Annotated in this window: 212 protein-coding genes, 18 tRNA genes and 1 riboswitch (2 of these 231 running past the window's edge); of the genes, 90 read left to right on the top strand and 140 right to left on the bottom strand. The window is 48.7% G+C overall.

All coding sequences use genetic code 11. From position 1 onward, the window contains the following. On the bottom strand, nucleotides 1–494 hold the 5' portion of the coding sequence (locus ACJJI4_RS05920; RefSeq protein ID WP_282933409.1) for a TetR/AcrR family transcriptional regulator. 34 nt of this gene lie to the left of the window's left edge; the window shows 494 of its 528 coding nt (coding positions 1–494); its start codon is at nucleotides 492–494; the stop codon falls past the left edge of the window. A 152-nt stretch (nucleotides 495–646) separates the two neighbouring features. Here ACJJI4_RS05920 and ACJJI4_RS05915 point away from each other — a divergent pair, with 152 nt between their 5' ends. Continuing rightward, nucleotides 647–1,036 (top strand): YchJ family protein, encoded by a 390-nt coding sequence (locus ACJJI4_RS05915; protein WP_444927388.1) that lies wholly within the window; start codon nucleotides 647–649, stop codon nucleotides 1,034–1,036. A gap of 17 nt (nucleotides 1,037–1,053) precedes the next feature. On the opposite strand, the gene ACJJI4_RS05910 is transcribed toward ACJJI4_RS05915, so the two are convergent. Both ACJJI4_RS05910 and ACJJI4_RS05905 read right to left on the bottom strand, forming a co-directional pair. Next, entirely contained in the window at nucleotides 1,054–1,245 is a 192-nt protein-coding gene (locus ACJJI4_RS05910) for a hypothetical protein (protein WP_444927387.1), read from the bottom strand. Nucleotides 1,246–1,324: 79 nt separating this feature from the next. Beyond that, nucleotides 1,325–2,533, bottom strand: a complete 1,209-nt coding sequence (locus ACJJI4_RS05905; protein ID WP_444927386.1) for an RtcB family protein — start codon at nucleotides 2,531–2,533, stop codon at nucleotides 1,325–1,327. Nucleotides 2,534–2,923: 390 nt separating this feature from the next. Between ACJJI4_RS05905 and ACJJI4_RS05900 the strand changes: the two genes are divergently transcribed. Next, entirely contained in the window at nucleotides 2,924–3,694 is a 771-nt protein-coding gene (locus tag ACJJI4_RS05900) for a pseudouridine synthase (protein WP_444927385.1), read from the top strand. A 43-nt stretch (nucleotides 3,695–3,737) separates the two neighbouring features. Here ACJJI4_RS05900 and ACJJI4_RS05895 read toward each other — a convergent pair whose 3' ends face one another. From ACJJI4_RS05895 to ACJJI4_RS05865, 7 genes are all read right to left on the bottom strand, one after another. Then, a complete protein-coding gene (locus tag ACJJI4_RS05895) occupies nucleotides 3,738–4,631 on the bottom strand; it encodes a polysaccharide lyase (protein WP_444927384.1) in 894 nt (297 codons plus the stop codon). Nucleotides 4,632–5,291: 660 nt separating this feature from the next. Continuing rightward, nucleotides 5,292–6,554 (bottom strand): patatin-like phospholipase family protein, encoded by a 1,263-nt coding sequence (locus ACJJI4_RS05890; RefSeq protein WP_444916104.1) that lies wholly within the window; start codon nucleotides 6,552–6,554, stop codon nucleotides 5,292–5,294. Nucleotides 6,555–6,713: 159 nt separating this feature from the next. Continuing rightward, complete coding sequence (locus ACJJI4_RS05885; protein WP_444916103.1) at nucleotides 6,714–7,727, bottom strand: YhdH/YhfP family quinone oxidoreductase; 1,014 nt, start codon at nucleotides 7,725–7,727, stop codon at nucleotides 6,714–6,716. A 40-nt stretch (nucleotides 7,728–7,767) separates the two neighbouring features. Further along, nucleotides 7,768–8,913 (bottom strand): protease SohB, encoded by a 1,146-nt coding sequence (sohB, locus tag ACJJI4_RS05880; RefSeq protein ID WP_282933417.1) that lies wholly within the window; start codon nucleotides 8,911–8,913, stop codon nucleotides 7,768–7,770. A gap of 48 nt (nucleotides 8,914–8,961) precedes the next feature. Beyond that, nucleotides 8,962–9,612, bottom strand: a complete 651-nt coding sequence (locus ACJJI4_RS05875; protein ID WP_444916102.1) for a cation/multidrug efflux pump — start codon at nucleotides 9,610–9,612, stop codon at nucleotides 8,962–8,964. A 45-nt stretch (nucleotides 9,613–9,657) separates the two neighbouring features. Further along, nucleotides 9,658–10,473 (bottom strand): NAD(+) diphosphatase, encoded by an 816-nt coding sequence (gene nudC, locus ACJJI4_RS05870; protein WP_444927383.1) that lies wholly within the window; start codon nucleotides 10,471–10,473, stop codon nucleotides 9,658–9,660. 14 nt (nucleotides 10,474–10,487) lie between these two features. Further along, nucleotides 10,488–12,194 (bottom strand): FimL-related protein, encoded by a 1,707-nt coding sequence (locus ACJJI4_RS05865; RefSeq protein ID WP_444927382.1) that lies wholly within the window; start codon nucleotides 12,192–12,194, stop codon nucleotides 10,488–10,490. Nucleotides 12,195–12,575: 381 nt separating this feature from the next. Here ACJJI4_RS05865 and nhaB point away from each other — a divergent pair, with 381 nt between their 5' ends. Beyond that, a complete protein-coding gene (gene nhaB / locus ACJJI4_RS05860; RefSeq protein WP_444908425.1) occupies nucleotides 12,576–14,111 on the top strand; it encodes a sodium/proton antiporter NhaB in 1,536 nt (511 codons plus the stop codon). Between the two features lie 116 nt (nucleotides 14,112–14,227). On the opposite strand, the gene dnaQ is transcribed toward nhaB, so the two are convergent. From dnaQ to ACJJI4_RS05845, 3 genes are read right to left on the bottom strand one after another with little or no spacing between them, the layout of a single operon-like run. Next, nucleotides 14,228–14,953, bottom strand: coding sequence for a DNA polymerase III subunit epsilon (gene dnaQ, locus ACJJI4_RS05855; protein WP_444927381.1), 726 nt, complete (start codon nucleotides 14,951–14,953; stop codon nucleotides 14,228–14,230). A gap of 14 nt (nucleotides 14,954–14,967) precedes the next feature. Then, the gene (rnhA, locus tag ACJJI4_RS05850) at nucleotides 14,968–15,405 is read right to left on the bottom strand and encodes a ribonuclease HI (RefSeq protein ID WP_413665181.1); all 438 of its coding nucleotides are present in this window, start codon (nucleotides 15,403–15,405) and stop codon (nucleotides 14,968–14,970) included. Nucleotides 15,406–15,447: 42 nt separating this feature from the next. Next, on the bottom strand, nucleotides 15,448–16,239 hold the full coding sequence (locus ACJJI4_RS05845) for a class I SAM-dependent methyltransferase (RefSeq protein WP_444927380.1): 792 nt from the start codon (nucleotides 16,237–16,239) through the stop codon (nucleotides 15,448–15,450). Between the two features lie 154 nt (nucleotides 16,240–16,393). On the opposite strand from ACJJI4_RS05845, the gene gloB reads away from it, so the two are divergent. Beyond that, the gene (gloB, locus tag ACJJI4_RS05840; RefSeq protein ID WP_444927379.1) at nucleotides 16,394–17,173 is read left to right on the top strand and encodes a hydroxyacylglutathione hydrolase; all 780 of its coding nucleotides are present in this window, start codon (nucleotides 16,394–16,396) and stop codon (nucleotides 17,171–17,173) included. A gap of 196 nt (nucleotides 17,174–17,369) precedes the next feature. After that, nucleotides 17,370–18,932 (top strand): LysM peptidoglycan-binding domain-containing protein, encoded by a 1,563-nt coding sequence (locus ACJJI4_RS05835; protein ID WP_444905765.1) that lies wholly within the window; start codon nucleotides 17,370–17,372, stop codon nucleotides 18,930–18,932. 79 nt (nucleotides 18,933–19,011) lie between these two features. Here the strand turns inward: ACJJI4_RS05835 and ACJJI4_RS05830 are convergent, their stop codons facing one another. From ACJJI4_RS05830 to ACJJI4_RS05780, 11 genes are all read right to left on the bottom strand, one after another. Next, nucleotides 19,012–20,895, bottom strand: coding sequence for a SurA N-terminal domain-containing protein (locus ACJJI4_RS05830; protein WP_444927378.1), 1,884 nt, complete (start codon nucleotides 20,893–20,895; stop codon nucleotides 19,012–19,014). Nucleotides 20,896–21,014: 119 nt separating this feature from the next. After that, nucleotides 21,015–21,344, bottom strand: a complete 330-nt coding sequence (gene hbs / locus ACJJI4_RS05825) for a non-specific DNA-binding protein Hbs (RefSeq protein WP_255422880.1) — start codon at nucleotides 21,342–21,344, stop codon at nucleotides 21,015–21,017. Nucleotides 21,345–21,543: 199 nt separating this feature from the next. Next, a complete protein-coding gene (lon, locus tag ACJJI4_RS05820; protein WP_413665176.1) occupies nucleotides 21,544–23,949 on the bottom strand; it encodes an endopeptidase La in 2,406 nt (801 codons plus the stop codon). A 267-nt stretch (nucleotides 23,950–24,216) separates the two neighbouring features. Then, a complete protein-coding gene (clpX, locus tag ACJJI4_RS05815) occupies nucleotides 24,217–25,503 on the bottom strand; it encodes an ATP-dependent Clp protease ATP-binding subunit ClpX (RefSeq protein ID WP_444927377.1) in 1,287 nt (428 codons plus the stop codon). A 162-nt stretch (nucleotides 25,504–25,665) separates the two neighbouring features. Then, a complete protein-coding gene (clpP, locus tag ACJJI4_RS05810; RefSeq protein ID WP_282933430.1) occupies nucleotides 25,666–26,307 on the bottom strand; it encodes an ATP-dependent Clp endopeptidase proteolytic subunit ClpP in 642 nt (213 codons plus the stop codon). Between the two features lie 188 nt (nucleotides 26,308–26,495). After that, nucleotides 26,496–27,809 (bottom strand): trigger factor, encoded by a 1,314-nt coding sequence (gene tig, locus ACJJI4_RS05805; RefSeq protein ID WP_444905767.1) that lies wholly within the window; start codon nucleotides 27,807–27,809, stop codon nucleotides 26,496–26,498. Nucleotides 27,810–27,994: 185 nt separating this feature from the next. Further along, a tRNA-Leu gene (locus ACJJI4_RS05800) sits at nucleotides 27,995–28,079 on the bottom strand. A 182-nt stretch (nucleotides 28,080–28,261) separates the two neighbouring features. Continuing rightward, on the bottom strand, nucleotides 28,262–29,437 hold the full coding sequence (gene fadA, locus ACJJI4_RS05795) for an acetyl-CoA C-acyltransferase FadA (protein ID WP_413665174.1): 1,176 nt from the start codon (nucleotides 29,435–29,437) through the stop codon (nucleotides 28,262–28,264). A gap of 11 nt (nucleotides 29,438–29,448) precedes the next feature. Next, nucleotides 29,449–31,605, bottom strand: a complete 2,157-nt coding sequence (fadB, locus tag ACJJI4_RS05790; RefSeq protein WP_444927376.1) for a fatty acid oxidation complex subunit alpha FadB — start codon at nucleotides 31,603–31,605, stop codon at nucleotides 29,449–29,451. Nucleotides 31,606–31,904: 299 nt separating this feature from the next. Next, nucleotides 31,905–32,489 (bottom strand): type II toxin-antitoxin system RelB family anti-toxin, encoded by a 585-nt coding sequence (locus ACJJI4_RS05785; protein ID WP_444916095.1) that lies wholly within the window; start codon nucleotides 32,487–32,489, stop codon nucleotides 31,905–31,907. A gap of 76 nt (nucleotides 32,490–32,565) precedes the next feature. Next, nucleotides 32,566–34,422 (bottom strand): beta-ketoacyl synthase, encoded by a 1,857-nt coding sequence (locus tag ACJJI4_RS05780; protein ID WP_444927375.1) that lies wholly within the window; start codon nucleotides 34,420–34,422, stop codon nucleotides 32,566–32,568. A gap of 139 nt (nucleotides 34,423–34,561) precedes the next feature. Here ACJJI4_RS05780 and ACJJI4_RS05775 point away from each other — a divergent pair, with 139 nt between their 5' ends. Continuing rightward, nucleotides 34,562–35,548: a GlxA family transcriptional regulator gene (locus ACJJI4_RS05775; RefSeq protein ID WP_444927374.1), complete on the top strand. Its 987-nt coding sequence runs from the start codon at nucleotides 34,562–34,564 to the stop codon at nucleotides 35,546–35,548. On the opposite strand, the gene ACJJI4_RS05770 is transcribed toward ACJJI4_RS05775, so the two are convergent. After that, nucleotides 35,528–36,181: a class I SAM-dependent methyltransferase gene (locus ACJJI4_RS05770; RefSeq protein ID WP_444916093.1), complete on the bottom strand. Its 654-nt coding sequence runs from the start codon at nucleotides 36,179–36,181 to the stop codon at nucleotides 35,528–35,530. The two genes, ACJJI4_RS05775 and ACJJI4_RS05770, sit on opposite strands and share 21 nt — an antisense overlap. Before the next feature lies 1 nt (nucleotide 36,182). Then, nucleotides 36,183–36,659, bottom strand: coding sequence for an Hsp20 family protein (locus tag ACJJI4_RS05765; RefSeq protein WP_444912651.1), 477 nt, complete (start codon nucleotides 36,657–36,659; stop codon nucleotides 36,183–36,185). A gap of 146 nt (nucleotides 36,660–36,805) precedes the next feature. On the opposite strand from ACJJI4_RS05765, the gene thpR reads away from it, so the two are divergent. Then, the gene (gene thpR / locus ACJJI4_RS05760; RefSeq protein WP_444927373.1) at nucleotides 36,806–37,390 is read left to right on the top strand and encodes an RNA 2',3'-cyclic phosphodiesterase; all 585 of its coding nucleotides are present in this window, start codon (nucleotides 36,806–36,808) and stop codon (nucleotides 37,388–37,390) included. A gap of 91 nt (nucleotides 37,391–37,481) precedes the next feature. On the opposite strand, the gene ACJJI4_RS05755 is transcribed toward thpR, so the two are convergent. After that, complete coding sequence (locus ACJJI4_RS05755) at nucleotides 37,482–38,411, bottom strand: hypothetical protein (protein ID WP_444916091.1); 930 nt, start codon at nucleotides 38,409–38,411, stop codon at nucleotides 37,482–37,484. A gap of 539 nt (nucleotides 38,412–38,950) precedes the next feature. Between ACJJI4_RS05755 and ACJJI4_RS05750 the strand changes: the two genes are divergently transcribed. After that, a complete protein-coding gene (locus ACJJI4_RS05750; protein WP_413665165.1) occupies nucleotides 38,951–39,307 on the top strand; it encodes an HPF/RaiA family ribosome-associated protein in 357 nt (118 codons plus the stop codon). An 87-nt stretch (nucleotides 39,308–39,394) separates the two neighbouring features. Here the strand turns inward: ACJJI4_RS05750 and gorA are convergent, their stop codons facing one another. Continuing rightward, on the bottom strand, nucleotides 39,395–40,753 hold the full coding sequence (gene gorA / locus ACJJI4_RS05745; RefSeq protein WP_444916090.1) for a glutathione-disulfide reductase: 1,359 nt from the start codon (nucleotides 40,751–40,753) through the stop codon (nucleotides 39,395–39,397). A gap of 241 nt (nucleotides 40,754–40,994) precedes the next feature. On the opposite strand from gorA, the gene ACJJI4_RS05740 reads away from it, so the two are divergent. Continuing rightward, nucleotides 40,995–41,495 (top strand): hypothetical protein, encoded by a 501-nt coding sequence (locus ACJJI4_RS05740; protein WP_444927372.1) that lies wholly within the window; start codon nucleotides 40,995–40,997, stop codon nucleotides 41,493–41,495. A 78-nt stretch (nucleotides 41,496–41,573) separates the two neighbouring features. On the opposite strand, the gene ACJJI4_RS05735 is transcribed toward ACJJI4_RS05740, so the two are convergent. The 4 genes from ACJJI4_RS05735 to ACJJI4_RS05720 all read right to left on the bottom strand — a co-directional run bounded on the left by ACJJI4_RS05735 (nucleotide 41,574) and on the right by ACJJI4_RS05720 (nucleotide 45,656). Further along, nucleotides 41,574–42,698 (bottom strand): TIGR01620 family protein, encoded by a 1,125-nt coding sequence (locus ACJJI4_RS05735; RefSeq protein WP_444896698.1) that lies wholly within the window; start codon nucleotides 42,696–42,698, stop codon nucleotides 41,574–41,576. Next, nucleotides 42,695–44,152, bottom strand: a complete 1,458-nt coding sequence (locus ACJJI4_RS05730) for a YcjX family protein (protein ID WP_444916088.1) — start codon at nucleotides 44,150–44,152, stop codon at nucleotides 42,695–42,697. The genes ACJJI4_RS05735 and ACJJI4_RS05730 overlap by 4 nt, the downstream gene beginning before the upstream one ends. 140 nt (nucleotides 44,153–44,292) lie before the next feature. Continuing rightward, nucleotides 44,293–45,102 (bottom strand): GIN domain-containing protein, encoded by an 810-nt coding sequence (locus tag ACJJI4_RS05725; RefSeq protein ID WP_444896696.1) that lies wholly within the window; start codon nucleotides 45,100–45,102, stop codon nucleotides 44,293–44,295. Nucleotides 45,103–45,233: 131 nt separating this feature from the next. Continuing rightward, nucleotides 45,234–45,656 carry an HIT family protein gene (locus ACJJI4_RS05720; protein ID WP_413665159.1) on the bottom strand — a complete coding sequence of 141 codons (423 nt, stop codon included), beginning with the start codon at nucleotides 45,654–45,656 and terminating at the stop codon, nucleotides 45,234–45,236. Between the two features lie 336 nt (nucleotides 45,657–45,992). On the opposite strand from ACJJI4_RS05720, the gene ACJJI4_RS05715 reads away from it, so the two are divergent. The 4 genes from ACJJI4_RS05715 (at nucleotide 45,993) to tcdA (ending at nucleotide 48,241) form a co-directional block, all read left to right on the top strand. Beyond that, nucleotides 45,993–46,352: a hypothetical protein gene (locus ACJJI4_RS05715; RefSeq protein WP_444896694.1), complete on the top strand. Its 360-nt coding sequence runs from the start codon at nucleotides 45,993–45,995 to the stop codon at nucleotides 46,350–46,352. A 138-nt stretch (nucleotides 46,353–46,490) separates the two neighbouring features. After that, complete coding sequence (locus ACJJI4_RS05710) at nucleotides 46,491–46,955, top strand: FKBP-type peptidyl-prolyl cis-trans isomerase (RefSeq protein ID WP_413665157.1); 465 nt, start codon at nucleotides 46,491–46,493, stop codon at nucleotides 46,953–46,955. A 49-nt stretch (nucleotides 46,956–47,004) separates the two neighbouring features. Beyond that, nucleotides 47,005–47,454, top strand: a complete 450-nt coding sequence (locus tag ACJJI4_RS05705; protein ID WP_444894339.1) for a thiol-disulfide oxidoreductase DCC family protein — start codon at nucleotides 47,005–47,007, stop codon at nucleotides 47,452–47,454. Next, a complete protein-coding gene (gene tcdA, locus ACJJI4_RS05700) occupies nucleotides 47,441–48,241 on the top strand; it encodes a tRNA cyclic N6-threonylcarbamoyladenosine(37) synthase TcdA (protein ID WP_413665155.1) in 801 nt (266 codons plus the stop codon). The genes ACJJI4_RS05705 and tcdA overlap by 14 nt, the downstream gene beginning before the upstream one ends. On the opposite strand, the gene ACJJI4_RS05695 is transcribed toward tcdA, so the two are convergent. Beyond that, complete coding sequence (locus ACJJI4_RS05695; RefSeq protein ID WP_444912644.1) at nucleotides 48,238–49,122, bottom strand: LytR/AlgR family response regulator transcription factor; 885 nt, start codon at nucleotides 49,120–49,122, stop codon at nucleotides 48,238–48,240. The two genes, tcdA and ACJJI4_RS05695, sit on opposite strands and share 4 nt — an antisense overlap. A gap of 138 nt (nucleotides 49,123–49,260) precedes the next feature. Between ACJJI4_RS05695 and ACJJI4_RS05690 the strand changes: the two genes are divergently transcribed. Then, the gene (locus ACJJI4_RS05690; protein ID WP_444905782.1) at nucleotides 49,261–50,457 is read left to right on the top strand and encodes an acyltransferase family protein; all 1,197 of its coding nucleotides are present in this window, start codon (nucleotides 49,261–49,263) and stop codon (nucleotides 50,455–50,457) included. A 1-nt stretch (nucleotide 50,458) separates the two neighbouring features. On the opposite strand, the gene ACJJI4_RS05685 is transcribed toward ACJJI4_RS05690, so the two are convergent. Continuing rightward, the gene (locus ACJJI4_RS05685) at nucleotides 50,459–52,117 is read right to left on the bottom strand and encodes an aminotransferase class V-fold PLP-dependent enzyme (RefSeq protein ID WP_444916086.1); all 1,659 of its coding nucleotides are present in this window, start codon (nucleotides 52,115–52,117) and stop codon (nucleotides 50,459–50,461) included. Continuing rightward, entirely contained in the window at nucleotides 52,114–52,902 is a 789-nt protein-coding gene (locus ACJJI4_RS05680) for a TatD family hydrolase (protein ID WP_444927371.1), read from the bottom strand. The genes ACJJI4_RS05685 and ACJJI4_RS05680 overlap by 4 nt, the downstream gene beginning before the upstream one ends. A gap of 61 nt (nucleotides 52,903–52,963) precedes the next feature. Between ACJJI4_RS05680 and ACJJI4_RS05675 the strand changes: the two genes are divergently transcribed. Then, the gene (locus tag ACJJI4_RS05675) at nucleotides 52,964–53,584 is read left to right on the top strand and encodes a LysE family translocator (protein ID WP_444927370.1); all 621 of its coding nucleotides are present in this window, start codon (nucleotides 52,964–52,966) and stop codon (nucleotides 53,582–53,584) included. 65 nt (nucleotides 53,585–53,649) lie between these two features. On the opposite strand, the gene ACJJI4_RS05670 is transcribed toward ACJJI4_RS05675, so the two are convergent. Continuing rightward, nucleotides 53,650–54,129 carry a hypothetical protein gene (locus ACJJI4_RS05670; RefSeq protein WP_444927369.1) on the bottom strand — a complete coding sequence of 160 codons (480 nt, stop codon included), beginning with the start codon at nucleotides 54,127–54,129 and terminating at the stop codon, nucleotides 53,650–53,652. A 507-nt stretch (nucleotides 54,130–54,636) separates the two neighbouring features. On the opposite strand from ACJJI4_RS05670, the gene ACJJI4_RS05665 reads away from it, so the two are divergent. Further along, nucleotides 54,637–55,761, top strand: coding sequence for a M14 family metallopeptidase (locus tag ACJJI4_RS05665; protein ID WP_444927368.1), 1,125 nt, complete (start codon nucleotides 54,637–54,639; stop codon nucleotides 55,759–55,761). A 53-nt stretch (nucleotides 55,762–55,814) separates the two neighbouring features. Here ACJJI4_RS05665 and ACJJI4_RS05660 read toward each other — a convergent pair whose 3' ends face one another. Beyond that, nucleotides 55,815–56,693 carry a hypothetical protein gene (locus tag ACJJI4_RS05660; protein WP_444927367.1) on the bottom strand — a complete coding sequence of 293 codons (879 nt, stop codon included), beginning with the start codon at nucleotides 56,691–56,693 and terminating at the stop codon, nucleotides 55,815–55,817. 165 nt (nucleotides 56,694–56,858) lie between these two features. Then, nucleotides 56,859–58,373 (bottom strand): MFS transporter, encoded by a 1,515-nt coding sequence (locus ACJJI4_RS05655; protein WP_444927366.1) that lies wholly within the window; start codon nucleotides 58,371–58,373, stop codon nucleotides 56,859–56,861. A 297-nt stretch (nucleotides 58,374–58,670) separates the two neighbouring features. Here ACJJI4_RS05655 and ACJJI4_RS05650 point away from each other — a divergent pair, with 297 nt between their 5' ends. Together ACJJI4_RS05650 and ACJJI4_RS05645 are read left to right on the top strand one after the other, a co-directional pair. Further along, a complete protein-coding gene (locus ACJJI4_RS05650) occupies nucleotides 58,671–59,870 on the top strand; it encodes a phosphatidylinositol-specific phospholipase C domain-containing protein (protein WP_444927365.1) in 1,200 nt (399 codons plus the stop codon). Nucleotides 59,871–60,114: 244 nt separating this feature from the next. Next, nucleotides 60,115–61,866 (top strand): M28 family metallopeptidase, encoded by a 1,752-nt coding sequence (locus ACJJI4_RS05645; protein WP_444927364.1) that lies wholly within the window; start codon nucleotides 60,115–60,117, stop codon nucleotides 61,864–61,866. Between the two features lie 183 nt (nucleotides 61,867–62,049). Here ACJJI4_RS05645 and ACJJI4_RS05640 read toward each other — a convergent pair whose 3' ends face one another. From ACJJI4_RS05640 to ACJJI4_RS05580, 13 genes are all read right to left on the bottom strand, one after another. Continuing rightward, nucleotides 62,050–63,687 (bottom strand): AMP-binding protein, encoded by a 1,638-nt coding sequence (locus tag ACJJI4_RS05640; RefSeq protein WP_413665144.1) that lies wholly within the window; start codon nucleotides 63,685–63,687, stop codon nucleotides 62,050–62,052. 150 nt (nucleotides 63,688–63,837) lie between these two features. After that, nucleotides 63,838–64,173: an SCP2 sterol-binding domain-containing protein gene (locus ACJJI4_RS05635; protein WP_282933465.1), complete on the bottom strand. Its 336-nt coding sequence runs from the start codon at nucleotides 64,171–64,173 to the stop codon at nucleotides 63,838–63,840. A gap of 81 nt (nucleotides 64,174–64,254) precedes the next feature. After that, the gene (locus ACJJI4_RS05630; RefSeq protein ID WP_444927363.1) at nucleotides 64,255–66,048 is read right to left on the bottom strand and encodes an acyl-CoA dehydrogenase C-terminal domain-containing protein; all 1,794 of its coding nucleotides are present in this window, start codon (nucleotides 66,046–66,048) and stop codon (nucleotides 64,255–64,257) included. Between the two features lie 178 nt (nucleotides 66,049–66,226). Then, complete coding sequence (locus ACJJI4_RS05625) at nucleotides 66,227–67,297, bottom strand: AraC family transcriptional regulator (protein WP_282933467.1); 1,071 nt, start codon at nucleotides 67,295–67,297, stop codon at nucleotides 66,227–66,229. Between the two features lie 3 nt (nucleotides 67,298–67,300). After that, a complete protein-coding gene (locus ACJJI4_RS05620) occupies nucleotides 67,301–67,501 on the bottom strand; it encodes a hypothetical protein (protein WP_282933468.1) in 201 nt (66 codons plus the stop codon). A 261-nt stretch (nucleotides 67,502–67,762) separates the two neighbouring features. After that, the gene (locus ACJJI4_RS05615; protein ID WP_444927362.1) at nucleotides 67,763–69,148 is read right to left on the bottom strand and encodes a class II fumarate hydratase; all 1,386 of its coding nucleotides are present in this window, start codon (nucleotides 69,146–69,148) and stop codon (nucleotides 67,763–67,765) included. 58 nt (nucleotides 69,149–69,206) lie between these two features. After that, the gene (locus ACJJI4_RS05610) at nucleotides 69,207–69,653 is read right to left on the bottom strand and encodes a DUF4399 domain-containing protein (RefSeq protein ID WP_282933470.1); all 447 of its coding nucleotides are present in this window, start codon (nucleotides 69,651–69,653) and stop codon (nucleotides 69,207–69,209) included. 252 nt (nucleotides 69,654–69,905) lie between these two features. Then, nucleotides 69,906–70,340 carry a hypothetical protein gene (locus ACJJI4_RS05605; RefSeq protein ID WP_282933471.1) on the bottom strand — a complete coding sequence of 145 codons (435 nt, stop codon included), beginning with the start codon at nucleotides 70,338–70,340 and terminating at the stop codon, nucleotides 69,906–69,908. Nucleotides 70,341–70,517: 177 nt separating this feature from the next. Next, entirely contained in the window at nucleotides 70,518–72,569 is a 2,052-nt protein-coding gene (gene ligA, locus ACJJI4_RS05600) for an NAD-dependent DNA ligase LigA (RefSeq protein ID WP_444927361.1), read from the bottom strand. A 151-nt stretch (nucleotides 72,570–72,720) separates the two neighbouring features. Then, entirely contained in the window at nucleotides 72,721–73,737 is a 1,017-nt protein-coding gene (gene zipA / locus ACJJI4_RS05595; protein ID WP_444927360.1) for a cell division protein ZipA, read from the bottom strand. 26 nt (nucleotides 73,738–73,763) lie between these two features. Then, nucleotides 73,764–77,267 (bottom strand): chromosome segregation protein SMC, encoded by a 3,504-nt coding sequence (smc, locus tag ACJJI4_RS05590; protein ID WP_444927359.1) that lies wholly within the window; start codon nucleotides 77,265–77,267, stop codon nucleotides 73,764–73,766. Nucleotides 77,268–77,571: 304 nt separating this feature from the next. After that, nucleotides 77,572–78,801: a c-type cytochrome biogenesis protein CcmI gene (ccmI, locus tag ACJJI4_RS05585; protein ID WP_444927358.1), complete on the bottom strand. Its 1,230-nt coding sequence runs from the start codon at nucleotides 78,799–78,801 to the stop codon at nucleotides 77,572–77,574. Continuing rightward, on the bottom strand, nucleotides 78,798–79,325 hold the full coding sequence (locus ACJJI4_RS05580) for a cytochrome c-type biogenesis protein (protein WP_444927357.1): 528 nt from the start codon (nucleotides 79,323–79,325) through the stop codon (nucleotides 78,798–78,800). The genes ccmI and ACJJI4_RS05580 overlap by 4 nt, the downstream gene beginning before the upstream one ends. A 176-nt stretch (nucleotides 79,326–79,501) precedes the next feature. On the opposite strand from ACJJI4_RS05580, the gene ACJJI4_RS05575 reads away from it, so the two are divergent. The 6 genes from ACJJI4_RS05575 to ACJJI4_RS05550 all read left to right on the top strand — a co-directional run bounded on the left by ACJJI4_RS05575 (nucleotide 79,502) and on the right by ACJJI4_RS05550 (nucleotide 80,815). Beyond that, nucleotides 79,502–79,577, top strand: a tRNA-Val gene (locus tag ACJJI4_RS05575). 48 nt (nucleotides 79,578–79,625) lie between these two features. Next, nucleotides 79,626–79,702: transfer RNA gene (locus ACJJI4_RS05570), tRNA-Asp, on the top strand. A 396-nt stretch (nucleotides 79,703–80,098) separates the two neighbouring features. Then, nucleotides 80,099–80,174: transfer RNA gene (locus ACJJI4_RS05565), tRNA-Val, on the top strand. A 48-nt stretch (nucleotides 80,175–80,222) separates the two neighbouring features. Continuing rightward, nucleotides 80,223–80,299, top strand: a tRNA-Asp gene (locus ACJJI4_RS05560). Between the two features lie 314 nt (nucleotides 80,300–80,613). Continuing rightward, a tRNA-Val gene (locus ACJJI4_RS05555) sits at nucleotides 80,614–80,689 on the top strand. Nucleotides 80,690–80,738: 49 nt separating this feature from the next. Beyond that, nucleotides 80,739–80,815: transfer RNA gene (locus ACJJI4_RS05550), tRNA-Asp, on the top strand. Nucleotides 80,816–80,885: 70 nt separating this feature from the next. On the opposite strand, the gene ACJJI4_RS05545 is transcribed toward ACJJI4_RS05550, so the two are convergent. From ACJJI4_RS05545 to ACJJI4_RS05535, 3 genes are all read right to left on the bottom strand, one after another. Continuing rightward, complete coding sequence (locus ACJJI4_RS05545) at nucleotides 80,886–81,365, bottom strand: GFA family protein (protein WP_444927356.1); 480 nt, start codon at nucleotides 81,363–81,365, stop codon at nucleotides 80,886–80,888. Between the two features lie 142 nt (nucleotides 81,366–81,507). Next, nucleotides 81,508–82,017 (bottom strand): GNAT family N-acetyltransferase, encoded by a 510-nt coding sequence (locus tag ACJJI4_RS05540; RefSeq protein WP_444927355.1) that lies wholly within the window; start codon nucleotides 82,015–82,017, stop codon nucleotides 81,508–81,510. A 63-nt stretch (nucleotides 82,018–82,080) separates the two neighbouring features. Beyond that, nucleotides 82,081–82,971 carry a patatin-like phospholipase family protein gene (locus ACJJI4_RS05535; protein WP_444927354.1) on the bottom strand — a complete coding sequence of 297 codons (891 nt, stop codon included), beginning with the start codon at nucleotides 82,969–82,971 and terminating at the stop codon, nucleotides 82,081–82,083. 101 nt (nucleotides 82,972–83,072) lie between these two features. Between ACJJI4_RS05535 and ACJJI4_RS05530 the strand changes: the two genes are divergently transcribed. The 3 genes from ACJJI4_RS05530 to ACJJI4_RS05520 all read left to right on the top strand — a co-directional run bounded on the left by ACJJI4_RS05530 (nucleotide 83,073) and on the right by ACJJI4_RS05520 (nucleotide 84,907). Then, complete coding sequence (locus ACJJI4_RS05530) at nucleotides 83,073–83,588, top strand: PH domain-containing protein (protein WP_282933480.1); 516 nt, start codon at nucleotides 83,073–83,075, stop codon at nucleotides 83,586–83,588. A 59-nt stretch (nucleotides 83,589–83,647) separates the two neighbouring features. Continuing rightward, complete coding sequence (locus ACJJI4_RS05525; RefSeq protein ID WP_444927353.1) at nucleotides 83,648–84,364, top strand: esterase/lipase family protein; 717 nt, start codon at nucleotides 83,648–83,650, stop codon at nucleotides 84,362–84,364. 84 nt (nucleotides 84,365–84,448) lie between these two features. Further along, nucleotides 84,449–84,907, top strand: coding sequence for a GNAT family N-acetyltransferase (locus ACJJI4_RS05520; protein WP_444927352.1), 459 nt, complete (start codon nucleotides 84,449–84,451; stop codon nucleotides 84,905–84,907). Between the two features lie 73 nt (nucleotides 84,908–84,980). Here the strand turns inward: ACJJI4_RS05520 and ACJJI4_RS05515 are convergent, their stop codons facing one another. The 6 genes from ACJJI4_RS05515 to ACJJI4_RS05490 all read right to left on the bottom strand — a co-directional run bounded on the left by ACJJI4_RS05515 (nucleotide 84,981) and on the right by ACJJI4_RS05490 (nucleotide 93,540). Continuing rightward, complete coding sequence (locus ACJJI4_RS05515; protein WP_444927351.1) at nucleotides 84,981–86,489, bottom strand: PepSY-associated TM helix domain-containing protein; 1,509 nt, start codon at nucleotides 86,487–86,489, stop codon at nucleotides 84,981–84,983. A gap of 27 nt (nucleotides 86,490–86,516) precedes the next feature. Further along, nucleotides 86,517–87,095 carry a hypothetical protein gene (locus tag ACJJI4_RS05510; RefSeq protein ID WP_444927350.1) on the bottom strand — a complete coding sequence of 193 codons (579 nt, stop codon included), beginning with the start codon at nucleotides 87,093–87,095 and terminating at the stop codon, nucleotides 86,517–86,519. A gap of 110 nt (nucleotides 87,096–87,205) precedes the next feature. After that, nucleotides 87,206–89,416, bottom strand: a complete 2,211-nt coding sequence (locus ACJJI4_RS05505) for a TonB-dependent siderophore receptor (RefSeq protein ID WP_444927349.1) — start codon at nucleotides 89,414–89,416, stop codon at nucleotides 87,206–87,208. Between the two features lie 347 nt (nucleotides 89,417–89,763). Further along, nucleotides 89,764–91,332 (bottom strand): AbgT family transporter, encoded by a 1,569-nt coding sequence (locus ACJJI4_RS05500; RefSeq protein ID WP_444896666.1) that lies wholly within the window; start codon nucleotides 91,330–91,332, stop codon nucleotides 89,764–89,766. 80 nt (nucleotides 91,333–91,412) lie between these two features. Further along, nucleotides 91,413–92,420 (bottom strand): tryptophan--tRNA ligase, encoded by a 1,008-nt coding sequence (locus ACJJI4_RS05495; RefSeq protein WP_282933487.1) that lies wholly within the window; start codon nucleotides 92,418–92,420, stop codon nucleotides 91,413–91,415. 121 nt (nucleotides 92,421–92,541) lie between these two features. Further along, nucleotides 92,542–93,540: a helix-turn-helix domain-containing protein gene (locus tag ACJJI4_RS05490; protein WP_444927348.1), complete on the bottom strand. Its 999-nt coding sequence runs from the start codon at nucleotides 93,538–93,540 to the stop codon at nucleotides 92,542–92,544. A 324-nt stretch (nucleotides 93,541–93,864) separates the two neighbouring features. On the opposite strand from ACJJI4_RS05490, the gene ACJJI4_RS05485 reads away from it, so the two are divergent. Continuing rightward, nucleotides 93,865–94,275 (top strand): rhodanese-like domain-containing protein, encoded by a 411-nt coding sequence (locus ACJJI4_RS05485; RefSeq protein WP_444927347.1) that lies wholly within the window; start codon nucleotides 93,865–93,867, stop codon nucleotides 94,273–94,275. Between the two features lie 735 nt (nucleotides 94,276–95,010). Here the strand turns inward: ACJJI4_RS05485 and csrA are convergent. From csrA to ACJJI4_RS05470, 3 genes are all read right to left on the bottom strand, one after another. Then, complete coding sequence (csrA, locus tag ACJJI4_RS05480; protein WP_444927346.1) at nucleotides 95,011–95,190, bottom strand: carbon storage regulator CsrA; 180 nt, start codon at nucleotides 95,188–95,190, stop codon at nucleotides 95,011–95,013. Between the two features lie 1,134 nt (nucleotides 95,191–96,324). Further along, nucleotides 96,325–98,034 (bottom strand): hypothetical protein, encoded by a 1,710-nt coding sequence (locus ACJJI4_RS05475; protein ID WP_444927345.1) that lies wholly within the window; start codon nucleotides 98,032–98,034, stop codon nucleotides 96,325–96,327. 371 nt (nucleotides 98,035–98,405) lie between these two features. Beyond that, complete coding sequence (locus ACJJI4_RS05470; RefSeq protein WP_444927344.1) at nucleotides 98,406–98,606, bottom strand: Rossmann-fold NAD(P)-binding domain-containing protein; 201 nt, start codon at nucleotides 98,604–98,606, stop codon at nucleotides 98,406–98,408. A 496-nt stretch (nucleotides 98,607–99,102) separates the two neighbouring features. Here ACJJI4_RS05470 and ACJJI4_RS05465 point away from each other — a divergent pair, with 496 nt between their 5' ends. Genes ACJJI4_RS05465 through ACJJI4_RS05455 form a run of 3 tightly spaced genes read left to right on the top strand, consistent with a single transcriptional unit; the run spans nucleotide 99,103 to nucleotide 101,435 of the window. Then, a complete protein-coding gene (locus ACJJI4_RS05465) occupies nucleotides 99,103–99,534 on the top strand; it encodes a hypothetical protein (protein ID WP_444927343.1) in 432 nt (143 codons plus the stop codon). Between the two features lie 22 nt (nucleotides 99,535–99,556). Next, complete coding sequence (locus ACJJI4_RS05460; protein WP_444927342.1) at nucleotides 99,557–100,279, top strand: 4'-phosphopantetheinyl transferase family protein; 723 nt, start codon at nucleotides 99,557–99,559, stop codon at nucleotides 100,277–100,279. Between the two features lie 52 nt (nucleotides 100,280–100,331). Then, a complete protein-coding gene (locus ACJJI4_RS05455; protein ID WP_444927341.1) occupies nucleotides 100,332–101,435 on the top strand; it encodes a 3-deoxy-7-phosphoheptulonate synthase in 1,104 nt (367 codons plus the stop codon). A 188-nt stretch (nucleotides 101,436–101,623) separates the two neighbouring features. Here ACJJI4_RS05455 and ACJJI4_RS05450 read toward each other — a convergent pair whose 3' ends face one another. The 7 genes from ACJJI4_RS05450 to ACJJI4_RS05420 all read right to left on the bottom strand — a co-directional run bounded on the left by ACJJI4_RS05450 (nucleotide 101,624) and on the right by ACJJI4_RS05420 (nucleotide 106,339). Beyond that, nucleotides 101,624–102,115, bottom strand: coding sequence for a GNAT family N-acetyltransferase (locus tag ACJJI4_RS05450; RefSeq protein ID WP_444927340.1), 492 nt, complete (start codon nucleotides 102,113–102,115; stop codon nucleotides 101,624–101,626). Nucleotides 102,116–102,253: 138 nt separating this feature from the next. After that, nucleotides 102,254–102,397 (bottom strand): GNAT family N-acetyltransferase, encoded by a 144-nt coding sequence (locus ACJJI4_RS05445; protein ID WP_444928219.1) that lies wholly within the window; start codon nucleotides 102,395–102,397, stop codon nucleotides 102,254–102,256. A gap of 15 nt (nucleotides 102,398–102,412) precedes the next feature. Further along, on the bottom strand, nucleotides 102,413–102,742 hold the full coding sequence (locus tag ACJJI4_RS05440; RefSeq protein ID WP_444927339.1) for a GNAT family N-acetyltransferase: 330 nt from the start codon (nucleotides 102,740–102,742) through the stop codon (nucleotides 102,413–102,415). Between the two features lie 292 nt (nucleotides 102,743–103,034). Continuing rightward, on the bottom strand, nucleotides 103,035–103,856 hold the full coding sequence (locus ACJJI4_RS05435; RefSeq protein ID WP_444927338.1) for a hypothetical protein: 822 nt from the start codon (nucleotides 103,854–103,856) through the stop codon (nucleotides 103,035–103,037). A 498-nt stretch (nucleotides 103,857–104,354) separates the two neighbouring features. Continuing rightward, a complete protein-coding gene (locus ACJJI4_RS05430) occupies nucleotides 104,355–104,873 on the bottom strand; it encodes a MaoC family dehydratase (protein WP_413665113.1) in 519 nt (172 codons plus the stop codon). A gap of 30 nt (nucleotides 104,874–104,903) precedes the next feature. Next, the gene (locus tag ACJJI4_RS05425) at nucleotides 104,904–105,431 is read right to left on the bottom strand and encodes a MaoC family dehydratase (protein ID WP_444927337.1); all 528 of its coding nucleotides are present in this window, start codon (nucleotides 105,429–105,431) and stop codon (nucleotides 104,904–104,906) included. 56 nt (nucleotides 105,432–105,487) lie between these two features. Then, a complete protein-coding gene (locus ACJJI4_RS05420; RefSeq protein ID WP_444927336.1) occupies nucleotides 105,488–106,339 on the bottom strand; it encodes an HpcH/HpaI aldolase/citrate lyase family protein in 852 nt (283 codons plus the stop codon). A gap of 280 nt (nucleotides 106,340–106,619) precedes the next feature. Between ACJJI4_RS05420 and ACJJI4_RS05415 the strand changes: the two genes are divergently transcribed. Next, complete coding sequence (locus tag ACJJI4_RS05415; RefSeq protein ID WP_444927335.1) at nucleotides 106,620–107,819, top strand: CaiB/BaiF CoA transferase family protein; 1,200 nt, start codon at nucleotides 106,620–106,622, stop codon at nucleotides 107,817–107,819. 5 nt (nucleotides 107,820–107,824) lie between these two features. Here ACJJI4_RS05415 and ACJJI4_RS05410 read toward each other — a convergent pair whose 3' ends face one another. From ACJJI4_RS05410 to ccmA, 8 genes are all read right to left on the bottom strand, one after another. Beyond that, nucleotides 107,825–108,424: an IMPACT family protein gene (locus ACJJI4_RS05410; protein WP_444927334.1), complete on the bottom strand. Its 600-nt coding sequence runs from the start codon at nucleotides 108,422–108,424 to the stop codon at nucleotides 107,825–107,827. Beyond that, on the bottom strand, nucleotides 108,387–108,971 hold the full coding sequence (locus tag ACJJI4_RS05405; protein ID WP_444896644.1) for a DsbE family thiol:disulfide interchange protein: 585 nt from the start codon (nucleotides 108,969–108,971) through the stop codon (nucleotides 108,387–108,389). Before ACJJI4_RS05405 ends, ACJJI4_RS05410 begins: the two co-directional genes overlap by 38 nt. 15 nt (nucleotides 108,972–108,986) lie before the next feature. Further along, the gene (locus tag ACJJI4_RS05400; RefSeq protein WP_444927333.1) at nucleotides 108,987–110,978 is read right to left on the bottom strand and encodes a heme lyase CcmF/NrfE family subunit; all 1,992 of its coding nucleotides are present in this window, start codon (nucleotides 110,976–110,978) and stop codon (nucleotides 108,987–108,989) included. Continuing rightward, nucleotides 110,975–111,424: a cytochrome c maturation protein CcmE gene (locus tag ACJJI4_RS05395; RefSeq protein WP_282933516.1), complete on the bottom strand. Its 450-nt coding sequence runs from the start codon at nucleotides 111,422–111,424 to the stop codon at nucleotides 110,975–110,977. The genes ACJJI4_RS05400 and ACJJI4_RS05395 overlap by 4 nt, the downstream gene beginning before the upstream one ends. An 87-nt stretch (nucleotides 111,425–111,511) precedes the next feature. Beyond that, entirely contained in the window at nucleotides 111,512–111,754 is a 243-nt protein-coding gene (gene ccmD, locus ACJJI4_RS05390) for a heme exporter protein CcmD (RefSeq protein WP_444927332.1), read from the bottom strand. Nucleotide 111,755: 1 nt separating this feature from the next. Next, nucleotides 111,756–112,499, bottom strand: coding sequence for a heme ABC transporter permease (locus ACJJI4_RS05385; protein WP_282933518.1), 744 nt, complete (start codon nucleotides 112,497–112,499; stop codon nucleotides 111,756–111,758). A gap of 14 nt (nucleotides 112,500–112,513) precedes the next feature. Next, nucleotides 112,514–113,227: a heme exporter protein CcmB gene (ccmB, locus tag ACJJI4_RS05380; protein WP_282933519.1), complete on the bottom strand. Its 714-nt coding sequence runs from the start codon at nucleotides 113,225–113,227 to the stop codon at nucleotides 112,514–112,516. Next, nucleotides 113,214–113,888, bottom strand: a complete 675-nt coding sequence (ccmA, locus tag ACJJI4_RS05375; protein WP_444927331.1) for a cytochrome c biogenesis heme-transporting ATPase CcmA — start codon at nucleotides 113,886–113,888, stop codon at nucleotides 113,214–113,216. Before ccmA ends, ccmB begins: the two co-directional genes overlap by 14 nt. A 298-nt stretch (nucleotides 113,889–114,186) precedes the next feature. Here ccmA and ACJJI4_RS05370 point away from each other — a divergent pair, with 298 nt between their 5' ends. After that, entirely contained in the window at nucleotides 114,187–114,879 is a 693-nt protein-coding gene (locus ACJJI4_RS05370; protein ID WP_413665103.1) for a 2OG-Fe(II) oxygenase, read from the top strand. A gap of 338 nt (nucleotides 114,880–115,217) precedes the next feature. Here the strand turns inward: ACJJI4_RS05370 and ACJJI4_RS05365 are convergent, their stop codons facing one another. Beyond that, on the bottom strand, nucleotides 115,218–115,397 hold the full coding sequence (locus tag ACJJI4_RS05365) for a PA3496 family putative envelope integrity protein (RefSeq protein WP_108735213.1): 180 nt from the start codon (nucleotides 115,395–115,397) through the stop codon (nucleotides 115,218–115,220). 410 nt (nucleotides 115,398–115,807) lie between these two features. On the opposite strand from ACJJI4_RS05365, the gene ACJJI4_RS05360 reads away from it, so the two are divergent. Beyond that, nucleotides 115,808–115,883: transfer RNA gene (locus ACJJI4_RS05360), tRNA-Arg, on the top strand. A 301-nt stretch (nucleotides 115,884–116,184) separates the two neighbouring features. Here the strand turns inward: ACJJI4_RS05360 and hdeA are convergent. The 3 genes from hdeA to ACJJI4_RS05345 form a co-directional block, all read right to left on the bottom strand. Next, nucleotides 116,185–116,613: an acid-activated periplasmic chaperone HdeA gene (gene hdeA, locus ACJJI4_RS05355; protein ID WP_282933522.1), complete on the bottom strand. Its 429-nt coding sequence runs from the start codon at nucleotides 116,611–116,613 to the stop codon at nucleotides 116,185–116,187. Between the two features lie 338 nt (nucleotides 116,614–116,951). Further along, a complete protein-coding gene (locus ACJJI4_RS05350; protein ID WP_444927330.1) occupies nucleotides 116,952–117,632 on the bottom strand; it encodes a hypothetical protein in 681 nt (226 codons plus the stop codon). A 379-nt stretch (nucleotides 117,633–118,011) separates the two neighbouring features. Beyond that, nucleotides 118,012–118,512, bottom strand: a complete 501-nt coding sequence (locus ACJJI4_RS05345) for an HNH endonuclease family protein (RefSeq protein ID WP_444927329.1) — start codon at nucleotides 118,510–118,512, stop codon at nucleotides 118,012–118,014. 266 nt (nucleotides 118,513–118,778) lie between these two features. Between ACJJI4_RS05345 and ACJJI4_RS05340 the strand changes: the two genes are divergently transcribed. From ACJJI4_RS05340 to ACJJI4_RS05300, 9 genes are all read left to right on the top strand, one after another. Continuing rightward, a complete protein-coding gene (locus ACJJI4_RS05340) occupies nucleotides 118,779–119,087 on the top strand; it encodes a hypothetical protein (protein WP_444927328.1) in 309 nt (102 codons plus the stop codon). Nucleotides 119,088–119,215: 128 nt separating this feature from the next. Beyond that, the gene (locus ACJJI4_RS05335; protein ID WP_444927327.1) at nucleotides 119,216–119,797 is read left to right on the top strand and encodes an HD domain-containing protein; all 582 of its coding nucleotides are present in this window, start codon (nucleotides 119,216–119,218) and stop codon (nucleotides 119,795–119,797) included. Between the two features lie 725 nt (nucleotides 119,798–120,522). Next, nucleotides 120,523–121,401, top strand: a complete 879-nt coding sequence (locus tag ACJJI4_RS05330) for a CPBP family intramembrane glutamic endopeptidase (RefSeq protein WP_444927326.1) — start codon at nucleotides 120,523–120,525, stop codon at nucleotides 121,399–121,401. 88 nt (nucleotides 121,402–121,489) lie between these two features. Continuing rightward, the gene (locus tag ACJJI4_RS05325; RefSeq protein WP_444927325.1) at nucleotides 121,490–121,987 is read left to right on the top strand and encodes a T6SS immunity protein Tdi1 domain-containing protein; all 498 of its coding nucleotides are present in this window, start codon (nucleotides 121,490–121,492) and stop codon (nucleotides 121,985–121,987) included. 73 nt (nucleotides 121,988–122,060) lie between these two features. Then, a complete protein-coding gene (locus ACJJI4_RS05320; RefSeq protein WP_444927324.1) occupies nucleotides 122,061–122,678 on the top strand; it encodes a LysE family translocator in 618 nt (205 codons plus the stop codon). Between the two features lie 121 nt (nucleotides 122,679–122,799). Further along, entirely contained in the window at nucleotides 122,800–124,608 is a 1,809-nt protein-coding gene (locus tag ACJJI4_RS05315; protein ID WP_444927323.1) for a hypothetical protein, read from the top strand. A 363-nt stretch (nucleotides 124,609–124,971) separates the two neighbouring features. Then, entirely contained in the window at nucleotides 124,972–125,601 is a 630-nt protein-coding gene (locus ACJJI4_RS05310; protein ID WP_444927322.1) for an HAD-IA family hydrolase, read from the top strand. A 277-nt stretch (nucleotides 125,602–125,878) separates the two neighbouring features. Beyond that, entirely contained in the window at nucleotides 125,879–126,394 is a 516-nt protein-coding gene (locus ACJJI4_RS05305) for a hypothetical protein (RefSeq protein ID WP_444927321.1), read from the top strand. Between the two features lie 317 nt (nucleotides 126,395–126,711). Beyond that, nucleotides 126,712–126,963: a hypothetical protein gene (locus ACJJI4_RS05300; protein WP_444927320.1), complete on the top strand. Its 252-nt coding sequence runs from the start codon at nucleotides 126,712–126,714 to the stop codon at nucleotides 126,961–126,963. A 128-nt stretch (nucleotides 126,964–127,091) separates the two neighbouring features. Here the strand turns inward: ACJJI4_RS05300 and ACJJI4_RS05295 are convergent. Both ACJJI4_RS05295 and ACJJI4_RS05290 read right to left on the bottom strand, forming a co-directional pair. After that, nucleotides 127,092–127,179: transfer RNA gene (locus tag ACJJI4_RS05295), tRNA-Ser, on the bottom strand. A gap of 946 nt (nucleotides 127,180–128,125) precedes the next feature. Beyond that, nucleotides 128,126–128,213, bottom strand: a tRNA-Ser gene (locus ACJJI4_RS05290). A gap of 888 nt (nucleotides 128,214–129,101) precedes the next feature. Here ACJJI4_RS05290 and ACJJI4_RS05285 point away from each other — a divergent pair. Continuing rightward, nucleotides 129,102–130,499, top strand: a complete 1,398-nt coding sequence (locus ACJJI4_RS05285; RefSeq protein WP_282933535.1) for an adenylate/guanylate cyclase domain-containing protein — start codon at nucleotides 129,102–129,104, stop codon at nucleotides 130,497–130,499. A gap of 29 nt (nucleotides 130,500–130,528) precedes the next feature. On the opposite strand, the gene cyoD is transcribed toward ACJJI4_RS05285, so the two are convergent. The 19 genes from cyoD to msrB form a co-directional block, all read right to left on the bottom strand. Further along, entirely contained in the window at nucleotides 130,529–130,849 is a 321-nt protein-coding gene (gene cyoD, locus ACJJI4_RS05280; RefSeq protein ID WP_413665090.1) for a cytochrome o ubiquinol oxidase subunit IV, read from the bottom strand. Further along, a complete protein-coding gene (locus ACJJI4_RS05275; protein WP_444894403.1) occupies nucleotides 130,842–131,468 on the bottom strand; it encodes a cytochrome c oxidase subunit 3 in 627 nt (208 codons plus the stop codon). The genes cyoD and ACJJI4_RS05275 overlap by 8 nt, the downstream gene beginning before the upstream one ends. After that, nucleotides 131,469–133,544, bottom strand: a complete 2,076-nt coding sequence (locus ACJJI4_RS05270; protein WP_413665088.1) for a cbb3-type cytochrome c oxidase subunit I — start codon at nucleotides 133,542–133,544, stop codon at nucleotides 131,469–131,471. Continuing rightward, the gene (locus tag ACJJI4_RS05265; protein ID WP_444927319.1) at nucleotides 133,541–134,506 is read right to left on the bottom strand and encodes a cytochrome c oxidase subunit II; all 966 of its coding nucleotides are present in this window, start codon (nucleotides 134,504–134,506) and stop codon (nucleotides 133,541–133,543) included. Before ACJJI4_RS05265 ends, ACJJI4_RS05270 begins: the two co-directional genes overlap by 4 nt. 255 nt (nucleotides 134,507–134,761) lie before the next feature. After that, nucleotides 134,762–135,343, bottom strand: coding sequence for a hypothetical protein (locus tag ACJJI4_RS05260; protein ID WP_444927318.1), 582 nt, complete (start codon nucleotides 135,341–135,343; stop codon nucleotides 134,762–134,764). 34 nt (nucleotides 135,344–135,377) lie between these two features. Further along, nucleotides 135,378–136,910: a DcaP family trimeric outer membrane transporter gene (locus ACJJI4_RS05255; protein ID WP_444927317.1), complete on the bottom strand. Its 1,533-nt coding sequence runs from the start codon at nucleotides 136,908–136,910 to the stop codon at nucleotides 135,378–135,380. Nucleotides 136,911–137,089: 179 nt separating this feature from the next. After that, nucleotides 137,090–137,920, bottom strand: a complete 831-nt coding sequence (queF, locus tag ACJJI4_RS05250; RefSeq protein WP_444927316.1) for an NADPH-dependent 7-cyano-7-deazaguanine reductase QueF — start codon at nucleotides 137,918–137,920, stop codon at nucleotides 137,090–137,092. Between the two features lie 7 nt (nucleotides 137,921–137,927). Further along, nucleotides 137,928–138,701, bottom strand: coding sequence for an ABC transporter permease (locus ACJJI4_RS05245; RefSeq protein ID WP_413665084.1), 774 nt, complete (start codon nucleotides 138,699–138,701; stop codon nucleotides 137,928–137,930). Next, nucleotides 138,698–139,633, bottom strand: a complete 936-nt coding sequence (locus ACJJI4_RS05240; RefSeq protein WP_282933543.1) for an ABC transporter ATP-binding protein — start codon at nucleotides 139,631–139,633, stop codon at nucleotides 138,698–138,700. The genes ACJJI4_RS05245 and ACJJI4_RS05240 overlap by 4 nt, the downstream gene beginning before the upstream one ends. A 203-nt stretch (nucleotides 139,634–139,836) precedes the next feature. Continuing rightward, nucleotides 139,837–139,912 (bottom strand) — tRNA-Gly (locus ACJJI4_RS05235). A gap of 33 nt (nucleotides 139,913–139,945) precedes the next feature. Next, nucleotides 139,946–140,021 (bottom strand) — tRNA-Glu (locus ACJJI4_RS05230). A gap of 118 nt (nucleotides 140,022–140,139) precedes the next feature. Continuing rightward, nucleotides 140,140–140,215, bottom strand: a tRNA-Gly gene (locus ACJJI4_RS05225). 33 nt (nucleotides 140,216–140,248) lie between these two features. Next, nucleotides 140,249–140,324 (bottom strand) — tRNA-Glu (locus ACJJI4_RS05220). Nucleotides 140,325–140,442: 118 nt separating this feature from the next. Then, nucleotides 140,443–140,518, bottom strand: a tRNA-Gly gene (locus ACJJI4_RS05215). 33 nt (nucleotides 140,519–140,551) lie between these two features. Then, a tRNA-Glu gene (locus tag ACJJI4_RS05210) sits at nucleotides 140,552–140,627 on the bottom strand. A gap of 118 nt (nucleotides 140,628–140,745) precedes the next feature. Further along, a tRNA-Gly gene (locus tag ACJJI4_RS05205) sits at nucleotides 140,746–140,821 on the bottom strand. A gap of 1 nt (nucleotide 140,822) precedes the next feature. Next, nucleotides 140,823–140,898: transfer RNA gene (locus ACJJI4_RS05200), tRNA-Glu, on the bottom strand. Nucleotides 140,899–141,057: 159 nt separating this feature from the next. Beyond that, nucleotides 141,058–141,834 carry a DUF1499 domain-containing protein gene (locus ACJJI4_RS05195; RefSeq protein ID WP_444927315.1) on the bottom strand — a complete coding sequence of 259 codons (777 nt, stop codon included), beginning with the start codon at nucleotides 141,832–141,834 and terminating at the stop codon, nucleotides 141,058–141,060. Next, complete coding sequence (gene msrB / locus ACJJI4_RS05190; protein ID WP_444927314.1) at nucleotides 141,831–142,247, bottom strand: peptide-methionine (R)-S-oxide reductase MsrB; 417 nt, start codon at nucleotides 142,245–142,247, stop codon at nucleotides 141,831–141,833. The genes ACJJI4_RS05195 and msrB overlap by 4 nt, the downstream gene beginning before the upstream one ends. A 186-nt stretch (nucleotides 142,248–142,433) precedes the next feature. Between msrB and ACJJI4_RS05185 the strand changes: the two genes are divergently transcribed. Together ACJJI4_RS05185 and ACJJI4_RS05180 are read left to right on the top strand one after the other, a co-directional pair. Continuing rightward, nucleotides 142,434–143,648 carry a pyridoxal phosphate-dependent aminotransferase gene (locus tag ACJJI4_RS05185; protein WP_444927313.1) on the top strand — a complete coding sequence of 405 codons (1,215 nt, stop codon included), beginning with the start codon at nucleotides 142,434–142,436 and terminating at the stop codon, nucleotides 143,646–143,648. After that, nucleotides 143,648–144,049: a hypothetical protein gene (locus ACJJI4_RS05180; RefSeq protein WP_444927312.1), complete on the top strand. Its 402-nt coding sequence runs from the start codon at nucleotides 143,648–143,650 to the stop codon at nucleotides 144,047–144,049. Before ACJJI4_RS05185 ends, ACJJI4_RS05180 begins: the two co-directional genes overlap by 1 nt. Nucleotides 144,050–144,071: 22 nt before the next feature. On the opposite strand, the gene ACJJI4_RS05175 is transcribed toward ACJJI4_RS05180, so the two are convergent. The 5 genes from ACJJI4_RS05175 to ACJJI4_RS05155 are packed head-to-tail and all read right to left on the bottom strand — an operon-like array spanning nucleotide 144,072 to nucleotide 148,751. Beyond that, a complete protein-coding gene (locus ACJJI4_RS05175; protein WP_444927311.1) occupies nucleotides 144,072–145,013 on the bottom strand; it encodes a class I SAM-dependent methyltransferase in 942 nt (313 codons plus the stop codon). A 3-nt stretch (nucleotides 145,014–145,016) separates the two neighbouring features. After that, nucleotides 145,017–146,168, bottom strand: coding sequence for an ATP-NAD kinase family protein (locus ACJJI4_RS05170; protein ID WP_444894415.1), 1,152 nt, complete (start codon nucleotides 146,166–146,168; stop codon nucleotides 145,017–145,019). Further along, entirely contained in the window at nucleotides 146,159–147,280 is a 1,122-nt protein-coding gene (locus tag ACJJI4_RS05165) for a 4-phosphoerythronate dehydrogenase (protein WP_444927310.1), read from the bottom strand. The genes ACJJI4_RS05170 and ACJJI4_RS05165 overlap by 10 nt, the downstream gene beginning before the upstream one ends. Beyond that, nucleotides 147,277–148,170 carry a 5'-3' exonuclease gene (locus tag ACJJI4_RS05160; protein ID WP_444927309.1) on the bottom strand — a complete coding sequence of 298 codons (894 nt, stop codon included), beginning with the start codon at nucleotides 148,168–148,170 and terminating at the stop codon, nucleotides 147,277–147,279. The genes ACJJI4_RS05165 and ACJJI4_RS05160 overlap by 4 nt, the downstream gene beginning before the upstream one ends. After that, on the bottom strand, nucleotides 148,167–148,751 hold the full coding sequence (locus ACJJI4_RS05155) for an elongation factor P hydroxylase (protein ID WP_413665060.1): 585 nt from the start codon (nucleotides 148,749–148,751) through the stop codon (nucleotides 148,167–148,169). The genes ACJJI4_RS05160 and ACJJI4_RS05155 overlap by 4 nt, the downstream gene beginning before the upstream one ends. A gap of 293 nt (nucleotides 148,752–149,044) precedes the next feature. Here ACJJI4_RS05155 and ACJJI4_RS05150 point away from each other — a divergent pair, with 293 nt between their 5' ends. Continuing rightward, a complete protein-coding gene (locus ACJJI4_RS05150; RefSeq protein ID WP_444905848.1) occupies nucleotides 149,045–149,731 on the top strand; it encodes a hypothetical protein in 687 nt (228 codons plus the stop codon). A gap of 75 nt (nucleotides 149,732–149,806) precedes the next feature. Here the strand turns inward: ACJJI4_RS05150 and tusA are convergent, their stop codons facing one another. Then, nucleotides 149,807–150,037, bottom strand: coding sequence for a sulfurtransferase TusA (tusA, locus tag ACJJI4_RS05145; RefSeq protein ID WP_282933554.1), 231 nt, complete (start codon nucleotides 150,035–150,037; stop codon nucleotides 149,807–149,809). A gap of 118 nt (nucleotides 150,038–150,155) precedes the next feature. On the opposite strand from tusA, the gene ACJJI4_RS05140 reads away from it, so the two are divergent. Then, nucleotides 150,156–150,443 carry an antibiotic biosynthesis monooxygenase family protein gene (locus tag ACJJI4_RS05140; protein WP_413665059.1) on the top strand — a complete coding sequence of 96 codons (288 nt, stop codon included), beginning with the start codon at nucleotides 150,156–150,158 and terminating at the stop codon, nucleotides 150,441–150,443. Here the strand turns inward: ACJJI4_RS05140 and ACJJI4_RS05135 are convergent. The 4 genes from ACJJI4_RS05135 to ACJJI4_RS05120 all read right to left on the bottom strand — a co-directional run bounded on the left by ACJJI4_RS05135 (nucleotide 150,418) and on the right by ACJJI4_RS05120 (nucleotide 152,509). Beyond that, nucleotides 150,418–151,056: an alpha/beta family hydrolase gene (locus tag ACJJI4_RS05135; RefSeq protein ID WP_444927308.1), complete on the bottom strand. Its 639-nt coding sequence runs from the start codon at nucleotides 151,054–151,056 to the stop codon at nucleotides 150,418–150,420. The genes ACJJI4_RS05140 and ACJJI4_RS05135 overlap by 26 nt on opposite strands. Next, nucleotides 151,049–151,273: a YheU family protein gene (locus ACJJI4_RS05130; protein WP_444927307.1), complete on the bottom strand. Its 225-nt coding sequence runs from the start codon at nucleotides 151,271–151,273 to the stop codon at nucleotides 151,049–151,051. Before ACJJI4_RS05130 ends, ACJJI4_RS05135 begins: the two co-directional genes overlap by 8 nt. Before the next feature lie 62 nt (nucleotides 151,274–151,335). After that, complete coding sequence (locus tag ACJJI4_RS05125) at nucleotides 151,336–152,148, bottom strand: class I SAM-dependent methyltransferase (protein ID WP_282933557.1); 813 nt, start codon at nucleotides 152,146–152,148, stop codon at nucleotides 151,336–151,338. A gap of 16 nt (nucleotides 152,149–152,164) precedes the next feature. Further along, nucleotides 152,165–152,509, bottom strand: a complete 345-nt coding sequence (locus ACJJI4_RS05120; RefSeq protein ID WP_444896613.1) for an MTH1187 family thiamine-binding protein — start codon at nucleotides 152,507–152,509, stop codon at nucleotides 152,165–152,167. A gap of 92 nt (nucleotides 152,510–152,601) precedes the next feature. Here ACJJI4_RS05120 and ACJJI4_RS05115 point away from each other — a divergent pair, with 92 nt between their 5' ends. The 4 genes from ACJJI4_RS05115 to mnmC all read left to right on the top strand — a co-directional run bounded on the left by ACJJI4_RS05115 (nucleotide 152,602) and on the right by mnmC (nucleotide 156,244). Then, nucleotides 152,602–153,132, top strand: coding sequence for a glycine cleavage system transcriptional repressor (locus ACJJI4_RS05115; RefSeq protein WP_282933559.1), 531 nt, complete (start codon nucleotides 152,602–152,604; stop codon nucleotides 153,130–153,132). 82 nt (nucleotides 153,133–153,214) lie between these two features. Next, the gene (gene trmL, locus ACJJI4_RS05110; RefSeq protein ID WP_108732553.1) at nucleotides 153,215–153,688 is read left to right on the top strand and encodes a tRNA (uridine(34)/cytosine(34)/5-carboxymethylaminomethyluridine(34)-2'-O)-methyltransferase TrmL; all 474 of its coding nucleotides are present in this window, start codon (nucleotides 153,215–153,217) and stop codon (nucleotides 153,686–153,688) included. Nucleotides 153,689–153,702: 14 nt separating this feature from the next. Continuing rightward, nucleotides 153,703–154,242 carry a flavodoxin FldB gene (gene fldB, locus ACJJI4_RS05105; protein WP_108732552.1) on the top strand — a complete coding sequence of 180 codons (540 nt, stop codon included), beginning with the start codon at nucleotides 153,703–153,705 and terminating at the stop codon, nucleotides 154,240–154,242. A gap of 13 nt (nucleotides 154,243–154,255) precedes the next feature. Next, nucleotides 154,256–156,244, top strand: a complete 1,989-nt coding sequence (mnmC, locus tag ACJJI4_RS05100) for a bifunctional tRNA (5-methylaminomethyl-2-thiouridine)(34)-methyltransferase MnmC2/FAD-dependent 5-carboxymethylaminomethyl-2-thiouridine(34) oxidoreductase MnmC1 (protein WP_444927306.1) — start codon at nucleotides 154,256–154,258, stop codon at nucleotides 156,242–156,244. Here mnmC and ACJJI4_RS05095 read toward each other — a convergent pair. Further along, the gene (locus ACJJI4_RS05095; protein ID WP_108732551.1) at nucleotides 156,237–156,872 is read right to left on the bottom strand and encodes a DUF502 domain-containing protein; all 636 of its coding nucleotides are present in this window, start codon (nucleotides 156,870–156,872) and stop codon (nucleotides 156,237–156,239) included. The two genes, mnmC and ACJJI4_RS05095, sit on opposite strands and share 8 nt — an antisense overlap. 9 nt (nucleotides 156,873–156,881) lie before the next feature. Here ACJJI4_RS05095 and ACJJI4_RS05090 point away from each other — a divergent pair, with 9 nt between their 5' ends. Continuing rightward, nucleotides 156,882–157,694: a glutaminyl-peptide cyclotransferase gene (locus tag ACJJI4_RS05090; protein ID WP_444927305.1), complete on the top strand. Its 813-nt coding sequence runs from the start codon at nucleotides 156,882–156,884 to the stop codon at nucleotides 157,692–157,694. On the opposite strand, the gene ACJJI4_RS05085 is transcribed toward ACJJI4_RS05090, so the two are convergent. Continuing rightward, nucleotides 157,678–158,106 carry a hypothetical protein gene (locus tag ACJJI4_RS05085; RefSeq protein ID WP_157953964.1) on the bottom strand — a complete coding sequence of 143 codons (429 nt, stop codon included), beginning with the start codon at nucleotides 158,104–158,106 and terminating at the stop codon, nucleotides 157,678–157,680. The genes ACJJI4_RS05090 and ACJJI4_RS05085 overlap by 17 nt on opposite strands. Nucleotides 158,107–158,259: 153 nt before the next feature. On the opposite strand from ACJJI4_RS05085, the gene recQ reads away from it, so the two are divergent. The 3 genes from recQ (at nucleotide 158,260) to ACJJI4_RS05070 (ending at nucleotide 162,197) form a co-directional block, all read left to right on the top strand. After that, nucleotides 158,260–160,065 carry a DNA helicase RecQ gene (gene recQ, locus ACJJI4_RS05080; protein WP_444927304.1) on the top strand — a complete coding sequence of 602 codons (1,806 nt, stop codon included), beginning with the start codon at nucleotides 158,260–158,262 and terminating at the stop codon, nucleotides 160,063–160,065. A 98-nt stretch (nucleotides 160,066–160,163) separates the two neighbouring features. Continuing rightward, entirely contained in the window at nucleotides 160,164–161,675 is a 1,512-nt protein-coding gene (locus ACJJI4_RS05075) for a CoA-acylating methylmalonate-semialdehyde dehydrogenase (RefSeq protein WP_444927303.1), read from the top strand. A 279-nt stretch (nucleotides 161,676–161,954) separates the two neighbouring features. Next, on the top strand, nucleotides 161,955–162,197 hold the full coding sequence (locus tag ACJJI4_RS05070; protein ID WP_444916611.1) for a hypothetical protein: 243 nt from the start codon (nucleotides 161,955–161,957) through the stop codon (nucleotides 162,195–162,197). A 113-nt stretch (nucleotides 162,198–162,310) separates the two neighbouring features. Here the strand turns inward: ACJJI4_RS05070 and ACJJI4_RS05065 are convergent, their stop codons facing one another. The 3 genes from ACJJI4_RS05065 to djlA all read right to left on the bottom strand — a co-directional run bounded on the left by ACJJI4_RS05065 (nucleotide 162,311) and on the right by djlA (nucleotide 164,723). Then, entirely contained in the window at nucleotides 162,311–163,153 is an 843-nt protein-coding gene (locus ACJJI4_RS05065) for an OmpW/AlkL family protein (protein WP_444927302.1), read from the bottom strand. Between the two features lie 429 nt (nucleotides 163,154–163,582). Then, entirely contained in the window at nucleotides 163,583–163,891 is a 309-nt protein-coding gene (locus ACJJI4_RS05060) for a BolA family protein (protein WP_444927301.1), read from the bottom strand. Nucleotides 163,892–163,937: 46 nt separating this feature from the next. Beyond that, nucleotides 163,938–164,723 carry a co-chaperone DjlA gene (gene djlA, locus ACJJI4_RS05055; protein WP_444927300.1) on the bottom strand — a complete coding sequence of 262 codons (786 nt, stop codon included), beginning with the start codon at nucleotides 164,721–164,723 and terminating at the stop codon, nucleotides 163,938–163,940. A gap of 236 nt (nucleotides 164,724–164,959) precedes the next feature. Here djlA and ACJJI4_RS05050 point away from each other — a divergent pair, with 236 nt between their 5' ends. From ACJJI4_RS05050 to ACJJI4_RS05040, 3 genes are all read left to right on the top strand, one after another. Further along, entirely contained in the window at nucleotides 164,960–165,565 is a 606-nt protein-coding gene (locus ACJJI4_RS05050) for a hypothetical protein (protein WP_444927299.1), read from the top strand. A 136-nt stretch (nucleotides 165,566–165,701) separates the two neighbouring features. Next, nucleotides 165,702–167,120 (top strand): allophanate hydrolase, encoded by a 1,419-nt coding sequence (atzF, locus tag ACJJI4_RS05045; RefSeq protein ID WP_413665044.1) that lies wholly within the window; start codon nucleotides 165,702–165,704, stop codon nucleotides 167,118–167,120. A gap of 14 nt (nucleotides 167,121–167,134) precedes the next feature. Continuing rightward, nucleotides 167,135–167,488 carry an allophanate hydrolase-related protein gene (locus tag ACJJI4_RS05040; RefSeq protein WP_444928218.1) on the top strand — a complete coding sequence of 118 codons (354 nt, stop codon included), beginning with the start codon at nucleotides 167,135–167,137 and terminating at the stop codon, nucleotides 167,486–167,488. Here ACJJI4_RS05040 and ACJJI4_RS05035 read toward each other — a convergent pair. Continuing rightward, nucleotides 167,415–168,296, bottom strand: coding sequence for a LysR family transcriptional regulator (locus ACJJI4_RS05035; RefSeq protein WP_413665043.1), 882 nt, complete (start codon nucleotides 168,294–168,296; stop codon nucleotides 167,415–167,417). The genes ACJJI4_RS05040 and ACJJI4_RS05035 overlap by 74 nt on opposite strands. Before the next feature lie 91 nt (nucleotides 168,297–168,387). Between ACJJI4_RS05035 and ACJJI4_RS05030 the strand changes: the two genes are divergently transcribed. Together ACJJI4_RS05030 and ACJJI4_RS05025 are read left to right on the top strand one after the other, a co-directional pair. Then, a complete protein-coding gene (locus ACJJI4_RS05030) occupies nucleotides 168,388–169,038 on the top strand; it encodes a hypothetical protein (RefSeq protein WP_413665042.1) in 651 nt (216 codons plus the stop codon). Continuing rightward, entirely contained in the window at nucleotides 169,039–169,686 is a 648-nt protein-coding gene (locus tag ACJJI4_RS05025) for a type 1 glutamine amidotransferase (protein ID WP_444927298.1), read from the top strand. Between the two features lie 133 nt (nucleotides 169,687–169,819). Here the strand turns inward: ACJJI4_RS05025 and ACJJI4_RS05020 are convergent, their stop codons facing one another. The 4 genes from ACJJI4_RS05020 to ACJJI4_RS05005 form a co-directional block, all read right to left on the bottom strand. After that, nucleotides 169,820–170,269: a hypothetical protein gene (locus tag ACJJI4_RS05020; RefSeq protein ID WP_444927297.1), complete on the bottom strand. Its 450-nt coding sequence runs from the start codon at nucleotides 170,267–170,269 to the stop codon at nucleotides 169,820–169,822. A 265-nt stretch (nucleotides 170,270–170,534) separates the two neighbouring features. Then, nucleotides 170,535–171,851 carry a sodium ion-translocating decarboxylase subunit beta gene (locus tag ACJJI4_RS05015; RefSeq protein ID WP_444927296.1) on the bottom strand — a complete coding sequence of 439 codons (1,317 nt, stop codon included), beginning with the start codon at nucleotides 171,849–171,851 and terminating at the stop codon, nucleotides 170,535–170,537. Nucleotides 171,852–171,870: 19 nt separating this feature from the next. Next, nucleotides 171,871–173,661 (bottom strand): sodium-extruding oxaloacetate decarboxylase subunit alpha, encoded by a 1,791-nt coding sequence (gene oadA / locus ACJJI4_RS05010; RefSeq protein WP_444927295.1) that lies wholly within the window; start codon nucleotides 173,659–173,661, stop codon nucleotides 171,871–171,873. Nucleotides 173,662–173,714: 53 nt separating this feature from the next. After that, nucleotides 173,715–173,951: an OadG family protein gene (locus tag ACJJI4_RS05005; RefSeq protein ID WP_444927294.1), complete on the bottom strand. Its 237-nt coding sequence runs from the start codon at nucleotides 173,949–173,951 to the stop codon at nucleotides 173,715–173,717. A gap of 564 nt (nucleotides 173,952–174,515) precedes the next feature. On the opposite strand from ACJJI4_RS05005, the gene ACJJI4_RS05000 reads away from it, so the two are divergent. Beyond that, nucleotides 174,516–175,520 (top strand): tRNA dihydrouridine synthase, encoded by a 1,005-nt coding sequence (locus tag ACJJI4_RS05000; protein ID WP_444927293.1) that lies wholly within the window; start codon nucleotides 174,516–174,518, stop codon nucleotides 175,518–175,520. A gap of 66 nt (nucleotides 175,521–175,586) precedes the next feature. Here ACJJI4_RS05000 and ACJJI4_RS04995 read toward each other — a convergent pair whose 3' ends face one another. The 9 genes from ACJJI4_RS04995 to ACJJI4_RS04955 all read right to left on the bottom strand — a co-directional run bounded on the left by ACJJI4_RS04995 (nucleotide 175,587) and on the right by ACJJI4_RS04955 (nucleotide 184,602). Beyond that, the gene (locus ACJJI4_RS04995; RefSeq protein WP_444927292.1) at nucleotides 175,587–176,372 is read right to left on the bottom strand and encodes an outer membrane lipoprotein-sorting protein; all 786 of its coding nucleotides are present in this window, start codon (nucleotides 176,370–176,372) and stop codon (nucleotides 175,587–175,589) included. Then, nucleotides 176,365–177,579, bottom strand: a complete 1,215-nt coding sequence (locus ACJJI4_RS04990; RefSeq protein WP_444927291.1) for an ABC transporter permease — start codon at nucleotides 177,577–177,579, stop codon at nucleotides 176,365–176,367. The genes ACJJI4_RS04995 and ACJJI4_RS04990 overlap by 8 nt, the downstream gene beginning before the upstream one ends. Next, the gene (locus ACJJI4_RS04985; RefSeq protein ID WP_444927290.1) at nucleotides 177,567–178,250 is read right to left on the bottom strand and encodes an ABC transporter ATP-binding protein; all 684 of its coding nucleotides are present in this window, start codon (nucleotides 178,248–178,250) and stop codon (nucleotides 177,567–177,569) included. Before ACJJI4_RS04985 ends, ACJJI4_RS04990 begins: the two co-directional genes overlap by 13 nt. Nucleotides 178,251–178,273: 23 nt before the next feature. Continuing rightward, entirely contained in the window at nucleotides 178,274–178,888 is a 615-nt protein-coding gene (locus tag ACJJI4_RS04980) for a hypothetical protein (RefSeq protein WP_444927289.1), read from the bottom strand. Between the two features lie 346 nt (nucleotides 178,889–179,234). Next, a complete protein-coding gene (locus ACJJI4_RS04975; RefSeq protein WP_444927288.1) occupies nucleotides 179,235–180,122 on the bottom strand; it encodes a hypothetical protein in 888 nt (295 codons plus the stop codon). 760 nt (nucleotides 180,123–180,882) lie between these two features. After that, entirely contained in the window at nucleotides 180,883–181,644 is a 762-nt protein-coding gene (locus tag ACJJI4_RS04970; protein ID WP_444927287.1) for a LytR/AlgR family response regulator transcription factor, read from the bottom strand. Further along, on the bottom strand, nucleotides 181,632–182,642 hold the full coding sequence (locus ACJJI4_RS04965) for a sensor histidine kinase (RefSeq protein ID WP_444927286.1): 1,011 nt from the start codon (nucleotides 182,640–182,642) through the stop codon (nucleotides 181,632–181,634). Before ACJJI4_RS04965 ends, ACJJI4_RS04970 begins: the two co-directional genes overlap by 13 nt. Before the next feature lie 9 nt (nucleotides 182,643–182,651). Next, nucleotides 182,652–183,821, bottom strand: a complete 1,170-nt coding sequence (locus ACJJI4_RS04960; protein ID WP_444927285.1) for a hypothetical protein — start codon at nucleotides 183,819–183,821, stop codon at nucleotides 182,652–182,654. Between the two features lie 145 nt (nucleotides 183,822–183,966). Continuing rightward, on the bottom strand, nucleotides 183,967–184,602 hold the full coding sequence (locus ACJJI4_RS04955; RefSeq protein ID WP_444927284.1) for a CHAP domain-containing protein: 636 nt from the start codon (nucleotides 184,600–184,602) through the stop codon (nucleotides 183,967–183,969). A gap of 378 nt (nucleotides 184,603–184,980) precedes the next feature. On the opposite strand from ACJJI4_RS04955, the gene ACJJI4_RS04950 reads away from it, so the two are divergent. From ACJJI4_RS04950 to ACJJI4_RS04930, 5 genes are all read left to right on the top strand, one after another. Further along, nucleotides 184,981–186,555 (top strand): VCBS domain-containing protein, encoded by a 1,575-nt coding sequence (locus tag ACJJI4_RS04950; protein WP_444927283.1) that lies wholly within the window; start codon nucleotides 184,981–184,983, stop codon nucleotides 186,553–186,555. Between the two features lie 22 nt (nucleotides 186,556–186,577). Next, on the top strand, nucleotides 186,578–186,874 hold the full coding sequence (locus tag ACJJI4_RS04945) for a hypothetical protein (RefSeq protein ID WP_444896582.1): 297 nt from the start codon (nucleotides 186,578–186,580) through the stop codon (nucleotides 186,872–186,874). Between the two features lie 576 nt (nucleotides 186,875–187,450). After that, a complete protein-coding gene (locus ACJJI4_RS04940) occupies nucleotides 187,451–188,533 on the top strand; it encodes an efflux RND transporter periplasmic adaptor subunit (protein WP_444927282.1) in 1,083 nt (360 codons plus the stop codon). After that, on the top strand, nucleotides 188,530–191,631 hold the full coding sequence (locus ACJJI4_RS04935; RefSeq protein WP_444927281.1) for an efflux RND transporter permease subunit: 3,102 nt from the start codon (nucleotides 188,530–188,532) through the stop codon (nucleotides 191,629–191,631). Before ACJJI4_RS04940 ends, ACJJI4_RS04935 begins: the two co-directional genes overlap by 4 nt. A 212-nt stretch (nucleotides 191,632–191,843) precedes the next feature. After that, nucleotides 191,844–192,176, top strand: coding sequence for a hypothetical protein (locus tag ACJJI4_RS04930; RefSeq protein ID WP_444927280.1), 333 nt, complete (start codon nucleotides 191,844–191,846; stop codon nucleotides 192,174–192,176). Nucleotides 192,177–192,240: 64 nt separating this feature from the next. Here the strand turns inward: ACJJI4_RS04930 and ACJJI4_RS04925 are convergent, their stop codons facing one another. Together ACJJI4_RS04925 and ACJJI4_RS04920 are read right to left on the bottom strand one after the other, a co-directional pair. Next, the gene (locus ACJJI4_RS04925) at nucleotides 192,241–193,455 is read right to left on the bottom strand and encodes a hypothetical protein (protein WP_444905879.1); all 1,215 of its coding nucleotides are present in this window, start codon (nucleotides 193,453–193,455) and stop codon (nucleotides 192,241–192,243) included. Nucleotides 193,456–193,613: 158 nt separating this feature from the next. Continuing rightward, nucleotides 193,614–195,215, bottom strand: a complete 1,602-nt coding sequence (locus ACJJI4_RS04920; protein ID WP_444927279.1) for a sodium:solute symporter — start codon at nucleotides 195,213–195,215, stop codon at nucleotides 193,614–193,616. A gap of 246 nt (nucleotides 195,216–195,461) precedes the next feature. Between ACJJI4_RS04920 and ACJJI4_RS04915 the strand changes: the two genes are divergently transcribed. The 5 genes from ACJJI4_RS04915 to ACJJI4_RS04895 all read left to right on the top strand — a co-directional run bounded on the left by ACJJI4_RS04915 (nucleotide 195,462) and on the right by ACJJI4_RS04895 (nucleotide 203,185). Continuing rightward, nucleotides 195,462–196,682, top strand: coding sequence for an ROK family transcriptional regulator (locus ACJJI4_RS04915; protein WP_444927278.1), 1,221 nt, complete (start codon nucleotides 195,462–195,464; stop codon nucleotides 196,680–196,682). A 114-nt stretch (nucleotides 196,683–196,796) separates the two neighbouring features. Beyond that, the gene (locus tag ACJJI4_RS04910; RefSeq protein WP_444927277.1) at nucleotides 196,797–197,783 is read left to right on the top strand and encodes a glycoside hydrolase family protein; all 987 of its coding nucleotides are present in this window, start codon (nucleotides 196,797–196,799) and stop codon (nucleotides 197,781–197,783) included. 353 nt (nucleotides 197,784–198,136) lie between these two features. Continuing rightward, on the top strand, nucleotides 198,137–200,641 hold the full coding sequence (locus tag ACJJI4_RS04905; RefSeq protein ID WP_444927276.1) for a TonB-dependent receptor: 2,505 nt from the start codon (nucleotides 198,137–198,139) through the stop codon (nucleotides 200,639–200,641). A 465-nt stretch (nucleotides 200,642–201,106) separates the two neighbouring features. After that, a complete protein-coding gene (locus ACJJI4_RS04900; RefSeq protein ID WP_444927275.1) occupies nucleotides 201,107–202,039 on the top strand; it encodes an ROK family protein in 933 nt (310 codons plus the stop codon). A 246-nt stretch (nucleotides 202,040–202,285) separates the two neighbouring features. After that, nucleotides 202,286–203,185, top strand: coding sequence for an alpha/beta hydrolase (locus tag ACJJI4_RS04895; RefSeq protein WP_444927274.1), 900 nt, complete (start codon nucleotides 202,286–202,288; stop codon nucleotides 203,183–203,185). Nucleotides 203,186–203,602: 417 nt separating this feature from the next. Here the strand turns inward: ACJJI4_RS04895 and ACJJI4_RS04890 are convergent, their stop codons facing one another. From ACJJI4_RS04890 to pdxH, 5 genes are all read right to left on the bottom strand, one after another. After that, the gene (locus tag ACJJI4_RS04890) at nucleotides 203,603–204,583 is read right to left on the bottom strand and encodes a PQQ-binding-like beta-propeller repeat protein (RefSeq protein WP_444905885.1); all 981 of its coding nucleotides are present in this window, start codon (nucleotides 204,581–204,583) and stop codon (nucleotides 203,603–203,605) included. Nucleotides 204,584–204,597: 14 nt separating this feature from the next. After that, nucleotides 204,598–204,939 (bottom strand): hypothetical protein, encoded by a 342-nt coding sequence (locus ACJJI4_RS04885; RefSeq protein ID WP_444927273.1) that lies wholly within the window; start codon nucleotides 204,937–204,939, stop codon nucleotides 204,598–204,600. Between the two features lie 177 nt (nucleotides 204,940–205,116). After that, nucleotides 205,117–206,454 (bottom strand): RDD family protein, encoded by a 1,338-nt coding sequence (locus tag ACJJI4_RS04880; protein WP_444927272.1) that lies wholly within the window; start codon nucleotides 206,452–206,454, stop codon nucleotides 205,117–205,119. After that, nucleotides 206,454–208,145 carry an Hsp70 family protein gene (locus ACJJI4_RS04875; protein WP_444927271.1) on the bottom strand — a complete coding sequence of 564 codons (1,692 nt, stop codon included), beginning with the start codon at nucleotides 208,143–208,145 and terminating at the stop codon, nucleotides 206,454–206,456. Before ACJJI4_RS04875 ends, ACJJI4_RS04880 begins: the two co-directional genes overlap by 1 nt. A gap of 236 nt (nucleotides 208,146–208,381) precedes the next feature. Continuing rightward, nucleotides 208,382–209,020, bottom strand: coding sequence for a pyridoxamine 5'-phosphate oxidase (gene pdxH, locus ACJJI4_RS04870; RefSeq protein ID WP_444916579.1), 639 nt, complete (start codon nucleotides 209,018–209,020; stop codon nucleotides 208,382–208,384). Between the two features lie 267 nt (nucleotides 209,021–209,287). Here pdxH and ACJJI4_RS04865 point away from each other — a divergent pair, with 267 nt between their 5' ends. From ACJJI4_RS04865 to ACJJI4_RS04820, 10 genes are all read left to right on the top strand, one after another. After that, nucleotides 209,288–210,892: a 5-guanidino-2-oxopentanoate decarboxylase gene (locus ACJJI4_RS04865; protein WP_444927270.1), complete on the top strand. Its 1,605-nt coding sequence runs from the start codon at nucleotides 209,288–209,290 to the stop codon at nucleotides 210,890–210,892. A 28-nt stretch (nucleotides 210,893–210,920) separates the two neighbouring features. Further along, nucleotides 210,921–212,354 carry an aldehyde dehydrogenase family protein gene (locus ACJJI4_RS04860; protein WP_444912545.1) on the top strand — a complete coding sequence of 478 codons (1,434 nt, stop codon included), beginning with the start codon at nucleotides 210,921–210,923 and terminating at the stop codon, nucleotides 212,352–212,354. Nucleotides 212,355–212,419: 65 nt separating this feature from the next. Continuing rightward, nucleotides 212,420–212,546, top strand: a riboswitch (SAM-I-IV-variant riboswitch). 58 nt (nucleotides 212,547–212,604) lie between these two features. Beyond that, nucleotides 212,605–212,820: a hypothetical protein gene (locus ACJJI4_RS04855; RefSeq protein WP_108732493.1), complete on the top strand. Its 216-nt coding sequence runs from the start codon at nucleotides 212,605–212,607 to the stop codon at nucleotides 212,818–212,820. A gap of 78 nt (nucleotides 212,821–212,898) precedes the next feature. After that, a complete protein-coding gene (locus ACJJI4_RS04850; protein WP_108732492.1) occupies nucleotides 212,899–214,098 on the top strand; it encodes a glycine C-acetyltransferase in 1,200 nt (399 codons plus the stop codon). A gap of 85 nt (nucleotides 214,099–214,183) precedes the next feature. Continuing rightward, nucleotides 214,184–215,209: an L-threonine 3-dehydrogenase, zinc-binding type gene (gene tdh / locus ACJJI4_RS04845; RefSeq protein ID WP_444896565.1), complete on the top strand. Its 1,026-nt coding sequence runs from the start codon at nucleotides 214,184–214,186 to the stop codon at nucleotides 215,207–215,209. A gap of 409 nt (nucleotides 215,210–215,618) precedes the next feature. Further along, complete coding sequence (locus tag ACJJI4_RS04840; protein WP_444927269.1) at nucleotides 215,619–216,035, top strand: hypothetical protein; 417 nt, start codon at nucleotides 215,619–215,621, stop codon at nucleotides 216,033–216,035. A 337-nt stretch (nucleotides 216,036–216,372) separates the two neighbouring features. After that, the gene (locus ACJJI4_RS04835) at nucleotides 216,373–217,449 is read left to right on the top strand and encodes a helix-turn-helix transcriptional regulator (protein ID WP_444927268.1); all 1,077 of its coding nucleotides are present in this window, start codon (nucleotides 216,373–216,375) and stop codon (nucleotides 217,447–217,449) included. A gap of 90 nt (nucleotides 217,450–217,539) precedes the next feature. Then, a complete protein-coding gene (locus tag ACJJI4_RS04830) occupies nucleotides 217,540–218,970 on the top strand; it encodes an amidohydrolase family protein (protein WP_444927267.1) in 1,431 nt (476 codons plus the stop codon). A gap of 400 nt (nucleotides 218,971–219,370) precedes the next feature. Further along, nucleotides 219,371–220,678 carry a S41 family peptidase gene (locus ACJJI4_RS04825; RefSeq protein WP_444927266.1) on the top strand — a complete coding sequence of 436 codons (1,308 nt, stop codon included), beginning with the start codon at nucleotides 219,371–219,373 and terminating at the stop codon, nucleotides 220,676–220,678. Between the two features lie 1,171 nt (nucleotides 220,679–221,849). Then, nucleotides 221,850–222,164, top strand: a complete 315-nt coding sequence (locus ACJJI4_RS04820; RefSeq protein WP_444927265.1) for a hypothetical protein — start codon at nucleotides 221,850–221,852, stop codon at nucleotides 222,162–222,164. Nucleotides 222,165–222,248: 84 nt separating this feature from the next. Here the strand turns inward: ACJJI4_RS04820 and ltrA are convergent, their stop codons facing one another. Further along, nucleotides 222,249–223,520 (bottom strand): group II intron reverse transcriptase/maturase, encoded by a 1,272-nt coding sequence (gene ltrA / locus ACJJI4_RS04815; protein WP_444926033.1) that lies wholly within the window; start codon nucleotides 223,518–223,520, stop codon nucleotides 222,249–222,251. Nucleotides 223,521–224,237: 717 nt separating this feature from the next. On the opposite strand from ltrA, the gene ACJJI4_RS04810 reads away from it, so the two are divergent. The 8 genes from ACJJI4_RS04810 to ACJJI4_RS04775 all read left to right on the top strand — a co-directional run. Further along, entirely contained in the window at nucleotides 224,238–225,602 is a 1,365-nt protein-coding gene (locus tag ACJJI4_RS04810; RefSeq protein ID WP_444895875.1) for an IS4 family transposase, read from the top strand. After that, nucleotides 225,589–226,029 carry a hypothetical protein gene (locus ACJJI4_RS04805; RefSeq protein WP_444927264.1) on the top strand — a complete coding sequence of 147 codons (441 nt, stop codon included), beginning with the start codon at nucleotides 225,589–225,591 and terminating at the stop codon, nucleotides 226,027–226,029. Before ACJJI4_RS04810 ends, ACJJI4_RS04805 begins: the two co-directional genes overlap by 14 nt. A 132-nt stretch (nucleotides 226,030–226,161) precedes the next feature. After that, nucleotides 226,162–226,509, top strand: coding sequence for a hypothetical protein (locus ACJJI4_RS04800; protein ID WP_444912534.1), 348 nt, complete (start codon nucleotides 226,162–226,164; stop codon nucleotides 226,507–226,509). Between the two features lie 21 nt (nucleotides 226,510–226,530). Then, nucleotides 226,531–226,995, top strand: a complete 465-nt coding sequence (locus ACJJI4_RS04795) for a hypothetical protein (protein WP_444927263.1) — start codon at nucleotides 226,531–226,533, stop codon at nucleotides 226,993–226,995. 1,085 nt (nucleotides 226,996–228,080) lie between these two features. Further along, the gene (locus ACJJI4_RS04790) at nucleotides 228,081–228,668 is read left to right on the top strand and encodes a GNAT family N-acetyltransferase (protein WP_444927262.1); all 588 of its coding nucleotides are present in this window, start codon (nucleotides 228,081–228,083) and stop codon (nucleotides 228,666–228,668) included. Nucleotides 228,669–228,783: 115 nt separating this feature from the next. Further along, nucleotides 228,784–229,170: a tautomerase family protein gene (locus ACJJI4_RS04785; protein WP_444927261.1), complete on the top strand. Its 387-nt coding sequence runs from the start codon at nucleotides 228,784–228,786 to the stop codon at nucleotides 229,168–229,170. Nucleotides 229,171–229,417: 247 nt separating this feature from the next. Further along, complete coding sequence (locus tag ACJJI4_RS04780) at nucleotides 229,418–229,915, top strand: hypothetical protein (RefSeq protein ID WP_444927260.1); 498 nt, start codon at nucleotides 229,418–229,420, stop codon at nucleotides 229,913–229,915. 172 nt (nucleotides 229,916–230,087) lie between these two features. Beyond that, nucleotides 230,088–230,686, top strand: the 5' portion of a protein-coding gene (locus tag ACJJI4_RS04775) for a thiamine biosynthesis protein ThiC (RefSeq protein ID WP_444927259.1). The gene runs 1 nt beyond the window's last position; only the first 599 of its 600 coding nucleotides appear in the window; the start codon lies at nucleotides 230,088–230,090; its stop codon straddles the right edge of the window (only 2 of its three bases are visible, at nucleotides 230,685–230,686).

The following is a 230,686-nucleotide window of genomic DNA, read 5'->3' as shown; positions in this document are numbered from 1 at the left end:
CCCTGTAAACGTTCAATAATCGGGTCTTCAGACTCAACCACACCGAGTACGCGACCCAGGAACATGCCCTGGGCCGCCAGGATTAGCAGTTCCGCCATTTCCGGGTCACGATACGCATCGCAGATATCGCGACGCTGCTGCTCCTCTTTGTCTTTTACCGGTCCCAGCAACATGGGGTCTTCGGCCACGGCGGCGATCAGTGAGCGAGGCAGCCCCTTGTCGTCCTCCATCAATTCAAAAATGCTCTTCAAGCGCGACACCAACAAGCTGTCCCCCGAGGACACAAAAGTGGCAACACTGTCATCTTCACGAGCTATTGCCGCCTCCAGCATCGCCTTCAGGAGTGACTGCTTAGTTCGAAAATGATGAATCAAACCGCCCTTGCTGAGCCCGCACTGTGCAGCCACCGCATCCAGGGTCAACTTGCGCGCCCCGCGATCCCGGACTACTTCTTCTGCTGCTCGAACAATGGCAGCTTTGTCGACTCTCGACACATGACCTCCTGGGCACCATCAATCAAAACCAACCGGTTGGTCGGTATCTTAGCGGCAACATTTCAAAGGTCAAGCTATGCTACGCTCCCTCACCAGAAAACATGGTTAAAAAGTGTTACGAGAGCGTTAAGTTCACGCTGGAGAGATGATTTATGACGGATCGGTACTGCCCCTGTGGATCGGGCAAGCCCCTTGATATCTGCTGCGGACTCTATTTGTCGGGAAAGGCTTACCCCAATAATGCAGAAGCGGTTATGCGCAGTCGCTATACGGCCTTTGCAACCGGAAATTTTCGGTACCTGAAAAAAACCTGGCATCCCGACACCAGCCCAGAACTGCAAGCTGAGGATATTGAAACCCAGTGGACAAAATTGGAAGTTATGAAGAGCAAGGCGGGACTAAAAAAGTCGATTGTGGAATTTAAGGCTTGGTATACAGAAAATGACCAAGAACACCTGATTCACGAAATTTCACTATTTAAGTTATTTAAGAAGCGCTGGGTATATTTGGAAGCTCTACCCAACTGGCCTGATGGGAAATAGGCTAGCAGAAAACACGGCTAGTAAAGAGGCGATATCAAAGAAAAAATAGCAGCAAAAGCCTGAGGGCGGGAGTCGCACTCCCGCACCTCTTTACGTAGTTTCTGCTTGCTAGCGAAACGCCCCGAAGATTTTGCCTTTACGTGGGCACCGCCCTTTCTCATTAGCGGATTACGCGCAACGTAACTACGAATTTTTTCTTTCTTTTTCATAAAACTTCACCTTTTACTTTTAGTAGATCCACTCTTCCAAATATCTTCTCACTCAAAACTTGTATTGATACCTCCATATTTACCCCTTGATACAAATTACCTGACGTAGCGTGTGCACCACTTCCACAAGATCCGACTGGTTCTCCATCACCTGGTCAATATCCTTATAAGCAGCAGGAATCTCATCCAGAACACCCTTATCTTTACGGCATTGCACACCTCGGGTCTGATCTTCCAATTCCTTTCTGGTAAAACGCTGGCGAGCCGCTGTACGACTCATTTTTCGACCAGCTCCGTGTGCACAGGAACAAAAAGATTCCTTATTGCCAAGCCCACGCACGATAAATGACTTAGCCCCCATAGAGCCGGGAATAATTCCCAACTGATCTCTCTGAGCACTAATAGCCCCTTTGCGAGTCACGAATACATCTCTATCAAAATGGCGCTCGCGAACAACATAATTGTGGTGGCAGTTAATTGCCTCTGTGGTCAAAGTAAACTTTGGCAAGCTTACCTTCAGGCATCCAAGCACAAGCTTCATCATTTCCTGCCTGTTCCAGCGCGCATATTCCTGCGCCCAATTAACCGCCTCAATATAATCGTCAAAATTCTGGCAGCCTTCTGAGAAATAGGCCAGATCCTTATCAGGAAGATTGTGCATATGCCCAGCCATATCCCGTCGGGCCAACTGGATAAAATGCTGACCAATAGCATTGCCAATCCCTCGACTCCCTGAATGCAACATCACCCAGACAGCACCACTCTCATCAATACAAACTTCGATAAAGTGATTGCCACCCCCTAATGTACCCATTTGGGTCACCCAGGTTTTTTGTGGCTGATGCAGCTTCTTCAGTAGCCCTGGATGCTTTGAAAACAATCTATCCACACCGGGAGCTAAAAGTTTGCAGGCAGATTCCCTGGCGCTGATCAGTTTATGTCGTCCCTGACCAACCGGCACTTTCACCTCAATGGCGTCCCGCAGTGCTTTCAGATTGTCTGGCAGCTGATGGGCTTGTAGCGAAGTTCGCACCGCATTCATTCCACAACCAATATCCACCCCAACGGCAGCAGGAATTATCGCACTTACCGTTGGGATCACCGATCCTACCGTTGCCCCCTTTCCCAAATGCACATCCGGCATAGCAGCAACATGGGAGTGCACAATAGGAAGCTGGGCAATATTCTTTAACTGTTGCATTGCCTTGGGCTCGATATCATCGGTATAGATTTTTACCGGTACCGTGCCAGGCGGTGCATTTCGATTCAACACTGTTTTTACAGGCATATTTTATCCCTGGATTAATCCACTTAACTGAAACGGCAATCCAAGCTAAAACAAAAAAGCCCCGGCATTTGCCAGGGCTTTTGGAAGGTCTGGCTTGGAAAGCAATATCACTTTCCAAGCTCAAGCACGTGAAAAGTGATTAAACAAATAAACTCTTGATATCTACATTTCGCATTTCACGGCTCCTTAGTGGTGCGATCCACTTCAAAAATACTGCCAATTAGAATGCCAACCTTGAAACTAGATCAGCAATGGAATTTAGGTGCAGTTTATTCTCATTTGGTACCATGTCAAGCCTGTTTTTTGCCTATCGATAAAAATTCTACCCTGAATTCACTAACCAACTTTTACTTTTCAACATAGCTTGAGGGCTCGCTATGCCATAAAATCGTGCTACCGAAATTACAGTCCAGTCGCCACGCCCCCAAAATGACCACTCAAGAACCTACCATTCTCTTTGAAGACGACTACTTACTTGCCGCTTATAAACCAGAGGGGTGGCTTGTTCACAGATCAGAAATAGACCGCCATGAAAAGCGTGTACTTTTGCAATATTTGAGGGACCTATGTGGCAGCTTTCTTTATCCAGTACATCGACTGGATAAGCCTACCTCCGGTGTTATTATTTTTGCGAAAAGCAGCGAGATTGCTGCGCAGGTACAGCAGCAGCTGGAAAGTGATTTATCTTCAAAAAAATATATTGCTGTATGCAGAGGGTATAGCCCGGAAGAAGGTGTCATTGACTATGCCCTCCCCCCCGTTGCCGACTTCAAACACCAGAGGAAGCGACCAAAAACGGATCTGCCACGTCAGCAGGCTGTTACATTGTACCGACGCTTGGAGACTATTGAGCTACCTTATGAGGTTGACCGCTACCCGACCAGCCGGTATTCCCTAGTAGAAATCCAATTGAAAACAGGGCGGCGCCATCAAATAAGAAGGCATTTCAAGCATATCCACCACCCTCTAATTGGCTGCCCGAAATATGGAAAGTCAACCCATAATCGTTTCTTTGCCAACAGGCTCGAGTGCTCTCGACTACTTTTGCATGCATCTGAACTCAAGCTTGAACATCCGGTGAGCGGTTCTCAGCTGAAAATACAATGCGAAATACAGGGAAGTTTCTTGCAATTAATTCAGCGATTTAAATGGCAACCTTAAATTATAAAGCCCCTGAGTTACTCAGAACCCCTCAAGCCAAGCCTTACATAGTGCATGGGGCGGTTTGCCCAGGATAAGAGCACAATGGCGCTGAATTAATAATTTCCGATGTGCAACAGGCTGAGCTTCCGCCATTTAATTGGCCGCATCCAGGGCCGCCACAGGCCCCACACGAGCTGGAACAGCAAGCTCCCGACCCACTGTATATTCCAGCTTTCTCATTTTCGCATACAGCGCCCTTAAGGCCATATATCTTTCTCCCTTGCTTCACTGAAATATTGTCAAAGTAGGCATAGACTTTTTTGGAGGGTGACCACAAAGCTGAACTACCTCCATGAAAAGTACTGAACTGAAATTTATCAATAGCTACCCTATCACTACCAGTCAGCCGTAACCCTTGTTCCTCTACAATTTTTTTGCCATTTATAAATAGCTCGATATATCCGTCAGCATTATTTGCACTGCTATTTAATTGCACAAACAACTCAATCCGATACCAAGTATCCCGCTCAAATCTAAAGTTGTCATTCCCTTGATACCCATCTCCACACCGAGCGACTCTATCCTGATGATAGGTATAGAGCCCAACCCTACCCTCCGCACCAAACTTAACCCGCACACTCCAACTCTTCGGATCAATAGGTACGCATCCTGAAGCCTGCCCCCCACCAGCAAGGCCGTGTAGCTTACCTCCCTTAACAAATTCGAAGTTCCGATGAAACTTCACATCGTAAGCGAGAGTTGCCGATGAAACAGATTTGGCTAATTGGGTTGATGAACTAATTCTCTCAGAGCCCTTTTCATAAGGAATATACTGAGCTTCCAGAGCATACCCATCACCGGGCATTGGAATTAAATTTAAATGCTGATCATCAAACGTAGCCAGTGGTTGTAAATCAAAAGTTCTTCGCAACAAGGTAATATCGGTATATCTCATATAGGGAATCCCAACCCGATATCTACCAGAATTTGAAATTGTACTGAATCTGCCTTGATTTGATGAAAACCCGTATACATAGATCTTCTTTCTTACAAATTTTTTCATTTCCTCATAATTCAAATAGAACTTGAATCCATGGGGAACATCCTGGGTATCACATATATTGGCAATTCCTTTTGACGACGCCTGATCAGCTCTAGAAATTTTTATCGGAAACCCGCTTCTCCTATCGCTACCTAGATAAAGACCAACAGAAACTGACTTGAATACTCCTTTCTGACAAGCCCACCCAGAAACAACCAAGCCTCCCCCCAAATATTCAACCCGATCAACCCTACCGATCATCTGGGCGAAATCCTGATTACCTGTACTAAATGAAAAAAGAGTCACGAGTAAAAACACGGATAACATCTTGAATAATACCCGACAGCATTGACATCACTATTAAATATAGAAGCTACTTGTTCGGATGAGTGAGGGCACACATAGCCCGGGAAAATCATAAGAAAGCGCGAAAATAAATGCTAAAGGATTCCGCCGTCTTGGCGGAACAATATTGGATTTAAGGGCGTTTAACGCCCTTTAGAAACTTGATGCAAAAATATTCACTGAGATGAAAGGCGGTAGTCACGCCAATAAGGGAAGTAGAAACTAAAATTAGTGTTCAGGGTTACCGTGAGAAGCCTCTTCTTGAGATTTACTGCGAATCCCAAATAGCCCCTTGCGCTCAGTTTTACCTTCTGGCTCCGGCTGTAGGAAACTACGCAATTTATCTTTTTCCCACATGGCATCCTGATAGCCGAGATCGATAAGTTCCTCGATATATGGCCTTTCAAATAATAGATAACTGGCTGCGGAAACACCGCCACCGGGATTGGTCGCACCCGTTGAGCGGAACAACCAGCGTAGCGCCGAGGGGAGGTGACCAAGTTTTCTTCCACTAAGACGCCCTAAACTCTGCGAGGGCTCAATAACAACCGACTCTACCGAACGCAACAATTTCAAATCCGTGTGATCTATTGGATCCACATAGTCAAGTAACATATTTACTCGATCCAGATGCTCCAAGTCTGCCTCCAAGCTATCGATAAATGCGGCATTGAATAACTGAGCAGCTATTTGTGCCATCGAAGGGGACTCCATCTGCGCAGGACTGTTGCGACTCCCCCAATGGGCTGGAGAACGGTTGTCCGACACACCCACCACAAAGACACGCTTGGCACCAAGATGCAGTGCCGGACTAATCGGGGCCATCAGACGAATAGCACCATCGCAAAAATAAACTCCATCCAATTTGACCGCCGGGAAAATGGCAGGAATTGCTGCTGACGCCAATAGGTGGTCCGAGGTTAATTGAGTGGGCACTCCAAAGCGACGAAACCGCTGCCATCCTTTAACATTCTCCGCTCCTTGAAAAAAGCTGACGGACTGCCCTTCACTATAAGAAAGCGCATTAACACTTGTGGCATGCAAATGCCCAGCCGAAATATTTTTTTGAATATTGTCAAAGTTTATCTCGCGCTCAACCAAACTGCGCAGCGGACTGTTATCCAGGAGTGCCAAAGGTTTTTGTCTACCCACACCTTGGTTCAAGAGCGAACGACTGATAGAAAACAGATTTCCAAGTAAACTACGCCAACTGGTGCGATAAACCTGCTCAACACTAAGCTGCAACCAAACTGAGCACATTCTGTCGACAGCTTCTTTAAAGGTACCTGTATGAGAGGCGAGAAGCATCGCGTTCATCGCTCCTGCAGAGGTGCCGCAGATTATTTGAAAGGGCCGAGGATTATCTTCTGGAACCAGTTCCGCAAGCGCCCTTAAAACGCCCGCTTGATAGGCAGCACGCGCACCTCCCCCAGAAAGAACCAGAGCGTTACGCTGGCCAGGTTTGTTACTTTCACTGTTACTTGTCGACAAAGTTTTCTTCCAATACAACAAGCCCGCAAACAACAGAGTCCGCTTAAAGGCTATTGAGAAAAAAGCCCATATACAACTCAGATTCAGAGTTGTCGGGGATATTTGGTAAGATAAATAGAATCTTTTAAGTGTACTTATTATTCTAAATCGATAGATCTATTAGAGAGCCATATCTACAACGTAACGACCTATTCCATGCCCTCTATTTAAGCGCGCAAGAAACTCTGGAGCCTGATCAAGGCTAATATTCTCCGCAATACTGTCGAGCTTATCGCCGATATACCACTCACTGGCCAACCGCTTCCATACTTCTGCCTTCTTTTCTATTGGTAAAACAGCGCTATCCACACCCAACAAACTAATACCGCGCAAGATAAATGGAAATACATTGGCGTGAAATTGAGCACCTGAAGCCATACCACAAGCAGCCACTCCGCCGCCGTAGCGCAGGGATTTAATGACATTAAAAAGCGTTTCCCCGCCCACAGTATCTACAGCCCAAGCCCACAATGGCTTGGCCATCGCTTTATTGGCAAAAGGGGCCAGTGTATCCCGGTCGAGAACCTTCCATGCGCCCAATCTCGCCAAATAATCAGCAGACTCCAACTTTCCCGTCACTGCTGCGACACGAAAGCCTAGCTTCGCCAGCAAGGCGACGGCAACAGAGCCGACGCCCCCCGTTGAACCTGTTACCAGAATCTCTCCATCCTCAGGAGATGCGCCGGACTCCAGGAGCTTTTCAACACAAAGCGCGGCGGTAAAACCCGCCGTACCCAGTGCCATAGACTCCCAAGCTGTTAGGCCTTCGGGGACTGGCAAGGCCCATTGCGGAGGAACGGCAATACGCTCTGCAAGTCCACCAGAAGTATTCATGCCCAAATCGTAGCCATTGACCAATAATTCAGCACCCGGTTGAAACGTCTTGCTCCGATCGAACAGCACTTTGCCCACCGCATCAATGCCCGGAGTATGGGGGTAGGTATTAGTAATCCCACGATTGCCAAACGCAGATAAAGAATCTTTGAAATTCAAGGATGAATAACTTACGGCCAACAGCAAGGGGTTATCGGGAAGCTCAGAAAGTTGACGCTCAACAACAGACTGGTCAAACTTTCCCGCAGCTACTTCAGCAACCTGAATTGCCCGAAATCTCTCATCCTTTTCTATTTCCATGGGGTATATCCCGCAGCACTATCAACCTGTAACGTTACAACTATTGAGCCTGATGACGCAGAGCTGCCAGCCTTGAAAAGAGACGAGTGACCGCCGATTCCACACCTGCTTCTGCCGCCAGCCCTATTTTCTTAGCTATATTTTTCCGTTCTTTGAATTCCACCTGATATAAGTCGCAGTCCTTAGCGCAACTGGTCAAGTACTCATCTGATGTTTTCAGCTCATCGACCAGTCCCAAGGATAGGGCTTTTTGCCCGAACCAAACCTCGCCCGTGGCAACTTTGTCGACGTCGAGTTTTTGACGGTACTCCCCGACAAAGTGCTGAAACAGAATATGGATCTCATCTAAATCTTCTTGGAACTTCTGTTTACCTTCCTCAGTATTTTCACCAAACATGGTTACAGTGCGCTTGTACTGGCCCGCAGTAAACAGTTCGTAATCGATATCATTGCGCTTCAGCAGGCGGTTAAAATTCGGCATCTGAGCTAAAACACCAATAGAGCCCAACATCGCAAAGGGTGCTGCCAGGATACGATCTGCAACACAGGCCATCATGTAGCCTCCGCTGGCAGCCACTTTATCGACAGCAATAGTCAAATGAATACCTGCACTGCGAATCCTGGTTAACTGGCTGGCGGCCAAACCATAGTTCGCCACCATGCCCCCAGGGCTTTCAAGACAAAGGAGAACTTCATCTCCGGACTCTGCCACTTGAAGAATGGCCGTCACCTCTTCACGCAAATGGGAAAGAGCACTCGCTTTGATATCCCCATTAAATTGCATAACAAAGACACGCTTGCGCTCGGAGACCAACTCCCCTTTTATACTCTTGGACTCATGCTCTCCTTCCTCTTTAGCAACGTCGGAAGAAGTAGCAGCACTTTTTTCAGGCTGCTTTTTGCTCTCAGCTTTATGTTTTTTAGCTAGGGCTTTTTCCTGAGTTTTCTTCTCTTTCGCCATTTGCTTTTTACGACGGGCGAATTCGTGCTTATCCATCACAGCTTCAAGCAGTGTTTCTTTAAACTGCTCATAGCGATCATTCAAATGTGTAACTGTGATATGACCCTGAACACGCTCTTTCAGCTGCTCTCGATTTGCAAAAATAAAACCTATCAACACCATTAAGGCCACGACAACCGTAACAATTTTGGCTAGAAAAAGGCCGTATTCAATTAAAAATTCCACTTAGACTCCATTTTCCGTCTTAACTAATTTTTATTTAGCTTCAGTATTTTACTGCCAACCTTCCAGGGCGGAAGTTGCTCGCTGATTAAGGGGGCGAGCCAACAAACCGCTGTGGCTAATACGCACCTCGTAAACCGCACCGTCCTCCATAGGTAGAAATGTGGCACTGCCATATACCGCATCAACAAAGGGCAACTTGCGATCAACACCGCGTACAAACTGCCAAACATCCACGCCATAGTTCGCCCCCTCTATTTCATGGACAGAACGCTCGCGAGCTCGCTCATCCTGTAGCGTGAGATAGCGACCACTCAACCTATCTAGACGATAAGCGGGCTTAATTCCCCAGCGGGCTAATGGACCCTGCCACTTGAGCATTCGGGCATCCAACTGCCACTGATCCCCAAGCAATTCAAACTTTTGCGCTATACCATCCGAATCAGAAAACTTGACTTCAAATTGCTGCTCGGCAATTTTTCGAAACGAAACAATGCCAACACTATGCTCTTCAGCCAGGTTTCTATAGCTGTAAACATCTGCAGCAATCAGAACAATCCAAAGAGCAGTTGCAAAAAGAAAAAGACCGGCGGAACCACGTATAAACCCCAGGAACCAATTTCCCGATAGCAGGACTCGCGCCCCCCAAAACACAAACAACAACGCCAGGATGGCAATAATAAAGGTAATCGCTATATACATTATGATTTCTACTCCCTGATACTGCGCAACATCTTTAAACCAACCTTACGGGCGGTTCTTCGCTGCAGCCTTTTCGACAAAAGTGTGGATCAAGCGGCCGGACAGGGTTTGTATGGGCGGTATAGCTGGCAATGAGCTGTAGTGGAACCAGTCTGCCTCTTCTATCTCATTGGGGTCCAAGCACAATCCCCCACCTTGCCACTCCGCCAAATACCCGATCATCAACTGCCCGGGAAAAGGCCAGGACTGGCTCCCCACATACTCCAGGGCACCCACTTTGAGCCCCACTTCCTCATAGACTTCACGCACCAGCGCTTGCTCAGCACTCTCACCGGGCTCTATAAACCCAGCGAGGGCCGTATAAGTTGCATTTCGACGCGAGGCGTGACGAGCTAAGAGACACTCATCTCCTCGGGTAATAAGCATAATTACACAGGGGGAGATTCTGGGGTAGACAGTAAGATCACAAGCCGGGCAGGTGCGAGCGCGATCATTAGAGTGATAGATGGTGGGAGTGCCACAACGACCGCAAAATCGATGTTGGCTATCCCAATGGGAAATCTGTAGCGCCCGCCCAGCCAATGCAAACATCGGCTCCTCAACCAAAGTCAGCAGGCTGCGTAGGTTTCGCCATTCATAGCCGGCAATTTCAACCTGGCGAGACAAAACGTGGACACCACACGCCCGCCCACTTAACTCTCCCAAGTAGTGGCTGGATTGAACAGCCTCCGCTACCAACACCTGGGCGTCGTGGAGGAAAAAATCTCCTCGGCAGAGAATCAGTCCATCAGCAATCAGGATATGCTGGGAAAATTCCGGAACTGCCCACACATTACCCGCTGGGACAAACTTATCTACCAAGGAGACCTCCTTAATTATACGGCCTCAACGGGATAACCCAGAGCAGTCAAGCTTTCGATAGCGAGACTGAGGGATTGAATATCTGCTTGCCTATGCAGCTTTACCTCTCCCAGATAGTACTCAAGGCTGATAATCGCATCGGCAAAAATATGCAAAGATTGCTCTACTTCAGGACCGGCATCATGGCGGTCGATAACAGTCTCAACAAAGTTCAGCAAGCCTTCAACTACGGCCGCCGCTCTACTTAAGTTGAGAACAATCAAGCCTCCGCGCACTGAGTTCAAAGTAGTGGAAACATTGCGAATATGGCCATGATCAAAGTCGGACTCTGCATAGGCCGCCAGCGCTCGCTTAATCAACGCCAAACCGGCTTCAGCCTCTTTAAGTACAGCCACTTCCGCTTCCGCCAGTTGGCTGTGCTCAAAGGCAATATCCGCATGACCGTATTCATCCAGATCAATAGAAGTACTCTGCTTGAGCGCTCTTACCGTGCTATCGACCATCAACACCTGGCCTGTCAGTTTCTGCAGTGCGCTGTCCGCTATGGATCCGCCCGCGCCGGAGGCACTCTGGTATTCCGCAACCGCGCTGCGCAGACTCTCTCCAACCCGCTTAAAGTTGAGCATCTGCAAGGTACCGGCCACTCTCTGTAGAGAAGAAGCGAGGCCATCTTCTGCATCCAAGGAAGTAGTACCAATTAACTCAGCGTCATCCAACATTCGGCGCACACCGGACAACTCCTCCTCTAAGGCGTTAGCAACTGCGGTAATTGCCGTGGCGCCGGGGCCTCCAAGGGTGGCTCGCTCCCGCTCTAATTCCTCTTCACTGTAATCAAGAGGCTCTGCGGAGAAAGCCTCCAGCAACTTGCCACCAAAGCCCTCGGGCTTGGAAAGAGTCAGCCAATAGAGGCACTCTTTCAGCAAAATTGGTGGCGCAGGCTGATCTAAAGCTGTGTCGCACTCTTTTTGTAATGCTCGCAGCCAGCGATCAAACATACTGAAAACCATCACCCGGGATCGACTGATGCGCATTTCTTGGGAGGCCATGCCTGCAAGTGCCGCCCCTGCTACCACCCATAAACGCCCGTTTGGGCGCCCCATGGTGATGCTTGCGATTCTCTCAAGGGCACGAGACATCATCGTGTACGCTGGGCCCCGAGGTTTACCTCGCAACAGAGCCAACAAACCAACCTGGTACATATGACGGAATCGGCGAACAAAACTATTCAAGTCTTCCGACATAACCGCAGAAGCCCCTGCACCAGGCACAGCTCCCTCCAAGTTACAACGGAAAAAATGACTTTCCGGCACAGGGGGCTGAGACCGGGCCGCACGCAAATTATTGATATAGGGAATCAGCAATTCTGGACGGGCAATGGCACGACTTTGGACAAAATCCAAGTAGCGTCCCATTACGTAAAAACCTGTGCCCAGCGCTTCCATCAGCTCTTCTGAGGCGCTCTGTCTCTCCTCTAACACCTCTGTAAGCGCTTTGATTTTCTCTTGGGCGAGGAGCTCAGCTGCCTGGAGTTGCACCATCTGCAATACTCCACTGACCTGCCTGAGTGCAGCCAAACTCTGTTCGAGAGCCTGCTTTTGGGAAGTATCCGCGGCAAATTTATCCAAGTGTGAGGCGGCATTATCGATGGTAGCTACCAGCTCATCCTTCACTACATTGACAGAAGTGATATTGATCTTGCGCAATTCAGTCTTTGGCTGCACCGCTGCATTCTTCCTATAATCGAACAAAAAACAACCAGATCAGGATGATTCTGGCCTCATTAAGGGCAATTTACCCCAATAAATAAAAGAGTCCACCTTTCGCCAAACAATTTCCACCGAATAATCGACAAATAACCTAGCAGCGAGGCTGAAGCCCCTAAATTACTTGAATTTTCCAGAAAACCCAGTAGCGTTTGCTACTTTCAAGTTTAAAGCTGTACGTTTTTTTGTGTTAAAGAACAAAAACCAATCAATCTGTGCACAATAAACCCGGGGAAGCACGCAGCGATAATTGAGCTCAGGTATCTATTTCGCATACACCGCCGATTCCCAAAGATTCCATTTTGACCCACACCAATGGGTTAACCAAGGAAGTAAATGATGAACACTTACAACAACACCATTGCGGCATCCGGCGGCGGATTTGGTCGCGCCTTTGCCGAAAATTTTCTCGGCGAAGCGCCTGATTGGTACAAATTGACCATAGCCGCCTTTTTGCTTCTCAACCCATTAATACTGTATGTATCGGGGCCTTTTGTAACAGGCTGGGTCCTTATTGGTGAATTCATTTTTACCCTGGCGATGGCCCTGAAGTGTTACCCACTTCAACCCGGCGGACTGCTCGCAATTGAAGCCGTATTGATGGGTATGACAAGCACCGATGCCGTCTACCACGAGGTAGTTGAGAATATCGAAGTTATTCTGCTGCTAATGTTTATGGTGGCCGGCATTTACTTCATGAAGAGCCTGCTTCTATTTGTATTCACTAAAATTTTGATTAATGTGAATTCAAAATCTCTGCTGTCACTACTTTTCTGTGCTGTATCTGCAGTACTGTCAGCATTCTTAGATGCCTTGACCGTAACTGCTGTTCTGATTGCGGTTGCCGTAGGCTTTTACTCAGTCTATCACCGGGTCGCCTCCCAGCAGCCACACCACCACAACGACCACGACCACTCCAACGATGAGCATGTCGTGGAGTATCACCGCGAAGACTTGGACCAGTTTCGAGCCTACCTTCGCAGCCTGATCATGCATGGCGCCGTAGGCACCGCTCTCGGTGGTGTTTGCACCTTGGTTGGAGAACCGCAAAACCTGCTGATCGCTGAGAAAGCCGGGTGGGAATTTGTACAGTTTTTCCTGCAGATGGCCCCAGTAACCATTCCAACATTCTTTGCCGGCCTAGCTACTTGTTTCTTTTTGGAGAAAATTAAAATGTTTGGCTATGGAGCCCAGCTCCCTAGCGCCGTACGTGAGGTACTGGTTAACTTTTCCAAAGAGGAAGAAAAGAAGCGCACCTCGGCGCAGGTTGCCGAGCTGTGGATTCAGGGCATTGTCGCTGTGGTTCTGGTTTTTGCCCTGGCATTTCATGTTGCCGAAGTCGGTATCATTGGCCTGATGATTATTGTACTTCTGACCTCGTTTAACGGCGTTGTTCAAGAAGCTAGAATCGGCCACGCGTTTGAAGAGGCACTGCCATTTACTGCACTGCTCGTGGTTTTCTTCGCAATTGTTGCAGTGATTCACCAGCAGCACCTATTCGAGCCTGTAACCAACTTCGTTCTCGCACAAAAGCCCGAACAGCAGCCAGGGTTGCTATTCATGGCAAACGGTATTTTGTCGATGATTAGCGACAATGTTTTTGTGGCAACGGTTTATATTAACGAAGTTAAAGCTGCCCTCACTGCAGGCGACATTACCCGAGAACATTTTGACAAGCTGGCCATTGCCATCAATACCGGAACCAACCTACCCAGCGTTGCCACTCCCAATGGACAAGCTGCATTTTTGTTCCTGCTGACATCGGCCCTGGCACCTCTCATACGCCTATCTTATGGCCGCATGGTGATCATGGCTCTGCCCTACACCATCGTACTGAGTATTGTTGCTTTGATTTGCGTGGTCTACGCGATCTAAAGAGAACTTGTTTAAGAGACTATCTGGATGGGTGGGGATTAATAATTCCCACCCGCTCAGAAAAAGAAAAGCGCAATAAACATCAAGGTTAAAGAGAACACCTCTTCATTGATGTGCTACCAGAAGTGTTTGCCCGCTGATTTCTCCAGCAAACCTAGCATCGATTGATGCGCTTCAGCTTCCTGTGGCGTAGCACGCGCTACTAGCAGGGGCGCGCGATCTGCCGATAGGCGACGAATGGCTTCACCCGCCGCATCATTTTCCGCCTTCTTACCTTCCTCCCCTTCCGAGGAATCACCCTGTGCCAACACCAAATCGGTTTGGCCACCGGTCATCATCAGGTAGACGTCGGCAAGAATCTCCGCATCCAGCAATGCGCCGTGCAAATCCCGCTGGGAGTTATCGACAAAGTAGCGCTTACAAAGGGCGTCCAGATTGTTTTTCTGCCCGGGGTGCTTTTCCCGAGCCATTGTCAGGGTATCCAAAACCCCACAATGCGCAATGACATTGCGCCAGCGCGGATTACCCAGCAGCCTCAGCTCAGCATCAATAAAACCGACATCGAAGGGCGCGTTGTGAATAACCAGCTCTGCACCTTCACAGAAGGTCATAAATTCATCGGCGATCTGAGCGAATACGGGTTTGTCCGCCAGGAATTCATTAGTAATTCCATGGACCTCAATAGCCCCATCTTCCACTTGTCGCTGCGGGTTGATGTACTGGTGATAGTGACGGCCAGTCAACTTCCGGTTAACCAGCTCTACGCAACCAATTTCAATAATACGATGGCCGCTTTTGGGATCGAGACCTGTTGTCTCTGTATCGAGAACCACTTGACGCATATGCAATATTCCCCTCAGGACTCCAGCTCATCGACGCCGCGATTTGCCAACTGATCGGCCCGCTCATTGCCTGGGTGGCCGGCATGACCTTTAACCCAGTGCCACTCCACATCATGCTGGGAGACGCTCTCATCCAACTGCCGCCATAGGTCTGCATTTTTGACAGGCTTCTTACTCGCCGTTTTCCAACCGTTCTTTTTCCAGTTGTTAATCCAGCCGGTAATGCCCTGGCGCAGGTACTGTGAGTCAGTATGTAAATCAACTTTGCACGGCTGTTTAAGAGCCTCCAGAGCTTTGATTGCAGCTAACAATTCCATACGATTATTGGTGGTATGCGCCTCCCCACCAAACAACTCTTTCTCCCGCTCACCGTACACCAACAGGGCACCCCAACCGCCGGGACCAGGATTACCGCGACAAGCGCCATCTGTATAGATAGTAATTTGTTTCAAAACTTACGCCAAAATTAGATATGGGGCCGATTTTCAGCGAAATCAGCGCTTTTGATGCTTCCCGCGTGCTGCAACGCGAGGGCTCGACGGGGTGGCAACCAAAGCGGGCTTTCTCTCGGCCCGCCAATTGATTTTAATAGTGCGAACACGTGCCACTTCTTTGCGGGCGACTATGATGTAAAAGCCCCCCCATGGCAAGTGCAAGCGGGAGCCAAGGCGCTCCATCCAAGCCGTCTTGGAAAGCAATTCCTTTTGCTGTAATGGCAAGCGGAAGAAGCCGCGATCTACCCTCTCAGCCTGCAAGTCCAACAGATTCATCCAGTCGGCAATTCGAGCAGCACGCAGTTGATTTCCGCGCTGGTAAGCCCCCCTGGAAAATAGCAGGCGGGACAAGCCGAGCAAGGAAAACGGGTTAAACCCGATTAGCAGCATATGACCACCGGGTATCAAAACCCTGGCCGCCTCTCTCAATACTTGGTGGGGATGACTGGAAAAGTCCAAAAGGTGATGCAGCAGTACTACATCGATTGAATCGGCGGGGAGGGGCAGTTGCTCGAACTCCACTATCGCAGCCCCGCCCTGCTCAGAAGTTGCCCCCAATCGAAAACGATGATTGATACGGCTGGAGGCGCCAAAGTCAACGGACTGGGTCACACTGGCCTGTAGAAAGTGGTAACCGAAAAAGCCCTCCACTAAGGGTTGGGCCAACGCCAGCTGTTGCGAGAGAATCTCCTCTCCCAGCGAACTGGAAAACCAATGGGATAGCGCTGGGCAGACCTTGCCAAGAGGGGATTGCTCCTCATCATTACCAGGCCTGCTCTTTCCGGTCATCATATCTCCATTGATCAATCTAACAGCTATTCAATTCTACACTCGGGCGATGTTTCCTGGGCCTTACTCTAAGTAAACCAGTCCTCAGGTAACAATTCACACCGTCTCACGCCTTCCATGATATTGTTCTGCTATTCAGCGAAAAGACGATTCGATTATGCTATCCATCACGCCAATCCCCGCCTTTAATGACAACTATATCTGGCACCTGCAAAAAGATGGCCAGCACTGGGTAGTCGACCCTGGTGATGCTGTGCCAGTAGAAAAGGCCCTAGAGGGGACCAGGCTCAGCGGCATTCTCATTACTCATCACCACTATGACCATACCGGTGGCATCGAAACGCTTTGCCACCAGTACCAGTGCCCTGTCTATGGCCCCGAGCACATACCTGGTGTCACTCACCCCATTGCCGGTGGAGATTCCTTACAGGTCCTTGGCATGCCCTTCCAGGTACACGCTGTTCCGGGGCACACTCTAGACCACTTAGCTTTGGTTTTGAATGAAACCACAGCAGCAGGCGGTGAACAATTACACCTTTTTTGTGGTGACACTCTTTTTTCCGCTGGCTGCGGCAGGTTGTTCGAAGGCACTCCAGAGCAGATGTACCATTCTCTGCAAAAGCTCAGTAAATTACCCGCCGCAACTTTTGTTTATCCTGCACACGAGTACACACTCGCCAACCTGAAGTTTGCCCAAGCGGTAGAGCCTAACAATCAAGCCATTGAGGCAAGGGTTGCTCAGTGCAAAGCCTTGAGAGTAGAAAACAAGCCAACTTTGCCTTCAACTATCGCCCTTGAGCTAGACACCAACCCATTTCTTCGCTGTCAGTATCCGGAAGTTAGGCAGACAGCTATCAATTCGAGACCGGAGTTAAATGACGGAAGCGATAAGGTAGATATTTTTGCGAGCTTGCGCGGCTGGAAGGACAACTTCTAAACGCCCAACTTCACCTAAACTCCTCTCAGGCTGGGTGATAAACTAGCAGTTCGCATACTTTTTAACCGTCAATATTGACCGAAACTAATTTGCCTAATTAGAATCGAAAGTAATTGACCAAATGCCTGGCGCTTTACCAATAATTGTTCTGAAATGCGTCAGGATGAATTACAAGAAAGACTCGCGGATATCACACATGGTTCACAAGAATTTTGCCGTAGCATTACTAGCCGCTACGGTAGGGGCCTGCTCGCAATTACCGGAACAGGCCTCTGCGCCTGAAACTGAAAATATCCCTGCAGAGGAAACCTCTGTCGCGAGTGACCGAGCTGTTAAAAAACACGAACCCTCTGAAGCGGTCCCTCCCCCCGTAGACATCTGGGCAAGACTTCGTCAGGGGTTCGCCCTGGATCACCACACCAGCGACCCCAAGGTTAAGGAATATATTGCTTACTTCGCCCGCAACGAGGGCTATATGGCTCGGGTAACGGAGCGCTCTCGTCGCTATATTTTCCATGTTGCAGAACAGCTGGAACAGGCAAATCTCCCACTTGAATTAGCGCTGCTCCCCATTGTCGAGAGTGCATACGACCCCTTCGCCTACTCCCACGCCCGGGCTTCCGGTATGTGGCAGTTTATCCCGGCCACCGGGCGCTCTTTCGGGCTCGAGCAAAACTGGTGGTATGACGGACGCCGCGATGTCCATGAATCCACCCAGGCTGCGGCAAAGTACTTCAACTACCTACACGATCGCTTTGATGGGGACTGGGAGCTGGCACTCGCTGCTTACAACGCCGGTGAGGGAACGGTTCGCAGAGCCGTAGAGCGCAATCGTCGCAACGGGCTTGGCACCAGTTATTGGGATCTCAAACTGCCGCGGGAAACCAAGCGCTATGTACCCCAGCTGCTGGCTCTGGCGGAGGTTATATCCCGCCCGGACCATTACAAAATCCCACTGCATGATGTCTCCAATGAGCCCTACTACGCCCGTGTCGATGTAGGCAGTCAGATCGATCTGGCCCAAGCTGCGGAACTTGCAGAAATTGAGATAGAAGAGCTGTACCTACTGAACCCAGGCTATAACCGCTGGGCAACCGACCCCAACGGAAACCACCAACTACTGATTCCAATAGAGACCCAGGAAAAGTTTGAGAGCGCCCTGGCACAACTTCCCAAGGAAGAGAGGGTAAGCTGGCAGCGCTACACCATTGCCCGAGGCGACACCCTTTCCACTATCGCTCGACGCTACCAGACCACCGTCGGAGCGATACGCGAAACAAACAAACTACGCAGCAATAATATTCGCGCCGGTAAAACACTGTTAATCCCCAGCGCATCGGGCCCCGCGGGACAGTATGCCTACGCACTCGATCAGCGAGTTAAACGCAAGCAGTCTTCTGGCAAGGGCCAGAAAGTTAATTACACTGTACGCCCTGGCGACAGCCTTTGGGGGATTTCACGCAAGCTGGATGTGACCGTAAAGCAACTGGCCAGCTGGAACAGCATGGCACCGGGAGACACCCTGCGCCCTGGACGCACCCTGGTGGCTTACAACGGCTCCCCCGCAGTATCAGAGAACAACCGCACTACCCGCAAGGTTTCTTACCGGGTACGCAGCGGCGACTCTCTATATCGGATAGCCAATAAATTCAGTATCGAAATCGATGATATTCTCCGCTGGAATAAGATAAACAAGTCCAAGTATTTACAACCCGGACAGCGCTTAACCTTATTTGTGGATAGTGCCAGCAACACTTAAAGCGCACCCTACCCTACAGGGAGTTAGCCATAAAAAAACCCGGCAATTGCCGGGTTTTTTTATGGCTCAATAACAACCGTTACTCGGCAGAAGAGGCCAGATCGATTTTTGCCTGATCGGACAAGTAGCGCTGGATAGCTGCTAACTCGGCCCCACCATTTACAGAGGCCAATTGCTGCATCAGTGCCTGACGCTGCTCTTTGCTCTGCTTGGACAGTTCGCCCGGGCGCACGCTGCGCAGATCGAGAACTACCAGATCACCATTATTTGTAGCGAAGCTGGTCACTTCATCTTTGCCAGCAGATGGTGCAGGCAATGCAAATGCCTTGGCATTAATCTCACCGCGCTGAGCAAAACCACCGCGGCGAGTTTTATCACTGGTCTCCAGGGTTAAACCTTGCGCTTCTGCCAGTTCTGCAAAACTAGTACCAGTAGCGAGCTTCTCTTTAAGCTCTTCTGCTTGCTTAGCCAATTGCTCACTGGCCTTATCACGCTTCAAACGGTCAACAATTTGCTGGCGAACCTCTTCCAGAGGGTAGGTACCCGCGGGCTTAGAGTCGGTAACCCGCAAAACGACAGAGTGCTCATTGTTCAGGTTGATCACATCTGAAGTATTGCCATCTTCCTTCACTTCCACAGAGAAAGCAGCCTCGATAACCTGCCCGTTAGAAAGGACACCAGATGCGCTCTCGCGCGAAAACAGATTGGCAGTCTTCAGGGGAACACCCAACTCTTCAGCGGGCTCAGCCAGGTTATCCGCGTTGTATGCCAGATCGGCAAGACGGGACAAGGCATCAACAAACTCGCGCTCGGCAACGGACGCACGCAGTCGCTTTTCGATCGCCACTTTTTGCTCTTCGAAGCTCGGCGGTTCACTCTGCTCTACTTCCAACAACTTGATAAAGTGAGTTCCACTATCGGTGGTCACTGGAGCAGAAACCTGACCCACTTCCAGCGCGGCCAAGGCCTGCTCGAATGCCTCTGGGAATACATCACCTGTGGTGTAACCCAACTCACCGCCTTCCTCCGCAGAGCCTACGTCTTGGGAGTAAGTCTTTGCCAACTCGGCAAAATCTTCGCCGGCATCCAGTTTACTCTGAATCTCAGCAATTTTTTCTGCGTCAGCTTCTTCAAGCAAAATATGTGCAGCACGACGGCGAAGTTCCGATGCGAAACCTTTCAGCTCTTGCTCGTACTGAGCGCGAACATCGCTTTCAGAAATATCAATGTTACCGGCAAATACTTCAGGAGTTAGCTCAATATACTCAACCGCCACCTGCTCTGGACGCTGGTATTGCCCTTGATTCTCCTGGTAGTACTGTTCTACTTCAGCATCCGAAACCTGAGTCTCTGCTAGCAGGCCTTCAACTGGCATCACCACGTAATCAAAATCACGCTCTTCCATAGAGGCGGCAACAATCTGTTCTGCATCCGCCTGGGTAGTAAAAGCACTTTCAACCACACTATTTGCGTACTGCTCCAGCGCCATATCATTTTCCATAATCTGGCGGAAGCCTGCAGGGCTATACCCCATACGACGCAAAGCATCGCGGTACATTTGCGGATCAAAACTGCCGTTCACCTGAAAAGCTGGAATTCCTACGATCGCTCTGTCGACCGCCGCAGAGCTCATCACCATACCGCTGTCCTGAGCAGCTTGGCGCATCACAGCACTGGAAACCAACTGGCGTAAAACTGGCTCACGCAACTGCTCATCGCTGATTAAATCAGCGGGCACATCTTCGCCGTACTGACTAATGATCATATTGCGGCGATTTTGAATTGCGCGCTGCAAATCCAAGTTTGTAATTTTTTCGCCATTAACCTCGGCTACCGCATCGGCAGCACCTCCACTGGCACCGGTGAAGAAATCAATTCCCCCAATGACCATAATAAAACCGAAAAAGGCTGCGACAATAATCGCGGCTGTCCCTTTCAGGTTGTCACGCATGGACTGAAGCATGCTCAGCTCCGAAAATTAATTGTTTTTAACTACTATCAGATACAAAAAAGGCGCATCCCAACTGACACGCCTCTTTGACATTCAGACTCTTTTACAAAGTCTCAAAGCCTGCTGAAAACTTAGTTTACAGCGTCTTTCAGGGCTTTACCGGCCTTGAAGTTAGGAATTTTTGCCGCAGCGATTTCAATGGGATCGCCAGTGCGAGGATTGCGACCAGTACGAGCTGCACGCTCTTTCACAGCAAAGGTACCAAAGCCAACGAGGGCAACTTGATCACCTTTTTTCAGGGCATCAGTGATGCTATCAACCATTGCGTCCAAAGCACGGCCAGCTGCTGCTTTTGGAATATCTGCAGATGCGGCAATTGCTTCAATCAGTTCGGACTTATTCACGCTTAATCCCTCTGTTCTTTTTAAATATGCTTCGGGTGGTCTACAAAAGACACCCATACTTTAAATTTTTTAGCCTTCGGCAATTTACGCGCCGGGCAATAAGCCCCGTTTTATACCAACTGCCCAGAAGCGGGTCAAGGAACCATGCGGGTTTCCGGGCAGATGCACACTTTTCAAGCAGCGTAGATAGCCTGATTGGCGAAGTTTTGGCCTTGCGAGTTGTAAAGGGGCGACAAAAGTCACCCCATTACAAGAGTCAGTGAGTTTGGATTCCTCGCTGCGAGCGCTCCTCTGCCTTTTTCTGTAAGGCGGAATACTCTTCATCAGACAGGGATTCAGGCTTGTGTTCGAGCGCCAGCTCAAGTACCTGATCGATCCACTTAACGGGCCTAACCACCAAGTCCTGGAGAATATTATCGGGAATATCCTTCAGATCTCGCTCGTTATCAGCAGGAATCAGTACAGTTTTTATACCGCCTCGATGCGCTGCCAATAACTTTTCCTTAAGACCACCAATTCTTAAAACTTCTCCACGCAGAGTAATTTCTCCGGTCATTGCCACATCTGAGCGCACGGGAATATCCGTTAACACAGACACCAAAGCGGTGCACATGGCAATACCCGCCGAAGGGCCATCTTTGGGGGTGGCACCTTCAGGCACGTGGATATGAATATCCCGGGTCTCGTGGAAGTCCGGACCTATTCCCAGCGCCTGGGAGCGAGAACGCACAACCGTCAAGGCCGCCTGAATAGATTCCTGCATAACATCGCCGAGGGAGCCGGTTTTGATCATGCGCCCTTTACCCGGCACAGCTGAAGCTTCAATGTTAAGAAGCTCACCACCCACCTCCGTCCAGGCGAGACCGGTAACAATTCCGATTTTGTCCTCTTCTTCTGCGCGGCCAAAATCAAATTTGCGTACACCCAGAAGCTCTTCAAGTTGCTCTGGCTGTATTACAGCCTTCTTCTCGGAAGGATTGCGAACGTGCTCGGTTACTACCTTGCGGCAGATCTTGGCAATCTCCCGGTCCAGGCCACGCACACCCGCTTCACGGGTGTAGTAGCGGACAATATCTCGAATACTGTCATCGGAGAGATCCAGCTCATCATCTTTAAGGCCGTTGGCTTTGCGCTGCTTCGGCACAAGATAGCGCTGTGCAATATTCAGCTTTTCGTCCTCGGTATAACCGGGGATTCGAATAACCTCCATACGATCCAGCAATGGGCCTGGAATATTCATTGAGTTAGAGGTGCAGACAAACATCACATCGGAGAGGTCGTAATCCACTTCCAGGTAGTGATCGTTAAAGGTTTTGTTTTGCTCTGGATCCAAAACCTCAAGAAGTGCTGAAGCGGGATCGCCGCGCTGGTCCATCCCCATTTTGTCGACTTCGTCGAGCAGGAACAGGGGATTCTTCACTCCTACTTTCGAAATTTTCTGAATCAGCTTGCCCGGCAGTGAGCCAATATAAGTGCGTCGATGCCCGCGAATCTCGGCTTCATCGCGAACGCCGCCCAGGGCCATACGCACATACTGACGATTTGTTGCTCGAGCAATAGATTGACCGAGGGAGGTTTTACCCACCCCTGGAGGCCCAACCAAGCACAAGATCGGCCCTTTCACTTTCTTCACGCGCTTCTGTACTGCGAGGTATTCCAGAATCCGCTCTTTAACCTCTTCCAAGCCGTAGTGTTCTTTCTCGAGAATTTCCTCGGCTTTAACCAAATCATGTCTCACCCGGCTGGCTTTTTTCCAGGGCAGGCTCAACATCCAGTCGATATAACTGCGTAAAACCGAAGCTTCCGCAGACATAGGCGACATCATCTTTAACTTGGCCAACTCAGCGCGGGTTTTCTTCTCTGCCTCCGCACTCATGCCGGATTCGGCAATTTTGTTTTCCAGCTCTTCAATTTCATTGGGCTCTTCGGTGATCTCGCCCAATTCTTTTTGAATCGCCTTCATCTGCTCATTGAGATAATACTCGCGTTGGCTTTTCTCCATCTGCTTTTTCACACGCCCACGAATGCGTTTTTCCACCTGAATCAGGTCGATTTCAGCATCCATAAGGCCCAGCAAATGCTCCAAACGCTCTTTAACACTGAGAGTCTCCAGAAGCTCTTGCTTCTGAGCCAGCTCAAGGGACATATGCGCAGAAATGGTATCTGCCAAGCGGCCAGGTTCATCAATTCCCGACAGAGAGGTAATAACCTCATTGGGGACTTTCTTACTTACAGAAACGTACTGTTCAAACTGGGACATCACAGAGCGCACAAGGGCATCTGCTTCGCCTTCCGGCAACTCCTGCGTTTCCATCGGCGAGACGGTCGCCTCGAAATGGTTCTCCCTCTCCATCACTTCGTGAATATTTACGCGCTCCCCCCCTTCTACTAGCACCTTCACAGTGCCATCGGGGAGTTTGAGTAACTGCAAGACACTGGCAATAGTGCCCACGCGATAGATATCGTCTGCACCTGGGTCATCCTCAGATGCCTTTCGCTGCGCCACAAGCAATACCTGCTTATCCCTGCGCATGGCCTCTTCCAGGGCCTCTATGGACTTTTCCCTGCCGACAAAAAGCGGGATCACCATATGGGGGTAAACAACAACATCGCGCAATGGCAACAACGGATATTCAAGTGTGGTGTCGGATGACTGATCCATAGAACTCCTCTCGGCCCTATCACTGGGTATTTGGCGCGGCATCATGCTGCTGTTGGAATTGACAGCTTAACCTGGGCCACCGCCCTTCAGATGCTAGTAATGGGGGGGAAGGGCCCGAAATACAAGTCTAATCTCGCGACCAATTTGTGCCGAGCTAAGAGTGCTATTCGAGCCAGGAATACCCAGACAGGTAGTTAGATACCCGGGTAATCAGAAAAAACTATAAAAAAAGCCCCAATATTGGGGCTTTTTGAGGTGGGATTTGAGCTACTCTTCTGGCGCCGCCTTCTGCGGCTGGGACTCACTCTCATAAACCAGCAGCGGGGCTGATTCGCCTTTAATGACCGCCTCGTCAATCACAACTTTCACCACATTATCTGTGGATGGGATGTCATACATGGTCTCCAACAATACGGACTCCATGATAGAGCGCAGGCCACGGGCGCCTGTTTTCCGCTCCATTGCCTTGGTGGCAACCGCATCCAACGCATCGGGGCGGAAATCCAGCTCTACATCTTCCATCTCAAACAGTTTTCCGTACTGTTTGGTCAAAGCATTACGTGGCTCGGTGAGAATCTGTACCAGAGCCTCACGGTCCAACTCTTCCAAAGTTGCGGTCACCGGTAGGCGTCCAACAAACTCCGGGATCAGTCCGTAACGAACCAGGTCTTCGGGCTCCAGGTCGCGCAGGATCTCACCAAAATTACTGGTGCCATCCTTCGATTTAACCTCTGCACTGAAACCAATTCCACCCTTCTCCGAGCGATCGCGGATAACCTTATCCAGCCCTGCAAAAGCGCCGCCACAAATAAACAGGATATTGGAGGTGTCGACCTGCAAGAATTCCTGCTGCGGATGCTTGCGTCCACCCTGCGGCGGCACAGACGCCACAGTGCCTTCAATCAACTTCAGTAGCGCTTGCTGCACACCTTCACCGGACACATCACGGGTAATTGAAGGGTTGTCTGACTTGCGCGAAATTTTGTCGATCTCATCGATATAGACGATTCCCTGCTGGGCTTTCTCTACATCGTAATCACACTTCTGCAAAAGCTTCTGGATGATATTCTCAACATCCTCCCCCACATAACCAGCTTCGGTCAGGGTGGTTGCATCGGCAATAGTGAAAGGAACATTGAGCAGGCGAGCCAGGGTCTCGGCAAGAAGGGTTTTACCACTACCGGTTGGGCCTACCAGCAAAATATTAGACTTACTGAGCTCTACTTCATCCTTACTTTTAACACCAGACTTGGTGCGCAGACGCTTGTAGTGATTGTATACGGCAACAGCCAGCACACGCTTGGCTCTCTCCTGCCCAATCACATACTGATCGAGGATTTCAGTAATCTCACGGGGTGTCGGCAGGCGCCCTTCAGGCCCCTCCGCAGTCTCTTGTACTTCTTCACGAATAATGTCAGTACACAGCTCGACACATTCATCGCAGATAAAGACTGACGGCCCAGCGATTAACTTCCGCACTTCCTGTTGGCTTTTGCCACAGAAAGAGCAGTACAGCAATTTTCCGCTGTCTTCTCCGCTGCTTTTGTCGGTCATCAAAATACTCCGTCGTCACTGGCCGGCCAGGGCCCTAAATTCAGCTTACCCAGCAAGATGCTGCCTTTTGGCGTGATTTTCAAGTCCCAACGAAAGCCAGCCTGTCAAAAAAACTAACTTTCGCTGAAATCCGCCTCCGGCAAACTTTTAATGTAGAAAAATCTACTTATCGAATGCCTGTCGGCGGGACAATACATCATCGACCAAGCCATATTCCTTGGCCTCATCGGCGCTCATAAAGTTGTCGCGCTCTGTATCCCTCTCAATATCACTGACTGGACGTCCAGAGTGATGCGCCATGAGCTCATTCAACCGATGACGAATCTTGAGGATTTCCTGGGCGTGAATGTGGATATCACTCGCCTGCCCTTGGGCCCCACCGCTGGGCTGGTGAATCATCACACGGGAGTTTGGTGTTACGAAGCGTTTGCCTTCAGCACCGGCAGTCAACAAGAAGGCGCCCATACTACAGGCCTGCCCAATGCACATAGTGCTGACATCAGGCTTAATGAACTGCATGGTGTCATAGATAGACATGCCGGCAGTTACCGAGCCGCCCGGTGAATTAATGTAGAGGTGAATATCCTTATCCGGATTTTCTGCCTCGAGGAAAAGCAGCTGCGCAACAACCAGATTGGCCATGTGGTCTTCTACAGGCCCGACCAGGAAGATCACACGCTCTTTTAACAGGCGAGAATAAATATCAAATGAGCGCTCCCCTCTGGCGGTTTGTTCTACCACCATGGGAACTAAACCTGATGCTGAGGGCTCTATCGAAGCTTTTGGAAAATCAATTCGTGCCATAGGTACCATTGCTTCCTTTTGTGGCGTATTCGGCAGGCCAGCGAATAGGCATCGTATGCCCATGCTGAAAAATTTGGTTTTCAGAGCTTAACCGGTCAGGCGAGAGAAAGCCAGCCGGTAAAAAGGAAGGAGATGTAGGGGCGTCACGCTTGAGCGGACGCCACCTTACACCTGAATGAAGTGAGAGATTAGCCTTGTTTTTGCGGCTTAATCACTTCGTCGTAGCTGCTGTCAACTTCAGATACTTTAGCTGAAGCCAGTACGTGATCAACAACCTGGTCTTCCAGTACAACAGACTCAACTCCAGACAGCAGCTCACGGTTGCTGTAGTAGTAGTCAACCACTTCTTGCGGCTGCTGGTAGGTAGAAGCCAGCTCTTCAACTTTCGCCTTTACGCGATCGGCATCAACAGAAAGTTCATTCTGCTTAACAATCTCACCGACTACCAGACCGAGAACTACACGGCGTTTTGCCTGCTCTTCGAACATAGTGTCAGGCAACATGCGCTCGGCATCTTCAGCCTTGATCTGACCACCAAACTGCTGAACCATTTGACCACGCAGGGTAGTTACTTCACTGGCAACCAGAGCGGACGGCAGCTCAACTGGATGCTTCTCGAACAACTGATCCATGATCTGGGTCTTAACTTTGTTCAGAGCGGCATTTTTCAGCTCACGCTGCATGTTGTTGCGAACTTCCTCACGGAACTTCTCTTCGCCACCTTCCTGAACACCGTAAGCTTTGAAGAACTCTTCGTTCAGCTCGGGAAGTTCAGGCTTCTCGGAAGAAGTCACCTTGATATTAAAGGTAACAGCAGCACCGCGAAGCTCTTCTGCTTGGTAATCTTCCGGGAAGGTCAGATCAATGTCTTTCTCTTCACCGGGCTTCATACCCAGAATGCCTTCTTCGAAGCCAGGGATCATCTGGCCGGAACCCAGTACCAACTGGTGACCTTCGGCCTTGCCGCCTTCAAACTCTTCGCCGTCTTTGCGACCAACAAAGTTGATAACAACACGATCGCCCTTTTGAGCTTTGCGCTTGGTATCTTTCCAGGAAGACTGTTGCTTGCGCAGAACATCGATCATGTTCTTCACGTCAGCATCAGTAACTTCTGCAACAGGACGCTCTACAGCGATCTCAGCCAGGTCAGCGAGTTCAACTTCAGGGTAAACCTCGAAAGTAGCAACGTACTCCAGGTTTTCGCCAGCAGCAGTCTGCTTAGCTTCGATGCTAGGCTGGCCGGCAGGTTTAACCTCTTCCTTCTGTACCGCTTCGTAGAAAGAACGGCTCATTACCTCACCCAGAACTTCCTGACGAACGCCGGCGCCAAAGCGCTGACGAACAACCTTCATCGGCACCTTGCCTTTGCGGAAGCCATTGATGCGAACAGTCTTAGCAGCCTGCTGGAGGCGCTTATCCACTTCTTTGTCGACAATTTCTGCCGGCAAGTTGACCGTTAAGCGACGCTCCAGACCGGAAGTAGTTTCGATGGAAACCTGCATGTTTATCCTCGTGAGACTATCTCTGTAATCGCGCCGCAGCGCCAACGAATACCGGGTCACCGAGACTTAGTCAGTAACCTCGTAGGCCCAGCACCAAAACAATACTTTTGTGCTGCCGCCAAATACACAAGAAGCCCGCACCTACCCCTCCAGGGCAAGTCACACGGACTTCAAGGCTTTTAATTTGGTGGGGACGGGGAGACTCGAACTCCCACACCTTTCGGCACCAGAACCTAAATCTGGCGTGTCTACCAATTTCACCACGTCCCCAAATCGAACCTGTCGCTAACTCTTTGATATTTAAGCGCTTTCGCTACTTTTTTAGAGCCCATCGCGACAAGGGGTGCAGATTGTGCCACAGCATTTTGGGGTCTTCAACACTTTACTGAACACTTTTCTCATAAAATAAAAAAAGGCGCCTCAAAGGCGCCTTTTTTCGGGGTCTAATTTCCTTAGACTCGCTCTACAACAGTGGTAATACCCTGCCCCAGACCGATACACATGGTAGATACACCCAGGTTGCCGCCCTCATTCTGCATAACGCTCAGCAGGGTGCCAGTAATGCGCACGCCAGAGCAGCCGAAGGGGTGACCCAGGGCAATAGCGCCACCGTACAGGTTGACCTTCTCATCCATCTGCTCGAGCAGATCCAGGTCTTTCAGCACCGGCAGCGCCTGCGCCGCAAATGCCTCATTCAGCTCAAACTTGTCGATATCGCCAACAGTTAGACCCGCTCTCTTGAGCGCCTTCTTGGTAGAGGGCACCGGGCCATAACCCATAATGGACGGATCAACACCAGCCAACGCCATTTCTTTCACGCGAGCAATAGGAGTCATACCCAAAGCCTGTGCGCGCTCAGCGGACATTACCAGCATCACAGAGGCGCCGTCGGTGATCTGAGAGGAGGTGCCGGCTGTTACCTGACCGTGCTTCGGATCGAATGCTGGCTTCAGCTGAGCCAGACCTTCCACGGTGGTGTCCGGACGGATGGTTTGGTCCGTCTCAACCAGGAAAGGTACACCGTCATCGTCATGACCTTCAATAGCGATAATTTCGCGATTGAATTTGCCAGCCTTGGTAGCTTCAGCGGCGCGATGGTGAGAGCGTGCACCGAACTCATCCATCTGCTGACGCTGGATACCGTGCATCATCGCCAGGTATTCAGCAGTCATACCCATGGAGCCGGCAGCTTTAGCCATATAGCGACCCAGCATTGGGTTGGGGCTAACATGCTCCATCATGTTCAGGTGACCCATGTGCTCAACACCACCCACAACGTACACATCGCCAACGCCAGCCTGGATGTTGGCAGCTGCAGTATGCAGGGAGGACATAGAGGAGCCGCACAGGCGGTTGACGGTTTGCGCCGGGATAGTGTGTGGCAGACCAGCGCGCAGCAGGATAAAGCGAGCTACGTTAAAGCCCTGCTCATCGCGCTGCATAACACAGCCCCAGATCAGGTCATCGATCTCGGCGGGATCGAGCTTGTCATTGCGCTGCATGAACTTTTTCAGCAGCTCAGCGGACATATCATCGGCGCGAACATGGCGATATACGCCATTCTTCGAGCGACCCATGGCCGTACGCGCGTAGTCGACGATTACGGCATCTCTAGGATTTAAACTCATCGCTATTCTCCTTACTTGTCGCCGTAGTAGGTTTTGCCACTTGCGGCCATTTCACGCATGCGATCGGTCGGCTTGTACAGCTCACCCAGATCGGCGTACTTATCGGCAATCTTCACGAATTCATCCAGACCAATGCTGTCCAGCCACGCGAAGATTCCACCGCGGAACGGAGGGAAGCCAATGCCGTAGATCAGCGCCATATCAGCTTCAGCTGGGGAATCCACGATACCCTCTTCCAGGCAGCGAGCCAGCTCGGTTGCCATAGGCACCATCATGCGCTCGATAATTTCGTCTTTTTCAAACTCGCGACGTTCAGCAACGTGCGGCTTAAGCAGCTCGTAGGACTCTTCAGTAGCCACTTTCTTCGGGCGACCTTTTTTGTCCTGCTCGTAGTTATAGAAGCCTTTGTTGTTCTTCTGGCCGTAACGACCCGCTTCATACATAACGTCGGAAGCAGCGGTAAAGGTTTTACCCATGCGATCGGGGAAGCCTTCAGCCATTACGCTTTCTGCGTGAACACCGGTATCGATACCGACAACGTCCATCAGGTAAGCGGGGCCCATCGGCCAACCCCAACGCTCCATCACCTTATCAACGGCCTGGAAGTCAGCGCCATCGCGCACCAGCATGGAGAAACCGGCAAAGTAAGGGAAGAGAACGCGGTTAACCAGGAATCCAGGACAGTCGCGTACAACAATAGCTTTCTTGCCCATCTTATTTGCGTAGGCAACAACGCGAGCTACAGCTGTGTCGGAAGTTTTCTCTCCGCGAATCACCTCAACCAGCGGCATTTTGTGCACTGGGTTGAAGAAGTGCATACCGAGGAAGTTCTCCGGACGAGAGAGCGGCTCAGCCAGCTGGTTAATAGAAATAGTGGAGGTGTTAGAAGCGATTACAGCGTCTTCGCTTACTTTGGTTTCCACTTCTTTCAATACTGCATGCTTCACCTTGGGATTTTCAACCACCGCTTCCACAACAACATCGATATCGTTGAAGCCGTCGTAGCTCAAGGTAGGCTCGATACGGTTGAGCACTTCACCCATTTTAACGGGGGTCAGGCGCTTGCGATCAACCAACTTGGACAGCAGCTTGTTCGCCTCATTCAGACCAAGATCGATACCCTTCTGGTCGATATCCTTCATCTTGATCGGAGTGCCTTTGTAGGCAGACTGGTAAGCGATACCGCCACCCATAATGCCAGCACCCAATACTGCCGCACGCTCAATCGGCTTATCGGCTTTCTTCTCCCAACCTTTGGCAACTTTACCAATTGCCTGGTCAGCCAGGAACAGCCCTACCAGAGACTTCGCAGTGCCGGTCTGCGCGCAGAAAATGAACTTCTCCTGTTCAATTTTCAGCGCTTCATCACGGGTCAACTTGTAACCCTGCTCGATTGACTCAACCGCAGCTACGGGAGAGGGGTAGTTTTTACCCGCCTGCTGACCCACAAATGCCTTGGTGGTAAAGAAGGCCATTAGCGCTTCAGTATCATTCAAGGGGATTGGAGATTTCTTCAGCTCGCGAATGGCTTTGTAGTCCAGCTCGCCATTAATAGCGCGCTCAAGCAGCTTGACCGCTGCATCTTTGAGCTTGGCAGTGGGGATCACCGCATCGACAGCGTGAGCTTCTAGAGCGGCGGCAGGCTTCTGCTCTTTACCCGCTGCAATCCACTCAGCAGCAACATCAACACCCACTACACGCGGCAGGCGAACAGTGCCACCCCAGCCCGGAATCAGACCCAGCTTAACTTCCGGAAGGCCAACTTTGGCCTCTTCGCCCATCAGGCGGAAGTCACAGCCAAGACACACCTCAAAACCACCGCCAAGCGCGTAGCCATTAATTGCTACCGCAGTCGGTACCGGAAGGTCTTCCAGGCGGTTGATATTTTCGTTGTTCTGATTCATCAGATCAGCAACGCCCTCTGCACCTGCAGAGAAGGCACCACCAAACTCAGTGATATCAGCACCAACAATGAAGACGCCTTTACCGCTGGTCAGCAGTACACCTTTTACACCATCCGCTGCTTCGATAGCATCCAGCGCTTGGGAGAATTCAGAAACCGTCTGACGGTTAAATTTATTGACGGATTCGCCTTGCAGGTCGAATTTGAGCTCGGCGATGCCGTTGTCCAGCATCTGTACCGTGAGCGCTTTGCCACTAAATAACATTGATTGACCTCTTTTATTCTGGGCCGCGATCCTGGGCCCGGGGTCGGAATTTTTGTGCAACCAAGGGCCGCCCCGCACAGCGCGGTGACACTTAGGCCCAATTTGGTCAGCCGTAGTATAGCCAGATTCAAACGATTGTTTGAATACTATTTCTTACAAATGGAGTGGCACCAGGAGTGCCAAAGTACAGAAATTCGCCAGTTTGCGAACGGAATGAAATTAAAGCAGGGCTAGTCTATCTCGGATCGTGCCGCCTTATCAGCCACTTGGCACGAACTCCCTCTTTTCTAAACCACCTTTCAGGAATTGGGCTCTTGAAGGTCGGGATGCCCATAAGCCGGCATCATTGCGCTGACAACTACACAGTCACAGCGACCTATATTTCGAAAGCGGTGCGGACGCTGAGCATCAAAATAATACCCATCACCGGTACTCAGCAGGGCAAAATCGGAGCCAACCGTAACCTCCAGGTCACCACTGACAACCACTCCACCAATCTCCCCCTCAGTAGACTCGAGAGAAAAGCCGGTATCATCCCCAGCCGGAAATACTTTCCACAATAGCGACATGCCGCAGTTTGCCTTTGCCCCTCCAAACAAACGGCAGGACACAGAGCCATGACCGATCTCAGGCACTTCATTTCCGCGAAAAAAAATTTGCTTTGCGCCCGATATTTCCAAGGAAAAAAAATCGGTTAGCGACATAGGAATGGCGCCCAATATTTTTTTTAAGGAGCTTACGGAAGGGCTAACCTTTCCCAATTCAATAAAAGAAATTGTTGCGTTGGTTACCCCAGCCCGTCTCGCCAACTCCCTCTGTGAGATACCGTAAATGTGGCGCACCATTTTCAAGCGGGCGCCAACATCCTCTTCAGGATCATCCATGCTCCCCATTAGCTCCTTTTGTGCAATCTCCCCTCAGGTAAAAATCACCGTAATTGAGGTATTATGTAAAAGCCAATCACACCATATCTTCAAAGGGATTTCCATTTGGCAACTTCACCGGCGGCATTCCGGGTAAACAAATTTCTTCTTCTGAGATAGTGATCTCACTTTCATTGATCATGCCCTCACCAAATCGATAAATAACATCAAGCTCACCACGAGAAGCCTTGGTGTTGTACTTTTCGCTCTGCTCTACAACCTTCTCGTTCAACGCTTGAGACGTCACAATGGCCGATTTGCCATGACGCTTTTTCATCATTGATTTTGTGATCTGCGGGGACAAAATTGTTGCCGTCGCATTATTTCCGCCAAAACCTTTCGAGTTTAAGAACGCTAAATCAAGCGCACCCCTACCCCTATCGGTATGCTCAAGGGAAATATCCAGATGCTTACAATGAACATCATCGGCGATGTGATCAACGGTGGTTACTCCCGGGAGTATGCCGCGATCAAATACACCTAACGCTGTAACTAACTGATCTCCACTGGCTGAAGCAACGGTATGCCCCAAAAAGGCCTTGACCGCACAAATCGGCCACTCGGCAATACCAAATGCGCCGGCCAAACGATCAAAAATGGCGGACTCAGTAACCCGATTTTGCGGCGTGCTGGAGCCATGGGCTTGCACAAAGCTGCGACGCCGCAAACTATCCTCACCCACAATTGCCCGCGCCTCCGCCATTGCCCTGGCCATCGTCAGGTAATTCCCGGGACCCGGCGCAGAAATCGATTTTTTTGTACCGTCGGCATTGGTAAACACACCAGCAACCGAACCATATACGGAAGCACCCAACTCAAGCGCCAGAGCATCATCCATTAAGATGACCCACTGGGTACCCTCACCCAAGGTAAAACCACAGTTCTCACCGAACGGGCGACTGGTGCGTCGATAATCAATTTCACCAGGGAAAAGCTTGCGTAAATTCTCGGTAGTGGCAAGAGCACCCATCGTTGAATAGCCATCGACAACTTCAGGCACAAGGGGCGCCTCAGCCGCACCAATTACAGCGACCCGCGCCCTACCCGAGCGAATATCTTCAACGCCAGCGCGAAGGTTGTACAGGAAGGTTGCGCAAGCACCGGCAACAGCGCCAGTAGAACCGACATTTCCGAGCACATAAGCGTTAACAAAATCCGCTGGCATACTATTTAGACCAAGCGCTAACTGTTTAGAGCTTACGCGACCACCTCGCAGGCGGGACTGCAATAGACCACCGTTGCCAAATGGGTCCAGTTGACTCATTGCCGAGGCGGCATAGAGTGAAATATTTCCCGGCCCAGCCGCAGATACAACGGTATCCCAATCAACCCCCAAAGACTGCACAGCATCTGATGCGCCCAAGAGGGCCAACTGCAGTCCCCTCGGGTGAAATCGAGAGTTATATTTAGTGCCCGGTTCAAATCCAGTTGGGAGCTGGCCGGCAGCAGCCACACTTATCTCACGGTGGCTATCCAACAAAACTGACAGCTCAGCTGTGGTGACCCGAACCCTGCCGCCCTGGATATGCTCCAAGTGCCAATGAGCTGGCACAGGCTGCGGAAGCTGCCGGGTGGAAATTTCAAATGTCAGGCCCTGGGGGTTTGCGAGCTGGGCAGACTGATGGAAATGGCACTTGCGGTAGTCGTAATAGCGACTCTCTAGTTCGCGTACCAAAGTACCATCCAACACCTGCTGCTCAAGGGCAGGGTCCAAAATGCCTTCAGCGTTGTCTCCGGTACGCAAGCCCATCAGGGCAGCCAGGTCGGAAAGAGTGCTATCCCTCTCTTCCTTACCCAGTTTATCTAGCACGAGGCGAGAGTACCCCCTATGGAAAGAACTACGTCCAGCAGGGTTGAATCCACCGAATGCGGTGATTACGGGAAGGCGCTGCATCCTGACCTCCAGCCAAGCACTTAACACTATAAAAATAAGAGATGCGAGTGTAGGGGGTGGCGATTCTGTCCAGTTATGGGCATACTGGCCAGCAAAATTGAGTGTTTTGGCCAATAGCGCAAGTGCGCATAGATGTGTAATGCGAACAGTAACTTTTCTACTTATCGACCAGATGCTGGCAACCGGTACCGTTCTCCCACTTGAGATGCTCCGCGGTGCGGAGAGTCGCGCCAGGGTTGAGGGCATCAAGGGCAGCCTAAAACTGGTGACCGCCAGTTTGGATGGGGCACCAGTAAATACCCGCTGCGGGTTTACCCTTCAACCGGACGTCGCTCTTAGCGATGCACCAGATAGCGACCTAATCTACATCCCGACCATGTGGCGCAACCCCCGCCCCGCCCTTAAGCGAGGCGGAAAAATATTGGAATGGCTGCGCCAACAGGAAAAACAAGGAGCTGCAATTAGTGCTGTGGGTACCGGAGTTTGCTTTTTGGCCGAAGCGGGCCTCCTTAACGGAAAACCTGCAACCACCCACTGGCATTATTTTGATCAATTTAGCTCAGACTATCCAGAGGTAAAGTTAAAACGTCAGTATTTTATTACCCAGGCAGACAAACTTTTCTGTGCGGCCAGCGTCAATGCCCTCGCCAACGTAACGGTTCATATGATCCGTCAACTGTATGGGCCGGCCATCGCCAGTCATGTGGAGCGCAATTTCTCTCACGAAATTCGCCGCCCATTTGAAGAGATAGCCTACTCAGAAGGATCTGTTCACTTACACCCAGATGAAGATATCGTTCAAGCCCAGGCCTGGCTCAAAGAACATTGCAATACCGAGGTACGCCTTAGCGAAGTGGCGCAACTTTTCGATATGAGTGTGCGATCGTTCAATCGCCGGTTCAAACTTGCTACAGGACAGACACCATTGCAGTATTTGCAAAATGTCAGGGTTGACATGGCGCGCGAGCTTTTACAATCAAGCAATTTATCGGTCAATGAAATTGCTGAAAAAGTTGGTTACCAGGATATGGGGCATTTCACAGCGCTATTTAAAAAATTTCTGGCAACAACTCCAAGTGAATATCGCACCACGGTGCGAGCCAAGCTATTCAGGGTCAACACTTAATTTTCTTAGAAAAATAACATCACTGTGGACAAACTGGAGCTCGGCACCGAGTGACCGAGCCAACCATTCAAATGTCTTCACGCTAAAGAAGCAAATATGTGTAGGGTCTCTGATATAGTGCCAATTGGCGAAGCGCTCTGCAGAAATAACCAGTTTCGTCATCAGGGCCATAACCCCCCCTGTACGAAGCCTTTGCCAAAGGTTTTCAAGTTCCTCTCCTGGCCTCACAAGATGTTCTATCACTTCTGTAGCAACAATAAAGTCGTAGCTCCTATGCAGCGCCTTCCTGGCCGGCATGTAAAAGTGATCATACAGGTCCACCCGATGTCCACTCTCCGCCAAAATTCTGGCCAATAAAGGCGCCGGGCCACAACCAAAGTCCAGGCCATGGCAGGCTCCACTCAACTCTTTCAGTAACGGCTGCGCGCAACGACTGAGAAATTGATGGTAACCGTCATCCTCCATCGAATTCTCATGGAGGTCGTAATAAGCTCTCTCTTTTTCAGGTGTCAGATGGTATTGCGGCGGCACAAAAACGAGCGCGCAGTTATCACACTGATGATAACTGCGGAATTTATCCTGATGGTAAAACTGTACCGCACTTTGGCGGCACAGCGGGCAATGAAGCGACAACTTACGCTACTGCAGCAGTGGACTTAGTCTCACTCTCTTTGTGCTGCAGCACATTACCTTCTGTAATCGAAATTTTTCGTGGCTTCATCGCTTCAGGTATTTCGCGTACCAATTCTATATGTAACAACCCATTAGCCAGTTTTGCATCGGTCACTTTCACGTGATCGGCAAGCTGAAAGCGCCGCTCAAAATTTCTTGCGGCGATACCCCTGTGTAAATAATTTCCCTGGCTATTACTTTCTGGCTTAGTGCCGCTAACCACTAAACGATTTTGCTCCACCTGAATATCGAGTTCAGACTGCTCAAAACCAGCGACAGCCATGGAAATTCGGTAGCTATCCTCGCCGGTCAACTCTATATCGTAAGGGGGGTAGGAAGGCTGTTTTTGCTCGCTTGTGGTCATTGCATCGAGCAGGCTGGCCATACGGTCAAAACCAATTGCAGAGCGATAAAGTGGAGAGAAATCAAAATTACGCATTATCATATCCTCAATTCAGAGCAATATTTAAAACTACGTCCGTCAAATGACCGGACTCTATTCAGGGGCACTTTTCATTGAAGCTACCACCTGTACAACAAAGATATGGGCAGAGGTTTCTAATTCAAGGGTGACAGATAAATTTTATGCCAAAAAATTACAAAAAACCTTTAGAGCCCGCTTGTCGAATCTTTACCGGCATCCAGCTCGATAAAACAACACAAGAATTTTTAAATTATTTAACAAACCTCATCACGGAAAAACAAAGCGCCTCATCCTTAGCCAGCACCCGTTGGATCGCCTATAAGAATCGTCATATCACCCTTTGTTTTTTAGGCCAGGTTCCAATTAAAACAATACCGTCACTAAAAACCGGGTTGACCTCAATCGCTCGAAACACAACTGAGACGAAAACCCGCCTATTTAAACTTGATACCTTCCCGGGCAATGAAGCTCACCTGATCGCCGCAGAAATCACAGCCACCAAACAATTGGCGACCTTGCATATGTCTGTCAAATGCCTCGCAGAGAGCCTATCCATACCGACAGAAAACCGGCGCTATCGCCCACACATCACCCTATGCAGAAACAGGAAACAATTTCACGGATTTTCTCCAGTCGACCTAGAACACCCAATAACAATTAACAATATTACTCTCTACCAAAGTCAACCAAGCCCGACAGGAAGCCTTTACACCCCCCTACTCACAACTATTCTACAGTCGCGGTAAAACTCCTCCCCACTGGTAAAATCTATTTTCTGGAACCCCAAAAGCAAAAAAGCGAGCCTTAGGCTCGCTTTTTTGCTTTTTCACTGAACAATTAATTCAATTCTGACAGCACATACTCTGGGTACATAACCAATCTTGGTCGAGACAGGCGACGCGCATCAAAAATAAAGACATAGCGAGCCCCATCATCCTCAGCCGGAATTGTACGGCGGAATTTCCAAGTGTTAATTTTATAAGTTTGGCGACCTGACTCAACGGTAGTCACCAAGCGATATTGATTTTCCCCCAAAAACTCAAAGGGCACTCTTTCCCCCCCAGTTGGCCGCAACTCAAGATCCCGGAACGTTTTTCTATCGTTACCTTCTTCGTCAGCCAGGAGATCACTTAGGCGTGCTGTTTCCCGCCTTACATAATCCAATAAGTCGGCATCGATCTCACGCTTAGCAACAGCTTCCACTTTAGCGGGCTCCTCGCGCTTTGGCGGCTCGACCTGAGCTTTAATTTGCGGGGGCTTTGGTTTCTCATTAGTAGCAGCAGCTCGCGCCATAGCTGCCCTTCTCTCGGATGCTTCAGCCTTTGCCAGCATATCCTCAACCATCTTGCTAATTTTATCCTGCTGGGCAGAAATCTTAGCTTTGGCATCAGCAATTGCCTGTTTCTCTTCAGCCAGTTTTTGTTGAAGCTGCTGATGATTTTCTTTAATAAACTCGAGACGACGTGAACGGCTATCGACACCTCTCTCCGCCATAGCGAAGGCATGCTTAGCCTTCTTCAGGCGACGCTCAGTATCTGAGTTGGGGGTTGACTCATGAGCCCGGGTCGCTTGATTGAGCTCCTGGCGACTCGCCTCGTATTCCAGGCGCAGGTCATCGAGAGATTTCTGGGCCTGCTCAAGCTTATATTCATAGGAGAGCAGCTCATTTTCGACATCCTCGAGCCCAACACTCCGATTTTCAAGAGACTGTTCCAATCGCGCAAGACGGTTCTTCTCCGCCGTGAGGGGCGTCTGCGCTTGTGCCACTGCCCCACCCATAACTACTAAGCCCGCCAAAAGGAGCGAGCAACACCGCTTTACCGCCATCGTCGTGAACCCATTTCTCGAATTGATGTGTTTCGTGTTTTGGAAGCGCAGCGACTCTGAATCTACGACAGAGTGAAGCTACTGCGCAATATGGTCAATTTTACGCAGGGAGCAAGCTATGAGCAATGACCTTGCGTTCACCTGAGCCAACCAGCTGATCAATAAACCTTCAAATCCACAATATTGAGTCACCACAGTGACACCACTCCAAAATTTATATGAAATTTTTCTGCGATAGCGCTTGATTTTTTTTTTGGCGGAAGCATTATGGATACCAGGGAGAAGATCGCTGGACTCAGCGGAAACCCGACCCGGACGTAAAACACCCTAAGCTGCTTTGTCAGCAAACAATCGTTGCGATTCCGGCAGCTCGGCGCTTCAACTGCAGCCTCGAACCCTCCCACTAGGGCGCCCTACCTTCTTTACAGCAAACCGCAACAGCGGCCTGCATGGTTTCTTTTAACCGGAGGTATGTGCCCATGAAATCAGCGCCTAACGATAACATTGTGTTCCGCGACATTGACAAGTCAGCCGCCCTGGCGACTACCGTATCCAAGAAGTTAAACAAGCTGGAACGTTATTGTGGCGACATCATACATAGTCGCGTAGTCCTCGAAGCTCCTCATCAACACAAAACTAAAGGCAGACACTTCAAGGCATCACTAGAGCTTGCGATTAGTGGCAATCCCGTGACTATTAGTAGTGAGAACGAATCCATACACCGAGCGGTAAACGACACATTCGCCTCCGCCGAGCGCTGTCTGAAAGAGCGTAGCGAACGCAAGAAAACACGGCGGCACCAAGCCCTACAAGAGGTTGTAGAAGAGCCCAGCTAAAAACTGAGAGTCACAAAAAAGGCGGCAAAATGCCGCCTTTTTCATTATTCACAACTGCAACATATATCTACAGCGTAACAACAGAACCTAGCCTGCAACTGGAGTTCTCATAGTTACAAACTCCTCAGCAGCAGTGGGGTGAATTCCAATCGTTGAATCAAAGGTGCTTTTGGTAGCTCCTGCCTTAAGCGCTACGGCCATCCCCTGAATAATCTCCCCTGCGTCATCGCCAACCATATGCACGCCAATCACCTTGTCGTTGGACGCATCTACAACCAGCTTCATCAATGTCCGCTCTGTATTCCCACTCACAGTGTGACGCATTGGCCTGAATTCCGACTTATAAATAGTGACGTTGAGTCCAGAGTCCCGTGCCTCTTCTTCAGACAACCCCACAGTTCCGATATTCGGTTGACAGAAAACTGCTGTAGGAATGTTGTTATAGTCAATTTCAGCCGTCTCTCCCGTGCGCCAATGCTTAACCAAGGCCATAGCCTCCGCCAAGGCAACAGGAGTAAGCTGAGGCTCACCCGTTACATCTCCCAGTGCATATATTGACTGCACACTAGTTCTAAAATTATCGTCCACAGAGATTGTGCCATCTTTGTGCAAGACAACACCCTGCTCCTCTAGCCCCAACCCTTCAACATTTGCTACGCGCCCAGTAGCGTAAAGCACCATATCCACATTAATACTGGAACCATCATCGGCATGAGCGAGCAAGCTACCATCCTGAAGCTTCTCAATAGAAACAACGTTGTGGTTAAACTTTAGATCGATATTTTTCTTCTGCATCTCATCGCGAACAAAAGTGCGAATATCTCGATCGAATCCTCGCAAAAATAAATCTCTTCGATAAGAGAGGTGCACGTTTGCGCCGAGTCCAGCAAAGATGCCTGCAAATTCAACGGCAATATAACCCCCACCAACAACCAAAACTCGCTTGGGAAAGTTTTCCATTGAGAAAACTTCATTGGAAGTCAGCGCAAATTCCCGTCCCGGAATATTCGGAATAAATGGCCATCCGCCTGTCGCCACCAAAATACGCTCTGCAGTAATTTCTTTGCCGTTAACAACAACACAGTGAGGACCTTTGATGCTGGCTCTGCCATTTAGGGTTTCCACCCCAGAGTTATCCAGCAAATTGCGATAAATCCCATTGAGTCGAGCAACTTCTTTTGCGTTGTTATCCCGCAGTGTTGGCCAGTCAAACTCAGCTCCCGCGCTATTCCAGCCATAGGCTCGAGCATCAGAAAAGCCTGCGGAATAGCCACTCGCATAAACAAATAATTTTTTGGGAACACAACCTACATTTACACAGGTCCCCCCCATATAGCGGTCTTCAGCCACAGCGACCTTCATTCCTTGTGCAGCAGCCATCCTACTTGCACGCACGCCACCAGAGCCGGCACCAATAACAAACAGATCAAAATCATACTCAGCCAAAATAAACTCCCACTCAGCTATGCTTCGAATAATTTTTAAACAGCCCGACAATAAGTTTTCTGTGAACAACCATCTCAAGCTGACAATTCTTACTTAATAACCGTTGACACTTGACTTCGCTTTGGATATTCATGTGACTGCTGTCACAGATATCAGCCCGCCAGAGGAAATTGCACAACAAAAAAACCTGAGGCGGATAAAATAACAGCCATTAATAAGAGCAAAACCTATGGGCAATAATATGAAATACCCAAATGCAGTGATGCAGCGCGCCCTATTGCTTACTTCTCTACTGCTCATCAGCAATTTAAGCAGCGCAAAGTCTCATCCATCCTATCTGTCAGAAAAATACTGTGGCGATGTGGTTGAACAATTTGTCGGCTCGGGCATGCGTAGCCTCGACAAGTATATCAACCATAACTTCAACCCCGAATACACCGGGGGAATTCGCAATACAATACAGTTTCTCGAACAGAGGTTGGACTGGCTGAGCGAGTGTGATGATTACTTGACAGACACCACAAAAAGCTCAGTATTTCACAGCAAAGACGATACACAAAAGATCTTCACCGCCATCAGAGAGTTAGCCAAGGAACTCCAACACGTCCGGTCTGGTGTTGAATATCGGGATGAATCGGGAAATAACAACCCCGCCCCCTTCATACAGCGCCGCTATGAAGCCCTGGCCCGGCTGGTTGATCGACATCACACCCGCATGTTGATGAAAAAACAGTTTCAATAAGTTGCTGACTAAGGGGGCAGATTTTCGCCCCCTTACATAAAATAGGCAGCCCAAGAGATTTGCTTACGATCCCAGTAGCTACTCGGTACCCGCCTTCCGAACCCTTGCTTCCTTTCGCGAGCTAAGCCCAACCATAGAAAACAACTCGGGCATCCTCTCTTTAAGGCCACCCCCAATACGGGCCATAACTGATCTCAGGCGAGGGCGCTGCTTTTCAGTAAAAGGGATTGGCCGACAGCTTTGCATTGTCGCCAGGCCGATACGCGCAACAAATAGACTGGCTCCGACCCCCTGCCCCAAACGCACAGATACTGTGCTCAGCATGCTATCGCCAACAAGTTCCGGCCACATTTCACTGATCGCATACTCACTCGCGCCAGTGTAGGCGACCAAAGACAAAACCCTCTTGAACAAGCGCCATCGCACCACAAGAGACGGCTGCACACCATAAATCTGCGCCACATCATCAATCATTCGCAGTGACTGCCTCAGGGCAACCAGAATATCGATACTGGCAAAAGGGCTCAGCCCAACCAGTGCACCAGTGCTCGTTGAGTGGCGCACGACTCTCCTTAGAGCCTCTTGGTCAAGGGCATTTAAGAAGGTAACCTCTAAATGCTCTAACAACTCACTGCTATCGTAATAGTCAGCTGCCTCATCTAGAACTCGATTGAGCAGTACACCTTGGGGCTTACCGGCAAAATGCTCCTGCAAATTGCGCCTGAATACTTGCGCCTCTTGGTGACTGCGGCAGTCTCGGGCCTCGGCAGCCATTGCCTGAGTTTTTTCAAGCTTGTTCAGTGGGCGCCCCGCTCGGAAAAACTCCCACACGGAACTACCAATGATTGCACTGAAGCCCGCCATCAAAACAGCCACAAAAAGTCCCAATCCCCAGTGTTTATCGACCGCCCATTGATAAAGTCCATAAAACTCCCATCCGACCACGACCACCACTACTGCAAGCGCAGAGAGCACTGCTGGCTTTAGCCACTTAAACCGGAAAGTGGGTAGGCGCAACTCGGAGAAAGCAATCCGATCAGGAAGAGACTCTCCAGTGGTTATTGACCTAGGAATCTCCACTGACTCATCCGCAAGCGGTTCCACCCGCGTCGCATCTCTGTGCGGGACCTCCTGTCCAGGCTCATCTAGCGACTCGATACGTGTTTCGCGACGGTACTCAGTATTTTTATCACTGTTAATCAAACCTTATCTCCCAACAGAAGGTTCAAAAGAGCATCCACCCGTATATGTGGAATATGTCCTTCCTGCATTCCCACTGGAGGCCGCAGCTGTGGTGGTGCAGCTCCCGCATAGTGGCTCCACCCCTGCTCTTCATAGGGCGCCTGGGCAAAAATTTCCGCATTCTCAAAACCCAAATACTGCCCTTCGAGGTCATAACCCATCAGCATTCTCCGTCCATTCTTCTGCCCCTCTCTAGAGCAGCGAACCGCGGCAATCGCCTCACTAAATACCGGCAAACCCCGGTGACGGGCATCGGAGAAAGTCTGTTGTAACTGCTGGCCTAGAAGCTGCCTCAAAGCATCGTGGTCGGCAGCAAGTACCTGATCGACTTTAGTCGCAGCAAAAAGGAGTCGATTAACCTTTGGGCGCCATAGCTTGCTTAAAAACCCCGATTCGCCATAGCGGAATGTATCGGCAATATGAGCAAATGCCAGACGCATATCTTCCAGGGACTGTTCACCAGCAAATAGAGTGCCAATCATATCTACCAGTACCAGTTGTCGATCGATATGTCGAAAATGGCTATCTACAAAGGGTTTTACCTGCGCCCGCACATAGCGTTCGTAACGCGCCTGCAAAACCTTAAAAACACTACTCTCAGACAAAGCAGCTAACTGCCCAGCATCTAAACCACGCAAATCCAGGAGTGGGACTACCCCGTACGCCTCCTCGTCTAGCAGCGCTCTACCAGGCTGTAAATAACTGAGATTCAACTTGGTTCGGCAACTCAGAAGATAAGCTCGGTATTCCCCCCATAATTCGTCCAAATTTACTTCACTGGCATTCGCCTGGGGGGACAGTGCTGCCAGCTGAGCTATCAACCGGGGGGCCAGCATTGATCGCGCATCTGTAGAAAATAGGTGTGCTTGATGACGACACCACTCTGCGTAATCCATACGCAATAGCGGCAAGTCCATCAACCATTCCCCGGGGTAGTCACGCAACTCCACTACCAACGTCTTTCTACCATTACCCCGAAAACGGCGCCGGCTGCGTAAATGGATGTGTAACTCCATAGCCGAAGCATCTCTAGTACTCTGTGGCCAACTAGGTGGCTCAGCCATCAGTGCCGACAGGCAGGTCTGATAGTCAAATGGCGCCAAACCAGAGTCCAGCGCTGGCTTCAACTCTGCCCCCAACAGATCGCCATTGAGCGCAGGGGCAAAACCAGGTAATTGAGACTTCTCCGGATTGCAGAGTTGGTATATCAGACTGGTGAGAAACGTGGACTTGCCAGCACCACTGAGCCCAGTGATACCGATACAGATGCGTCGGTCCAACAAGCGCTCGGCGGCCCAGTGGGATTTATCCTGGGCCTCTCGGCTCCAGCGCCGTAGTTTTTCTTTTAAATGTGGGCGAGATTGACTCTCGCGAGACATAGAATCTTCGCGGTCCAGCGACACACACTCTGTCACTTTGGGCTCCATATAAAGCTGACTTCCAGAAATGGGGATAGAGAGGATGATGGAGGCTCAAGAATACCCCCAAAAAGAAATAGGCGCACAGCCTTACTGACCGAACGCCTTAGATGCAAAGGGGGCTCAGGAGCCGCCGCTTAGTCGACCAGCGCTACGTCTCCCGACCCCATCACTGAGAAGGAGTCAGTTCCCGGCCGTTTCAAGACAATATCACCCGATCCCATTATTGAACCGCTGGCAGTATCGGCGCGCAGACTGCGGCCAATAAAATCTCCTGAACCCATGAGGCGAACGTTCACATCGGCGACTCGCCCGCCAACCAACATATCGCCGGAACCTTGTATCTCCGCTAGTAAACTCTCACCGGTAATAGTACTTATCTTCATGTCGCCAGAGCCTGTCACCGCTACTTCCCCTTTGACAGTCAATGCCTTGTTGAGGAACAAATCACCGGAACCAGTAACATACGCTTTCAAGGATTCTGCGGCGACCTTGTCGATATTGATCATTCCTGAGCCCGTCACCCCCAAAGTTAGGCCTTCACTCTCAACACTTGAAGATCTAGCCTCACCAGAGCCAGTCACCTTAAGAGCCTCAATTTTAGGCATCGTCACGGTGAAGTTAACTTCATCTCCCTGCCCTCGGGATATGGTGACAAATCCAAAAAGGTTCTGGGTGTTTTCCTCAACGGATAACTCCAACCTTTCCCCTTTCACCTCAACTTTGACGTAGGGCATTGTGCTGACAGGGCCGACAGCGACAACTTCAAAACTGTCCCCCTGAATCAACTTCAAGTGAGAACTTCCCTTGAGAGACACCTGAGTGAACCCTTCCATATCGAAACGCTTAGTTTCCATTTCTTCTGCCTGGGCATTAGTGCAAAACGCAGCGACTGTGGCGAGGACTACTACCAGCGGGGCAAAGAGTGTCTTCTTCAAAATCATCATTAGAGGAATCTCATCGTTATTACCAGTTCATACCTATGTGACTCAGTAAGCGGGGGACTTGGATGCAGTGTCCCACAAATATTTTGGGGACACCATATGACCATGCAGTCTAAAAAATCAATCTTAACGACCTAGCCGCACTCCGCCTCGCTAAAGCCCAGCTCCTTTAGGGATTGTCGAATCTTTTCCGCCTCATGTGCCAACTGCTCTGAAGAAGCAGGCTTTTGCTTAGAGAAGTCAAAGTCTGACAATTCATCTACGGGTATCAGGTGGATATGGGTATGTGGCACTTCAATCCCAGCGATCATCACGCCCACTCGCTTCGGTGAGTAAGTTGCTTTCAGCCCTTTCGCCACCTTTTGCGCAACCAGCATTAGATGACTCGCCAGCTCCTCCGGAACATCATCCCAATGATTAATTTCCTCAACAGGGATGACCAAACAATGACCAGCCTTAATGGGTGAAATGGTCAAAATAGCTACGACCTTTTCATCTCTCCAAATAAAATTGCCAGGTAAATCGCCATTAATTATCTGAGTAAAAATACTTGCCATAAATTATCTCAAAAGGTTGAAATTTATTATTTGGTGCAAGCGTGCAGTCTAACACCAAGAAGAAAAAATAAAGTGTAAAGGCTTAGAAAATACTTGCGCAAACATAGATTTTCTTCTTTGGCGAAATAAACCCCCAATATGTGACAACCTGTCGAACAGAATGACAATTTTCTTAAACCAAGTTGGCATACTGAAAGAATATGTCTTAGGCTCGTCACCAATTAATGTTGTACCGCCATTGAGCCAATGCACATTGTGCTTCTCGTTACCAAAATACTTTTTCGGCTCTGCGGATAAACTTTAAATCAGTGCCAACTGCTCACCGGGGGGAGAGATATGGAAAGCCTGTTGGATCAGGTCGGTGGTGCTAAATTTGTCAACCGTACAGTCAGTGAATTTTACGGTGCTCTCAGCCACCACCTTTCAGCCTACGAAACTTGTGATTTCCGCAAACAATTAAGTCGTCAAGCTCAGTTTTTGAGCCATGCGTTGTCATCTACACCGGAACCAGACCGGAGTAGTCGCGCCCGTTTTTTAGCCAGGGGGTTAAACCCAGAGCTATTCGATTCAATGCTGGAGTATTTCGAGGGTCGCCTATTGGAGTTGGGCTATCGCCCTGACTTCAGCACACAACTGGTTGCGATCGTAACCAATCTCTATGGAGGTTGTGAGCAGGACCTGTCAATCGCTTGCTAATCTTTATCAGCGGCGCGCACGCACAAGTTGCGGCGCGCCCGCCCTGTCAATACAATTGCGCTTCACAGCCTTTACCCCCCGTTTTATTGCGCAGCGGTAAGCGCTCATTCACATACTCTTTTATATCAGAGATTATTCATGAAGATTGCCAACCACACAGTTGTGGAGATCCACTACACCCTGAAAGATGCTGACGGAACAGTCATTGACTCCTCAGCCAATGGAGAGCCGCTCAAATATCTGCAAGGGGTTGGTAATATCATTCCTGGGCTTGAGCGCGAGATGCTGGAAAAGGCACCCGGTGATAAATTTACTGCGGTAATCGCACCAGAAGACGGTTACGGCGAGCAAAACCCGGAGCTGATCCAAACCATGCCGCGCAGTGCCTTTGGTGGTGTTGAAGAGTTATCTGTAGGAATGGCATTCCGTGCAGAGAGCACCGAAGGTCACCCGATTGAAGTCGAAATTATCGACATCGACGGCGACGAAGTCACTATCAATGGCAACCACCCCCTCGCCGGCGTTGAGCTGCACTTCGAAATTGAAGTTGTTTCTGTACGCGAAGCGACTGCCGAAGAAGTTGATCACGGCCACGTGCACTGATCCCATGATATGAAACGCCGCCAGCCGCGCGGCGTTCCCCCCTTCCCCAATGTCATTGCCAAACAACATCATCCTGTTTGATAGCATCTGCAACCTGTGCAATAGCTGGAGTCAACTAATACTCAAGCGCGACAGAGAGCAGCGCTTTACCCTGTGCCGAGTGCAGTCCAATGCAGGCCAGCACTTCCTTAAACAGCTGAACCTGCCGCTGGACACTTACCAGACCATGATTTTGCTGGAACGACATGGTGGCACTTACCAATCCTTTTACAAAAGTGAAGCGGCACTGAGAATTGCCAGCCGCCTACCACAACCCTGGCGTTTATTGGCCATTTTGCGCTACATTCCCCGCCCGGCAAGGGATTGGCTCTACGACTTGGTTGCTCGAAACCGCTATCGCTGGTTTGGTCAACGGGAAAGTTGCCTATTGCCGTGTGACGCTGACAAACAGCGGTTTTTGGAAGATGTACCTGAAGAGACCCCAGATGAGCTTGTCTGACCAGTATTTACAGCGATTTGGCGGCATTGCTCGCCTGTATGGCGATAAGGCCCTCGAAATTTTATCCTCTGCTCACATATTGGTGATCGGTATTGGTGGCGTAGGGAGCTGGACCGCAGAGGCCTTGGCGCGAAGCGGCATTGGCCAGTTGACGCTAATAGACTTGGATGACGTCTGCATCACCAATACCAATCGTCAGAGCCACGCACTCGCCGATACTGTAGGCCATATCAAGGTCGAGGTGATGGCAGAGCGCCTACGGCAGATTAACCCGGAGATTACAGTTCATACGGAAGAGGACTTTATCGCTAATGACAATTTCTCAGCGCTGATCAATCCTGATATACACCCTATCGATGTGGTGATTGATGCAATAGACTCCGCACGGGTAAAAGCCGCCCTGATCGCTTACTGTAAAGCCCGAAAAATACGCTTGATAACGGTTGGTTCCGCAGGAGGTAAGCGCTCCCCCGATCGCATTGAGTGCGCCGATCTCGGCCGTACAATTAATGATCCGATGCTGGCAAAAGTCCGCCAACATCTATACCGCTTTCACAACTTCCAGAAGAGTCGCAAGCGCCAGTTTGGCATCGATGCGATCTTTTCCACTGAAGCAATGGTATACCCGCAGCCAGATGGGCAAGTATGCCAGCAGAAGAGCGCTATGCAGGACGGTGTTAAATTAGACTGCAGTGGCGGCTTTGGTGCGGCAACTATGATTACCGGCACCTTTGGGTTTTTGGCCGCCAACCGGGCCATCGAGCGACTTCTCCAGGCAAAAAACTAAGCCGGGGTTAATTGAGCCCTCAGCTGATCGCGGTAGCGCCTGCTCACCGGGATCAGCTGGCCGCCAACCAAGTGAATACGCGCATCACCGCTCTCCAGGGGTTCAATCTCCGCAATAGAGTCCAAGCGCACAATATAGGAGCGGTGGATGCGAGCGAATGACCCTGGATCCAAACGCTCCAGTAACTTGGTCATAGTCTCTCTCAGGGGGTAAATTCTATCGCCCAGGTGCAGATTGACATAGTTGCCAGCAGCTTCCACCCATTCGATATCCTGCACATTAACCAGAAATTCTTTTCCCAGCTTTTTCACCAGAAGACGCTCCGGCCTTTCTACTGGCTCAGCAGCATCTCCCTCATCTGGCTCTTCTAGTAAGCGCGCCTCACCCTGTAAACGTACCAATAAGAAGCGGTACAAATAAACAGAGCTTAAAAGAGCGGCATAGGTTTGAATATCTTTGAGATATTCATAGAAAAATTCTACAGGCCAGTTACCAAAGTTATAGGAACCGTCATTAAGGTGGTAAATGACCGTCCTCATAAACACCATGCCGGAAACGTGGACCAAGGACCAAGGCAAAGTGAAAAATAAATGTATGGCCAAGTTCTGCCGAACTATCCCCTTGCGCAGGGGAAAATAATGATCAAGAAGCAATATCAACGGAAATAAGATTGCGATCATTAGGATACTGGTTCCCTCCCACACCAGAAATTCCCATGGCTGAAAAATAGAACCCCAGCGGCGGTGATCAAAGTATGCCAAAGCGAACTGAACAAGCCACTGGCCGACAAAAAACAACACCCAGAACCCCACCTCAAACTGTCGCCGGTGCGTCAAATACTGCTGAACCGTCATTGCTCCTGAACCAGTATAAAAATTCATCGGCAGTCTACCCCCGATTCACCCCCAAAAACCACCACTGGCCCCTAATACCCTACAAATCGGCACTTTGGGATAGCTAATGGCAAATACTAACGGGAGCATAGCAAGCGACTAAAACAGCCTCGAACGACGAAACCTATGCATTCAATAACACAGAGACGCCACGATATTGACGCCCTTCGTGTACTAGCCTTTGGCCTACTTATTCTCTACCACCTGGGAATGGCCTATGTCGCGGAATGGGGGTGGCATGTAAAAAGCAGCTACCAAAGCGAGCCACTACAACTGGTAATGCTAGCGGTTAACCAGTGGCGGATGCCGTTGTTGTTCCTGATTTCAGGTGCAGCCAGCTATTTTCTCTTCCACAAGCTGGGCACTGGGGGTTACTTACTGAGAAGAATGAAGCAGCTATTGATTCCGCTGGCATTTGGAATGCTGGTGGTGGTTCCACCCCAGGCCTACTATGAAGCGCTAAGCAACGGCATTATTGAGCCTGGATACTTATCTTTCCTGCTGAAGTACTTCTCGTTCAGCCCCTGGCCAGAAAATGCCTTTGCTGGAAGTGAGTTTGGCCTGACCTGGAACCACCTGTGGTATCTACCCTATCTGGCATGCTACACCCTGGCCCTTATTCCTCTAGCCCTGTGGTTTAAACACCAACGGTGGCTGGGCCGATTCATGGAGAATATTAAATCTTGGCAACTGCTAATTCTACCGCTTGTGCCTATGATGGTGTACGGCCTGGTCCTATTTCCGCGCTTTGGTGGAATAAACTATGCCGTCGTCGACGACTGGTACACCCATGCCAGATTTTTTACTTATTTCTTCTGCGGCTACTTGCTGGTCAGCAGTAACGCTCCCTGGGAAATACTGGCAAGGCTGCGCAATCGCTTGATTATTGCAGCGCCCCTCACTTTCGCCCTATATCTATTATTTGATCGAGTACTACCTGATAACAGTATTCCCGCGCAGAAAATACTGCTTTTTATTGTTATCTATACAAATCGATGGGTATGGCTCCTGGCTGTTTTAGCCTGCGCTTATCGATTTCTCAATAAGCAATTCCGTTGGTTACCCTATGCCACTGAAGCGGTTTATCCCTGGTATATCCTCCATCAAACCATTACCGTAATCGCTGTGTATCAATTGGGGCAACTCGCTCTGGGGCCCATCCTGGAGCCCTTGCTAGTATTATTAATCACTATTTTCGGCTGCTGGGCTTCATATGAATTTATCATCCGAAGAAATCCAGTTTTACGGCCGCTGTTTGGTTTAAAGCCTATTTCCAATATAAGGCCTATTGCGGTGGAGGCCCCCATACCCCGCTCCAGTTAAGTTAATGGGAGGTCTGCTCCACCAGATTCAAAGCACGTTGCAGCAATGCGTAAAAACCATTGCTGCGCGATTCACTTAAGTGCTTACCGAGTCCTAGCTCAGCAAATAACAGAGAAAGATCTCTCTCTCGAATCTCAGTAGCCGTGCGGCCATCAATTTGTGAAAGTAATAACGCACCCAGGCCTTTTACAACCCGGCTGTCGCTTTCCAATCCAAAATAGTGCCTACCACCCTCTGTCCGGTGCGCTAACCAAGCTGCAGACTCACAACCCCGCACCAGGTTTTCTTCGGTACGTATCTCGGGCTTTCGGGCAATAGTTTTACTCCACAGCATTAATTCTCTATAACGTCCCTGCCAGTTGCGCTGGGAAACCAAACTCTCTAGCAATAACGAGGAAAAATCATCCCTGGCCCATTCATCACTCTGAATACTATCCCCCTGTTCAATTGACTTCTGGATCTCACAGTACTCTTTCAGGGCCTGCAAAAAAGCCTGAATATCACTATCAGTATTGTAGGCTGCGACTGATGCTCGGACCGTCACCAAATCACCGCTCTCTTTACCTAACAATTGTGCACAGTGATGGCCTACTCTCACTGCAATATCGCGCTCGTCCAGCCAGTGCATCAAATCGGCAGCGCTACCATGAATAGGCACAAAAGAGACAATACCCAGATTGTGGCGCACTTGGCTGATAACCCTAAAATTGGGGGACGCTATCAGTTCGCGATGTATCCATCGCACCAATTTCTGCTCATGCGCCGCTATAGCGACCCTATCTTGCTGCTCAAGAAATTCCAGTGCCGCTCCAAGACCCGCTATTGCCGCCAGCGGAGAAGTGCCTGCCTCAAATTTGTGCGGCAAGCCTGCATAATGACTCGTTTCAAGTTCAACGTCGGAGATCATTTCTCCACCACCCAGCCATGGTGGCATAGATTCCAAAAGTGTTTCCCTACCGTATAAGAAACCAATTCCTGACGGGCCGTAAAACTTATGTGCGGAGGAAACAAAAAAATCACAGCCAATTTTCTGCACATCAATCACTTCATGGGCTGCCAACTGGGCGCCATCAACAATCCACATCAAGTGCTTTCTGCGCAGCAATTGCCTCACTGCAGCCAGGTCCGGACGCAATCCGAGTGCGTTGGAACCGCCGGTCAGGGATACAATTCTTGTGCGCTCATTCAGCACTTCTCCCAGGCGATCAAATTCCGGGACACCCGCTACATGGGGTACATAGCGTAAACTCAAATTGAATCGCTTGGCCGCCATCTGCCAAGGGATAATATTTGCATGATGCTCCGCTGTTGAGATGACAATTTCATCCCCAGCCTGCAACTCACTGCACAGGCTGTGCGCCAACAAATTCAGTGCCTCAGTAGCACCGCGACAAAATACAATTTCCCTTGTGCTGGCAGCATTAACAAATTGTGCCGCTTGGCGACGCACTCGCTCCACCATCTCTGTAGCCTTACGGGCTAGACGGTGACTGGAGCGGTGCGTATTGGCATTGCTGTGCACATAGTAATCGCGTACAGCATTAATCACTGTCTCTGGTTTCTGCGTCGTTGCAGCATTATCCAGGTATACCAACTCCTTATTCTCCTCTTGAGCAAAGAGGGGAAATGACTGCCTGAATGATTCAGCGGAAAAACTCATAGGGAAAATAACTTCTCAGTATTTCGACAGGTAGCATTGGCGATTTCCCGCACGGAAACTCCCCGTAAATCAGCCAGTGCTTGTGCAATTTTAGAAAGGTTTTCAGGGCTATTACGCATACCCTGCTGACCTGAAAGAGGCATATCCGGGGCGTCCGACTCAAGCAGCAAACTCTCCAGCGGCGCACGTGACACAGCCCGTCGGGTTTTCGCTGCCCGTGGGTAAGTAATTGTTCCACCGATACCCAGATAGAAGCCCCGCTTCCAGTACTCTTGCGCCATTTGCTCACTTCCACTGAAAGCGTGGATCACACCTCCCCGCGGGAGCTTGAATTGCTTTAACAGCCTCAGGAGTTCATTGTGGGCCCGGTGAACATGCAGAATAATCGGCAGTTCATGGTTACTAGCAATCTCCAAATGAAGCTTGAGAATATCTTCCTGCTTATTCAAGTCAGTGCCGATAGAGGCATCCAAGCCACACTCTCCAACAGCGATACATGAGTATTTCTCAAGGCTCTCACTAAGCCGTACTCCCAACTCCATCAGGTTTTCCCGCCAACGGGAATCTTGCGGGATTTTCTTCACCCACCAAGGGTGAACACCAGCAGCCATCATCCAACCGGGCTGTTCCGATACCAGAGCGCCCAACGACTGCCACTGAGCCTCGCAAACGCCGGGGATAATGACCCTATCTATTCCGGCATTGAGACATCTTTGCCACACCTGCTCCCGGTCCAGAGAAAAAACCTCAAAATCAAAGTGGCAATGACTGTCTATAAATTTCACTTGTGATACCCATTATTCGCGCGCATATTAGCATGAAGTCGCCTTTTCCTCTGGTACACCTGTGATTGAATCTCTTTTGCCGATCGCCCTTTTTGCTTTCTCAGCCAGTATTACACCGGGCCCTAATAACCTGATGATTATGTCCTCAGGACTCAATCACGGCATCTACAGTTCAACACCTCACCTACTGGGAATTTGGCTGGGATTTCCCGCCATGGTGGTTGCCATTGGCTTGGGACTGGGAACCGCCTTCAATCACTTCCCTTTTCTGCATGAAGTTATTCGCTGGGCAGGCATTGCCTATTTACTCTACCTGGCATGGACAATTGGTTCGACCCGGGAAATGGGTTCTGGAAATTCAAACCAACCCCTGAGCTTTACCCAGGCGATGGCTTTTCAGTGGATCAATCCTAAAGGCTGGATTATGGCCACTGGAGCACTGGCTGCTTTCACCAGTCCCGGCACAGAAATATGGTCAGGAGTTGTTAAGGTTGCACTGGCATTTATCACCATTGGCGGGCCTTGTGTTGCCATTTGGCTATTCTTTGGCGTTGGGCTAAAACGGTTCCTGACTGAACCACGCTACTTGCGAAGCTTTAACATTGCTATGGGATTGTTGCTTGCTGCAAGCGTTATCCCCCTGGCCCTTGAGGGGCTTACCCCCTTTGGCACAGCCACCTGAAAGGCCTCTTCAACAGCTAAAGCTCGGGAGCCTTCAACTCCCGAGGCGCTCAAAGCTAGGAAAAACTAGCGAGACGCAGCCTGGAAACGGCTTGCTGCACGAAGCTCGGCTGAGTCCTGTAACCAAACAATATCTTCAGCCTCTACTTGCTGCCCTGTTATCCCTGATAACTGATCACTGAGTACTTCTAGTCGGGTATTCTCATCGACGCCTTCCACTGGAAGTCGAATCCAGACCTGCCCCTCTTCGTCTGTAACCTCCGCAGGTGCCCCCTGTTCAGTGCTGCTTAAATGGCGATCAAACACCGAGCTGTGACCTGGCGGCAAATAAATAGTGCCATTGGTAATATCGACAGCGAAGGCCACTATGCCCGGCAGCAAGCCAAATAGCAGGCCTGCACCGTCCAAGATTACGACCGCAGGATCAACTCGCCCACCCGGCTGCCCTTTGCGCTCCGGGTACAGGAAATAGCCACAGGCGCTCAGATTCATCACTGTTACAAGCGCAGCGGATGCCACGATACTTCGTTTAATCACTCTATTCATGGTGTCACCTCTCACGAAAGCCCCCTATGCGGAGCTATTACTTGTTCTTTCTATTCCCACTAATGCCATGGGATCTATTCTCTATCTGTACAAATTCACGTCAGATAGCCCTGAGACAAAAAGATCATCAAATTTACGCCGATCGAAACGTTCGTACAACATCAAGCAGGCTCGATTGCCTAAACTTTAACCAGCACTTGCTGCGGGATGTTAAGGAGATTTACTAATTTCTGACAGTGTGGAGTGACGCACTTGTGATCTGACCGGGCAGTAAGCAGTCGCCTGGGGTCCGACACCGGAAATTTCAGGGAGCAGTAGTCGTAGCAGGTGCCGCCAGGGATTGGCTAAAGCACGGTATCCTTATCGATGCCGTGCTTTTCTATTTCACTAAATAAAGGAGATTTCGTCCTATCGCACCCAAAATTGGCGAGATCCCCTACCTTTCTTCCTGGAAAATTCCCCCTACCGCTGTATCCTGCGCCCAAGAACAAGAGTGGAGCTCTCTACATGTATATCAGCAGCGCCTTTGACAGCGGCAATATCGAAGTTATCAATACCGACAGCAATCCAATTGAGCTAGCAATCCGTCAGGACAACAATTCTGACTTCTACCAATGGTTTCACTTTCGTCTGGAAGGCGATATTGGCACCAGCTATCCCTTGCGTATCGTTAATGCCGGCAAATCCGCCTACCCGGAAGGCTGGGAAAACTACCGCATCTGTGCCTCATACGATCGTCAAAATTGGTTCAGAATTGGCGCCAACTACGACGGCAATACTCTGGACTTCACTGTAACCCTGGATGAACCCAGCATCTATCTCGCCTATTTCGCCCCCTACTCCTGGGAACGCCACCTGGATCTGCTCGCTTGGGCGCAGAGCCACGACTTGGTCAAACTGCAAACTCTCGGTAAAACCCTTGATGAGCGCGATATGACCATGCTCACGGTTGGCAATGCCGACACCGCGAAACATCGTGTTTGGATGATTGCCCGCCAACACCCAGGAGAGACCATGGCGGAATGGTTTGTTGAGGGCTTTCTGGAAACCTTGCTCGACCATGCCAATCCTACTGCGCAAAGCTTGCTGGCAGATACCGTATTTTATGTAGTACCCAATATGAACCCCGACGGCAGCGTTCGCGGGCATCTGCGCACTAACGCTGCGGGCGCCAACCTGAACCGTGAGTGGCTCAACCCCACGATGGAGCGAAGCCCGGAAGTCTTTTTGGTAAGGGAGAAAATGCTGGAGCTGGGCGGGGATATCTTCCTCGATATTCATGGTGATGAAGCCCTGCCCTATAACTTTGTTGCGGCTTGTGAAGGTATTCCCGGCTATGACAAGCGCCACGCCAAGTTGGAAGAGACATTTAAGCAAGCTTATGAGGCCATCAGCCCCGACTTCCAAACGGAGCATGGATATGAGCTGGATAAACCTGGCGAAGCAAATCTGACAATTGGTACCGCCTGGGCTGGACATCAATTCCGCACCCTGGCTCTAACATTGGAGATGCCGTTTAAAGACAATGATGACCTCCCCGACTTGATCGAAGGATGGTCCCCGGCGCGAAGCCAACAACTCGCTCGCGATATTCTTTTCCCAATTCGCGAAACGCTAAAAACTATGTCTTAATCAGCCCAAAAGCCCCTAGCTTAAAGAGCCAAGGGGCTTTTGCCGACCAAGACTTAGTAAACAGGCTTTTCTATAAACCAAGTTATATCGATATAATTAGTCTGCTGACGGCTAATCTCCCCGCTTTCAGTATCCAACCAAATTACATCTAGCTCCCCCGAAGAACTTAACTTCGCTCCCCATACCACACTGTTTGAAGTAGGTGGAACCATACCTAATTTTGAAAATTCATCTGATCCGAGATGATGAGGCAACTGCGCAGTAATTTCTCCCCCATTAGATATATGGGCAACAACAGGTATTGCTTGCTCTGCCTCAATAACTGTTCTCTCTTCGGTCTCGGTATTAACACTACCTAACCAACTAATTCGTACTGCTAACCTTCTGCGTATAGCATCCAATAGATTAGAGATCCCTCCAGCAACAACCCTTCCACTATGGTCTTTCTGAAAAGCAACTTCCCAGTTTCGTTTTGGGGGAGTAGTGAAACACCAAACTGAATGTACACGGTCGCTATCTACCCTTCTAGAGTGCTCAAAACGCCCTAGTAAAACACCTCGGCTATCTAGTAAACCGTGCCACCGTCCAAACTCAGAAGAAAGCTCTATCCTTGAATCATGAATTCTAGGAATCTGCCGATGAACAGACTGAACTTTTGTTGCCACTTCTCCAGACATAACAGTTGTAAACTGCGCGTCAGACCAATGTGTAAGATCAGATTCTTTATCTCCATTAAAATCCAAATCCCACCCTACTCGCATTGGCACTCCACTTAAGGCAACTCTGGATAGTTCTTTTTTAGAGCCCGCCACTACCACACCATCAAAGTCGACTTCCAAAATAGGATCGCTACAGCTTGCCATCTGTTCGGCATTAACCTCAATCGCCCTTGCTAAAAAGAAAGTCAAAAGTAGCCAACTTTTACTTTTCATCACTATCACCCGTGCATACTTTATTTGCTTTTGTCGCCTTTAAATGTTACCCATAAAAGAGCTGCTATATTTATACCCCAGCAGTAAGCCCCCTCATCTAAAGAAGGGATAAAAGCAGCATTTTATGAGTTGAATTGACTTTCTACGGCTAGTTTACGCAAGCCATTACCCTTTTTCTTTTGCCATCTTCAATAAAGCAAGCACAGCCAAAAAAAGAAGAAAAGTAAATACAACCAACCCCCACATCACCGACTGAAAAGCCTGAGCAAAAGCCTCATTAAACATGTTAGCGATGCGACCGTGCAGAGCAGCAGACACCCCCATTGCGCCACGCTCTATCCTTTCAGGATTAATCAGCAATGCATCGATATATTTTTCCAGTGCACTGGTAATCTGCACCCCACTTTCCTGCAATTGATTTAGCAAACTCTGTTTTTCCATTATCCGGAATACAGTACCCACCACAGCCAAACCAAGTGCTGCGCCTATATTTTGTATGCCCCACAACATTCCGGTTGCTATTCCTGCACTATTAGGCGGCAAAGCGCCAATAGCGATTGGGGCTGTCGCACTAAATACAAACCCCCAAGCCACACCGAAAGGTATAAAAGCCAGCAAAAGCGTCGAAAAATTGGTATCCACTGAGAATTGTGTCATTACGATTGCCGCAATCAAAATACATATGACACCAATTAAGATTGGAGCCGCAGGTGCGGAATTAGCTGCCATTCTGCCCGCCACAGGAGATACCAAAGCCATCACCAAGGTAATAGGGAGCAAAATCAAGCCGGACATTACCGTTGTATCCTGACGCACAACATGCAAATAAAATGGTAATAAAAAGAAAGCAGAAATGAGAAATATCAACAAACTAAAATTGGTTAAAACACAAGCGGAAAATAGCGAATTCTTAAAATAGGCAAAATGGATCAACGGTTGCTCCAGTTTTCGCTCAACACGAAAAAGGGCAATAAAACTCAATATAGAAATAACCAATAACAACAGTATCGGCCAGCTCAACCAACCCACTTGCGCCCCTTCAACTACTAACACCACTAGCGAACCCACACTAAGCGCAAGAAGTATCATTCCACGCCAGTCAATATAACTTTTTTCTTTATCTAAATTTTGCGGGCTCCGCATTACAAAAAGGCCAAACACCATGCTGACCAGCACAAAGGGAATATTAATAAAAAAGATCGACCTCCAAGACAAATACTCACATAGGACCCCACCCAACACCGGACCAAGAGCAAAGCCGACAGCCAATACCGACATCCACCATCCCATTGCAAATCCGGCTTCTTTTTCTACAAAAGTGTGGGACAGCAAAGCAATATTATTCGGCACGATTATGGCAATGGAGACACCTTGAAAGGCCCGCCAGACAATTAACCAAAGTGGATCCTCAGCCAATCCCGCGAAAAGGGAGCTAACTGCAAGTAATACCCATCCAATATTGAGCATCTTCAGGGAGCCCACAATATCCCCCAATCTCCCCATACTGGCCATCAGGATACATAGCATCAACATAAATATATTCATAACCCACTGGGTTTGAATAAAGGATGCACCTAAACTTTGCTGGATTGTCGGCAGTGCAATACTGACAATGGTGTAGTCCAACCCCAATATAAAGGTGGCTGGAAAGGAGCCAAGCAAAACAACCCACTTATTCATTAGTCGCATAATTCCCCTTATGTAGCTTGTTAATTAAAGCAAGGAAAGATCCTGAATAATTTATCGGCATTTATTGCTGAGAGAGCTACACAATCCATCCATTAACAATAGAATTATGATGTCGCCAGAAAACAACAAGAAACCAACCCTCATCACATAGACAAAAAAGTCCAATTCGTAGTAAAAAGCAAAAATAATAAGACGGTACCTTAAGGCACCGCACACCAATAAAAATTAAAAAATATTCACTAGCGTCTACTGCAAAGGTAGCGTATCTACTCAGTCCGGAGAAAAATAATGAAACACACTATCAGACAGATGATCCTATCGATTCTATTTGTACTTTCCTTCGCCTCTCCCCCCCTTTGGGCCGATAGCATTTCTGATTTCCAAAACAGCTGGACAGGCACAGCCTTGGATCTACAGCGTCAAATAGACAACCACACTCCCATGAGTGAAAACAATATTTTGGGGACACACAATTCTTACAACTCAGAAGTGTATCGCGCCTGTAACTTCTCAGTGGGATGCCGCTACCTGGACCCTCAACAGGAGCATTCCATAAAAGATCAATTGCGCATGGGAGCTCGCTTTATAGAGCTGGATGTCCATTGGACAACAAAAATGGAGAGCCTTTTTTCCTACCCAAAAAGATTACTTCTGTGCCATGGGCTCTGCAGTATCAATGACAAGTATGCGACTGAAGGATTTAACGAAATAAAGGACTGGCTAAATGACAGCGCCAATCAGGACGAAGTCATCATTTTATATATTGAGGACCACTCTGATGGGCGCCATCAAGATCTCTACAACCAAATAACCGATCGATTCGGGGATAAGATTTTCTACAGCGGTGGCTGCCAGAGTATTCCCAGCAGCCTTACAAAAAATGATGTGCTTGCTGCAGGGAAACAAGTCGTCGTATGGAAAGATAGCGGCTGCTCTGGAAATGGTGACATGAAGAACATGGCCTTCACCGGATTAGGGGAAATCGGTCGAGTATGGGAAGACAGCACCACTATTGGCACCATAGGAGAAATTTTTAGCGGTGGTATTGAACGAATCACAGCCGACGATGTGCGCAATGGCTTTGCTATAGGTCACAACATAATCAACCTCGATAATATGAATACGACCGATGGCCGCATCGCTGCAGCTATTTGGTCATGGGATCAGAATGAGCCAAATAACTTGAACAATGAGGATTGCGCTATGCAGTGGGGCAACGGGCGCTGGAATGATGCCAACTGCAGCAACCAATATAGCTTCGCATGTAAGAACACGGCTGACGGTAGCTGGCTGGTCAGCGCCTCAACAGGCCCATTCTCTTATGGTGCCGGGGTGTGCCAGGCACTGGGCAATGACTACGTGTTTTCCGCCCCCACCAATAGCCAGGACAACCAAGCCCTTAAAAACGCCAAGGAAACCACTGGCTATGACAAGGTATGGATTAACTATCAGGACCAGATAACTGAGGGCCACTGGCAGCACAATTAACCTCAAAAATCTCGACTTGAGGATTTAGGGTGGATAGGAGGCTAAGCCCGAGCCTCCTATCCAAGGCGAATGTTATTGACCCCTCTCAAGTACAAACCCTGTCACCATATTCAACTAAATTACCAAAACGGGAATATAGCTCTGGGCCTAGTCACACTCTACTCTCAACTGATCGCTGATATGTCGTTAGTTAAGACAAGATCAGGCATAATCTGCCTCCTAACAAGACTGTCAGGATAAAATTATGCGAATTCCTACCACCTGGCGCCGCCTTGGCTTGGCTGTAGCCATCGGCGGTGTTATCAGCGGTTGTAGCAAGGGCAACGAAGAAGTCAGCTCACAAGCGCACTCCCATAAAGAACATACCGAGCACAGCACCGAAAAGCTCAATCTAGAAGCCACTGAGAAGGCTCAAATTGATACTGTCGCTGCCGACCTGCACAAGCATGTCGCCGTATTGGCCTCTGATGAATTCGAAGGCCGCGCTCCCGCCAGTAAAGGTGAAGAGCTGACGGTAAACTATCTGGCAGAGCAATTTAAGGCGCTCGGACTTACCCCTGGTGCCGTAGACTCCGAAGGTAACCCCAGCTGGTTCCAGGAAGTCCCCATTGTAGAGATGGATATTCAATCCACCCCCCTTACTATTCAGGGCGAAGGTGTGGGCCAAGTTCTAAAACCGATTGACGATATGGTCGCGTTTACCCAGCGCCAAACCAGTGCATCCAGCCTTAATGAAAGCGAATTGGTTTTTGTCGGTTACGGCATCGTAGCTCCAGAAAACAACTGGAATGACTACGCAGGTCTGGATATGGAGGGCAAAACCGCAGTCATTCTGGTAAATGACCCCGGCTATGCCACCCAAGATGAGGCTCTATTTAACGGCAATGCCATGACCTACTATGGTCGCTGGAGCTACAAGTTTGAAGAAGCTGCCCGTCAGGGCGCCGCAGGGGCCATTATTATCCATGAGAATGGCGCTGCCGGTTACCCCTGGGAGGTAGTGAGCGGCTCCTGGTCTGGCGCCCAGGTAACCCTTGAAGCAGAAAACAAGAATATCGACCGCGTGGCGATTGAGGCCTGGATCACCAACCAGGCAGCGAAGGATCTGTTCCAGGCAGCAGGTCTCGATTTGGCCGAAGAAATGGCAGCTGCAAAAGCACCGGGATTCAAGCCTAAGCCACTGGAACTCAAAGCCAGCATCGAACTCAGCAACAGCCTTGAGAAGTCCAACTCTCGCAATGTTATTGCTAAGTTACCCGGCAAAAAGTACGCAGATGAGACCATTGTTTACACTGCCCACTGGGACCACTTAGGGGTCAACAGAAACGCTTCTGGCAAAGACCATATCTTCAATGGCGCAGTGGACAATGCCACTGGCACCGCTGGACTACTTGCTCTTGCAGCCCAAGCAGTAAAAGAGGATCAAGCTGATCGCTCCCTGGTATTCGTCGCAGTAACTGCTGAAGAGTCCGGTTTACTCGGCTCCAAATACTATGCCGCCAACCCAGTTGAACCTCTGGAAAAGACGGTTGCGGGCTTTAACTTCGACGCTATGAATGTCTTGGGCCCCACCAAAGACATCACCGTCGTAGGCTTCGGCAGCAGCGAGCTGGAAAATCTCTTAGAAGTAGCCGCCAAAAAGCAGGGCCGCTATCTGGCTGCTGAAGAGCACCCGGAACGCGGCTACTTCTATCGCTCAGATCATTTCAGCCTGGCAAAAGAAGGCGTGCCAATGCTGTATTTTGATTCCGGTAGCGAAAACCATGAGCACGGCCGGGAGTGGGCACAATCCAAGGACAAGGAATATCTCAGCCAGCACTATCACAAGCCGGGAGATGAGTACGACCCCAACTGGAACCTGAAAGGCGCCGCTATGAACTTGCAGCTGGGCCTGCAATTGGGCCTGAAGTTGGCAAACAGCCGCGACTGGCCCAACTGGTATGAAGGCAATGAGTTCCGCGCTATTCGCGACGCCAGTGCCGAAAGTCGCAAATAACCAAGCAGGATAAACATCCCGCTTTTCCTTGGTGGCACCTCCTCGGTGCCACCAAACTTCCCATCCCAAACATCAACCCTGCATTAGCTGCAGGTGCCTCTCCCTGAATCGAAACCAATAAAAAAGCCCCACTGTCTCCAGCAGGGCCTTTTATGCGGTTGAACTCTTTAGCTAAATAGCGACTTAAGCAGCGCTAGTAGCCTCAAGCTTTTTCAACTCTTCATCGCGAAGTTCACGGCGCAAGATTTTGCCCACATTAGTTTTGGGTAAGTCCTCACGGAACTCAACATGCTTCGGCACTTTATAAGCCGTCATATGCTCACGGCAGTAGGCGACAACTTCATCTTCGGTCAAAGATGGATCAGCCTTCACCAGGAAGAGCTTCACCTGCTCACCACTTTTCTCATCCGGGATACCGATAGCGGCAGCTTCAGTGACCTTCGGATGCGCGCTGATCACGTCTTCAATCTCATTGGGATATACATTGAAGCCGGACACAATAATCATGTCCTTCTTGCGATCCACAATTTTGATGTAACCGTCATCCTGAATAACGGCCATATCGCCGGTATTCAACCAACCTTCACTGTCGATGGTATCCGCTGTCGCTTCCGGACGCTGCCAGTAGCCTTTCATCACCTGAGGTCCGCGCACGCACAGCTCGCCAGGAGAGTTGTTTGGCAAGTCATTGCCATTCTCATCGACAACCTTGACCTCAGTACCGGGAACAGGAACTCCCACTGTGCCCAGCTGAACACCATCAGTAGGGTTAAATGAAACAACCGGGGAGGTTTCAGTCATACCGTAACCTTCCATGATCATACAGCCGGTCATTTCCTCCCAGCGCTTAGCCGTATCGCGAGTTAACGCCATGCCACCAGAAGCTGTTGAGTGCAATTTGCTGAAGTCCAGTTCAGCAAAATCCTTGTTGCGCATCAGGCCATTGAACAGGGTATTGAGCCCAACAAATCCGGTGAAACGCAGGCCTTTCAGCATCTTCACAAAACCCGGAATATCCCTCGGGTTGGGCACTAATAACGAGTGGTTGCCCGTGGAGAAAAGGCACATGCAGTGGATGGTAAATGCGTAGATATGGTAAAGAGGCAAAGGTGCAATATAGAACTCCTCACCTTCTTTCATACCACTGGCAAATGCGATACGAACCTGCTCCATATTCGCAACCAGATTGCCATTAGTCAGCATTGCCCCTTTGGCAACTCCGGTAGTACCGCCGGTGTACTGCAGAACCGCAATATCTTCTTTGGTGCGCTCAACATCCTTATGAGGACGCTCAGCGCCTTTTGCCATGGCATCGCGAAAGCTAACCTCATTGGCAAAAGAAAATTCAGGCACCATTTTCTTAACGTACTTTGCCACACTGTTGATCAAGGTACGCTTCAGCGGACTGTGCAGATCCGCAATCTCAGTAACAATAACTTGTTTTACATCGGTTTCAGCAACAACAGCAGCAGCGGTATCGGCAATATTTGCCAGCACAACCAATGCTTTGGCTCCTGAGTCATTTAACTGATGCTTAAGCTCGCGCTGTGTATATAGCGGATTGGTATTTACTACAACCAGACCTGCGCGCAGTGCACCAAAAACAACTACAGGGTACTGCAACACGTTGGGCAACTGGACAGCGATGCGATCGCCGGGCTTCAAGTCGGTATGATTTTGTAAATAAGAGGCGAATTTTCCACTCAGCGTGTCAATATCATTGATTGAAAGTGTACGCCCCAGGCATGTGAAAGCCGGCCGGTCACCGAATTTGGCGCAAGCGCCTTTAAAGACATCAAGTATGCTGCGATCAATGTCCAACTCTCTTCTCCCATTCCTGATTGTTGTCGTCGCTTGCCCACACCTTCCGTCTCCATAGGCGAAAGCTGCCATATCTCTTGGCGAGCGAGAATTTATTTATTGTTTGTAGTATCTTTGAGACGGTGAAAAAGAAGGGTTTAAAACCTCTCTTTACCGATCTCCCTCTTCACTATTCGCAGGAAATAAACCTGCCAATGCTGCGGCCAATTCGCGATTTCCAGAATATTGAACATCCCCCAAAAGGAAGGCGTGACGCCCACTTAATTGACCGTCCAATATAGCACTGAGAGTGCTGTTTTCCATTTCCAATGTTAGTTCTGGATTATCAGTCTGACCAAATTCGGAAATCACTTTGTAATTTTTAGATACTTCGGTGACATAAACATAGAAGTCACAGGCATCTGGCAGCCGGAACTGTACCCGAGCCAGCGGGTACGAACAAGCTAAGTGACACAGGCGCTCTTGAACTGAATCCGGCAATTGCATCGGAAATTCTCCGTTTAAGCCGCTTTATTACTCACAAAAAAACCGCCGGCATTTGCCGGCGGTTTTAATCTCAGAGCGGGATCAGAATGCAAAATGCTCGGCATCCAATTCCATCAAGTTGCCTGCTCCACTCAACATGGACGTTGCGTGGCTGGAAGTGCGAGGAAGGATACGCTCGAAGAAGAAACGCGCGGTAGTAATTTTCGCCTTGTAGAAATCTTCTTCTCCAGTGCCCGCTGCCAGTTTTTCATTGGCAACTTTAGCCGCCTGTGCCCACAGGAAGGCCAGCACGGTGTAACCGGAGAACATCAGGTAATCTACAGAAGCAGCACCGACTTCGTCTGGGTTTTCCATAGCTTTGCCGCCAACGTGCAAGGTCAGGTCGCCCCACTGCTTGTTAAGCTCCTGCAATTTAGCAACGAAAGGCGCCAGTGCTTCGTTATCAATTTCCGCCTGGCAGAATTTGTGAACCTGCTTGGTGAAACCGCGCAGCAATTCACCCTGGGTCATCAGAACCTTACGACCCAACAGGTCCAGAGCCTGAATACCAGTGGTGCCTTCATAGATAGTGGAGATACGCGCATCACGTACGTTCTGCTCCACGCCCCACTCGGCAATATAACCGTGGCCACCGAAACACTGCATACCCAGGTTGGCAGATTCGAAACCAGCTTCTGTCAAAAATGCTTTTGCAATCGGCGTCAGGAACGCCAGCATATCGTCAGCGGCTTTCTTCGCGTCAGCATCGCCTTTGTGAGTGATATCAACCAGCTGTGCGCACTTAACAACCAGCATACGACCACCTTCAGAGAAGGCTTTCTGGGTCATCAGCATGCGGCGCACGTCAGGGTGAACTATAATCGGGTCAGCCGGGCCTTCCGGGTTTTTCACGCCGGACAGAGAACGCATTTGCAGGCGATCTTTTGCATAAGCCAGGGACTTCTGAAAACCGATCTCGGAGTGAGCCAGGCCTTGCAGAGCAGTACCCAGGCGCGCAGTGTTCATAAAGGTGAACATATAGCTCAGGCCTTTATTCTGCTCGCCGATCAGGAAGCCTTTAGCACCGTCAAAGTTCAGCACTGCAGTGGCGTTGCCGTGAATACCCATTTTGTGCTCGAGGGAACCACATACCACACCGTTGCGCTCACCAGCAGAGCCGTCAGTGTTCGGCAGGAACTTGGGTACGATAAACAGGGAGATACCTTTGGTGCCAGCAGGTGCGTCTGGCAGGCGGGCGAGTACGATATGAACAATGTTGTCAGTCATGTCGTGCTCACCGGCGGAGATAAAGATCTTGGTGCCGGTAATCGCGTAGGAGCCATCGTCATTTGGCTCAGCCTTGGTGCGCAGAATACCCAGATCGGTACCGCAGTGAGGCTCGGTCAGACACATAGTGCCAGTCCAGCTACCTTCAACCAGCTTGGTCAAGTAAACCTGCTTCTGCTCTTCAGTACCGTGCTCTTCCAGGGTGTTCATGGCACCGTGGGACAAACCGGGGTACATGCCCCAGGACCAGTTGGCGGTGCCAACCATCTCGCTCATGATAGTACCGAGCGAGGGCGGCAGGCCCTGGCCACCGTACTCAGGATCGTGGGGCAGCGCAGCCCAGCCACCCTCTACAAACTGCTGGTAGGCTTCTTTAAAGCCTTCCGGGGTAGAAACTTCACCGTCTTTCCAGGTGCAACCTTGCTGGTCGCCAATTTGGTTCAGCGGTGCAATAACGTTTTCACAAAACTTTGCACCCTCTTCCAGGATGGCATCCACGACATCAGGAGTAGCCTCCTCATATCCAAGTGACTCATAATGCTTTTCTGAGTCCAGCATCTCGCGCATTACGAAACGCAAATCACGCAGTGGCATTTTGATATCGGTCATCCTGATAACCTCAATTCGCTTATGTTTGGGACCGGAGGCAAAACCATCCAGTCATATTTATGACTAATTTCTAAGATTGGTTCATCATAGTAGTAAGCGAGCAGCCCCCTCTATGGCCAAACCCGTCCAAAGCGGTGACAAATCGAGGCGAGAGGATGAAAAAAGGTGACTGGCCCAGTCAAATATCCAGGCCAGCTGCGGCGCGACCACCCCGGCGATACTCGCCTGGCGTAATTCCCGTCCATTTTTTGAAGGCGCGGAAGAAAGCACTGGATTCATCGAACCCAAGCATCTCTGCGATCTGCCCATTGGAAAGGTCCGGGCAGCTCAGGTAGTGGAAAGCCGCTTCCATCCGACATTCGTCTTTGAGCTTCTGGTAGGAGGTGCCCTCCTGCTGAAGGCGACGGCGCAACGTGGTCACCGACATATTGAGTCTCTCCGCCACCGCCTCTGCTGCAGGCATGGACTCACTCACGTCCCGGTTCAAAATGGTTTTCACTTTGGTCTTGATACTATTGGCACTGCCGTCGCTGATCACCAGGTGGTAAGGAGCGGTGCGAATAAAGTCCTCAACCATCTGCGGGCTTTGCACCACAGGGTATTCCAAGTAGCGGGTATCGTATTCGAGCGCATTAAACGGTTGCTCAAATAACAACTCATTGGCCTCGCTTTGCGCGAGACTGCGAAACTCTTCCGGGCAAGCAAATGAGAAGTGCAACCTGGCCAGCGGAATCTCCCGCCCTGCCAGCCAGCAATAAAACCTGTGCCAAACCGCTAGAGTTGTACGCACCACACTGGGGCTCGTGTTATTCAGCAGCTGCTCAAATTCGCCCTTGCCCAGCGAACTGATCCCGCAAATTTCAACCCGCTCGCGCCCATGGCCACCTTCTCCGAGCACCGGCTTCACCTTAAAACCTCGGCAGATTTCCATAAATTCGGCACAGAGCGTAATCGCCTGGCGGAGGGTTGCACAGTTCACCACCGCCAGACACAACAAGCGAAAAGACCCGGAACGGACCCTTCCACCACTCAGCATGCCAAACCACTCATTTTGCGCCAGCCACATCACGCGCTGGTACAAGCGGCCGTACTTCACTGCTGAAAATGCGGATACGCCCTGCAATTCAGACTCATCGATATCGACAGAAGCTAAAAGCTCCTTGCGATCACACCCATGCTTGGTCGCCTCTTCGAGCAGTCGCTCGAGGTAGGCGATAGGGATGCGAATATCCTCTTCCGTTGACGCCATCTATTATTTACGCCTGCGCAACCAATTCAATAAAGCCCCGCACCCAAACGCCAGAGCAATGATGACAAGCAATATCACCAACAGAAGAATGAAATAGGTGACAACATCCTTAACGGGCAGGTCCCAGCTGTAGACTGCCGCCACTACAAAGGCGACACAGGCGAGGACACTGGTAATAAAGGAGCGGCGACTTCTTTTAGCCATGACGATCTGGATACATTGATTTTCAAAACAGGTGAGACTGCCACATTTTGTGGCGCTACCATTGTATTGTCGGCACCCAGTACCGACGCGGCGTCGAATCGTGAGGGATTGGCCGGTTCCTGTCAACGCCGCAGGAGGCACCAATGAGCAGAAGAATGCTGGAACCAGAGGATCGAGCCACGCTGTTAAGGCTTTTGCACTGGCTTATGTGCCTGACCGCCATTATATCCTTAATACTGTTGGGAATCGCCTTTTTTGCCCCTAGCTAATCAGCCCACCCTTGGCCAAATGGGCGGGGTCTAACAATTCCTCAAGCGTTTCTCTATCCAGGTCCGTCATTTCAACAGCAACATCCAGCACTGGCCTACAGCTGGCATAGGCGGCCTTGGCAATCTCCGCCGCTTTCAGGTAGCCAATCACTGGGTTAAGGGAGGTCACTAAAATGGGGTTGCGGCCCAGGGTTCCCTCAATATGCGCCCGATTCACCGCGAAACTGGCAACAGCTCGATCAGCCAATAGGGTCGATGCATTCGCGAGCAGGTTAATACTTTCCAGCAGCGTACTGCCTACTAAAGGCAACATAACATTCAATTGAAAATTGCCGCTCTGTCCCGCCACGGTCACTGTGGTGTCATTACCCATCACCCGGGCACAAACCATAGTAACTGATTCGGCAATAACTGGGTTCACTTTGCCCGGCATAATACTGCTCCCTGGCTGCAAGGCCTCCAGGGCGATTTCGGAGAGGCCAGCAAGGGGACCGCTGTTCATCCAGCGCAAGTCATTGGCAATTTTCATCAGGGAAACTGCCAACACTTTGAGCTGCCCGGACAATTCCACCGACGTATCCTGACTGGAAATTGCGGTAAAAAAGTTCTCTGCCGGGCGAAACTGATGAGATGTGTGGGCGCTGATTTTTTGCGCGAACAGCTCGGCAAAATCCGGGTGAGCATTGAGTCCGGTGCCAATCGCCGTACCGCCTTGAGCCAGCTGGGCAAGCCGTGGCATTACCGCGCGAATTCTCTCCCGGCACGCTTCTATCTGTGCTGCCCAGCCTCCAACTTCCTGCGCCATTGTCATAGGCACTGCATCCATCAGATGGGTGCGGCCGGTTTTTACAATACTTTCAAGCTCCGTGGACTTGTCGCACAAGCCAGTGTGCAAATGGCGCAACGCAGGCAGCAGGGTGTCTCGCACTGCAAGCAGGGCTGACACATGGATTGCGGTGGGAACCACGTCATTACTGCTCTGACTCATATTCACGTGATCATTGGGACTGATGATTTGATCACTGTGCTTTTCTGCGAGGTGAGCGAGCACCTCATTAACATTCATATTTGAGCTGGTACCAGAACCTGTCTGGTAAATATCGACGGGAAAATGAGTGGCATACTCCTCATCACCGAGACTGTCGCAGGCATTGATAATGGCCTCAGCCTGCGCTTTATCCAACAACCCCAAGTCCCGGTTGGCCTCCGCAGCAGATTTCTTTATCAGCACAATGGCGCGGATAAACTCTGCCGGCAAGCCGTGACCACTGACAGGAAAATTCTCCACGGCGCGCTGGGTTTGCGCACCATACATTGCCTCAGTCGGCACCTGAACTTCGCCCAGGCTGTCCTTTTCAGTGCGGAATTCGCCACCCATTTCACTCTCCCCAGATGCGCTTAATGCATCGACAGAAGGTTATTTAGCCGCTGCAGCCCTACTCGACCACGACGGTAATTTTCTTGGACATCACAGGCTCTTTATGTGGCACATGCATATAGTTGCCCAGAACCAGTTGTAGCGTATGTTTGCCGGGTGGCAAGGTAACTTGAGTCTCGGTTTGCCCGCCACCAAAGTGAATGATGTTCTTACTCGCCGGCAAAGGCTTGCTCATATCCGGCATATCATCCACATCAATCAGCAGATGATGGTGGCCGGTATTCTCTTGATTGGTACCCGCCGGTGCTACACCCATACCAGACAAACCAAACTTCACCGTAAATGTCTGGGGCACCTTCTCTCCATCCTTCGGCGAGATAATATAGACCTTGGCATCTGCTGGGGCCTTACTGCTCATATCCATTTTGCTTTCGTGCTCGGACGCATGTAACAGCGGCGATAGCATCAGTGCGCTGGCAAACAGCAGAGAACTGGATTTAATCATGTGTATTCCTTCCTGATAGGGCGCCCAGATCGCGCCAATTCTTATAATCTGGCTTTACAGCTTCTCGGCCGCGGCACCTTGGTACCGTTCGGCAAAGACACTTTAACAGACCAAAGTTTCAGTTCCAGAGACTATGAGGGAATATAGTTGCGGAAAGAAAAAGAGAGATAGGATTTGTGACAGGGCTGCTTATTTAAATCTGCTTTGCGGCAATTAGGCAAGAGAGGGCCCGGACCAACCGGGCCAGAAAAATCAGATACTCACCCGCCCCTCTTGGGTCCACTCGCAGCGAACCTGCATATCGCCGCTGCCCGGCTCGTGATAGAGGCCAGCGGATTCCCAGCTGAAAGAGTGAACGCCGGAAAGCTCAGTTTCCAAATGCACAGTTGCCGAAACCCAATACATACTCTTCAGCAACTCTTCAAACTTCTGTATCCACAAATCCCACTCGTACTCTACCGCCCGATAGGAAGCGCCAAAGTGGATAACATCGGTTTGATACTGGGATTGCTTCACTTTAATGGTGGGAATAGCAAACATATCCCGGCACAGGAATGGCCATTCATCAGCACTGGGCAGGGCGAGCACAGCATTGCGGTTCACCCTGCGCCGATCGCTGCCGCCAGCGAGGCTATTGCTGTCTTTGATACATCCGTAAACGATGGATTCCTGATCGCCCTGAAGCATTAATTCCATTCCTTACCACAGTGCCACTGGACATCAGGTACCCAGGGCAAAACAGATCTAAGGCATCAACTTTAACGGCGAAGCGACCAGAAAGCCACAAAACAAAACACGAACCTGCAAAGTGCTCAAAAGTTCGGCTATTCAGTTACTAATGGTGCCCCGCATAAAATACCAGGACTAAATCTCAAAGCCCCTTTCGCGCAACATATCCAGAAGCGCCTCTTCATCCATAACTGTGATACCCAGTTCCTGCGCTTTGGTCAATTTTGAGCCAGCGCCTGGCCCGGCAACCAGAGTGCCGGTCTTGGCGGAAACACTTCCTGCGACTTTCGCACCCAGCCTCTGTAAGTAATCTTTTGCTTCACTGCGGGACAGGGTTTCCAGTTTGCCGGTGAGCACCCAGGTTTCCCCTGCCAGGGGCTGATCCTGCTCGTCACTCTCTTCCGCTTGCCAATGCACACCCGCCTGCTGCAGTGCCTCCACCTCTTCTTGGGCATGAGGCTGCTGAAAAAACTCAGCAACAAAATGAGCGACCACTGGGCCCACATCTTCAACTTCCTGCAAAGCTTCGACATCTGCCGACATTAGCGGATTCAATTCGCCAAAGTGCCGCGCCAAATTGCGCGCTGTAGCCTCACCCACTTCCCGGATACCCAGGGCATAAAGGAATTTAGGCAGCGTGGTCTCTTTACTGCGCTCCAGTGCATCGAGGAGGTTCTGGGCAGACTTTTGCCCCATTCGCTCAAGTCCCGCCACCTGCTCCAAGGTGAGGTGGTAGAGCCCGGACACCGAATGTAACAAGTCCTCATCTACCAGCTGCTCTACCAGCTTGTCTCCCAGCCCATCAATGTCCATCGCTTTGCGCGAAGCGAAATGCTTGATGGCCTGCTTGCGCTGGGCACTACAAATCAGGCCGCCGCTACAGCGGACCACCGCCTCACCGGGCGTGGATTCCACCGGCGAGCCACATACTGGGCAATGTGTGGGGAATTCAATAGCGTGGCCACCCGGCTTGCGCTTGCTCTCCACTACAGAAACCACCTGCGGGATAACATCTCCGGCACGGCGAATAATGACGGTATCACCCACCTGTACGCCGAGGCGCTCGATCTCATCTCGATTGTGCAGAGTTGCATTGGAAACGGTAACGCCGCCGACAAACACCGGTTGTAGGCGAGCAACCGGGGTGACCGCACCGGTGCGCCCTACCTGGAACTCAACATCCAATAATTCAGTCATTTCCTCCTGAGCGGGAAACTTATAGGCCATGGCCCAACGGGGTGCGCGGGCAACAAAGCCGAGACGGCGCTGCAGGGGAATACTGTTGACCTTAAAAACAATACCGTCGATATCATAAGCGAGGTCCTCGCGCTTCTCGCCGATTTCCCGGTAGTAATCGATGCAGCCCTGAATATCCTTAGCGACGCGCATCTCCCGATTTGTACGGAAGCCCCAATGCCCCAGCAGCTGCAAAGTCTCAACGTGCTTTTCCGGCAGCTCACCACCCTCTACAAGACCAGTGCCATACACACACAATTCCAGCGGTCTCTGCGCTGTTATGCGGGAGTCCAATTGACGCAAACTGCCGGCAGCGGCATTTCGAGGATTTACGAAAAGCTTCTCACCCGCCGCGGCCGCTTTGCGATTCAATTCGGCAAAGCCCGCTTTCGGCATATAGATTTCGCCGCGCACTTCCAATACACCCGGATACTTTTCAATACCATCTGCTTGACGCAAACACAGAGGTACAGATCCCACGGTGCGTACATTCTGGGTGATATCTTCACCGGTCGTGCCATCGCCGCGCGTTGCAGCTCGCTCAAGCACGCCGTCGCGATACAAAAGGCTGATAGCGATACCGTCTAACTTGGGTTCACAGGCGTATTCCACCGGCCCTTTACTGTTGAGGCGCTCACACACCCTACGGTCAAACTCCAGCAACTCTTCATCATTAAAGGCGTTATCCAAAGACAACATCGCCACCTCATGGCGAACTTCCTGAAAAGAGGAAAGCGGCTCTGCGCCGACCCGCTGGGTGGGAGAATCCGGAGTTAGCAGCTGAGGATATTCACTTTCCAGGTCCTGCAACTCGCGCAGGCGCCGGTCGTACTCAATATCCGGCAACTCGGGATCATCAAGCACATAGTATTGGTGATTCGCACGCTGGAGGATTTCATGTAATTCCTGAACACGTTCGCGCACTTGAGGGGAAATAGTTTGGTGAGTCATCGGCAATTCGAGTGAATAAAAATAATAGTTAGAAAATTATTTCGATTTTACATGCAAATACGGCCCGAGCTTACGGCTAATTTCCAAAATGAAAATCAGCCGGCATCCCGGGCCGCATTAAAAATGGCAACAATTATGTAGAGATTGCGCGCTAGCTTTGCGCCATCGCTAAAGTCCTTCGGCGCTGGTACTCCACAACCCGCTGACGATAATGCTCCGCCGTTTGCGCGGTAAATACACTGCGATTCTCATCCTTCAATTCGCCACCGAGCAGCTCAGCAATTTTGTATGAGGTGGAAAGCAGTTGATCGAAAGCTTTAATCGCCTCGCCTTCCACAGGTAGTGTCAGGAACAGGCTAACACCCGGCGTGGCAAATTCTTCCATCTGGGCCAGGTCGAAAACGCCGGGCACAACAATATTGGCGAGACTAAAGATAATGGCCCCATCAGCACCGCCGTGCTCATGGTAGTGAAAAATATTCATTTCACCAAAGCGCATGCCACAGGCAACCATTACCCGAAGTAAGTCATTACCCTCGAAGTAATCCCCTTCTGGCGCCATTACATTAATCACCAGCACCTCACGGGTGGGGGCACCTTCACCAACACTGCCAGAGCTTGGAGACTGAGAAGATCGCTCGGGTTGAGAATCCTCATGCACCGCTTCATGCTCAGGACTGTGAGCGCTATCCATCGCATTTAGGCTTTCAGCCTCATCTAATGCAGGCTCATAGCGTTGCTCTTCACCGACCGACTCCATCAGAGTGGGGACTTGCTCTTCCAAATCGAGGATACCCTGCTCTTCCGGACTCCTCTGGGGATTGCTGCCAGCGAGCGGTTTGCGCGAGGAAATAAAGCTCTCCTGCACCTGGCGATTCACATGTAGCGCATCCTCTAGCGGACGGCGCTGAACAACGCGAGCCTGCCCGGGCAATTCGCTGTTTGCGGGCTTGGGCTCCCGCGTCTCTGGAGGTTTGCGGACCGGGGGCTCTTCTTCAGCCTTCTCTGAGACCGGATCAGCTTCATTTTTTACTTCAGATTGCATGGCCCGCGACAGATTGCGGGAGACCTTAACTGCCGCGCGCTGCCGCAAGATCGCCCGGCGTATGCCATCGACCACAACGACCAGCAGAACGACAACCAGGATTGTAACCAGCCAGTTATCCATTTTTTAGCGCCTCTCCCTTTACGCCCTTATGCAGAAGCCAGCTCGGCTGCTTCTTCCACATTCACCGACACCAGTCGGGATACACCCGGCTCGTGCATGGTAACCCCCAGCAACTGATCCGCCATCTCCATTGCGATCTTGTTGTGGGTAATATAGATGAACTGAACGTGTTCTGACATTTCTTTAACCATTCGTGCGTAACGACCAACGTTAGCATCGTCAAGGGGAGCATCCACCTCATCCAACATACAGAAAGGTGCTGGATTCAGACGGAAAATCGAGAATACCAATGCGATCGCCGTCAGCGCTTTTTCTCCACCCGAGAGCAGATGGATTGTGCTGTTGCGCTTGCCCGGCGGGCGGGCCATGATCGCGATACCAGTATCGAGCAGATCTTCACCGGTAAGTTCCAGATAGGCATTACCACCACCGAAAACTTTCGGGAAGAGTTCCTGCAGGCCCGCATTTACCTGATCAAAAGTTTCCTTGAAGCGGGTTCTCGTTTCCTTGTCGATTTTCTTAATTGCATTTTCCAGGGTCTCCAGCGCTTCCATCAGATCCCCATGCTGGCGATCCAGGTAGTTCTTGCGCTCAGACTCCTGCTTGTATTCATCGATAGCGGCGAGGTTAATCGGCCCGAGACGCGAGATACGCGCGGCTACCAATTCCAAATCTTCCTGTACCTGTTTAATCGTCAGATCGCCAGGCAACTGTTCGAGCAGCTGATCGATATCGTGCTCGCTCTCGCGCAGCTGCTCTACCAATCCGTTTCGTTGCACTTCCAGAGTCTGCGCAGCGAGACGCTCCTGCTCAAGCTGGGCGCGCACTCCCTGAAGAGCCGCCTCCACTTTGTGGCGCTCCTGTTCCTGCTCACGCAGGCCGGTCTCAACCTCTTCCAGCTTTTTGCGCGCATCGGCGAGTTCCGTTTCCACCTCAATACGCTCGCCGAGTTTTTCTTCCAACTCAGCCTGAAAATCCTGGGAGGGGTCCTGGGTCTCCTCCATTTGCTCCTGCAATTGCTGACGACGACTGCGCAACCTTTCCAGCTGCTCGCTCATCACCTGCAAAGTGCGCTCGAGAGACACCATCTGGGTGCGCACTGACTGCTCGCGCATAGCCAGTTCATGGGCGCGATCCTTGTCCTCCCGCGCGCGCTGGCGCACGGCATCCAAAGCTTCGCGCAATTCCTCCCGGCGTGCCATTAGCGTTTCGCGACGATCGGTATCATCGCTCATCGCCTCGACAGCTTCCTGCAGCATTAGACGAGCTTCCGACAGGGACTCCCCTTCCAACTCCTGCTGCTCACGCACCTCATCGATTTCCTGCTCAATTCGGATACGGCGCTCATTCATCTGCTCCGCACGCGCCCGTCGGGCGGACAACTGGCTGCGCAGCTCTGCCTCGCGACGCCCGAGCTGGTCGGACTCATTGCGAGCTTGTTCGATGGAGCGTTCGAGATCGACCGTTTGCGTGCGCAGGGACTCGCGTCGCTCGGCAATACTCTCTATCTGCTCCTCACATAGGGCCAGCTCCTGCCCCAGGGTTTCAAGATCCTGCTTGCGCGCCAGGACCCCGGCCTCTGCATCACTGGCGCGATTCACTCGCAACCAGTTGGGGCCGAGCCAGAGCCCATCGCGAGTCACAATAGACTCATGAGCTTGCAAACTCGCTCGCCTGGACAGCGCCTCAGTCAAATCCTCTGCGGTATAAATTCCCGCCAAGATGCCGGAGAGAGAGGCTGGCCCCTGAACCATATCCTGCAGCGAAGGAAGTGCTCCCTTCGCATTGCTATTTACAGCACTGTTATCGATCAGAACCGCTTGACCGCTTTCCAGTGCCGCCAATCCTTCAGCCACAGACTCGAGCTGCTCAACACATACCGCCTGCAATTGGGGGCCGAGGATAGTTTCAACTGCGGTTTCCCAGCCGGGCTGGGCTTTAATCTGGTCGGCGAGCCGGGGCTTGTCAGCCAGGGCTTGCTGCTGCAGCCAATTCTCAACTGCCTTGCCTTGCCCTAAAGCAGCTTGTTGCAAGGCTTCCAGAGACGCCTGACGGCCTCGTCCGGTTTGCAGCTGCAAGCGTAACTGATCGAGTTCGGTAGCCAGCTCCCGCTCCTGCACACGGAGACTGTCCAGAGACTCGCGACGCTCTGCCGCTTCCTCGCGGCGTTCTTCAGCCTGCATTTCCAGCTCGGCCATCTGTTCGTTCAGCTGCAGCGTCTCTTCATCGTCGTCAGAGACCTGGAGGCCGGACTGCTCCGCCAATAGCTTGTTGACCCGCTCCAGCAGCCGCTGGCCAGAAGTTTCCAAGTGTTGGATGCGGGATTGTTGCACTTCAGCTTTCTGACGGGAGCCAGAGGCACCCTGGTTAAACTGGTCCCACTCGTTCTGCCAATTGCGCATCTGTTCTTCAGATTCCAGCAGTGCCGCAGCAGATTCCTCTTCTGCTGCCAAGACCATCTCCAGGTCCGGCAGAATAATCTCTAGCTCCTCCTCAAACTGGGCCGCTTTTTCGCGATCCACTTCGAGGTTGGTCTCTGCCTCTCGATATTCTTGTTCGGTTTGCGCCAAATCGGAATGCAGGCGAGTAGAGCGCTCACGGGCGTGGGCAATGCTCTGCTCCAAGCGGGCGATATCTCCACCGACGGCGTAGAAGCGCCCCTGGACTTCATTAAAGCTGTCAGATAGCTCGTGGTACCCCACGCGCTTTTGCTCAATGCCTGTGTCACAGGTGACCTGGCGGGTAACCAGCTCTTCAACGGTGAGTTCAAGCTCACCTATTTGTTGCTGCTTGGCCTTGGATTGGTCATCCAGTTCGCGGTATTTGAGCGCCTGAAGATTGGCCTTGTGACTGCGCTCTTCCTCTTTAAATCGGCTGTATTTTTCCGCTGCTGCGGACTGTCGCTCCAGTCGGGACAACTGGCGATCCAGCTCATCGCGGATATCCGTGAGGCGCTCAAGGTTTTCAGAGGTCCGTCTCATCCGGTTTTCGGTGTCCCGGCGGCGCTCCTTGTATTTGGAGATACCGGCGGCCTCTTCGATATAGACGCGCAGCTCTTCGGGCTTGGCTTCGATCAACTTGGAGATCATGCCCTGCTCAATAATGGCGTAGCTGCGCGGGCCCAGGCCGGTACCCAAGAAGAGATCGGTTACATCGCGGCGGCGGCACTTCTCGCCATTCAGGTAATAGGTGTTCTGTGCTTCCCGGGTTACCTTGCGCTTTACGGAAATCTCCGAGAAAGAGGCATAGGCTCCAGAAAGCTTGCCCTCAGAGTTATCAAATACCAACTCAATCGAGGCCTGCCCCACGGGCTTGCGGCCACTGGAGCCGTTAAAGATAACGTCCGTCATCGAATCGCCGCGCAGGTTCTTTGCGGAGGATTCCCCCATTACCCAGCGCACCGCATCGATGGTGTTGGATTTACCACAGCCATTGGGACCCACCACCGAGTTGAGGTTTGTCGGAAAATAGACAGTGGTAGGGTCAACAAAAGACTTGAAGCCCGCTAGCTTGATGCACTTCAGACGCATGTATTTATAAACTCGATATTTTTCTCTGCCGGGCGGGACACCAAACCTTCAATCTTACTTGGTGTCGCCAGAGCATTCAGCGCTATTCTTCACAGTAATGTTCAGTCGGGATTATCAATCCGACCAAGCAGCGGTCAAGTCAAACATGACGATCGCTACCAAATGCCAACTTGCCCCAATAGAACTCATCAATATCGGGGCAATGTGAGCTTGAGGCCAATTAGACGCAAGAATGCCATCCGGCCGCAAATAAAAATGAGGCCACAGCTTACACTGTGACCTCATTTTCGACAGTCACAGCCAGTTACAGCTGACTATCGATGGCTATTGACTGAGTTTCACTCCAGCGGGATTTAGGCAACTCGCTAATCATTCCCTGCCAATCTCCCGGGGCCGGACGCGCATCTCCTTTAATGGCCAGTCGCGCTACTAACTGCACAGAGTCGACAGTGGCGATGGAGCTTCCAGGCATCATTGCTCGGGACTCATCCAGCACAACCTCTGCCGGTAACTGCCCAGCCGTGAGGCGCACGATAGCCAGAGGCATCGGGCTCGCAGCACTGCGTGCATAGATAAATACCGGGGTAGATTCTGGGGCTTCAACTCCCTCCCCCAAACTGACCTGAACTCGAATCTGCGGGCCTTTCTCTTTCGTTTCTACCTTTACCTGCACGGCTACAGCCTCACTGCTGCCTGCCAAAGCGCTTTCGGCCCTGGCAACGCCAGCCTGAAGCGCCTCTGCTGCTGCAGATCCTGGGGGAAGCTGGCTAAGTGCTAGCTGCCAATGCTGGCGAGCCTTGCGGTAGTCCTCATCTTCAAAAGCGGCAATACCCGCCAGGCCCAGCACAGTGCCATTGGATGGCTGCACCTGTAACACCTGCTCAATCAAGGAGCGGATTTCATCGGTAATCTTGGAACCGCCTTCAAAAAACAGCGCTTGCGCCAGCTCAGCTTGAACATTGGCCGCCTGGGGCTCGCGGGCTACAACATAGCGATAGGAATCTACCGCCCCAGCCAAATCGCCACTCACCAGTAGCCGCTGCGCCAATATATAGCGACTGCTAAGATCATCTGGGTGAGTTTTAGCCCGCTCCTGCAACTGACGGGTGATTTTTGCCTCTTCCTCCGAAGAGGTGTGCCCACCTTGGCTCGCCACCATATCGCGATACAAAGCTACTTCGGACGGTCGGTCGGAAAACCCGTAGGCAGCCGCTGCAATTGCAGGCACCAAAATCGCCAGCCCGATTAGCAATCGGCCGCCACCCTGCCTGGCTTCACCAGATTGACTCTCCTGCTGAGCCGCCAGTAGTTCCCGAGCAAGATCTGCCTCCAGCTGGGCAAACTGCTTTTCATCCATCGCACCGCTCTGCACTGCAGCGCGAAGTTCTTTACTGCGCTCCCGGTAGAGCGCTGCCATAGCCTCTCGCTTGCTACTACCGCTGCGACGTCTGCCTGCAGCTCTCAAAGCAGGAATCAGAAATACAAAAGCTACCAACAGTAGCAGTAGGGCTATACCAAACCAGATATCAATCATTTACCTTCCTTCCCGCTATTACCTTCATCTACAGCTCCATCTCCCAACAACTGCTTTAATCGACGCCGCTCATCATCAGTGAGTTCCCCACTGCCGTCATCCTGGCGAGCCCCGGTACCACTTTTTGAGCGCATCACGATCACAATCAAGGCCAGAAGCCCGAAAACGGCAAAGACTCCCGGAGCCAACCACAGGATCAAGGTATTTTTCTGAACAGGTGGACGGTAGAGCACAAAATCCCCATAGCGGGCCACCATGTAGTCAACGATTTCCTGATCCGTAAATCCCTCCTCCAGCAAACGGCGGATTTCACGGCGCAAGTCCGAGGAAATAGACGCATCGGAGTCTGCCAGGTTCTGGTTTTGACATTTGGGGCATCGCATCTCTTCAATAAGCACGCGATACCTTGTATCCAGCTCGGGAGAGGACAATTTTTGTGTCTCAACTACCGCATGTGCAGCGATGGACAGGCAAAAAATACCGAATACCAGTACAAGTTGGGCCAGCCAGGTCTTCTGTGTCACAGCTTTTCTCACGCTCTAACTAACGGGAATTGGGGCGATTATAACAGTGTCACCCCCCGGCGGACACGCCCACGAATTCACACAAAAGCGCGTTAACTCATTGAAAGACAAAAAAAAATTCAAAAAAGGCGTTGACGCCACGAAGAATATCATTAAGATACGCAGCTCCTGACACGGGGTGGTTAGCTCAGTTGGGAGAGCGACGGCCTTACAAGCCGTAGGTCACAGGTTCGACCCCTGTACCACCCACCACTTCTCTTACTCTTGCCCGGCAAGAGCATCCAAGAGAAGCAGGAATGCGGACCGGTAGTTCAGTTGGTTAGAATGCCGGCCTGTCACGCCGGAGGTCGCGGGTTCGAGTCCCGTCCGGTCCGCCATATACAAAAAAGCCCTGCTCGCAAGAGCGGGGCTTTTTTGTTTGTGCCTCACATCTTTTCATTTTTCTAACATTTTATTTTCAGTTGCTTACGCTGGAAATTTGAAAGAGCCACAAAAAAACAACCAAATCTCAGCGTAAAAAAATAGTGCGAGCGCAGTGCCGACAAAATTTTCCTGCAACAATTTTCTCCAGCCTGAATTTTTATTTTCTGAATTTCTACGCAGCTGATTTTGACCGATAAAAACAACTTAAAAAGCCCTCAAAAAATCCTCTAATTAATTAATTTTTAAACAACTTTTGGGTGTTTTTTATTCTTAAAAAAATTTTTAAAAATCTTCCAACAAAATTGTTGACCGCAAAAAAAATATCATTAAGATACGCAGCTCCTGACACGGGGTGGTTAGCTCAGTTGGGAGAGCGACGGCCTTACAAGCCGTAGGTCACAGGTTCGACCCCTGTACCACCCACCACTTCTCTTACTCTTGCCCGGCAAGAGCAACCAAGAGAAGCAGGAATGCGGACCGGTAGTTCAGTTGGTTAGAATGCCGGCCTGTCACGCCGGAGGTCGCGGGTTCGAGTCCCGTCCGGTCCGCCATATACAAAAAAGCCCTGCTCGCAAGAGCGGGGCTTTTTTGTATATGAAAAATTCAAAACCACTTTTCAATACACAACCACCTCCCCACTCCCCACCACAAACTGTGCAGACCGACTAACAAAATTTATAGAAAACCGGGGCAATGAAAGTAGCACCCTGTTTTATTACCAAGTATTGCCAATACACGAGCAGCAATTTCTTCAAATACACACCCGCTTCTCACACTTAAAGCCAGACGCAATTTTTTTTAGAAAAACTTCCCTAAGTTGTTGACCTAAGTAAAAAAATCATTATGATACGCAGCTCCTGACACGGGGTGGTTAGCTCAGTTGGGAGAGCGACGGCCTTACAAGCCGTAGGTCACAGGTTCGACCCCTGTACCACCCACCACTTCTCTTACTCTTGCCCGGCAAGAGCAACCAAAGAGAAGCAGGAATGCGGACCGGTAGTTCAGTTGGTTAGAATGCCGGCCTGTCACGCCGGAGGTCGCGGGTTCGAGTCCCGTCCGGTCCGCCATATACAAAAAGCCCTGCTCGCAAGAGCGGGGCTTTTTTGTATGCGCTAATTAGAAAAGAGTTTGGTTTTTTTAAACTTCAGCTGAAGCCGCCTGGCTCTCCTCCCATTCCCCATCCATCGCTTCGTCGCCGCCATGCAATAGATACATCAATCGCTCCAGCTCCGGCATTTCGTTAAAGCACTCCGCCTCACCAGAAATTTCATCCCAGGATGCTTTGGATTCTGTGCAAAGATGGGCCACAACTTTCCCATCGATATCCCCCTCCAACAATCCCGCAGGTACCCAGAAGTGCGTTGTATTACTCATTAAGTGAGGAACTGTACTTCCGCATCCACTGCAAAAGTCAGATCGATAGCCCGTAGGAGTCCGGAATGAAGAGATTCTGTCTAAGCCCCGCACCCAGCGAAACTGATCCCGGCTAATAAACATGGCCGTATCCGAGGCGGAACCACTCAATTTGCGGCAGAGTGAGCAATGGCATTGGTAAAGGTTTGGAATTGGCTCTTCCAGCTGGAACTCAACCCCACCGCATAGGCACTTCCCATTCATCCCTTTCTCCTTCCGCAAAACTGTTATTCGAAGTCGTCCATGAAATCGCAATAGGTTAGCAACAATATCTCAGTCCTACCCAAGACTCCTATAGACACACAGTGAAGTAAATGCCATTTGGCGCCTTATTCAACGAACATCATTAAATATCCAAGGATCTGGGGTTTAGCTTCGCCGTGAGGATATGATCCTCCCAGCATCCATTGATCTTCAGGTATTTTGCCGCCCTACCCTCGACAACGAAGCCCAGTGCCTCCAGTAGAGCAGCCGACCTATCGTTGCCAGGCATGTAGTTAGCCATCACCCTATTCAAATTTAGGGTGTCAAAAGCATAATCAACGACATGACGACACAAGCTCCCCATTAAGCCCCGCCCCTCGTGGGACTGGTCAACTGCATATCCCATATTACAGGCCTGAAATGGGCCTCGCATGATATTCGTCAAGGAGCAAACACCCAGTAACTGATCACACCCGGACTCTAATGCAGCAAACTTTAAAATTCCTCCAGAGCTTATGCGTCGAATCCAGGACCCGGAACTGTGAAAACCGGGCTCACGAATGGGCTCCCAGCGCTTCAGGTGCTCTTCATTAGATAAATAAAAAGCAGATATGGCGGGCGCATCTGTCACTCCGAGCAAACGTATTTCCACCAGTCGATTACCTCACCATTCACATTCTGATTAAGCTCAATCAACCCATTTATACCGGCACTACTATTCAATTGACGGTAAAGAGTCCCGCTGACCGGGAAGCTCACCAAGAAATTCCCAACCCCGGGTCCTGCCGCTCTCATAACCTTCCTCGAGCAACTCTGCTTCCTGGGTAAAACGCTTAACCGGGAAATTGTCTGGAGGCGCAATAACCGAAACCTGGCACCCCTCTGGAGGCACCTCGATAAACTCCAGGGCCCGATTATATTTCTCCCCCCTCTCTAGCACGGCCTCAAATAGCCGGGCATGATCACGGAAAAACTGTTTGATAAATTTTGGAGCAGGCCCCTTAATTTTCCGATACCCCAGAGGGCGCGAAAGAATAACGGTTATATTTCTGGCCCCCTGCTGATAGGCCTGAATAATCGGTATCGAATCAGCCAGACCGCCATCGGTCATAGGCTCCCCATCCACTTCAGGAAACCCCCGGTAAGCAACCGGAATGGCACAAGAGGCCGGGAAAACCTCGTGCATATTTTCTGGAGTTACTTTCAGGTATCTAGCCTCCCCCGTGTTGATACTGGTAGTCACGGCATAAAGCGGTATTCCATTCTCAACATAACTATCGACACTGAGCGGAATATCCTGATATGACGCATGCCACAACCAGCCAATATCACAAAAATGACCGCCTCGGAGATAGCGGCGCCAGTCGATGAAGTCTGCTCGCCGGGCATGGTCCATTAGTATTTGCCGACTTCGCCCATGATTTCCCGCCAGATAACCAATCAAGTTGGTGGAGCCTGCGGATACACCGATCGCAAAATCAAATGGCCGATAGCCCGCCTCCAAAAATGCATCCAATACGCCTGCAGCGAAAATCCCCCGCATAGCACCCCCTTCGACCACAAGGGCTGACTGGGAATTCTCGTTAATCAAAATACAGTCTTCCATAGCGAGCAACCGTTAAAACCAAACCATCTCTACCTTTGCCAAGCAGATTCCAATAGCACTATGATTGAGGCATTCAGGTAATCCGTTGAGTTAAACCAAGTATGCCAACAATCGCGTTTAAAGCGCCGTGGAGCCGCCAGCTCCAAATTATCAGTGCCATATGCACATTACTCCTACTGGGACTGCCGCTCTTTCTGGCATCGAGAGCACCAGCTGCTCCATCTACCCTCTATAGCATTGCCATAGCACTTCCGCCTGCAATACTGGCTCTCAGCGCCTTCTTTGCCATCCGTGGTTACGCCATCAAAAATGGCAACCTCTTGATATTGCGCCCGGGCTGGAAAACCACCATCTCCTTGGAGGGGCTATCTGAAGCATTCCCCGACTCAACCGCCATGCAAGGATCAGTCCGCATCTTTGGCAACTCCGGCTTATTTGGCTATATAGGCCTGTTTCAAAACCAAAAGTTGGGGCGCTATCGTGCATTTGCTACCGATCAGCAAAAATCTGTCGTACTGCGCCTGGCTACACAAACTATCGTGATCACCCCCGATAAACCGGAGCGGGCAGCGGACATTCTCCGCCAACACTGCCAACTTCAACCCAACCCAAATTAATTGCTCCGACAACAACGCCACACGAATAGGTACAAGAAGTCGACAGGAAGTTCAAACCGATGAAAAAGTTCGCTTTTATAATTGCCGCCGCATTTACGCTGCTATCAGCAAGTGCTCACTCCGCTTGTGTGATTTTATTGCATGGACTAGCCAAATCAGATAGCTCAATGGAGAAACTGGCAAAGGCCATAGATGCCGAAGGTTTCCAAACGGTCAATATTGATTACCCTTCGACCCAGCACTCCATTGAAACCTTGGCCAGCATGGCCATAGCGCCTGCTGTCGAGGAGTGCGGTAACGCGCAAGAAATCAATTTTGTCACTCACTCCATGGGCGGCATTCTGGTAAGGCAATATCTACATTCAGCTGAAATCAAAAACCTGAATCGCGTTGTCATGTTGGGCCCGCCCAATAAAGGCAGCGAAGTAGTTGATAAACTGGGAACATTCCCCGGTTTCAAGTTTATGTTTGGCGATGCTGGGCTACAGCTGGGTACCGGTGAGATGAGCGTCCCCAACAAGCTCGGTAGTGCAGATTTTGATGTAGGTATTATTGCCGGCACTCGCAGCATCAACCTGATTCTATCCCGCCTTATCCCAGAAACCGATGATGGTAAAGTCTCCGTATCCAACACAAAACTGGATGGCATGAATGATCATCTGCAAATGCCAGTGACCCATGTGTTTATGATGAAAGATAAAAAAGTTATCTCGCAAGTTATCCATTACCTTAAGCATGGATTCTTTCATAGAGCCGGCAATCAGGCAGCCAATTAAAATTTATCGATCTTATAAATAATCTATACCCTTTAACTCCAATCACAATACAAAATTAGTGACAATAATTTGGAATTCACCTTTATGCAGTGGCAATGGTGCAGCTTTAAAGAGCTTACGCTCAGTCAGCTTTACGAAGTTTTGCGAGTAAGGCAGGAAGTTTTTACGGTAGAACAAGATTGCCCCTATCAGGATGCCGATGGCAAAGACCAACACTCCTGGCACCTGATCTGCTGGGAGGGAGACGAAAGTAACCCGCAGGTTATGGCCTACCTGAGAGTTGTTTTCCCAGGCCTTAAATACCGGGAACCTTCGATAGGAAGAGTGTTAACCGCAGAAGCCAGTCGCGGAACAGGCCTGGGCAAGGAACTGATTCGCCGAGCCGTAATGCACACATGTGAAGAATACCCCAACACTGGTATTCGCATTTCAGCTCAACAACATTTGGATAGATTTTACGGGGAGTTTGGCTTTGAGCAAGTGTCTGAGCCGTACCAGGAAGACGGCATCCCGCATATCGAGATGTTACGCCCTGCCAAGTAATTGAAAGGGATCTTATAGGTCCGATAGAAGTTTTGGGGGCCCTGCAGAGGCACTGCGAGCCCCCCAAAAAAATCTAGTTGCTACCCAGTGGATTGGCACCGGCAGATACAGTCTCACTATCCGACTGACGCGCCCTGCTATAAAGGCAAGAGGCCGCGATTCCAGCAGCAATTAGCAACCACACAACATTAACGATCAGTGATGCTCTCACAAAGGAATCCTCACCAAACTGAGCAACGTGCACTACAACTGCCCCGACGCAGGCGATAATTGTGGCAATACGCAGAGACATAGACCACTTGGCCACTGTCCCCATGAAGGCAGCCGCAACGCTTAACGCCAAGGTTACCAGCCAGAACACCTGCGCAGCATTTAGCTTAAACGCCAGATAAGTCACCGCACTCAGAGCAATCGCAAATGGTACACCCCATACCTGAGCCATCCAGACTCGCTCCAAACGTACGGCGGGATTGCCGCGCTGACGCTTGCGAACAAACCAGATATTGATGCCGGATACCACCAGCAAACACATCCCCACCCCCAGCAGGAAGTAAGCAATTTTCACAGGGAAACCGGAAAAGTGGCCAAAGTGTAAACGGTACGTAGAAAGGTAAACTTGTTTAGCCGCGTCCCCCTCAGACCAACCTTCTTTTTCAATCAGGTTGCCATCGGGATTAAAGTGGTAACGCTCACCCCAGACCAATCGCTCTGGAACTCGGGTCCACACCTCAACAACCTGGCCTTCACGTCCAGGAAATGCCACTTCTAAACGAGTGCGCTCTTCTTCCGGTGCGATACGATCCATTGTTGCCAGAATTGCAGCATAATCCGGATAATCAACTTCAGGGGCGTTTTCCTCCATCACCGGATGATCCGCGTAAAGCATGTGCTCTACCTTTTCCGTATCACCCTCAAAGAATACGCCGGCAATTGCAAAAGCGGCTACCTGGGACAACCCGATAAAAGCCCCGGTAATGGCTATGGCAAGATGAAAGGGAGAGGCCCAAACCCCCAGGCGATTGTGCAAATCCACTTGCTGAAGACGCTTAGAGCCAGAAAGGCGGAAAGAGAAAGCGTCTTTAATAATTTTGGGATGGGCCAGCAAACCGGAGACGATCAGAGCGGACATCACCATCCCGATCAAACCAACCAGGATGACCCCATAACCAACAGGAAGGTTGAGCGCGTAGTGCAGGTAGGCCAGGAAGTGGGTCCACTCATGCTCCACCTTGCCCAGCAGGGAACCATCTTCAGCGACATATCGCTCCATATCGCCAACTTCAACCATCAATCTGGGCTTATCCTGATTGGGTATGGTGAAGGTAATTGAATCGAGATCCTCTTTTTCCTGCTTAGCTAACGCAATAGCATTTTCTGTAGCCGTCCGATACACAGAGGCTTCAACATTGAGGCTCTCAAACTCGGAGGCCTGCTCCCAGCGTTCGAACTCATTGTAAAAAACCGCCAGTGTTCCGCTGACGCAAACAATGTATAAAAGAGTGGATACCGCCAGGCCGAGAACTGAGTGTCCATCGGTCATATCACGGACAAAGCCTGGGGTCGGTTTAAAGGAAAATTTCACGTTAAATTCCTACTCAAGTCCGTTGATCTATGCTGCCGAAGCGGGAAGCGCAAAGGTCAGCAACAAGCCGCTGACCACCGAGAAAGCCAACATGGCAGCCGAAGGGCGCAGAAGCTTTTTATCGGCACAGCACCAAACCATCGCCAGGGTCCAGATTATCACCGACAGGAAGGCTCCGCCGACCAAGCGAACAGTTTCAGAAAACCCGGTAAAACCAAAGAAAAGCAGACCGGCGATCAAACCACTGGCCGCGGGCAAAAGAAAGGCAGCCATAAAACGCAAGAAGCCCCGCAACCACAATGGAAGCAGGGCTTGAGATTCGGGTGTTCCCGAGCGCTGTTTTTCAACGGGCCTAGGGCCACTGGGCCAGTCACCCTTAAGAGCCAATAACGCAAAGACCCCGAGCATCACTATTAAAGTGGCAATACTGATTCCATATTCCACTCCAACAATTGAGCTCCACCCAAAAGCCGACAACACCATGGCTCCCCAACCACCCCAACGGCGCACGAGCTCTGCCCCTCTGCGGGACCAGGCGGAATAAAGGAGCAGAATCCCGGCCAGAGCAAAGGCGCTGGAAGCTCCTGCAATCATATAAAAAGACATTGGCATAACCATAACTGCGAGAGACTCGCCTCTCGTCTGGTTGCTTAAACGTAAAAAAGGGAGCCCGCCCACAGACTCCCCCTGCGGACAGGCTCCCAGTCTACACTAACTTAAAAAATGTAGCGTGCTTCTGCAGTGACGTAACGGCGCTCACCGTAGAAACAGTCACCGCGACTCAGGCATGAGGTCGTGTGCACTTCATCAGTCAAGTTCTTCACATTGACCTGAAACTTCCAGCTATCCAGCGTGTAGCCAATAGTCGCATCATACAGAGTATATGAAGGATTATCGGTCGGGAACTCTGCCAGCAGCGCATCATAGTACGCGTAGTAAGCGGGAACACCAGTGAACTGTGATAACACGATCTCCCGTGTTTTATCCATTCCCGCATAACTCTCCCCAACATATCGTGCACCCAAACCAACACTCAAGCCGGGAACCCAATCACCAAAGTCATAGTTCCCCCAGAAAGAAAACTGCTCTTCTGGCACAGCCTCAAGTTCAGTACCAACCTCATAGTAAGCTGTACTTTCTGTTATTTCAGAGTTCGTAGTACTGTAGTTTGCAATCAGGGTTAAGTTACCCCACTTTCCACTAGCTTCAAGCTCTAATCCATCAATTTCAACTCCACCGAGCTGAGTGGCTTCACCTGAGCCAGCAGAGCTCAGGTCATAAGTTAGGAAATTTTTCTGCTTAATTTCATATGCGGAAGCCGTAACTAGCAAGTTAGTTCCTTCGGGCTGAAATTTAATCCCAGCTTCAATCTGCTCGCCTTCAACTGGGCGGAATGCACGACCTGACGAATCCGTACCAGCCACAGGTTCAAAGGACTCCGAATAGCTAACATAAGGAGAAATGCCACTATCAAAGGCGTACATCACACCGAGCCTCATGGTAGTAGCGTCTTCACTATCTGCATTTTCTCCTTCTGTCCGAGACTTGGTAATGTCCTTACGAAGGCCAGCATTGACAATGAAGTTACCCAGGGAAACTTGATCCTGAATATAGAACCCTAGCTGCTCAGTGCTAGTTTTTGGATAATCGTAAGGCTCAATCCCTTCCGGAACGTAACCGTATACGGGGTCGAAGATATTGATGCTCCCACCAGCGCCAACTGCATAAATTTTATCCTCATTGATCTCCGCATCTTGGCTATCTAAGCCAAACGAGAGATTGTGCTCGAGTAAACCAGTAGAAACCTCTCCAGAAACTCGCAAATCAAAAATTAGCAAGTCACTAGTTGCATCCTTCATATAAGCAGTACGAGAAATATCACTTATATCTTTATTTAAGCGCTGTGTAAGATCGAAATCCGCATACATTGAATTGTAATCAACTTCGCCCTCAGAATAGCGAAGACCAGCATTAATACCCCAGCTCTCGTCAAACCGGTGATCGACCCAAATGCTATAAGCTGTTTGCTCAGTATCATACTTATCCCAACCTGGCTCACTCAGGAAGGTATCAGTAGGTATATCACCATTTACGTTATCAATACGCGTACCGCCCCAGGGCAAGAATGCAGCTGTAGTGCCGGTTTCATCTTTTTGATAACTTGCCAAAAAGGTAACTTCTGTGTCGGCACTTGGACGCCAAGAAACTGAAGGCATAAATAGGGTGCTATTATCCTCCACATGATCCACTTGCGCGTCGGCATCACGCGCATAGCCAACTACACGATACAGCCATTCTCCATCAGCATCGAAAGCACCAGTAACGTCCCCCGCAATTACTTTCCGATTATAGTCACCACCCTGGACCATCAATTCGCCACCAAATTCACTCTTGGGACGCTTTGAAACCAAGTTAACGATGCCACCCGTAGAGCCCTGACCGTAAAGAACTGAAGACGGACCTTTAAGGATTTCTACCCTTTCATATGCATAGAGATTAGCCCGGGAGCTGGTGTAACTACCAAAGATAGATTGCAAGCCGTCAACAAACATAACCGGCTCAACTGCACGAATGGTTGACCAATCCCCACGGGAGTCAACTCCGTAAGTACCGCCATTTACACCTGCGGTGTACTGGAGAGTATCTTGAATCGACTTAGAGCCAGTTGTGTCGAAGAATTCTTTATCACGTAAGGAGATAGAAAAGGGGGTCTCATCGACCGGAATATTCAGCTTACCAATGGAGGTCTGACGATCCAGGTCCAGATCACCGATAACATTAACTTCTTCTATTCCTTCATTTTTATCTTCTGCAGCGAACACCACAGAAGAACCGCCCGCAGCAATAGCCAGCGCCAATAAAGAGCGGCTGATTCCAGAAATTACAGGAGAAGCTTTTTGCATACTTTTAATTCGAGCGGTACTCATGGAGATCCCTCAACGCCAACTGAATTTGGATGGGTCACAGTCAAACTGTGATCCAGGTAACTGGGCGCGAATCCTAATAGGAATCGTTATCATCTACAACATTATTGGAACATTTTTTTGCTAAAAAGAGCGATACCATGATTAGGGACAAGAAATACGGCATTAAAGGACAGCATTGCAGCCTCCAAGCTGCACTTTCGTACCATCAGAATGACTCGATGGAATGAGTAAAAGCAGATTCTAAGGCAGGAAAAAGACTAAGTGGCTGCTCAGCAGCAACCACTCAGATTGGGATTGTATCTACCGGGATTTAATTTAGAGAATTCTAGGCAAGGATCCCTATCCTATTAGGGGTAGGTATAACTAGCCTGCACTCCCAAAGGCATCCCCAGTGTCCAGTAAGCCACCAGGAACAGTGACCAGCAAATCAGGAACACAATCGAGTACGGCAACATGATGGATACAAGTGTCCCAATACCCGTTCCCTTCACATAGCGCTGGCAGTACACAACCACCAAGGGGAAGTAAGGCATCAACGGGGTAATAATATTGGTGGAGGAATCACCTACCCGGTAAGCCGCCTGGGTGAGATCAGGGGAGAAACCGATCTGCATCAACATAGGCACAAAGATGGGGGACAGCAGCGCCCACTTGGCAGAGGCAGATCCCACAAACAAATTGATAAAGGCTACCAGTACAATAATACCCATCAGGGTAATCGGGCCCGGCAACTCCATCGCCGCGAGCAAGCTCCCTCCCTCTACCGAAAGCAGCGTACCCAAACCGGAGCGGGCAAATTCAGAGATAAACAACGCACAGAAAAAAGCCATCACTATGTAATAAGCCATGGAGCCCATGGTTTTGGACATCGCATCAATAACATCCTTACTCTGGCGGAAGGTGCCGGCCGCATAGCCAAATACCACACCGGGAATCACAAACAGCAGGAAGATCAGCGGTACAATTGACTTCATAATCGGCGCTGTAAAGGAGGCTAATTGCCCTTCTGCATCGCGCAAGGCCGAAGTCTCCGGCAGCATCCAGGCCACAAGTCCGACGATACCCGCTACCATCACAGTTACCGCCAGGTACATGGCTTTTTTCTCGCGGGCGCCCAGTTCCTGCATTACTGGCATATCCGCTTCATCGCCATCCACCTCTACATTCTTGAGGCGGGGCTCGATGACCTTATCCGTCAACCACCACCCCAACAGGGTCACCAGCAGGCAGGAAGCCGAAGTGAAGAACCAGTTATTAAGGGGGTTTACCTGCATCTCCGGGTTGGCGATTTGTGCGGCTGTCTGGGTAAAGCCTTGCAGTAAGGGATCAATCGCTGAGGGAACAAAGTTGGCAGAAAAGCCCCCTGAAACTCCGGCAAATGCCGCAGCGATACCCGCTAAAGGATGGCGCCCTGCCGCATAGAAGATCACCCCTCCGAGAGGAATTACCAATACATAACCTGCATCTACGGCTGTATGGCTGACGATGGCCACCAAAATCAACATAGGTGTCAGCAGCATCTGCGGCGTTACCGCCAGCAGCTTTTTCAATACCGCATTGATAAAGCCACTCTGCTCAGCCACACCGACCCCCAGCATAGCTACCAACACCACCCCCAGGGGCGCAAAACTGGTAAAGGTAGTTACCATACCAGATAGGAAGCGAGCCATTTCACTACTGGAAAGCAGGTTGGTTACCTGTATCGCCTCGCCGGTAGCGGGGTGTAAGGCTTCGAAGTTAACACCGGAGAGAAGCCAGGAGAGCACCCAGATTCCTACCATCAAGATCAAAAACAGAACAGCGGGATCAGGTAATTTATTACCGACAACCTCAATAAAATTGAGCGCTCGATTAATCCAGCCATTTTTATTATCGGCACTATTGCCGGCATCAGGATTTGCCTGAACGTTTTCCATGTTTGCACCCTGTACATTTATTATTTTTTATTAAAAAGGAGGCCGATACTCCATGGCCTCCTGCTTTTTCAGGAAAAGCTCTAACCTATCTTGCGGATACCAACCGCGTGACGCAACTTCTCGATAAAAGGCGCAGAGTAAGCGCGAGCCTTAATAGCCCCCTTCTCCAGCTCCGTTTCAATTTGGTCTGGGTTAGCCAGCAGCTCATTGTAGCGCTCGCGAGCCTCACCGATCTGGCCGTTCACCAGCTCAAACAACTGCTTCTTGGCCTCACCCCAGGCAATGCCCTCTTCAAAAGCTTTACGCATTTCAGCTGTCTGTTCTTCGCTGGCAAATGCCTGCCAAACCTGGAATACAGTGGAAGTATCCGGATCTTTTGGCTCACCCGGCTCCAGCAGGTTGGTTTTGATCTTATTAATGTGCTTTTTCAGCTTCTTCTCAGGAAGGAACAGCGGAATAGTGTTGCCGTAACTCTTACTCATTTTGCGGCCATCGAGGCCCTGTAACACAGCTACGTGGTCGTCAACTACCGCTTCTGGTAAAGCGAAGTGCTCGCCGTAGTGGTGGTTAAAGCGCTGGGCAATATCCCGAGCCATTTCGATATGCTGTACCTGATCTTTACCCACCGGCACCTTATTAGCGTTGAACATCAGGATGTCCGCGGCCATCAGGATCGGGTAGCTATACAGCCCCATGGTGACGCCAAAATCGGAATCTTCCCCATCGGCGCGGTTGGCATCTACCGCTGCTTTATAAGCGTGGGCACGGTTCATCAGGCCCTTGCCTGTCATGCAGGTGAGCAGCCAGGTTAATTCAGGAATCTCATGGACGTCGGATTGACGGTAGAACACCACATTGTCGGTATTCAGGCCCAAGGCCAGCCAGGTTGCAGCGATCTCCAGGGTGGACTGATGGACCTGTGCCGGGTCCTGGCACTTAATCAGTGCGTGGTAATCGGCCAGAAAGTAGAACGATTGGTTGTTTTCATCCTGACTCGCGGCGATCGCCGGGCGGATTGCACCCACATAGTTCCCCAGATGTGGAGTACCGGTTGTTGTAATACCGGTTAATACGCGCTGTTTCGTCATAATTCCTTCGTAGTCTGTACTGTCATCAGGCAATAGAGACCGAATCATACCCCTTTAGTGCCCGGGGGTGTATCAACCAAAGGTACCGACTCCCCATAGCCGTACCAACACGCGGCCAACGTTAAGCCTCAACCGCCACTTTGGCGGAAACCTGGAATTGGCGCTGATATTCACTGGGTGAGATCCCAAACGCCCGACGGAAATGGTGACGCAAGGTCGCACTACTCTCAAAACCAGCCAGTTGGGCTGCCCGATCTACAGACTCCCTACCGGACTCCAGCGCCTTCTGCGCCGCCCGCAAGCGCTGCTGGATCAGCCACTCCTTCGGAGCAATTCCCATCGACTGGCGAAACTTTCGGTCAAAGCTACGGCGGGATAAATGGGCGCGCTGCGCCAAATCATCAATTTTAATAGCGCCATCCAAATTGCCAATCGCCCAATCCAGCGCGGCGGAGAAGTGATCCGGCCGTTTGGCAACCGGCATCTCCACATATTGGGCCTGGCCACCCTGCCTATGGGGTGCCATCACCAACCGCCGAGCCACCGAATTGGCCAATTCATAACCATGGTTGCGCCGCAAAAACTCAATGCCCAAATCGATAGCGGCACTACTACCCGCAGCGCAAGCCAATACGCCCTCCCACACATAAAGAACATCTCCCACATACTCCACCGCAGGAAAGCGCTCACGAAAACGCTCTGCAAACAACCAGTGGGTAGTCGCCTGCCGGCCGTCAAATAGTCCCAGTTCCGCAGGCAGAAAAGCACCGGAGCAAAAAGTAAGAATCTGGCGGCCGGCAGCGGCAAACTCAGCCACCGCCCTATGTACCCGCTCTAAATAAGCATCTTGTGCTTGTGCATTGGTCGACCAACAGGGAATCACCAGCAGATCATAATCCATCAAACTCTCTACCCGCCGACAAGCCAGAGCCAGACCGCCGGTCGCCAGAGGATTTTCCTCAGCGAAAGTCACAATTTCACCGGTGTAGAGCTCGCTAAGTTCAGGGCGGGGTAGGCAAAAGAGTTCGGTAGCGCAACCGAGCTCGAAGAGCGAAACCTGCCGGTGGGCGAGAACAGCCACTTTCTGGCTCTTATTAGGCTTTTGTGCCAACGTCGACATAGGTACCCCTAACCCTCAGCAGTTAATTAAATTAGGTTAACGAATAATTCCAATCCAGCATACCCAGTTGAGCAGTTATTGAAAGCAATGCAGGGAATAAAACCCTCAACCTTTGAAGCATTATTTAATCGGTAAATCACCATCATCCTCAAATAAGTAAAGCCGAACCCCACTAGCCAAAGCCGACCCACAAGTTTGCACGCAGAATTGGCGCAAAATTAATGCTATCTGGCTCAGAGGTAGATCGCCCGGGAGCAACCAAAAAGGGACACTATCGCCACTTGGAAACCTGACGAACCACCGAAAAATCACCGGGAGTAATTTATGAGTTCAGCCGTAAGTAGAGTGCCCGCTGCCAACAGCCAAGATGCGCTAAACCACTTCCAAAACCTCCTATCTTTTGAAACAGACTGCTGGGATGTACACCACGCAGTCAGCCAAAATCGCAAGGATTTCGTACTTTTAGATGTGCGAGGTGAAGAGGCTTATATAAATGGACATATACAAACAGCCGAATCCTTACCATATAGCCGTATCAATAAAGACCGGCTGAGCGAATACCCTTCAGATACTTTATTTGTTGTCTATTGTGCAGGCCCACACTGTAATGCGACAGAAAAAGCAGCTATCAGGCTGGCCACACTTAACAGGCCGGTCAAGAAAATGATCGGCGGCATCACCGGATGGCTAGATGAAGGGTTTACCCTCACCCAAGAAACAGCCAAATCAATTTAACTCCTATTGTTAGCCCCTTACAGGATGACATAGCTTGGCATAAGGATGTGTCAAGCTATCAAACGCCGACTCAAAGAAATACTGATTAAATGGTACTGATATGTTTGTTCGCCATGCCCACCCCACCGACTGTTTTTATCTATACAATATGATGCGCTGCTTAGCCAGGCATAATAATTCAACTGACTCCTTCCATATAACCCAAATTGAATTGCAAAACAGGTTGTTTCAGAGGAAAGAGCATCAAGTGCTGGTTGTGGAACAAGACCACAACCTTGAGGGGTATATCAGCTTTAATATTATTCCAGAAAGTGAAAGCTCGGCGGCCTGGGCTATTATCAGTGAGCTATATATCGGGGATTGCGATACAAACCGAAAAGAAGAGATTACCCAAGCCCTATTGAGTGCAATTGCGAAAGAAGCTCGGAAGTATCACTGTAGGGATATAAGGTGGAAGGTATCTTCAAAGGGGCATAAATAAAAACGGGCTTTTTAGCAGGGATTGCAAGTTCAACTTGCAATATAAAAAAGATGGAGAATTCTAAAACTCACCTGACAGAAAATAATTAGCCCTTCCGCCACCTAACTAGCTTTGATATTCAAAAGAGCCTTTTGGCAGCAAAGAGACACTCGAACCCGAGTGCATATATCGCCTGCCAGCCAAAGGCTAAAACTTTATGCTTGGAGTCTAGCGTCTTAATCACTTGCCCCAGAATTGTCCCCCTTACGGCATATTCAAGCCTCCAATTTCTTTTTCTTTTTGATCCTCACATAGACTTCTTCACGATGGATAGGCAGTGACTTGGGTGCGCTTATGCCTATCTTAACTTGATTACCTTTTACCTCCAGCACTGTGACTGAGACATTTGCTCCAATTCTTAGATATTCACCTGTCCGTCGCTTTAAAATCAACATACTCATTTCCTTCAATAATCAAAGTTTGGGCACTTCCGGAATGGGGGAACTTGTGATTCAACGTTTGGAGGAAACATGGGGTGGTGCGCGAGGGCGGTAGGCACAGAAGAGGAAAAGGCGGGCGCTAGACTTCCAGAGCTTGGGAATTGGTCCCAAACTGCTGAATGTACTCCACTTTATTGAAGACGAGCGGGTTTCTAGCGTATTATCCATATAGCCATTTTGATAGTCAGATTATCAACTTGGTTAGCTGGCCCCGGGTGTTGGTAGCACCTTGGGTCAGCGCCTTTTACTTACTCTTATGTCACGCTACCGTTCTCCTATAAGGGAATGGGTCTTTTAGAAAATTCTCGGTTCTCTCGAAACCTTCAAGTCTGTAAAGCCTTTTTAATCGGCTCGCTCAATTACGATCAAAATACTAAAAATATCTACCGATTCTACGCAGCTTTGACATTAAAACAAACTTAATAAATTCCAATAAGATCATTTTCGTGCCTATATTTTTTTATGTGTCGGGCTTGTGAAACCCCAGCCAACAACTGCTATTTAGACTGGGATCCTCCCTCTGACTTTTCAAAAGCTTGAAGAAATAAGCTCTCATTACCGTAGCAGGGAAGAGTTTTCTGAATTAGATTAAAACTCCCACTGAACCAACTTCACAAACAGCACATAGTGCGTTTTGAGCTAGTGATAGTGTAGGCACTCTAATTTATAACCGTATGAGCGATAATGATTGGATATGCTCGCAATCAATTGGGGGCAGCTAAAATTATCTTTTTCAAATTCACCCTAGTTTAATAATACTTGAAATCAAGATGCCCAACACCAAAACGAAAAACCCTAACCTTTGACAACCAAGAAAGAAGTTAATCATTAACTAGCAAAAAGAAAATCCAATCACCTACCATTCCTTGCTAGATATGCAAAGTAAATAGAATATTCAAAGTATAGGGCTAAAAAAATTTAGCCCTAATCTCTCGATCGTACCAACAGTAAAATTCAGAAAGAGAAATAAAGGAAAGAAATTGAGGTCTCACCTTACAGAAGACAGGTTGGTAAAGCATGGTTGGACCCACGAATATGGGTCCAACTGATATAGAAATATTCCTAGGGATTGAGAAAGATATCGTCTAACTAGTAGATATAAATAGCCCCCGCAGCATCCGCATCATTTAAATCTGGATCAGCCATAATCCCAGTATCCGAGCCCTGCTCTTCTGGAGCGCCCACTACCAGGGTATCACCATCGCCACTTAAAGCGATTGAAGTTCCAAAGTAGTCACGCTCATCGGTGTTATTAGCTTTCAGGTAAGTGCTCTCAATCCACTGCCCATCAACCATCGAATACATATAGGCCGCGCCCGCCCTAGATGCCGAGTTGTCATTGCTATCAGCATAGAAACCTATACCAGCACTACTCTCCTGAGCACCTACCGCAAGTAGTGAGCCATCATTGTTCAGGCTAATAGACGTACCAAAAGCATCATCTTCATCGGTGTTACTCGCTTTAAGGTAGGCACTTTGGTACCAAGAATCTTCTTCATATGAAAATAGATAGACAGCGCCATTATTGAAGCCATCGCGATCATCAGGGTTCTCTGAAGCACCTGCTTGAAGTGGGGCACCCACAGCGAGCAGGTTGCCGTCACCACTAAAACTAACATCCCAACCAAAACGATCGCCCACTCTTGCACTATCTGCAGTAAGTAGCTGTTGCTGAGCCCAGCCTCCATTATTGGAGAAGATATAAGTTGCTCCCCTGCCACCATGCCCACCAATAGCACCAACCGCCAGAATGGAACCATCATCACTCAAGCTAACGGATGAACCAAAGTCCATATTTGAATTACTATCACTTGCCTTCAAATAAGCTTCTTGGCCCCACTCAACCCCAGAATACTGGAAGATATATACTGCACCAGAATCCAGAGCTTCGTCATTATCTGGGCCACTATTGACACCGGTAGCATTACTATCTTCAGATGGGGCTGCTACTGCCAAGGTAGTTCCATTACCACTTAGACTCAACGCCCGCCCAAAAAAATCATAGTAGCCATGATTATCTGCTCTTAGTTTAGCGCTGTGAGTCCACTCTAAATCCTCACGGGTGAATATATGAACTGCGCCAGCCGAAAAGTTATCATCCTCACCATTTTCTTTGTAGGCACCAATAGCCAACGTATTTCCGTCGCCACTGAGACTCACTGCAGATCCAAATGCAGCTCCACTTTCAACCTCTAAAGCTTTTAAAACAGCTCGGTAAACCCAACCATCTTCACCATAATCAAAAATATATACAGCCCCTGACCCGCTAGCTGCATTATTAAATTCATTTAACTCATTACTATCTTCGCCAGTCGCACCAACAGCTATGGTAGAGCCGTCGTCACTAATCGCAACGGACCAACCAAACTGGTCTCCGGCTTCGGCATTACCGGCCTTAAAATAACCAATACTATCGACAACTTCCTCATCAATCGATATTTCACTTGAATCCAAGCAAGTTGTATCATCACAGCTTTGCAGTATATAGCGAGCGTTCAATCGCTCGAATAGAGGCACCTTAATTTCTACGACTTCAGAACCTGCAGAAATTTTATCACTAACCACTTCATAGCCAGATTGCCCATCTTTGTTCTCAAGAAGTTGATAATAGGTAGCCCCTTCAACATCCGACCATTCAAAAGTAAACACTTTTGCTGAATTGAAATATAGGTAGGGAGTCGCCGCTTCTGAGATCGAGGGACCTCCGCCACTATCATCTCCTCCACCAGATGAGCCGCCCCCACAAGCGCTCAAGATCACACCACATGCAATAACTACCGAACTGCTTTTAAACTTCACAACATCCCTCCCCAAGGAATATGGATTGAATCGCGCGCAACCCTACCAAGCTTCAGTGAAAAGAAAAACCAGAAATAAGATAAAGTGAGAGGCGAAGGAGATTAAAAAGTAAAGTTATAGTTACAATGGTTGATGTCGTGATAACTTGGGAGGCTATATTTCAAGAAAAATAGTTTCTTGCACTCCCCCAAAAAAACACATAAAGACAAAAGCACAGCAAAAAGGGACATATTGTCGAAAACGAGCAATAAAACAGAGTAAATTAAAATAGAAACGCTAAATAAATTAGCTCATTCATAATCGAAATGTAAATGCGTAAAAGTAAAACGATTGAGATGTGATTTTTGGCCTTTGACCACTTTTTCACACTCTTAAAATGGTGAACCAGCTCTTTCATCAAGTAAAGTAGCTGTGACACTTATCAATAAGCGGTCCTCCCGTTCATTAAATATCAGGTCGGTTATACCCAACCTAAAGAATACCACTGCATTGACCAGAATATCCGACCCCAAGCCATCAGTTAGCAAGCCCTTACAAATACAGGCAACCTCATTAGGGTTAATAATATCCATGGAAATGGTCTAATAACCATATTCAGCACACGGAAATTTAATATAGAAATCAAATACTGAAGCTCTATTTTTACAAAATAAATCGGCTATAGGGGTAGAGGTAAGCACCTCCACAGAATTGCGAATTCCTGCCATCTTAGCCTTGGCAAACAACCCATAACACCTACTCATAAAGCCACTTGATGCCATCAGTAGCAACCTGAGCTGCCCGCTAGTTAATTTCTGCAGAAAACTCATTGATTCACAACCCCACACAGGAGGTAGTGGATAAAAAATAGTCAGCAAGAGAAGCTGGAAATTAACCAATTCCTGGGCTTGGAAGAAAATGTGGCGCCACATCGCCAACCCCAAATGATAATAATTTTTATTTGCGTTTAGTGCCTGACTGGGGTAGTCTAGTGCCCCATCATTACTTCTTCTTAAAAATTAATATCGGGGATAGACCCTATATATATTGCTTAAGTTTAGAAACACAGGGACTGTCATTACTGCTGTCATGAACTCAAATTTATTTTCTCTTACCGCTCCAATTCTTTTTGGGCTTGACAGCCAGCCGCAAAGTTCGAAGGTAAAGAAGCAATGGGTGAGCAGCTATCGCTTAATTCCCATCATAAAAACATGGATCGGTTCCAACTGGGAAGCGACGCTAACTCACATTGATAATGAGAACCAAATACAGCACCATGGTCAAACAAACAGCCTATGTGATACCCAATATTTCACAGGCAATACCTTTGGTAATTTGAAGGTTAGTATTCTAGATAAAATACTTGCCTCTATGGCCGGGACTCTTTATTTTTTCTCTGCAACAGTTGGTATTGTTATCGCTAACCCTCTAGGATCAAATGGCTTAAAGAGTGCGGTATATGAAAAAATCACAGAGAAGAACCTCTCCGCCAAGCACCTCCCTCAAGACGAAAAAATATAGATACTGAAGAAGCTACGACATCATGAACCAGGGCCCCTTTAGTGATAGTTACAACTCAATATCTGCGTTTTTAGGTGGGTTTCAAAATATCGAGTCCAATCACTTTTCTGGTTGCCTGATAGAAACCACTTTTAGCGTGAGAAACTATTGTGACTCGTTTTTTGAACTGCTTAATATTCCTTTTTCAGATGCATTAAACAACGCAGTCCCGTCCCGACAGGCCGAATTTCTTGCTGGGCGAGCCTGTGCTCACTTTGCCCTCAGCAAGCTGGGTATGCCGGTAAAAGAAATCCCTGTAGGGAAGAACCGCTGTCCAGTTTGGCCAAAGGGTGTACAAGCTTCTATTACCCATGCTAGCAACCGAGCAATCTGTGCAGCCAGCACTACGTCTAAAGGGCTTGGAATTGATTATGAAACAATTATTTCAGATAAAACTGCCGAAGAAATCAAACATAATATAGTCAGCAATTCAGAAGTAAGGCTACTATCAGAGAGCAGTTTTCCTCTGGAACAGTGGCTAACAATAGCTTTCTCAGTGAAAGAAAGCTTTTTCAAGGCGCTATACCCAAAAGTCGGAAAGTACTTTGACTTTCTGGATGCTGAAATTACTGCACTATCGCCCCAGCAACAAAAGTTAGAACTAAGAATTTTGCAGGACCTCTCCCCCAGAGTTCTCAGTGGAAGCACCTATACAGCCACCTATCAACCCCATCAAGACGGCATATTAAGTATCGTTGAATATTAATCACCACCGACTATACCGACAGCACTTCCGTTAAGAAGAGAAGGACCATTTTATGTCTGACGTTCCAGCTATTCTGAGCGCACGGACTCATATGAAACTCCTGGGTAATGACGAGCTAATCCAAAAAATGCCCTGCCCGTCTGATACAGCTTTAGCGATCGAGCAAACTCGCCACCAGGTTGTCAGAATACTAAGCGGTGAAGATGACCGCCTACTGGTTGTGGTCGGTCCGTGCTCAATTCACGACCCTGAAGCTGCGCTAGACTATGCGCAAAAACTGTCTGAAATTCAAAACCAGTTTGAAAGCAATCTTTGTCTTGTCATGCGTACCTATTTTGAGAAACCGCGTACCACCGTAGGCTGGAAAGGTTTTATTTATGATCCTCATTTGGATGGCAGCGCCGATATGCATACCGGGCTCACCAAAGCCAGGGAGTTATTGCTCAACATCAATGCACTGGGACTAGGTACTGCCACTGAATTCCTGTGCCCTCTGAATGTTCTCTACATAGCAGACTTGATTTCCTGGGGAGCTATCGGCGCTCGTACCACGGAGTCACAAACACATCGGGAATTAGCCTCTGCACTTCCCTGCCCTATCGGATTTAAAAACAGTACTGACGGAAATGTCAAAGTTGCAATAGATGCAATTCAGGCAGCTCAATCTCAACAGATATTCTGTACCACAATCCACAATGGAAAACTTGAAGCTATTCAGTCTACAGGCAACCCTAACTGCCACTTAATTCTTCGTGGAGGAAGAAGGCCCAATTACCATACTGAGGACATAGAACAGGCGATATCTCAGCTTGACTATGCCTCGCTCCCCACCGGCATTATGGTGGATTGCAGCCACGGCAACAGTCAGAAAATACACAGCAATCAAATGGGTGTTGCGAAATCTCTCTGCGATCAAATTAGTACAGGGCAAAGAAATATTTCAGCAGTAATGATTGAGAGCTTCCTCGAAGAAGGGAGCCAAAAAATTTGTCCCTGGGACAAAATGACTTACGGACAATCGGTTACTGATGCTTGTATCGGCTGGAAGGATACTTGTCAGGCATTAGAGATACTTTCTGAAGCCGTTGTCAGACGTCGCCATCTATTTACCACCTCCCACAATATGGGAATGGAATTAACTCAAAGTGCTATGTAATAGTACTTCAGACATATTTAAGTTACCGATCCCCTGAAGTTATAGCGGCACTGGCAAAACAGTGCCAACTTTTTCAGTTTTTGGCGCAGATTCTATTTGCAAGTAATTCATTCCAATAGATATGGTCTGAATTCACAACGATCCCAGAAAGAAAATAAGAAAACACAGTGATGTTAAATTTATTTACTTTAGAGTGTAAGAAACATCTCATGCCAACTCAAGCCACCATGAGTAGAATCAGATTTGCCTTGATGAACAAACCCATATTTAGAATACATACCAACAAGCTCATCCTGACATATCAGATAAATTCTCTTTTTCCCTAGCTCACTCATAGAGCTAATAAAACCGTTTAATAGCTTATTTGCCATACCCTTACCTTGATATTTGGGGTGAACCACCAGGGACATAATAACAATATTTTCTCCACTCGAATCATGGCCTACCAACTCTTTAAACTCTTCATTAGACAACTCTACGTTATGAGTTGCTCCTGAATTAATAAAACCTATAACTTCCTTATTATTCTCTATAACAAGGAAACCTTCAGGGTAAGTCAAAATTCGCTTTAAAATCTTTTCTTTTGTTGCTGCCTCGTTACCAGCGTAAGATATAGATTCAATCTCAAAGCACCTAGCTAGATCCCTCTCATTCGCAGAGCGAATATTAATTTCAGACATCCTTGAGCAAAACTCCATGTTCATAAACCAAAATAAAGGTATCCCTCCTCTCAAATGTACCAGAGGGCATACGTATCAACAGTTATATCAACCTTATCTTTCGTAGTATATAGCCTTCAACCACTAGGTTATATTGAACTAAACTACCTTAGCCATAAGATAGACATCAGCATACTCACCATTTCGAAATGCATAATTTTTTGCAGTGCCTTCGACCTCAAATCCATACTTCTTATATAGACCTATAGCCTGTTCATTATTAGTATAAACCTCTAGCTCTATACGGCGAACAGCGAGTCAGTTAATAGATAGGTTGAGCATCGCCTCCAACAACTTTGAGCCAACCCCACTCTTTTGATGCTCTTCACTTACTGCCATACCTATATTTGAGACATGCTTTCGCCTTGGATTCGAGAACACCTCCATTCCAATTTGGCCGACGATCATCCCATCCAGAACAGCTACAATGCTATAAAAGTTATCGGGGATATTCCCCAGAAACTTTTCCCATTTATCTATTGGAGGGTATGGGACTTGAAGTGTTCCCGCATAGCAGGAAGACTGAGCATATATATCTTTAATTTCAGGAATATCTTCTTTTCTACTATGTCTAATTTCTATACTCATAGACCGACTCTCCCATCACTTAATACTTGAAACCAAGATCTACAACTCTCTTATCCTTTCCTATAACAACAAAACCTTCGTGGTAGGTCAAAATTTACTTCAGAATTTTTTCTTTTGTTGCAGCCTCGCTGCCAATTTAGGACACAGACCCAATCTCAAAGCACCGATCCAAATCCAATCAATTTACAATGCGAATGTAAACTCTAGACATCCTTGACAAACACTCCCTTCAAATAGATCTAAATAAAGAGAGATATCACACCACCTCCATCATCGGAGATACATGCAAGGCTCACAACCCCCATATACGCTCAATCATGGCGTAACCCTTCGGGTCATATTTTTTCAAGTCAGTCCGATTAAATGGATAGTAATTTCCACCTACAAAATAGATAGCTGATAATTCGGAAAAGTACTCTTTTTCATTTTTTGATGCATATGCAGGCTCCAGAATTCGGCCTTTTACATCTTCTTGTGCTAAATAGAGGCTACTCTGCCTGGATAACACCCAGGCATCTTTCAGCAATCTATAATTTGTAGGCCAGTCCTCATAGTGCCAAGCATGCGCCAGCTCATGCATTATACTTTTGTTTACCCAAAGATCAGGAAGCCAGAGAAAATTATCCACGTTATATATTACAACTGCATGGGACCAACGCCTGTCACCGAGCAACAGTGTCGAGTCCCCATTCTTTGGAAAATAACGCAATCCGCCCTTCTCTCCCCCGAATTCTGACTCATGACCGAGCATTATGTAGAAATCTGTGTCTTTTAGGTAGTTATGGCTAGAAACTGGTATCTTATTAAAAATTTGCTCAAGGGTGCTGCTTAATCTATCTAACGCCCGACTTAGCTTCTGCTCATCTTTAGCTGTCTGCGAAGATTCAATGAAAATCGTGTATGCCCCACTTCGTTCCTCATACTTTCTTTCAGGATAGCGATAATTTACCCTCTTATCTTTTTTATGAACTAAGTGAACGCTAGAAACTTCAGATCCACATTTATTTCGATCATCGGTATAAATAACCACCCCATTTAGCTCACAAGAAAAAACCTCAGCATTAGAAGAGAGGGAAACAACCAAAGATAAAGTTACGACCAAAAATTTTATCATTATGAGCTAACCTTAGGGCGCCTAATAGTATATTTGTAAGCAGATTTATTATATCACCTACCAACAGAGTTCAGAAAGGAAAAGCAACAAATCGAGGTCAGCCCCATAATTCAACTTATTTATGAACGCTTATAAAAGTAGTACTATTGTAGATATATCCCTGACCAACTGCATCTACACATTTACTCTTGATTACCTGAAAACACCGATATAGATCACCAAGTTAACGGTGACTCTGTGATTATATGTATACCTGTTCTTAATCTTTAGAGGTCATCGTATACATAAGTAAATAATATTAAAGTGTACTATTCAGATCAACCTACATAATCGAATCATTAGTGGTCAGTGCCCGCTTAACACGGGTGATTCATAGAAAATTATTATTGGCCTTTAGATATATATCTGACTTGGTGGCCCTAAGACTCTTACACTTATACGCTAAACCCATAGGAAATAGGAGGTAGGTGGCAGATCCACCTACTTAGCGAAGTAAAATCAGTATCCAGCAGCCTTATAGGGACCAAAGTTCTTACGATAAACAAGTAACGTTCGCTTGTAGGCACAAACCCATTCACCATGTTGATTTTGAGCGCGGGAATATATGCTGAGCAGCCCCTGTTCAGGCCTTGATTTTGACTCCCTCTTGGAAAGTATCTCAGACTCGAAGTATAAAGTATCTCCTACATAAACTGGCTGCAACTCACAATCACTCATCTCCAAGTTAGCTACAACCTTTCCAAACGTCCTAGTTGTATGCGCCATTGCACTTAAAACAAATGTCTCCAATACTCGCTGCCTATCACCATAAACTCGACGCGCATAAACCTTATCAGTGATAAACGGGCTGAGATCGAATGAGCGAAGTGCATAGTCGACACAGCTAGCTTCGGTGAAGGTTCGGCCTGGGCGATGCTCGAATATTTGCCCCACTTCAAAATCTTCAAAGTCTATTCCGACCGTTTCTATATAAACGTTATCTTCTACTTCCCGCAAAAAATTAAATGACTCTTTCATTGAGGTCACCTAAATATGGAAAATGGAAATTTAGTAGCCGTTCGCAGAGAAAGGCAGGTGATTGCGTTTGAAGATCAACATGTCACACTGCATTTCGCAAATAGTCTTCTTGTCTTGATTCTTTCCATATATAACAATTTCTACCAGCCCCGCGTCGTCATACTCACTACCTGCCTGGACTTCGAGAACCTTACTCTCAGAATACAAGGTATCACCGCCATAAGCGGGTGCCACCATGGAAATTTTTCTCCAACCAACAATTTTTTTCCGTCGATTGTAGGTCTTCCAGATCAAACCCATTAGCTGTTGAACCGCTAAAGTAGTATCGATTAACGGCTTACCGAATTCAGTTTGGGCGGTGTAACACTCATCAAAATGCATCATGGCTTGATTTAAAGTCTTGATGCACTCTTCCTTATTATCGTGCTGGCTAATGGTAACGCCAGGCCTATGGTGAAAAACCTGCCCTACCTTAAAGTCTTCAAAATCGAGACCGTAACGCTCTCGATAGCGATTTTTACCGGTTTTTATATACGCAGGAAAATGATAGCGGGGCATAGAAACCTCTTGCCTTACCGTAAGGCTCCGGTGAGTTTGGCTCTGCTACAGTACGGTCACAATCCCTTCGAGGCCGCCACAGTTTTCAGTGCCCGCTCAACCACGGGCATATCCACCATCTGTCCATCAACTACAAGAACTCCACCATGATTCTCTTTATAAGCTTTCAGTACTCGCTGAGCATGAGAGAGCGCCTCACTAGATGGTGCCAACCCTTGGTGAATCGGTTTAATTTGCTTTGGATGGATGGCTATTTTTCCAGAAAACCCCAGGGCGGAGACCCTCTGTGTTTCCTCAATTAGGCTTCTTTCATCATCCAGCTCCAAATAGGGGCCATCTACAGCATCAATGCCTGCAAATGCGGCAGCCTGAACCAGCCGCCCCCTGCCATATAAAAGAGCATCCCAGCTCATATCTGACCCCACTGTTGCACTGTAATCAGCCGCGCCAAAGGCCAAGCAAACCACCTCCTCTACCTGGGCAATACTCAACGCATTCTCCAAACCTTTTGGGGATTCAATCAGGGCTATTATTCGAATCGTTTTATGGGAGGGGGCCATAACCTGGCAAAAACCAATCACTTCTTCTGCTGATTGAACCTTGGGAAGAATCACAACATCTGGCAGTTGCGGCAGATCTAGCAGCATCAACATATCCTTGATGCCGCAATCGCTGTCGAGCTGGTTGATTCTCAACGCGCGCTGAGTGGGAATAATATCCTTTCCTGTAAAGAAATTGACCACCTGCTCCCTTGCAGTATCTTTATCTTCCAGGGAAACGGCATTTTCCAAATCCACACAGGCAATATCGGCTCCGCTGGCCATTGCTTTTTCATAGCGATCCGGCCGGGTCGCAGGGACAAACAGGACGCTGCGAAAATACTTACTTCTGTTAATGACACTACCCATCTAGCGGCGCCCTCTCAACAAATTGACAGATAGCCGGATATCCGTTCCCGGTGCCCTTCTCTACAACCGGATTCCAAGCCAATCCAGTAGTTCACCCAAAAGACTAGCAACTCTGTATTAAATCGCGACACTCACCTTCAGTGAGCCCTGCCTGTCAGAGGGTCACTAAAATACGGATGACCGACTATTCCCAATATCTACCAGCCAATCCCATCGAATTTACAACTCCTGCTCTATGCTGAGGAATACGGCGTATCTATATTTAGTGGATTATTCCGACATGTTACCTCTCTCAGGATTGCGGATTGTGGCGGTGGAACAATATGGTGCAGGCCCTTTTGGCACCTTGTACCTGGCAAATCTTGGAGCGGAAATCATTAAGGTCGAAGATATCTCCCACGGGGGGGATGTAGGCCGTACCGTAGGCCCTTACTTCTTGGAAAATGAACCAGGGGATAATAGCAGCCTTTTTTTCCAGGCTTTCAATCACAACAAACGCAGTTTATCCCTCAACCTTTCCTCTCCCCAAGGGCAGGAAATCTTGCACAAATTAATTCTTAGTGCAGATGCACTGACCGACAATCTGCGGGGAGACGTACCGGGCAAGCTGGGTATTACTTACAAAAAACTGGGAAAGCTGAACCCCAAGATCGTTTGCGCACACTTGACTGCCTACGGCCGTAGTGGCGATAGGGCCAAGTGGCCGGGATATGATTACCCCGTGCAGGCAGAGGCAGGCTATTTCAAGCTAACTGGTGAACCTGACAGCCCACCTGCCCGGTGCGGCCTGTCCCTGGTAGATTTATCCACCGGGGTGGCTCTCGGACTGGCCGTTGTTTCCGGTGTGCTTAATGCCAGGGAAACTGGCAAGGGGCGAGATATCGATGTCAGCCTTTTTGATAACGCTTTATATAATTTAAGTTATGTGGCCATGTGGCAGTTAAATGCGGGGCACAACCAAAAGCGGGTGCCGCGATCAGCACACTTTTCCCTAAGCCCTTGTCAACTTTATAAGACAAAGGACGACTGGATTTACCTGATGTGCAATAAGGAAAAGTTCTGGAAATCCCTGTGTCAATGTATTGAACATCCGGAATTAGCTGACGCACCCAAGTTTGTAAATTTCAGGGAGCGCAGGAAAAACCAATCGGAGTTAACCGAAATACTGGATGAGATACTGTCAAAAAAAGATACCGTAGAGTGGCTAAAAATTTTAGCTGGCCAGGTGCCAGCCGCACCGGTATATGACGTTGAGCAGGCGCTAACAAACCCCTTTGTTTCCGATACCGACCGCATCCAAACAATACCCGGTGATCACGGCAAGGATATTAAAATACTGGCACCGTCAATTCGCTGTGATGGAGAGATGGTTAATTTCAAGCGGGCACCTACCCTGGGAGAAGACACCAAGGATATCCTGGCTGAGCTTGGCTATTCCGGGGTTGAGATAGCCAAGCTCGCCAAATACGGCATCATTTGAAAGAACTATTGATCATCGAGAAGCTGAAAGCCCTCTGCCAATAGTTGCACCTGCAATTGCGACCACTGATCCTGGGGGAGTGAAATTGGCACAGTGACGTTACTGACATATTCCGCCTGCCCACAATTCCCCAGGTGACGCCCCACTAAAAAGCGCAGGCGGGCTTCCTGGGCAAAATCACAGCGAACCAAAACATGCATCAGGGGAACAAAGGGCTGCAATGGAATATCTTGCAGCGCGGCACCTACCGCACCACGATAGGCACGCATCAAGCCACCCACACCAAGCTTGGTGCCACCAAAATAGCGGGTCACTATAGCGCCCACATTGCCGACGCCCTGCTTCAGCAACAATTCCAGCATTGGCCGCCCCGCGCTACCACCGGGCTCGCCGTCGTCATCTGCTTGCATTACTTCCGGGTTGGAAGGATTGCCGATCACCAACGCGGTACAGTGGTGGCTTGCATCGGGATATTGAGCGCGGACAGTTTCCAGCTGCTGCTGAAAAGCCGCTTTATTCTCTACTGGCCCCAGCCAACAAATAAAACGGCTCTTCTTTTCTTCTGTCTCACTGACAACGGGAGATGAGGGAATCTGATAACTCACCGACAATATCGTCCCAGCGCTGGTTTTTTAATTTTTCGTACAAAGGCTGGAGCTTGGTCTGCCAGACTTTATTGTCGACAACGCCAACGTGTTTGCACCGAATAGTCCCTTCGGAATCCACCAGGAAAGTTTCCGGCGCACCGAAAACACCCAGATCCAGAGCCAAACGGCCATCTCTATCGGCGAGGCTATACAAGTAGGGATTGTGGAATTTCTCCAACCACTTGATTGCTGCCTCATCCTCATCTTTGAGGTTAACGCCAACGATCGGCACACCCTGCTCAGCCAGAGCATTCAAATAGGGGTGCTCTACCCGGCAAGCTACACACCAAGTGGCCCACACATTCATCAAATGCGGGCCATTGGGAAGATCTTTCTTCTCTACAATTTGGCTGTTATCCGCCACTTTTTGCAAAGAGAATTCCGGCACAGGTTTATTCAGCAGGGCCGATGGCATTTCCTGTGGGTTCAGGTAGAGGCCCCGCCAAAATAACAGGGCCAGCACGACAAATATTACCAGGGGCAAAAAGAGTTTGAGTCTAGACATTATCCTTTCCAACTATTACGCCGTAGCAACATTGCCTGTAACTTCTATATCTACAGGTTTAGCGGCTTTCGCTTTGCGATAGCGCTTATCCGCTACAGCAATAGCTCCACCAATCGCCATCAGAAGCGAGCCCAGCCAAATCCACACCACAAAGGCTTTGTACTGAAGTCGCACAGCCCAATCACCGCTTGGGTTAGACCTGTCCATCGGCTCACCGAGGGCCACATAAATATCGCGGAAGAGTCCGGTATCGATCGCCGCCTCTGTCATGGTGTTGCCACCAGACAGGTAATTGCGCTTCTGGGGATGCAGCTCTGCTACCGGCTTCCCGTCCTTGCTGACATGCAATACACCTTCAAAGGCCCGGTAATTAGGCCCCTGAACCATACGAACACCGTCAAATTTGAAGTCGTAACCGGAAACCTGGAAGCTGTCCCCAGCCCCCATACGCACATCTTCCTCAATGCTGTAAACGGTAGTTAGTACTACCCCCAACACCGAAACTGCCAGGCCGATATGTGCGATATGCATCCCGTAGTAACTGGCTCTCTGACGCTTAAGGCCGGCAAAGAATGAGCTGGAGTTGCGGGTTTTAGCCACGATATCAGCGAGGCTGGAAGCAAAGACCCAGATACCAATGAAGATTCCGAGTGCCGCTCCCCAGTGGAAATCTCCCAGGGCCAGGGTCCACAGCAACGCAACTACCAACGAAGCGACAAATGGCAAACGCCATGCGCTCAGCAGTTTGTCCCAGCGGCTGTCTTTCCAGTTGGCGCGCACGCCCATACCCACCAACAGGCAGAGAACAACCATCAGTGGCACGAAGAAAAGATTAAAGAAGGGCGGCCCCACACTCACCTTGCCCCAGTTCATGGCGTCGGCCAGCAGCGGGTAAAGAGTACCGGTCAAAACCATGCCCATAATCAGCATCAACAGGATGTTATTGCCAAGCAGGAAGGTTTCCAAAGAGCGGAAAGAGAAAACACTGCGAGCGCTGACTGTCGGTGCGCGCAGGGCAAATAACAGCAGCGAAGTGCCGACAATTACAGCCAGGAAGCCCAGAATAAAGCTGCCTCGCAGTGGGTCAGTAGCAAATGCATGCACCGAGGTAATCACCCCTGAGCGCACCAGGAAGGTGCCGAGCAGGCTGAGACTGAAAGCGAAAATCGCCAGCAGGATAGTCCAGCTCTTAAACAGCCCACGCTTCTCAGTTACCGCCAAGGAGTGCATCAAGGCAGTCCCTACCAACCAAGGCATCAGGGATGCATTCTCAACCGGGTCCCAGAACCACCAGCCACCCCAGCCCAGCTCGTAATAAGCCCACCAGCTACCCAGGGCAATACCCAAGGTCAGGAAGCCCCAAGCCACAGCCGTCCAGGGTCTTGCCCAACGGGCCCACACCGCATCCAGCTGTCCACCGAGCAATGCCGCAATAGCAAAAGCAAAGGCTACTGAGAAACCCACATACCCCATATAAAGCAAGGGCGGATGGAAAATCATACCCGGGTCCTGCAACAGCGGGTTCAGGTCAGAACCTTCCATCGGCGGGAATGGCAGGGTGCGATCAAATGGGTTGGAGGTAAATAGAATAAACAGGAAAAACCCGATCAGTACAAAACCGAGTACGGATAAAACCCGCGCGGAAAGCTCTGGGGGCAGCTGCTTACCAAACAGCGCTACTGCCGCAGCCCAACCAGCCTGAATCAAAAGCCACAACAGAATGGAGCCCTCATGCCCACCCCATACAGCGGTAACTTTGTAATAAACCGGCAGGATACTGTTGGAGTTCTGTGCTACGTAATTAACCGTGAAATCACTTTGCACAAAAGAAGTGGTCAGGCAGGCAAAAGCGATCAGAACGAACGCAAAAATACCCAGAGCCAGCGGACGCCCCGCATCCATCCACACAGGGCGCGATGAATAGCTACCGGCCATCGGCACTGTTGCGAGAGCAACCGAAAGCAGCAAGCCGACAATTAACGCAAAATGGCCCAGCTCAGGGATCATATTTTCGCTCCATCGGAACAACCTTCATGGGAAACCATGGTGTCGGCTACTTCAGGTGGCGTATAAGTTTCATCGTGCTTGGCCAGAACCTGGTCCGCACGCAGAACACCGCTTGGCATCAACTGGCCGGTAATCACTGCTGCTTCGCCTTCGGCAAATAGATCCGGCAGGATTTTGTCAAAGACTACGGAGAGTTGAGCCTCGCCATCAGTAATCACAAACTGGACTTCCAGGCTATCAGTAGTTCGCTGCACACTGCCCGGGACAACACAGCCTCCCGCGCGAATCCGCTTTTCCACCGGGACTTCACCCGCTGCAAAGGCCTTGGGGGCATAGAAATAATCGATATTGCCACGCATCGCATAGGCTACAAAACCTACTGCTGCACTGGACAATACCACCAGGACAAGTACGAGTATCAGGCGTTGCTTGCGTACAGGGTGCATTGTCTAAGTCCTACTCCATAACTATTTAATTCTGTTGCGCTGATAGGTTCTCCATCGCCCTATCCGCTGGAACCCGGCAAATTGAAATTAAGCCGGTTCCTCTGCTGTTTCTTTCTTTGTGGTTACTGTGCGCTCACTCGCTGCCTGGCGGCGGCGCTGGGCAATTTTCTGCTGTCGCACCAGCTCTGCCTTCAGGCCGCGGCGGGCGATGTAAGGGTAGAGAGCCATCCCCGCGAGACTCAGGAAAGTCACCGCGTAGGACACCCACACAAATACACCGTGGCCGTCCATCGTTAGGAAATCAGCCAGGTTGGCAAATTGAAACTCCACTTTATCGACCTCCCGCCAGTTCTTCCTGTACCCACTTGGTGCGCATCTCGCGCTTGAGCAGCAGAGTGCGGGTGTGAGTCAGCAGGGTCCAGGCATACATACAGTAGAAACCGATAATCATGGTCAGCAGCGGGTAGAACATACTCGGATCAATACTGCTGGATTCGGTCAGGCGAATGGTCGCGGGCTGGTGCAAGGTAAACCACCAGTCTACGGACTTGTAAATAATTGGGATATTAACGGTGCCCACCAGAGCCAGCAGCGCAGAAGCTTTGTCGGCGACTTGCTCCCGGTTCACTGCGTGGGTAAGTGCCATAACGCCGACATAGAGAAACAGGAGTATCAGCATTGAAGTAATGCGGGCATCCCATACCCAGTAAGCACCCCAGGTAGGTTTGCCCCACACAGCACCGGTAAATAGCGAAACAAAGGTCAATACCGCACCGATCGGCGCGGCAGCGCGCATCACGGCAAAGGAGAGCTTCATCTTCCAGATCAAGCCGATAGCACCGCTGATCGCCATAATGTAGTAACCGGCCAGGGCCAGGAAGGCGGCGGGTACATGGATAAAGATAATGCGGTAACTATTGCCCTGCTTGGCATCTTCTGGGGCAAAACCCAGGCCCCAAACACTGCCTACAGCGAGCAATACAACACTAGCCAGCGCCAGCCATGGCAGCCAGGCTTCAGTTTTTTGATAGAACCAGCGGGGCGAACCCAGGCGGTGAAACCATTGCCAAGCCAAGAAAGACCTCCAAATCAATTATCCAGGCTAATACGTATTGCACCCGCAGCAGCGAGTGGCGCCAGTGCCGCAGCAGCCGCTAGGAGTGCTGCCAATATCGCCAGTTGGGCGCTGTAGGCATAGCCATCAATTGCCGCCTGTACTGCGCCGGTGCCGAAGATTAGCACGGGCACATACAGCGGCATAACAATAAGTGCCAAGAGCAAACCGGGGCGGCGCAAGGCAACAGTGAGTGCTGCACCAATGGCCCCGATCAAACTCAAACTTGCAGTTCCCAGCAATAGGGAAACCAGCAAACAAACATAACCATCCACGGGCAGATTCAGCATTAAGGCGAGCAGCGGCGACAGCAATGCCAGCGGCAAGCCTGTGGCAATCCAGTGCACCAGGGATTTTGCAAGAACCGCAAAGTAAAGCGGTTGTGGTAACAGGGTGAGCTGCTCCAGGGTGCCATCTTCGAAATCACCTTTAAAAAGGCTTTCCTGGGATAGCATGGTGGACAGTAGGGCCATTACCCAGATCATGCCCGGAGCCATCTTTGCCAGAAGTTCGGGCTCAGGTCCTACCCCTAACGGCAAAAGTGCTAAAACCGTCACAAAAAATAATAAGGGGTTGGCAATATCTGCTCGTTTTCTCAACGCCAAGAGCATTTCAATCCGGAACAGCGCCATAAAACCGGGGCCACTGCGCACTTCGCTTACCGGCGTTTGGACATCAACTGTCGACATGCTCTCCCCCAAAATCCTCAAAAGGCTCAGAGACTGAATAGTCAGACAAATTAACCTCGCTGAGTCCGGCTAATGACAGAGGCTGGTGTGAGGTCAGCAGAATTGAACCACCGCTATAAAGATGGACCGCCATTTGCTCTTCCAATGCAGCAACACCCACAACGTCGAGAGCGGTCAGTGGCTCATCGAGTATCCACAATCGAGGGGAATCAGGTAGAAATAATCGCGCTAGGGCAACCCGGCGATTCTGGCCGGCGGAAAGGGAGTGACACAAGCTGTCCTCAAAGCCGGTCAGGTCGACTTTATCGAGGGCATTGAACGCGTCCTCATGGTCAGCACCATACCAGGTGAGGTTTTCCAGCGGAGTCAGGCCACTGCGCACTCCGCCCCTGTGCCCGATATATAGTAAGGATTCACGCATCGCCGAGAGCGATTGCGGGTAGGCGGTATCACACCAAAGGATCTCCCCAGTGAAATCACTGCTACTGCCAATCAAAGTGCGCAGCAAGGTCGTTTTACCCGCGCCATTACTACCTTTGATTTGAATTGCAGCGCCGGCTTGAAGAGAAAACTGAAGGCCCTCAAACAAGCGCCGACCATCCCTTTCGCAGGCGAGATCTCTCACTTGCAGCACAACTTGGGACTTAGGGGTCACAGACATTCCAGGATAAAACCGCTCTGACAAATCTGAACGGCATTATACCGGCACCAGCGCTAATTGCATTGTCTCAGCGAGCAACATTTTAGCAACCCTTGATCTTTCGCAAGAATGCCCACTGATTCACACTGAAAAGCGCTATTTAAATTGGCACTGAATTGTAGTTTTGGTATTTTCACACCGTCGTGAGATTCAGTACCTGTTTCTCGCTGTACCCTCAAGGAAGTGGGTAATCTCAGAAGTCGACATAAAGCTGGACCCCCAAAAGGGCCAATTCTTCTGCTCGTAAGGATGCGTGTCTATGAACAATCTCGCCACCCATATCGATCCCTGGCTCGACGCTACTACTTTAATTGGCCAAGAAAGCCAGATTCACCAACAGCCATTTCCTTTCTTCGTTGCCAAGAACTTGCTGGCCGAGAACCTGATGGCATCCTTTATCAAAGACTTCCCAAAGCTTAAAGGGGCCGGCTACCTTCCCTACGATAGAAGCAGTTGTGGCACCACAATAAATGAACTGATTGAACAGTTTAGGGCTCCGGAATTTGCCGATGCTATTGGCAACAACCTGGGTATTGAGAATCTTTCTCAATACCCAACCTATGTTTCCATTAGCCGTACACTCAAGAAACGCCACGGCCGCATCCATACCGACGGACAGTCAAAAATTGCTACCGCCCTGCTCTACCTGAACCCGGAGTGGTCCTTGGATGGCACAGGCTGCCTGCGCTTCTTAAAAAGCGGCGATAACTTTGAAGATACCGCAGCCCCAGAGGTAAAACCTTCGTACGGTACCCTGGCCGCATTTAAGCGAGCCGATAACTCGTTCCACGGACACTTGCCTTTCGAAGGTAAAAGATTGGTTATCCAGGTAGCCTGGTTAGTCAGCGATGCTGACAAAAACAGAAAGGCCAAGCGCGGCAAGTTAGCTTCAAAACTCAAGCGCCTGCTGGGTTGGTTTGGAGGCAACTCTGCAGCCACACAAAATATGTAGCTACAGCCAACTCAATACCTACGATAGAGCCCGCATCCCTTACGGGCTCTGTACCTACACACCTTCTTCCCTATCTCCATAGCACCCATTGCAAAAATAATAAACCTAACAACTTTAATTAGTGAAAATACAATACGGGGAAACAAAGCCCAACGATTTAAAAGCACAGAGAAAAGCCAGGGGAAAATAGAAGTGACTTGGGCAGGAAAGACAAATTTTCAATAAAATCTATTAACTACGCAGAGTACAGTTTAAGCAATCCTATTTTTAGATTACTTTAATTTATTATCTGCACCCTGCATAGCTGGCCGTAGCCGTTAAAGTTTCAGCATATTTCGTTAGTCGAAATCATAATCCATTAATTCACGCCTTAAACGCTTTTCCTCCAATTTGTCTTCTACCATTCGACGTGCGTCGCGTGGTGGCTGAGAGGTAGCTTCCTTCAGCACTTCAGTTGCAATTTGTGGAATACCCACATTATCAAAATCTAGGCGTCTTTCGTTAACGTGGCCGCTCATACGAAACTCCATAATCTTGATTAGAGAAAGCAGAAATATCCTTATCGCACCAAGGGTGCAATTGCAGGTTATCCAGCTCAATCAATCGTGGTCAAGCAATAATTTATCAAGTGGAAATACGGCTTTTACGTCAAAACTTTCCAACTGATCCCCGAACAAAGCTATCCGCAAAAACCGCCATTTCGAAGTCAAAGTAGCGAAGAAAAAAGACAGATTTATGAAGGTTTTTCGAAAATTTTAAGAAAAGGGAACGACGGGAATAGCAGTAACCGAGTGGCGCCAATGTTACCCTCAGTGACACAGCAACTTGGTACGATTTGATGGAAGGTGAGTTAATGGTGAAAAGCATGACATGACACAGGGCTTCCCACAGGCTAGAATAGCGCCGCTCTTCAGCAGTGCTGACACCCGCCCCCGTCGGTTAACAGGATAAACCACGGACCTCCTAAGTCCGGACTGGTGGTTCGAGTCCACCCGGGGGCGCCATACATATCAAGGCAAATTAGCAAACGACTGCCTTTGACGAATGCATAAACAACGCCAGGAATAACCCAGCCAACAGCACCCCACCCCAGAAGAGCCTGGTAGAACGGCTAATTGTTCTCCCCCGCCTGGCTTCGTTTCTTACAGTCTTTCCCATATCACAAATCCATTTGCCTACATTTCGTCCATTCACCATAAATACTAACCGAAACCATTTCGCTGGTGAATCTCCATCTCAGGATAGACAAAGCCCGGCACAAGCCGGGCCCAGAACAATAGCAATGCAAGTATTGACGAACAGCGCCTACTGGTTAGTCCCGTTTGTGCCACTGCCACCATTACTATTGTTCATCTGAGTGCCATCCTGCATTTTTTTCTGCATCTTCATCATCTGCTTTTCAGCTTTGTCCTTCTTGTGGTGCATCCCCACCTTGTGCCACTCATCTTTGAACTTAGCCCAGAAAGATTCTTTTGGCGCTTTGGTGCAGGCGGTAATCACCATCGGCGTCACTTTTTCTGTGCCTTCAATATCCAGCATATCCCCCTCTTCCGTGCCTTTCTTGGCGTAGGCGGCAGCCCAATAAACTGCTTTAGGTTTAAACTCATCGTCGATAGCCAGGAAATCCGCACAGGTCCAGTCTTTCGCCGGCTTCTTGGGATGGTTATCCGCGAAGGCAGCAGAAGCAGCAAGACTGGCAATTACCAAAGGAAGAATGAACTGCTTACTTTTCACAATTAGATCTCCAAAATATCCAGGGTTATCACCCCGTGAATCAATTGCAGGTAATGTGCAATCCGCTCGCTACCCACGGGCCGGGGAGGACTGGCCGGCAAGTCACTAAAATGACTGCGACAAACAGCGAGGCAAGGAATAGCCCCGGATTCACCAGCCTTACGACAGCGGAAACGCAAGCCAAGACACTAAATCAACGAATGCTTGGCCCATTGAAAGGATAGACGCATTTTTCATTTTTTGGGGAAAATCAAAAACACTTTCTTACCCACTTGCATACAAACTTTATTGTCCAGACGCATTCCATGTGAAGAAGCAGGCTTTACCTATATACACCTTTAGCTATTAGCGCTCGGAATAGAGTTTGCTGCCTCCCATTTTTGACTGTGCCTACCCAGCCTTAGCAAAGAGAAACCTAACCAAATAAACCAGACTATTTGGGAAATTCCGAATATTTCTGTAAAGATATCGTCCGGATAGATAGTCGCAATTCCCGCCACTCCCACTAACACTCCGATAAAGTTTAATGGCCGGGAAAAAAGTCCAATTTGCAATGCAGCAATGCTAATTAGCAGAACCCAAAGTCCACCCACCAACTCATTGCCACCACCAAGACTCTCAACCATCAAGTATATTATTCCCCAGGTATCGAAAGCCTGCTGAACACTGACCTCCATAAGCCCCAAAGCATAGGCGAGCCCTATATTTGCGATCATGCCGCTCGCTATGACAAGGCCCACCCAGACTGCTCCGAACAAGGATGCCAATGCAGCTATCTCCCTCCTCTTACTTTTTAGCTTTTCATATAAGCTAACTACCACACAGCCCAGAAAGATCGCAAAAACCAAGTACATAAGGGTATAGGCAATATTAAAAATCAGTTGATTTTCTGCCAAGAACATCATTTTTTCTATGGGGCTCCCATCCGATGGAAAAGACCAAAAAGCACCAAAGAATACAAACGCACTAATATAAATTAACCCCATGCCAAACGCCGAGATACCAGCAACTCTATCCATAGCTCTCCCCTATCATCTTTGAACTCAATTCAATGCCTGTAAATATCACTTTAATTATGTAACCCAAGGAAGCCAAATTCGTAACACCCCACCCTATCTAAGCAGCAAGTAATCGCAGAAATGAATATTCAGCAAGAGAAGAAAGTCACAGTGCTTTAACCGAAATGTACATTAATGCCATTTCTGACTAGCGTTCATACCAGGACCTGTTGGTTAGGTGGATAGCTAAATATCACTATTGCCAATTAAGCCGAAGGAGATAATAGGATGGGGAACAAGGAGTGAAGGATCTAAATAATCCGGAGATCAGCGATTTCCATCAGGAGCCGATTTACTTAAAAATCAGCTCACTGTCAGCTCTAACGGTAGAGTGTCGTATTCAGTCACCAAGCCGATACTTACGGGCCACAACCTCAAACTGACGAATATAAATGGCTTGGGCTGGCTTATAGGGCGGCAGCCACTGATCGGGCCCTTTATCTCCCTTACTGCGATTGTGGCCATCATCAACCAGCCACAAATTTGCAGGGTCTTCTGCAAAAGCTCTGCGCTGCTCCCGGCTCCAGCTAGCACCACCGTACTTATGAGCCCAAGATAGCGGTACTATATGCTCCACATCCAGGTCCGAAGCTTTTTCAAAAAACTGTCCCGTATAGGGATCCATCCACAGGCCTGTAACCACTGTACAGCTCTTCTCATTGCTGAAGGCAACAGGAGCCAAAGAGAGACGGATCAATAGCTCCTGACGAGTATTCTGGCAATCACCATCGACATCAGACCACCGTGGCAACCACTCACTGCGATCATAAGATTGAGGGGTTACTTCATAACATCCGCTGAGGGTCAGCATGGACACTATTAATAAAGACTTGAGTCGCATAAAGCTAAACTGCGGCTAATTACTGCTGGGGGAGCATTTTGATTGTAGTTTAAGGGCGCGTCAACAAGCACTTTTCTTAACACAAAATTTATTCGAGGATATAAGTAATAATCGAACCTGACAGAGATACGGGTTATTTAGCATGTGCAAACCTGTAGTAGTAAAAATATACAAATAGCGACAATTTATCGATACTGTATATACTTAAACCAATAAAATTCGTTAGCAGAACAATTCAATACTTCCCAGCAACAATAGGGAAATGCATGAAAACAATAACAACTTTAATCGTAGGATTTTTCCTTGGGGTAGGTTCCACTACCATCTTCCTTAGCTTTCGAGATTCCGGTACATCTGAAGTCTGGACTTTAACAAAATCGCTACAGACTAACGAAGGCATGATAATCCCAAGTGGTACACATTTTATAGTACATAAATACATGCCTGAAGGCTATGTATCCCTAGATCTTAACGTGAATGTAGAAGGAGTGATTCTAAAAAAATTTCACAAAAAAACTATAAATAAAAATCACTTCAGATCTCCTGTGTGGGCTGAAGAAGCAGTAAACAATTGAATCAGCATCAGCCAAAGGGAAACTGTGGCGTACCATATAATATCTTTATATCAAAGCCTAAAAATACTCCAACAAAGACTTATATAATTCAGTTTCAATAGAAGACCCTACGTGAGAAGCGAAGTAGAATGAGTGATATTGAAAAAATCATAGAATTTGTTATCGAAATTGAGAAGCTTAAAGCTGTCCTGAGGCAGACAAAGCCAGTCGGTATAAATCGTTACGAGAACTCAGCAGAGCATAGCTGGCATGTCTCCTTAATCGCACTTATGCTCAAAGACTACGCCAATGAACGTATTGATATTAGCCACGTTGTTAAGATGCTATTGATACATGACCTGGGTGAAATTGGAGCAGGTGATCAAATTGTGTATCAACCACTCACCGACGAGCAACAATCAAGTGAGACCCAAAGTCTAACGCAAACACTATCGATATTACCGGACAAGCTCTCAGCTGAATTTATAGCTTTATGGGAGGAATTTGAGGAAGGCGTTTCACCTGATGCTAAGTTTGCAAAAGCGATTGATAGAGTACCTCCACTACTACATAAAATTTATGGTAACGGCCATAGCTGGCAGAAACACAATATTTCCAAGGAGCAGGTTTTCACTGTCAACTCAGAAAAAATAGCAGGTGGCAGTCATAAATTGTGGTCTACTATAGAGAAAAAGCTCCATGAAGCAATTGAGAGTGGAGCTTTAAAGTGATCAGAAGGCATCCATAAACTTGTATACAGTAATGCTACGAGTAGAACGCACTACTCTAACAGTGAGATAATTATAAAACTTTACATCTAGCTGGTACAGAGGTGCATATTAAATTAAAAATAGCAAGCACCTGAAATTATACCTTTAAGAAGAGTTTAACTTTTTACTACTTCTACTGTACTTACATCCCCTCAATTTCACCACCCCCTTAAACACAGATCAAGCAAAGCTGGTAGGATATATATTCTCATTCAAAAGTTGACTTCCACATGAAAAATAATACCTACCCAGTAAGCGGTTGTTAACAAAGACACTTCGAGCTGCGCCTCGAACTACCAAACAAAATAGGCCTACCTAAAGCTAGACTCTTTAAGCCTACAAAGATTGATTAATATCTCTGGATATCTCACAAAGGATACCGTTAATCGAATCTACAAAAAGATGCAATGTGTCGTCTGGTAGACTTAAAGCAGCCAAGCCAAATAAAAGGTCAATAGGTATGAGTTCGAAAAGCAGTTAATAAGCTATTCCTTCTACATTTAGAATAGATAATTTAGAGAGTGAAAAATTCACCTAGCCTCAATAACAGTACTCTGCAGGGCAACCTTCAAAACCTTACGCCTCTTGTAATGCCCACTCATTAACAGTACAAGAAATATCCTATTTCGCACATAGACATACTACAGATTAGCTATTTTCAAGATAACACGGAGTTAACGATCTAGATGAAAGAATCGCTGAGTTCGCTCAAAATTATCGCTGTTTTTTTAATTCTCACAGCGAGCCTCTACCCTATCGGATACTGGCTAATTTTTCACATGGAAAGCGCAGTACCCTTAATGCTTTCTGTTGGGCTTGCCACGGTCACAACATGCTTGATATTCAAGAAGAGCCTGGGCTCCTTAGGATGGTCTTGGGGAAGCTGGAGATATCAGTGGTTAAGTTACTTGGTACCCTTGGGTTATGTAGCAGCTGCCTACCTCATTATGTGGATCTTAGGTTTCGGGGAGTGGTATAACTCAGAATACGTTACGGCACTAAGAGAAGGGTATAAAGTAGATGACTGGAGTGATACCAGTGTAATCATCTTTAGATTCTTAATTACTGCAAGTATCAGCTTTTTATTGATACTGCCTGGAGTTTTAGGAGAGGAGATTGGATGGCGTGGATTGCTTGTACCTGAGCTCTCAAAGATTATGTCCTTCTCAGGGATCACACTAACCTCTGGGTTTATATGGGCCGCCTGGCATTGGCCCATGATGGTAGCAGGTGTCTACGGGAATGAAACAGCCCCCCTCAGCTATCAGTTGTTTTTCTTTACGCTAGGCTTAATGTCAATGTCAGTCATCATGACTTACGTAAGATTAAAGACTAACAGTGTTTGGCCTGCCGTTATTTTCCACATGAGCCACAATGCATTTATTCAAAAATTCTTCAATCCATTGACCCTACAAAGCACAGATTCAGGTTGGTATCTCAATGAATTTGGTATGGTTTTACCTGTAGTTATTTTTTGTATCAGCATTTATTTCTGGAGAAAGGGCCAACAAGAGTTCGGCTCCGCTCAATCTGCAAGCGAACTGCTGTCTCCACAAAAATCTTGACGTAGCGCCATGGATGTGTGACAGAGGCTTGGATTAAGAACAATCATGAGTTTTGGGAAATTTTACCGCAGGCATATAGAAATACATTATGGATAATGAAGTAGATATTTTTGCTCCAGTTACTGATCTAGGAAAAAGAGATGCCCTTGAATGCTGGAGATGGCTAGTTGGCAAAAAGGCCTCCATGTGCCTTCTGACCTCCATGGGAGATTTATTCTTCAAAAGGAAGGAAGGCCTACTGAACAAGGAACGTGTCTATTTCCTAGATACTGGCACAGGAGAAATGGAACTTGCCGCTAAATCCTGGAATGCATTCCGAGAGATGATGGCAGCAATGAAAGATATTCCGGGCCACTGGTTTAAATATAGATTATTACTTGAGTTAGTGGAGCAACCATTAACTCAAGGTTGTTGCTATTCATCAATCCAACCACCGATAATGGGCGGGGAGTACATTACAGAAAATTATCAATCTGTATCTTGGGAAGTCCATCTAGATCTGTTAGGACAGATACATGAGCAACTCAGCGGCCTTCCCCCAGGAACACCAATAGCTGGTATAAGCTTAAAAATTGAAGAAGATTGAGAGGCCACCATTCAAAAGGGTTATCCCTAAATCCAGCATTTAAATCTATAATTTCATGTCAGGACTTGTCCTTATGATAAGCATTGAGTTTTTGATTACCTCTTTTATCGTTGTGTTGATACCTGGAACGGGAGTTCTATATACAGTTGCTGCGGGGCTATTTAAGGGTAAACGGGCAAGTATTTCTGCAGCGTTAGGTTGTACGCTAGGAATCATCCCCTCCATCTTTGCTTGCATCATGGGGCTGTCCGTAATCATTCATACCAGTGCATTAGCATTCCAGTTTGTAAAATATGCAGGAGTCGCGTACTTATTGTACTTAGCTTGGTCAATGCTTAAATCTAGCAGCTCCCTGACTCTGGAGGAAAGTCAAAAGAAACAGAGCTTAACCTCAATTGCTTTCAAGGGATTTATGATTAATATCTTGAACCCAAAGCTAACCATCTTCTTCCTGGCATTCTTACCCCAGTTTATTCCCTCTCAAATACAGAACCCCGTAGATAGTATGCTGATTCTTGGACTTGCCTTCATGGCTATAACCTTTCTGGTTTTCATTGTTTATGGCTTACTAGCAACAGTCATTCGAAATTATGTTATTCACTCAGAAAAAATTAGCATTATCATCCAACGAGTCTTTGCTGGCAGCTTCGCAGCTTTAGGACTCAAACTCGCCTTTACGAGCAGGGAGTGAGCCCCTCATTAGCAAAAACAGTAAAGCGATTACTAGTGTTAGGTGTAATGTTACTTCAGGCATACCCTATTCAAGCTTCCCCCTAAGAATCTCAATCGTAAAAGCATAAGCACAAACAAGCATGAAAATTTTTTTGACCCTTTCGGTACTCGGATTTTTCTTGACCCAATCACCTGTAGTAGCCGCTTCAAAGGCAGACCTTATGACCAACAGCGCTATTGGTCAAATGCCCTCCCGGTCCTTTCCCTCTAGCGGCTCCGAATATTGGATAGAGCGAGAACAAGCAGTAAGTTTCGCAAAAACCGATGACTGGGAAAAAGCTATTCCCTTGCTCGAAAAACTAACCGTCCAATATAAAGATGATGGAGACACTTGGTTTTTACTCGGGCATGGATACATTGAGACGAACCAATGTAACAAAGCAATTCCCTCACTCAAACGAACCCTAGAACTAGGGACAATCATGTCGGGGATAAGATCAGCTTCATCCCCCTCTAACGATATAATGATTAAAATTGCACAATGTCATTCCAAAATGGAAGAGAAGGACCAAGCGCTGGGCTGGATTCAAAAAGCACTCGATTCCAGATGGGATGACCGGAAGAGTCTCATTGGCAGCAGCGATTTTCAACACATATCTCAAGACGACATGTATAAGGAGCTTTCTGGGGAAAGCCAGCTGGATAATTTATCGAGAGATGAACGCTGGATGACAGATTTAAACTTCCTAGCTGATGAAATATTACGCCTACATGTTAACCCCTACCATCACTCATCAAAGGAAGATCTAGCATTACACATAAACGAAATTAAAACAGAAATCCCCCACTTAACCGACCAACAAATCGTATTTAGAATGATGGCGCTACTTGCCAGCTTAGGGAATGGACACAACTTCATTGTCCCAACCCACTCTAGGAATGGCTCATTCAGCAAGTTACCAATCCAGCTCTATTGGTTTAATGATGGGATATTCATTTTAGGTGCCGATACCGAATATAAGCATCTTGTAGGGAAAAAACTCCTTTCTGTAGCCAACCAGCCGATAGATGCAGTAATGAAAAAGATTGCCACTGTAAATGCCCGCGATAACGAAATGCAACAATACTGGCTGGGGCCTTACTATCTGGCCTTACCGGAGGTTCTCGAGGGTTTAGGCATAGTAGAAAGTGCATCGAAGATCCCGCTAACTTTGGAAGAAAAATCAGGAGCCAAAGAGCAAGTAGTTCTATCAGGAAAACCTTTCAACTTTACAGGGTTTCCAACCTTACCCGCACCTAATAATAGTGACAACTTACTTTACCTAAAGAACAAGAAAGAAAACTATTGGCTTGAATACAATTCTGACAATGATCTCCTATATTTACAATTTAATAGGGTCGCACAAGATAAGTCACACCCACTGGACGTATTCAGCAAAGAGATCACAGCATTCACCAAGGATAGAAAAGTCAAAAATCTTGTTCTAGATTTACGCCACAACAGCGGCGGCAATGGTTCTATTATCCCTCCCTTAACAAGATCGTTAATTCATTTTTCAGAAAATAGCGAAGAGAATAATCTATTTGTGATTATTGGACGAAATACTTTCTCCGCTGCACATTTGTTACTTGCAGACCTCGATCGCTTAACTGACATCATCATTGTCGGTGAACCAAGTGGGAGCAGACCCAACCATTTAGGTGAAGCGGGATGGTTTAAACTTCCTTACAGCGGTGTCTGGGGAATTATTTCATCTCAATATCATCAGGCCTCAAAGGCCGAAGATCATCGCATCTGGATTGCACCACATGTTCCCGTAACACTCTCATCTGAAGAGTATTTCGCAGGAGAAGATCCCGCAATAAATCATATAATTAGAATAATAAGCCACAAAAAAGAAAAAGCAGCAATACCCTCACCAGGGTCAGTTAGCACGGCAGGATTTTAGAGTTAATTATACAAAGGAGACGGATCAACATGTCTTTAACTTGGGTTATTGTAGGCTCATTTCTTCAATTGTCTTTTTGCGGATTCCTTTTTATGATGGCCGCATTCGCTGGAGGTGGCGTAGCTAATAGAGGAAATTTATCAAAACTTTCATCAGTGATACTTGCGGCCTCCCTATACTTATTACCCTCAATTAGCATACTTGCCGCCGGTATTGTTATATACCAATACAACCTCGGAGGGGACGCCTCCTCTTATTGGTGGCACTTCATGCCTGTTGCGGCGGCGGCTCTATGTATCATTTATATAAACTCACTATGGGAAAAATAGCGTAACATAAAAGAAATCAATGGGAGTTTCATCTGTGAGTAAATGCCTGCTTTTTGATAACGATGGCACCTTAGTTGATAGCGAACACCTCTCCAGTGTTGGCTTAGCTATTATGTTCGAAAATTACGGAATAAAACTAGATGCTGATGAACTGGTCATAAGATTTAGGGGCTGGAAACTGGCAAGTATTCTATCCCTATTAGAAGAAGAGAATAATATCAAACTGAAAAGCAATTTTGTTGCAGCTTATCGCGATATAGTCACAAAAATCTTTACCAGAGAGTTAAAACCTGTTGAAGGTGTAGCAGACGCTCTTGAGGCACTTGATGGTGAGAAAGCGGTAGTATCTAGCGGCCCCCTGCAAAAAATCAAGCATTCATTAGATATATGCGGGCTATCTAAGTATTTCGGAAATAATTTATTCAGTTCATATGAAGTAGGCATATGGAAGCCTGATCCAGGCATATATCTACATGCCGCAAAAAGTATGGGCTACCATCCTGAGAACTGCTCCGTTATAGATGATGGACCAGTGGGAGTTCAGGCTGGTATAGAAGCAGGCATGAAAACTTACTTTTTTAATCGTCTTAACGAGGAATCTAATACCGTTGGTGTAGTGTCCTTTCAAGCGATGAGAGAGTTACCAAAACTAATAGGTAACTAATCCCCCAAGAACACTATACCTTTAGTTTATTAACATCATTCATTCAAGCTCATGCTACAACCGGTCATCATGGGCGGCAGAGAAAAGATGGTTCCCGGCAAGCAATATCTATTTGGCTCTTTGCCCATGGGAGATACAATTTAGCCATTAACAGTAGTGCAAAATATAGACAGAAAACCTATCATTCCATGCCTAATAGGATGTCGGTTTCACACGATACCTTCAGCACTAACCCTTGTACCCATCCTCACAAAACCTATATCTGGCTACAGTAAGAATGTTCTCAAAGTTATTTAAAAAGAGTAAACCACGAGTCTATCTGGATAAAATGATTGTCGCCTCACAGAATGAATTTAGCAAGATTGGTGCTTGGGGGGCTTTTAAGGGCGAAGATTTAGAGGCGGGCATTCGTCATAGGCTGGTAGAAATTTTCTCCTTACCACATATATCGAGTCGAATAGAACCTAAATCCAATGATTTAGCACTAGAGGTTGTAGTCTTAAAAGTAAGAGGGGGTAAGTTTGACACCGCATACTTTGGAGAATTTGGTGCAATGCCTGTATTCTGGCGGCCAAAGATTGAAGTCGCAGCTCGACTCTATTACGCCGACTCCAATAAAACACACTCCTCTTATAGGGCTCGAGAGAAAATGCCATGGAGAGAATATTTTTCAGGAGTATTCAGCCTAAGAGGGATGCTCAGATATAGGCCTGTTTTTGGAGCAAAAGAGCTAGAACCTATTCTCTATAGAGCATGTGAAAAACTGCTTGCCAGTATGGTGAAGTCAGTATGAAATACCGTAAATTTAGGCAATCCGCTACTACTTACGGACTTATTTTTTCCTGCGATAGAGATATCACAGCCCTAAGATAGGATATTAAAGTAACCAGGACTTTTGAGAGCTATCGAGAGGGTGATTTTTAAGTATAGCCAGATTTGCAGATAAGCTACTAGACTGAAAGGGCTTATCAAACCCATACCCTTTCAAATTTGATAATAATATAAAAAACATACTTGGACTGGCCTTGAAGTAACAATCAGGCACGACTTGTGATGGGTGCTGCTCTAAATCGTATACTTAACAATAACCTTAACTTTCTGGTGATTGTAATGCTCAAAATCAAAGAAGCCGCCGCTTTTATTCTAGTCGCCTCCCTAATGGGGTGCTCCTCAGATACTCCAGAGGATCCCAAGCCCACCACACCGGTCGGTTCAGACAAGGATTCCCACGGATGTATAAACTCAGCCGGCTACCTTTGGTGTAGTAAAACTAAAGAATGCGAACGACCATGGGAACTTGCAGAGAAGGCTGGCTTTGCTAACACTCCCAGCAATTTTGATGAATATTGCGGTAATAAATAGGGTCTCTGCCTAGCAGCCTCCTCCGTCTATAGGAGAAAGCAGTGACAGCTAAGGTCTTTGATACTCAAGACTAAAGAACAAAAGCTTCAGAAATAAAAAAGCCCGGCATAAGCCGGGCTTTTAGAAGATGGCGGTGAGGGAGGGATTCGAACCCTCGATGCCTTGCGACATACACACTTTCCAGGCGTGCTCCTTCGACCACTCGGACACCTCACCAAATTGTCACCCTCTGCGAGGGCATTCCGCCTTAAAGCGGCCTCTCTTTCCAGCAAAACCCTTAAGTAAATCAATAGGATAGCTGTTATATCGTCGAGAGAGTGCGCACTTTACCCAAATGTCGAAGAAAATTCCAGTGGAATCTGGGGTGAATGTGTACTTACCTTTATCTTGGTGCTCATGCTCAGCTACTAGCGGCTTCCCTGAGAGCCCATATAAGCCATTGAATGGCTCCCCAACTTCCTCCTCTTACACCGCCGCCAATCTGGCCAACTATGCTTGGAAAAAGCTTTGCGCTCGCCCCTGTTAGGGTTTGTTTATTGCGTTATATCTGATAACTCGGCGTAGCGAGTTGATATTAGCAGCGTAACTCTCACTGCCTCCAAATACTTTGTAGGCAGTTCTGAGACTATTGCCATTATTTAAATGTCCGATAGCGCAAACTTCCAACAAACCACTCTAAATGAAAGAAAAAATAGGAAATAGAGAAGATTGCTGAATAAGAAGTTTTTACTTAGTGGGTACAAATTTTATTTAGATAATTTGCCTCAATAAGAGCCAAAATATAAATATGTATGACTTTAACCCAAAAAAGTAGACAGTGGAGCTGCAGGCAAAAGCAAGGAGAAGAGCTAACTCACAGTTAAAATTCCCTCAAAACTAACTTAGCCCACAATTTAGACAGCAGGGATAATAGCAACAAAAATGAGGATCTATATAAAATACTACAGCAGAATGAGTAAATAGGCCTTTGTGCACCCCCTTAAGTCTAACAACCCGTCAATTATAAACGCAGTAGTATTTGGCAACCCCTTCTAAGATGAGATCCCCCTTAGCAAAGCCCAAAAATCTCTGGGCTGACGAGTAGAATCGCCAAAAAAGACATAGAAAAACCAATTGAAAGGCAGAAACAAAAAAGCCCGGCATAAGCCGGGCTTTTAGAAGATGGCGGTGAGGGAGGGATTCGAACCCTCGATGCCTTGCGACATACACACTTTCCAGGCGTGCTCCTTCGACCACTCGGACACCTCACCAAATTGTCACCCTTCGCGAGGGCATTCCGCCTTGTAGCGGCCTCTCTCTTCAGCGAAATCTTCAAGGAAATCAGGAAGATAGCTGCTGTGTCGTCGAGAGAGCGCGCACTTTACCCAAATGTTCCTTGTTGTGCAAGTACTAATGCGAAAAAAGTCTCTCTGGCTGTTAAAACAGGGCATCATGAGGGAACTCAGACTATCCGCTACAAGTCACCACGGCTATTTGCCCCTTCAAATGAGCCCCTCAGCTATCGCAGGCTTGGTGGCTAGACTCTGTGAGTCGTTTGATCCAGGCTCTATATTAGTCCGACCAGCATTAGTTTTCCGGCCTGCCCCGCCCCTTCAGCTCTCCAATATAAGGGCTGTACAACTCATATAAGCCCTTGACTCAAAGGTGAATATAAGCCTGGCTTTATCTGAGGCCGGCATCCAGCCCTTTAATGCAGTCATCGGAAAACTTATCTTTTACTGACACCCCCCTTTTCTCTTCACCTGGTACAAGTCGCCCGGATTCCTGAGCTCAGATTGATCTAGGTTAATAATGCCGGAAAGCACCCTGTCATAATCCTTGGCCTGCTGTAGAGTCAGTGGTCGCTATCTATATAAACCTTGATACGCAAAGCCCTAAGGTACCCTCCCTGCCTAAACTGCAAATCTGCCATGAAAATTGGGAGGTTCTGAGGCTGGAGGTGCGGTAATATCACTGGCAACAACAACGAGAAAAATATCACTTGCATGCACAGTTTTTTCGCATTCTGTTCCTCGGAAGAGTAAACTGCGCTGCTGGAGTCACGGCGTGGCTATACGGTGGATGGGGAAATCGGAGCCACCCTATCGCCAACGCGCAAGGTGTTCACTTTCTGCTCAAACGGACAAAGAACAACACAAATGCAGGACCAGCTTGAGGAGAGCACGGGGCGGAATGTTAACCCTCGCTACTCCACCTATTTTCGCACCCTGATTTTATTTGCCGCTGCCGGTACCCTGGCAAACGCGGTGAATTGGGATGCGCCATGGCAATCAGACAAGCTGGTTATTACCGGATCTGCTCTTTTTATCATTGCTTATACCGCTCTCGCCCAATTTATCCTCTACAAAACTGGCGATAAAAAAGCACTGAAAACCCGCCGCTGCCTTTCTTTCCTGGATACAGTACTGATCGGCATCACCATATCCCTAGCAGACTTCAGCATGCTGCCCTCGCTGCTGCTGGTTACCATGGTCCAGCTGAATGCCCTCACTGGGGGCGGCGGTGGTCGCGCTTGGTTTGAGCACAATACCGGCTTATTGGTTGGGGTCGTTATCGGGTACCTGATGCACGAGCCATCTCTGCTAGTGAGCGCTGACCTCACTATCAGCACCGTGAGCCTGATCTGTATTCTGGCCTATTTATGCGCCTATGCATTCTTTACCCACCGCCAGATTGGCCAACTTAAGGAAGCCAATCACTCCCTGATGGTTGAGCAACGCGTTAGCAAGGTTCGCTCCTACAAGCTTTCCAAATACCTGCCACAAAAGCTGTGGCGCTCTGTCACTACCGGGGATGAAGAAGCTCTGGTGACCCAGCGAAAGCTCCTCACCGTTTTCTTTTCTGACATCAAAGACTTCAGCCAGCTCACCGAGGAGTTAGAGGCAGAGACCTTTACCCAGCTGCTCAATAATTACCTCTCCGAAATGGCACGTATAGCTGGACAATACGGCGGCACTATCGATAAGTTTATCGGCGATGCGGTAATGGTTGTTTTTGGGGACGATGAGAGTAAGGGACCCAAGTCAGACGCTCTGCGCTGCGTAGCTATGGCCCTGGCGATGCGTAAACGCGTACGTGAAATGAAGCAGGAATGGTACAACAAAGGTATCTCGCGCCCTCTACAGGTTCGTATGGGTATTAATACCGGCTACTGTACTGTCGGCATTTTTGGTACCGCCAACTACCAGTCTTACACGGTGATGGGTACCCACGTTAACCTCGCTTCACGATTGGAAGGCGCCGCCCAGCCGGGAGAAATTCTGATTAGCCACGAGACCTGGGCCATGATCAAACACACGGTAATGTGCCGGGACAAAGGGCATATCACCGTAAAAGGTATTAGTACTCCGGTGAAGGTTTACCAGGTTACTGATCTGCGTAAGAACCTGGGCGGCCAACAGAGTTACCTGGAGGAGCATGCCCCCGGATTCTCAATGCATTTAGACTTGGATAAAATCCGAAATTACGATAAGGAAAAGGTCTTACAGTCCCTGCAAAAAGCAGCATCCAACCTGAAGAGCAAAGTCATTATCTAGTTTTATAGAAAGTGCGTAGGCGTAAAGTTCTACATAGTGGTATGCATACGCACCGCCAGGTTCCCCATAATCCAGACTGTGCCCATCACAATAATCAAAAGAATTAAGCTAGAGAAGAGAATTAACGCCAGGTTATCCCTACGGTCCCGTTGGGTTGTTACGTTCAAGAAATATTTTAATTGCACTACCAGTTGCGCAACCCCTAGTAACGCAACCAGAATCAAGACACTTTTATTCTCCCTACCGATCGTCAGCACTGCGGCAAAAGCCGCCAGAGTGAGCACAATAGACAGGATATAACCTGTGATATACAGGCGCAGGTGTTGTGCAAAAGTCGGTTCTTTAGCCATAGACCCAGCCACCGAAATAAACCACGGAAAAAATTCCGATCCAAATCAAATCGAGGAAATGCCAGAATAATGCCAGGCGCAGAAAGCGCAGCTTTACGACATCCCCCAATCCCATAGTGAAAACCTGAACGATCAAAACGATCATCCACAGACAGCCGAAAGTGACATGGAGACCGTGCAAGGGCACTAAGCCAAAAAAGGCTGACAGGTATCCACTGCGCTGTGGCACCCCGCCCTTCTCGGCCATCCCGGCAAAGTCGTACAGTTCCAATGCCAGGAAACCCATGCCCAGCAACAGGGTTATCACCACCCAAAATAGAAAGGCAGCGCGACTGCGTTCATGCTTAACAATAACTGTCGCAATACCCGCAGTGAGGCTGCTGGTTAGAAGAAGCATCGTTTGGGCGAACAAGCTGCCGAAATCAAAAAGCTCTTTCGGGCCCGGCCCTCCGGCGGTAGCGCCCACCATGGTGATATAAATCGCAAATACCACCCCAAAGAAAATCAGGTCGCTCATCATGAAGACCCAGAAGCCAAAGATCACCATATCGGGATCTCTGTGGATGGCTTCGTGGGGATTGATGCTGCCCGGGCTTTTCGGTGAAGAGACGGGATTCATTTAGATCTCCAGCTTCGCAAGGCCGACATTTCGCGGGGAATCTTCCAGGTCCCGGCTCACCGCCTCGCTCTTCTCGACCAAGGCCAACCAAGCTTCCGTATCCTTTTCTAACTGACTGGCAGGAATAATATATTCCGTTTCTTTGCGGAAGGTGGCCGCGATAACTGCAACCAAAATGGTTAATGCGGAGATCAGTGCAAGCCACCAGATGTACCAAACCAGGGCAAACATCAAAATTCCACTGACAACGCACAAAATAAATCCGAGAGGATTATTTTTAGGGAGCTCTATGTCTCGATAGACTTTAGGCCGCTTATAGGCTTCACCGTGCTCCTTAGCCTCAGTAAATGCATCCCGATCAGTAACCTTGGGTATTTCAACAAAGTTATAGGCCGGTACTGGAGCGGGAGAGTTCCACTCCAGGGACCGTCCATCCCAAGGATCACCCACAGGAACCTGGGTTTTCTTTCGGTCCCTGATACTTACGATAAATTGAATAACCAGCGAAATTAAGGCCGCCAGAACAATCATTGCGCCGATAAAAGCAACGATCATGTACGGCTTGAATGTGAGATCGGCATAGCTGAATGATCGTCTTGGCATCCCCAATAAGCCGGCGCCATATAGCGGGAAGAATGTCACCATAAATCCTGCAAACCAGAGATAGGCTGAGCGTTTGCCCCACTTATCATTAAGGCGGAAACCAAATGCTTTGGGGAACCAGTAGTTGTACCCCGCCAAAATTCCAAACAGCACGCCGGGAATCAAAACATTGTGGAAATGCGCCACCAGGAACAGTGTATTGTGCACTTGGAAATCGACAGTGGGGTTAGCCAGGATAACGCCGGACAGACCACCAATCACGAACAGGATTAAAAAGCCGATGGCATAAACCATTGGAGTGGTAAAACGTATTCGACCGCGATACATGGTCGCCATCCAGTCGTATACTTTCACCCCGGTCGGCACCGCGATCAGCATAGTCGCTATACCAAATGCAATATTGATCGTCGGACTCTGTCCCATGGTGAAAAAGTGATGTAACCACACAGTAAAGGACAGGATCGCAATACACATGGTGGCAATCACCAGGGATTTATAACCGTACAGGGTTTTGGCCGAATAGGTGGAAAAGACCTCGGAAAAAATACCATAGGCTGGCAACACCAATAGATAGACCTCAGGGTGACCAAAGAGCCAAAACAAATTGGCATAGTTCATCATATTTCCACCGAGGTCATTGGTGAAGAAGTGGAAATCCAGGTAGCGATCCAAGCCCAACATCAGTGCGGCAACGCTGAGAGGCGGCATTGCGAAAATCATTAGAATGGAGGCGCAGAGTACGGTCCAACAAAACAGTGGCATACGGAATAGGTGCATTCCTGGACCACGGCATTTATACACGGTGACGGTGAAATTAATTCCCGTTAATGTGGTCCCCGCCCCAGAAAATACGATCGCCCATATCCAGTAGTCAGGCCCAACCCCGGGACTAAAATCCGCCCCCGTATAAGGCGGATAAGCCGACCAACCCCCAGTAGAAAACTGCCCCACCACCAGAGAGACCATCAACAAAATACCAGAGGAAACTGTCACCGCCAGGCTGATTTGATTAAGTACCGGGAAGGCCACATCACGGGCACCAATTTGCAGCGGCATAGCGAAATTAATAAGGCCCACCAAAAACGGAACTGCCACAAAAAACACCATTATGGTGCCGTGTGTACTGAACAACTGGGCAAAGTGATCTGCATAGAGGAAGCCTTCCGGTGCGGCGGCTTGCTGAGCACGCATTACCATCCCCTCCAGCAACCCTCGAACCAACATCACGATCGCAAAAGCGATATACATAATGCCGATTCTTTTGTGATCAGTGCTGGTCAACCAATCCCGCCAGAGTGTTCCCCAGACTTTAAACCAGGTCAATAAAAACAGGATTCCCACTGTAGCCAGTATTACTATCGAGCCCGCCACACTGGCAACGGCCTCACTGACTGAGGGCCGCTCAAGAAACCCGCTAAATACCAGAGAATCCCAATTGAGCTTACCCAGCCAACCGTAATCCAAATTGTTCATGGCTGCGCTCCCTCGGCATCATCCTCGCCCCGGCCGAATTTTCGGGTGCCGGGCTGCTCTTCTATGCTCAGCGGTTTACCGGAGTGATAACGCATTACTATTTCGTGAAAAAGGTCTGTGCCCGGCAAGTTAAAATACAGTGTATTTTCTGGCATCTTGCTATTTCCCAAGACTTTGTATGCTTGTTTTTTGGTATTTCGCTGTGCCAGGCGGTTATAATTTTCTGGACTCAGGACAATCCCACCCGTCCGTACTTGCTTTACCCAGGCTTCAAAGTCCTCATCAGTCACAACCTTGACTGCAAAATTCTGGTCGACAAAACCATTGCCGGTATATTGGGTATTCTCCCCTCTGGTGTCGCCGGTTTTTGTACCGATAAAATTGAGCTTTGTCGTCATACCCGGCATCACATAAATCTGCCCAGCCAGTGCAGAAATAAAGAACGACTGCATTACCGTGTCGCTGGTCAATATCATTGAGACTGGAGTGTGTACTGGTACAACCAATTCACCGACTGTTGCAATATCCAGCTCCGGATAGATAAATAACCACTTCCAGTCGAGCCCCACCACCTGCACTTTTACCGGGGGGACAACGCCCTGTATTTCCTTGTAGGGATCGAGCCGTGCCGTTGCACGCCAGAGCATCACTGACAAAACAATTATGACCAGGAATGGCACACCCCACATAATCACTTCGAGCGGACCATAGGTTTCCCATTTTGGCGCATAGAATCCGTGACCTTTTTTTCTTCGGTATTTAAAGAGGATTACTGGCACCAGGATAAATACCGGGAGAACAGCGACCATGGTGAGTGCCATAGCCCAAAAGAAGTGTACTTTCTGCTCCTCTGCCACTGGTCCCAACGGCATCAGAAAGGTTTCAGAAGCACAGGCTGAATAGGGGATTAATAAAATTGAGAGAAAAACTGGCAGAATAAATAATAATCGTGGAGCGTGCACATCAACACATCTCCAGTACCTTAGACACGCACGCCAAAAAACCACAGGGGCTTTTAGATTCCAATCCATGGTAAAGCCTACCGCCAAAAGTAGTTAGCCGGCATCTATTCCTGCTAACGCTTTGAATTCCCTTTCGAACCATTGAACGCGCACTCTTTGATAGGCCCATCAACGGTTTGTCTCACCAGAATAGCTGAATACAACAGTTTTATTGGCCTGGAGAAAGGTTCGATAAAAATCACGATAAATTAGCGGCTATAAAACGCCATTGCCAGACATAGTGCGAATCATCACCTCTACAAACTCGCGTAAATCTCTCTCATTGGGATGGCGCAGCTCCTCCCCTGAATACTTGTATAAAAAAGTATCCGACTGAACCGACCAATAAACTTCGTCACTAGGCGCCGAATATAAACGTGTCTCCACAACAGCAACCTGGGAGTTGCGGATATTCGGGTTGATCCGTTTTAATGCCAACAATTGGGTAACCAATAAAGTGTCAAATCCCCTCTCCCGGAGTAAGGGTGCAATCTCCCCCATTGAGGGAACACCAGTTATTGCCCCGAGAGCACTCCAGGAATGCGCATCAATACCCGTATCCTGCAGTTGCATGACCCACTCCCTTTCTACCTGCCCACCGACTATCGGCCTCGGTACCAGGGTATATGCGAGTACCAGGGTTTTACCTAAGCTTTGAATACCAATATATGGGGACTGCCATACCCGCGTAACCACGGTACTGGCTGAAGTCCATCCGAGCAGAAGAGAAATCACTGAAAGGCTGCATAACAACCGAATAAATCGTGCTTGAAATACCTTCTCTCGTTTGACTCGCATATACCTGAACACCTCGTTTAAACACTTTACTTTCTTAAAATGTCATTCGGGTCGTAAATTGTGTCCGCACCAAAGACCCCCTATCTCCATCTTTGTCTTTGCGAGCGCCGTAGAGCACCTCGATTCCAGTCAACCAACGGGGAAAGGGTAACCAAACAATATTGATACTGCGGTATTGGGTTGCTTTGTAGGCCTCACCGGGTTGGAAGTCCAGATTATCCTGCCTTACCCTGCCGTAGGTCGCTACGGTATACAGGCAAGGAGTCCACCAGTGCTGGTACCCCAGATACCAGGCTGTAGTGTTTAGTGCCTCTACGGAGTTATCAAAAAAATCATAAGCTGCATCTGGTGGCGCGTCATTAAGTAGACCGCTATATCCCGCACCGAGGGACAAAGAGTAATAAAGAACATCCTTGGAAAGTACGCCGGGCATATTGAAAGTGCCGCTTAAATTTAATCCCCAGCCGGTAGTTGATACGGCTGAATCCGGATCGCCACTCGCGCGCAAATCCCTTAATACCAAACCCGCTTGTACCTGGGACCTAGGCAAGTCCGACTCCAGCGCAAATACCGCATCGGGCCAGCGGGCAACCTCGGTTGCATCCTCGAATATTTGTGAATCCGGCGCTTCAATAGCCACCTTAAAGTAATACTGTGGCCCGTACCTCTTAATCCATCGGACCATTGAATGGCGCAAGCCAAATGCCGAATTAGGCCCCTGGAAATCCAGGGTATTGGGAACCGCTTCCAAGTTCGCGAATGTTGACCACTGCTGCCCCACAAGAATACTGCCCCCCCAAAGCGCATTACTCACTTCTCCATAAGCTTTGCGCATACGGGGGTTGGGAGTAGTAACACTGGAGTCCTGCAGGAAGTCCATCGAAATCAGGGTTTTAAATTCACGTCCCTCCCAGTGCTGCAGGGTCTCAAATACCAACCTAGAGGTCTGCACGGTAAATTCTGTCTGCCCGTCCGCTCCCTCTGCAGCCGTTTTGTCGAAAGTCACAATATCGGCAGGTACAAATTGTGCGGGGCTGATGATCGCGTCGGTATCATAATTGACATCCAAGTCCGCAAAGCCACTGATCTTCGCCTTCATCGTATTTCCCAACAGGGGAATGGAGCCAGGCCACTCCGTTGTCGCATTGGCAATCACATCTTCGATGTCACTGGGGTCAGGTACCGCCTGATCAGACTGGGCCCGCGGCGGAGGCAGCGAACCAGGTGGAACTTCCTGCCGTATCTCCTCAATCTGTCGCTGTAAATCATTCATATCCTCCTTGCTCACCGGTGCTTCGACAGGCTGTACAGGAGTTACTTCCAGAGACGGTCGGGATGGTGGTGCCCATTGCATTTGCTCAATTTGCCGACGCAGGGCTTCGAGGTCTGCCTGTTGTTTCTGAATCTGAGCCTGCTGCTCTTCCAGCTGCTGTTGCTGGGCCTCAATCACCCGTATCAGATCATCAGCTTTAACATAAACTTCTGCAGTGGAGGATTGGGAAAAAAGAAGTGGGGCAAAACCGATTACTACGGCAGGAATTACTGGGGACTGGGTATTAATCTCCATCTGTCAGCCTCAACTCCACCTCCTGTGGGGCGGCCAACACAACTACACTGTCGGTTTCCCCGGCCTATCTGGAAAGCGTAGCTTAAGAGTCCGCAGCGCCAACCCAGGTCGGCCTTAGGCAAAGAGTGATATTGAAGGGCCGTACCACCGGGGACTCCGGTGGCACTTAAGAAAGGAAATTATTGACGGGCAAAACGCGGAGGCATACGTTTCTCAATGCGAGTCGATCTCAGCGGATTAATATCCAAGCCGCCACGACGGGTATAGCGAGCACAAACAGTTAACTCGGTAAATTCCGCCAACTGTTGCAAGTCGCAAAAGATACGCTCGACACAGTGCTCGTGAAAATCCTGGTGTTCGCGGAAGGAAACAATATAAGCCAACAGTGCCTCTCGCTTCAGTGCCGGCCCTTTATAGTCCACAACTACTGTCGCCCAATCCGGTTGTCCCGTTACCGGACAATTACTGCGCAGCAAGTGGCTATAAAGAACCTCACTCACATCTTCCTCACCGCCTTCGAGGGCGAGAAGTGCGGGGTCCGGCTCGTAATTATTCACTTCTATATCGAGATGATCCAGACAATAGCCCTCTGGTTTCTCAGCTGCCAGCGCTGCATCTTCCACATCCATCAGGGTAACGCCGACATTTGCCCCCGCCGCTGCAGAGAGGTCCCGCACCAGGGCATCCTGTACCAATCTCCAGGATTCAAATTTGCTCTGGTTGAAAGAGTTTAAATACAACTTGAAGGATTTTGACTCCACCATGCAGGGGCTTTCCGCAGGAAAACTAAAACGAGCCACCGCCACCTGTGGTTTGCCCCTGGGGTTCAGCCAGGAAAGCTCAAAACCCCACCATTCGTCCTCTCCAAAGAAAGGCATTGCGCCGGCAGAGAGCCCCAACTGGGCTCGGGATACTGAGCGCTGAATTGGATGGAGCAACTTGGGGTTGTAAGTGGATTCGTAGGTGGTCTCCTGCCCCAGGGGGAGGTTTTGCCAGTCTTCTCTTGTCATAAATTTCTCAATGTCTCAGTCGCTTACCGTGGCTCATCAGATAAATGGCCCAGGATGCCAGAAGCGCAATAAATACCAGGACGCCAAAAAATGCCCCGACAACATTAATATCGGAAACACCCAAAATGCCGTAACGGAAGGAGTTCACCATATAAAGAATGGGGTTCAATTTCGACAACCCCTGCCAAAAAGGCGACAGCAGGTCGATAGAGTAAAACACACCTCCCAGGTATGTGAGGGGAGTTAATACAAAGGTCGGAATAATAGAGATAGCATCAAAACTATTGGCAAAAATAGCATTGATAAACCCGGCCAGGGAAAACAGCACCGCTGTCAAAAATACAATCGCTACCGTGACAAAGATGTGCTCTACCGTCAGCGAGGTAAAAAACATCGCTACGAGAGTCACTATCAACCCCACCATTAATCCCCGTGACACGCCACCGAGAACATAGCCCGCCATAATCACCCAATTCGGCGTTGGCGAGACCAAAAGCTCCTCCACACTGCGCTGAAATTTAGCGCTGTAAAAAGACGAAACTACGTTTGCGTAGGAGTTGGTAATCACCGACATCATGATCAAACCCGGCACAACAAACTCGATATACGGATAGCCCCCCATATCACCAATTCGCCGACCAATCAGGGAGCCAAAGATCACAAAGTACAGTGACATAGTGATTACCGGCGGTACCAGGGTCTGCGGCCATATACGCATAAAGCGCCGTACTTCCCGACGGTAAATAGTGCTGAATGATATCCAGATTAATCTGCCCTTCACTCTTCTAGCCCCGACATTTTTTCTTCCGACAACATGGACAGGAACAATTCCTCCAAGCGATTGGCGCGATTGCGCATACTGGTGACTGTGATGCCCTGCCGCTGCAATGACGCAAATACCTCGGTCAGAGATTGTCCCTTTTCAATAGTGACTTCCAGTGAGTGATTGTCCCGCAAACGCCCTTCATAACCGGACAAGTCCGGGCACTCAGTGAAAAATTCCGCGCAATCCAAGATAAAGGTTTCCCGGTTCAGGGTTTTCAGCAGTGACTTTATTGAAGTGTTCTCGACAATAGTGCCCTTGTCGATTATCGCTATATTGCGACAGAGGCTCTCGGCTTCCTCCAGGTAGTGGGTGGTGAGGATAATTGTGGTGCCCTGCTGGTTTATTTTTTCCAGGAAACTCCACATGGAACGCCGCAGTTCTATATCCACTCCGGCTGTGGGTTCATCCAGAATCAGTAATTTCGGCTCGTGAATCAGCGCGCGGGCAATCATCAATCTGCGTTTCATACCACCGGAGAGCATGCGCGCCTGGGTAGCGCGCTTATCCCACAGCCCCAACTGCTTCAGGTATTTCTCAGTGCGTTCTTCAGCCAGTTTGCGCGGCATACCGTAAAAACCGCCCTGGGTAACGACAATGTCGAACACTTTCTCAAACTGGCTGAAGTTAAATTCTTGTGGCACAACACCTAACAGGCGCTTGGCCGCAGCAAAATCGACGTCGATATCCTCACCAAAAATCGACACTGAACCACCGCTTTTGCGCACAAGGGAACAGATGATACCGATGGTAGTGGACTTCCCCGCCCCATTGGGCCCCAGCAGCGCAAAGAAGTCTCCCGGCTGCACGTCAAAACTGATGCCTTTCAGGGCCTGGAAACCATTGTCGTAGGTTTTCTGTAAGTTATGGATCGATAGCGCAGCGCTCATCTTGCACTCCTATAGTGGGGAGCGTTATTCAACGCGCTTGCCCGAATAATTTCAACCTGAGGGGAGCTAGGGTTTTTCATACACGTCACTTGGTGGGATGAACCGGAACTTGCACAAGTCCCGGGCAAAAGTAACCGTGCAGAAGATAAGAATTACTATATCGGAAAAACAAAAAGCCGCTCGACTGAGCGGCTTTTTATTTTTGGAGCGGGAAACCGGGTTCGAACCGGCGACCTCAACCTTGGCAAGGTTGCGCTCTACCAACTGAGCTATTCCCGCAATTGACCCGGTAGCACTGCTACCGGGTCGTATTGGCATCCCCAAGGGGAGTCGAACCCCTGTTACCGCCGTGAAAGGGCGGTGTCCTAGGCCTCTAGACGATGGGGACAGAAACTTGCACTTCGACCTTTCGATCCGGCGCTGCCATGCTGTCCATGGCAATGCCACTGATTTCTCGGTGGCGTGCTCTCCGAGTTGACTAGAGATCATCTCGCAAAGCAGAAAATTGGAGCGGGAAACCGGGTTCGAACCGGCGACCTCAACCTTGGCAAGGTTGCGCTCTACCAACTGAGCTATTCCCGCAATTGACCCGGTAGCACTGCTACCGGGTCGTATTGGCATCCCCAAGGGGAGTCGAACCCCTGTTACCGCCGTGAAAGGGCGGTGTCCTAGGCCTCTAGACGATGGGGACAGAAACTTGCACTTCGACCTTTCGATCCGGTGCTGCCATGCTGTCCATGGCAATGCCACTGATTTCTCGGTGGCGTGCTCTCCGAGTTGACTAGAGATCATCTCGCAAAGCAGAAAATTGGAGCGGGAAACCGGGTTCGAACCGGCGACCTCAACCTTGGCAAGGTTGCGCTCTACCAACTGAGCTATTCCCGCAATTGACCCGGTAGCACTGCTACCGGGTCGTATTGGCATCCCCAAGGGGAGTCGAACCCCTGTTACCGCCGTGAAAGGGCGGTGTCCTAGGCCTCTAGACGATGGGGACAGAAACTTGCACTTCGACCTTTCGATCCGGCGCTGCCATGCTGTCCATGGCAATGCCACTGATTTCTCGGTGGCGTGCTCTCCGAGTTGACTAGAGATCATCTCGCAAAGCAGAAAATTGGAGCGGGAAACCGGGTTCGAACCGGCGACCTCAACCTTGGCAAGGTTGCGCTCTACCAACTGAGCTATTCCCGCGTGGCATCCCCAAGGGGAGTCGAACCCCTGTTACCGCCGTGAAAGGGCGGTGTCCTAGGCCTCTAGACGATGGGGACCCAGAAACCTTCTGTCGTTTCGCTCCACCTTTGAGTGTAGCCCTGCGTCAGAAGTGGGGCGCATTCTATGGATCACCGCTAAACCTGTCAACACTCTTTTTGATTTTTTTTCTTTTGTTGTCAGACACTTACAAAACCCAGCCATTTCTGGAGTGCATTTTAGTACCGCTCTGTGCCAGTTCCCTCGAGCACCAGCGCGTGCAGGTGCAACTCTTCCAGAAATTGGCGGATACGCTTCGCATTGGTACCCAAGTCACTGACCCCGACTCGGGAGCTAGAACGCACATCGACTTTGGAGCCACCACCCACGTCAGCGCTGACCCGTACAACGATATCGTCCGTAAAACCGAGGATCGGTGTTTTCGCTACAGCCTCCAGGTGGCCCCGCTGAGGCTCATAGGAAACCACTTTCCAACCCAGGTCTTCGGCCACTTCAGCAGCGATCTCAGTGGTACGAGCTATCGGGAAGTCCACGTGCAACGGCATTATATCGGCATATATATCCGCCTCCCGCTGCAATTCGGCCACCTTCTCTCCACCGTATTTGGCACTGTTGTCGCCTTTCTGGCGCAACTTCAATACCTCTTGATACTGGGGGGGATTGCGGGTATCGGTACTGATGTCGTGAATTCTTGGCACATCGAAGTTGCCCTTGCCTACGGTTACCAGAGGTATTGCCACCGGCAGCAGTCCGAGCAACGCCGCCCATAGAGCATTGCTGCGCACCAACGGCTTGCTCTTGCTCACTCCCCAAACAAAAACAAACAGGCTTAGTAGCGCAATTGCCAAGGCTGCACCGCCAGAAAACACAAATATTTTGAAAACCACAGAGAAGTGCAGCAACCCGTAACGCAAAGCGGCAGCCGCAAGGACGATCAGCAGTAACAGAATCCACTGCACCCGCAATAGCCAATTACTCCAGTGTGATTCCGTCACTCAGTGTCATCCTCCGTTTCATCACTGCCCTGGTCCAGCTTCACCGATAGAGAGTTCACACAGTAGCGAAGTCCCGTATCGGTGGGACCATCGTCGAACACATGACCGAGATGGGCATCGCACTTACTGCAGCGAATCTCTACACGCTGCATACCGTAGCTGCTGTCAGGCAGCTCCTTCACCGCACCTTCATAATGCTCCGCATCAAAGCTGGGCCAACCACAACGGCTTTCAAACTTTGACTGCGAGCCGAATAAAACCTCGCCACAGCAACGACAACGATAGACGCCATCGTCAAAAACATCCCAATATTCGCCGCTAAACGGCGCCTCTGTCCCACCTTCCCGGCAGACCTCAAACTCCTCATCTGTAAGCTTATCCCGCCAGTAGTTCTCATCCATCTGTTTTGACATACTCTAGTGTTTCCGTAATCAATTGGGGTTTCCGGTCAGGCGTCACTTTGTGGCAATGCCTATATGTATCGGTTCCCGGTTTCCCGCAGGAGTGGTACCTACCGCTGGTGGACATTACCCGGTTTTCGCGCACTGAACTCGCGGCCCTGGGCCGCTCCTGCTCTGCAATAGAGCTTCCAGGTCACCATGAAGGACATCAATAAATCAGAAAAACTGCACGGCGTCTGCTACGAAATTCGCGGCCCCGTGATGGAGCAGGCCCAGCGCATGGAAGAGGAAGGCCACCGCATCCTCAAGCTGAATATTGGCAACCCTGCCCCCTTCGGTTTTAACGCCCCCGACGAGATTATCCAAGACGTCATTCACAATCTCTCTGAGGCACAGGGCTACGTCGAGTCCAAAGGGCTCTTCGCTGCGCGCAAGGCCATTATGCAAGAGTGCCAGACCCTGGGTATCCCGGGTGTCGAGATTAACGATATTTACCTGGGCAACGGCGTCTCCGAACTGATTTCCATGAGCACCCAGGCCCTTCTCAATAATGGCGACGAAATGCTGTTGCCAATGCCCAACTACCCCCTGTGGATGGCCGCCACCAACCTCACCGGCGCCAAGCCGGTTCTCTATCGCTGCGACGAGGAGTCAGGATGGCTGCCTGATATTGAGGATATCAAAGCAAAAATCACCTCAAAAACCCGCGGCATAGTGGTTATCAATCCCAATAACCCCACTGGCGCCGTTTATCCCCGGGAACTACTGGAGGATATTGTCGAGGTTGCCCGCAGTCACAACCTGGTGATCTTCGCCGATGAGATTTATAGCAAGATTCTCTACGACGATGCGGAATTTACCCCTATGGCCAAACTGGCTCCGGACGTGCTCTGCCTGAGTTTTAACGGCCTGTCCAAGTCCTACCGCCTGGCCGGCTTCCGCTCTGGCTGGATGATTATCAGCGGCACCAAACACCGCGCCAAGGGTTTTATCCAGGGGATGGAAATACTCTCTTCAATGCGCCTGTGCGGCAATGTACCCGCCATGTTCGCCGTGCAAACTGCGCTCGGTGGCTACCAGAGTATTAACGATTTAGTCCTGCCCGGCGGGCGCCTGCGCCAACAGCGAGATATGGCCCACCGCATGCTCAATGACATTCCCGGTGTGAGCTGTGTCAAACCTAGCGGTGCTATCTACTTGTTTCCCAAGCTGCATCTGGATCATCATAAGATCGAAAATGACGAGCAACTGGTGCTGGATTTCCTGCGCCAGGAAAAAATACTACTGGCCCAAGGCAGTGCCTTCCACTGGGATGCACCGGACCACCTGCGCATTGTCTTCCTGCCCCGTGCCGACGACTTATCGCATGCGATGGAACGCCTGGGCGACTTTTTGGAGCGATATTCCTGCTGATGCTGGACGATTTACATATTCACGATTTTTACCGGGATGCCGGCAGGGTACTGCTGGCAATGTTTAATCAATTCCCGGTACCGGCAACCGTTTACGTGGAAGATATTTCCGGCCCTGACTCACCGGATGAGTACGGGCTGCACTCCCCCCGCCATTTAGCCTGCCTGGGATCCATGACCTGGCTTAAGCAGAGTGGCTATATCAGCTTTTCCCAGCTGGTGCGCCAGGAGGCGATGGAGGATGCGGTATTAACCCACAAGGGTTTCCTGCTAATGATTAATGCCGGGGCTGAGTCCGGGCAGAGCAACGCCCAGTTGCTCAACAGCGCTGTGCGCGAGGGATCATCAGACCAGTTGCAGGCGCTGATGGAGCGCTTGATGCGGGAGTTTGCCGCGCTTTAATGCGCGGCATTGGCAATCGCTATTACTGGGATTGGCGACGATATTTAACGTGCAGCATTTTTAAGGCAGCATCCGGGTCCCGATCAGGGAAATCCGGGTTCTGCTCCAAGCGCGCTACAACTTCATAACCGCTGTCAGATCCGAGGATTAACTCTCTAAACTGGGCTTCGCTGTGCCGGGGCGAGTTGATTACCATCAGCAGATCCGCCTCAGCGGCGAGACAAGCGGGCAGCTGCCTCAGCAACTTTTCATAATTCTGGCTGACATCGAAGCGACCTTTCTGTCGTGTCGGCGGATCGACAATGCCCAGGTCAAAGGGGCCGCGACGGTCGAAGCGCTTGAATTGACGCAGTGCATCGAATTGCAGGAACTGAACCCCTTTGAGCGACAGCCCATTAACCTCGTGATTTTCCCGTCCGCGATTTAAAACACCGCGATTGACATCCACATTGACAATATCGATATCACCTGCCGCTCGCGCGACCGCAGAAAAGGCACAGGTGAAAGCGAAAAGATTGAGCATTTTTGCCGACGTCTGCCCGGCTCTTGCACGCACCTGCTCTTCAAGCCAGGCCCTGCCCGGCTCAATATCCAGGAAGAAACCCACATTTTGTCGATCAAACGTGAGGGGGAATTTAAGGTCTCCACGCTGCGCGACCGGGTCTGTTACCGGCTCTCCGAAGTGCCACTGTAAAGGTGCCCCAGGGAGATAGCGTCGCTGCGCAGCGACACCCTGATAGCCTCGCGCCTCGGCCATTTGCCAGAGTTTTTTACACAGCTCTACTTCACCTTCATATTCTTCAAAAAAAGTCACTAACAAAGCGGGGATAAAGCTGTCGACGCAAACCTGCTCCAAGCCCTCATAGCTGCGACCCCGGCCGTGAAAAAAACGGCGGCTGTCGACAACATTTTGCCCTAATTTATTTTCTACCTGCTCCAGCAGTAACTGCCAATCTGCACTCATCGCTTATTGAATATCCCCGTTACTCAGTGGATAAAGAATGGCATCCCGGTAGCCGGTAACCACTCGAATAAAACCACTCCACCGTTTATCAAGCTTGGGGTTACCGCTATCGATTAATAGCGGGCGCCCATGCAATTCCGTAATTTTTGTCTTAGTCGCAACCACGATTAAATTATCGCGCCCAACGCGCCGCAGTACATTGGCTGACAATTGTTGGTTACCCCGGCCAATTAAATGACCCTGGCCACCAATGGCGGTGAGAATGATTTTTACCGGCCCGCTGTGATCAGCGATGGCCTGTTCAATTTGCGGCGCACTGACATCCAACTGCAACAACTGGCCATCCAGTAATAAATCCACCCCCAACAGTGTCCCCTCACAGCCCAACTCGCTGAGGATTGCCAATGTAGTAGAGCCTGGGCCAACGACATACAGGGTTTGCGGGTCCAGGTCTTCGGTAATCTCTGCGGCGATATCCGCAACTGCCAGCTCTTCCACTTCGCGGCCGGCATTTTTTACCGCCTGTAAAAACTGGCCTTCCTGGGGCACCAGCAACTCGCCGTAGTAACGCGTGGTTACCCGCCCACTGCGGAATGACTGCTCATCAATATCCCGCACTTCACGCTCAGCGAGGTCCACCAGCTGCCCCGCCATCAGACGGCGCAAAACCTCACCACCCGCTTTAGGGGAAATCGCAAAACAGGCGGAGTGCATTTTCACTCCGGCGGGAATACCCAGCACCGGGAAATTATCCCCCAGGGCATTGACGATATTTCTCGCAGTGCCGTCACCGCCAATAAAAACAATGAGGTCTGCACCATTGTTGCGGATAGTAGCTGCTGCACGCTCTGTATCTTCCGGGGAGGATGGCGAGCACTCGGCCACGCCCACTTCACAGACAGAAAAACCGAGTTTACGCGCTGTACTGGCCCCCATATCGCCGGCAAAGCACAGGATTTCCAGCTCATCCTTATAGGGTTTTAACTCTTCAAGAGCCAGCGCCGCACGCTGATTTGCCTGGGGTTCAATACCTGCGTCCAGCGCGCGTTGCACCGTTTCGGCACCATCGCTCCCCTTGAGACCCGCCGGGCCACCAATGCCAGCCCAGGGGTTAATAATTAAACCAAGCTTTTTTACTTGTTTACTTAACTGCACGCCAACCCCAACACTTCCAGTTGCCGCTTCTCTTCGTCACCCAAAGTCTGGGCTGAAGTTTTGTAGTGACTGAACTCCAGGCGCTCGGGGTACTCTTTACGCAGCAAATCAAAAGCCTTCTCCATCGGCACATCATCTGCTGCAGCCGCGCGCAGGCGGCGATCGTCCGCGCGGGGGTTGTACATCTGCAACAGTAATTCTTCTGCTGAGTCTCCCCTGATCTCTTTAGAGGTAACAGCCGGCTGACATTCCGCAGACATAGGTGCAATACCCAATTCCCGGCACAGGGCCTCGCGAATCATACGGGTGCCAGCCAGCTTCCCATCCAGGCTGTAACCGGCAATATGCGGTGTCCCCAGGTCAACATGCTGCAATAATTCAGTATCGATATCCGGTTCGTTCTCCCATACGTCCAGTACGGAAGTAAAACGCTTGCCCCGCTGGATTTCCGCCAGCAGTGCCCGGTTGTCAACAACCCCACCCCGGCCAGCGCTAATCAGTACGCTGCCATCGCGAAGCTGGCGCAACTGCTCTGCTCCAATCATATGGAAACTGGGGTAGGTACCGCCCTTAACCAGCGGTGCGTGAAGGCAAACAATATCCTGACTCAGCACCTTTGCCAGCTCACTCGCATCCGGGTTTTCCGGTAGCCAGGGATCGTAAACTGCGCAGGAAACCCCGAGGGCATGCAAGCGCTGTTGCAATAATCCACCCACATTGCCGCAGCCCACTATGCCGAAGCTGCGCCCATGCCAGTCAATTTCCAGTGCGGCCAGGGTGCAGAAAACATACTGCACCACGGAGTTGGCATTGCAGCCAGGCGCGGCGCTCCAGAAGATCTCATTGCGCTCCAACCACTGGGTGTCCAGGTGATCAGTGCCTATGGTGCAGCTGCCAACAAAGCGCACCCGGGTCCCCTCCAGCAGGCTTTGATCAACCTGGGTGACCGAGCGCACCAACAAAATATCTGCATCAATTAATTGTTCTCGGCTCAAGGTGCGGCCGTGGTAGCGCTCCAGCGTTCCCAGATCACCGAAATACTCCTCCAACGCAGGAATATTCTCATCGGCGACAATTTTTAATCCCGCACTCTGTGCAGCGCTATCCGTCATGTAAGTTCTCCATCAACACCCACTAAGGTGCGTTCAATCTTCTTGCTCAGGCCGCCGATACCAAATTCCTCCGCCAGGGCACGGGCCAGATAGACATCTACCGGCTGTGGGCGCAAATCTGCCAGTTTTATATCCAGGGGAACCCGCTCCTCAAGACTGGTCAGGCGCTTGGCGAGGTGCAGCTGCTCTTCGTATTCCTCTATCCGGGCCACCAATCCCTTGGCTCCGCGAATGGGCATTGTGGCAAGGGTATCGAGCTGCTCCAGCAACATTTCTATAGTGTCGAATGTCTCTAACAGGCGTGCCGCTGTCTTTGGGCCAACGCCGGGTATCCCGGGAATATCATCGCTAGTGTCTCCCACCAGGGCCAGATAGTCGGGAATCTGCTCCGGGCGCACACCGAACTTTTCCCGTACGCCTTCGCCATCCAGGTGCCGGTCGTTGGCAAAATCCCACAGGGATACAGCACCCCGAGCCAGCAGCTGCCCCAGATCCTTGTCCCGGCTCACGACCACTGGGTTATGCCGGTGCAGCTTCCGGGTTAACGTGGCCAGTATGTCATCGGCCTCGTAGCGCTCACTGGAAAAGCTGGCAATACCCAGTACCTCAGCCATTTCCCGGCACGCCGCGAGCTGGAAAGCCAGGGCTTCATCGGGCAGTGCGCGACTGCACTTATAGTCCGGGTAAATCTCATTGCGAAAACAGCTTCCCAATGATTCGTCGAAGGCGCAGGCAATATAGCCCGGTTGTCGCGCCAACATATCCAACAGGAAGTTAGTAAAGCCGTAAACGGCTTCAGTGGGGTAGCCACTGCGACTCTCCCAATTGGGCGGCAGCGCAAAGTAGTAGCGAAAAATATATACCGATGCGTCTATGAGATAACTATTCAAGAGAGATCCGCCAATTGGTAGCTGCCCCGATCAAAAGGATTGGGACAACCGAATTCCTTCATCAGGGCTTCGGCGAATGCACAGGCCCGAGGGTTGGGCCGGGTATCACAATAGTCCAGAACTTGCTGCCAGATGGCCTTTTTAAACGGGTCGCTGGCGCCCAATCCATTCTCCAGATTGTCGGCGCTTACGCGGAACTTGAGTCCGCAAGCCCGTGCAAAGATCCATTCAAGGGCCTGTGGCTTGACCTCTACCTGCTCGAACTCAGCCTGCTGGTCGGCACTGCGACCATCCGGCGCATACCAGTAACCGTAATCTGGCAACTGCCGCCGGGCCTCTCCGGCGACACACCAGTGCGCGACTTCATGCAAAGCGCTGGCGGCATAGTCCAGGGTGAACTCTACCTGGTGGTAGGGTTGACCTTCCCCCCTGGGCCGGTAATAGGGCTCGCAAAAGCCCCCGCGAAGTCGGGTATTGAGCCCATTTGGGTCTGAAAAACAGTGATCGAAGACTCTGACGATACGATCAGCCATTGGCAGTTTCGTAGGAACAGAAGCCATTTCTGCGGTTGCAACAGGCAAGGCGTTCTCCGGGATACCTCAAAGGCGGGGACTATATCAACGCCTGCGCCCCGATCAAAGCGCAGGCGCTTGCGGGGCGCAAAAGGCGCTGGTTGTATTTCGGCAAATCAACATATACCTTTAGGAACAGGGATGCCGCAGAGGGCGTGTCCTTCTAGCGTCTCCCCGAGGAGGGAATTAAAGCAATCAAACACCCTCCTGCCCCAGTCTTCCTTCAGAGGTAGGGCATTTCGCTGTCGCACCTTCATCTGACGTGGAGACGGTATACAACCGGCCCTGCAAGGAGGTGTTCCATGACAGACCACAGCATCAACAATGTGGTTGACCTCTTCACCGGCGAGCCCATCGAAACTTCTGCGGACAGGCGCTTTATTCGTCTTTCGCCGGAGCTAGACGGCTTGGAAATGCTCTACTCCAACAACTCCAGCGGCACAGATCTATATAGCCTGAAAGTTTTATGCTGGGGTCTCAAAGCAAATGGCGAGGTCGTAGGCCTCGTTCCCTGGTTAAACACCATAGTGGCCTGTCCCGACATCAAGGACCCTCTCGACGGACGCTTTGAGGGCTACTATGACCCCGGCATCGAGGAAATCTTCCATCAGCCCCCCATTCACAAGATCGTCGAGCTGGAGACTGCGGCGGAATACTTTGAATACGAGAGCAATAAAGCTGAGGAAGTACTCCAGGAGATCCCCGACACCATCGGCACCCACGCTGTGTTTATGGATGAACAGCGCGAGAACCTGACACTGATTGAGGTCGTCAGCTGGAGGTTGCACGCCGACGGGGATATTCACGGCATGCTAATAGACCACGATATTGTTGAAACCACTCCGGTTTTACCGGGGGATCACTGCCTGTACCCCGCGCAGGAGAGCGAGGGATTCCGGTACTTTTTCCAACACCATATCGCTAACAAAATTAAATCCGAGGACCCCGAAGCCCTGGCCGCTATCGCTGCCCTGGTGACAGCTCCCTAGGGACTGTTGGGTCTTAATATTCAGGAGTGTGCCAGCCCCCGCCAATGGCATGGGGGCTGGAGCAACCGCGACCCGCTATTCCGCTTTTTTAATCCAGTAGACAAATTCGTCATTTTCCTCTGCGTGCTGTACCAGCTCATATCCAAGAAATTGGCAGAACTTGGGCACATCCCGCTGAGTGGAGGGGTCGGTAGCAACCATTTTCAACACTTCACCATCGGCGACATTGCGCACCGCTGAATGCAGCATCATGACGGGTTCCGGGCACAGGAGGCCACGGGCATCTAAGGTGTGATCTGACTTCATAGGTATCATTGTGCGCAATTTTACCGCCGTCGTCATCTCCAGAGGCATGAGGGCCGCGCGGTAATTCCCCTGCGCCCGCACTAAAATCCTCATAGGGCTAACGCAATTCGGGCTGACAATGATCTACGTGTTGATAGAACGGGAAATTGCGGCAGAAATGCAGGGCAGCTATGAAGAGGCCGCCCGCAAAATCCTCACTTGCGCCTACCGCACAGTAGGCTTTATCGAGGGGCAGACCTATATCGAGAAGGGCAATCCCTTGCGGCGCTTTACACTCTCCAAATGGCAATCTGAGCTCCATTGGCAACACTGGTATACCAGCCAGGAGCGCCGCGCACAGATGAATCTACTCAACCCACTGATGGTGCGGGAAGAGCGCATTACTGTCCTCGAGATCGCAGCATAAACTGGGCAGCCAACTCTACTGCGGATTGCCAATGCTGAAGCTGGTTAAAACCGCTGGCGCGACGGGGTTTAAAGTCGTGATCGCCATCTTCCAGCCACTCGACCTCAATGGTGTTCGCCAAACCGTAGCCCTCTACCTCAGCCCGGCTGCCTAATGGGTCCCGATCTCCCTGTATCACCAAGGTCTGGCAGCGAATATCCACCAAGTGCTCGGTACGCAGCTTTTCCGGCTTGCCCTGGGGGTGAAACGGATATCCCAGGCATACGGCACCGGCAATCGCCTTCTGCCCCCAGTATTCATCCGCCAATAGACTCGCCACGCGCCCGCCCATGGACTTACCACCGATAAACAGGGGCAACTCGGGGCCTAACTGGACGATTTGCTCGCGGAAAGACTCTTGCAGCTGGGGCATGGTATTGGGTGGCCGCTTACTTCCCCCGGTGCGCCGCTGCGCCATATAGGGAAACTCAAAACGGACAACTTCCACACCCTGCTCACACAACCCCTGCGCCAGGAACTGCATAAACTCACTGTCCATCGGCGCCCCGGCGCCATGGGCAAACAGAAAGCGCGCAAGGGGCTCTCTCGGGCTATCGATCAACCACTCAGACATCGGGGGGCAGGTCCTCGGCCAGGACCAGGTTTACAGTTTCTTCACCGGGCTCAAACCAGATCACCACTTGGCCGGATTGCAGCTGGCGACGCAGGCTGGCAACTTTGTCCACCAGTTCCACTTCACGTTCACCGTATTCGGTGCCCTCGCGAGTGGCGTACTCTTCCAGCAGAGATTGCAGGGTATCGGCACCTAGTTGTTCGAAGGGAATAATCATACAGCGACTAATTCAGGTAGGCTGGGAGCAGCCATAGCCACCCCCAGAATATTGTAAAACGATCAGGACTTGGGTTTGCGGAAGCGCAGGGTCATACGATCGCTCTCGCCGATAGCGAGATACTTTTCACGGTCCTCTTCACCCAAGCGCATTACCGGCGGTAAGGTCCATACGCCTTTGGGGTGGTCAGCAGTGTCTTTGGGGTTCGCATTTACCTCGCTGGCCTCTTCGAATTCAAAGCCCGCCTTTTTAGCCAGGTCGATAACATACTCCTGGGTGACATAACCACTTTTCACCATATCTTCCAGGCTGGTACCTGGCTTGGCACGGTGCTCAACGATCCCCAGAACACCACCGGGCTTCAGCGCGGCAAAAAAGCTGGCAAAAGCTTCATCGGCATAATCGCGATACATCCAGTTGTGCACGTTGCGGAAAGTTACTACGGCATCGGCACTGCCTGCCGGAGCAATCTCGCGACCGGTTTGCGGGGCAAACTCAGTCACAATTACTTTCTTGTAAGCCTTATCGTTAGCAGCCAGCTTTGCTTTGAAGTTCTTCAGGGAGCGCTTGAAGTAGTCGGACTCACTATTCTCAGGGAAGTGCGCTGCATATAAGGTCCCCTTCTTGCTCAGGTAGGGCCCGAGAATTTCGGTATACCAACCGCCGCCCGGGGTAATTTCCACTACCGTCATATCCGGCTCGATCCCCATAAACTCCAGGGTCTCCGCTGGGTTGCGGTACTGATCGCGGGCGACATAATCCTTGTTGCGATGATCCCCCTTAATGGCAGCAGAGAAATCTGCGGCCTGGGCTGTGCCCGCCAAAGCCAGGGCACCGGCCAGGGCCACCAGGGATTTCTTAAAATTGCTCGTCATAGTTTTTCCTGTGTTGTTATCGTTGGTCCAACTTCATTTGCACACTGTTGATCTTATCCTGCATAGATTGCTCGCGGTCAATACGAGTTCCCAATTTCAGACTGGAACTGATTCGGTCGGCGCCCATTTGATGTACCCGCTCGTGGCACTCTTTAACTGCCGCCATCACCTTATCCCAGTCCCCCTCGATATTGGTACCGTATGCGTGCAGGCGATAGGAAAGCCCCGCCTCTTCCAGCACCCGCTCACACTCAGCAACGTATTTACTGACGGAAACACCAACGCCGATAGGGATCACACATAAGTCCGCAATCACGTTCATCAACAGTCCCTCGTTAAAGTACTTGGATATTGGTTTCAAAATAACGCTTTTGAGATTGGCCGATAGAGTTATTCGACGAGATCCTATTACAATGTCAGCTCAACGTCTCTCGTGAAGCAAAGGAACCCTATATGCAACAGCATCTCGTTATCTCCATGATCTCTGATGACAAGCCCGGTGTCGTGGAAAAGCTTTCAGCAGTTATCGCAGATAACGGCGGCAACTGGGAAGACAGCCATATGGCCCACTTCGCTGGGAAGTTTGCCGGAATCCTGCGGGTGGCGGTGCCCGCAGATAAAAGTGAGACACTTAAAGAAGCGTTGTCAGCCCTGGCAAACGCAGGCTACAACCTGGTTATTGAAGATGCCATTGCAGTATCCGCCAAACCCCAGCAAACGCTGACGCTGAAACTGGTTGGCAACGACCGTCCCGGCATAGTCCGCGAGATCTCGCGCGCACTTACCGCTCACCATATCAATATGGAGCATCTGGAAACCACTTACGGCAGCACCCCCTGGAGCGGTGAGCCCCTGTTTAATGCCGAGTGCACTATCAGTGTGGCCGAAGACATAGATCTCGACGGCCTGCGTGACGATCTGGACCAGATTGCCAATGAACTCGGGGTCGAGATCGATTGCGAGGAGATCGCCACCCCCATCTAATTGTGGAATAATCCGCAGCCGTACAGGGCCGGGCACTGCTGTCCGGTCTAGCTAGAAGTCTCTCCAGCGCAAACGCCACCTCATGTTTAAGATTGTTCTATACCAACCTGAAATAGCTCCAAATACCGGCAATATTATTCGACTTTGTGCCAATACTGGGGCAGAGCTGCACCTTATCGAGCCCTTAGGTTTCGATATGGATGACAAACGCCTGCGCCGCGCCGGCCTCGACTACAGCGAGTACAGTCGCGTGGTGCGCCACAAGGACTGGCAGACCTTTATCGATAGCGAGCAACCCGCCAGGGTACTGGCGCTCTCCACCAAGGGGAGCAAAAGCCATACCGCGATCGAATTCCAGGCGGATGACGCCATTGTATTTGGCCCGGAGACCCGGGGGCTACCCGCAGAGTTCCTGCAAGCAGTAGGGGCCGAAAACACATTGCGTATCCCCATGCGTGCCGAGAGCCGCAGTATCAACCTATCCAATGCCGCCGCCATTGTTATCTATGAGGCCTGGCGACAATTGGATTTTAGTGGCGCCGTGTCCCAGCAGTAAGAAGTTCACCTGTTATGCAAAGTTCCCAAGCCCCAATCGGACTCTTTTACGGTTCCAGCACTTGCTATACCGAAATGGCTGCGGAGAAGATCCGCCAGTGTATCGGTCCTCAATGGATTGATATCCACAATATCGCAGAGGCGGATATTGGCCTCGCCGAAGACTACGACTTCCTTTTGTTCGGCATTCCCACCTGGGACTACGGCGAACTGCAAGAGGACTGGGAAAATATCTGGGACGACTTGGCCGCGCTGGACCTGCACGAGAAAAAGGTCGCGCTGTTTGGTCTGGGTGATCAGGAAGGCTACCCCCAGTGGTTCCAGGACGCCTTGGGCTATTTGCATTCACAGCTCCTCGCCTGCGGTGCCCGTGCAGTGGGCTATTGGTCCGCAGAAGGTTACGAGTTTGAAGAGTCCAAGGGGCTAACCGCCGATGGCAGCCAGTTTGTCGGGCTGGCCCTGGATGAGGAGAACGAATTCGATCTGAGCGAGGAGCGTATCCAGCGCTGGTGCGACCAGGTAATGCGCGAGTTTGGCTTGCAGGATGGGGGCTGACGGAAGTCTTATTGTGAGCGAACCGGACAAGAAGTACGCAGAAATTGAATGGCGTGAAGACGGCCAACCGCTGTCTCGCGCCTACGACGATATCTATTTTTCCAGCGCCTCCGGCCTGGAGGAAACCCGCTACGTTTTCCTGCAGCAAAATGCCCTGGCTGAACGCTGGCAACAGCTCGCAGAGAACGGCACCTTTACCATTGCCGAGACAGGCTTCGGCACCGGCCTGAACTTTCTCGCTGCCGCAGAGCTTTGGCAGAAAACGGCCCCGGAAAGTGCTCGCTTGCACTTTATTTCGGTCGAGAAGTTCCCACTGCGTCCCAACGACCTGCGCAGGGCACTGGATCTCTGGCCACAACTGGCCCCGTTCGCTCAGCCTTTGATTGATAGCTACCCTCCCCTGCTGGCCGCCGGCATTCACCGGCTGCACTTTGGCCCAGTCAGCCTGACCCTAATTATCGGGGAGGCAAGTGAGGCCCTGAACAGCTTGCGCCTGCAAAGGGACAGCGATCACCAGGTAGACGCTTGGTTCCTGGATGGTTTTGCCCCAGCCAAGAACCCGGATATGTGGACATCAGAGCTGTTTAACAACATGGCCGCTCTGAGCAGTCCCAGCGCCACTTTCGCCACCTTTACCTGTGCCGGGCTGGTTAAGCGCGGACTCCGCGATGCCGGTTTTTCCCTGCGCAAGGTTCCCGGCTTCGGGCGCAAAAGAGAGATGCTGTGTGGCACTCTGGAGAGCCCACAAGTGAGCGAAACCAGAGAAACTCCGTGGCACCTGCCTCACCAGGAAAGCAAGCCCCCTAAAACCGTCGCTATTGTCGGCGCGGGAATAGCCAGTGCCACTATTGCCCGGGCACTGGCAGAGCGCGGCATCGATGTTCAGGTATTTGAACAGGGTGAGGAACCCGGCTCTGGTGGCTCTGGGAATGACCAGGGAATTCTATACGCCAAGTTATCTCCCAAGCCCGGCCCCAACGGAGACTTCAATCTCCACGCTTTGATGTTTGCCCAACGCTACTATCGCAGCCGCTGCTCTAAAGTGAGCCACTTCAGCGGTCTGCTTCAATTGGCGCAAACTGAGCGGGAACAGCAATTACAGAGTCAGGTTGCCGCCACACTGGCGGAGAGCGATGGGCAGCTATTGGCTGAACCTGTCGATGCTCGAGCGGCCAGCTCTCTGGCAGGCGTCGACCTACCCGTGGGTGGACTGCACTTTCCTCACGCCGGGTGGATTGAACCGCGCAAAGTCTGCGCCACTTTATTACAGCACCCAAATATCAACCTGCACAGCAACAGCTTGGTAAAAGGGTTAGGGCGAGAATCGAGCGGTTGGTCAGTAAGAACAGACCGCAGTGACTTTCAATTTGATACGGTAGTTCTGTGCGGCGCCAATGATATTCGCCAATTTGCCCCTGCGGCGGCCCTCCCCCTGAAGCCAATTCGCGGGCAGGTGTCCAGAGCAACGGCCACTGAGAATTCTTCGCAGTTACAAATGGCTTTGTGCGGTGAGGGTTATATCACTCCTGCCTATCAAGGGCGTCAGAGCTTTGGTGCCACCTTTAAGCTTAAGGAGACCGCTACTGACCTACGAGTTAGCGAGCACAGCGAGAATCTACAAAACCTGGCAGAGCTACTGCCGCAAATAGCAGATGAGTTCTCACAACAGTCTCTCACTGGCCGAGCGGCTTTGCGCGCAGCGACCCCCGACTACCTACCCTTAGCCGGCCCCTTACCCAACTGGGACTCTATCAACGATACCTATGTCGCACTGCGCAAGAATCGCAAGCAGTACGTTCCCGAGCGGGCTGACTACCAGCAAGGCCTCTATGTAATGGGAGGCTTGGGTTCCCGTGGCTTTACCTACGCACCACTAACAGCCGAGGTACTGACTGCCTGGATGCTCAACGAGCCCCTTCCGGTCAGCGCAACCCTGGCCAAAGCACTGCACCCGGCTCGCTTTGCCATTCGCGATCTGGGTAGAAACCGAGATATCAAGTAGAGGGGACTCCAGTCTCCTTCTTCTCTGAAGACAGCAAGTTGGCACTGCCGGAACCACAGGCGACGATCGTCTTCATCGCCGCCTCAACACTCACGCCGGGCAGTATTTCTACGCACTCTGCCGGTACGTGAAACACAAACCCGGAGGTGGGTACCGGCGCTGTGGGCACATAGACGGTCATATCTCCATTGGGGTGTTGAGAAGTGACAATTGCGGTGACGGTGAGCGGATTATCAATGCCGTGAATGCGGACCTTGGCTACCGGCCCCGCCAGCACACCTTCACCACCGCCACCAATAAACTGGATCACCACATCTTTGATGGTGCTGTAACCCGGCGCCAGGCGTCCCAACCAGTGATCCACATGGCGGTGCAACCAGCTGCCAACACTGGTTTTCACCAACAAACCAATCGCGAAACAACCACCAAGAATCAGGGCTATCACCACGAGCCTGGCAAGGGTATTCTTAAATTCTGTATGCGCCTCAAGCCACACCACAGCGGGAGCTACAAGATCACTAACTTGACCGAACAGCCACTGAAACAGCAGGACAAAGATAGCTATAGGCAGCACCACTGCGAGTCCACCCAGCAGCGTCAAAGTGATAAAAGTTTTAATTCTGGTCATAGGCTATTGATGAACCGACTTCTCGTGAACAGCTGGATACTGTTATTGCTTTACGCCCCGTGGCCGCAAAGTGCAGCTGCAGAGACACAACTCCAGACAATCCCTTTTTCCATCCTGGAAGAGCGCCAGCGTGGAGGGGACCATTTCACCCAGGGGCTTTTCTACGATGGTCAACGCTGGTGGGAGAGCAGTGGTCGCTACCGCCGCTCCTGGCTCGCCGAGTATACCGACCCTGGGGCCAATCCAGTAAGACGCAAATGGCTGGCTAGGAATCGTTTCGCCGAAGGGCTCACAGTTCTCAACGATAAACTTTACTTGCTGACCTACAAGGCGGGAGAGGTCCATGTCTACCACGCAGACAAGCTCCAACATTTGAAGGTCATGCACTACCGAGGCGAAGGCTGGGGCCTCACCAGTAATGGCCAGCAGCTGATTATGAGTAATGGCAGTGGCGAACTGGTTTTCCGCGATCCCGATACTTTTGAGGTAGTGCGACACCTCAAAGTTCAAGGCGGAGGTAAAAACTGGTCCAGACTCAATGAATTGGAATTTGCCCAGGACCTGATTTGGGCAAATATATGGCAAGAAAAACAGATTATTGCCATAGATCCGGAGAGTGGCCAGGTGCGCGGCATTATCGATCTCAGCGCTCTCAATCCGGCCGGCAGAAATCATCCTGACACCGTGGCCAATGGAATCGCCTGGGACAAAGCCAAAAATGGGCTCTGGGTAACTGGAAAGTACTGGAAACAGCTCTATTTGATTCGCCCTGCAGGACTGGGCTTTGAGCGTACCAGTAGAGTTTCTAACGCTGATCCGTAACGGTCAGCACACCCCCATCCCGGAGATAGTCCATCGCAGACAACTGCAACTGCAAGCGATAGCCGTGCCCCCGGCTCTGTAGGCTGACGCCTTCCAAACTCGCCTCGCCGTCATACAGCGTGGTGAATTTCCCTTCTTCATTTTCCCACTGAATATTTTCAACTTTTTGCATGCCGGGTAACTCGAGAGTGACCACCGTGAACTCTTCCGGCAAAGGCTGTAGCTCAACCTGGGCAACACCCGATGCGGTCGCCAGGGAAAATGCCAGTTGGTTTTCCGGTGCTGTTTGCCACCCCAGGTGAGTGTCAGCAACAACAGATTGAACCAGATTATGTGGGGAGGTGGAGGCACACCCCAGAAGTCCGGCAGGAACCGTCAACGACAACACAGTTGACAAAATCAATGTGCGCATAGCCCTATCCTTAGCTTGCCGCTGTGATGGCGTAGGATTATAACCCGCGAAATATGTCACAGACGTAAAGCCGTCAATTTCATTCAATTTCAGCGGCATACTCATCAATAAACATACCACGCGCGATCAAGCCACAAGGTATACTCCCCGCCCATGAATTCCCCACAACATATTCTCGAACACGTTTTTGGCTATACCGATTTCCGCGATCCTCAAAAAGCAGTTATCGACACACTGGTAGCCGGCAATGATGCCCTGGTATTAATGCCCACCGGCGGTGGTAAATCCCTGTGCTACCAGATTCCCGCCCTGGCGCGCCCCGGGTGTGGAGTTGTTATCTCTCCCCTGATTGCCCTGATGCAGGACCAGGTAGAAGCTCTTCAGGAAGCCGGCATCCGCGCCGCTTACTTGAATTCATCAGTGGCCTACGACGAAATCCAGACAATCGAAAGCCAGCTATTACACGGTGAGCTGGATCTCCTCTATCTAGCCCCGGAGCGGTTGCTACAGCCACGAACCCTGTCACTACTGCAACGGGTTGAACTGTCGCTGTTTGCCATTGATGAAGCCCACTGTGTTTCCCAATGGGGGCACGACTTTCGCGCCGACTATCTGCAACTCAACTGCCTGCACGAGCAATTCCCCCGGGTACCCCGTATTGCCCTGACAGCGACAGCAGACAAGCGCACCCGTGCAGAAATTGCTCGCCGCTTGGACTTGGAAGAGGCCCGCCACTTTGTCAGCAGCTTCGACCGCCCCAATATCCAGTACCGCATTGAGCCCAAGGACAACCAGCGCCGCCAACTGCTGCAATTCTTACAAAACGGACACCAGGGCAACGCCGGGGTTATTTACTGTCTGTCCCGAGCCAAAGTGGAGAACACTGCGGAGTGGTTGAGCCAGCAGGGCTTCACTGCCCTGCCCTATCACGCCGGGCTACCCGCCGAGACCCGCGCCGAGCACCAGCGCCGCTTCCTGCGTGAAGAGGGTGTCATTGTTGTCGCCACAATTGCATTTGGCATGGGGATTGATAAGCCGGATGTGCGTTTCGTTGTTCACCTGGACCTACCCAAAAGCATCGAAGCCTACTATCAGGAAACGGGCCGTGCGGGCCGCGATGGTGGGGCCTCAGTTGCTTTACTCCTCTACGGTCTCGAGGATGTGGTAAAGATCGGCCAGATGGTGGAGTCCTCAGAGGGCAGCGAAGAGCACAAGCGCCAGGAACGCAGCCGCCTGAATGCCATGCTCGGGCTGTGTGAAATCACCAGCTGCCGCCGCCAGGCCCTGCTGGACTATTTTGCGGAACCACTGGACAACCCCTGCGGCAACTGTGATACCTGCCTGGAGCCACCTGCCACCTGGGATGCCAGTGAGGCAGCGGTAAAACTACTCTCCTGTGTCTATCGCACCGGACAGCGCTTTGGCGCCAGCCACGTGATCGATGTACTGCGCGGCTCCGAGAACGAGAAAGTCCGCAAATTCGAGCACGACCAGCTCTCCACTCATGGCATCGGCAAAGACCTGAGCGCGGCCGAATGGCGGGCAGTCGTGCGGCAGCTGATTGTTCGCGGCTACCTGGAGGTCGAGGGAGAATTCCAGGGGCTGAGGCTCACTGAAATTTGTCGCCCGCTGCTGCGCCGGGAAGAGACTCTCAACCTGCGCAAGCTTCCCCCGAAAGCAGCGCGCTCGCAGAGCCGTGACAGTCGCAGCCTGGATGATCTCAGCCCAGAAAACCAAGTGCTTTGGGAAGCCCTGCGCAACTGTCGCAAACAGTTGGCAGAAGAGCGCGGCGTGCCGCCTTATGTCGTCTTCCACGATGCGACCCTGCGCGGCATGGTACAAGCCCACCCACAAACACACAGCGAGCTATTAGCGGTTTCCGGCGTTGGAGACAGTAAGCTCGAACGCTTCGGCGATGCATTTTTAGCGGTTCTCAGGGATTTTCCCAAACACGAATAACTCCGAACAGTCGGGAGCTTTTCCCCAAAACACAGAGCTGTGTTACAAAGGGGCAAAGCAGTAGAACAATAATTGATAAACCCGACTGAGAGAGAACTATGAAAGTAATCGGCCACCTGATTAATGGCAACATGGTTAATAACACCGGTGCCGCAGGTAACTCCGAACTCCAAGAGGTCACCAACCCCTCCACCAATGAAGTGATCGCCCAGGTTTCGTTAGCCTCTAAAGCGACTGTTGAAGAGGCCATTAGCGCAGCTGAAGCGGCCTTCCCTGCTTGGCGAAACCTTCCGACGGCCAAGCGAGTACGAATTATGTACCGCCTGCGAGACCTGCTGCAGGAGAACGCCGCAAAGATTTGTGAGCTGATTACCCTGGAACACGGCAAAGTCCTCGACGATGCGATGGGGGAATTACAGCGGGGCATCGAGAATATCGAGTACGTTTGCTCTACTCCGGAAATGCTAAAGGGCGAACACAGTAAAAATGTCGGGCCGGCAATAGACTCCTGGAGCGAATTCCAACCACTGGGTGTTTGTGCCGGCATAACCCCCTTTAACTTCCCCGCTATGGTCCCCCTGTGGATGTGGCCCATGGCAATTGCCTGCGGCAATACCTTTGTACTAAAACCCTCCGAACGCACCCCCTCCTCCGCACTGTTTATCGCAGAGCTGGGTATAGAAGCCGGCATCCCTACAGGGGTACTAAATGTAGTTAACGGCGGTAAAGAGGCCGTCGATACACTCCTCACCGATAAACGTGTCCAAGCGGTGAGCTTTGTGGGATCGACTCCGATCGCGGAATATGTCTACACCACAGGTACCGCCCATAGCAAAAGAGTGCAAGCGTTTGGCGGTGCCAAGAACCATGCGATCATCATGCCCGATGCCGATCTGGACAACGCTGCCGCTGCTCTGATGGGCGCAGCCTATGGTTCCTGTGGTGAACGCTGTATGGCCATCTCTGTCGCTGTAGCGGTAGGTAATGAAACCGCCGATGCCCTTGTTGAGAAGCTCAAAGTACAAATTGCTGATCTGAAAATCGGCGATGGTATGGACAGCCAAAGCGATATGGGGCCACTGGTAACCCGGCAACACTTACAAAAAGTGGAGAGTTATATTGCCGCTGGTATCGAAGAAGGTGCCGAGTTGGCTGTAGATGGGCGCAACCAAACCGTTTCCGGTTTTGAAAATGGTAATTATCTGGGTGCCTGCCTATTTGATCGAGTCACTCCGGAAATGTCGATTCACAGCGGGGAGATATTTGGCCCGGTACTCTGTGTGATGCGTGTCGAGTCCATGCAAGAGGCAATGGATATTATCGATGCTCATGAATACGGTAACGGCACCTGTCTATTTACTCGCGACGGTGAGGCCGCACGCTATTTCAGCGACAATATTAAAGTTGGAATGGTCGGTATCAACGTACCTCTGCCGGTACCGGTAGCACACCACAGTTTCGGTGGCTGGAAGCGTTCACTGTTTGGCGACCTCCACGCCTACGGCCCCGATTCAGTGCGTTTTTACACCAAGCGCAAAACCATTACCCAGCGCTGGCCTACCAGTGGTGTAAGGGAAGGTATTCAGTTCAGTTTCCCCTCAAATCAGTAATTACTGAAACAAATCATTATAAGAAGGCCCATAACTAAGCGGGCCTTCTTCCTATCTCCAGATATAAACTGCTAGCAGGCATGAACCTTCAGGACTCCAACCTTTACGTTCCTGAAACACTCCCCTGCCCCGTTTTTCACACTTAGCACCAAAACCTTATATTTACCTCACTAATTTACTCACAAAAAAAACAAATAAGTTCTTATTTTTTAATGCATCTCATTTACTTTAGATTGACAGGGTGGGATTATTTATTTAGCAATAATTGGAACAACCATTATGAAAACCACAGGTCTCGCCATTGCCCTTGTTGCTGTGCTGACCGCTACCCATCAGGCAGCAGCACAACAGGATGCATCATTTAAGAAATGTAAAAAGTGGCAGCAAAAAATTGAACACTTCCGCGAAGAAAGAAAAGATGGCGGATCGGGAGAGCAGATGGAGAAATGGAAGGACAAGATAAAAAAATTGAGAGAGAAATTTAAAGAATACAACTGCGATCAATATAAGCGCCACTTGTAATCAAGAATTGGCAGCTGCAGCACTCAAGAAAAATTAAGCGCCTTCCCCTGAATATCAGATGAGCGTTAAATAAAAAAGGACGCCGAAGCGCCCTTTTTTGGCTGCATGACTGATTACCAGTGGAAATCAAACTTGTAGCCTACACCAATGTTGAATGACCAGGGGTCAAAGAGGTAATCACCACCGAATCTGTGGCGATAACGCTCCCCTAGATCGTCATCAAACCAGCGAGCATCCACTTCGATATCAGTATCAACATCATAGTAAATAGCTGCAAGATTGATTAGCCAGCTACTATCGTGACCGAAATTAAAGTCAACGCCAATTTGCCAAGTATAACCCCAGTTATCGCCAAGGTTTACACGACCATCCCAAGGACGGAATAGTATTTCATCATCAACATCATCCCACCAGCCCCAATGCCTCAAGCGCTCATCGGTAAAGTCGGTGTAGTTGATTCCGACTCCCATATAAGGCTGAACCATACAGCTGGGATCTAGAGGATAGTAATTCAGATAGGCAGCAGTAAGCTGAGGTTTCCATCTGGCAAAATCGCGGCGACGGTGGTAGTCTCTAAAATCATCGTTGAAGCGATACAGCCAAGGCCTGTTATCTCCTCCTGTATGGCGGTCACCCTCGGTGTAACTCAGGGATACACTCATATGGTCGGTAGCCCGCCACTCGACATTGATAAACCAGCCCCACTCATCACTAGGATCAACATTGGAACGGAATGAACCCCAGTCAAAAAAATCATCATCCGGCCAGTCAAAGAATCTATCACCAAAGGTGACATTATCCGAGTTGGGCGAGATATAGGCCCCACCAATTCGAACCTTGAACTCCTGGGTCTTTGGTGGGGGAGGGGCATAGCCAGCCGGTCCTGCCGAAGCGACACTAGAGATTGCTAAGGCGAGGGGCGTCATAACGGGGATCAGAATACGCGTCATCTTCATTTGTGGTAACTCCATTGATATTCAGCAGATCAAACAGCAATCAGCCCAATCAATGGTCAGTCTAGTCGCACGAAGTAACAGGTGTAGAAAAAACAAACAAATGTTGGCGTGTAAAAAAGTATTTATTGTTTTCTGGCACTTAAACCGCTTTTTGGCGTTTAATTTTCCCGAACAAAGTATGATTTTTAAAATGGATAGGCGCCTCTTGGAATTCTAGCGGCCACCAGAGCAAGAAAGATATGAAGAGATCTAAATTAACAAACAAAAAATAGACGCCATTTCACTACTGATTCTTAATACCAGTAAAAGCTTATGAGGGCTTTCATGACGCAAAAAGAAACTGAAAATTTTTGAATGGCTGTTTACATGAAAAACGCGACAGGTCCCAGAACTGGAACCTGTCTGAGTTGTTTTAAATAAAGCTCTGAATTACGACTTTTTTCCACCACCCTGGCATTCAGGACTCTGGGGGGCCTGTCCCTCCCACTCTTCCGGGCTGTAAGTGTGCAGAGCCAGAGCATGTATTGGGCCAGCCATTTCTTCAGACAAAGCCGCATAGACTTTTTGATGGCGCTGCACTTTCCTTGCCGAATTGAACACCTCACTCACCAAAACGACCCGAAAGTGCATTTCAGAGCCAGTAGGCACATTGTGCATATGACTTTCGCATTGCACTTCAATATGCTGAGGAGAAAATTCCGCAGTCAGTTTATCTTTAATTGTCTCAGCAAGACTCATCTATCAACTCCTTTATTTGCGATACAGCAAGGCTACTTTCCAGAACCTAGCTGACAACCTTAGCCTGTTGCTTTCTCGCCTCCACAATCGCTTCATAGGCAACAGTAATGCTTTTCATCTGATCATCAGCATGACGCATAAACTCTTCAGGCAACCCCTTGGAAGCAATTTTATCGGGATGGTACTCTGCTGCTTTTCGGCGATAAGCTAATTTAAGCTCTTTATCGCTAGTCTCCGGGGTACAACCCAGCACTGCGTAATGCTGCTCCAGATTTGCAGCCGTACTCCTACCCCCGTGCAAAAACTCATTTTGCATTGCCGCAAATAAAGATTCATGCAACCCAAGATCAACAGTGATGCGTTTTAAAATTTCTTCTTCTGCGCTGTGTAATTCACCATCGGCATAAGCAACAGCAAATAATAGGCGATACACCATTTCCCGCATTGCTTGATCGCGAACCAGCTGGCGATACTGTTTTGCGTAATCGTAAATGCTGTACTTATCAGTCTTGGCATTTTCAAAAATACGGATTGCATGCTTGCGCTCCTCAGTACCCAGACGGAGGTTACTTCTAATAAAACCCTCTATAAACTCCACTTCAGCTTTGGAAACCAGGCCATCTGCCTTAGCCATTTTTGCCAGCATCGAAAATAGAGTCACAATGAAGATTGTCTGGGCTCCATCCCTGCTCAGGGCCGAAGCAGCCTTCCCGAGGCGCTGCTGCAAACTGGAACCAAATGAACTGCCGATCCAGGCTCCCAATGCCGCACCAATTGGGCCGCCAAACATAAAACCAAAGCCTGCACCTAACCCCGCCCCTAACCAGGACATACACTCTCCTAGACGCTAAAAGTCGCGCCCGCTATATAAGAATCAAACAAGTAAAACGCGCCTATCATACCACGTACTACGGCGCCTTAATCCCCAAATATGAATCGCTGGTCACAACCTAATAGAAATGAACCCGCCAGGTCTATCTTTTGACGCGGCAATCAATCTCGAAACTATCACTAGTCCTCAGGCCCAATTATGTTTGAGAGTGAAAATCGAACTTAAAGGCAAGCCGAATGAAAATGCGGCCAGACACAGCTCTCTTTCGCCCCCTATTGGCTTTGTGTGCCATAGCACTCCTCACGTTAACCGGTTGCGATCAACATCGAGGTGCATCCCAGCAAGAGGAGGCCAGCAGCACTCCAGGGCACCAGGACTGGGAAACTATCGTAGAGGTCCTTCTGCATCCCCGCTGCCTCAATTGCCACCAGTTGGAAATGCCACTTATAAATGAAGGGTCTCCCCATGTTCCAAGAGTGGAGCGCGGTCCAGATAATATGGGGGCAGGTACCATGCGTTGCAATAACTGCCATTCAAATAAAAACAACCCTGTTACCGGTGCGCCTGGAGCTCCAGGGTGGGTTATGGCACCCATTGAGTTGAACTGGTCACAAAAATCCTCGGCTCAAATCTGCAAACTGCTAACTACTCCCCAGGACAACGGCGGGCGAGCACCAACCAGTCAACTGGAGTTTGTCAGTACCAGCCCACTGGTATTGTGGGGATGGCACCCCGGAAACAGCCGCCAGCCGGTAAATATCCCCCACGACAAGTTCATTGAAGCAATGAAAGGCTGGATTGCAGCAGGGACACCCTGCCCACCAGAGAGGGCATCAAACTAATTATGTATTTGCTAAATCTAAAATTATGCGGTTTACAGTGAGATGAAAATTCTTGAAAAAATATAATCTTAGTAATACAAACATCGAAATAAATAACAGTTCGGTATCTAGTTGAAGTTATTCTCGGAACCCTTTTATGGCCCACGATTTAACGCTAGACCATCTAAGAAACACCTACTCCCAAGGTATTACAACACCGCGTGAACTCATTGCCAGTCTATTAAAGCAAGCACTGCAGCAAGCCAATTATAACGCCTGGATAACTCTATTAACGCGAGAAGAGCTAGAGCCCTATCTAGAAGCATTGGACCGAATAAGGCCCAGCGATCTGCCATTATACGGAGTGCCCTTTGCTATCAAGGATAATATTGATCTTGCTGGAGTACCTACAACAGCAGCCTGCCCAGACTTTAGCTATATCCCTCACGAAAGCGCATTTGTTGTAAAGCTATTGATTGAAGCAGGAGCTGTGCCGCTCGGCAAAACCAATCTCGATCAATTCGCCACCGGCCTAGTAGGTGTTCGCTCCCCTTACGGAGAAGGTAAAAACTCTTTTAACCAGGAGTATATTTCTGGCGGGAGCAGTGCGGGGTCAGCTATTGCCACAGCACTTGGGCAAGTCAGTTTTGCTTTGGGAACAGATACTGCTGGCTCTGGTCGGGTACCTGCGGCACTCAATAATTTAATAGGCCACAAACCCACTCGGGGACTGCTGAGCACTACAGGGGTTGTCCCCGCCTGTAAAAGTCTCGACTGCGTGTCAATATTCACCCTAAATTGTCAAGATGCCGCCAGGCTACTTGATATTACGGCGAAGTTTGATTCAGCCGATATCTATAGCCGTACCACCCCATCTTCAAATAGGCTGCGGTACTTCCAGGAAAGCTTCCCTAACAATAAGATCAGTTTTTCTTTTGGTATACCTGAGCAACTTGATTTTCAAGGGAACAAAGAAACCCAGGCACTCTTTAATCAATCTATCAAAAAATTAAAAGTGCTGGGCGGACAGGCTGTAACTGTAGACTTTAATCCTTTTATAGAAGCGGCAAAGCTACTATACGAAGGTCCCTGGGTAGCCGAGCGCTGGATTGCAACTCAAGGTGTAAAACCGAAATCCATGCTTGAGGTAATCCGGAAGGTTATTAGCTCCGCGGAAACAAAAACTGCAGCTGATGCTTTCTTGGGACAATACCGCTTACAAGCACTAAAGAGAATCTGTGATAAAAAACTGGAGAATGTCGATTTTATCATTATTCCCACTATACCGACTGCTTACACCCGCCAGCAAATAGCCAAGCAACCCATTCAAAGAAATTCTATTCTCGGAACCTACACAAATTTTATGAATTTATTGGACTATTCTGCGACCGCAGTGCCCGTTGGCTTTCTTAGCTCCGGAATTAGTTGGGGAGTCACTTTGTTTAGCCAGAAACATTGCGATATGTCCCTGCTAAGTTTTTCTAATAGTTTACACCAGGCCTGTAATCTCCCATTGGCTGCTACAGGAGAACGCCCGGGAGAGACATCTAACCAAGACAGCAGCTCTCGCCATTAGCTACACCGGACAAGCTGGCAAAAATTGTAGTCTGTGGTGCACATCTCAAAGCGCAACCTCTCAACTGGCGACTCACTGAGCGGGGAGAACAGTTACATCAGAAAACAACAACCAGTCACCAATACCGACTCTATGATCTCCCCGAGGAGGAGCGCCCCGCTCTGGTTCGCGATGAATCAGGAGATGGGCAAGCCAACCAGGTGGAAATATGGCAGTTACCAAACGAATATTTCGGCAGTTTAGTTGCTGCAATACCCTCTACGGAAGCTGGCTTAACTGGCTCCAATCCAAACATTAAGCCCACTCGGCAAATTTACTTAGCCAGGAGGCATTCGTTTTCCTTCCTACCACAAAGAGCTCTTCACTAGATTTTATATCGCCATCCTCCACCCTAACGATTACCCCACCTATTTCAGTTATCAGAGGCTCTGGCAGAAAAGCGAGCAGCCTGTTATTTTTTACTAGCTGGCAAAGAACCCCATAATCATTTACAACGACCTGCACCTTGCGAGGATAATTAATTTCTGGCCAGCCATCGCTACCTATCCCCCGCTCTTCACCACAGAAGGGGGATATCCTCGGCGCGGCAAATGGATATTGCAAGATATTTGACAGTGAAGCCTTCACCTCAACCCCCTGCTCCACTATCAAAGAGTGATCAGGGCCTGCAGCAATACACATTGATACTGAGCCAAGTGGCCGAGCATCCATTGTGGATGACAACTGCCCCAAAACCGCTCCGGTTATCAGGGCCAGGTCTACCTCCCCTCTGGATAACATCTTCAATGCCAAGGCTTCATAGGCCGATGTGAATGACAACCGCCCCCCTGCTTCCTCAGTAATAAACTTGCGGTAGATAAATGTACCCCAGGCTAGTTGCAGCATGGTCGGAGCAGCAATTCGGCACTCCTGATTTACCTTTAGCTCGCCAACTTCAGAACGAATTCTTCTGGCAATCGCCACCATCTCAACCGCCCGACTTTGCAGTCTGCGGCCTGCTTCATTGATTTTCAGTTGCTTGCCAACTCGATCAAACAGGCGAGTACCCAGCTCTCCCTCCAGCCGTTTTAGGGTTTTACTCAATCCGCCTGGGCTCGTATCCAGCCTGTCTGCGGAGCGCTGCAGGTTCTCCGTCGCAGCAATCACTAGGAACTTCTCAAGTGCTTCTATTTCCATAGTGGAATCAAATGTCTCTATTTTTGAATCGATTATTCACTAGAGTACTCTTAGAATCCCCTGCATCCAAGGTCATAGCTACACAAAACCGATGAAAAATATTCTTCTATTTTTGGCGCTGACAATCAGCTCAAGCTTATGCTTCACACAATCTTCATTAGCACAAAGTGACAATTCGGTCGGCATTCATGGCATGGCCCTGTTTACCGTCGGCGGGCAAATTATTGCCACACACATGCCACTACATGGCGGAAAACACAGTCATCAAGTTATTTTGGAATTGGAGACTGATGACCAGGAGGAGGTGCAAAACCTCCTCAAGCGAAACGAGTTAGTTACATTGCTTCCAGAGGAATTTTCTTTACGCGAACTACGCGAGGGAAAACTCAATGCCTTTAACGCCCAAATGTTTACAGGGCATTTTGAACGAGGAGGAAAACTTGCGCTGCAAGCTGTTGCTTTCCGAGTAACCTCTCGACTAATAGACAGCCCCCTTACCCGAACAGAAAATGGGCACTACCAATTAATACTCCTTAAAAATTACACTTTGCTTGTGCATGAAATTGCATCCACCCCCAGCTTCGACCAAATACTGCTGGTCAGCACCGACCATAATTTTTCCAGCGACATTTATAGCAGCAGTTTAAAACCGCTTTCGAAAGATAGCTGGCCAAAAAGCCTAACTAAAGCCGGCATCCACTATAAGGAAGAGCTGTATTTTGAAAGTCAGGATTTCCAGTAAATGACCAAACCGATACTGATTATCCAACATGAGGAGAATGAGGGCCCGGGGTATATTTATGACTGGGCTACAGAGAAGCGAATACCGCTTTCTATCATTAACCCCCAGAAGTCACCACTTCCTCAAAGCGGCTTTAGCGGAGTTATTATCCTTGGTGGGATGATGAACGTTTGTGAGCGCGCAAGGCTCCCCTGGCTTGCCAATGAGATTGCATGGGTAAAAAACTGCATTGAACTTCCGATCCCAATATTGGGCATCTGCCTTGGGGCACAGATTCTTGCATATGCATTGGAAGCAGAGGTCCGCCAACTTCCTCAAGAGGAAATGGGCTGGCTACCTATAAGGTCTACAACAGCACTGAATTTTAATTTTGAGAATGTGTTCCAGGCACATAGTTATTTCTTTGAAATTCCGGAGGGGGCAAGCTGCTTGGCTGAATCTGATTTGTGCCCTCATCAGGCCTTTTTATTCAACAAAAGAATAATGGGTTTGCAGTTTCACCTAGAGTGGTCCAGTGAAGATATTGCCCAACTATTTCCTGAATACTTTAAGACCTATGGCTCCTCAGAGAAACTCCATCAGCAAGGGCGTGACTTTTTATATAAGATCCTAGACACTCACTTCAGCAAACTAGGCAACCTTAGATAAGAAGCTTAAGTATGGACAGGGGTTGCTGAGCTGTACTCCCACCTAATAGTTATCGTCCTTCCTTTGTAAGGGGTAGCCAGGGACGCATACTCACTCAAGAGTTGCTGCCCCCTATCAAACTAGCTGTTAGTTACTACTCATCGGAGCATTTAATTCCGCTCTCAAAGCAAAGGCCACCACGTTGAGAGCAAATTTCAAGTAATCTCCCCTTCGCTTCAATACGACTAAAACCCTTAGAGTGAATACCGCCAGCTTTTACATCTGACATATAGCAGGCCCACTTAGGGCGCTCCTCTACAGGAACTGGATGTACGAGTTCAGACTGAGCTTCAATACTCGCCTGTAATTCCAAAATCAAATCTTGAAGCCGATGGACATTTTTTCGCAACCTCACCACTTCTTTTTCTAAGTCACGAACATTTTCAGATCCCACACTCTGCTTGTGTTCAGAGCGTACTTCTTTACGGAGCTTAACCACCTCTTTCTTTAACAGGCGAACTTCTTCCGCAGTTTGATGATTATCATGTGCAAACGCACTGGTGGAGAAAAGAGCAAAGGCAATTAAGAATGGCAAACTACGCATTGGGGTTACTTCCTAATGAATTTTATTCCAGTAAACATTTTGGGAGGAATATAGCGCAACTAACCTTAACTCAAAATGAATTCTATCGATGGAGATGCTCTATTGACCTGATAAGCGTACCAAATCCATCCATGACTGCCTCTTCACATTATTTAAATCAGAAGGATCTGTTTTAACCAGCAAAAGCGGACAAAATGCATTTGTTTTAGGTCAACAAAAAAGGGCGAACACTGTTCGCCCTCTCTTCCAAAGCCATGGATTTTGGTTACCCGCCAGTAAGGCTCCGCACCATACTGATCATCACACCCGCAGCTACCGCAGAACCGATAACACCGGCTACGTTGGGGCCCATTGCGTGCATCAACAGGAAGTTGTGAGGATTGGACTCGAGTCCCACTTTGTTGGACACCCGCGCGGCCATAGGTACGGCAGAAACACCGGCAGAACCAATCAATGGGTTAATCTTGTGCTTGCTGAATACATTGATCAACTTAGCCATCAACACGCCAGCCGCTGTGCCGATCGCAAACGCCACAATACCCAAAGCCAAAATACCCAGGGTTTTAGGATCGAGGAATTTGTCTGCCGCCAATTTTGAACCAACGGAAAGTCCCAGGAAAATAGTGGTGATATTGATCAGCGCATTCTGAGCAGTGTCTGACAATCGGGAAACGACTCCGCACTCACGCATCAAATTACCAAAGCAGAACATACCCAACAGCGGTGCAGCAGCTGGCAGGAACAGGGCCACCAAAATCAGCAGCAACATCGGGAAGGCAATTTTTTCCCGCTTGCTCACATGGCGCAATTGCACCATTTCAATTTTGCGTTCCTGCTCAGTGGTCAGGGCTCGCATAATCGGCGGCTGAATCATAGGCACTAGCGCCATATACGAATAAGCCGCTACAGCAATAGCCCCCAACAGGTCTGGGGCCAATAAGCTGGAAACATAGATAGCTGTGGGACCATCTGCTCCACCGATAATACCGATCGCAGCGGCATCCGCGATTGAGAAGTCCATGATTCCCGCTACCGAGAGACCCACAGCACCGAGCACCGTGGCAAAGATCCCAAACTGGGCCGCTGCACCGAGGAACAAGGTGCGCGGATTGGCGAGTAGCGGACCAAAGTCGGTCATAGCCCCTACGCCCATAAAAATTACCAACGGCGCAATGCCGGAAGCAATAGCTACGGAATAGAAGTTATACAGCATACCGTTATTGAAACCGGCATCCCGGGCAAACTCAGCTGCTTGTACTTGCACGGCTGCCGGCGCACTGGCCAGAGCTTCCTTTAGCGCGGGTAAAGCTGAAGTACTATCGAGGCCCAGGATCTGGGCCATTTGCGCCAAAACAGTTCCATCTCCCTGGGTAAGGGCTGTCTCTGCGGCTGAGAGTGCCAAATCAGCACCGGGAATATTGGCCAGGATTCCGCCGAAACCGATAGGTACCAAAAGCAGGGGCTCAAAGTTCTTGCGAATGGCCAAAAACAGCAGGCCCAGGCCCACCAAAATCATAATGAACTGGCCCGATGCCATTTGCGCGACACCGGAGGAATGCCAAAGAGTAATCAGATTATCCACGTGTGACTCCTACCTTTGGCTATGCAATAGACAGCAGGGCATCACCCACCGCCACTGAATCGCCTTCTTTTACTGCCACACTGGCGACGTTACCGGCACGAGGGGCACTCACCACAGTTTCCATCTTCATCGCTTCCAGTACTAACACCGCCTGGCCTTCGCTCACCTGATCCCCAGGCTTCACCATTACTTTGAAGATATTTCCAGCGAGAGGCGCATTAACCGGCTCACCTCCGGTAGCAGGCATGGAAGGTGCACTAGCTGCAGATGCTGGAGCACCACCGGACACAGGGGCAATATTGGTTAAGTCACCACCATCGGCCACAGTGACGGTGTAGCTCTGCCCCTCCACAGTCACCGTGTAAACTTCTTCACCTTTGTCGTTCTTGACTGCAGCACCTTCATTACCGGTAGGTACTGGCTCAAAAGCTTCTGGATTACCACGGTTCTTCAGGAACTTCAGGCCAATCTGCGGGAAGAGTGCATAGGTAAGCACATCGTCGATCTCCCCCTCACCATCGGTCAGGGCCACATCTTGTTCACCCGCTTTCTCTTGAAGCTCCAGGGTTAACTTGTCCAACTCTGGTGCCAACAGGTCTGCCGGACGACAGGTAACCGGATTCGCCCCATCCAGTACCCGGACCTGCAGCTCCTGGTTAACTTCGGCAGGTGTTGCACCGTATTCGCCTTTCAAGACGGCGGCAGTCTCTTTAGAGATTGACTTATAACGCTCTCCAGTCAGAACATTGAGCACCGCCTGGGTACCCACAATCTGTGACGTGGGAGTAACCAGCGGGATACAGCCCAGGTCTTCACGCACCCGGGGGATTTCCTCGAGTACATCATCCAGGCGATCCCCGGCACCCTGTTCGCGCAGCTGGTTTTCCATATTGGTGAGCATGCCACCGGGTACCTGGGCCACCAGGATGCGGGAATCCACGCCTTTCAAGGAACCCTCAAACTTCGCGTACTTCTTGCGGACGTTACGGAAGTAAGCCGCAATTTCTTCCAGCAGGTTAATATCCAGCCCGGTGTCCCGCTCAGTGCCTTCCAAAATGGCCACCAACGCTTCGGTTGGGCTGTGACCATAGGTCATGGACATAGAGCTGATCGCGGTGTCCACGTTGTCGATACCCGCCTCGATACACTTGAGAGCGGTAGCCGTAGATAAACCGGTAGTAGCGTGGCACTGCATATGGATGGGGATGTCCACGGCGGCCTTCAAACGTTTCACCAGCTCGTAGCCCTCATAGGGGCGCAGCAGACCGGCCATGTCCTTGATCGCGATGGAATCCGCTCCCATATCCTCGATCTGGCGCCCCAGATCCACCCACAAGTCCATGGTGTGTACTGGGCTCACGGTATAGGAGATGGTGCCCTGAGCGTGCTTATCTTGTTTCTTCACCGCAGCCAGTGCGATTTTCAGGTTGCGCATATCGTTCATCGCGTCGAACACGCGGAACACGTCTACCCCATTGACTGCAGCGCGCTCTACAAACTTCTCAACCACGTCATCCGCATAGTGGCGGTAGCCGAGAATATTCTGTCCCCTGAACAGCATCTGTTGAGGCGTGTTCGGCATAGCTTTCTTCAGTTCGCGAATACGCTCCCAGGGATCTTCGCCGAGATAGCGTATGCAGGAGTCGAAAGTGGCGCCCCCCCAGGACTCCAGAGACCAGAAGCCAACTTTATCGAGCTTCTCAGCAATCGGCAGCATATCGTCCAGTCGCAGTCGGGTAGCGAACAGTGACTGGTGGGCATCGCGCAGGACTACATCGGTAATCCCCAATGGCTTTTTAACCTCAGTCATGGGTTATCTCTCTCGGCAGAAATTATTGGAAATTGTTTGGAAGCGATTGGTGGTTAGCGTCTTTTGCGATGCTGTTCGATCGCCGCTTTAATCACCGCATGTAAATGGGCCTTATCATTCCCAGCGGTTCGGGAAGGCGCGTGGGATACGGGCTCCGCTTCGGGGAAAAAGCGGGAGATGACTCTCGACATAATACCGGTACCGATCACCAGCAATAGCAGAAAAGTAAAAACAATTCCCATACCAAACAGGGTGATATCTAACCCCTGTTGCAAAAGTGTTTCTTGCACTGTTTATTCCCCCTGGCACCAGGCAATAAAACCATCCATCCTGGACGGTTTCATCTGTGCCCGTAACACTACGAATTTATGTATCTATTTATTCAGGACAGCTGAAACACCCCAATTGATATTTTGTGCGTATGTAAAATCTTCGCTCACAATTAAACAAATTTATGTCGTACAACCAATAAACTTGCCCGGGAAAATCTCACTTAGCCCAGCCGTCCCAAATTTCTGCACATCGGAATCTTATTCCCTAGACCGGTAATTTCAACCGCCGCTGCACCTGGCCCTCCCCCAAAAAGAGCGGGCACACAGGAAAAATTCGTTAGTTCCAAAATGCTGATATTTTTCTATTATCAATACAAGTTGCTTTTAAAATCAAACACTTATTGGTTTCAGGGGCAACGGAGGGGTCTAAATTACCACGCCCAATTTTGGTGCAAAACATCAATAGACTGAGTTTATTTCTCCTACTTTTATATACTGAAGAATGATCAATTTTGCGCCATTACAATAACTTGCTGATAGAATATGCGCCTTTAGATTTATGATTTACCTCTCAACTGACTTATGACCGACAAGACACCTACCCCAGAACCTACGATTTACCAGGCACCAATGGAGGGGGTAATCGACCATCACGTACGTGCCCTGCTCTCCGCCATTGGAGGGGTCGATATCTGTGTTACAGAGTTTGTTCGTGTCACTAATACTCGCTTGCCTCGCAGAGTATTCACCCGCTTGTGCCCAGAGGTCGACAAAGGTGCGAAGACCCCAAGCGGGATTCCAGTACGGTTACAGCTGTTAGGCGGCAACCCCAATGCAATGGCAATTAATGCAGTAAAAGCAGTTGAGTTCGGTGCTACAGCAATTGATCTCAATTTCGGCTGCCCTGCAAAATCAGTGAATAACAGCGACGGTGGCGCCTGCCTATTGCAAAGCCCTCACAGAGTGGAAGCTATTGTAGGAGCGGTTCGCCGCGCTGTCCCGGAAAACATCCCTGTCACCGCAAAAATCCGACTGGGCTTTAATGATCGCTCTAGCTATATGGATAACGCCCAGGCCGCAGCAGCTGGCGGCGCAAATGAACTGGCAGTACACGCTCGCTCCAAAGTCGATGGCTATAAACCCCCAGCCTACTGGGAATACATCGGTGAAATTCGCCAAAAACTCGAAATCCCAGTCATTGCCAACGGGGATATCTGGACACTTGAGGAATTTCAACGCTGCCGTGAAGTAACCGGATGCCAAGCATTTATGTTTGGTCGCAGCCTGCTAGCCAGGCCAGATTTGGGCAAGCAGATAAAAGCCTACTGCTCAGGTGAGAGCTATACAGCAATGGGCTGGCAAGAGATTATTGAAATTCTTTGGGGTTACTATCAAACCACCCGAGAAGTTTACCCTTCCAAGTATCTGGGCAATCGTATTAAGCAATGGCTCGCTTACTTGAAATTGGCTTTTCCTGAAGCCCAATTGTTCTTTGATAAAATAAAACGTCTCAGGGAGGCAGAAGAGCTTGATAGAGCTTTTTCCGAAGAGCGGAAAATTCAAATAACATCAATTGAGGCAGCCTAATTTTCCGCACCTCTGCCAGTATCGGAATTGATACTGGCAGAGGAAGTTACCCGCTCAGATCCACTCTCACAGATCCATTTTTGACTGTCGACTCAAGTATGCCGGATTGAAGAATTTTTCCGCTAACTGATGCGCAGTACTACTTTCGTAGTGAACTCTGGTTTCAGTGGTAGCCTTGATACTATCAACTAATACCATCTCCTCCACAAATAGTTCTTCATCCTTTACCCCTGATACAAAATGCGCAACCTTAGCCAATTTTCCAGATTTCAAGTAAAGCTCCGCTTGGATTGGGAAGAGACTCTCACTATCAAGCCACAATGTTATCTTTTGATAGCTGGCTCCTTTGGTTTTTGCCTCCAGCTGAAGTTTGTGGGTCAATTTATCCTTTAGAATTTCACTTGCCTCGAATTGCCCCCGATAGTCCTGGCTCCAAGTCAAAGTGGCGATATCACCAATTGAAGCCTCCCCAAGCAATCTTTGCATCGGTGTAATGCGGATAGGGCGGCGGCTGCGGGGCATCAATAGCCAGTAGTTATCCTGCAGCATCAGCATTTTTTGCCCCTCTTCACCAACACCTTTAAATACCACCAATGATTTTCTCTCAGGGCGAGTATAAACATGGTAGCGATCTTCGCTTTCTAACTCTCCCTGTTTAAAAACCTGGATGTTGGTGACAACTTTTGAAGATGACTCTCCAAGACGATAGGAATCGGCTTTGGCCAACATGCTTTCTACCTGTACAGCGGAAAAATGACTTTCCTTCTCCTCAGTCCCAGCTGAAACAAAGGGAGAGAACATCAGCAACAAACCAATCGCCAAGCTAACTCTGCCTAATCTTAATTTATACATGGACCAATGCCTCAGTAATCGGTTTATTGACTCCTTTCCGCGCCGCAAGGAAGGATGAAAAAACACATATCGCAGCTATTGCAACCGAAATCATCCAAGCCAAGTTAATAGAGAAATAAACAGTCAAAGGATATCCCGTTGTTTTTCCCGGAGGTGGCGGCATAGTAATATCAAACATCATCAACCCGGCGCTTATCAGACCAGCCAAAATAACACCTGCTAAAGAACCCACTACAGCAAGTACTAAAGCCTCCAATATAAACCCTGTTATCAATTCCACTTTGGATGCACCCAATGCGGACAGGGTACCTATTTCCCGTGTTCTCTCTGTTACCGACATTGCCAGCGTATTGAAAAGCGAGACAAAGATAACCAACGCCATAATGATCCCCATCAACCCAAAAATTCGGTCATAAAGATTCTTTACTCCCTGATAGAAAAAGGCACGATCCTCCCAAGTGGTAATTTCCAGCTCTGGAACTAACTCACGCAGTTTTTCTTGCAAACTCGCTGTCTTATCAAGATTGTAGCCATAGATTGCCATGGTTGAGACCCGCTCACTATCTAACAGGAACTGCGCAGCCTGAACCGAAATATATACTTGACGCTTATCCATATCTGGAACACCCGTCCCGAAAACTCCCCTAACCTTAAAATCCATTGCATTGAGGGCCCCATGAACGGTAGAGGACATTAAAGTAATATAATCCCCAGGGCTTACATTAAGATTTCTTGCGAGATCCTTACCCAGCATAATCTCAGGATCACTGACATCTTCACGGTTTGATAAAATACTGCCCTCAGTGACATTTAGAAAAGGCCCCTTCACCCGAAATTCACTTGGCAATATCCCCTGACCTAAAAAAATAGTAGATTTATCACCATTGGAAATTAACCCTTGCAGATAAACTCTAGGCTGCACAGCCTTCACATTTTCCCCAACCAACAAGTCCCTACGTAATTTATTGGCATTATCTAAACCCAGCTGAAGAGGAAAATCCTCATCAGAAGAGAAATATCCCGGCTGTGTTAGCACCAAATGCCCCTCACTACGCGCCGCGTTCTCTTTAAGGGATTGATACGTAAATAGGCCAAAACCTCCGGAGGTCATCAAGGCCGTCACCACAATGGAAATTATTGCAACGGCAAGAAAGCTTCTGCGGCGATTGCGCAATAAATTTAAAACCGCGACTTTTAAGCGACGCATAAAGCACTCTCCTGCAGAATCACACCATCTTTCAGCTCAACAACTCTATCGCAATGACGAGTCATTCGATCATCATGACTGGCAACAATAAAAGCTGTTTTTTGCTCCATTCCTAAATTTTTCATTAACTCAATAATTTGTTGTGCGGTAACACTATCCAAGCTGGCCGTAGGTTCGTCGGCAATTACTAGTTTGGGCTGGTGCACCAGTGCTCGAGCGATTGCTACTCTCTGCTGTTGTCCACCTGAAAGTCGATCTGGCCTGTAGTTGGAAAACTGGGACAGCCCGACATGATCCAACATGCCCATTACACGCCGTCTTACTTCACCTTCTTTCATTCCATTTAAAAGAAGTGGAAAGGCTACATTCTCAAAGGCTGTCATTACCGGAACCAAATTAAACTTTTGGAATACAAAACCCAACTGGGTACGACGGATCTTCATTGACTGCCGACGGTTTCTCCTCAGCACCTCGCCGGCAAAACAAACTTCTCCGCTGTAATCATGATCCAGTAGTCCGCAAATATTTAACAAGGTACTTTTACCAGATCCCGATGGTCCGCACAGAGCTACCATAGTGCCTGCCCGAATATCCAGATTCACATCTTTTAGGGCCTGAAGTTGAACCTCACCGGAAGTGTAAGTCTTTTCAATATGAGTGAGCTGTAACATGGATTCACTACCTGTTCGCACTATTAGTCAGAGTTTTTAACATCACCACATGGATTTGATATGCCATGACTCTCAGCCTTTGCTCCCCATAAATTCACTAACTCCTTGTCACCCTCAAGCTCTGCAGCCTGCAATGCGCCACAGTAAATCCAGTGAGTAGCGTCTGGCGGCATATATCCCATGCGTGGATCACCCATCAACTCATGATAAAGTTCAAACCCACGGTCAAAAGAATTAAAGAACTTTGGCACTTTAGTAAAAGTTATTGCAGCAATTCCTTTGAGCAGCAAGTCTTGAGGCATCCCCTGAGAGGAACGGCCAGGGTTATCCATTTCTTCAATTATGGTGAGCGCCTTATCCATGCGGGCAATTCCATTCTCTGCATAACTGACCTTTCTCCAGGGCAACCAGCTTTCTTTTGCCATTAGAGTCTCACTGGCTCCCAGGTAAAAAAGTGCAATAGGATCAGAAGGGTTATCTTTCTGTAATGTCTTAAAAACCTCATAGGAATCCTCTATCGCCGCCCCACCCTGTGCTGCCGCTTTTTGGTACAAATCTTCCATTTGTACATCCTGGGCAGCAATGGATGAAACGCTCACCCCAAGATTTAAAGCCATTATTACAAGTAACCTTTTCACTACACTTCTCCTTGCTTCTGAGTTTCTAATAGATTACCTAGCAACCAAGTATCATTCAGGACAGTGCGATGAACTGTCTCTGGGGAGGATAAGAGGCAGAAACTTATGCTGAATGGCTCTAGAGGGTCGATAGGTGGAAAATTACTGCACACGAAGAGATGTTATCGTTAAGGCGTCTAAATTTAGGAGAGTGTACTAGTTAGTAAAGACTGCGGAATCGCCAAAATATTGAAGACTTGGTAACTAAATTGATACTAATAAGATTGTGCGATGCACATAGAGTGGATACAGATCAAAAGAGCAGTTCCCTTGATCTGTATAAAATATCAAATGAAATTTACAAAGACTAATCCACCATTGCAATATGGGTGATCATTTCACCGACAGACTGTCCCAAATTATTTGTAGCTATAGTACGAACAATAAAAACATCGTTTTCAACATCTAAGAGTTCTACTTTTATATCTACATCTTGTCCTGCCAGCGCTAAGTTGTCCGCACACAAATCCGCAGAGACTACTATAAAACGAGCACTATGTTCACCTGTCAACCTCCTTAAAAATATGCAACATGACTTAATAAGGCTCTGAGAGGCAATAGCAACGGGCAACGCTTTCACCCTATCAAAATGCCCCATACACATTTCTGGAGCAACTCTACCGATACTTGCCGTCAGGGACATTAGATCAACATTATGTACATTAATATCAATACTTTTGGAGTAAGGATTAATATTGCTTACAACAGGAGTGATACCATGGATACTATCACTATATATCTTATGGAAAGATCGCTCACGCATTACATGATATTTCACGTTAAGTCGTGCCGCCACTTCACCAGCAGGGTCTAACAATTCAGCCTCAGCTACTAACTCTCTCTTACTGGCAAATACGGCTTTGGTTCGAGCCAGAAGGTAATCAGGGCGCATATCAGAAACAAAGCTATCATAAGTTTTTAAATCAGCTTTGCGCGCCAGGTAGTAATGCTTGGATCTCACTGGATTGACCAAAGCGCCAAAACAAGAGCCCAAAATTGCCAAGTGTCGACCAATCTCCGCGACATCCATTAAACTAGTTTCATATGTGCTTTGACATTGCATAGGCACTTTAGCAACAAGCCAGCCGTCAGGGTCAAAATGTAAAGCCTCTAGTGCAAAGTAGGGAGATTTCACCTCAATTAGATCCTCAACTCCTTCTATAGAGGAAGGATCCAACTTAAAACTATCCAACATAATTATTCCATTAATTATCGGAGAAAATTTACACACAGGTACTCACAGCAGAATACCTGCCATTACAAGAGGAAAATAGATTACGCACTTTCTGGAAGAAGGCAGAATATATACCTTCCCAGCCATTTAAGAAAATGGCCTAAAATAGAAAAACCATAAAGAAAAATCTTAGCCTATTTAACAAACCAAAAGAGCAGAAAATAGATCTTCAGATAGAACTTCAAGCACCAGGCACAAACAAACTCAAATCCACCAAAATAGTTAATCTACAATTAAAAAAACACTCCACCCCTCAAGTCGCGGGCAATTATGCCAATCAAACCCCTAAAGTAAATTACCGACAATTACAAAAACACCCCCCCAGTTCGCACAAGATTACTAGTCAAATCATATAGCAATAGCATGTAAACAAGCGTCCAAATTCAAACCCAAACAGCAACCATCCTAAAGTCTTAACAATTAAAGTCCCATTAAGTTTAAAGCACGGCTTTAATAGTAATTCAATAAAGCCAATATCATCTTTAACGCTATAGTCTCTTATCGCCCCCCTTATCACCCTTCCTTTGATCAGCGGCAGTTGGAGCATTTAGACTAAAGATCTCTCGATACCAAACCAATCTGAATGTCCGGCCATGAAAAATAAGGGGCGATAAAGTTATTAAATCTTAGGCAGCAGATATGAATCTCTGACATACATATCAATTTAATTGGAGGGATTAATTTACCCCCCTAAGTTAAGATAAATATAAATTGTTAATCGCTACATTGTTTTAAACAACGAAGCAGCCCTGCGACTCACCGTATATTGACGCCCGTCATCCATCACCACGGATACACCGCCAGTTATTCCACGGCATACTTTTTGAATGCGCTTCACACAGACAATTGTAGAACGGTGGATTTGCCAAAATAAATCTGGTTCCAACTGAGCTAACAATTCCTTTAGTGGGGTTCTAATAATATGCTCACCCTGACCAGAGTAAACCGTCGTATATTTGTCCTCTGCCACAAATGCCGAAACCTCATCGCAGGCAATCAGATGAATATCTTCGCCTTTGCTTGCCTTAATCCAGCGAAGGTACTCGGGTCTACTTAAGGAAAGCTGCCTCAGCAACGCCTCAATATCAGGTCCTGACTTTAGGTTACCCTCTTCCCGGTCTCTCAGGCGCTGCCGAATACGATCACAAGCTTTTTCCAGCCGCTTGTCATCAATAGGTTTTAGCAGGTAGTCGGCTGCCTCATGCTCAAAAGCACTTACAGCATACTCATCATAGGCTGTGATAAATACAACAATAGGATTTGTTTTTAATTTGCTAAGAGCCTCAGCAACAGCCAAACCATCTATTCCAGGCATGCGAATATCGAGAAAAACTACATCAGGCTCCTCTTGTTGGCATAGGGCTAACGCCTCGCGGCCATCACAGGCTTTACCAACAATCTCAAGCTCAGGAAAAATATCGGCAAGCATTTGGTCAAGATGGTGACGCAATAAAGGCTCATCGTCTGCAATTATGGCACGCATGGAAACTCCAAACGGGCAGTTACCCCGCCCTGATTATTACTTTGAATCAGTAGCTTACCACGCTCTTGGTAAAGGGTGGAAAGTCGCTCCCTAATATTGCTTAGCGCAATCCCATTATGTTTGCTGGGGTTAAGTTTATTAGCTCCAGTAGCGAGCCCCACACCATTGTCTTCTACCTCAATAACCCACTGGTTTTCTTTCTGCTTCACCCGCAACCTGACCAGTCCACCTTTAGCAGCAGGCTCAATGCCATGAAAAATTGCATTTTCCACCAAGGGTTGTACAAGTAATGGGGGAACAAATGTCTCTAAACTCACATCCCCTGATAAATCAACTTCATACTCTAGTCGTTCCCCCAAGCGTATCTTTTGAATCTCCAAATAGCATTTCAAACTGCTTAGCTCATCCTTTAAGGATACCTGATCGGAACGGGATTTTTTCAAGCTAATTCGCAAGAGGTCGCTAAAGTTATCCAGCAGGACTTCTGCCTTTTGAGGATCGTGGCGAATAAGCATTTTCAGATTGGCCAGAGTATTAAATAAAAAATGAGGTTCAATCTGGCTTTGCAATACTTTTAGCTGGCTCTGAGCCAAAGTCTTTTGTTGCTCCATTTTTAACAATTCAGCTTCTTGCCGTTCCCTCTCAAATTGGTAAGCCTGCTCCCGATTAAGATGGACTTGATAAAGAAAAATAGAAAGAAGAATAGCAACGATTAAAAAATCAAGTGTTCGAAAGGCTCCATATCCTGATATCCACCACCAAGCATGCAAAGTTCCCAATATAATTGCCACTAAACTCACTACCGCATACTTCAATTTAGAGGGCCAAGCGGGCTTGAAAAACTCCACTACTTGTCTCGTAGATGTCGCTATAAATCCGTACACCAAAGAAATCATGCCGTGAATCACATAGCTCCCTTCCCAAATTGCCTGAGTGATCACCGCTACCACCATGCAAATTATCAAAGTACGCAAGTACTCTCTTAACAAGTTCATCATTAACTCCACTCAAAAAACTATCGTCGTATTGAGGGTAAATACGGCCTGGCTTTGAAGCTGCGCAAAAGCAGATTCGTCTCGACCACCAAAGAATCTTGCAGACGCACCAAGTACCCAATCTTCAGTTAACTTCCTCTCACCACCGATAGTTAAAAAAAGGCCACTATCTTCAGGGGTATAGACTAAATCGATTTTAGGATGATATTCATTATTGGAAAGCATCCAATGTAAAAGCAGATTGTGCCTTAAGGCATTATCATTAGAAAAGGCCATCGCAGAGGACCGGCGAAAGCTATCCCATTGCACCCCCTGATTCTGGTACCATTGGCTGTGATCAAATACCTGACCCCACTCATTTTTGCCCCAAGAGCGACTATCAAACCAGTACTCCAAAATAATGGAGTGCCCAATACTATTTGCCCAAGTCATTCCTATAAGAGCCTGCCAACCATCATTTGCTTTTTCTTGTTTTGGTATGGCCATCAATTCTGGGGGCAGCCAGCGCCAATACTCCTGCTGATAACGCCATTCCGCATGGACCTCCCATTGCTCTCCATAGGTATTAACCCAGCTTCCTCCCAGGTTTACACCTCGTTGATCATCCATATAACCCAGCAACTGCCATTCGGCACTCAGTCCCAGCTGATACCAGCGCATGGCCAGTCCTCTTGGGAGGTCTCCCCCAGAGACCTGACTGATACCGGCATCTATCAGCATTAGACTTAACTCTCCGCTCTCAGTGAAACGGCTAGCCGACACTACGCCAACTCCTTCGCTCACTTGAAGTGACACCGGATTCCGCTCAATGGGTAAAAACCAATCCAGGGGGCGATGCCCATAACCAACACCAAAGTCCAGGCGGCGTTTGCCCAGCAACCAATCCCAGTCCTGCCAGCTCCCCTGCCAGAAAAGCTCCTCAACTACCAGCTCTGAGTCTTCATTGCCACCGCGCTCTGCCTGATGGAATGCAGAGATCTGCCCTTCCCAAGCTTCATACTGTAGAGCCCCCTTTAGTAAAGCTTGCCGAGATACACTTGATTGCGCCTCAAAAAGTGAGCTATCAGAAGCGCGATCATAAGCGGCTGTCATCGCAAGCTCCCACTGTGATTCAAGGGCATCCGCCTGGCTAGTAGCACTACCAATCAGTAGAGATAGCGCCCAAAGAGAATATAGTTTCATAGTTGCCTCCATTCGAGGGAAGCACACTACCAACCTTCCAGGCCCATACCATCGGATAAGACCAGCGGTACTGGAATCAGATAAATGGCTTTTGACCGAGATTAATGGAGGGGGTTATCCATTAAATAACCCACTGAAAAGTTGATCACTCTTTGCGCAACCATCCGAGAATACGGTTATTCTCTACATACCATTGCCCTGGGGGCATGAAAATAAGTGGGTAACGCTCTCGGGAGGGAGAAAATGGACCCGCGTTCTGCTGAATAACTTCCAGGGTAGCATTCTCTATATCTATCATAGAGACGATAGCCACATGGCCATAAGGGTTAAAGAGGGAGGGGTTATAGACAACGATATCGCCAATATCCGGAGGGGTATTACCTTGGTTACGAAACTGCAGCAATCCTCTTTTGGTATTCAAATTTCCATGCTGAACCGTCAGGTCAAAAAAATCTTTAGCGTGACCAAATGTATCCGGCATTTTGTGCCCAAATCGCTCGTAATAATAGCGCTTAACAAACTCAACACACTGGTATCTTAGGCCAAGATTATAACCATCTTCCGAAGTGTTGCGCTCTTCGACATTATTAACTCCGCCATTGTAATAGACCTCTACGCCGTGAAGTGAATCTATAACCTCTCCGATAGAATAAGTGGTATTAAGGTTTAGCCGGGTGGCCAACAGATATAACATCAATATCAAAAGCCCTATACAGGCCACAACAGCTATAAACCTACCTTTCCTTCCAACCTCTTTGACTCTTTCAACGAAAGACAACATCCATATTCCTCACTAATCGATCCCAATGATAAGTACCCCGATTTCAGCACCGCCATTAGAAAATGGCTTATGGAGCTAAGTACATTCTACGTTCAAATATAGGTCTCATTCCTTTATCCTACCCACTACACCTGCTTAACTTTTTGAACCCTGTCATCAATTGCTCAAACGGGGTTCACACTACTTACAGACGCTAATAGCAATTGATCCAACACCGTCACAACCTGCCAAAAAAGCGATAGCTATTTTGCCTTAGGTGACCCAGAATCCAAATATAGTTATTTAACTAATAATCAGCAGGAACCGGGCCACTGAGCAGCTGTCCATCAATTACAAATCGCCTTGCTCAATTAGATTAAGAAATACGTCGAGTTTGTCATGCCTGATACCCTAAAATTCCTTACAGCATTCAGCTTATCGGTTCTCCTTACAGCTTGTGGAGGAGGATCCAGCAGTAGTAATTCCAACGATGAGACTACTGAAACCGAAACAAGTACCGACAGCGGTGATAATAGTGGCTCTGATGGTTCCGATAGTGATGAAGAAACGGGGGGCTACACCTTTAACCCCAGCAATCCCCTAGCATCACTTATCGTAGGGGTACAAGAGTATGCCAGTGGCACTCTCAGCCTTGAGGATACCGATAGCAACAGCCCCACCTTTCAAGCCAGCAGTGCGGCCGGAAGCTATGGAGATTTCACCCTCTATGAAAGTGGAAACTGGGAATATCAATTAAACACCAATTCCCAGAATTTGAATGATGGTGACTCCGTAGAGGACACAATCTCTTTCCAGCTCACCGATGGTAGCACCCTCTCCGTGGTGTTCTCTATTCAAACCATCGAAGCCACAGAAAGCAGCATTGTCTTTATCTTTATGAACTTCTCAGATGCTGCCGTAGAAGATGATCTAAGCATTACCCAAATTGCAAATATGGCTTTCAATGACACAGATTCTCTTGATAATGCCTACCATGAAAACTCCCTGGGACAACTAAAGTTCAGCCGCCATCTAAGCAATGACACTTCACTAGATCAATACTGCTACGGTGAAGACAATGATGAGAGCACTTCTATAGACTGCTTTACCTACAACATTGCCGACAGTCAGAATGGTGGTGTATTGAGTATCGACGATGCGGAATCTCGCTCGGGCAGTGAATATAACGATAGCGGCTATACATGGAGAGATAGGGCAACCAGTTGGATCGAAAGCAATTACCTAGACTCCAACAACCAGCCCGTAGAACTCAACGATTGGCGTCATCGGGTCTACATTTTCCCGGAAGCTGCGGCCAGTGCTGGGCTGGTTGGCACGGGAGTCGCCTCTGTCGGAGGCCGCTGGAGCATGATAATTGCAGATAGTGATCAACTGATTATGGGCCATGAAATTGGGCACAATATTGGCCTGAGCCACGCCGGCAATGACAATAATAATGATGGGGATACCAACGATAGCGGTGAGAGTGAATATGGTAGTGACGGCTCCCTAATGGGCAATGCTTGGCAATCACGACTCTTTGGAAGCGGTCATCGTGATTATATGGGCTGGTATGACTCATTCCCCGGATACACTGAAACTATTGAGGCGGTCGCAGGCAGCACCACTAGCATTGAGTTTCAAGCCATAGAACTTACTGCTGGTGAGCTGAGTGGCGATCTTCCTCAGCTCTTAAAGGCCGAAAGCATTGGTAGCAGGAATGGAGAAAACTACTATTACATCGAATACCACGTCGAGCACGACACCCTCAACCCCCGTCCACACCACGAAAATGCGGTAACGGTTCACTATCTTAGCGGCATCAGTAATAACAATGTTACCGCCAATCAGGTAGCCACACTGTCAACTACCGGGGACAGCTTTACTGACTCATCAGCTGGGATCACTATTGAATTCCTATCCACTGACAGCAACAACAACTCTGCAACTGTTTCTGTAACTTATGATGAATAATTTAATGGGGAGTAAGACCGCAATGAAAAATCTACCCTTAGCCCTACTTCTCGCCCTTTCCTCTTCAGCAATTGCCGAAGAGACTGTAACTGGCGTGTTAGAGGAAGAGATCTCCGAGAACTTTCAAACAGGAGAAGTGGATCACCGCTTCTCCGTAAAAGACGAAACTACCGGTGACTACTACTTTATCGACGCCAAAGAGGCAAAGCAGAAAGGTATGCAATCTGGTGAGCGAGTACGTATTCATGGAGAGCGAGAAAACAAACGGCGTTTTCGTATACGTGAATCTCAACGCCTGGAGTTAAGACGAGAGGAATAACGCCCTTTCTAAGTATAATTTTAACTCCTACCTCACAAATTCCGCATAGATCAATTCGGGTGTACAGAACATTATCAGTGCACCCGATTAACAAAACACCAATTAGCCTAACACCTGGCCACCTCAGACCTAGATACATTTTACTGACCACATTATTAAAGTTAATTATTTAAGTCTTATAATATCGGCACATCTTTACCATTTAGGTAAGTTACAAACAGACCTATTCAACTTACGCCGATAGAAAACCCGAGCAGGCAAGCCACTCTAATATTCACAACACCACTCCCGCCGCCATTTCCAGCTGGGCATATAAACGCTGTAATATATGCAGTAGAGCCTAATTTCTGGCGCCAAAGACATCCATTGTGAAAGTTGACATTTTATAAAATTCTGAACGTGAACAACTCACCCCTTGTAGATTTCATCCTACCGCACCGAGATTGCAGCAAATAGCTCATCCAAATACCTTTTAGTCAAATATAATACTAAAGGCACTTCAGTCTCTTTAATTTTAAATACTAATTACCGCGTTTAAGCAATTAACTAAGAAATAAAACCGACCAGAGCCTCAGGATGAGAAACAGTAAAATTAAAAAGCTCTTTATGGGTAGCATCCCACCTATTCTGTTAATTATTGGCTCCAATAGCCTTGCCAACGATAGCCGCACAGTACTAGTAGAAGCAGCGCAACCCTGGGAGCAAGCTATTAGAACAAAGTTATTTTGCTCTGTATCATCCCCTGCCCTACATCAAATATCTAGCCACTCAGATGCTGAACTTATAGAAATAAAGCCTGTTGGCTCCATTATCAAAGCTGGTGAACTAGTAGCAGCCCAGGATGACTTTTATCTCTCTCAGCAAATGAAGATCATTCGCACTGACATTGAATTAACACAAAGCCAGCTTAACTATGCAGAAGAAGAACTAGGTAGACTGGAGAAACTTCGCTCCGCCGACATGGTTTCTCAGTCTCATTTAAATAACCTTAAGCTCAATGTGGACACCTATCAATTAACCAAGCAAAGACTCGAACAACAACTAAATACGGCTGAATATCGTTCTAAACGATTACTGCACTACGCAAAAACCGATAGTCAAGTTTTAAGCATAGAAGCTAATCCTGGAGAAAACCTCAATCCAGGACAAAGAATTATGCAGTTACTCCCATTAACTGAAAACCAAATTGAATGCAGTCTCCCTGAAGAACATATAAATAAAGAAAGTCTGCTAAGCAATAGCACCTTCAAAATTAAGGAGCAAGATATTGAACTCAGAAATATCAGCCATATAGTAAACCCAGAAACACAGAACTTTAATCTCTACTTTAAAGTAAACAGACAAAATTTCAAATCCTTACTGGTTGGGCAGCGATTTGAAATAACTATGTTTACCCCTTTCGCGGGTCATAGCGAGCAAGAATACATTACTAAAATTCCTAGTGACGCCGTAATTCTTGAGAATGGGCGACAATATAAGGTTTGGACTCTAGACAACGACCAAAGAGCAGTTAGTACCAGGGTGCAAATAATAGATACTCTCGATAATTACTTTGTCGTACGTTCAAGCATTGCTCCTGGCGATCTTTTGATTGTACTGGGTCACGAAGGGTTACAACTCAATGAAGCCGTTACTCCAACAAAGAGGGAAAACACATGAAGTCCCTGGAGAAATACAGCTCAATTATCATCTGTTGTACCTTTACCCTAATAATAGCCGGGGTTATCGCCGGGATAAATTTACCAAACGCCCTACTCCCATCCATTAATCGTCCACAAATTGCACTCGCAACCTCCTGGCCAGGAAAGACCGCAGAAGAAATAGAACAAATACTAATTGCTCCACTAGAACAGGAACTCTCTAGCCTAAGCCACCTCAAAGAATTGCAAACCAATGTTAATAGTAGCTGGGCTTGGACCATAATTGACTTCCATTCGGAGGCAAATATGGAGCAAATGTATATTGAGGTACTGTCCAAAATCAACCAAGTACCCAATTGGCCAACACAAGTTCGCACACCGGATGTATTCAATTTTGCAAATGGCGCAGGGGCTACGCTTGGATCTTTTTTCCTATATTCTGAGAAACCGGCTAGCGAACTTCAATTAATCGACGCGTTTATAAATCATGTTAAGCCAGCCTTTAGTAAAGTTCCTGGTGTACAGTCCATTGAAGAAGCCGGCACACCCACTGCCCAGCGGGTCGATATTGAGTTCGACCCGGAAAAGATGACTCGGTACTCTTTAACCATTGGTGAGATAACCGAAAATCTAAACAACTTAACGGATCGCTCGGGAGGAAATCTAAAAATTGGGTCAAAAGATTATGCCCTTCATTTCAAGGGTCAGATCCCACTAGAGGAACTCTCAACGTTACCTATCGCAACACGAGAAAGCCAAATCATTCAACTCTCGGATATTGCTTCGGTAAAAGAGCGTGTAGCTTCAGATTGGTTATACTTTGCCCTTGAAGGCAATAGATCTCTATACTTCTATCTACGCCCTACCGAAAATGTCAATATTCTAGAAACCATCGCCCAGCTCAAATCAACAATAGAAGAATTAAATGACGGAGAGTTAAATCGATTGGGGATGAAGCTCGCCATAAGCCGGGATGACTCCACGGGTATTCGGAATTCCCTCAGCCTGGTATACGGAAGCCTCTTGCTGGGTTCACTACTCGCCTGCCTGGTTATTTATTGGTTTTTACGTAACCCCAGAACTCTAACCCTAATATTTCTAAGCATTCCCATTTGTATCTCTCTGGTAGTTCTGGGAATGTATCTTGGAAATAGAAGTATGAACGTTGTTTCACTTGCAGGGATTGCACTTTCTACCGGGTTAATGGTCGATGCAGCAATTATTGTCGTAGAAAACATTCAAAGACTGCGCAAGCAGGGTATAAATATTCAGGAAAGTATCACGCGGGGAACCAAAGAAGTTTCGGGCTCATTATTTTCATCTACAATATCCAGTGTTATCGTATTCCTGCCCATTATTACTATGCAATCAGCAACAGGGCAGCTTTTTCAAGACCTGGCATTCACAATTTCAAGCGCATTATTAGCATCACTATTGTTTGCTCTACTAATACTACCCTCATTGGCCAGACACTTACTTGGAAAAGCAGCAATTTCTGTGGAGGGATCCAGTAGTATCAAAATCAATAAGGTGCTTGAATGGTGGGTGAAGCTTTCTATCCGTTCTGCAAGTAATCCTAAGCTCGCTTCCACTATAATTTTGTTAGGATTACCCGTCGCACTCATTGCCACTTTCATTTCTAGCCCTGACATTGATGTCCTCCCAGACCCTAAACAAAATATGGTCTCTGTTTATATCAACTTTGAAAGTCCTTTATCCACAGAGACCATAAGAAATGAAATTGGGGAACGGGTCGTAAATAGAATCACAGCCAATAGAGAAGAAATAGAGAACCAAGTTTCAACCTATGGAATAATTTGCAACCCAAATAATTGCAATCTCTATCTATACACAAAAGGGGACTGGGATTTTGAAGAGCTAAAGAGCTGGCTAAATGAAAAAGCTCTCTTTGGACTAATTGGGACTCGAATACATTTCAGACAAGGTGGTTTACTAAGGTTTGCCCTACCCAATAACCGTATTAGCCAGTTAGATATCAAAGGGGCAGAGCTATCTCGACTACAGATGGCAGGGAGTGAGCTTATGAGCCATTTACGCTTAGAGTTTCCAGAAGCGCAAATTCAAGAGGGAAGCGCACTTCAAAATAGAGCGGTTCGTATTGAATTTCAACCCAAGCTAGTACAATTAGCTCGTTTAGGTATTACGATATCGGAATTAAATCATCATCTGATGGCTTTAACCGATGGAATATATATTGGGCACTTCTATACGGGAACCAACACTCTTCCTTTTTACTTTAAAGCAAGAGAACCGCAAAATCTTGAGACGCTCTTAAATACAGAGATACTGATTAACGGTCACGGCTTTATTCCTCTACGTGAATTGACCGACGCCAAAATCACTCAAGCGCCAGCCAGTATACTTCGTGTCGGCCAGGAAGTGAGTGCATCAATAAACTTAACTCCTCCCGAAGGCGTTGCTATGAAGTCATTTGTCGAGGATGTTGATCAATCTGTGAAAGAGTTTTTATCAGGAAGTTCCTACAATGATCTTCATACACAGTTTAGAGGTAGCGCTAATGAACTCAATCTGTTCCTCAGTGAGTTCCTAAAAATTTTTTCAGCAGCTATCGGAGTATTGGCCTTATTAATGTATTTCGCCCAAAGGTCCGCAAAGTTAGCAGCAGCAGTACTCTGTGCTGTACCCTTATCATTTGCAGGCGGAATGATTAGCTTACAAATTTTAAATCTATTTACCCCCCAAAGCCTGGATGTAATAACCATGATCGGCTTTGTAATCTTAATGGGACTGGTAGTTAATAATGCGATACTACTAGTCAACCAATTTAATAAGTCATTGCAAAACGGAGCTAATCAATTGAAGGCGATATATATGGCTGCCAGCTTGCGTGTCCGCCCCATTATGCTTACAACAATTACCTGTATCTTTGGCAATATTCCTTTAGTGCTTAACCCTGGAAGTAGCGCAGCTATTTATCGCGGTCTAGCGACAGTTATTACCGGTGGAATGGTGTTTAGCGCCTTATTTATCTTGGCTTTTATGTCTGCCTTGCTATCACAGAAGCTGTTTAGCGCTCACTCACCTGACACTACTCAAAAGAGTGATCTAAAGCTGACAGAAGCCTCTACTGCATGATATCCCTCATTTGACATCAATTTATTCACGCCCAAACTGGAAACATATTTTTTGTGCCAGCATGGGCGTTAATACTTACTTCGAAAAGTACTTTACGACGCAGAGCGCCACCTATTCAAGCAACTTTATTTGCTATAGTTTTACAAGATGTAGTTAACCAAAACGGAGAGCAAGGGTTTAATTACCATTTATGAATGGGTAAGGAATCAAGGATGAAGTCTCTAAAATATTTACTTTTGAGTATCCCATTTACACTGCCACTTATCAGCGATGCCGCTTGGACAGAGAAGGCGCAAATTTACTACTTAAAAGTACACTCGAATGGTGTAGATGTCAGACTTAGAGGATTTGTCAATCCAGAGACAGAGGTGAGCTGCGTGAGCAAGAACACCTTTTTTCTTATCAATGACGACTCTGCCATATACAACACCAAAGTATCTTTTCTGCTTTCCGCATATATGTCCCAGAAAACTGTAAAGTTCAGTTACTACGGATGTGAAGATGACAGGATTCGCTTAGGCTCAATCCGGTTTCATGATGAGTAGCCAAATCTCATATGATTGACTGGCCCTTTATAATTTGGGCCAGTCAATTCTTATCAATATCAATCTAGAAAACATCCGGATCATCTATCAAACTTGCATTTTCCAACCCATAGTACTCGATCACCCAAGCATAACTCTGGTATATCTCATAACGAGTCGGATAGGCCCGCCCCACTTCATCCCAGCGTTTCCGCGCATTGGAATAGCTGGAACCTTTGATAACTCCTGACAACTCGAACTCATCACCATTATGGGGATTCATGACCGTTGTGGTATAGGGAACTTCAACCTCGCTATTTTCCACCATCATCCGCGCCATCATCAATCCATAGGCGGGTACATTAGATGGCATGGCATCTTTAACAGTTTCCTGGTTGCTTTTGGTCGATGTTTCCCCAACGGTCGTTGAAACACTAAAAGTCTCAGAAAAACTGAATGTAATGGAGCCACTATTTTCAACAGCGCCGGGAACACCGACCTTGTAACCCTCGGTCAAGCTAACTCCAGCAGTAACCGAAATACCCATAGTATTAGTCCAGGTATCTGTTTCACTCTTCCCGTCGGTATACCAGACTTCTGTACTGTCGTTTTGGGCAATACTGCCAGAGTTTTCAAGTAATCTCTCACCAAAGAATGTCCTGGTATTGTTGGGGGTTTCCACAATCTGATCCCAGTGAATCTCTACGCCAGATTCCACCAATTCCAAACGATCCGCAACGCAAGGGTAAATACTCCAAACTTTACTATCACTCGCAGTACCAGCAAATCCAACTACTGACCGGGTTCCAATACTTAGATGGTATTCCTCCCACTTATACCAGCCATTATTACCTCCAAAGGTAATATCACGGGTTGAGTTATCAGCCATGTCTTTCAAGTAGACTCGAATCCTGGAAATATTGCCATCGCGCTTTTTATAGAAGCGCCAACCCTGAATATATTCGGTAGCACCAAGCAACTTTCGATACCCGGAGATTGTGGTTTTGCCAACCTCCTCATCTCCTGCATATAAGTATTCGAGTTTTAACCCTTTGATTCTCTCATCACCGCTAAAACTGGTTATAGCGGTGATCTTGTCTCCAGGGATTCGGGTGGTAACATAGCTATCACACATATCGAAATCGCTACCATTCCCACTCTTACCATACTGAAATATTGTATCGTACCTTAGGGTCCCACCATTATCTGATGTATTAAAGTACTGATCCAAAATATTTTCTGTTGCACTAATCTGCACAGAAGCCAATAAACCTAACATCGCTGTGACGAAATACTTCATAGTCAACACCTTCTTTATAAGATTATTCTTTTAAACGGATACAACTATCTGAGTACAACCTTTTGTCAACTTCGTCCGTGTCCAACCCTCCTGTATTGCCTTTATTGTTTAAGTTTTCCATCCTGTGGGGTGAAAAATAGAAGTAATCTGACTTCGCGCTACCAGAACGAACCCACCACCAACGCAGTAACCACAAGCAGTAGCACAGATAGAACTCGATAGTTCTGCCATAATGGCTGTGCTTTTAGGGATACGGTCTCAGTGTCAAAATCGCTTTTAGACCAAGTGAAAGACTTGGCTTCTTCGCTAATCTCAGTAGGATAAAGCAGGCTGGCAATCACCAATACCAGTGAACAGAAGACAAATAAAATTGGAGCAATATAGAGGAAATGTAAGCTTGTCCAGTCGAAGACTTCATTGACAAAAAAGAGGCCAGCACCGCCCAAGGTACCTAACAGCAAAGTAGCCATAGCTCCCCTGGAGTTAGCACCACGCCAAAAGAATCCGATCAGGAAAAGTGCCAGTACAGGGGGAACTGCATAGGAAAGCACCTTCTGCAGATACTGGAATAAGGAACCAAAACTCTCAATTTGTGGTGCCCAAAGTACGGCAAGTATCATAAAGATAAAGGTGACCAGCTGACCTACACGCATTAACTGGTGCTGGTTTAGGCCTGGAAAAAACTTCCGCACAAAGTCCATGGTCACCAGCGTGGAAGCTGAATTAAGCGTGGAATCAATTTGCGACATTAGTGCAGCAACAAAACCGGCCAACACTAGCCCCAGGATACCGACAGGCAACAGCTCAAATAGCAGAGTGGGATAAACCATATCTGCGCGCTCTAGTTCCGGGAAAATAACAATCGCCATAGTGCCAGGCAGAACCATGATAAACAGCACGGGAAGTTTGAGCAGACCGGCAAATAAGGCTCCCCAGCGGCCGTGATTGACATCTTTCGCACTGAGTACCCTTTGCACCATAAATTGGTTAGTACACCAGAAATAAAATCCCAGCAGGGTGACTCCCGTAATTAGCCCCAACCAGGGCACACTCGAATCACCTATGGGCCGTATCAGACTCAATTGTTCCGCCGAGACCTGGGATACAACATTTTCCCAACCTCCTGCGCGATCCAGGGCAAAAATACTGATCAGGATTGAACCAAATATCAGCAGTAGCGCCTGAATGGTGTCGGTATAAATAACGGCCGCCAGACCTCCACAGATGGTGTAGATACCCGCGATCACCGCCAAAATTGAAATCGTGGTCCAAATTGGTAATTCAGGAAATATCAATTTCATTACCAGGGCCCCTGCATAGAGGCTACCTGCAGTATCAACCACAATATTCAGGAAAATAGTCAATCCCGAAAAATAAGTGCGCGCGGTGCTGTTAAAGCGACGCTCAAGCATTTCCGGCATTGTGTAAATGCGCGAGCGAAGAATTGTGGGCAGATAGAAAACGGCAAAGAAAACCAGGATAACCGCCGCCATCCACTCATAGTTGAAGACCGCTATGCCAGTGCTGTAAGCATCTCCGGCCAAGCCAATCAAAGTGGTACTCGATATATTGGAAGCGAACAGGGATAAGCCAATCAAGGGCCATACCATTTTTCTCCCAGCCAGGAAGTAGTCTTCTGCAGTATCGTGGCGGCGACTTAGGAAGAGCCCAAGGCCGATGGTGAAAACAAAATAGACGACCAAAATGGTCGCATCGACTGGGTGAAGACCAAAATCGACCGGCATAACTTCCTCGTTCACTGCTAGCAGCGTATTTTTAGAATGATTTGCTTGAACTTGGTCAAAAATTAAATCACAGTGATTTAATTAAGTAAAGCCAAGCTTCAATAAACAAAAAAAGCTATACTAATCAATAAGTTATATAAACTCGGATCTTAGTACCAACGAAGCCAATAGACTAAGCAAAGGCTTTAAAGTTACACTTTTAACAATAGAGCCGGACAATCGGTGGCCGGATCAGATCACGTTTCATCTCAGGGGGCACGGATGGGTAAAGGTAGTAATTCCAGTGGTTTACGCCGCTATAACGAGCGAGTGGTGCTCACGACCTTGCGGAAGACTGGCGCAGCCTCCAAGTCCGACCTAGCGCGCCAAACTGACCTCACCGCTCAGGCGGTTACCCGGATTGTCGATGATTTGGAAAACGCAGGACTGGTGATGCGAGAGGGACGCCGGCTGGGCGGCAAAGGCCAACCCTCGATTATGTACGTTATTAACCCTACTGGTGCTTACTCTGTCGGCATCAAGGTGGGACGGCGCAATATCGAGCTGCTACTAATGGATTTTGGTGGCACAGTACTAAAGAAAATTTGCCACGAGTTTGAATTCCCGGAGCCCGAATTTTTATTGGCAAAAATTGAATCGGGCCTCCAGGCACTTACTGATACCCTACCCGCTAAAGACAGAGGGAAACTAGTGGGCGTTGGTATCGCTATGCCCTGGTTTATCGGCGCCTGGACTGAAGAGCTCAATATGAGCGAGGAACTAGCGGCCCAGTGGAAAGAAATTAATTTTGCTGAAGAAGTTGCTCAGCGCACACATCTGCCGGTCTTCTTCGAGAACGACTGTTCAGCTGCTGCTGTTGCCGAATTGCAGTTTGGCAATGGCCAAGACATATCCAATTTTCTCTACGTTTATATCGGGACCTTTATCGGTGGAGGCCTGGTATTAAATGGCAGCCTGGAAACCGGCGTCCATGGCAATGCGGGCAATCTGGTTTCCCTGCCAGTGCCCCCCTCAAAACTTAGCAGTACCCCTGAAAATCAAGGGGCATTTGAGCTACTCCTCAATCGCGCTTCACTATTTGGGCTGCGCAGACATTTACGAGAGTGCGGCATCGAAATTACCAGCACTTCCGAACTTGAAACGGTAATGGACCAGGCCCGCCCTCAGATCCAGGAGTGGCTGGACGACTGTGCAGATGCGCTGGTTTATGCATTTCTATCGGCAAACAGCGTACTGGACCTGGAGGCTATTATTGTCGATGCGCATTTACCCCGCTTTTTATTAGACGAACTGGTCGAAATGATTTCTCGCAGGATAAAGCAGGTGGCGCCTTCAGGCGTATTTGCGCCCAAAATTGTCAGTGGAAAAATTGGAGTCGATGCCATCGCCACAGGCGGTGCGATTTTGCCTTTTTACTCAATTTTTGCACCGGATAAAACAGTTCTATTAAAGGGCGGCATACCAGGAAGAATATCTACCTGATTGCGCCTTAATTGGAACCCCAGAAAAGCATAAAAATAACTCTGGGCTCCTTAAGAATAATCAAAGCAATAACTCACCGGCAAATTTCCAATCAGCACTAATGAGGTAAATATCATGGCATTTAATCTCGATAATAAATGGGTATGGGATTTTTGGTTCGCGCAGGACGGCGACCAGTACCATGTATTTTACCTTCAAGCCGATAAATCACTGGGCGATCCTGAGCTGCGCCATTGGAATGTATCTGTCGGTCATGCCGTTTCTACGGACCTTATTCATTGGACAACGCTCCAGGATGCATTAAAACCCTCACCTCGAACTGCAACCGCCAGTGAGGAAGCTGCAGACTCTTACACTACCTGGACCGGCTGTGTACACAGGGAAGGCGATACCTGGTATATGTTTTATACCGGTACTAAATATTCAGAGAAAGGCCTGGTTCAGCGGGTCTGCCTGGCAACTTCCAAGGACTTATTACACTGGGAAAAACACCCCAACAACCCCCTGGTGGAATTAGATCCCAATTTCTACGATGGCCTGAACCTTGAGTATTGGCACGATGCATCCTGGCGTGACCCATGGATCGTTAAGGACCCCTCGCAGAATCTCTACCATATGTATGTCACTGCGCGCTGTAACCAGGGCAGCCCAGATGGGCGTGGCGCAGTTGGCTATGCCAGTTCAACGGACTTAATTCACTGGAAAGTGGGGCAACCGGTACTGGCTCCCGGCTGGTATGGCGAAATGGAAGTACCGCAAATTGAATACATCCATGGCCGCTACTACTTATTCTGCTCAGTATCGACAAAGTTCCACAGCGCTGCCCATCGACAATCCATGCAGGGTACACCACTGACTGGCACAAAATATTTTATCGCCGATGATCTGAATGGCCCATACGAAGTGGTTGGAGATGGCTTTATCGGCGCAGACCAGCAGGGATCACTCTATTCCGGCCGGGTTATCCAGGGGCCGGACCAACATTGGTATCTGCTGGCTTTTAATAGGGACGATGCCGAGGGCAACTTTATCGGCGGTATCTGCGACCCCAAACGCATCGAGTTTATGGACGATGGACAACTGGAATTGGCCAAAGACTAGCAGGCAGGAATCGCAACCAAATCCTTAGGTAGATGCTCACCAGAAGCATCTACTGCCCCGTATCCCCTTCTCCCGCAACCAGTGCTACTTAGAAAGACAAGCAGCGCTGTCACCAGAAGCAAAGATCGTTACCGCGAAAATCACTGCTTCCCCTTGGTTTACTTATCTATTTGCTGATTCCACTTCGTAAATTCCACAAATTTTCGTATTGCCTTTATTAAATCACAGTGATTTAATAAATGTGTTCGCGGGGAGAGATCCCACCCATGCGGTAACAGGAAGAGAGTCTCGAGCCCGCAGAGAACGGGCCGTGAAAAATCTAATAACCATAAGAGATGATTGAGGAGAGCGCCGTGATTGCAGAGGGCTTCCAAGCAGGTTCAGAGACACAGAAACACTTTAAACCACACTCCATAGCCCTGGCAGTTGCCATGGCCTCCAGCGTTGCGGTACCGGCAACAGCTGAGGAAATGCCGGAAATTGAAGAGGTGATGGTTACCGCAACCGCCCGACCGGTTACCAAGATGGAATCCAGCGTATCCGTTAGTGCACTGGACACAGAGGAAATGGCGAAGTACGCCCCGCGCTCTACCGCAGAGCTGTTCCGCAGCTTACCCGGTATTCGGGCGGAATCCTCCGGTGGCGGCGGCAATGCAAATATCACCGTTAGAGGTATTCCCCTGGCAACTGGCGGCTCCAAATATATGCAAATCCAGGAAGACGGATTGCCTGTATTAGAATACGGCGATATTAATTTCGGTAACACTGACAACTTTGTTCGCACCGACTCCTCTCTCGCACGTATAGAAAGCGTACGCGGCGGCTCTGCCTCCACCTTTGCCAGCAATTCCCCTGGCGGTGTGATCAATATGATCAGCAATACCGGCGAAGAAGAGGGTGGTAATGTAGGACTTTCGTTTGGTGCGGACTACGATGAATCCCGCCTGGACTTTGGCTATGGCCACCACTTGAATGATTCTTTGCGATTCTATGTCGGCGGATTTTTAAGAGAGGGGGAAGGCATCCGCGAGACCGGCTTTGATGGGGATTCCGGCGGCCAACTCAAGGCCAACCTCACCAAAGAGTTTGATAACGGTTATGTCCGCCTCTATTACAAACATCTCGATGACCGGGTAACAACTTATCTTCCTGGCCCTGTAACCTATAAAGGCGATGGTGAATTCGGCACGGTTGCCAACTTCGATGCCAGCAGCCAAACCCTGCATTCCGATAATAATCGATACATTTCCACTTTTGATGCCTACGGCAATCCGGTAACCCGCGACTTATCCGACGGTATCGAATCACTGGTAGAAGCCTATGGCTTTGAAACCAAGTTCGAATTTAATGATGGCTGGACTGTTACCGACAAATTCAGAATTTCTGATGTTAGCGGCAGCTTTATTTCCCCCTTTACCGATACTTTCGGCGATTACGGACCACAATCCACACAGGATATGGCTGATACCATTTGTGCAAATGCCGTAGCCAGTAGCGGAGAAGCCATAGACTGTAGCGCCGGCACAACGGTGACTTATGCCAATGGTGAAGAGGCCGAAGGCCTCGCCTATGTCGACCTGCTCTTTGATACAGAAATACACGATTTGGGTCTGATAGTTAACGACTTTAAAGTCGATAAATTAATTGGCGATAATATTGTTGTTTCCGGTGGATTCTATTACTCCAACCAAAATATCAAAACCAGCTGGAATAGTTGGAATGCCCTAGTTCAAACTGTTGACGGCAGCAATTCTGAAAACCTCACCATAACTGCCAATGCCAACGGAGATGTACTGGTAGACGATGGGGTCTGGTCTGCAAGCTTTCTTTCCTGGGCCTGGGACCTGGAATATGAAACTTATGCACCCTATATGAATGTGGCGATCGACATCGGCGACTTTACCTTCGATGTCAGTGCCCGCCACGATATGGTCAATGCCAAAGGCTCCCTGGTTTCCAGCTGCTGCGGTGGTGATACAGACTACGATCTGAATGGCGATGGTATTATCAGCGACGTGGAAAGTGCTAGCGCTTCCGATGCTTTTGGATTCACCGGCGGCGTCATCACAATGGCCAACGGATCCACCCAGCTCGTTGACTACGACGCAGACAACACCTCTTTCTCTCTCGGTGGAAATTATATTCTCAACGACAGCATGGCTATTTTTGCCCGCTACAGCGAGGGTGGTCGAGCAATTGCCGATCGGCTTCTACAAATTAGCGGCGCCCTCAACAGTGACGGAAGCCTAACCGACACCACCGATGGCTTCGACTCTGTGGACCAGCTGGAAATTGGATACAAACTCTCAACCGGCGATCTGGATTTCTTTGCAACTTACTTCAATACGGTCACTGAAGAGACCAATGCAGAAATCACTAGCGGCTTAACGTTTGTACGCGAGTATGAAGCCCAAGGAATCGAGCTGGAAGCAGCCTACAGTTATGGAGACTTTTCCGTAAATGGAAACCTCACCTGGACCGACGCCGAAATTTCAAAAGATGCCAACGACAGTTCTGTCGTAGGTAATACCCCGCGCCGTCAAGCTGATTTCATTTACACGATTACACCGCAATATAACTTTGGCGATGACTTTACATTTGGTGCAAGCCTCCAAGGGTCTACAGAATATTTTGTTTCTGACTCCAACCAGTTGAAACAGGAAGGTTATGTCCTGGTCAATCTGTTTGGTTCTTATTACCTGACAGAAGACCTTACCGTTTCCTTTAATGTAAACAACCTCACCGATGAATTTGTTGTTACCGAAGTTGAAGAGTCTTACGCAGAAGTTGGAGACATAGTACGCGGACGGGCTATCAGTGGCCGCTCCACAAGTGTCAGTTTCAATTACGCTTTTTGATCGTTGTTCTTCCCTACTGTAGGGAGCCTCTGAGCAATTCCGTGATGCCTCTGGCTTTCAGAGCGGTTCACAATCAAGGCGCGACTTTGTAGAAATGTCCAGACCTTTCAAGAAGTCGTAACGCGGAGTGTGGATCGCTCTGAAAGCCCCGTAGGGCGGGCCTTGGAGGCCACAGCTGCTGCGTTGCAGCTCTTGCAAAGGACGAAGGCCATTCGCGGCGAGCTGCGCCTAACACCTGCAGCCTTCAAGACCCGCAGAGATATTACGGAATTGCTCAGAGGCTCCCTAGTAAGTGGTTTGCAGTTCTGCCCATAGCTTTGCAAACCCCGAGCGTCTGGCCCCCACCGGCGCTCGGTTTTTTTCTTTCAGAAACAATATAACCAGCTATAAACTATCAGTAGTGTAATTTCAGCAACCATCAACTGATAATACGAATAACTTATGTAACCCGGGGAGCGGATTAGGATGGAAATGCAAGGCAATGCGGTAGATACCTTGCTCGGCGGAATTGAAGCCGGTGGTACCAAATTTAACTGTGTGGTAGCCGCTGGGATTAATGACATCCGTGAGCGAGCCAGCTTCCCAACCACCGATCCAGAACATACGCTATCCAAGGTCGCTCAGTTTTTTCACGAAAGCAGTCAGCGCCACGGCACTGTTTGTGCGCTGGGCATAGCCAGCTTTGGTCCGGTAAACCTGGACCCAGAATCCGCCTACTATGGCTATATCACCCAAACACCTAAAGCTGGCTGGTCCAATACCAATATGGCTGGCTACTTCAGCCAAGCCCTGTCGGTACCAGTTGCTTTCGATACAGATGTTAATGGCGCCGCCCTTGGAGAGCACCTCTGCGGCGCCGCTATAGATGTTAAGAACTTTGTCTACGTCACCATCGGTACCGGTATCGGCGCCGGCATTATGATCGACGGGCAGCTGATCAATGGATCTATGCACCCGGAAATTGGGCATATGCTGATGCCTAGAGACAGCCAAAAGGATTCTTTTAAAGGCAACTGCCCATTTCATAACAACTGCCTTGAAGGACTGGCCTCAGGCCCTGCGATAGAGGAGCGTTGGGGACTGCGTGGCCAACACCTGGAACAACACCACCCGGCCTGGGACCTGGAGGCGGAGTACCTAGCCACTATGTGTGTCAACCTTACCAGCTGCTACTCACCACAGCGGATCATACTGGGGGGTGGAGTGATGATACAGGCGCACCTATTCAATCGCATAAGACAAAAATTCCTAGCCTTAGCCGGTGGTTACTTTCCCCAAGTCTCAGAAAGTAATATTGAACGGTATATCGTTGCACCAAAACTAGTGGGAAGATCCGGTGAAGTCGGCTCTCTGCGGATGGCCCAGCACCTATACAACACTAAAAACGTCATTGCCTAAACCAGGGAGGGGACATCCCCTTCCCGCCCATCCTCTTCTCAGTGGGCGTGGTTCCCACGTGTAATATCCCTATTTCTGTGATTACCACCACTTCTTGAGCAAAAACTTGCTATGCAGAGTGATTCCTGCGGCAGTAACCCCCTCCCCAGCTAGCGATTCCCTTTACCTATCTGTTAGGCTTCCATATAGATACCTCTAGTAAGCAGGGCGATAACAGGTAAGTTTCAGCGCCCCTCAGGGATAGCAATGAAAATAATTAGATTATTAGTGATAGGTATTCTTAGTACCTGTTGCCAGCTGGCAGCAGCCGGCAGTGCCGAACCCACAACTTTCACCCGCCCGGGGATACTGTCCTACAACTTTTACTCTGATTTACTAGAGCGTGAGTACGTTATCGACATAATGCTGCCTCTCTCGTACACCCCGGAAAACACTGATCGCTATCCAGTTATTTATATGACCGATGGCTTCCTGCATTTCCCTATGACAGCCCCTAACCTTATTCAAGAACAGGTTCCCGATGAGTTTGGCAATGTCAAAATGCCCCCTGTAATTCTGGTAGGTATCTCCCACGCTTTTGATAGTCCGAATTTCGCCCAGCGAGTAATGGATTTCACCCCCGTGCCCGGTGTGATCAAAGGTTCTGAACTAGGTGGAGGCGCCGATCACTTTCTTGAGTTTATCGAAGAGGAACTCAAACCCTTTATCAATAACAATTTTAAAGGGAATGAAGAAGACGAAACCCTAGTGGGCCATTCCCTGGGTGGGCTTCTGGCTCTCCATGCACTTTTTAACCACACCAATAGCTTTGACCGATATGTTATTGGAAGCCCCAGTATTTGGTGGGCCGATAAGCAAATTTTAGATAGTGAATTGGCCTATGCAGAACGCAATGCTGATTTGGGAAAAAGCGTGTATTTATTTATTGGTGGTGAGGAAACTTGCAGTGAAATCGACTCAGTTTGCGCAGTAAAAGACTTCTCTCAACTAGTAAAAAGACTGAAGTCCCGTAACTACAATAGCCTTACCCTAAGAAAACGTGTATTTGATAACGAGAATCACGGTAGTGTTGTTAATCCAGGCTATGATCGAGGGATAGAAAAGGTCTTTAAGGCTAAGGTACTACCTAGAAAATATTCTTTCTAATAAACTTATTTTACCCTTTAGTAACACAATATTGATTAAGAATGAAATAACCCCCAAAAGACTGCTTCACAAAATCGTACGCACAAGAAAATAACCCTTCCCAGCTGTAGTGGCACACTACAGATCGATCTGAGATATTACAAAACTAATAGCCTATATTAGACAATTGACTAATGATCAAAGCCTTAGCTGTAAACAATTGGCCAATCAAAAATCATTCTACCTATCGAATAGGCCAGAGAGTATAGATTTCTCTATGGTCCGGCAACAATAAAATCACCTAATCTGTTCTTCAGAGTTACCAGTGTATGGAGAGCCTGGGCATACCCAGGATCTCCCAAACTCATCGAAAAATCGTATTTAACCTAATCCCAGGCAAAGTTTCATCCCTAACAATTACTAGCCACACTTCAACAATTACGTTCTTTTGAAAATATGCAAAGATTCTCTATGATCATAAACCAACAAATAAGGCTCTCTAAAAATCATAGAAGTAGCTCCTGGAAAACTAACTCCATCTTCTTTATAAAGCCAATCAAACTTATGACTAACTATATTAAATGCACCAATAGCCCCTAGCCTGCGATCTGTTGTAATTATATGATTACCATCAAGGATATAACCATCCCTTTGTGAATGTATGCACACTGATTCAAAATATGACTTATCCTGATAATTATCCTTTAACTTTCCACTTAACAAATCAAAAGCTGCGTAACTAGTTAACATTTGATGAAGGGTTCCTTTATCTTCATCAACCCTTAACCCACCCGAGAAAGTATCTATCTTCCATTCAATACTTCCTGTTTCGAGATCAAAGGCAATTACTTTGTTAGCCGCCTTAAAGGCAAATATGACAATTTCGCTACTTGCCCCAATTAACCTAGGAAGATGTTTATCACTAGCCAGGTCTACAGACCACTTAACCTCACCCGTCTTTAGATCACGCCTACTAACGCCTTTGCGCGATACCGTAAAGGCCTTGTTTAACTCAATCTCTATAAGCTCTCCAAAATTGGACTCCCAGAGAAGCTTATCTCGATATACATCCTGAATGCCAACCTTCGCCTGAAAAAGAGAATAGTCATAATCAGTCGCCACCACAATGAAGTTATCTGCGTAAAGATTAAAATTACCAATCCCACTTTTAACTGGTACTGATTTCACTCCGAGTAGTTGACCATCAAAAAACTTATACCCACTGCATGAAATACCGACAAGCAAATTATCTTTTTGTATAAACTTATTAAAATTTTCTGCAACCGATAACTCATTTATGACACTTTCACTCTGCAAGTCATATTGCACTACCTTTTTCTCTGACTGATAGATTAAAACTCCATCTACCAAAGAACAACCTCTCCTAACATTTTTTATTTCAGATAACTTTATAAACATCTAGTGCATATACCTTAATGTACAAAATCCATAAATGTCGGATGATTTCTTAATTGCCCCTGGTTGGCAAAATCCACAAACTGTTGTGGTGAGGTGATTCCATGAGATATAAATAAATCTGGATTACGTGCAAACAAATTACTCGCCTTAGTAGTGTCCTTGAATACATTTTTAAATTGTCCCTTCACAGCATCACTCATATGGTCACTAAAATAATATTCAAAAGGACTACCACCCTTAATGTACGTTTCAATATCGGAATCATCGGCGACGACCACCTCCAACATTTCTGTAATTGCATTCTGAGATTTTTTATTTTTGTATATTAAAAATAAATCTTTTTCACTTTGACTCAATTACCAATAGCTAGTCTGCATTTACCTTTTGGTAGATATAGACGCCACCTCCATTAGCAAATACCTCTTTATCAGCATATTTTATCATCTTAATTCCAAAACGCTTATAAATCAGACTGAAGTGTAAATATATAAGAAAAGAGTGGGTAAACCCCCACTCTTGAACTAAGTATTAGTCTAGCGACGCAAATACTCCTCTCGGGTTTTACGCATATTAACTACATGGCTCCTGCTAAGCCGGTCATGAATCAAGTTGCCCCCGAGAAAACAGTTGATAAACCAACCGATCTTCCCAAGCGCCAAACATAAAACAAAACTAACAACCCGCCATAAACCATGCCCATATCCAATGCGCTTGAAATTACGGTTAGTAACGCGATACCCCATTAAGTATTTACCCGGAGTACCCTGGAATCTAGAACTGTCCAATATCCAAGTAAAGAGCAAGTACGCAATAATACAAATTCCGCCTGCCTGAAGAGTTGCCTCACTTTCGGGTCTATCGAGAGCGGCCATAAAAACAATTGAAGTTGGAAAGCCAATAACAACATAAAGCAGTAATAGATCCAGAACAACAGCTATACCTCTGGCCAATAAATGGCCAAAATAATACTGCTCGTAGTTCTCGACCAACTCCTCACTATTGGCCCTTATGACTTCGCGCCCTCCGCGAAGCCCCTGTAGTGGATCGATCTCAGACTCATGATTTTCCATGATTCCGAACAAGCTATCGCATAGTTTTTCATCCAACGATTGGTATAGGTAGGGTGCGTTTCCCCTCCAATCAAACAAACTATCGCAGTACTGTAGGACGTTTACGGAAACCATCCTTTTGGGCTTTTTTTCCCCCTCCTTTTCTTGACCGGACTGATTCAATCGGGCAAAACGATCAAAGATTGAGAGCCCCAAGTTCCAGTTGTACTCCTCATCCAGCATATGCGAACTCTTGCCGAGAAAATACCATCTTCGCTCATCGTTAAGCTCGGCATCACTGCTAAGAATTACGTCTACCTGTTTGAGGACACGCCGATATTCCTCAATCCGCAAGTCTCTTTCCTGTTTCGATACCGCTTGCTCTTCCGAGATAGGTATAGCTGCTTCGCTTTGAACACTTGATTCAGTCCTCCCCCCCTCTTTCTCTTCAATTGATACCGAAGGCTCCGGCTTTGAAAGGCTTTCGGCTTTTTCTACCGCTAAGGTATCGTTTGTATCATCTTCAGCCTGATCTACCCTAGCGGTGGAAACGATAGGATCTTCCGCTTCAAGAGGGAGTGATTCAGATGATAATTCGCTGGATGAGAGGCCGAGATTACTACTCTCCAATTCTACATCGGCTTCTTCCTCTTCCTGCAACTGTTCAGCAAGCTGCAATGCCTGCCTATACGCAGAGTGCAAAACCTGAAACTCCTCAGGTTTTTCATCTGGGCGTGTTTGCTTCAACTTTTTTGCGTAGGCACGCTTGATAGCCCTGGCATCATTGACAGGGGTAATGTCGAGGACTGCCCAAGGGTTCATTAAATCCAGTCCTCGCTATCCAACCGATCCAGAATTTCACCGACTTCTGTGCGCGCTTTGGTGATTTCTGTAGGGTTTTGTCGCTCAAGCACACTATCAAACGAAGCCAGCAGTCTGGCGATATACTCCCGCTGCTCCCCCAGGCTCGACTCATATAAACGTTCGCCACGAGCGATAATTGCCTGGTTTTTTTCATCTTCCCTTGGGTGGAACTTTAACTTTGTCAATTTCTCCAAAGCTTCAGCTTTTTGTACTTCGGTAAGAGCGCCCGGTGTGAATTCAATTAATTTATTGAAATTTTTCCCTGTTGAGACAACAGTAACGTCCACCTCCAGAAGCCCATTCATATCGTAGGTGTAACGAATGTCAGCCGCTTCCTCACCCTTTGCTTTCTTAGGCACAGGAACTGTTAGCTCACCTAAGTAAACGTTCTTTTTCACCAGGCGATTTTCTCCCTGGTATACATCGACACACAACTGCGTCTGATCATCCCGAGCAGTCCAAACCCGCCTTACAACACTAACTGGCACAACGGTATTGCGCTCAATAATAGGCATAAAGTAAGCACCGAGCTGCGGATTATCTTCATTGATAACACCTGTTCCCAAGGTGTAAGGGCATACATCAGTCAGGACAATATCATCCAGTGCTGAGTTCCTTTCTTTTAAGCCAGCCTGAATAGCTGCTCCCATCGCAACGACAGTGTCCGGGTCCAAATGACAAGATGGCAGACGGCCAAACATTCGACCAACCATTGAACGAAACTGGGCCATGCGCGTCGAACCGCCAACCAATACCACCTCATCAATTTTCTGTGGGGGCAAATCTGCATCGCGCATTGCCCGCTCAATTGGCCGTTTCGCTCTTAACAACAGAGGGGTGCTGAGTTTTTCAAACCACTCTGGGGTCACCTGGAATTGCAAGGAGCGCCCATCAAGTTGTAATTCAAGTTTTTGCTCAGGCTGCTGGCTAACTCGACGTTTAGCGCTTTCCATTTGCATATATAAGTTTTGCAAATCGCGAGGGCTTAAAGCTTCTTTCTTAATTTCAAACTCAGCCAGGACATCATCGACCATTGCCTCAACGAAATCCTCTCCACCGAGGAAGTTATCTCCGGCACTGGCATGGACTTCCATAATGCCATCGAAAAACTCCAGGATGGAAACATCAAAGGTGCCACCCCCAAGATCTAGAATAAGGAAGTTTCCTTCGCGCTTGTCGTGTAAACCGTAAGCAATGGCAGCCGAAGTTGGCTCGTTAATTAGCCGCTCTACTTTTAATCCCGCAAGCTCTCCTGCCAACTTGGTGGCATGGCGCTGATTATCATTAAAATAAGCTGGGACACTGATTACCGCTTCGGTTACCTCTTCACCAAGAAAAGTTTCAGCATCTTCTTTGAGCGCACGTAAGATTAACGAGGAGAGTTCCGTTGCACTAAATTTTTGCTTCCCCAGGGAAACTTTGTGGTCAGTGCCCATCAAGCGCTTAAACGCAGCCACAGTGGTACTACTGTGGTTAATAAGACGTTCTTTAGCCGTTTTGCCGACTAGCAGTGTGCCAGAATCATCAAGCCCCACAACTGACGGGGTCAAAATTTCACCCAAACGGTTGGGAATTAGTTTTACCCCTTCATCAGTCAGTACCCCGCAAGCACTATTTGTGGTTCCCAAATCGATACCAATAATGGCCATATTTCCCCTACCTACCCTTGGATTCGAATTGCAAAAACGATCGAATCTATAGAATTTTTAAGACATTAGTTTTAGCTATATTTATGGCGCATTATTCTAAGCGGCCTTGACCACAAATTGCCAGATAAGACACCGCTATAACACAATATCAGGGGATAGGTACTCACAAAGTGAGGCGTGATTAAGCGGTTAGTTGTGGCCCAAAGGGCTGGGCCACGAAAAGATAAATATGAAAATTAGGGGGCGCGACGTTCTATATTCCAGCTTTCATTTTCTTCACGGCGATAAATAAAACGATCGTGCAATCTATTTTCACCCCCCTGCCAAAACTCAACAGCATTGGGCACTACACAGTAACCGCCCCAAAATTCTGGCAATGGAATTGTTTTACCGGCAAAGCGAGCCTTCTCTTTATCAAACTGCTGCTCCAGTTCCTCCCTGGACGAAAGCGGCCGGCTCTGGTGCGAAGCCCACGCGGCCAACTGGCTATCCAGGGGGCGCGACTGGAAATAGGCCTCTGCCTGCTCGCGGGAAACAGGTTCCACCTTCCCATAAACAATCACCTGCCGCTCGAGACGGCACCAGGGAAACAACAGCGACACCTGAGGGTTAACGGCCATATCCCGGGCCTTGTCACTCTGTAAATTGGTATAGAAAACGAAACCCTTCTCATCGAATCCTTTCAGCAAAACAATCCGCTGCGAGGGGTGCCCGTCCGCGTTAGTGGTGGCAAGACACATGGCGCTGGCATCAACTAATTCTGCTTCAACAGCTTCTGCAAGCCACTTGCGAAACTGCTCCACGGGGGTCGGCTTCAATTCAGAGCGCCTTAAACCACCCATTTGGTATTCCCGACGCCATTGATCGATTTCCATGGTGATACTTCCTCGGTTGTTCTAGCTCAAAGTTTATTCAGCGAAGTGCCGGAAGGCTATTGTGCGGCAGCCACCTCGTCAAATTCCGCAAAATCTACTGACAGGTAAAGTAACCCAAGCGTACAAAGTTTCCTGCCGCAGTGCCGGGTGAATCTCAATTTTCCTGCGATATTGCCTGTGAAGATGCAGACTCTGCGGGTGCTTGCACGGCTTTTGGTGGGCCGCTAGGCTCACTGCATTTTTACACGAATAAGGAAAATGGTGCTTATGTCCTCTGCGCCCACATGCGCCCAGGTGCTGATGCGCCTGCTGCGCGAATACCAGGTAGAAAAAGTTTTCGGGATTCCCGGCGTACATACCATTGAACTGTATCGCGGCCTGCCCGGTAGCGACTTGATGCATATCACGCCAAGGCATGAGCAGGGCGCCGCCTTTATGGCAGACGGTTATGCCCGCGCCAGCGGCAAGCCCGGTGTCTGTTTCTTGATCACTGGGCCGGGGCTGACCAACGCAGCCACTGCGATGGCGCAAGCTTACTCAGACTCAATTCCTATACTGGTTATTTCCGCCGTCAATCGCCGGGAAGACCTTGGCATGGGCCGTGGGCGCCTGCATGAGCTACCCCGCCAGAGCGATGCCAGTCGAGGCTTCTGTATCTGGCAGCACACCCTGACTCAGGCAGAACAATTACCGGAAGTGATGGCACGGGCATTCCAGCTATTGCAGTCCAGCCGCCCCGGCCCTGTCCATATCGAAATCCCCATCGATTTATTCCCGGCGCCTATGTCCGGCAATCTGGACGATTACCGCGCGGCACCCAATGCCATGGTACCGGCAGCCAACGCGACAGCTATCGCGACTGCTACCCAGTGGCTGCAAGCTGCCGAACGCCCGGTGATTCTCCTGGGCGGTGGCGCGCAATCTGCTGGAGAAGCGGCAACACAGGTATCAGAAAAAATTGCAGCTCCAGTCTTCCTGTCTCTGGCCGCCAAAGGCGTTGTCGATGAAAGACATCCTCTGTGTGGCGGAGCCAATCTCAGTTTTGATTGTGTGCGTGAGCGAGTAGAAGCTGCCGATGTGGTCTTGGCCGTTGGCACAGAGCTTTCGGAAACCGATCGCAACCTGGTGAGAGAGGATTACGCTTTCTCCGGCAAACTGATCCGCATCGACATTGATCCGGCTCAACTGGTATGCAATGCCCAGCCGGACCTGGCCATCTGCGCGGATGCAGCAGAAAGCCTTCAGCAATTAAGCGAAGCCCTGGTTCAGTGCAAAGAGAGCTCAAAACAGCGCGCAGAAGAGGAAGTTTCACAATTAATCGGTAACTGCCGCAGAGAATGGTGGGAAGGTTCAGAGGAGCGCTTCCCTTGGGTTGAAGCTCTGCGCGAAGCCCTGCCCGATGAGGGAATTCTGGTTACCGACTCCACACAACTGGCCTATAACACTAACCACGCCTTGCCGCTGTACCACCCCCGCAGCCATATTACCTGCACCACCGGTTACGGCACGCTGGGCTTTGCCCTACCCGCCTCGATCGGGGCCAAGTTATCCAGCGAGCGGGATGTAGTTGCCTTGATCGGCGATGGCGGCCTGATGTTTACTCTCGGTGAGCTGGCCGTTGCAGTAGAGCAGCAACTGCCCCTGCCAATACTGGTTTGGAATAACAGCGGGTATGGAGAGATTCGCGACTTTATGGATGCCGCAGAAGTACCTCAAGAAGGTGTTAATCTTCGCACTCCGGATTTTGTCGCACTGGCAAAATCTTTTGGCGCTGAAGGTTGCCGCATCGACAAACCACAGCAATTAGCTACGGCAGTCGCAGAAGCCCTGCAACGCAAAACACCAACAATTATCGAAATCACCGCCCCTTGAACTGGCGCGAAGCAAACGGAAGCGTGACATGACAGATTTCAGCAAGCTGCATACCGACAAACTGTTTATCAATGGTGAGTGGCGCGAGCCCCTCGGCACCAGTTCCCATCCTGTGATTAACCCCGCCACTGAAGAAATGATTTGCCAGGTGGTGGAAGGCTCTGCTGAGGATGTGGATATTGCCGTTGCCGCTGCCCGCAGCGCCTTTCGCAAGTGGCGCCATACCAGCGCAGATCAGCGCTCAGCACTGCTAAATGCCATTGCTGACGGTATGGAAGAACGCAAGGAAGACTTGATCCAGGCGATCTCACAAACCCTGGGTTGCCCCGCCCATATCACCCGTTGGCTGCATGTGGATGGCCCTATCTACGCCATGCGTTACTACGCCGGTCGCACTTCAATCATGGAAGAGACCGAAAAGGCGGCCCACTCGGTATTAATCCGGGAGCCGATTGGCGTGTGTGGCTTTATTACCCCCTGGAATTACCCTCTGCACCAATTTGTCGGCAAAGTAGCGCCAGCCCTCGCAGCGGGCTGCACCATGATTACCAAGCCTTCGGAAACCACTCCGCTGCAGGATTTCGTCATGGCGGAGATTATCCAAACAGCCGGTGTTCCTGCGGGCGTATTTAACCTGATCCCCGGTGCTGGCTCAGTCGTCGGTGCAGAGCTGTCATCGCACCCGGGAATCGATATGGTGTCCTTTACCGGCTCCACCCGTGCAGGCGTTGAAGTTGCCAAGGCTGCCGCGCCCACAGTTAAAAGGGTAACCCAGGAGCTGGGTGGCAAATCGCCTCTGATTATCACCCCGGACGCGGATCTTAAAGCAGCAGTTCGCTGGGGCTGCGAAGATGTATTCATCAACAGCGGCCAAACCTGCACCGCACTCACCCGTATGCTGGTTCCCGCTGAGCACTATGAAGAGGCAGTGGAAGTTGCCAAGCAGGTGGCTGAAGAAGTGGCCATGGGCACCGATGCCAATGCCTTTATGGGCCCCCTATCTTCCGCTCGCCAACTGGAAATCGTGCGCGGCTACATCAAGAAAGGGATCGAAGAAGGTGCCCGCCTTGTGACTGGCGGCCTCGATCTGCCCACCGAGCTGGATAAAGGCTTCTATGTGAAACCCACGGTATTTGCCGACGTTCACAACGATATGGCCATTGCCCGGGAAGAAATCTTTGGCCCGGTGACCTGCCTGATCCCCTACAAGGATATGGATGAAGCTGTCGCCATTGCCAATGACACCGAATACGGTCTGTCCAGTGGCGTATGGGCTAAAGACGCCGAAAGCGCCATGCCTATCGTTCGTCGCATTGAAGCGGGCCTGTGCTTTGTCAACGGCGGTGAGTTTAACTACGACGCCCCCTTCGGCGGTTACAAGCGGTCCGGCAACGGACGCGAGTTTGGTGAGGCCGGTCTCGGTGAGTTTATCGAACTGAAATCCGTGCAGCTTCCCGCATAAACTTCTGCACCGCCCTCTAATGGGGGCGGTACTGTTGACTGCTAATCCCCTCCCCGTTATCTTTGCTCGCACATCACGAGAGTGGCTGACGCCAACGCCAACCTGCCGACCGGGGCAAGGTGGTTCTCTCTCTGCGGCACACAAGGCCTGCGGGGAGGATGGGGCTCTACCAGAGCAAACCAACCGGATTAGCGAACATCACTTCGCCGCTTCCACGTCAGTCCTCCATAGTTTTACCATTGGAGGGACCATGTCCGAATCACCGTTTTCCAGTAAAGACATTATCGAAATTCAAATTGCCAGCCAAAGAAGCCACACGGCAGTACGCGCGGTGAGAAGAGGTGATCGTCAGTTGTTGTGGCAACTACTGTTCGACACTGCCGAAGAGGCATTAAAATTTGCCACCAGTTGCCGCGCCAGTGAGCACCCTATTTCGGCCCATGAGGCCTGCGAACTGGCGGGATAAAGTAGAACCAACAGGCGCCGCGAGCTCGCGCCCGTTACCCTGTGCCAAGAGCACCCGACAGGAGCTAAAAACAATACCATGTCAAAGCCAGAACAATTCTTTGAGCACCTGCGCAGCGAACTCAAACAGATCGATGCAGACGGCCTGTACAAACGCGAGCGGATTATTACCTCCCAGCAGGCCGCTGAGATCCAGGTGAACAACGACACCCAGGTACTAAATTTTTGTGCGAACAACTACCTGGGCCTGGCTAACCACCCGGACCTGATTGAAGCGGCCAAAGAGGGGCTCGAACAGTACGGCTTCGGCATGGCATCGGTACGTTTTATCTGCGGCACCCAGGACATTCACAAAGCGCTGGAATCACGCCTTTCTGAGTTCCTGCAAACCGAAGACACCATCCTTTACACCTCATGCTTCGACGCCAATGGCGGCCTGTTTGAAACGCTGCTGGGCCCGGAAGATGCCATCATCTCCGACTCCCTCAACCACGCCTCCATCATCGACGGCGTGCGCCTGTGTAAAGCCAAGCGCTACCGTTACGCCAACAACGATATGGCGGAACTGGAGAAGCAGCTACAGGCCGCAGACGCCGCTGGCGCCAAGACCAAACTGATCGCCACCGACGGCGTTTTCTCTATGGACGGAGTTATCGCCAACCTCAAAGCCGTGTGCGATTTGGCCGACCAGTACAATGCCCTGGTAATGGTGGACGACTCCCACGCAGTGGGCTTCCTCGGGGACCACGGCCGTGGCACCCATGAATACTGCGATGTGATTGACCGCGTCGATATTATTACCGGCACCCTGGGCAAGGCCCTGGGCGGCGCTTCCGGCGGCTTTACTTCTGGCCGCAAGGAAATTATCGACATGCTGCGCCAGCGCTCGCGCCCCTATCTGTTCTCCAACTCAGTAGCCCCGGCAATCGTCACCGCCTCCCTGAAAGTGTTGGATATGCTGACCGAAGGCGGCGAGCTGCGTGAACAGCTGCGCGACAACTCCGCATACTTCCGCAAGCGCATGTCCGAAGCCGGCTTTACCCTGGCTGGTGCCGACCACCCGATCATCCCGGTGATGATTGGCGATGCTGCCCTGGCGCAGAAAATGGCTGACAAGATGCTGGAGCGCGGTATCTACGTAGTGGGCTTCTTCTATCCGGTAGTGCCCAAGGGCCAGGCCCGCATCCGCACCCAGATGTCCGCCGCCCACACCCGCGAGCAGCTCGACCAGTGTATCGATGCCTTCATTGAAGTTGGCCGCGAACTGAATATTATCTAAACCAAACAGCGGCGCTGATACGGTAATTCTCACAAGGAATTCACCGGAGCGGCGCCGCGCCCTGCCATTTGTAGTTTTAAAAACAATGAAAGCACTATCCAAGCTGAAATCTGAAGTGGGAATCTGGCTCACCGATGTGGAAATCCCCACACCGGGTCACAACGACCTGCTGATCAAGATTCACAAAACCGCGATTTGCGGTACCGACATGCATATCTACAACTGGGATGAATGGTCGCAAAAAACTATTCCTGTCCCTATGGTGGTAGGCCACGAATATGTGGGTGAAGTCGTCGGTATGGGGCAGGAAGTTGCAGGTTTCCAGGTGGGCGACCGTGTTTCCGGTGAAGGCCATATTACCTGCGGCCACTGCCGCAACTGTCGCGCCGGCCGCCGCCACTTGTGCCGCAACACTTACGGTGTCGGTGTAGACCGCCCCGGAGCTTTTGCAGAGTATCTGGTAATCCCTGCGCTCAATGCCTTCAAGATCCCGGATAACATTTCTGACGATCTCGCCTCTATTTTCGATCCCCTCGGTAATGCGGTACACACGGCCCTGTCTTTCGACCTGGTGGGCGAAGATGTACTGATTACCGGCGCCGGCCCTATCGGTATTATGGCCGCAGCAGTCGCCAAACATGTTGGCGCACGCCATGTAGTTATCACCGATATCAATGAATACCGCCTGGACCTGGCACGCAAGATGGGCGCCACCCGTGCCGTAAACGTTGCCAAGGAAAACCTCAGCGATGTGATGAACGAGCTGGGAATGAGCGAAGGCTTTGATGTTGGCCTGGAGATGTCCGGCGTACCCGTCGCCTTCCGCGATATGATCGCGGCGATGAACCACGGGGGCAAAATTGCCATGCTCGGTATCCCCGCCGGTGAAATGGCGATCGACTGGGGGCAGGTTATTTTTAAAGGCCTGATGATCAAAGGTATTTACGGCCGTGAGATGTTTGAGACCTGGTACAAAATGGCCAGCCTGATTCAATCCGGACTGGATTTAACCCCAATTATTACTCACCAGTTTTCAATCGATGACTTCCAACAAGGCTTCGATACCATGGGATCTGGTGAATCCGGTAAGGTTATCCTGAACTGGAAATAAGTCCCAATGGCTGCGGGATTACCCGCAGCCATTCTCCCTGCCCTCAATTTACTCCCCCCTACCCCAAAATATCTTTGCGTTACCTGCCAGCTTCTACACATTTGCAGTTACTACAGCTTAAACAGTTAGCGACTGAAATAGATCGTCTAAAACTTCGATTATTTTTTCAAAATCATGGATCATTAGGTTCCAGCCGACCTAACACACGATTCATTCAGCACCCCTGAAGCCTCTTTTTTACTGTACATCTTTATATTTATAACGCCTGAATTTGGTACGATTGGACCGGATCGCCACCACATTCTACTGCTGCAGTAGGCCTTCCGGTTTTTACTCCAATTGATTCCAAGATAACAATCAGGATAATAAAGATCAGATTTACTGCGGCACAAATGTTAAAAGTAAGAACATGAAACTATATTTAACTTTGGCATTACTTCTTTTTACACCATTTGTCATAGCAGACGAAAACCTCTTCTATGTGGGAACTTGGCAATCAAATGAAAAAAAGACTTTAGCCAGCATGAACAACGTGGAGGAGATACCCGAGAAAACCCAAATGCTCTTCCGCTCCAATTTCTTTGGGCGTCTCGTGAATGTAGTTCGAGTAGATTCGTTTGCAACTTACATCATAGGGGAAAAGCCGGAGGTATTGACATTTTCACCACATACGATCGAAGTCTTGAGTGCCGATACGATTCGTATCACATATTACGACGAACTCTCCACTTCTGATGAGACACGGATTTTAAAATACGAAAATAACTGCTACTCATTGCCAATAACCAAATGGGAATTTAGAGAATATTTTTGTCGTGTTGAATAAGACTCGCAACAGGCAGAGGTATACTCGCGTACTTCGAGTAATCGATCTCAGCTTCACTCCGCCCCATAATTTGGGAAGTTACACTTAGAGTGACTCTGAATAGCTCCATAATACCCCTGCGGATCTTGAAGGCTGCAGACGTTAGGCACAGCTCACCGAAAATGACCTGATTGAAACGCAGCAGCTGTGGCATTCAATCCCCACAGTTCAGGGCCTACAGATTTGCTCAGTGGCTCCATAAGTAGTCATCCAGTATGATCAAATACAGGAAGTTTCGAACGATGTTCCCACTTAAGAAATTCTACTTATCGACTTATAGCTTATTATTTGAGCAAATATGGTAAATTACTCCGCATCTAATTTTTTACAGATAGCCTTTATCACCCTATCGATTCTAGGTATTGCATTACTTTGGGCGCAAAACCGTTTTACAGCAATGCGATACTTGTTAGGCGCCACTGCATTATTGATGACATTTAATTTTGTAGAAGAAACGAAAGTAGTTAATCTTGGCTATTTAATCACGCCTTCGTTCTCATTATTGATGGGCCCATTATTTTTTGCCGTAGTTGCACAATTAATATCCGCCAGTTATCAACAACAACGTAAACACTGGGTGCACTTAGCACCAGCAGCAATCAGTTTATTATTTAATCACTGGCCCCAGTGGGTTTTAGCAGCCGGTACTTTAAGTCAGATTGTTTACTTCTCATTAAGTATAAAAGCGCTTATTCGATATCAACATATCTTGCCCCAAAACCGCTCCGATGCTAACAAATTGAGAGCTGATTGGGTTAAGCGTATCCTATGGGTTCTGGTTGGCGTTGCACTGGTGGATGCAGTGCGGCATAACTTGCAACCTTACTTACCCATCCCTCTTTTGCTCAGATGGTATCTTGTTATGCAACTGAGCTATTTTTTGATTGTTGCTTTGCTTGTAATTCGCGCAGTTAGGGAACCGCAGCTATTTTCGGGTTTAACGGATGGTGAACAAGCCCTGGGCATATCCGTAATAGAGGGTTGTGATAAGGGGAAGTGCAAAACTAACGAAACGACTCAGGCAGATACGCTTTTCAAAGAGCTTAACAAACAGGTTCATAGTCAAAAGCTCTATCGCCTGCCAAGGTTATCCCTTCGGGATTTGGCACAACATACAGGGCTTGGAGAGAAAGATGTTTCCTGGGCCATCAATCAGGGCTATGGCGGTAACTTTAATGACTATGTTAATGCTCAGCGTTTGGCAGATGTAGTTTCGCAACTTGATTCAGCAAAAGAGAGTGATTCGGACAAAAAAGTTCGTCTCCTCGATATTGCACTTGAAGCGGGCTTTAACTCTAAATCCAGCTTCAACAGCCTGTTTAAACGCCACCTTGGGATGACTCCTAGTCAGTATTTAGTAGCAAAACCCCAATAATGGTTACTTTGGACGTGCAAAATCTGGATTTCGGACGCTAGAAGCTGATAATTTTGGCATTTTGGCCTCTTTGATTCACAAGAGGTCATTATGAAATTATCTTCCTATTTTGCTCGCTCATGGAAAGCAGCGGTAGCTATTTTATTGTTCATTAGCGTTACTGCGCTCGGATCTTGGGGATGTGCATGGTACATCCCACCCTCTTCCTACGGGTTAGCTGAAAAGAATGCTCGTATTGTAGTTACCGATATCACAGTCATCGACACCCAGCACAATACAGCCGCAAGTAACCAAAACCTCGTCATTCAAGGTGGAAGAATTGCCCAAGTAACTAGCGATGTAATACCTGAGATTGAAGGCGAGCTGAGGATTAATGGCCTGGGTAAATATGTGATGCCAGGCTTAATCGATATGCACAGCCATGTATGGGGTCGATCCGATCTATTAGCTATATTAGCGCACGGAGTCACTCGCTCAAGAGTTATGGCTGGCAATTCCCCTCAGCGTATTCTTAAAAAATGGATCGATACTGGGAATATAGCCGGCCCTCATATAGTGTTATCCGGTGCACCTGTTAATCAACATTCCCACTATGCCAGTGGCCGACACCACAAGTTTATTGGTAGTAAAGAAGAGGCTCGCCAGCTGGTTCGCCAGCAATATCAGCAGGGGTACCAACAAGTTAAAGTTTATGACGGCTTATCCCGTGAGGTTTTCTTCGCTATAGCTGATGAGGGGCAAAAGCTCGGCATGCCTTTAGCTGGCCACCCGCCTTTTGGCATTACTCTCAATGAATACTTATCGGCTAAACCGCAGTCATTAGAGCATGTGGAAATGATCTTTCAGGCACATTTGAACTACGATTATCAGCAGGAGAGTTTCGATGAAATTGTGCAGCAACTATTAGATAGCAACGTACCAGTTAGCCCTACATTAATCGTATATGACAACGTAGCACAGATCGCTCAGCATGGGCCAGACTACTGGCACAGCGTAGCTGATGATCTCGAGCTCAATCACCCCGCGATAAAAGCAATGGGTGAGCAGAAGGTTAATGGGATACATAGCGCTAAAGCGCAACAGGATTGGCAGGGTAAATCCAACATTTTCGGAGATATGGCCAAGCAGCTAAACCAAGCCGGTGTTGAGATACTGATAGCGTCAGACGGAGGAACCTTCTATACACCCAACGGCTTGGGCACTATTCAAGAAATGCAACGATTAGTGGAAGTGGGGATTCCTGTTCAAGATGTATTGCGAGCAGCAACCCATCACCCAGCAAAAGCACTGGGCATTAGTAATAATGTGGGCTTAGTTTCCACAGGCTTTAATGCCGAACTATTATTGCTCGAAGACGATCCACGAGAAAACTTAAACACACTCACCAAGCCCCTAGGGGTAATTTTGGATCAGAGCTACTACGATAGATATAGCCTTAGTAAAATGAAAGAGCTAGCTAAAAGCACAGGATCAAAAAGCAAATTCTATTTTTGGTGGATTGTGGATAAGTATATTTATTAGCGACCATGCCAGATCAATAAACTTCTAATGTATCCCACGAAAGAAAAGCCCAGCCGAATTAGGAGGATATTACTTGTAATATGGGTAGAGTCACCCCACAAAGTTAAGGTGTCCAAACCTACTAACATCCGCACTCAGAACCATCTAATTCATCTAGCAAGCCATACAAACCTCAAATCCGAAGTTTGAAAACAGATAATTAAACCGGAGGTTTTCTACCAGTAATTCAATCAATTGAAAGTGAATATTTACAAAATATAGCCCCCAAATTATTCGATTGGAATTTATCTACTTTATTTTCAAGGTTACGCAAAACTGATGGATATTTATCGCCATATAAGATTCACCTGAATAAACCTCCACAAGGCCCAAGTAAGCTATAAGAGCGATCACTATATAAATGTTAGGCAAAAAATCTAAGCTAATGCAAAAAATTATTATACTAGTTTTCTTACTCATTACCACCTATCTCCCCGGGATTTCGGTTAAAGGTAGTGATATATCTAATGAAAAGAGCAGCTCTGAATTATGGAAAGAAGATATTGCTCACTACAAAAGCACTCTAAAAGATAAACATATAAATCTTTATCATTCTGTAAATAACATAGCCTTTAACCAAAAAATCGAAGATCTAACTAACAAGCTATCCAGTCTAAATGAGCATGAAATTATAGTCGAGATGATGGGTATAACGCGATCTATTGGCGACGGTCATACTCAATTTTCTGTAATGGGAGGCCCGCATGAACATTATCCTTTCTCGCTAGAATGGGTAGAAGGTAAAATACGAGTTATGGCCGCAAGTACAAAATTTAAAAACCTGTTAGGCTACGAACTTATCGCTATTGATGGAATGCCTCTAGATAAAATATTGGACAAAATTGACCCGGTAATACAAGGAGTTGAAAATAAATATTCACTTCGCTCTGGTTATCGATGGCATCTCAATGTATCTGAGTTACTTTACGGGCTGCACATAACTTCAACTCTTGGACATGCCACTTTCACATTTTTCGATGAAAAAAAATCACAAATAAATATCACTGCCAACGCAATTCCAATGAATGAGTTTATTTCAGATGTTGTACATCGATTAAGCCTCGATAGAGGCATATTTTCGCATCCAGATATAAAACATTCAGATGGTTTGTGGCTCTCTGTTAACCGACAGTTGGGGACCGCTTACCTGCATTTCTCAAACTATCCATCTCGCAGTGACATGCAATCTTTTGCTGAAGATGTCAAAGAATATCTAAACAAAAATAACATTCAAAATTTGATTATAGACTTAAGAGAAAATGGCGGTGGTGATTTTTTTATAGGACTACTATTAGCAAATCAGCTAATTCTGATAGATGACCTAAACTGGAACAATGGAATTTATGTTCTTATTAGTGAGCGTACATATTCAGCGGGAATGAGTAATGCCGCCCAGTACAGGAGCATACTAAATGCAACGTTAGTCGGTGAGCCAACTGGCGCAAATCCTGTTGGATACCAAGATGCCGATGGTTTTATACTGCCTAATTCGAAACGATACGTACAATATTCGAAAAGAATGTACCGATTTCAAAGTAAACCAACTAACGGGGTTATTCCGGATCACCATATAGTTAATGACTGGGAAAGCTATACTACAGGAAAAGATAAGCAGTTGGCCTATATCACTTCACTTATTCGAAAAATCAGGGATAGTGATGTGCAGTAAGTTGCATACCAAGTGACTACGATTGCGCGTCAAGCCTGAACTACTACAATTGAACTGGCAGGATTTAACAGCCAGCAAGATCAACTGAGGTCTTCATCACGTGTGCAGTAAAATTACTAACACTGCAAAAATATTTTTTACCTAACTTCAATAACGTACTCAAACCGCCACTATAGAAGCTAGCCTTCAAAGCAGCTCTCAATGATCAGTGTCAAGCAACAATACTGCACCGAGCCCTGCCTTTTATCTGCTTCACTTCCTTAACTCGGCTAAGGAGAGCCAAAATCTCTCCTTAGCCGCCTTAATACTTTGATCTTTTAAGCAGATAACCATCACATAAATTACTACTTCAAACAAAAATAGAGCTGATTTTCCCCACTAGACTTCTACAACTCAATCGTCAGTTATTCAGAGCAACTGTTCCTAGAATTCCACTCTGTATATAGCGCACTTTCTGTATATTTTTTGCCGTTTCAACCTATCTTACACGAGGTCCAAATGAAGTTAGCAAGCGCTAGCTCGCCAGATTTTAGATCATCATGACCGTTATTTTCTTATTAGCGATAAATAATGCTGAAATAGCATATGATTCAACAAGTTAAGAGCTTTCTGACATTGCTTGATAGTAGTCATGATGATCATTTTTCTATTTTGTACGATTAGCCCAAATTCGTTTAACCTTCTGATTTTAAATGAAAATTGATCTCTCTCCAGCTAGATTGATTCCAAGATAGTAATCAGGATAATAGTGATCAGAATGATTACTATATAAATGTTATTGTGGCGGCCGATTTTCAGATGTTCTGTAGCTACTGCAAGCATCAATCTCTATCTGAGCACTTTTTTCTGAGAGTTTTCCTGCAATTTGGTACTACAGTTTCGCTCCAGTGCCATCGTTTTAAGTCAGCAGGCCCTGCAAGCCAGCTACGCCATCATGGAGTGCCAATCAGATAGTTAACCGGTTGGGAAAGTATGGTATTTTCCCCTTTAAATTTATCGGGCAGTGGCCAGCCAAAGATGGCTGGTAGAGAGCAAGTAGGTGGTTCAGTGCGCGCCAGCCATAACCAGGCTAGTCAAGCTCGCCCAACCCCTCCGGGGCTGGGCTGGACAGCCTACGCGTTGCTTCGGCTGCCCTTGCTAGCGGCGTTATGCGTAAGAGATAGAGCGAGATATGGCGAATAATTGGAATATTCCGGCAGCACTGGAGAAGGAAATCCGAGAGCGCGATCAAGTCTGTGTATATTGTGGCAATGACTTTTTGTCTTACAAGGTATCGACTAAGGCATCAGCGAGTTGGGAGCATATTATTAATGATGCTTCAATTATTTCCAGAGAAAATATTTGCCTTTGTTGTCGCGGGTGTAATGCAAGCAAGGGGCAAAAGCAATTGTCAGTTTGGTTGCAAACAAATTACTGTAGAGAGCGTGGAATTACGCCTGATTCAGTCGCTCCAATAATTAAGCTAGCGATCGAAAATGGGCAGTAAGCCTACGCATAAATCGGGTAGCCGGTAGTTTCTAACTACCGGCCCCCACACCACCCATCGTGCGGGTCCGCAATGGGCGGTTCCCTATCCGTAATGAATCTCTACCCAACGATCTCGCAATGAGATCAAGCCCATCTCTTCGAAGAACTCATTATTAAGCGCAATATGAATACCCTCAGTTTTTGCGCTTCGCCAGTAACTTTTAGCAGACGAGCCGCAGGTAACTGCCAGCGATTCACTCACACCCATGCGTAGCAAATTTCGAACTTTCGTTCTTACCCTACGCCAATTCTTCCAATAGCTCATTCTTAATCGCCGCCGTATCCAGCAGTCTAGATCAATACATTTTTGGTAGCCTTGTGCTATACCAAAATAATTAATCCAGCCACGGAGGAATACGGTAAGCTCTTTCATTCTCTTCTCCATCGAAATACCACGGGATCGCCCTGTAATCTGACGGACGTGATATTTAAATTGGCGCAGCGACTTATCATGCCAGACAAGCTTTGCTCCACGGAAAGAAAACCCCAGAAACTTACACCGGCTAACGGGGACTACTTGGCTTTTAGCATCGTTAACTTTGAGTTTAAGCTTGCGCTCAACAAAGCGTTTGATGCTGGCCATAACCCGTTCACCTGAGCGTTTAGAGGAAACGACAATCACGAAATCGTCCGCATAGCGGACGAAATTGTGTCGGCGTTTTTCCAGCTCTTTGTCGAGCAGATCGAGTACAATATTGGATAGCAGCGGCGATAAAGGGCCACCTTGCGGCACCCCCTCATAACACGCTTGCCAACATCCATCTTCTACCCAGCCTACGCGCAAGTAGCTTGCGATCAGTTTGAGTAAACGCTTATCGTTAATTCTTTGGCCGAGTAAGCTCATGAGAAAGTCATGATTCACTCGATCGAAGAACTTGGATAGATCGACATCCACCGCTATTCGCTTGCCACCCTCGATATACTTTTGTAGTTTTTTCACCGCGTGATGCTGTGATCGCTTTGGCCGGAAGCCATAGCTAAACTCTGAAAAAGTCACATCGAAAATAGGGTTGATGATTTGCGCGATAGCTTGCTGAATAACACGATCAAAAATCGTAGGTATCCCTAGCCCTCGCTGACCACCATCTGACTTGCGAATGTAGACGCGTCTAACAGGCAACGGCTGGTAATGACCTTGCCGAATGGCTTCGATAATTTCATTCCCAACTACCTTGAAGTGCTGCACAAAATCATCAACGGTGACCCCATCAATGCCTGCTGCACCTTTGTTGCTTCGCACGTGTTTCCATGCAGCATTAAGATTTTCTTTGCTGAGGATGACTTCAAGCAGATTTTCATTTGAGTTGAGTGTCATGGCAGTGCGCTACGTCAATTTTATATCCGGCTGGCAACACATCGGTAGGCTAGCCCTGTCTTTTAACTCGTGGATTTTGGGTTCAAGCCTTCACCGTATCCAAGGTATTAATCTTGGCATTAGGCTACTATGCCGTCGGCTGACTTCTGTTCAATCACCTTGGCCATTACTGGCCGAGGCGCCGCTGTGTTCCACCAATTTTGTTTACCCCCTCGATGGTGGCTAGCGGGCTGGGCCTACTTATGAGTCAGCGGCCACGCTGACAGCTTTACAGCAGCAGGTTGAACAGATCTCCCCAGATAAGAACGTGAACTTTCACTACACAACTGCATCATTTACTTTACCCGTTAGATCACATGGCTTCGGTGTTCTTGGCCACCTCGCCTCCAGGCTAAGCCTTATATGATGTTTCTGTCCGTCAGCTCGTAGCTTTGCTAGCGGCTTCCTCTCCACAAGACCTCACGGTGTTGCAGTTGCCATTCGCTAGTAGTTAGCATTTAATGGAATCCATTAAACGGTGATCCTCCTACAGAGGACTTTCACCCCATTAGTTCACGCCCATGCTGGGCGTACCAAAGCCGTCTAAGTGGACGGCCAACAAGTTGTCCGCACTTAACGGCGGCGCTAAGTTTTATACACAAGTTTTTTAAGTTTTATTATGTAAATCAATAAGTTACAGTTTAGCCCAGTAAGAACTACAGATTTGGCTGGATAATTATGCAGGACTGGGTCATGGACGAAGTAAAAAATCAGGTTATGGGTGATACACGCTTGAATAAGCGCTTGTCTAATATTCTCAGTAATTTAAGTTCAGACCCAAACAATAGCATTCCTTGTGCAAACAAAACTTGGGCAGAAACGTTTGCAGCTTATCGCTTTATAGAAAATGATAAAGTCAACTTTGACTCTATTATGAGCGGTCATAAATCGGCAACTCTTGAGAGAATCAAAGTGCAGCCTGTTGTTCTTATCCCACAAGATACTACCTTTCTAAATTTTGCCACTGACCTAGAAAGTAAAGAGATGGGAACACTTAGGCGTAAAGAGACCAACCAACAACTCTTGCACACCTCCATCGCGATAACACCATCCAGAGTTAATTTGGGTGTTGTTGAAGGTAGTATGTGGCAGAGAGATAAGGAATCAAGTTCTAATTCCCGCTATACCAAGTCGATAAAGGATAAGGAGAGTCGACGCTGGCTAGACCATTACGAAACGGCTTGTCAGATACAAGAGCACTGCCCTGAAAGCACAATTGTGAGTATTGCTGATAGAGAGGGTGATATTCATGAGTGGTTTCAGCTGGCTGAAGAGCAAAGTGAACAGCGGCGGGCGAGCTATATCGTTCGAGCTAAGGCCAATCGCACTTTAGAGCTCGATGGAGAAGAAACGGTTTTGCTTTGGGATCATATGAATGAGCAGAAATCTGTCGGTCTATACACGGTAGATATTCCCAAACGGAATGGAGAGCCTGGAAGAAAAGCCAAGGTCAACGTATCCACTACTGAGATACGGTTGCTAGGAAAAGGAAGATCTAAACGACCACTTTCTCTCTATGCTGTATTGGCTAAAGAATTAACCCCACCAGAGGGTGAAAAAGGCATTGAGTGGATGCTGTTAACTGATCTTCCAGTTGAAGACTTTAAGCAGGCGAGAGTTATCATTGAGTGGTATCGAAGCCGGTGGGAAATTGAAACCTATTTTCGGGTGGTAAAAGGCGGATGCCAGATAGAAAGTAATCGTTTTAGAACAGAGCAGCGAATGTTGAACTGTATTGCGATCTATATGATTATTGGATGGCGACTACATTCGATAACTACACAAGCAAGAAGTCTTCCTGATGAACCATGTACGAGTGCTTACTCTGAAAAAGAATGGCGCATGGTATGGATGATGCGAGATAAAAGTTCCCCACCGAATATACCTCCAAGCATGAGAGATATAACGCGTATGTTGGCAGGCCTAGGGGGATTTCTAGGACGTAAAGGTGATGGCGAACCAGGGGTTAAAACTGTTTGGCAGGGATATACCAAACTGCTCCATTATATTGAAGCAGCAGAGGCTTTAAATGGGCTTAAATGATGTGTATAAAACACAGCGGCGGCGTTATGCACATGGGATGTATATGAAGAAATATCTGACCGTCTTTGTAGTAGTGATATGTACGAATTCACTCGCTAGCATTCAAGAGCAGCTTACATATGAAGAAGCTCAAGACCTTAGTGCTAAACAGTGGAAAGAATATAAGGATAGTAATCTATACAGAGATTACTTTTCGATATGGACGAATTTCAATAACCAAAACAGAATCGATGAAAGAGGTGGTTGTTACAAATTTGGGCAAGAAACAGTAGATTTGGTTTCAATTCAAGGTTCGGATGGCATAATTCGCGAAGTAATCACGAAAAAAGATGATGAGAAGTCTGCCTGCTTTGTAAAGGCTTATAAAGGGGTGAAATTTCCTAAACCGCCTATTTCCCCCTTTTACCATAGGATGCAAATGAAGTAATGCATAACAAACGCAGGCAATCGGACAGTCAAAACTGTCACGCCTTTTGTATTAAAAGACGCGCCATTTTTTCCTGCCTTCGCTACGGGCGTTATGTGACCGAGCTGAACTCATAGATATGGAAATGGATGAATGACAGAAATTAATGTTAGTGTAGAAGCGGAGATGAAAAGCGATAGCGAAGCAAAGGTATTCGCTAAAAACATGAAGTCGGCAGCAAAGAGCAATGAATATGATTTCTATAAAACCATAAATAGTCTGTCTAGAAAATCTATAGAGAAAGATTATCAAGAGCTAACTATTGAAAATATAAGCCGAAGTAAAAATCTAGTGTATATAACCGCATATAGCGGACGGTCTTCATCAATAAATTGGCTAGGAATGTCTATCTCCAAACTAGGAGTAAAAAAGCTATATATGCGAGAGGGCTGGGATGAGGGTAGCTTTAACTACTATTATCTAAATGGCGATGCTGTTTGAAAGAAAACCTTCGATGGAAAAGTGGTACCAAAACTCTCGCCAGAAGATATCGAAATTAATAAAAGACTATTCCTACCTGAAGGCCGTGTGAAAGTTACTGCAACATTAGAGGCATATGAAGAAATATCAGGAGGTAAAGGTAAAAAATTATTGATGGAGTTCTTAACCTCTAGGAATGAGAAGTTCTACTACCAGGGTGAGGGTGAGTTAACGGATCTTGTTTCTGAAGACTATGAAAGCTTGACTGAGTTTAATGCGTCTTTTGAACGAGGAATGCTAAAAGGTGAATATGTGTCTTTTGCTAAACGACCATCAGAAATTGCATACTCATTTAATGAGGAAGTCATGAGACAGAAACACCCAGAAATGTTCCATAAAAGAGTAGAGGATCTACATACTGTAGCTAAATGTCCATTTTGTGGTAGCTCACTTAGGACAGAGAAGGCTAAACAATGTCCAAGTTGTTATAAAAGTTGGAGGGAATGAAATGAGTGAGCACATAAATCGGGTAGCCGGTAGTTTTTAGCTACCGGCCCCTACACCACCCATCATGCGGGTCCGCAATGGGCGGTTCCTATCCGTAATGAATCTCTAACCAACGATAGTGTCGAGCAGATCTTCATTTGAGTTGAGTGTCATGGCAGTGCGCTACATCAACTTTAACCGACTGGAAACATATCAGTAGGCTAGCCCTGTCTTTCAACTCGTGGATTTAGGTTCAGGCCTTCACCCTGTCCAAGGTATTAATCTTGGCATTTAGCTACTATGCCGTCTGCTGACTTCTGTTTAATCAACCTACTCATTACTGAGCGGAGCGCTGCTGTGTTCCACCATTTTTTTCTATCCCCGCGATGGTGGCTAGCGAGTTGGGCCTATTTATGAGTCAGCGGCCACGCTGACAGCTTCATAGCGGCAAGTTAAACAGATCTCCCCAGATAAGAACGTGAACTTTCACTACACAACTGTATCATTTACTCTACCCGTTAGATCACTTGGCTTCGGTGTCCTTGGCCACCTCGCCTCCAGGCTAAGCCTTATATGATGTTTCTGTCCGTCAGCTCGTAGTTTTGCTAGCGGCTTCCTCCCCACAAAACCTCACGGTGTTGCAGTTGCCATTCGCTAGTAGTTAGCATTTAATGAAGTCCATTAAACGGTGATCTTCCTACAGGGGACTTTCACCCCATTAGTTCACGCCCATGCTGGGCGTTATTGTAGCGATCGGTTTTATTGATTTTTCGTAGTAACTGAAGGTTTAGTGCCACTAAATAGCACTCAGTATTGCGCAATTTTACTGATTGCTATTCGAGCAGTTTCGCTCCTAGAGTGTTCGCTCAGGTATTTTAAAAAGAGGCAGTCCGCTGCAATTTTGTAGAGTGCCAGTAAGATAGGAATTGGTTGGGGAAGGTGCGGTATTCTTTCCTCGTAAATATTGGGCAGCGGCCAGCCATAACCAGTCCAGTCAAGCTCGCCCAACCCCTTCGGGGCTGGACAGCCTACGCTCCGCTTCGGCTGCCCTTGCTAGCAGCGTTATATGGCGGGGCCACTAATCAAGAATGTTCAGGGTTTAAAAAATGAACGTGAGTTATAAGCAAGGAACTAAAGTAGATTGTCAACGTATAGCTGAACTTGATTATTTGGCATCTGACGGTGCAGTTGAATATCTTTTTCGCGACTTGATACCGAGTTGTTCTGCTTTGCAGCTACTTTGTGATGGATTAGAACAAGACGTTTATCCTCATACTTTTCGCAGTGCTATTGTGGCTGAACTTGATCAAAAAGTTATCGGAATGGCCCTCTCATATCCAGCGCACTATCACTGCATAACTGATGAATTAACCAACTTTTTACCAGCTGATCGAATTGAAAGGTTCAGAGAGTTTTATACCAGTAGAGTTGAAGGAAGCTATTTTCTCGATGCTATGTGTGTTGAAGAATCGTATCGAGGATTGGGTATTGGTAAGTCATTGATAAATCATACAAAAGAAAAAGCGAGTAATGACGGTTACAATGAACTCAGCCTCATTGTGTTCGCTGACAACATTCGAGCTATTGGCCTTTATAAAAACCAAGGATTTAGCGTGGTGAAATATATTAAATTGGAACCACATGAGCTTATTCCTCATGAAGGAGGCTGTTTGCTCATGAAGGCTGAAATATAAAACCATATAATAAGGTTATGATGTTCGTTCCGGCCCTTTGGGCCTCCACCGGACGGTCGCCGCTTCGCAGCGCCCGTCGCATATCACGGCGTTACACTTCTATGAAGGAAAAAATGTGATCGTAGTATATGGAATCAAGGAGAATCTAAACCCGATAAAGGCAAAATTATCCAATGTCATTCACGGCTGCATGCGGTCCGTTCTTGGAATGCCCGAAGACAAACGTGCTCACAGATTTGTGCCATTGGAGAAAGAAGACTTTTATTATCCCGGTGGAAGAACTGACGCATACACCGTCATAGAAATAAACATGATGGCAGGCCGCAAACCCGAAACCCAAAGAACTCTTATCAAATCTCTCTTTCAAGAGCTTGAAAGCCAGCTTTCGTTAGCCCCAGCCGACGTTGAAATAACCATTAAAGAACAAGCGCCTTATCAATGGGGTTTCAGGGGTATTACAGGTGATGAGGCAAATGATCTCAAGTACAAAGTCAACGTGTAACAAGTCAATGGTGTGGGACTGCCAGTAAGATAGGAATTGGTTGGGGAAAGTGCGGTATTCTTTCCTCGTAAACATTGGGTAGTGGCCAGCCAAACGGTGGCTGGCAAAGAGCAAGTAGGTCGTTCAGTACGCGCCAGCCATAACCAGGCTAGTCAAGCTCGCCCAAACCTTTTGGAGCTGGGCTGGACAGCCTACGCGTTGCTTCGACTGCCCTTGCTAGCGGCGTTATGCAACTTTAGGATTCGACATGCTAAGCAATGATCAAAAATTGGAGACATATCGAGTTCTAGGTCTAACGGCCATGTTTTCGGGTGGTTCCGAGTATAAGATCGCTTGGGCTATGTACCTACTTGAGTCTGGTATAGAGACAGAAAATTTAGCGGTCCTCGCAACTCTTCTAAAACCCGTTAATGAGTTTGAAGCGGAAGATTACTTTAATCGAGTTTTGTCTGAACTTCGCATAACACGCCCAACCTCGCTTACCGCTATCGAAGGTTATGCCAAAGTTCTAACCAAAGAAATTATTGAAGGTATATTGACCCCAGAAAAGGGGGTGGCAAAGATCTACGAAGCTATTATCCATTTAGATTACCCAGGTTCTCTAGGAGAGTTTACTGCTCTAGAGGATGAATGGTACTGTGAATGCATTAATGGCTGGTCACTAGAGCAAAGAGCCGAAGAAATTGTAAAGGCGAGCAAAGATGCTTATGGGATATTGCAATATCCTAGCCTGTCTGAGGCCTAACAAGTTGCTGCTGTACGTTCCAGCCCTTCGGCTTGCTTTCCTATAACCCGATATAAATATATAGTTAGGCTCGAGAAAGCCGCATATCCCAATATTTCGATATAAAATAAATAAGGCCAACCCCTATCTTTAGAAGCAAGATCCATATATAGAAAATACAAGGCATCCAACTATGAAGTTCACCAATGCGCGAAATATCCAAATCATAGCTTTTCTGCTGTTGGCGCTAGTAGTTACACAGGCACTCTTTACCATGCTGTATGTTGCAGAGATTAACCCCTCACGGCAACTTTTCTGGGGGCTGGAGGGCTTGCTGTTTACCATTCTTTCAGCTTTTGCTGGAGCGGCCATGGTGCAGACTAAAAACCACTATGTAGGGTGGTCCGCTATTGCATTCAGCTCTGTATTCAATGTGGTGCAAGTTAGCATTGGCGCCACTATGTTTATGCCATTTCGGGAGGTCGCTAGCCAATTAGAGGCGCTTGGAGCTGCAGCGGGGGCCGTTGTGGCTTTTTCATTTATGATCTATTACGCGGCGAAATTTTTGCTGGGCTTTGCTGCTCTTATTTTTGGAGTTGCCAAAATGAATGGGAGCTCCAAAGTGCTGGGAGGTTTAACTGCCTCAGTTGGCGTTATTGCAATGTTTGCTAATGCTATTTCGATTACGTTTGGACGTGATTCCTATTTACCTTCTTCCGCTGCCGGAGCATCGGGTGTTCTTGCAACCTTACTCTTGGCGATTTGTCTTTTGACTATTGCCCGCGAGGACTG

Source organism: Microbulbifer maximicatervae (SeqCode) (genome assembly GCF_052467305.1).
This window is presented reverse-complemented; position numbering and strand designations above follow the sequence as displayed.

Bases quoted from the DNA above. Each gene is read 5' to 3' on its own strand.
- ACJJI4_RS05695 (WP_444912644.1), bottom strand. From the start codon at position 49,122: ATGAATTTTTATACTGGTTCAGGAGCAATGACGGTTCAGCAGTATTTG.
- ACJJI4_RS05740 (WP_444927372.1), top strand. From the start codon at position 40,995: ATGAAATACCCAAATGCAGTGATGCAGCGCGCCCTATTGCTTACTTCT.
- ACJJI4_RS04780 (WP_444927260.1), top strand. From the start codon at position 229,418: ATGCTAAGCAATGATCAAAAATTGGAGACATATCGAGTTCTAGGTCTA.
- recQ (WP_444927304.1), top strand. From the start codon at position 158,260: ATGAATTCCCCACAACATATTCTCGAACACGTTTTTGGCTATACCGAT.
- tdh (WP_444896565.1), top strand. From the start codon at position 214,184: ATGAAAGCACTATCCAAGCTGAAATCTGAAGTGGGAATCTGGCTCACC.
- ACJJI4_RS04955 (WP_444927284.1), bottom strand. From the start codon at position 184,602: ATGTTGTCTTTCGTTGAAAGAGTCAAAGAGGTTGGAAGGAAAGGTAGG.
- ACJJI4_RS05655 (WP_444927366.1), bottom strand. From the start codon at position 58,373: ATGAATAAGTGGGTTGTTTTGCTTGGCTCCTTTCCAGCCACCTTTATA.
- ACJJI4_RS05705 (WP_444894339.1), top strand. From the start codon at position 47,005: ATGTCATTGCCAAACAACATCATCCTGTTTGATAGCATCTGCAACCTG.
- fadA (WP_413665174.1), bottom strand. From the start codon at position 29,437: ATGAGTTTAAATCCTAGAGATGCCGTAATCGTCGACTACGCGCGTACG.
- ACJJI4_RS04940 (WP_444927282.1), top strand. From the start codon at position 187,451: ATGAGAAACAGTAAAATTAAAAAGCTCTTTATGGGTAGCATCCCACCT.
- ACJJI4_RS05185 (WP_444927313.1), top strand. From the start codon at position 142,434: ATGAAGGACATCAATAAATCAGAAAAACTGCACGGCGTCTGCTACGAA.
- ACJJI4_RS05135 (WP_444927308.1), bottom strand. From the start codon at position 151,056: ATGTCTGAGTGGTTGATCGATAGCCCGAGAGAGCCCCTTGCGCGCTTT.
- ccmA (WP_444927331.1), bottom strand. From the start codon at position 113,888: ATGTCTGTGACCCCTAAGTCCCAAGTTGTGCTGCAAGTGAGAGATCTC.
- ACJJI4_RS04810 (WP_444895875.1), top strand. From the start codon at position 224,238: ATGCAGGACTGGGTCATGGACGAAGTAAAAAATCAGGTTATGGGTGAT.
- ACJJI4_RS05685 (WP_444916086.1), bottom strand. From the start codon at position 52,117: ATGAGTTTTTCCGCTGAATCATTCAGGCAGTCATTTCCCCTCTTTGCT.
- ACJJI4_RS05875 (WP_444916102.1), bottom strand. From the start codon at position 9,612: ATGTATATAGCGATTACCTTTATTATTGCCATCCTGGCGTTGTTGTTT.
- ACJJI4_RS04830 (WP_444927267.1), top strand. From the start codon at position 217,540: ATGAAATTATCTTCCTATTTTGCTCGCTCATGGAAAGCAGCGGTAGCT.
- ACJJI4_RS05610 (WP_282933470.1), bottom strand. From the start codon at position 69,653: ATGATTAAATCCAGTTCTCTGCTGTTTGCCAGCGCACTGATGCTATCG.
- ACJJI4_RS05440 (WP_444927339.1), bottom strand. From the start codon at position 102,742: ATGAGTATAGAAATTAGACATAGTAGAAAAGAAGATATTCCTGAAATT.
- ACJJI4_RS05545 (WP_444927356.1), bottom strand. From the start codon at position 81,365: ATGAATGGGAAGTGCCTATGCGGTGGGGTTGAGTTCCAGCTGGAAGAG.
- tusA (WP_282933554.1), bottom strand. From the start codon at position 150,037: ATGAAGTCAGATCACACCTTAGATGCCCGTGGCCTCCTGTGCCCGGAA.
- ACJJI4_RS05535 (WP_444927354.1), bottom strand. From the start codon at position 82,971: ATGGAAGACTGTATTTTGATTAACGAGAATTCCCAGTCAGCCCTTGTG.
- ACJJI4_RS05395 (WP_282933516.1), bottom strand. From the start codon at position 111,424: ATGCACCCTGTACGCAAGCAACGCCTGATACTCGTACTTGTCCTGGTG.
- ACJJI4_RS04875 (WP_444927271.1), bottom strand. From the start codon at position 208,145: ATGGCCATTATTGGTATCGATTTGGGAACCACAAATAGTGCTTGCGGG.
- fadB (WP_444927376.1), bottom strand. From the start codon at position 31,605: ATGTTATTTAGTGGCAAAGCGCTCACGGTACAGATGCTGGACAACGGC.
- ACJJI4_RS05690 (WP_444905782.1), top strand. From the start codon at position 49,261: ATGCATTCAATAACACAGAGACGCCACGATATTGACGCCCTTCGTGTA.
- ACJJI4_RS05270 (WP_413665088.1), bottom strand. From the start codon at position 133,544: ATGAACAATTTGGATTACGGTTGGCTGGGTAAGCTCAATTGGGATTCT.
- ccmB (WP_282933519.1), bottom strand. From the start codon at position 113,227: ATGTCGACAGTTGATGTCCAAACGCCGGTAAGCGAAGTGCGCAGTGGC.
- ACJJI4_RS05330 (WP_444927326.1), top strand. From the start codon at position 120,523: ATGAAAGAATCGCTGAGTTCGCTCAAAATTATCGCTGTTTTTTTAATT.
- clpX (WP_444927377.1), bottom strand. From the start codon at position 25,503: ATGACCGACAAAAGCAGCGGAGAAGACAGCGGAAAATTGCTGTACTGC.
- ACJJI4_RS05650 (WP_444927365.1), top strand. From the start codon at position 58,671: ATGAAACACACTATCAGACAGATGATCCTATCGATTCTATTTGTACTT.
- ACJJI4_RS05455 (WP_444927341.1), top strand. From the start codon at position 100,332: ATGTCTGACGTTCCAGCTATTCTGAGCGCACGGACTCATATGAAACTC.
- ACJJI4_RS05090 (WP_444927305.1), top strand. From the start codon at position 156,882: ATGAACCGACTTCTCGTGAACAGCTGGATACTGTTATTGCTTTACGCC.
- ACJJI4_RS05035 (WP_413665043.1), bottom strand. From the start codon at position 168,296: ATGGAAATAGAAGCACTTGAGAAGTTCCTAGTGATTGCTGCGACGGAG.
- ACJJI4_RS05060 (WP_444927301.1), bottom strand. From the start codon at position 163,891: ATGAGTCTTGCTGAGACAATTAAAGATAAACTGACTGCGGAATTTTCT.
- ACJJI4_RS04970 (WP_444927287.1), bottom strand. From the start codon at position 181,644: ATGCGTGCCATAATTGCAGACGATGAGCCTTTATTGCGTCACCATCTT.
- fldB (WP_108732552.1), top strand. From the start codon at position 153,703: ATGCAAAGTTCCCAAGCCCCAATCGGACTCTTTTACGGTTCCAGCACT.
- ACJJI4_RS04820 (WP_444927265.1), top strand. From the start codon at position 221,850: ATGGCGAATAATTGGAATATTCCGGCAGCACTGGAGAAGGAAATCCGA.
- ACJJI4_RS05350 (WP_444927330.1), bottom strand. From the start codon at position 117,632: ATGGATAGAGTTGCTGGTATCTCGGCGTTTGGCATGGGGTTAATTTAT.
- ACJJI4_RS05020 (WP_444927297.1), bottom strand. From the start codon at position 170,269: ATGCGTAGTTTGCCATTCTTAATTGCCTTTGCTCTTTTCTCCACCAGT.
- ACJJI4_RS05895 (WP_444927384.1), bottom strand. From the start codon at position 4,631: ATGAGATATACCGATATTACCTTGTTGCGAAGAACTTTTGATTTACAA.
- cyoD (WP_413665090.1), bottom strand. From the start codon at position 130,849: ATGGCTAAAGAACCGACTTTTGCACAACACCTGCGCCTGTATATCACA.
- hbs (WP_255422880.1), bottom strand. From the start codon at position 21,344: ATGGGTGTCTTTTGTAGACCACCCGAAGCATATTTAAAAAGAACAGAG.
- ACJJI4_RS05715 (WP_444896694.1), top strand. From the start codon at position 45,993: ATGGAAAGCCTGTTGGATCAGGTCGGTGGTGCTAAATTTGTCAACCGT.
- ACJJI4_RS04895 (WP_444927274.1), top strand. From the start codon at position 202,286: ATGAAAATAATTAGATTATTAGTGATAGGTATTCTTAGTACCTGTTGC.
- csrA (WP_444927346.1), bottom strand. From the start codon at position 95,190: ATGTTGATTTTAAAGCGACGGACAGGTGAATATCTAAGAATTGGAGCA.
- ACJJI4_RS05085 (WP_157953964.1), bottom strand. From the start codon at position 158,106: ATGCGCACATTGATTTTGTCAACTGTGTTGTCGTTGACGGTTCCTGCC.
- ACJJI4_RS04860 (WP_444912545.1), top strand. From the start codon at position 210,921: ATGACAGATTTCAGCAAGCTGCATACCGACAAACTGTTTATCAATGGT.
- ACJJI4_RS04900 (WP_444927275.1), top strand. From the start codon at position 201,107: ATGGAAATGCAAGGCAATGCGGTAGATACCTTGCTCGGCGGAATTGAA.
- ACJJI4_RS05285 (WP_282933535.1), top strand. From the start codon at position 129,102: ATGCAGGACCAGCTTGAGGAGAGCACGGGGCGGAATGTTAACCCTCGC.
- ACJJI4_RS05070 (WP_444916611.1), top strand. From the start codon at position 161,955: ATGAAAACCACAGGTCTCGCCATTGCCCTTGTTGCTGTGCTGACCGCT.
- ACJJI4_RS05520 (WP_444927352.1), top strand. From the start codon at position 84,449: ATGCAGTGGCAATGGTGCAGCTTTAAAGAGCTTACGCTCAGTCAGCTT.
- ACJJI4_RS05500 (WP_444896666.1), bottom strand. From the start codon at position 91,332: ATGGAAAACGTTCAGGCAAATCCTGATGCCGGCAATAGTGCCGATAAT.
- ACJJI4_RS04985 (WP_444927290.1), bottom strand. From the start codon at position 178,250: ATGTTACAGCTCACTCATATTGAAAAGACTTACACTTCCGGTGAGGTT.
- ACJJI4_RS05775 (WP_444927374.1), top strand. From the start codon at position 34,562: ATGCGAACAGTAACTTTTCTACTTATCGACCAGATGCTGGCAACCGGT.
- ACJJI4_RS05460 (WP_444927342.1), top strand. From the start codon at position 99,557: ATGAACCAGGGCCCCTTTAGTGATAGTTACAACTCAATATCTGCGTTT.
- ACJJI4_RS05415 (WP_444927335.1), top strand. From the start codon at position 106,620: ATGTTACCTCTCTCAGGATTGCGGATTGTGGCGGTGGAACAATATGGT.
- ligA (WP_444927361.1), bottom strand. From the start codon at position 72,569: ATGACTCACCAAACTATTTCCCCTCAAGTGCGCGAACGTGTTCAGGAA.
- ACJJI4_RS05300 (WP_444927320.1), top strand. From the start codon at position 126,712: ATGCTCAAAATCAAAGAAGCCGCCGCTTTTATTCTAGTCGCCTCCCTA.
- ACJJI4_RS05180 (WP_444927312.1), top strand. From the start codon at position 143,648: ATGCTGGACGATTTACATATTCACGATTTTTACCGGGATGCCGGCAGG.
- ACJJI4_RS05765 (WP_444912651.1), bottom strand. From the start codon at position 36,659: ATGCGTAATTTTGATTTCTCTCCACTTTATCGCTCTGCAATTGGTTTT.
- oadA (WP_444927295.1), bottom strand. From the start codon at position 173,661: ATGACTGAGGTTAAAAAGCCATTGGGGATTACCGATGTAGTCCTGCGC.
- ACJJI4_RS04805 (WP_444927264.1), top strand. From the start codon at position 225,589: ATGGGCTTAAATGATGTGTATAAAACACAGCGGCGGCGTTATGCACAT.
- clpP (WP_282933430.1), bottom strand. From the start codon at position 26,307: ATGGCACGAATTGATTTTCCAAAAGCTTCGATAGAGCCCTCAGCATCA.
- thpR (WP_444927373.1), top strand. From the start codon at position 36,806: ATGCCAAAAAATTACAAAAAACCTTTAGAGCCCGCTTGTCGAATCTTT.
- atzF (WP_413665044.1), top strand. From the start codon at position 165,702: ATGGCCCACGATTTAACGCTAGACCATCTAAGAAACACCTACTCCCAA.
- ACJJI4_RS05400 (WP_444927333.1), bottom strand. From the start codon at position 110,978: ATGATCCCTGAGCTGGGCCATTTTGCGTTAATTGTCGGCTTGCTGCTT.
- ACJJI4_RS05325 (WP_444927325.1), top strand. From the start codon at position 121,490: ATGGATAATGAAGTAGATATTTTTGCTCCAGTTACTGATCTAGGAAAA.
- ACJJI4_RS05165 (WP_444927310.1), bottom strand. From the start codon at position 147,280: ATGACGGATAGCGCTGCACAGAGTGCGGGATTAAAAATTGTCGCCGAT.
- trmL (WP_108732553.1), top strand. From the start codon at position 153,215: ATGTTTAAGATTGTTCTATACCAACCTGAAATAGCTCCAAATACCGGC.
- zipA (WP_444927360.1), bottom strand. From the start codon at position 73,737: ATGGATAACTGGCTGGTTACAATCCTGGTTGTCGTTCTGCTGGTCGTT.
- ACJJI4_RS05490 (WP_444927348.1), bottom strand. From the start codon at position 93,540: ATGTCGACGTTGGCACAAAAGCCTAATAAGAGCCAGAAAGTGGCTGTT.
- ACJJI4_RS05660 (WP_444927367.1), bottom strand. From the start codon at position 56,693: ATGAAAAGTAAAAGTTGGCTACTTTTGACTTTCTTTTTAGCAAGGGCG.
- ACJJI4_RS05670 (WP_444927369.1), bottom strand. From the start codon at position 54,129: ATGAATAGAGTGATTAAACGAAGTATCGTGGCATCCGCTGCGCTTGTA.
- ACJJI4_RS04835 (WP_444927268.1), top strand. From the start codon at position 216,373: ATGGTAAATTACTCCGCATCTAATTTTTTACAGATAGCCTTTATCACC.
- ACJJI4_RS05835 (WP_444905765.1), top strand. From the start codon at position 17,370: ATGGTTCACAAGAATTTTGCCGTAGCATTACTAGCCGCTACGGTAGGG.
- ACJJI4_RS05430 (WP_413665113.1), bottom strand. From the start codon at position 104,873: ATGAAAGAGTCATTTAATTTTTTGCGGGAAGTAGAAGATAACGTTTAT.
- ACJJI4_RS05780 (WP_444927375.1), bottom strand. From the start codon at position 34,422: ATGCAGCGCCTTCCCGTAATCACCGCATTCGGTGGATTCAACCCTGCT.
- ACJJI4_RS05365 (WP_108735213.1), bottom strand. From the start codon at position 115,397: ATGAGCGGCCACGTTAACGAAAGACGCCTAGATTTTGATAATGTGGGT.
- ACJJI4_RS05335 (WP_444927327.1), top strand. From the start codon at position 119,216: ATGAGTGATATTGAAAAAATCATAGAATTTGTTATCGAAATTGAGAAG.
- ACJJI4_RS05130 (WP_444927307.1), bottom strand. From the start codon at position 151,273: ATGATTATTCCCTTCGAACAACTAGGTGCCGATACCCTGCAATCTCTG.
- ACJJI4_RS05320 (WP_444927324.1), top strand. From the start codon at position 122,061: ATGATAAGCATTGAGTTTTTGATTACCTCTTTTATCGTTGTGTTGATA.
- ACJJI4_RS04825 (WP_444927266.1), top strand. From the start codon at position 219,371: ATGTTAGGCAAAAAATCTAAGCTAATGCAAAAAATTATTATACTAGTT.
- ACJJI4_RS05370 (WP_413665103.1), top strand. From the start codon at position 114,187: ATGAACAATCTCGCCACCCATATCGATCCCTGGCTCGACGCTACTACT.
- tcdA (WP_413665155.1), top strand. From the start codon at position 47,441: ATGAGCTTGTCTGACCAGTATTTACAGCGATTTGGCGGCATTGCTCGC.
- ACJJI4_RS05050 (WP_444927299.1), top strand. From the start codon at position 164,960: ATGAAAATGCGGCCAGACACAGCTCTCTTTCGCCCCCTATTGGCTTTG.
- ACJJI4_RS05305 (WP_444927321.1), top strand. From the start codon at position 125,879: ATGTTCTCAAAGTTATTTAAAAAGAGTAAACCACGAGTCTATCTGGAT.
- ACJJI4_RS04910 (WP_444927277.1), top strand. From the start codon at position 196,797: ATGGCATTTAATCTCGATAATAAATGGGTATGGGATTTTTGGTTCGCG.
- ACJJI4_RS04865 (WP_444927270.1), top strand. From the start codon at position 209,288: ATGTCCTCTGCGCCCACATGCGCCCAGGTGCTGATGCGCCTGCTGCGC.
- ACJJI4_RS04890 (WP_444905885.1), bottom strand. From the start codon at position 204,583: ATGTTTATAAAGTTATCTGAAATAAAAAATGTTAGGAGAGGTTGTTCT.
- ACJJI4_RS05720 (WP_413665159.1), bottom strand. From the start codon at position 45,656: ATGGCAAGTATTTTTACTCAGATAATTAATGGCGATTTACCTGGCAAT.
- ACJJI4_RS05075 (WP_444927303.1), top strand. From the start codon at position 160,164: ATGAAAGTAATCGGCCACCTGATTAATGGCAACATGGTTAATAACACC.
- ACJJI4_RS05910 (WP_444927387.1), bottom strand. From the start codon at position 1,245: ATGAAAAAGAAAGAAAAAATTCGTAGTTACGTTGCGCGTAATCCGCTA.
- ACJJI4_RS05470 (WP_444927344.1), bottom strand. From the start codon at position 98,606: ATGGATATTATTAACCCTAATGAGGTTGCCTGTATTTGTAAGGGCTTG.
- ACJJI4_RS05405 (WP_444896644.1), bottom strand. From the start codon at position 108,971: ATGTCTAGACTCAAACTCTTTTTGCCCCTGGTAATATTTGTCGTGCTG.
- lon (WP_413665176.1), bottom strand. From the start codon at position 23,949: ATGGATCAGTCATCCGACACCACACTTGAATATCCGTTGTTGCCATTG.
- ACJJI4_RS04965 (WP_444927286.1), bottom strand. From the start codon at position 182,642: ATGATGAACTTGTTAAGAGAGTACTTGCGTACTTTGATAATTTGCATG.
- ACJJI4_RS05830 (WP_444927378.1), bottom strand. From the start codon at position 20,895: ATGCTTCAGTCCATGCGTGACAACCTGAAAGGGACAGCCGCGATTATT.
- ACJJI4_RS05605 (WP_282933471.1), bottom strand. From the start codon at position 70,340: ATGCTTCAGGGCGATCAGGAATCCATCGTTTACGGATGTATCAAAGAC.
- ACJJI4_RS05525 (WP_444927353.1), top strand. From the start codon at position 83,648: ATGAAAAAGTTCGCTTTTATAATTGCCGCCGCATTTACGCTGCTATCA.
- ACJJI4_RS04915 (WP_444927278.1), top strand. From the start codon at position 195,462: ATGGGTAAAGGTAGTAATTCCAGTGGTTTACGCCGCTATAACGAGCGA.
- ACJJI4_RS04880 (WP_444927272.1), bottom strand. From the start codon at position 206,454: ATGAACCCTTGGGCAGTCCTCGACATTACCCCTGTCAATGATGCCAGG.
- ACJJI4_RS05750 (WP_413665165.1), top strand. From the start codon at position 38,951: ATGAAATCAGCGCCTAACGATAACATTGTGTTCCGCGACATTGACAAG.
- gloB (WP_444927379.1), top strand. From the start codon at position 16,394: ATGCTATCCATCACGCCAATCCCCGCCTTTAATGACAACTATATCTGG.
- ACJJI4_RS04995 (WP_444927292.1), bottom strand. From the start codon at position 176,372: ATGTATAAATTAAGATTAGGCAGAGTTAGCTTGGCGATTGGTTTGTTG.
- ACJJI4_RS05175 (WP_444927311.1), bottom strand. From the start codon at position 145,013: ATGAGTGCAGATTGGCAGTTACTGCTGGAGCAGGTAGAAAATAAATTA.
- ACJJI4_RS05510 (WP_444927350.1), bottom strand. From the start codon at position 87,095: ATGTCTTTTTATATGATTGCAGGAGCTTCCAGCGCCTTTGCTCTGGCC.
- ACJJI4_RS05620 (WP_282933468.1), bottom strand. From the start codon at position 67,501: ATGGCTAAAAGAAGTCGCCGCTCCTTTATTACCAGTGTCCTCGCCTGT.
- ACJJI4_RS05435 (WP_444927338.1), bottom strand. From the start codon at position 103,856: ATGATAAAATTTTTGGTCGTAACTTTATCTTTGGTTGTTTCCCTCTCT.
- ACJJI4_RS05465 (WP_444927343.1), top strand. From the start codon at position 99,103: ATGAACTCAAATTTATTTTCTCTTACCGCTCCAATTCTTTTTGGGCTT.
- ACJJI4_RS04790 (WP_444927262.1), top strand. From the start codon at position 228,081: ATGAACGTGAGTTATAAGCAAGGAACTAAAGTAGATTGTCAACGTATA.
- ACJJI4_RS05450 (WP_444927340.1), bottom strand. From the start codon at position 102,115: ATGTCTGAAATTAATATTCGCTCTGCGAATGAGAGGGATCTAGCTAGG.
- ACJJI4_RS05710 (WP_413665157.1), top strand. From the start codon at position 46,491: ATGAAGATTGCCAACCACACAGTTGTGGAGATCCACTACACCCTGAAA.
- ACJJI4_RS05630 (WP_444927363.1), bottom strand. From the start codon at position 66,048: ATGACCGATATCAAAATGCCACTGCGTGATTTGCGTTTCGTAATGCGC.
- ACJJI4_RS04945 (WP_444896582.1), top strand. From the start codon at position 186,578: ATGAAAAATCTACCCTTAGCCCTACTTCTCGCCCTTTCCTCTTCAGCA.
- ACJJI4_RS05645 (WP_444927364.1), top strand. From the start codon at position 60,115: ATGCGAATTCCTACCACCTGGCGCCGCCTTGGCTTGGCTGTAGCCATC.
- ACJJI4_RS04800 (WP_444912534.1), top strand. From the start codon at position 226,162: ATGACAGAAATTAATGTTAGTGTAGAAGCGGAGATGAAAAGCGATAGC.
- ltrA (WP_444926033.1), bottom strand. From the start codon at position 223,520: ATGACACTCAACTCAAATGAAAATCTGCTTGAAGTCATCCTCAGCAAA.
- ACJJI4_RS05095 (WP_108732551.1), bottom strand. From the start codon at position 156,872: ATGACCAGAATTAAAACTTTTATCACTTTGACGCTGCTGGGTGGACTC.
- ACJJI4_RS05150 (WP_444905848.1), top strand. From the start codon at position 149,045: ATGACAGACCACAGCATCAACAATGTGGTTGACCTCTTCACCGGCGAG.
- ACJJI4_RS05845 (WP_444927380.1), bottom strand. From the start codon at position 16,239: ATGATGACCGGAAAGAGCAGGCCTGGTAATGATGAGGAGCAATCCCCT.
- ACJJI4_RS05255 (WP_444927317.1), bottom strand. From the start codon at position 136,910: ATGGAGATTAATACCCAGTCCCCAGTAATTCCTGCCGTAGTAATCGGT.
- ACJJI4_RS05915 (WP_444927388.1), top strand. From the start codon at position 647: ATGACGGATCGGTACTGCCCCTGTGGATCGGGCAAGCCCCTTGATATC.
- ccmI (WP_444927358.1), bottom strand. From the start codon at position 78,801: ATGATTGATATCTGGTTTGGTATAGCCCTACTGCTACTGTTGGTAGCT.
- queF (WP_444927316.1), bottom strand. From the start codon at position 137,920: ATGACAAGAGAAGACTGGCAAAACCTCCCCCTGGGGCAGGAGACCACC.
- ACJJI4_RS05905 (WP_444927386.1), bottom strand. From the start codon at position 2,533: ATGCCTGTAAAAACAGTGTTGAATCGAAATGCACCGCCTGGCACGGTA.
- ACJJI4_RS05725 (WP_444896696.1), bottom strand. From the start codon at position 45,102: ATGATGATTTTGAAGAAGACACTCTTTGCCCCGCTGGTAGTAGTCCTC.
- ACJJI4_RS05665 (WP_444927368.1), top strand. From the start codon at position 54,637: ATGTATATCAGCAGCGCCTTTGACAGCGGCAATATCGAAGTTATCAAT.
- pdxH (WP_444916579.1), bottom strand. From the start codon at position 209,020: ATGGAAATCGATCAATGGCGTCGGGAATACCAAATGGGTGGTTTAAGG.
- ACJJI4_RS04990 (WP_444927291.1), bottom strand. From the start codon at position 177,579: ATGCGTCGCTTAAAAGTCGCGGTTTTAAATTTATTGCGCAATCGCCGC.
- ACJJI4_RS05125 (WP_282933557.1), bottom strand. From the start codon at position 152,148: ATGACGAGCAATTTTAAGAAATCCCTGGTGGCCCTGGCCGGTGCCCTG.
- ACJJI4_RS05635 (WP_282933465.1), bottom strand. From the start codon at position 64,173: ATGCAATTGCCGGATTCAGTTCAAGAGCGCCTGTGTCACTTAGCTTGT.
- ACJJI4_RS05240 (WP_282933543.1), bottom strand. From the start codon at position 139,633: ATGAGCGCTGCGCTATCGATCCATAACTTACAGAAAACCTACGACAAT.
- ACJJI4_RS05140 (WP_413665059.1), top strand. From the start codon at position 150,156: ATGATCTACGTGTTGATAGAACGGGAAATTGCGGCAGAAATGCAGGGC.
- ACJJI4_RS05315 (WP_444927323.1), top strand. From the start codon at position 122,800: ATGAAAATTTTTTTGACCCTTTCGGTACTCGGATTTTTCTTGACCCAA.
- ACJJI4_RS05000 (WP_444927293.1), top strand. From the start codon at position 174,516: ATGACCGACAAGACACCTACCCCAGAACCTACGATTTACCAGGCACCA.
- msrB (WP_444927314.1), bottom strand. From the start codon at position 142,247: ATGTCAAAACAGATGGATGAGAACTACTGGCGGGATAAGCTTACAGAT.
- ACJJI4_RS04960 (WP_444927285.1), bottom strand. From the start codon at position 183,821: ATGAAACTATATTCTCTTTGGGCGCTATCTCTACTGATTGGTAGTGCT.
- ACJJI4_RS04840 (WP_444927269.1), top strand. From the start codon at position 215,619: ATGAAACTATATTTAACTTTGGCATTACTTCTTTTTACACCATTTGTC.
- smc (WP_444927359.1), bottom strand. From the start codon at position 77,267: ATGCGTCTGAAGTGCATCAAGCTAGCGGGCTTCAAGTCTTTTGTTGAC.
- nhaB (WP_444908425.1), top strand. From the start codon at position 12,576: ATGAACACTTACAACAACACCATTGCGGCATCCGGCGGCGGATTTGGT.
- ACJJI4_RS05885 (WP_444916103.1), bottom strand. From the start codon at position 7,727: ATGGAAATAGAAAAGGATGAGAGATTTCGGGCAATTCAGGTTGCTGAA.
- ACJJI4_RS05340 (WP_444927328.1), top strand. From the start codon at position 118,779: ATGAAAACAATAACAACTTTAATCGTAGGATTTTTCCTTGGGGTAGGT.
- ACJJI4_RS05420 (WP_444927336.1), bottom strand. From the start codon at position 106,339: ATGGGTAGTGTCATTAACAGAAGTAAGTATTTTCGCAGCGTCCTGTTT.
- ACJJI4_RS05785 (WP_444916095.1), bottom strand. From the start codon at position 32,489: ATGGATGATCCTGAAGAGGATGTTGGCGCCCGCTTGAAAATGGTGCGC.
- ACJJI4_RS05065 (WP_444927302.1), bottom strand. From the start codon at position 163,153: ATGAAGATGACGCGTATTCTGATCCCCGTTATGACGCCCCTCGCCTTA.
- ACJJI4_RS04930 (WP_444927280.1), top strand. From the start codon at position 191,844: ATGAAGTCTCTAAAATATTTACTTTTGAGTATCCCATTTACACTGCCA.
- ACJJI4_RS05275 (WP_444894403.1), bottom strand. From the start codon at position 131,468: ATGAATCCCGTCTCTTCACCGAAAAGCCCGGGCAGCATCAATCCCCAC.
- tig (WP_444905767.1), bottom strand. From the start codon at position 27,809: ATGCAGGTTTCCATCGAAACTACTTCCGGTCTGGAGCGTCGCTTAACG.
- ACJJI4_RS05625 (WP_282933467.1), bottom strand. From the start codon at position 67,297: ATGGCGTCAACGGAAGAGGATATTCGCATCCCTATCGCCTACCTCGAG.
- ACJJI4_RS04975 (WP_444927288.1), bottom strand. From the start codon at position 180,122: ATGTTGGATAGTTTTAAGTTGGATCCTTCCTCTATAGAAGGAGTTGAG.
- ACJJI4_RS05615 (WP_444927362.1), bottom strand. From the start codon at position 69,148: ATGGGTGGCGAATTCCGCACTGAAAAGGACAGCCTGGGCGAAGTTCAG.
- ACJJI4_RS05425 (WP_444927337.1), bottom strand. From the start codon at position 105,431: ATGCCCCGCTATCATTTTCCTGCGTATATAAAAACCGGTAAAAATCGC.
- ACJJI4_RS05030 (WP_413665042.1), top strand. From the start codon at position 168,388: ATGAAAAATATTCTTCTATTTTTGGCGCTGACAATCAGCTCAAGCTTA.
- ACJJI4_RS05025 (WP_444927298.1), top strand. From the start codon at position 169,039: ATGACCAAACCGATACTGATTATCCAACATGAGGAGAATGAGGGCCCG.
- ACJJI4_RS05345 (WP_444927329.1), bottom strand. From the start codon at position 118,512: ATGCGACTCAAGTCTTTATTAATAGTGTCCATGCTGACCCTCAGCGGA.
- ACJJI4_RS04855 (WP_108732493.1), top strand. From the start codon at position 212,605: ATGTCCGAATCACCGTTTTCCAGTAAAGACATTATCGAAATTCAAATT.
- ACJJI4_RS05495 (WP_282933487.1), bottom strand. From the start codon at position 92,420: ATGACGAAACAGCGCGTATTAACCGGTATTACAACAACCGGTACTCCA.
- djlA (WP_444927300.1), bottom strand. From the start codon at position 164,723: ATGTCCTGGTTAGGGGCGGGGTTAGGTGCAGGCTTTGGTTTTATGTTT.
- ACJJI4_RS05260 (WP_444927318.1), bottom strand. From the start codon at position 135,343: ATGCGAGTCAAACGAGAGAAGGTATTTCAAGCACGATTTATTCGGTTG.
- ACJJI4_RS05485 (WP_444927347.1), top strand. From the start codon at position 93,865: ATGAGTTCAGCCGTAAGTAGAGTGCCCGCTGCCAACAGCCAAGATGCG.
- ACJJI4_RS04850 (WP_108732492.1), top strand. From the start codon at position 212,899: ATGTCAAAGCCAGAACAATTCTTTGAGCACCTGCGCAGCGAACTCAAA.
- ACJJI4_RS05530 (WP_282933480.1), top strand. From the start codon at position 83,073: ATGCCAACAATCGCGTTTAAAGCGCCGTGGAGCCGCCAGCTCCAAATT.
- ACJJI4_RS04925 (WP_444905879.1), bottom strand. From the start codon at position 193,455: ATGAAGTATTTCGTCACAGCGATGTTAGGTTTATTGGCTTCTGTGCAG.
- ACJJI4_RS05505 (WP_444927349.1), bottom strand. From the start codon at position 89,416: ATGAGTACCGCTCGAATTAAAAGTATGCAAAAAGCTTCTCCTGTAATT.
- ACJJI4_RS04950 (WP_444927283.1), top strand. From the start codon at position 184,981: ATGCCTGATACCCTAAAATTCCTTACAGCATTCAGCTTATCGGTTCTC.
- ACJJI4_RS04935 (WP_444927281.1), top strand. From the start codon at position 188,530: ATGAAGTCCCTGGAGAAATACAGCTCAATTATCATCTGTTGTACCTTT.
- dnaQ (WP_444927381.1), bottom strand. From the start codon at position 14,953: ATGCGTCAAGTGGTTCTCGATACAGAGACAACAGGTCTCGATCCCAAA.
- ACJJI4_RS05115 (WP_282933559.1), top strand. From the start codon at position 152,602: ATGCAACAGCATCTCGTTATCTCCATGATCTCTGATGACAAGCCCGGT.